We start from the raw sequence: 230,686 nt of genomic DNA, 5'->3' as shown, positions 1-230,686 counted from the left end.
GAACGTGGGAAGAGGTATGATGATAAAAGCGATAATGATAACAACAAAAATCGTTATAACGTTATTAAGAACCTTCAATATCAGCTGAACCTCTTTTCATGGAATACACCCAAGCCATAACCTCTGCCAAAACCACATAATATTCCGCGGGAATTGGTCTGTTCACTTCTACTTCGCTGTAAAGAGCCCGGGCCAAAGCCTTATTTTCTGTCATAGGAATTTGGTGTTTCTGCGCAATCTCAATGATGCGCAAAGCCACATAGTCTTGTCCTTTTGCCACAATAATGGGTGCGGCATCTTTTTCTATATCATAACGGAGGGCAATGGCAAAATGTGTGGGGTTTCTGACAATCACATCTGCCGTAGGAACCTGCTGCATCATGCGCTGCATAGACATTTTTCTGCGGCGCTCTTTCTGCTGGCCTTTTACATGAGGGTCGCCCTCCATCTGTTTGTATTCTTCTTTGATATCTTGTTTGGACATTCGAATATTCCGCTCATATTCCCACCACTGGTATAAATAGTCCAAAGCAGAAATGGCGATAAAAGCAATCGAAAGCTTTATCACAATATTCATGATATTTTTTAAAATAAACAAAACCGCCTGATACACATCTGCATACATCAGTTTTGTAAATTCGTGAGAAATATCCATCAAAGAGGTATAGAGCAAATAAATCATAATGGATATTTTAATCACCGATTTAATGAGCTCCACAATGGAGCGAAGAGAAAAAATCCGCTTCATCCCCTTCAGGGGACTGATATTGGAAAACTTAAACTTGATTTTTTCTCTTGAAAATTTCAATTTGGTCTGCAGGGCCGTACCGATCACCGCCATGGCAATGGAAGTCAGCAGCATAGGGCCCGCCAGTAAAAAAATAGCGGTAATACATTCCCGCGCAATATTAATGATGCCCGCATCCGTCAGGGTGTCCATCGAAGCACCATAGGAAAAATACCGAACCAAAAACATTTGCATATACTCATATGAGTGAGGAAGCGAAAGACGCAGGATGAAAAAAATGACAAGAAGCGTAAATGCACTGATAATATCGGTGCTTTGAAAAATATTACCTTTTTTTCGTTCATCCTGCCGTTTTTTCGGGGTAGCCTTTTCGGTTTTACTGCTGTCCGCCATTGTTCATCCCCCCTTAAAGTTCAAATGGAATAGCCGGGCGGAAACGCCGCTTTACAAAAGCAATTGGAATACCGCTCCGATTTCATCAAACATCAGGGTAATCAATCTTTCCAGAAAGGATGCCAATGGTCCTGCCATCAATAATAAAATACCAAATCCCAATATCACCTTGACCTGAATGTTAATCATAAAAATGTTGAGTTTTGGCACGGCCTTCATAACCAGTCCTACCGCAAATTCCGTAATCAGCTGCGACGCCATAACCGGCAGCGACATCTTGATCGCATAGATTAAAATCAGCCGAAATAATTCTACCAGCCGGGAAAAAACCTGTGGGTCAATAGCGACGGTTCCATATGGAACCATTACACACAGCTGAACGAATACCTGCATTAACGTAAGGTGTGCATTGGTAACGAAGAAAAGCAGAAAAAACATGGCGTTGATCAAAGAGCCCGAAACCGGCATTGAAACATTGCTTTGGGGATCGTAAATCTTCGACATGGAAATACCGATTTGCATGTCGATATTTTCGCCGCTGATTAAAATCACCGACAAAAACATCTGAATCACAAACCCCACCAAAAACCCCAGAAGAAACTCCCGAAGCATGGTTACAAAGAAAATTAAAAAAGTCGCAAGCTCTATGTTCTGCACTGGAACCAACTGATAAGAAAAGATAGAAAGCATCAGCGCCAGGCCAACCCGGATGACAATCGGGACACTGGTTCTTCCCAAAATCGGGTTAAATACCACGCAGCCCGTCATCCTCATAAAAATCAAAAGCAGAAGTGTAAAATTAAACTCAAGTTCCATATCCGGCGTCCTGAAAACACCCTTTCCGCTTGTCCGGGTCAGTTCAAGCTCACTATTGTATCAAAAATATAAGCAACAAAATCGCTCATAACTTCCATCATCCATGGCCCCAGCAGAATCAGAATCACCGCAATTACAAACAACTTTGGTACAAAAGACAGCGTCTGCTCATGAATCTGGGTTGCGGCCTGAAACACGGCTACCAGCAAACCAATCAGCACGCTGGAAATTAAAATCGGCATAGCCAGCTTCATGGTGGTGAGCAGTGCGGCCTGAAATATCCCAATAATCTCTGATGTTGTCATGAAAATAAAACCCTTCCGAATATTGTTGCGACAGGTATGGGCGCGCTAAACATTGAATCCCGCTACCAAGGTTTTGAACAATAACCCCCATCCGTCCACCAGCACAAACAACAGCAGTTTAAACGGAAGAGAGATAATTGCCGGCGGCAACATGATCATTCCCATAGACATCAATGTGCTGGAAACCACCATATCAATAATTAAAAATGGGATAAAAATGAGAAAACCTATGAGAAAAGCCCGGCGAAGCTCGCTGGTCATAAATGCGGGAATCACCACCGTTAGCGGTGCTTCTTTGGCAGCATCGATCTCTGTTTTGGAAAGGCTCAAAAACAGATTGAGGTCATCCTTTTTGGTCTGTTTAAGCATAAACTCTTTCATTGGAACAGAGGCTTTTGCGATAAATTCCTCTTGGGTAATCTGCTCTTCCCGATAGGGCTGATAAGCCTGTTCATTAATTTGCGTGAGAACCGGCGACATAATAAACAGCGATAAAAACAGCGCCATGCCAATCAAAACCTGATTGGGAGGCGTTTGCTGAAGCCCCAGTGCGTTGCGCAGAAAAGAAAGAACGATGACAATACGGGTAAAACAGGTGGTCATAATCAGAATGGATGGCGCCAGGGCCAGAATGAGAAACATCTGCAAAATTTGCAGCGTGTCCACCCCGTCGCCATTAATCTGTATGCCGGTGGTAGCAGAGGCCTGCAGCGGCAGGAAAACCGTCAAAGCCAGGGAAAGCAAAGAGGCCACCAGGCATTTCTTACGGGTTTTCTTTGTCTTTGTTTCGTCTGGTACCTTTTTTTCCAGCTTCCATGGTTCCTTTGTCCTCATCAAACGATTTCACGCTCCATCCGTTTTTCCCGACCTCCTGAAGCACCTCCAAAAAACTGCTTTTCGGCCCCGATTTTGGGGGTACACTCAGATCGCTTTCCGATAACTCTTTTAACAGCTCAATCGTTTGGCTGGAAAATCCAATCAGATAATATTTGCCGCAAATCTGAGCCAAAGCCAGCCCTTTATCCTGAGATAACGGGACTTTTTCCAATATTTTAATGTTCTGAGTATTGGAAAATGAATTGATTTTCTTTGCGGCAAACTTGCTGAACAGATAACAGCCAAACAAAATAAGCAGTATCCCAATCAGAGAGAACAGCAAAGATAAAACCTCGTCGCGCAAGCTTTTCTCCCCTCTCCGTCCGTTGGCCTTAGCCTAAAATACTGTTGACAGTTTTCATAATACGGTCTGGCTTAAAGGGTTTTACAATAAAATCCTTTGCGCCCAGTTTCAATGCATCCACAACCATGGTTTCTTGGCCCATAGCCGAGCACATAACTACCTTAACGCTGCTGTCCATTTCCCGAAGGCGGCGCAGTGCCTCAAGGCCGTCCATTACAGGCATGGTAATGTCCATCAAAATCAAGTCCGGCTTTTCTGCCGCGTATGTAGCCAATGCCTGTTCGCCGTTTCCGGCCTCCACAATTTCGGTATACCCATTCTTTTGCAAAGTGTCCTTAATCATCATGCGCATAAACGCAGCGTCGTCCACCAACATAATTTTCTTTCCCATGATCCGATTCCTCCTAAAACTTTGGGATAAAATTTAAAGTAATTTCATAATTTCAGCATTGCTGGAAATTTCTGTAATTCTTACGCCGTAATAATCATCAACCACGACCACATCGCCCTTGGCGATTTTTTGCCCATTGACAAAAATATCCACTTGAGAACCGGCTTGCTTATCCAGTTCCAATATGGTGCCTGTGGTAAAATCCAAAATCTCTTTAATCTTTCTTTTTGTGCTTCCAATTTCCACTGTGACTTCCAAAGGCACAGAAAGAATCATATTCAGGTTATTGGATTGGTCATTGGTCAACACATTATCCTGCTCGTCAAAATTCTGGTAGGATGCTCTTTGAATTTCATATGTCGGTGCTTCTGCCTGGCGGACATTCCCCGAGCGAATAACAGGGGGAGCCACCGGAGCCGACGAATAAGAGGGAGCGGCCGGCATGGCCGGATGAGCCGCTGCGGGTGCCTCATAAACAGGCGGCACATAAGGTGCGGCAGATGGTTCCTGAGCCGGAGCAGCCGTTGGAACCGGGGCGGCAGTGGGAATCTCAGCTGCGGGTTCCGGCTGCGGAGCCGGAGCTTCTGCCTGCGCCGTTTCGTCCACAGATTCCAGCGCCGAACTGCCAAATCCAAAACTGGAAATCAAGTCTTTTGCTAAATCCAGACTTAGAATGCAGATAAATTCACTGTTAGTCAGATCACCGATCATCAAATTGAAATGCACCGCCACAATGGGCTCTTCATCTTCAAAATATTTCTTTTTGAACTGAACTGCATTTTCAATTTTAAAAGAGCTGGGCGGCGATATATTAATCGGACGATTTAAAAGCTGTGACAGAGCAGTGGAAGAAGCACCCATCATCTGATTCATTACTTCACAAATTGCCCCCAGGCTCATTTCATCCAATACAAATTCTTCATCAGAGTAATCTGTCTGAAGCAAAAGCCCCACAATGATCTGAACATCCGATTCTTTCAGAACCATCACATTTTTTCCGTCCAGACCGCTGACATAATTAATTTCTACCGCTACGGCGGGTTCCAGTCCTTTAAACTCAAACTCCTGGGCAGTTACGATAGACACTCTGGGCGTGGTAATATTCACGCGCTGTTCCAGCAAAGTCGAAACAGTGGTTGCAGACGACCCCAAACTGATATTCATGATTTCGCCAATGCTGTCTATCTCCATTGGCGACATCAACTCTTCGTGGTTAGACCCCTTAGGCTCCATAGAAATCACCTTTCCGTTCCATATTTATAGAGTTTGATCAATCTTTACCGCGTACTTTTTCTTCTTTGTTCCCATTACACCGGTAAACCATGGAATATTTTCCACATGAACCTCAATCCGGTTTTCTTCCAGCGGCGTATTCAGGGTAACGACATCCCCAACCTGAAGGCCCAAAAAGTCCCCCAGGGTAATCTGGGTTTTCCCCAAAACCGCCGATACATTCAGCGGCGAGGAACGAAGACCCTTCATAATAATGTCTTTACGCTCCTGTTCCACCGCAGGATCATCTTTACGCGGCATCCTGACATATTTAGAATTAAACACACGGAAAATTTCCTCTAACGAAGTGGAGGGCAAACATATATTCATATTGCCTTTTAAATCTTCCAGGGTGATCTCAATGACCACAATTGCAACAGATTCATCCGGCTGAATAGACTGCATCAGGCGGGAATTGGTTTCGATCATATCTAAAGTGTGATCGATTTCAATGTAATTGGCCCAAGAGTTTTTCAGCAGGGAAAGCACCTGTTTGAACAGGTACTCCATTAAAGACAATTCAATTTCCGTATAGTCCCGCTCAATATTGCACCCTGAGCCATTTCCCCCCAGCATCCGATCAATAATTGAAAAAGAAATTGGGCGGGACAGCTCCAGCAAAATCTGTTTTCCATCAATTCGGTTTTCCTCGTTATGCATTCCGATCATAGCGACCAAAACCGAATCATTCAGTGCATTATTAAATTCCCGGTATTCTTCTTCTTCCACCTGCAAAATTTCCATCTGGCACGAAATGCGAAGCATACTGGCCAATTGCAGGCTGAACATCCGGGCAAAGTTATCAAAGATATTATCCAGTAATTTCAGCTGTTCCCGAGAAAACTTCTTGGGAGACATAAAATCGTATTCTTTTACTTTGGGACCGCTTGACTGGGTCTCCATTTCTTGAAAATCAACGCTTCCGCTTTGCAAGCTGCCCAACAGCTCATCAATTTGCTGCTGTGACAATATTTCAGCCATACTACCACCAATCCCTCGTCAAATTAAGTGAAGCCTTCCGTTGTAAAAAGCATTCCAACCCTCGCGAAACACCCGAGGACAGTTCCGGAGCAGCCTGCCGCAGGTTTTGCCCCTGCCGACCAATTTCTACCAAACCTAATTATATACTATTCTTGAGAAGTGCGCACAACATTTATAAAAATTTTTTGATTAAATGTAATTACTTTCCGAACAATCTCATCCGGAGTTTCTTTTACCAAAAAATATTTGCCCGTTGTTGTCGTGATTTTTGTTTCCGGAATCAATTCAATGGTTTCGATTAAATTGCTGTTCAGAACAAACGCCACACCATTCATATTAGTCAGCTCTACCATATCGCACATCCCCTTTGAATTGAACCGCCGTTCCCGAACCGGCCCTTCCGGTTCAGGAACGGTGGATGCTTATTGGTTATCTCTTCAGGTTTACGAGTGTTTCCAGCATTTCATCACTAACGGTAATAATTTTTGAGTTGGCCTGGAACCCTCTCTGTGTCATAATCATATCTGAAAATTCGTTGGCCAAATCCACGTTGGACATTTCCAAACCGCCGCTTCTCAAAGTGCCGGTATTATCCGCACCCGGGGCACTATAGGTAATCACGCCCATGTTGTTAACCGCTTTGTAATATGAGTTGCCCTCATGCTGCAATGCATCGGGGTTGGGAACATTGGCAATGGCAAGTCTGCCGATAATCTGAATTTTGCCGCTAATATCTTCACCGGTAATGGTTCCGTCGGTACCAACAGCGATATTTTTCATTTCGCCATGGGTATTAATAATTTTCTTAACGTTTGCCTGTTCTTTTGCATCACCCTCAAATTTTGCTTCTTCCGCAATTTTGCCAGTGGTTTCTTTGACCAGATCATTTTTGGTCTTATCGTTATCACTGCCAATAACTGCAATCTTGCTTTTATCAAAAATAGCAGTCGCATTAAAATCGATTTCAGCACCAGATTCATCTTTGGGCAGTGTTCCCGTAATCGTCCAAGAAGATGTTTGCAATGCAGTCTGAAAATCTGCTTTGGTGGGAAGTTTGGCAGGTGTTACAGAAGTATCTTGAACCAAAGCAACCGTTATCACTTTATCATCATGATCTACTTTTACCACATCTGTAGGAGTTGTAGTAACATATTGAACTTTAACGGTATAGCCTTCTAAAAAGCCTCCACCGTTTTTCGAGCCATCTGCTTTTGTTCCAAAATCCACTTTCGCGCCGCCGACTGAAACCGTGCTGGTCAGCTCTTTTACCGAATAGCCGCAGACAAAGTTGCCGTTGCCGTCGGTCAGGTTGCCGTCGCCGTCAAAGCCGAAAGTACCCACCTGAGTCAGGCGCTCGTTGCCGGCACCGTCCTGAATGACGAAATAACCTTCGCCATCGATGTAAAGGTCCATGGAACGTCCGGTAGCCGCAAAGCCGGTACGGCTGTTAAGCATATCAATCGAAGCCACAGAAGTACCGTAACCGATTTGGGAAGCGTTGCTTCCGCCGCGATCGCCGGTGGCTGCCGTTGCAGCAGAAATAGTCTGATAATAAACATCACGAAAGGTTGTGCGGGAGGATTTATAACCATAAGTATTCACGTTAGCGATATTGTTGCCGATAACGTCCATTTTGGTCTGATGGGATTTCAGACCGGTTACGCCAGAAAACAATGATCTAAGCATAGAAAATAACCTCTCCTTTTTGTCATTTGGGGCCGTCGGGCTTCTCTGTCAGTCAAAGCCCGGTAACTTCCTTTAAGAGGTCCAGCTACAGTATAACGGCTCCGTCAATATTGGTAAATACATTTCCTGTCATTTCCCCACCGTTCATGGTCGTAACCACGGTGCTGCTGGGAACATTCACGATAAATGCGGTTGTTCCGTCCAGAATCAAAGCATCACGAACGCCCTTGGCTCTGGCCTGTTCCACCGCGCCGCTGATTTGCGTTACCAGTTCGGGGGAAAGAGAAATGGAACGGGATTCCATTCGCTGAATCGCATGTTTAGAAAAATTCAGCTTGGTGTTCTGCGCCAGCGACTGCCGCAATAGCTGGGCAAATTCGCTGTTTTCTTGGTTTTCCTGCTTTTTTTGCACCTGGGGCATCGTAGTTCCGACGCCATATCCGGGGTGAATCAAAGCAGAATAGTTCTTTTTGAATTGTAAATCTTCCATAAGGGACTCCTTTTTGAAGGTTCAAAAAGCAGCTCAGCCGTTGGGTTCGACAGTTTCAGTGCCCGGTTGTTCCGGATCTGTTCCGGGTGTTTCCGGTTCCGGAGTTTCTGGAGCAGGGGTTTCAGGCGGTATTTCCGACAGTACCTTGCGAACCGCAGACAACGTATAGTTTTGATCGTCCACCACAATCATGGCTTCGCCGGATGTAAAATTGCAGGATGAAACAATTCCTGTGCTTTCCACCACTTTTCCATCCTTATCATATCCGCTAACCTGTACCGCTTTGCCAACTAAAGAAGAGGCAAACTGATAAGACGCATAACTGGCATCATTGACAATTTCCATGATGTTGGAAACGCCATAATTTCTGCCGTTTACCATAACTGTTGTGTCGCCCCGGGAAAAATCCGATCGGGTAACGATGCCCACATCTTCAATGTATTTTCCCGTATTATCATAGGCCGCAACGCTTACCTTTTTCCCAATTAGCGAACTGCCGTACTGATACGAGGCATATTGATTCAAATTTTCCAATGCCTGCAAGGACGTAAATTGCGCCATTTGAGTGATAAATTCCGTGTCCTGAGTGGGATTCATAACATCCTGATTGGAAAGCTGGGCCGCCAATAAACTTAAAAACTGATCGATGCTCAGCGATGAAGCCGAATTGGAACTGCTTTTTGCTGTGCTTTTGCTGGCCGCAGTGTTATAACTATTGATCTGACTGACATCCAAAGGGACACCTCCTGTGTCAAAGGATATTATTTTGTTGTTTCAGCTGGTTCAAAACAGTGAGGAAATCTTCTGTGGTTTCCGGATTTTGCCGCTGTTCCTGCTGCTCGGCTTGTCCTTGCTCTTCGGATTGATTTCCCTGTCCCTCATAATATTGAGGAGCTTCTTGAGCCGTTTGAGCGATTTGAACCGGCTGGCCCACGGCAGATTCCAAAAGGGAGCGAATTTCGCTGGAACCAGAAGCCAAAAGGCTTTGTGTTCTGGGGCTGTCAGCTAAAATATCCACCACCAAAAGTCCCTGCTCCACTTTCATAGAAACGGACACTTTCCCCAAATTATGCGGGAACAATTCCATTTGGAACTGATTGATTCCGGCACGGTAATTTTTCGCGAGCTGCTGGGTCAAGTGAGAAACGGTGCCGCTGGAAACATGAGAAGTGGTTTGGGCCCGAGAAACGGCAGAAGCCAAATTATGCTGCCAAACCGGCAAAGTTACCGTGGGTTGTGTTTCTGCGTTTGTTTCTTTTCCGGCAGAACTGCTCTCAGATGTATTCTGGCTTTGTGCGAAACTCTTTTCACCGCTTTGCTGCCCTTGCGAAGCTGCTGAAACCGTTGGGATAGAATTCATAGGCATGGCTTCTGTTTTGGAATCCATGGTCTGTGTTTTACCATCTGCCTGAGTTCCCTTGTCAGCAGAAACCGGCGCGTCAGAACTCGGCTGCAAAACCTCGGTGCCCTGCCGTTTGGCAGAAACCGACACTTCACTGCTCTGCAGTTCATCTTGTCCCATCGGCTTCACGCCTAACGGTTCTAAGGTCAAAGCATTTTGCTGTGTCTGCTGCTGTTCCGGTACAAAAACCGGTGCAGTCACTGCTTCTTCCAACGAAACGGCTGAGAACTGAGAAGGAACTGTAACTGGGGACTCCGTATTTTGTAACAGGCCGTTGCCTGCCTGCACCGCCGAATCTTTTACCGGCATAATCATTGCCAAACCGGAACCATCCTCTGTGCTGACCATCGTCACTTCCTGCGGAACCGCAAAAAGTGCGGGATTGATCCAAAGTGCGGCAGAGAGAAGAGTATCGTCCGGAATTTGGGATGCGGTGTCCAAAAGCGGTTCATTGTTTTGACTTTGCTCTTTGCCATCCTTCTCTTTAAAAGAAGTCTGTGCTTTTTGAAGCGCTGTTTCAAAACTGGTATCCTCAGATTTTTGCGCCGGCTGAGAAGGAGCCTGAAGTAAATCAAGGCGTTGTACGCTTACTTGCTGTATCATCTATTTCACCTCCTTTCAAAATTAGTTCTATCAAAATAAACTTCAAACCAAATCAAGAAACCTGAATTCCTTTCGACACAAACTCCTCGATTTCCAGTTCCTGCTGTTTGCGGCAGCTGGCCTGATACACCTGGAATTGTTTCTCCCTTAGTTTTTCCAAACCGGAAATATCCTGATTGGTCTGAATGACGCTATCTTTTTTTTCTTCTACTTTCTTCATCATTTCGGAACGCTGCTGAGTCAGCAGTTTAATCTTCTGTTCCAAAGAGCGAAAATAGGTCTGGTATACCACAATGTCACTGGCAGCAAGGCCCGTAGTCATAGAGCGGGACATTTCCTGACTGGATTTGATGAGTTCCAGCTTCAGGCGCTGAATCTCTTTATCCAAGCTCTTCAGACTGGCCTGCAAGACAGACAGTTCCTGTTTTTTCACATCCAGTTCCTGCTCATGAAAGCTCAGAACTTTCTCCAACGTAAATGCGAATTTTTTCATGGCTTTTACATCTCTTTCATCAATTCAACGGTTTCTTCAAAAGAGAAACTCTCATTTACCCGTTGGCATAAAAACTGATTTACCGTATCTATTTTTTTTACCGCATCGTCCAAGCGATGATTCAGCCCCGGCTTATAGGCGCCAATGGAAATCAAATCTTCATTCTGGCGGTAAACAGAAAGCCAGTCCCTGATTTTCCCGGATGCCACTTTGTGATCTTCCGGCACAATATCGTTCATAAGACGAGAAATGCTCGCATTCACATCAATAGCGGGATAATGATTTTTGTGAGCCAAAGCGCGGCTCAGCACAATATGCCCGTCAATAATTCCGCGAACCGTATCGGAAATCGGCTCGTTGGTATCGTCGCCTTCCACCAAAACCGTATAAATTCCCGTAATAGAGCCCTTGCGAAAATTCCCGCTGCGCTCCAGCAGCTTTGGCAGTTCTGCGTAAATGCTGGGCGTGTAGCCGCGGGCAATTGGGGGTTCCCCGGCAGCCAAGCCGATTTCCCGGTGAGCCATGGCAAAGCGGGTCAAAGAATCCATCATCAGAAGGACATCCTTGCCCTGATCCTTAAAATATTCCGCGATGGCCGTGGCTACCATGGCACATTTCATTCGATACATAGCCGGCTGATCCGAAGTAGCCACCACCAAAACAGAACGGGCCAAACCTTCCGGCCCCAAGTCCTTTTCCATAAACTCGGCAACTTCACGGCCACGCTCCCCCACCAATGCAATTACATTCACATCGGCAGTAACATTTCGGGCAATCATGCCCATCAGGGTACTTTTGCCGACGCCGCTTCCGGCAAAGATTCCCATTCTCTGCCCTTTGCCGATGGTCAGCATCCCGTCAATGGCCTTAATGCCAAATGTCAGCTGTTCGCTGATTCGGGGCCGCTCCAGCGGATTGATGTAAGTGGAATCCACCCCATAATGTTCGCCCTCAGGCAAACTTCCTTTTCCGTCAATGGGCTTTCCAGTGGCATCTATGGTTCTTCCAATTAAAAAATCCCCCACAGAAACCCAAAGCTTTCTTCCGGTAGACCGAACCAGACTTCCCAGCCCCACACCTTTGATATCACCGTAAGCCACCAACAGAATGTTTCCGTTTTTAAACCCGATGACCTCTGACATAATGGGTTCTGTGTTCTCAGCGCCGTCAATCATGCAGATATCACCGATATTGGAGGTCAGGCCCGCAGCTTCTATCATCATCCCGACAATATTAACGACTTTTCCCTTTAACACTACGGAATTCATGGATGCCAGTTGTTCCAGCCTGCTTTCCAGCGTCATATCCGCCCTCCGTTTTCTATGGTACTTCTTTACAAATGCAATTCGTAACCAATCTCTTTTATTTGTGTGTCAACCCCAGCATCCAGCATACGATCCGGAAGATCAATTTTGCAGTCGCCGTCTGTCATGTCCGCACAAGGAACAATCCTCAGGTTTTTCGAAACCAACTGCAATTTTTCCATCAGCACAGAATCTTCTAAAAGAAGCTCTGCATTCTTTTCCGAAACATGAATCTGTGCCCATTCCTGATCTCGATATGCTTCCAGCACACTTGACACAATGGAGGGAACTGCAGTTCCCTCACTGATTTCCCGGTTCAGAATTTTCTTCGCAATCTCAATAGAAAGTATTTCAATTCCCTCTTGAAACTGTTCTAAAATCTTCTGTTTGCTCTGAGTCAGCTCTTCTATGAGGAGGCGGAATTCCTGCTGCATTTTTTCTCGCTGTTCCTGCATTTGCCGAATGGCAAGAGCCTGACCTTCCTCATAGCCTTCCTGATAACCCTGAGCATGTCCCTCTTGAAGGCCCTGCTCTCTTCCTTCTTTCATTCCTTTGGAAAAGCCCTCTTCATAGCTGACAATCTTGAGCCGAGCCGCCTCTTCGTTCATTTGGGCAGCCGATTCCCGCATCTGATTCATGGTGTAGCTGCGGGCATTTTCCACAATATTTTTAGCCTGCTCTAAGGCCTCTTGTAAAATCACATCCCGCTGTCCCTCTGCAGACTCAAGCGTTACAGGGGCAGCCGTCTTCGCATCCTGCCGCGGTTTTACGGCCAGTTCAGAAAGGCTGGCGCTCTGGTGTGTTACATTGGTATATTGCGAAGCCTTAATAATGTTAGGCAATGAACTCATCCTTTCCGCCCTTCATGATGACGAGCTCGCCCTCACTTTCCAAACGGCGGATAATGCCAACAATGCGCTGCTGAGCCTCTTCCACGTCACGCAGTCTGACGTTGTGTGTGTATTCCAGATCGGAACGAACGCTTTCGCTGGAACGAGTAGACATATTCTTGAAGATAACTTCGGCCACTTCTTTGTTGGCTCCCTTGAGCGCGAACACCAAATCTTTGGAATCCACTTCGCGCAGGAACCGCTGAATCGACATATCGTCCAAAGCAGTAATATCCTCGAAAACGAACATCCGCTTGCGAATTTCTTCGCACAAAGCCGCATCCTTACGGGTAAGTTCATCGAATATATATTTTTCGTTGGCTCTGTCCATATTGTTCATGATATCGGCAATATAGTTGACGCCACCAATTTCGGTGAAGTCCAAAGACATCAAAGAAGAGAACTTCTTTTCCAAGTTCTGTTCCACAATTTTGACAACCTCAGGCGACGTCCGATCCATGGTAGCAATTCGCTCCACCACTTCCAGCCGGATGTCTTTGGGCAGTTCCCCAATGACGCTGGCTGCTTGATCGGCCCTGGTATAAGAAAGAATCATGGCAATGGTTTGAGGATGTTCATTCTGAATAATTGCAATGATATTCTTATAATCCGCTTTGCGAATAAACTCAAACACTTTTGTTTGAAGCGAACGTGTTACCCTGTCCAGCAAAGTGGTGGCCATTTGCGGCCCATAAGCCTTTTCCAGAACATTGCGTGCGTATTCCACGCCGCCTTCGGTAATTACTTTTTGAGTCAGGCAAACCTGATAGAAATTATCCAGGGTATCTTCCACTTCCTGTGCCGGCATTTGCTCTAGCCTGGCAATCTCAAAAGTAAGCTGTTCCACTTCATCTTCTTTGAGGTATTTATAGATTTTAGAGGCATTTTCCGCACCCAGTGCCACGATTACAGAGGCAGCCTTTTGTGGGCCATTAATTGTTGCATCAGGCATTAAAATCATCACCCCTTAACCAAGTTCGGATCAATTGTGCCGCAATTTCAGGATTCTGAGCGGCGAAATCCTTCAGTTTGCCACGCAGAATTTGTTCTTTGCCAGTCTGCATTTCTCTGGATTTTTCCAGAGCCTCCAAAGCTTCTTTTTTATTGCGCAAAGCTTCTTCGGCAGCCTGTTTCGCTTCTTCTTTCGCCAAATCTTCCGGACTCCCCTCTTCCTCTGGTTCCTCCGAAATCTCCCCTTGCTCGCCAACAGGAGTCAGCTCATAGAAATCCTCGGGCACTTCCAATTCGGTGCCTTCGGCCGTAACCATACGCTTCTTCCTGGATTTCACAGCAATCAGAGCAATCATAGTTAACAGCAGCAGAACCGCCGCACCGATTCCCACATAAGTCAGAATGCGGGCCATTTCTTTGCCGATAAGGCCAGGAGAGGCCGTTTCTGTAGTGGCTGGCTCTGCAAACACCGCGTTATACACGACTACCTTAGAGGCGTCCACCGCGGCAGCATGCGCTACCAAAGAGGCAATTTGAGTGCGCTGGTTATCGTTCATCATTTCCTGATTGATAACCACCGAAATGGTCATATCTTTGATGCTGGCCGCATCCCCTTGAATCTGCTGTTTGACCTGACTGACCAAATATTTATAAGACTGCTCGTCCTTGGCATAAATGGTGTTGCCGTCTACTTTTACCCCAGGATATGTAGTAACGTCTGCATTTGCCTCTTCCCCGGCTGTACCGCCTGTTGTGCCGCCCGCCCGTTCCTGTTCCTGAACTTGAGAGGACTCACTGACAACACCGGTATTCCCATTTTCAGAAGAAGGCTGATAGGTGACGATTTCCTGGATTTTTTTATCTACATCCACCACACTTTTAGCCGTAACCCCCACATTGTTCGCACCAAAAACGGGAGCTAACACTTTCAGCACACTGGTTGCCACATCATTTTCATATGCCTTTTCAATGGTTCGCTTAAACTGCGAAATGTCAACCTGATTTCCATCTCCGCCATTGTCGGAACTTAGTTCCTCACCGGTGGCCGTATCCACAACCGCAACATTTTCAGTCAAAAGATTGGGAACACTTTTTGAAACCAGCTGTTTAATTCCGTTGACCTGTTTGGGCTGAAGGGACTTTCCATTATACATGGTCACAGCCACAGAAGCCGTAGTGGACGCCGCATTGTCATCCCAAGCATAGCTGTTCTGTTCGGGAATACTAATGGTAACGTTCGAATTTTTTACACCTTCCAGTGTTTTAATAACCGCTTCCAGCCTTTGATTGAGCTGGTACTTTTCAATGGTTTTCTTCTCATAGTCTGTGGTCATTACATCTGTATTGGTTGTAAAGAAATCATAATTGGGGGCGGTTTTGGGATATCCCATATTCGCCAAATCCATCCGCAGCGCATTTTCCTGATTCTTGGGAACCATAATAGTTCCGCTGTTTTCTTTGTATTCCACACCCCGGCCCTTTAGCTCGGTCATTACTTCAACCGCTTCCTGCTGTTCCATCCCGGGATAAAGTATCACAAAAGGCTGACGATTTAATAAATACGCGGCCAATACAGCTATTAGCACAATTCCCGCGAAACCGCCTATTAAAGCTATTTTTTTATTTTTGGTTAAATTTACCCAAAACGTTTTTACTGGTTCTACATATTTCTTCAGTTGTTCACTCATTGTGCACCCTGCCAGACGCCTTTCCAAAATAAATGTAGTATTAAAGTAATGTCAACATCAGGAATACTAAACATTCATCCTCATAACTTCGTTATAGGCGTCAAGCGCCTTATTGCGAAGCTGAACCAACAGCTGAACTGACATAGTCGCTTTTTGTGACGCGATGGTAATATTATGTAAGTCATCAGACTGACCCGTGGCAAGCTTATAGACTTCTTCTTGTACCGCGTGATCGGTTTCTTTTACATTATTAATTGCATCCTGAAAAAAAGATTGAAAAGGCAGCTGCGCCTTATCAGCAGATACAATATTTTTCTGATTTAATGCTTCAATTGATTCAATCGGTTGTATTGGTAATATCATCATAATGATTTATCTCCCCATCTCCAAAGCCTTAATAGCCATATTTTTTACAGCATTAAACATCGTCAGGTTTGCTTCATATGCCCGTGTGGCGGCCATCATGTCAATGGTTTCTTTAACCGGGTCCACATTCGGCATCATTACATACCCTTCTTCGTTGGCATCGGGATGAGTCGGATCATACACCGGTGTCAGCTCGCTGGGATCTTCCGCTATCTCTACCACACGAACTCCCTGCCCGGTCTGCCGGTCAACATCCATTTTGCTTTGCAGAATCCGGCGAAACTGAGACGCTTCTTCCCCTTGGGTCTGCATTACTACCAGTTTTCTGCGGTAAGCGCCGCCGTTTTCGGTTCGGGTCGTGGAAGAATTCGCCATGTTTTCAGAAATGATATCCATTCGAAATCGTTCCGCCGTTAAAGCGGATGCACTGATATCCAGGGAACTTAAAAAAGCCACGATTGTTCCGTCCTCTCTGTTTCTTTTACCCTCTTCCTTCCGTTATCACATAGCGCAATCGCGCAAAATGATCCGAAAGCTCACGAAGAGAATACATATAATTGATTTGAGTTCTTGCAAATTCTACATTTTGCTGTTCCAGATCCACATTATTGCCATCCAAACGCTGAGAGAGTTCCTCTGACACCGTTACTGTTGGCTGAGTACTGTCAATTAATTTTACGAAATCCGACTTTTTTTGCACCGACTGCGCAAGACTTTTTTGCAGCTCTTCTTCAAAACTTACATTTTTGCTTTTGTATCCCGGTGTTTCCCAGTTCGCCAAATTGCCTGAAATTGCCCTTTGCCGAAGCCACAGCCCATCCAAATCTTTTGTCAGAAGAGTTGTGGAAATACTATTAAGCCAATCCATTCAAGCACCCCTTATCTATATATAATCTATAACCCATTTCATATTCTTTGACTTATTGTCAGCGAAAGCTCACTTTTTTACTAAAAAGTAAGAAATATTAGAAAATCCCAAAAAATGTATAATCTGTAAATATTTTGTGACTGGATTCAAACTAATTATATACAGCGAAGTGACAATAGTCAACTTATTTCTGCAAACTTTAACCTATTATTACAACAGATATTTCCAATGATATTTCTTGCAAAAACATTATAAAAATTCTAACCTTTTCGGGCACTTTATTTTAGTCAATCATTATATTGTTAAGAGAAGAATAGAACCCCGTGATTTTCATTTAAACAATTTTAAATAATATAGATAGAAAAATATGCCACATTCAAAAAATCTTCTAAATTGTTTTGGTATTATGCCGATATTATGATTATGAGGTGAAGAAGATGAGGATTGATAAACAGGGGTATGTGCCCAATGCAATCAATAATAATTTAAATAAATTGACACAAAGCAGCGAGCCCAGTCAGCAAAGCAATGTGGCAAAGCTGAATCAAATTTCGGATTCCGCCAAACGTGATACCATCGAGATTTCTCAGCATACCCAAAATGAACGTCCCACTTTAACAAAAGCCAAAGAACAGATTATATCCGGTTTAAAGCAGGAAAAAGATCCGGCTTTTTTAGCCGATTTAAAAGCAAAGATAGATTCCGGCAGTTATCAGGTGGACGCAAAAGAGCTGGCCGGCCTTTTGCTGGATCAACTTGGCTGAGTCACACCGCAAAAGATGTGACAGGCAAAAGCTTTCCGCTGGATTCATGATGTGAGGAGTGATAAAATGGATCGGGCACTATCGGAACAATTTATTGATTTTCTAAAACGGTATCTCGTTTTTTTTCAAGAATTTTTATTATTAGAAACAGAGAAATATCAAGATATTACCCAGAACAGAGTGGATAAGCTGGATGCCCATGTAAAAACCGAAGAGGCATATATGCTGAAATCCCGAGGAATGGAACTGGAACGAGACCGGCTGATGAAGCAGACCCCGCTGCCAACAGCGACTTTTCGGGAGCTGCTGCCTTTGTTTGATTCTTCCCTTCGTGCACAGGCGGAAGAATTGTATCAGAATCTTTCCGGTGTTATTTTAGAACTGAAAGAAATGAATCTTCGTTGCAACTATTTGGCCGAACTTCGGCTGCGCCGAGTAGAAATGGAGATTAAGAAAATAAAGAATCAGCCGGAACTGCAAAAAAAATACGATGCGAAAGCCCGGGAAGAATGTCAATCCCGAGGCTTTATTTCAAAAAAAGTGTAAGGAGCGCGGAAATTATGGCGTCTAGCTTTTCTTCTTATTATGTAGCACGAAGCGGCATTCAGGCCGCCCAATACAATTTGAGAATCACCGGCCAAAACATGTCAAACGTCAATACAACCGGTTATACACGTCAACGCTTGGACGCCTATGCGGTGGGTTCTTCCGGCAATAATATGCGTTATGCAAACCCCAGTGATATGGCCATTGGCGGCGGCGTAGAAGCAAAAGGTGTTTCTCAGCTTCGCGACCCCTATCTGGATGTGCGCTACCGTATGGAAAGCGGCAAAGTGGGAAAAAGCGGAACCGAAGCCAATACACTAAGCAGTCTTGAAAGTATCTTTGATGAAATCAAAAATAATGGAATCAACAATCAGATAACCGATCTGATTAAACAGCTGAATACTTTAGCGAACTCCCCCGCAGATTCCAATCTGGAAACCATTGTTAAAAACTCGGCTCTCTTGCTGACACAGGCGTTCCACAATGCTGCCACACAGCTGGCAGATGTCCGCAAGCAGGAAACCGACTCTTTTTTAAGCGCCGGTATCGGACAAGCCAACAGTATTCTGGAAAGCATTGCTCAGCTAAACCGCGAAATTAAAAGCTGCGATATTTCTCAGGTTCCCGCTTTGGAACTTCGCGATCAGCGCAATGCCCTTCTGGATCAGCTAAGCCAGCAGTTTAATATTCAGGTGAGCACCACATCGGTTTCGATCGGCGCAGGCCGCACAGTGGAAGAAATGCAGGTCAACCTGGTTAATGGCAACAACAGTATTCCCCTGATTAACAACGACAAATTTGTTCAGTTTGAAGCTGCGCAGAATCAAGACACGATACAATATACAGCAGCTGACAGCACCGGGGCAGAACATGTATACGCAAAAAAAGACTTGAATGTTTCCGTCTATATCCGTGGCTTTGGCGGCGAGATGATCAATAATTCCGACGGAACACACAAAGTATTTAACGACAGTTTTGGCACCGGAATTTTTAGCGGATACCTGACAATGCTTAACGACAGCGGTGAATTTGATGCAATGGCATCGGGAAAGATGGATGTCACCGTCGGCGGTTCCACCGAAACCATCGCCACAGGGGCTTTGTCCACCACCAGCCGCGGAATCGGTTATTATGAAAAAATCATGGATCAGATGGCACAAACATTGGCTGATACAATGAATAAGGCGAACGCCACAACCACAACTGTGGAAGGCGGCGGCTCGGTTGCTGTTGACAAACCCCTGTTTGCTTCCAGTGATTATAACCCCAATGATCCCGCTTCTTCCCCCAAAATCACCGCCTCTAATATTTCTATTTCTAAGGAATGGGACAAAGCGGTTGGAAATTACATCACAGCTTCAAAGGAAGAAACGTTGGAAGGCGTAGACAATTCCAGCAGCGGAAAAAACATCCTTTATATGGTACTTCAATTCTCAAAAGAGCAGACATTTGAAACCGACAAGGGGATCTCTTTGTTTACTTCCTCTTTGAATTCTTTTGTTTCTAAGGTTTCCACCACGCTGGGTTTGGACATTAAAACCACTTTGAACCAAAACGAAACCTATGTTTCAAACCTGACTGGCATCGATACTCAAAGAGCCTCGATTTCTTCTGTGGATCTGAACGAAGAAGGCATTAACCTGATAATGTACAATCAGGCTTTGACCGCTTCTTCTCGTTTTATGACAACCATGGATGAGGCATTAGACACGATAATTAACCGAATGGGAATTGTCGGCCGTTAATATGGAATAAAGGAGGAATGTGCCATGAGAATTACAATGGGCATGATTGCGGGACAATATACAAAAAATCTGAACACTTCATTGGGTCAGCTGAATGCGGCGAACAATAAAGCGACCACATTCAGAAACTTTGAAAAAACATCGGAAGATCCTTTTTCCGCTACAAAGCTTTACCGTTTTCGCAGAGAACAAGCCGAAAACCAAACCTATCAGGATTCGTTAGGTGACATTGAAAGTCAGTTGATGACGTCGCAAAGCGCCATGAAATCTATTTATGACATTGTGAGCAGTGCAGATACCGGGGACGTGATTCAGGCAATTACCGGCACGATGTCAAAAGAAGATCGTTCCATTATTGCCGATAAACTGCGGCAGATGCAGCAGGCCTTTTTGTCCCCTCTCAATACAAAATTTGCAGAGAAATATGTATTTGGCGGAACCGAAATGACAGAAGCACCTTTTTCTGTTAATGGTAAAGGGGAGCTTTTGTACCGCGGAATCAATGTAGACACCGGAAAAATAGAAAATGGCCCGGTTGCCAATTTTAACGGAACTTTAATTGAGTTCGGCCCCGGTGAAATTACAGACCCCGATACCGGAAAAGTAATTAAAGACGGGATGACCTTAAAGGTTTCACAGTCCTCTACCCCTGACACCACCAAAATTTCTGTTTCGGATACTCAGATTACCATTGAAACTGATTTATCTAAAATTAAAACCAATCAGGATTTGCTAAACCTGTTAAAAGGCTACCCTGATATTGATTTTACAAATATTCGGATTACCGGCGACATGAATCGGGCTGTTTCCATTCCTGATGGATCCGGTGGATTTGAGACGGTCATTTCAGAAGAGCTTACCAGTAATATCGGTCAGGCAGGTCTTGCCAAATTGGCGGAAGAAGAAATTTTGATCAATTTGGGAATGGGCCTGAAAACCACTTCCGAGCCCAACAGCACTTCGATCAACTCGCAAAGTGCATTTAATGCTGCAATTCCGGGCATTTCTTTTCTGGGATTTGGCAACAGTGCCTCTGATGGCACCGGAATTTCTAACAACCTATATACCCTGATGGGTCAAATTGCAGACCAATTGGAAAAAGATGATTTTTCCATTGATAATATTCGTCCTTATTTAGATAAGTTCTCAGAACAAGGACAGGCTTTGCTTGGCTCAATTACAAAATCCGGTTCCAAATCAAACTTTTTAAGCACCATGAAAACGAATTTGGAAGCAATGGGCGATGCCATTGTGGAACGCAGCCAAGCAATTGAGTATGTGGATCCCGGTGTAGCCATTATGGATTTTTACATGCAGCAGTATGCTTACAATGCTGCTTTGTCTATGGGCACAAAAATCCTGAGCAAATCGTTTATCGACTTTATGACCTGAATATAGGAGTAACGGATATGGAAACAAACCAGGAAAGCCGTAATACCATCATTTTTCAGGAGGGTCTTTTGGGCTTTGAAGAAATTCATGAATTTCTTTTGTTCCACGAGGATGAGGAAAATATTCTTTGGAGCCTGACGGCGGCTAATGAAGAACAAATTCCTTCTTTTATCGTGATGGATCCCTTTACCATCTTGGATGACTACGCCCCCAAATTATCCCAACGGGATTTAGAGTCTTTGGGGAACCCGAATCCGGAGGATTTGTGCTTTTTGGTGATTGCAGTCATTCGCCCTCAGCTCTCGGATTCTGTGGTGAATTTAAAGGCCCCCATTGTCATCAATATCCACAATCAACATGCAAAGCAGGTGATTCTAGAGGATACCGAGTATCCTTTGCGTTACCGGCTATTTGCCGGCCATTGACGCGAAGGAGGGAAACGGTTTGCTGGTAATAAGCAGAAAAACATCCGAATCTATCCTGATTGGTGATAATATTGAAATTCGCATTTCAGAAATCAGCGGCGATCGGGTAAAACTTGCCATCGATGCTCCCAAAGAAATTCGGATTACCCGAAAAGAACTTTTAGAAACTGCCGCACTCAACCGGGAAGCCGGTGAAAAGCTTGAGGTTCAAACTTTGGATCAGCTCAAGAACCTGTTAAAGCAGAAATAAATTTTTCAATAAATTTTCTAGAAATTGCTAAACTTTTTGAAGTCAGCACCGAAATATAGATTAGAACCAAAAAACAAAAGTGGTTCTCACATTTTACCGGTATCACTTTCCCTGGGGGCAGGGCCCGCCCTGCGGGAAATGGTGCATAAATAAGCAAGGCAAGGACAAGGATGTCCTTTTCTTACGGCCACAGGGGTTTCCCCGTGGACCAAATAAAATTTCAGGAGGAAAAAATTATGCGTATTCAACACAACATTTCCGCGCTGAACGCGAACCGTCAGCTGGGTATCAACAACAACAACGTTGCAAAAAACCTGGAGAAGCTCTCTTCCGGTTACAAAATTAACCGTGCAGGCGATGACGCTGCCGGCCTGGCCATTTCTGAGAAAATGCGTTCCCAGATCCGCGGCTTGGATCAGGCTGCAAACAATGCCAACGACGGTATTTCTTTGGTACAGACCGCTGAAGGCGCTCTGAACGAGACCCATTCCATTCTGCAAAGAATGAAGGAGCTGGCTACTCAGTCCTCCAACGGCACTTATCAGAACGACGTTGACCGTGATAATATCGCTAAAGAAGTTACTGCTCTGAAAGAAGAAATTAACAGAATTTCTACTTCCACCAATTTCAACAAGATCAACCTGTTGGATGGTTCTTTGGGCGCTGGCTCTACTGTAAAAGGAACATTAGGTACAACTGCAGTTAGCTTTAAATCAGATGCAACAGCAGCTACTAAAAATGTTACGATGGAAGCTGCCGCAGGCAAAGGAATTACCGTTGATATTGATGATACCACGGGTAATTTGAAAATCACTTTGGGAAATGATGCGGCGGGTACTTTTACCGCTGATCAAATTACAGAAGCAGTACGCAATCATGCAAAATCTGAAGTTGCTGCCGATAACGCAGCTGCAAGTGCGTTCACCAATTTCACAGTTGAATTTGAAGGAAATATTGCTGTAGAAGCCGGTAAGGCTAACACAACCGGAGATTTGGCTTTAGTAAAAGATGCTAAAGATGCAAATGCTTTGAAACTCCAGATTGGCGCTTCTAAGTCTGATGATCAGCAGGTTTCTTTAAATATTGGAAATATGAGCAGCACAGGTCTTGGCATTGATACCATCAATGTTCTGAATCAGTCAGATGCTCTTGAGGCCATCCAGACTATCGAAGATGCTATCAATCAGGTTTCCGGCACTCGTGCTGACCTGGGTGCATTGCAGAACCGCTTAGAGCACACTGTGAACAACTTGGGTGTTACCAGCGAGAACCTGACCTCCGCTGAGAGCCGCATTCGCGACGTTGACATGGCGAAGGAAATGATGGAGATGACCAAGAACAACGTTCTGACTCAGGCTGCACAGTCCATGCTGGCTCAGGCCAACACTCAGCCCCAGAGCATCTTGAAGCTCCTCCAGTAAGATTTTTTCTTACTAAAATATCCCCTAATTTCAATTGGGAAGGCCACGAAGAAATTCGTGGCCTTCTTTTTTCTATTTATTCCCTGTCATTTATCCCTTGCAGTCGAATAAGCTTTCAGAACAATTCGCTCCCCCCCATCGGAATATTTACAAAATAATAAATATTTTCGAAATAGTGTCACAAATTGTCCTTTTCATTTGTTGATATAAAGAGAGGGACTTCTACTGATTCATTCAAAGCATCTGCTTGATTCCTGTTTCCACTTGTGTTTTGTCTTGATGGAACCTTCCCGTTAAATAGACGCGAAAGTGTTGTGCCAAACTTATTGTAATATAAATTGCTAATGAAGCATCCGGCCCCCGGCTGGATGCTCGATTATAAATTCATGAAAGGAAATGGGGAAATATGTTAGGCAAAATGATCCGTATTAATTTCAAATTAATGATAAAACAGCGAGAATTTTTTATTGCACTATTGATTTCGTTCTTGTTTTTTCTAGTTCCCACTATTTTGGATCTTCTAAAGCTCTTTCGGCAAGATACTGTCACAATCGCACCGGCGTGGTGCTATTTTGGAGTAGTAAATGCAATTGCCAATTCCTTTCTGGCAAGTTCTGTGCAAATATATTTTTTATTCTTTTTTCCTTTTATCGTTTCTATGGCCTTTGCGTCAAGTGCATTTGATGAAAAAAAAGCGGGGACTACTAAATTTATCATTCAGCGTTCTGGCCGCAGAAATTACTACATAGCAAAAGCGATTGTTGTATTTACCGGCGGCTTTCTCATTGTCTTTTTATCTTCTCAACTCAGTGAACTTGCTTTGATGCTTGCAATCCCTTTGCAGTCAAACAAAGTCACCCCTTACTACCCTTTGGAACCAGACTTAATCTATCGAAATGTAACCTTCTTTCAAAATTTTTGCTATTCTCATCCTTATCTTTATTATTTCATTTATAACATAATTGGGGGTGTCATTGGGGGGTTAATTGGGTTAGTATCTTACTCTATCTCTTTACACATGAAAGCCAACCGATTTCTAATCATCACAATTCCAGGCATCCTTTATCTGGCTGCCGGACTGATTTTTAACACGTTAGGCCTTCATGCCATGGCACCGGAAAATTTGGTGGTTCCTCCTATCCAAACACAAGGAGTAAAATTAATCTATTTCATCATTTTGATCGGGTGCTTGTCTGCCATTCCTGTTATCGCACTCTTTCGTAAAATACACATTAAAAAGGATGAGCTTTGAATGTTACGCTATTATTTTAAGATGCGTTTTCATGCGAAAGAAAGCAAAATAGTAGCCCTATTACTTCTCACCTATTCCTCTCTCGCATATTTTAATCCGAATATTTTGGCGCTCACTTCTTGGGAAACAAACCCTAAATTTTATCTGGCAAACTACGCCGGTTTCTTTTTCTGGTTTGCAGCGCTGTTTCTTATCCTGCCGCTCTATGCCATTTATTTGCAGCCTAATCTTCGTTATTTTCAGAATAGTAATATTATTTATCGATACAAAAAAATCAGTACTTACTGGATGGTACAAGTTGGCATTTCTTTTCTCGAGAGTATTTTATTTGTTTCTTTTTTATATCTTCTGATGTTAATGCGAGCCATATTTTTTCATCAATTTTTTCGATATATCGAGAATGGCAGCTTTTTCATGAAAAGTTATATTTTGCAGGTTTTGGCCTTCACCTTATTTTGTATCTTATTTATTTTCTGGAGCAATATTTTTAAAAAGCCAATCTTAGGATTTGCCAGTGCCTATCTATTGTTTGCATACGATTATATTGCCGCTAATGTGGGTTTGCCTCAGATTTATATGATTTGTGCCATCTCTCTTCGACCGAAAGATGTAGCAATTTATAGGCCTGTTTTTGTCATGGTTCTTACTTTGATTTTTGTATTTACCGTTTTAGGCTTTATTGTGTTAAAGAAGCAAGATCAGAATCAGAAAGTGGTATTCGAATGAAAATTTACAGATTATTTCGGCTTACTGTTTACCGCAATCTTTTGATAAGCGCTGTTTTTTTGCTTTTATTCTTTTTCAATGCCACTCTGTGCAAAAACAGCCAGCAAACTATGGAAACCTATTATCTTCTTACTTTTGGTGGTGTCCATCTTTTCCAGTCAATCAATGGAATCGAACTGATTCAGTTTTTCGTGCCGAATTTATTTATTATTTTTATGTATTCCAATCTATTCCGTTCAGAATGCACCATCCATTATGTTTATGTGTTCCCGCGTACCGCCAAAAAGCAAAAGTGGCTTTTTCAGAAAACATTGCAATTATTTTTCTTAACTGCGTTTTTATCTTTGTGGCTTTTTGTCCTTGCCTATCTCATCGGAACGATTTTTGCACTTCCCCATATCACATCTATTTCTTTTATAAAACTTGTTTTGCCTATGTATTTGATAAACATGCTGACGTTATTTGAATTTATTTTTCTTCAGAATATTTTATCCATGAAAAACGGAAGTACCATCAGCTTTTTATGGATTCTGATTCTATATATCGTCCCCGTGCTTGTTGTTCTTTTATTAAACCAAAATCTAAAATTAGGGCCTATCTTATATTTCATTTTGCCAGCGAATCAAATGTATCTATGGCATGCAGATCGTATGATGATGAGCGAATCAGAAATTGCTTTCTCGGGTTCTATCGAAGGATTTTTATTGTTGAACTCTTTGTTGGCATTAACAGTCTTTATCATCATCAGCTATCGATTTTATCGGCGGCTCTTTCTCAAAAAAGACATGATGGAGCTGATAAAAGAATCCGAGTAAAATCATTGTATAGCCTGCAATCAAAAAAGGAGTGAAACGGATGAAGGCAGTTGAAATTTACAATCTGTCTAAAGTGATTAAGGGAAAAACAATTCTATCAAATATCAATTTATCTTTAGAGCAAGGGATCGGATATGGTTTATATGGACATAACGGTTCCGGAAAATCTATGCTTCTGCGGGCAATCGCAGGGCTGATTCACCCAACAGAGGGAACGGTAACTGTTTTCGGTAAAACACTTGGAAAAGACATTTCATTCCCAGAAAGTCTTGGTTTAATCATCGAGTCTGTGGGGTTCTGGCCTTATTATACCGGCTTTGAAAATCTAAAAACTTTGGCTTCGATAAAAAATCAAATTTCAGATCAAGAAATCAAACAGTCCATGACGCGGGTAGGACTTGATCCGGCCGATAAGCGCTCTTATGATAAATATTCTCTTGGAATGAAGCAGCGGCTTGGCGTTGCGCAGGCCATTATGGAAAAACCAAACCTAATTCTTTTAGATGAGCCGACAAATGCTTTGGATGAAAATGGAGTTGAATTAATCAGAACGGTTGTGCGTGATGAAATTGCCAGGGGTGCCACGGTATTCATTGCCAGCCATAATAAAGAAGATCTGTCCCTCTTATGCAGTAAATTTTATAAGATGAACGATGGTGTCCTAACAGAAACGGAGGGAACTCGGTAAGATGAAAAGACAACATTACTTGGTTCCAACCCTGTTAATCCTGATCTGTTTTCTAACGGCTTTTACCGTGCGGATGTCCTATCGAAACGATTTGCAAAGCCGAATGCTAAATTTTAATTATCAATCCAATGATAAGTTAGAAAACGTCTTAAATAAAAGCACTTCTCATACCGCCGCTGAACGAATGCAGCAAGCGGATCTGATTGTGAAGTGTTCTGTCACCGGCACAAGGCAAGTTACCAATGAAGCCTTCTATACTCCTGTACAGATAACGGAAGTTTACAAGGGTGACAAAGAGCGAAATAAGAAAACCATTACCGTGATAGAAGCAGCGGATATAATGGAAAATGATTCGACAAACCCGGATGACTCTCTCATTTTAAATACGGGTTTCTACATACCATTGCAGCAAGAAAACGAATATCTTTTGTTATTGAAAAAAGTTTCATCTCATAACGAATTATACAATTCACACTATTATCCTGTAGATCAATCTGCGTTTAGTGTGTATCGTATTTCAAATGCAAAACAAACGAAAGTGATTGATCCGGAAAAAGAAAAGATAAAATGGAATCAATTATCTGAATTTGATTTATTTGCAACGGATAAAGAGCAAATAGAAGTCTATTATCAATGGAAAAAACAAATTTTTGAAGCCTTAAAAATATAATGATATTTGAGATACTATTTCGAAACTGTTCTTATAACGCTAACGGAAAATAAAAGCCGTAGGACGATAAAATCCTACGGCAAATTTCAAAATATTCCGATTCCCCGAAGCATGCGCTTCGGGGTTTATTTGTTTATTCTTCTGAATCGGGAGTTACATAAAGGGTGTGATACTTTTCATAAATCACCATGCCCGGTTTTGCCCCAGCCGGCTTGTGAACGTTGCGCACCTGGGCATAATCCACCGGAACCTGAGAAGAAGCCTTCCCCCTGCTGTGTGCTGCGGCCAGCCGGGCGGCATCTAAAATAGCTGCCTCGGTGGGTTCACGGCCGTCAGTTACCAAAATGGTGTGAGAACCGGGGATTTCTTTGGTATGGAACCAAAGATCATTGTTATTGGCTACTTTTAGCGTCAACTTATCATTTTGCTTATTATTGCGCCCAACCAAAACACGAAAGTCACCCGACACAGTAAATTCCAGCGGCGCAGTAGCAGCGGCGGGTTTGTGTTTTCCTCTGGGGGATTTCACATAACCCTGCTCCTGCAATTCCTGACGGATTTCCATTAAATCCTGTTCCGTCACTGCCCGGCTCAATTCTTCAAAGACCGTATCCAAATATTCCAGTTCCTGCTGTGCCTGCTGAATTTGCTCGGTCAGCTTTTCTTCGGCAGTTCGCGCCTTGCGGTATTCTTTATAATACTTTTGAGCGTTCTGCGAAGGCGTAAGCCGCGGATCCAGCCGAATCCGCAGCTTTGGCAGACTTTCCTCATAATAATTTTCCAGTTCAATGCTGGACATGCCTGGCTCCATCTGATAAAGATTGGCATTGAGCAAATCACCGCAAATGCGGAGCTGATCCCGTTCTGCACACTGAGCCAGTTCCGCCCGCTGGGCATTGATCTTCCGGCTGAGACGGTCAGACAAAGTGGTCAGGTGCTTTAATAAATCCTGCTCCCGAACACGCATCCGATCCACCCTGTCCCGTTCCTCATAAAAGGCTTCTAAAAGCTGAGAAAAGGTTTCATGTTCCCGCACAACAGCGGATGTGCCGTACTGCTCGGGGCGAAGAAACGAAAAATCCAGCGGCTTTTTCTCGAACCCCAAAACCAAAAAGGGCTTGCCGGCAGCATCTGTGATTTTTTCCTTTAATCGGGTGATAAAAAAGAGGAGGCGTTCCTTTTGGGCATCTGTCATCTGACGAATCAGTACTGTGTCCCCTCTGCCTGCTTGATGCTGTAATTCTCGGCATACAATGGGAGAAACCCCTTGCAGTACCGACAGCAGGCCTTTGGAAAGCTCCATATCCTTCGGCTGAGCCAGCAAAGCATCCATGATTTGCTGCGGCTCTGTCTCCAGCAAACAAAGCTTGCCCTGAGCCGGCGGCAGTTCATATGGCATCCCGGGCAAAACCAGGCGCTCCGATGTCATCTCCGCATCCACGCGCTTTAACGCATCTACAATCTTTCCGTTTTCATCCACTAAGATAATATTGCTGTACCGTCCCATGATTTCAGAAACCACCGTCAAACGAACCATATCGCCCAATTCATTGATGGCATCAAAATCCAAACACAGCAACCGTTCCAGCTGTGGCTGACGAATCTGCACCAAACGGGCACCGGAAAGCCTTTTCCGCAACAGCATACAAAGCATGGGCGGCTGTTTGGGATTTTCAGGCACCGAAGTCGTAAAGTGAATCCGTGCGCTGTTGGCCCGGGCAGAAATCAGCAGTTTAAATTGTTCGGTACGGGTGCGAAGCAGAAAGACCATTTCTTCCCGGTTGGGCTGATAGATTTTTTCTACCCTTGCCCCAAGGGCCGCCTGTTCCAACTCTCTGGATATATGTTTTAAAAAAGCCCCATCTAAAGCCATCGGGGCACCTCCTTACAGGTATTGAGCAGGGTCGCGCAACACCGTTGATTTTTGAAAATGCACTGTGGGGAATTGCTCCTGCAAATTGCTGGTCAAGGGCTGAATTACCACATCCTCTGTGTTAAAGTGCCCTGCATCCACCAAGGTAACCTCTATGTTTTGGGCCATCAGCAGCTGATGATGCTTGGTGTCGGCTGTGACAAACGCATCTGCTCCCGCAGCTTTGGCGTCCTCCAGCAAATCTGCCCCTGCCCCTCCGCACAAAGCAACCAAACGAACTTCTTTTCCGCCATCCACATATTTCAGCCCGCCGCAGGAAAGAACTTCTTTCACATAAGCAGCAAACTCCCCGGCACTGTATTTCTGCGGAAGTTCGCCAATTAAACCTTCCCAGAGCCCGTCTTTTCCATAGGGCTTCAGGCCTCGAACATTCTGCAAACCCAAAGCATCTGCCAGGCAGGTATTTACCCCGCCCGGTGCTAAATCCAAATTGGTATGAGCACAAATAGCGTTCATTCCATAGTGCGCCAAACGGTACGGAACCTCATTTGCCGTCATTCGCCGAAGCGGCTCAAAAATTACCGGGTGATGGCTAATGATCAGCTCTGCGCCCATGCGGGCCGCCTCTTCTACCACACCGGGAGTAATATCCAAAGCCAATAACACGGTGGATACCGGAACAGTTCGATCCCCCACCAATAAGCCTACATTGTCAAATCCCATCGCTGTTTCAAAAGGTGCGCAAACATTTAAAAAATCATAAATATCGCCTATGGTAACTGTTTTCAAAGCAGATCCTCCCTTTCTTTCGCCACAGCTTCCAGTCGATCTGCGGTTTGCAGCAACCGCTCGGATTTTTCTGGATTTTTTGTTTTCAGTCCTTGCCCACGGCGGCGCAAAGACTGGATTTGTTTTGCCATGTAACGGCGCGCCGCCGCAGTATTTGGCTGCAATGCCCCGATATACGGGTACAAATCATCGTTCCCAGCCTTCTGTGGACAATAAACGGCCAGCATTACCGTATACACATGTGCCCGGGACTCCACTGCCTCTTCCCGAAGAAGGGCAAACCCATTTTCCCGAAGATACTCCCTGAGTTCCTGTGCACAGGTCATGGGCTGCAAAATCAAATGCCTGTCCCCTTCCCTGACCCACAAAGCCTGAGATAAAATTCGTGCTATCAATTCGCCGCCCATTCCGGCAATCACAATATCGTCCGCTTCCTGCGGAAGAATCTGGGAAAGCCCATCCGAAAGCCGGGCGGTTACATTTTGCGCTTGATAGCGGAGAATGTTTTCCTTTGCCTTTTCCAATGGCCCGGTATGAATATCCGCTGCCACAGCGGATGTAATTTTCTCTTGTTTTTTCAGCCAGACAGGCAAATAGGCATGATCGGTTCCGATATCTGCCAGTTTTGTACCCGGGCGCACAAAGTCGGCGCATAGCTGAAGCCTTGGGTCCAGCTGAAACAATGGTCTGCCCACAAAATTCCCTCCCCGATTTCAAAATGGCCACGCTTTTTCCCAAAAGCTTCCCCTGCCATTTTGCCAGATAAAAGAACCGCCCGGACAAAATTGCCGGGCGGCATTTCTTCACTTATGCCTCTTTATCCTTATTTCGAAGACAGGTGGGCATTCAGCTTTTCCACCAGGGCATCAGGGTCCACACCGTGTACCATACAGGCTTCCTGAATGCTTTCTCCGCGGGATGCCGGGCAGCCCAGGCAATGCATACCCATCTCCAGAAAGAAGGGCGCGGTGGATTGATCTAAGTCAAGAATATCGCCAATCACGGTATCCTTCGTAATTTTAGTGATCTCTGTCATTTTATAGTCCCTCCATTTTAAGACTTGTCTTTATTATAATACCCACCCGGCAAAAAATCAATACTTTTCCCTGTGTTGACGGGAGCCTAACCCCAGTATTAAAGAGATTTCACACGAGTTTTTTATCTCTATTTTATATCAGTGCATTGTCTTTTGTCTCCGGAAAAAGTATTCTGATCGGAGCGAAAAATCAATGAACTGTTGTTGGCAGTATTTTTGTTTAAAGAAAGATAGAAGCTATATTTCCAACTCTTTCCTTTTGGTCTTATTGCAACTAGAGATTCAGAAGCACCGCTGTTGTTTCCCTGCAGTGGATCAGACTTTCAATATTGAAGATGTCTTGCTTTTTAATAGAAGCGTAAGATATAATGAGCATATAAACACATGCATGAGAAAATACAACAAATTTGCCGAAAAAAGTCCAATCTTGTCCCTCAGGCAGACAAGCTGTGTTTTGAACTCCCCTGTAAGCGGCGGCTCACGGATAGCGGCTGTTCATCATGCTCTGCATATGTGAAATGACACACACATCAGATCAAAAATTTTCTACTTGATTAAAGGAAAGGTGTTTCAAATAATGTTTCAAAAGAAAGAAAACAATCGTGCAGGAAAAGCATCTGCACTTCGTCAGGAAAACGAAAAAATAGTGCAGATATTAAAACAGATATTTCAAACGGCGACCCAAATCAGCAGCTTTGATTTACAGCTTTCATTCTTCGGTGATCAGGTAAAAGGAGCTTCTGGCAATATCAGTTCCATGTCATCCCATTCAGCCGTTGCGGCAGAGGAAATTTCCACATCTTCTACAGAAGTGGTGAGCGCAAATGAATCGCTGTCTCATACTTTGTATCAGATTGCGCAGGAAGCCAGCACACTGAACCAGAACACCATGGAGAGTAACAGTTTGCTGAAAAGTGTGGGCGAGAAAAACAGTGAAATGTTGGCCTTTTCAGAGCAGATGCAAAACAATATGCATACCCTGGCCGAAGTGGTACAAAAAATCAGCCAAGTGGTTGCCGGAATCAATCAGATTTCTTCACAGACCACACTGCTGTCCTTTAATGCTTCCATTGAGGCTGCCCGAGCCGGAGAAGTTGGCAAAGGCTTCGGTGTCGTTGCCGGGGAAATTAAAAATCTGTCTGATACAACGCAAGAGCTGACTTCCAACATTGATGACCTGCTTCATGAAATACGGCAGGCACTGGAAACAACTCAGGCCAGTGTGGACCACACGTCAAACTCCATCAGCCAAGTGAGAGGAGATGTAGAATCTGTCACCGCTATGATGGAAAAGAACGCCGGTTCAATTGAGCAAATTACCTCAAGCATTTCCGGTGCTGTTTCTGCCAGCGAACAGGTAAACACTGCGCTTCAAGAAACTTCTATTGCACTGGAAACAGTAAATGCCGACCTGCAGAACCTGGCAAATTCAGCGGAAGAGCTAAACTCTGTCAGCCGTTCCATCAATCAGATTTCAGATTCGGTAAAAGGGATTGAATTGGGAATTACCGAACTGGCAGTTTCTTCGGGGGAATTGGTCAGCAATGGAAGCTATCCCCTTTCGAACGACGACTTTATTGTGACCATTCAGGATGCAATTCGTGCACATACCAAATGGGTGGAAACCGTATCGGAAATGGCCTTTGCCATGAAGATCACCCCCATTCAAACGGATGAACATAAATGCGGATTCGGCCATTTCTATTTTGCAGTCAAACCTTCGGCGTCAAGGCTGACAAAGCTGTGGGAAGATATTGATGCTTATCATCACACGTTACATCAAAAGGGTGAACAAATGATTGAGCACATCAATCAAAACAACCGAGAACGTGCCGTGCATACTGCAAAAGAGGCACGGGATCTCTCGAAAAATATCATCCGTATTTTTGAGAAGATTATTCAGGAAGTGCAGGACATGAACCGCACAGGTGACACCGTTTTTTAACGACAGACACAATCTTTTCTATGATGTTGGCAATATCAAAAAACAATAACGCCCCTATGCCAAAATACGGGTGGTCACAAAGACAACTTGTGAACCGAGGGATCAAGGCAAACTGAACACGGTGAAAAAGTCCAACTGAAGTCAAGGAGTCTCGTTCATAGGGATATGATGTGACCCCGCGGCAAACAGGGTACGGAAAAAGCAATGGCACTTCAAGATTCTCTTGGAGTGCCATTGCTTTTTGTTTTGCAAGGTTTTCTTAATTCGACACAATACAGCAAAATATAGACAATGCTATATTTTTGTGTTATTTTATAATTATAGTGAGGTGCGGATTATGGAAATTTGTGATGCGATAAAACAAATTAGGCTTGATTTAGGGCTAACCCAGGTGGTTTTTGCAAAAAAGCTCCATGTTAGCTTTTCTACCGTAAACCGATGGGAGAACGGACATGTTCAGCCTAATAGATTAGCAACAACAATGATTATTTCATTATCTGATGAAATTTCCTTTAGCCATGAAGCCCTCGAAACTTTAAGGGGGTATATAGGTGATGAATAATTCCAATTATGTCGAACTGGTTCCTGATGCTCACCTTTTATTATCTTCCCTTCGCTCTGTAGGATATCGACCTGAGACTGCGATAGCAGATATTGTTGACAATTGTATCACAGCTGGCGCAGGCATTGTTGAGATTTTGTTTTCGTGGGATGGTATAAACTCAAAAATTATTATAGCAGACAACGGAATAGGAATGACACAGGACAAGCTTATACATTCAATGAAGATTGGCTCTGCTTCTCCGCTGGATATTCGTCAACAAAATGACCTTGGCCGCTTTGGTATGGGGATGAAAACAGCTGCCTTTTCTATGGGTAAGAAATTGACGGTAATATCAAAGGCAGAGGGGCAATATGCTAATGCTTGTTGGGATTTAAGTTTTATTGAGTCAGATGCGTCAGGGATTTGGAAGTTGCTTGTTAACAATTTTGAATATTCCGATGTTGGTTTAAGCCTGTGGGAACATGGTACAGCTATTGTCATAGAAAACTTAGATCGAATTGTGCCCTGTTCGAACCCCAACGCTGTAAAAGCTAAAAATAGTTTTTATTCATTAGTTGACACTGTAGTCAAGCATCTTGGGCTGGTTTTTCATCGTTTTATTGAAGATAATAGTCTGATAATCAATATAAATACAACACCAATTAAGCCTTGGAATCCATATTGCTTAAGCAATAGTGCTACCCAAGAGCTGGCGGAAGAAGTCTATTGTGAGAATGGCAAAGAAGTGTCAATACAGCCGTATGTCTTGCCACATAAAACAAAGTTCAAAACAGAACAAGAGCTCAAAGACATCGAGGGTCCTTATGGAGTTGTTGCGCATCAAGGAATTTACGTATATAGAAATCGAAGGCTGTTGGTGTATGGTACGTGGTTCAACTACATTCGTAAAGAGCCTGCTTTTAATTTAGCCCGTATTAAATTAGATATAGGTAGCGAAAGTGATTTTGACTGGAAAATAGATATCAAGAAATCGGCTGCTACACCACCGCTTTATATTCGTGAGATTTTGAACCGCACTATAGATAGTTGTACTGAAACATCTGCAAAGGTATATAACTCACGTGGCGTATATTCCAAGAATATAATTTCACCGAATTTAGGCTATGTCTGGGAACAGCGAAAAAACAGAAATGGGTTCTATTCTTATCATATTAATAAAAAACATCCGCTACTTTCGGCAATTGAAAAAAGACTCGATGAATCTGGGCAACAAGATTTGAAAGCCTTTTTGTCACTTGCAGAGAACTATGCCCCATTTATGCAATCCGGTGTGGCCGAGTATCTCAATTCATCAACCGGTGAACTGAACAAAACTGATGCAGTGCAGCGGCAACGAGATTTGGAAGAAATTAAGGGTTATATTAAGAGTTTTATGAGTAAGGGTTATGAAAAAGACGAGATAGCACCCATTATTTTAGGTATGGCAAATTTCAAGTATCTTAAAGAAGATGTTTTGAGAATATTCGAGGTTGAAAATTATGATTAACATTCCAAACGGACTAAGCGAGAGCGAAAGGAATTTATATATAGCTGCGTATAACCGCTGTGTGGAGTTGCAGGAGAAAGACTTCACTCAATCCATTTCAGATATTGTGGAGCAGGTAGTGTCCGTGTTTTCGGCAGTAGGAATTAATGAGGAAAGTTTACGCAATTTTCTTTTTGAGGAGATCTCTGCCGATATCGAGCCTGTCATTAATATCATGAGCGATGAAATGAAAGACTCTGATTGGTGGAAACGATTAAGAAAAACAGACGGCTTTAAAACAGAATACTGGACACGATATCTCGATTACCTCTATAAAAAGGATAACTGGAGCATCAATGCTGTTAGAGATATTGATGAAGCAACAGATGAGGTCATGAATGTGATTTCAAATTCTCACGAGCGTAGGTCTGAGGAACGCATGGGATTGGTGTTTGGTTATGTTCAATCCGGTAAGACTGCTCACTATATCGGGTTAATTAATAAAGCAATTGACGCTGGATATAAAATTATTATTGTATTAAGTGGTATTCATAATAATCTTCGCAGTCAGACTCAGGCGCGCATTGACGAAGAAGTGCTTGGATATGAAACGAGTTTGCAAGCACAAGGAAATTACACTCATACAAAAAATGCTATTGGCGTTGGCATCGGAAAAAGCAATCAAATCATGGAGTCTACCCTGTATCAATCCTTAACGACAAGGGATGAAAAAGGAGATTTCAACATTAAGGTTGCTGGCACGTCTATGCATCCACCATATATTATTGTTACAAAAAAGAATGCAACTGTTTTAAGAAAGCTGATTGCCTATTTCCAAAAGAGTCCGATTGCAGAAAGTGACGGCAAACTAAAAAAGATCATCCCCTCAGAGTATCCTGTTTTAATCATCGACGATGAGGCTGACCAAGCCTCCTTAAATACAAATGAGTGCTTTGACAACACAGGTAAACTGCTGGATAATTATAACCCAACCACAATTAATGGACTAATTAGAGAAATGTTGCGCTTGTTTGAGTGCCGTTCATATGTTGGGTACACAGCAACACCATTTGCCAATATTTTTATTCCGCCCCATATGCAAGATGATAAATTCGGCAGTGATCTATACCCGAAGGATTTTATTCTTAAGATACCGAGAGCAGATAAGTATATTGGTGCCCGTGAGTTTTTTGGACTAACTGGAGAGGACGAAGCTCCTGCTATGCCCCTGTGTAGAAATATTATGGAGGGTAAAAGCTACTTAGGGAAAGGCACAAAATCCACTGATCCCGTTGGTGAAATTCCTACGGAATTAAAGCAAGCTCTTAAGAGCTTTTTTATCTCCACTGCACTTCGAAATCTGAGAGGACAGCGTAACAAACCAAACACAATGCTCATTCACATAGTACGCTTTGTTGCGCAGCAAAACAAAATAAAGCGTAAAATTGCAGAATATGTTAAGGAAGAAATTGAAAACTTTGTTCTCTATGGAGATGCTGAGATTGAAGCATCCTTTAGGCAAATTTGGGAAAATGATTATCAACAAACCACACTTGAAATGCAAAACGAATTTCCTAAATACATGAAATCGTTAGCTGAGTTTGAGTGGGTAACCATTTACGGAGAAGTTAAAAGGCTCTTTTTTGAAAAAGAGTTTGTTATTTACAGCGTAAATGGTAAAAGTATGGACTCTCTTATGTATAAGGATCATGCCGGACAACCATTTAATGTAATCGCCATCGGTGGAGATAAACTTTCACGAGGCCTTACTTTGGAAGGCCTGACTATTAGTTATTTTACAAGAAGCTCAAACACCTATGACACATTAATGCAAATGGGGCGCTGGTTTGGCTATCGCCCGGGATACTTGGATTTATGCCGATTATATACTACTCCTCTGCTAAAAAATTATTTCTTGCATATAAGCATGGCGACTGAAGAGCTCGTGCATCAGTTTGATTTTATGAACGATATGGATCAGACTCCAATGTCTTTTGGTCTTCGCATTGCAACTCATCCCGATTTGCTAATTTCCAGTCGAAATAAAGTAAGGACTGGAAGGGAAATGAAAAAGGATTTTAGCAATAGATTGAGCCAAACACGCTCGTTTGATGTAAATCCAGAGCAATATGATACAAACTTTGCAGCAGCAGAAATTCTTTTAAAAGCAATTGGAGCACCCCAGAATAAAGAGCGTTATTGGCAAGAGAAGAGCCGATCGGCTGTGGGAGAACATATATTTTGGAGCAAGGTTGCAGGCTTTGATATAGCAAATTTTTTGGAGGATTATCAAACTTCTGAAAATGCCACAAGAGCCAACAGCCAATACATGGCAGACTACATCCGCAATCAAAATAAGTGTGGCGGGTTAACCAATTGGACTGTCTGCCTTATTAATGTTGGCAATGGTCCCAAATTTTCTATTGCTAATTTAGAAATTGGCTCTGGTATAGAACGTGAAAAAGGTATCACAGAGGGAGGTCAGTTTTGTTCTATTCATACGATGACATCTGCGGGACATGAGTATTTAGATTACACAAGTGCACAGATAAACCAAGTTGAAGCCATCAAAAACACGCATAGTTCCGGTGATGAAAAAACATTGGCGGAGTACATAAGAAAAAGCACACGCAAAAGAGAAAATGGCCTTCTAATTTTGTACCCTATTGGACAAGCAGGTTCTTTAACAAAATTAAAAGGAACTCATAAAACGCCATTTGGATTTGCAGTTGTATTCCCACATCGTCAAGGGCTGGGAGATTTACAATCTTATAGGGTAACTGAAATCGCTATCGAGAGGGAAAACTATGAGCTATACGAGTGATATTTATGCCGAGATATTAAAAGCGGCAAGAGAAAATGGACAAGGAAAAAGTAGATTAGCGCGCCGTTTGAAAATGGACAACGGTGCGGTAATCATTTTTGCTGTTGATAAAATCACCCTTGCTCTCGAGTTATATGTACATATTGAAAAGTCTCCAGACAACATTTCGTTCCCTCGTTGGAAAGGCGCTGAAATAGGAATAGCTACGTTACCGGAATATGGAGATAGTTTAGGAGATTGCATTTTCCTAAAACAATCCGAGCAAAGTGAAGGATATATCTTTGAAATTATCGTAGAGGATTTGCGGGTTTCAATAGAGAAACTACGAAATCTAAAAAGTATTACAGGCTGCTTCTCTAATGTACTCACCAAATGGAGAAATTTCTTTTTACTTGAAAAGGACATTCTGCTATCCAAGGAACGTGAATTGGGGCTATTGGGTGAATTGACTTTGCTAAAGCAACTAATAGAAATCTATGGCGCAGTTGCAGTTTCTTTTTGGTCTGGATGCAATGACGAAACCCATGATTTTTATATTCAAGGAAACGCTATTGAAGTGAAGGCGACGGCTCAAAAGGCTCCTTATAAGGCAAATATTAGTAGCGAATATCAGCTTGATACTCAGGATGTACTATATAATTTGTATTTACAATTCTATGCGTTTAGAAAAAGTGAAAGCGATGGGATTACTCTGTCGGAAATGGTTCAAGAAGTAGAATTGCTTTTAGTTTCCGATAATGCATATTTGCAACAGTTTCATGAAAAAGTTGAACGATATGGGTATTTGTCTGCATGTGCTGAATTATATTCAACAGGCTATTTCGATAGAGAAGATAATTTTTACAAGGTGGGTACAGGGTTCCCCCGGATAGAACGCTCAAAATTGGAAGCAGGCCTAAGCAATGTTACATATTCCATAAGTATGGATATGTGCCAAAGATTTTTGGTAACAGAGGGAGTAAAAGTTTTGCTGAAAGGAGATGAGCCAAATGCTGTCGGATAAAGTAAAGGAATTTTATAGCGAATTATCGGAAGAAGCTGCAACATATGCCAAGGAAAATGGCGTGGGCTCTCTCAATGCATTTAAAACAATATTTGTTTCTTATTTGCAGGAAGCAGGCGTGACTAACTTGGCTGACTGTGAAATTGTGAGCTTCAAAAAAACGAATGAAAAGATGCGTTTAGATGGATATGCATACAACGAATATTTTCATTCGATGACATTATTAGTTGCTGATTATAATTCTAAGTCTACCATTGATAAACTCGGAAAAACGGATATAGATAAAATTATCCGACAAGCTACAAAATTTTATAGAAGCTGTAAAACTTCATATTTTGATGAAGCAGAAGAATCCGGAGAAGGCTATCAAGCCTATGAATTTATTAAGCAATATACAAATGAAACAGAAGTTGTAAACATTATATTAATTACTAATAATGAAGCCGTTTTGTATGTTCCTCAAGATATTATCATAGGGAAAATTACAGTTAAATTTGACGTGTGGGATATTGAGCGCCTATATCAGTGTTTGTTCCAAAACGCCCAAGCCACAAAGGTTGTTATTCGTCTCAAAAGCAAATATTCAGAAGCACTAAGCTTAATCAAGGTTGATGATGAAAACCCTGCATATGACTGTTATGTGGGCGTTATTTCAGGAGAACTACTTGCTAAAATTTATAAGGACGAGGGGCAAAATCTAATTGAACGCAATGTTCGTTCATTCTTACAGGCAACGGGCAAAATAAATAAAGGTATTCGAGATACATTATCGAGTGAGCCACATATGTTTATGGCATATAACAATGGTATATCCACCATTGCAGAAAGCATTGAAATAGATGAAGCAGCATCGACAAATACGCTATCGGTAATTAATGTTCTACATGGCTGGCAAATTGTAAACGGCGGTCAAACAACTGCATCAATATATAATGCATATCAAAGCAAGATTTCATTAAGCAAGGCCAGCGTTCAGATTAAGCTGAGTGTTATTAAAGATACCGAAAAAACGAATGAAATCATTGCGAATATTTCTAAATACGCCAATAGCCAAAACAAAATCAATATGTCTGACTTTAGTGCGAATGATGAATATCATATCCGTATGGAGCAATTATCACGAAGCATTTATATACCTACCGAAAAAGGAAAATCGTTGGATCGCTGGTTCTATGAGCGTGCAAGAGGCCAATATTTAGTAGAAGTAAATCGACAGATTACCCCAGCGTTAAAACGACAATTCAAAGAGCACAATCCAAAATCACGATGCATATCCAAAACTGTTGCCGCAAAGTGTATGATGGCATGGCGTGGCTTTCCTGATATCGTGAGCAAGGGCTTAGAGACTAATTTTGTTATTTTTTCAGAGATGACAAAAAAAGGCGAGATACCTGAACCGAGCGAAACAACGTATAAGGATATGATAAGCAAAGTAATTTTGTTTAATGAATGCGATAAAATAATTGCAGATCATAAATTCGGTGGATTCAAGGCACAGCAGAATTACTATACGGTGGCTCTTATCGGGAAATACTTTGCCGATAAAGTGGATTCGGATTATATCTGGGCAACGCAAAGTATTTCACCAGAGGTGGCTCAAATAATAGAAAAAGTAATGTATATCGTGTGGAACCATTTTATGAACCCCACAACTCCCGGAGTTAATATTGGGCAGTGGTGTAAAAAAGAAGACTGCTGGGAACTCCTTCAGCGTCGTTTTGAGGAGGAGTTATGAGCAGTATGCCAACAAATGACAGTCAGAAAAAATATACAGTCGTAGATTTATTTGCAGGGGCTGGTGGATTAAGTTATGGTTTTACACAAACAGAACGATTTCAAATTATGGCCGCTGCGGAGAATAATCCCAACGCTCAATTAACATATAAAGAAAATCACAAGAATGTCAAAATGTTTGATAACGTTACAGAAGTCACTGCGGCTTCAATTCGGAAATTAGGCTCAGTAGATGTTGTAATCGGTGGCCCACCATGCCAAGGCTTTTCCAATGCAAACAGGCAAAAAAACACTGCAGTAAGCATGAATAACCGATTGGTTAAAGAATATGTTCGTGTCATCACAGAATTACAACCAACTGTTTTTGTAATGGAAAATGTCAGTATGCTTAAATCAAGTGTTCATCGCTTTTATTTGGAAGAAGATGATGTGGCTCTTGGTATAAAGGATATGAAAATGACCGTTGACAAGATTGAATTGCTCTCGCATCGGTTCAACCTCACAATTTTTGATGATGCAAATACCAAAGAAGACTTTGAAGCAATAATCAACAATCAACAATTTATAGATCAGCACCAATGGAGTCAAAAACGCTACCGCCTATTCAATAGCATCTATAAAGTAGCTGCTCAGAAAACGGATAAAGCGGAAGAAAAAAAGACCCAGCATGAAAAATTGTTGGAACGAATTGCGAAACACAAAAGTCAGTTGATTAAAGAATGCACTACTATATTGGAAAATGTAGATGCCAACAACGAAATCTCAAGATATGACTGCGATTGTGCCCAACTGTTCAATAATATTTTTAATCAGACTCAAAATGCCACTGCTGAGCTTATAGATGAAACTTTGGATGCCTCTATCGCAATTCAACGAATGCTGAGTAAATGGTCGGAACTTATAGAGAAAAGGATTCACATTGATTCCTACAGCAAGGATAATGGAATAGTAGCGAATGTTAAATCTTATGCGGTGCTTGAATATATCCAAAAGGTTCTGGAATCAGCACCCTATCACTACAAGATTACATCAGATGCGCTAAATGCGGCTGAGTTTGGTGTTCCTCAGAAGCGGATGCGTTATATCATCATTGGTTGCAAACCTGAATTAGAATCGAAATTAGGAATGCCAAAGGGCACGTTTGAGGAAAAGGATTTTAGAACAGTTAAAGCTGCCATAGAAGACCTCGCTGATGTAGAGCCAACAGATAATATATCTTCTGAGCCTATAAAAGTTCCTCAAAAAGATTTAGCAGAGAACTCTTTAGCATACAAACTCAGAAATGCAGAGGAGCTTTATAATCATGTAAACACAGCAACCCGCCCAACCGCAAAGAAAAGATTTGAAACATTACAGGCAGGTGAGAACTTTCATAACCTCCCAAAAGAGCAAAAAACCACTTATACCAAAGGTGAGCGCACACAAAACACGATTTATCTCAAGCTCAAGTACGATGAGCCATCGGGTACAGTTGTTAATGTTAGAAAATCTATGTGGATACATCCAGCACATAGTCGCGCTCTGAGTATTAGGGAAGCTGCAAGATTGCAAACCTTTCCTGATAAGTTTAGATTTAAGGGAACAAAGGATTCTCAGTATCAGCAAGTGGGAAATGCCGTTCCCCCTCTCTTAGCCGAAGAAATAGCAAAGAAAATCATCGAGATACTGGATTGACAGTTGGCTTGCTTTTGGATTTCGCATTGACTCATCGCTCTTTTGCCGAGGCTGGAGTCGTAAATTTACAGAACTAATAATCAAGACCCTAAAAGCTCATAGCGCAAAAATTGTAGTAGCTATTCCTTCTCTTCTGTGGTACTGTGTGTTGCTAAAGGAGGGCTGGAATATGCCAAAACGATTAGACGACCTGTACCACAGTTTTTTTAAGCAGCAGGATTTTAATGAGCTTAAATTATCCGTGGAGGAAAACCACAAAATTTTGATTGACCGGTTGTCAAAGGAGGATAGGAAAACAGTGCTGCGAATCATTGATGCCTTGGGAATGATTTGTAACTATCAAAGCAAGGCGAGCTTCATCCAAGGCTTCGGGCTTGGAATGGAGCTGGCAACAGAGTTAAACAATTATGACCACGGTCTTGAGGAAGTCCTCAATGACTGTGGTCAATTTTTTATGCCGAAGGGAGAATCTGATGATCAAAAAGAAAGCTAAAGCTATCGCAGTGTCAGTAGCAATCATTTCTCTGCTAATAATTCCACTGTTCAACCAAGGCACATCAGAGCCACTCGTCCCCAAGGTTCGCCCTGTATCAGCACCTTTAACCATTAGGGATAGCATCCCGCCCTCAGAAAACAAAGCCATTGTGGGCGAGGAAACCGCCGAAATCAGCGCCCACAGCACGCCTCCAACAGAAACCGATTTTGAACCGTCAAACCCAACTGACACCACGAAGATTTTGACTGAGAGCAACACCTTGAAGGATAACCCTACCCTCACCCCGGTAACATCGAAAAACACAGTGACTGCAACGGTTCAAGAGTCAAGGATGGGGGACACTCGCATAGTGGATGGTCAAAAGCAGGTCTACTTTCTCGGCTTTGGTTGGATAAACGATAACGATGAACCCAATGTCGCCATTGTCGTAGACGGTGATGGTGACATCAATAAAATGGTGGGGTGCATGGATTAGAGCCAAAGCCAAGTATTCTATCCTATCCCACAGCAAAGGCTGTTCCAACGGGAGAAGCCCTTGTTGTTTTGCATAGGGAGTCGTAAAACACGCACCCCGTTAATCTACCTTGATTTTCGCCAGCATTTCTTCGCCCGTAATTTTTCCATCAAGATAATCGCTCCGAGCCTGCCGCGCCAGCTTTGCCCACTGGGAATACTCCTCCGAGGACATGTCCTTACCGCTAAACTCTTCCGGCAATTTACCGTCCGCACGGTAACGGCGAGAGTACACCTTGTTGTACTCGGTCAGGAAAGCCAGCAAATAATCGTTTCCCTGCATGCCCTGATCATAAAACAGCTTTGCTCCAACCTGTTTGCAGGTGCGATTACCTTTATCAGGCCGGTCACAGAAATCCCGCTTACGTTTATCGGTCAACACAAAATAGCGGCTGCACAGTTTGCAACGCTTAATAAACCGAGCGTTTTTCAGCATCTCGGTAAACTCAAAATAGAGTAGCTCATCTAAATATTCAAACAGATAGTATGGCATCAGACTGACACCTTCGCCATCCTGATGCATGATTTCCAAAAGCTCGTCTGTTTCCCGTAGATTCCAATCATGGATATCCTTAAGCGTATCCATATCCACCTTGCCATTTTTCTTCGGCAATAGCTCATATTTTATTTTCACAGCAGCCTCGGCAAAGCCGGGGTACTCCGATACAAACTCACAAAGCCGCTGGGACATTTCCTTGTCCGAGCGGCTTTCTTTATCTAAACAGGTGGTAACCGCTTTCGTGCATACCTCCTGCAGCTCTAACATGTGTTCCAACTCATCCAAACATGTTGCCAGTGGTCTGAGGAAGGCACCCTCAAATTCATCTTTGGCATAGATGGGTTCTTTCAAAATGTTGTTCAGCAAGCCCACCAAGAAGAAATAGACATAGCGGTGCTTGCCCGCAATGGTTTCTGCAACATCAAATATTTTGTTCCTGATTGTCTGATAGTTTTCCATAATGAGCGAAATGGCTTTCGTTTCGGTGAGCAGTGTTGTGTATTCCTCGAAATCCATTTCCACAAATTCAATTAGTCCATTCCCAATAAACTTTTGCGCGTACTGAGTCACCTTGTCCGGATAAGCGTAAGCCATAGAATAAATCAGCTTATCATTTCCCTCAAAAACTTTGATCAGCGGGTACTGTTCCATAGGCACTCCTCTCGCAAATAATCGATTTTCCTCAAAACAGCGTTTCTGCGATTCGCTGTGTATTTCTTTTTCTGGATATAGGACAATGGTATCACAAGGAATAGAAGTTTTCAACATTCGATTTATTGCACTTTTCAAAGCAAATTGAATTAAGAGGAGGAATCACAAATGTCAAAAAAGTTAAAAACCATGGATGCGGAAACCTTGATGGCCACACCCATGGAGCCGCTTAAATTTATTGTCAGCGGTCTGCTGCCCGAAGGACTGCATGTTCTGGCAGGCTCACCGAAAATTGGTAAGAGCTGGCTGGCACTGTGGATCTGCTTACAGGCGGCAAAGGGTGAAAAGGTATGGGAATTCGAAACGCTAAAAAGCGAAGTCCTGTATCTCTGCTTAGAGGACAGCTTCGCTCGTATCCAAAGCAGGCTGTTTGAAATTACCGATGAAGCACCGGCGACACTTCACTTTGCCATTATGAGTGATACCATCGGCCATGGTCTGGAAAATCAGATTGAAAGCTTCATCAAAGAGCACCCCGGCACAGGACTGATTGTGATTGACACCCTGCAAAAGGTTCGCAAAACCGTTTCCGCAAATGTCAATCCCTATGCCTCCGATTATGATGACATCAGCGCACTGAAGCAAATTGCGGACCGTCATCATCTTGCTATCCTGCTCGTACATCATCTTAGAAAAACAGGAGATGCCGATCCGCTCAATATGATTTCGGGCACCAGCGGTATTGCTGGTGGTGCTGATACAAACTTTGTACTGCAAAAAGACAAGCGAACGGAAAGTACCGCAACGCTCATCTGCACCGGCAGAGATATCGAGGGACGGGAACTGTTCTTGGAGTTTAACAAAGAAAGCTTTGTATGGCAGCTGCTGGAACCGATTGAAATGGAGCAGCTGATTATACCGGATGAAATTTTTCTTCTCTGTGATTTTATAAAATCGGCGGGCAGCTTCACCGGGACGGCAACCGAGCTGATAGAAAACTTGAATCCGGATTGTAGTCCCGCAATTCTGAAAAAGAGAATCATTAAGCACATGGAGCATCTGGGCAGAAATGGCATTCATTATTCCGAGAACAGAACTTTTGAGCGGCGGGAATTTACGCTCCGCTATGACGGCAATGACGATATGACGGTACAATCAAGCTCCTAAAATTTGCCGTCTTTGCCGTCAGCACTGTCACAGGGCAGTAATCTCGCCGCCGTCACCCCCTGTTTGCCCTGTGTGGCGAGATTGACCGTGGAGTGGGATAACTCCACCTAACCCGAATAAACCCGCAAATTGAGCCCCTGTTGCGGGTGACTTCGGATTCGACCTTATTTCAGATAAAACGAGGACGTTTGGGTTGCGTTTTCTCACCCCTTGGGTGAGGCGAGCAGAGCGTCGGGCTATACGCCCGCCACAGCTCGCTCGGGGCAGAAGCCCCGGACCCCACTTTATGGAGCGCCGTTGGCGCAATCAAAATTGAAAGGAAAACCGCCAATGAAAAAGAAACCCTTTGCCTTTCGGATCAGCGAAAGCACATACAAAACCCTGAAACGAAAGGCCAGGCGCGGCAAGGTTACCATGACGGAATTTTTAGAACGAGCCATAACCGATAAAGAGATTGTTGTAGTAGATGGAGTGCAGGAGCTCATCAGTGAGCTGAAAGCCATCGGCAGAAACCTCAATCAGCTGACCACTCTGGCTAATATGGGAAAAGTGGATGCCGTTTACCTTGCAGAAACCAAGGCGAAGCTAAGCGGTATTTATGAAAAGCTATCCGCACTTTGCGAGGTGACTCGGTAATGGCAACGGTTAACTTCATCCCCTGCAAAAAGCAAAATGCCTTCTCCATGCGAAATGAAATTGAATATATTTTGCAGGATTTCAAGGTGTGCATCGATCCAGATAAATTAAATTGTGACCACACCGTCAACTACCAAACCTATTCCACCGATGCGGATAAGACCAGCTGTATCCGCTTAATCTCTGGCAAGGATTGCTGTCCCGAAACAGCTTTTCAGGAATTTATGGCAACCAAGAACAGCTTTAAAAAGGCTGACCAAACCATGTTCTATCACTACGACCAAGCCTTTAAGGATGGTGAAACCATCTCACCCAAAACTGCACATGAGATTGCTGTGAAATTTGCGGAGGATAATTATCCCGATTATGAAGTGGTCATTGCCACTCATGTGGACAACGAGCATCTGCATTCTCACTTTATTATCAATTCGGTCAGCTTCAAAACAGGAAAGAAATTGCACCAAGGCCCCAAAACACTATTCAAGCTTCGGGCGTATTCAGACCAAATTTGTCAGCAATATGGGCTGACCACCCTCAAGCCTTATACAGGCGGCAAGTCTCAAAGTCTCGCCTCTCGGGAATACCGTGTCGCCAAGGGGCAGAGCTGGAAGTTTTCGTTGATGAATGCGATTGATACTGCGATGAAAATCAGTGGCACAAAAGCCGATTTTATCAAGAGTATGGAGCGACAAGGCTACGCGATAATATGGACAGATACCAGAAAATATATTACCTACACCTGCCCAAACACCATGTCCTGCCGGGATATCAAACTCCATAATAACCGCTATTTAAAGGAGATGATGGAACGTGAATTTGAGCTTAGAAGAATTGAAGCAGCGGAACGCAGGCACAGACTCAACAGAGATTCAGCCTACACAACTGCCGCAGAACCCCCAACCCTGTCCGCTGACACAAGAAAAACTGGACAACCTGTTCTACAACCAGAGCGTGATTTGGGATGGAATCGAGAACTTGGAGAAACAGCAGAAAACCTTACAACAGCAGCTCCTCAGCATCAAAACCCAACTGAACAGTCTACCCTCGCAGGCACAACTGGAGCAAATCAGCAAGAGTTTGTTGCAGATACAGCAGGCGTTGTCACCGGCTGGGAAACAGAAAGAGAAGCATTTTTCTCTGTCCAAGCTGCGGCTGCCGCACCTAACATGGACACCGCTGTGGATCGTCATTCCCTTGATCTTGCTGTCATTGGCGGCAGTGTGGTTCAGCTGGGACGCTCTTTGGAACGGCTGGACAACCCTGTTCCCATAAATGATGCCACCACGAAACCACCGCAGCACACCGGCAGAAAGAAGAAATTAGCGGTCGGTCAAAAGGAAGATGACCACAGCGGGCACGATTTTGAAATGAAAATGTGAAGGAGATGCGATATGACAAACGAGCGTTTAGCAGCACAGCATTATCTGAAAACCAATATTCTCGGCGCTTACGAAACCGCCGATATCATTTGGCAAAGCGACAGCGAGGGCACCTCTCACCGCACCTTTACAGACAGCTTTGTTTACACAGACGAAACCGCCCACACCGTTGAGCGGGATATGGTGGTGGAGGACAGAGTGTTCCGGGTACATTCCGTGTTCCCCCTTAAAAGCGCATCTACCCCCACGAAAAAGATGCTTTCAGTGATTGAAAACGACCTCGAAAAGGCTCTTAAAAACGCTTGATTTCAGTAGACTTGTGGAACCTGTTGCGGTATGCTTTGGTTACCGTATTCAGTTTGCCACAACAAGAAGGAGGATTTTAAACGATGGCAAACAACGAAAAATATACCATACTGTACGGCAGACTGAGTCAGGAAGATGACCGGGAGGGTGAGAGCAACAGCATCCAAAATCAGCGGTTGATTCTCACCAAGTACGCAGAGGAAAAGGGCTTTGGCAATATTCGTTTTTTGTTCGATGACGGTTTCAGCGGAACAAGCTTCAACCGCCCTTCATGGAATGAGATCATGGGGCTGATTGAAAGCGGACAGGTGGAAACCTTGATCGTCAAGGACATGAGCCGTCTCGGCCGGGATTATCTGCAAACCGGTTTTCTCATGGAGCACACCTTTCCCAACCACAATGTCCGGTTTATTGCAATCAATGATGCGGTGGACACGCTCTACGGCGATAACGACTTTGCTCCGTTCCGGAACTTATTTAATGATTTTTACGCAAAGGACTGCAGCAAAAAGATTCGATCGGTGAAGAAAGCACAGGCTGAACGCGGGGAACGGGTTGGGACAAGGCCGCCCTATGGGTACAAAAAAGACGAGAGCAATCCCAAAAAGATTGTTCCCGATCCAGAAGCCGCCGAGGTGGTCAAGCATATTTTCAAACTGTGTGTCGATGGTAGAGGGCCGAGTCAAATTGCAAAGCAGTTAACAGAAGAAGGTATTGTTAACCCTTCAAATTCATATTACAACCAGACTGGAGTTCCACTCACTAATTTAGACAGAACGAGGATTTGCAACTGGTCAAAAAACACTGTTTTAAGAATATTAGACGACGAAACCTACCTTGGACACACAATTAATCTGAAACACACCACCGCATCTTACAAAAATAAAAAGCAGATCATTCGCCCGGAATCCGATTGGCTAAGGTTTGAAAACACCCATGTGGGAATTATCGACCAAGAAATTTGGGACATCGCCCATACGGTTCGGGAGCATAAAAAGCGTCCGAGAAAAAACATGGAGAACCCTAACTCTTACTCGGGGCTTGTCTTCTGCGCCGATTGTGGAAAGCCTTTGGTTCTGCATCGTGCCCATACCATGGACGAAAGTAAGAACAACTTCGCCTGCTCCACATATAAGAAGTATGGCAAAGAAACCTGCTCCGCCCATTACATCCGGGAAAGCCAGCTTGCTACGGTGATTTTGGATGACCTGAAGCGTATCACTCACTTTGCAAGACAGGACGAAGCATTGTTTGCAGAGTGTATCAACCGCAAAAACACTGCTGATACCAGAAAAGAAATCACTACGCTGCAAAAAGAACTGGAGACTATGCGAAAAAGGGATTTGGAGCTTACCGCACTTTTCAAACGGCTCTATGAGGACAATGTGCTGGGGCGTATACCCGATGAGCATTACCGAGCCCTGTCCGATGAGTATATCACAGAACAAAAAGCCTTACGGGAACGTATACCAAAATCCGAAGCGAGAATGGATAAGCTGAAGAGCTCCCTTACCAACGTGGACAAGTTTATTGAAAAGGCGAAAAAGTATACCGACCTTACCGAGCTGACTCCGGAATTGCTTCGGATGTTTATTGTAAAAGTTGTGGTGGGTGAAAAGGCTGAGAAATACTCCCGTACCGCTCCGCAGGATATTTGGATTCACTACCGTGACATTGGAATGCTGAACGATGTCAAAGAGGAATTTGATATTCCATCCATGGAAACATTCTACGGAATGGACGATAAAATGATGTTTGATGATGAACTGCCAGCTGCAATTTAAGGCATAGCAAAAGGCGGACAGTCGAAACTGTCCGCCTTATACCCCGCATTTTAGGTGGTTCACAAAGTATCCTTATGGACACTCGCCTAAAAGCATGGGGCGTTAATTTCGGTTGTCTATTAGCCTTCTTCTCTCATCTTCGCAAAGCACTCGCTGCAATATACAGGGCGATCCTCGCGGGGTTTGAAAGGAACCTTGGCTTCCTGACCACAGGACGCACAAGTTGCTACAAACATTTCACGCTCTGGTTTTGCCGCACTCTTTCGTGCATCACGGCATCCTTTGCAGCGCTGCGGCTCATTCACAAAGCCTTTGGCCGCATAAAATTCCTGTTCGCCGGCAGTGAAAACGAATTCAGAGCCGCATTCTTTGCAGATGAGAGTCTTGTCCTCGTACATTTGATTACCTCGCTTTGAATTAAAGATATTTGCCCATAGACGGATTTGCACCGACGCCTTTGATTACCAACGCTCTACTTAAGCTATCCGGGCACAACAATCCTAAAATGGTTTTTTTAATTTTTGGCGCACCCGTTGGATCGCATTATCCACTGCCTTAACGGTAATGGATTGCTTTTCAGCGATTTCCTGATAGGTACAGCCACTTAAATATAAAAATAGCACTTTCTGCTCCATTTTAGACAAGGTTTGATTGATTCGGGCTTTCAGCCCTTCCAAATTTTCACGGTCAATCAACAGCGTTTCCGGATTGGCAATTTGGTCGGATACAAACGAGGCTTTAAAGTTTTGATCCTCTTCTGCATCATTTAAAGAAACAAAATTATGTAAAGGTAAGTTTTTGCGGCTTAATGCCGAACGGCAAGCCGATACCATTTGATTGTAAATACAAATTCCCGCATAAGTTCGAAAACTGGCAGAACCATTTTTCCGGTAGCTGTGCGCCGCACTAAGCAAACCGACTAAGCCCTCCTGGTACAGATCCTCGGCCTCTAAGGGAACGCCCCGAAAAGTTGCCGCCTTTGAGCGGATTACATCCATATAACGGGCCGTCAGCTCAATAAAAGCCTCTGTATTCCCTGCGTTCACAAGCTCTATCACTTGCTGGTCGGAAAGCTCCGACATTTTATCTAACAAAATAAGCACCCCAGGCATAAGCGATTCTCTATGTTTTTTATTTTACTCTATAAAATAATCAAAGTCAATAAAAATTACAAAATTATTTATTATTCCCTAGTGAAAATAGTATTACACGCACAAAACTCAAGTGTTTTTTACCAATATTACACAGTAGAACGTGCTGATATTTCCCTTACTGTGGAAAGGAAATAGGATTCGTAGTATAATCATTTCATGTCACAATTAAAATTTTGTTGTCTGAAAGAACACCAAATTCCCGCCTGCACAGGTGCCCAAACCACAGGCAGCAAAAAAACTTGATATTTTTATAAACTATAAAGAAAAAAGATGGGAGGGATTTTGTGGTATCTTATCTGCATAGCTTGGGTCTGCATGGTATGAATGCCTTTCTGGTCAAGGTTGAAGCAGATGTTTCAAGCGGTTTGCCTGCCTTTGATTTGGTTGGTTTACCAGATGCCGCTGTCAAAGAATCCCGTGACAGAGTGCGCTCGGCATTGAAAAATTGCGGCTTTACTTATCCGGTATCCAAAATCACAGTGAATCTGGCGCCGGCGGATCAGCGCAAAGAAGGCCCTATTTACGATTTGCCGGTTCTGGTCTCTGTGCTGTGTGCTTCCGGCCAGCTGGATGTGGATTTATCCCACTGCGTTTTGGTGGGCGAATTATCTTTATCCGGCGAAATTCGGCCGGTAAAGGGTGTGCTGCCAATGGCTTTGGCTGCAAAAGATGCCGGCTTTACCGATTTTTTTGTTCCTGCCGAAAACGCACCGGAAGGTGCTGTGGTAGAGGGGCTTCGGGTCTATCCGGTGAATGATATTCAATCTCTTGTCCGCCATCTTACCGGAGAAATTCCGTTACTTCCCTGTGCCCCCAGTATTTATGCAAGGAAAAATGCCTCCCTTCCCCTGCCGGATTTTGCAAATGTGCGGGGGCAAGAAACTGCAAAGCGAGCTTTAGAGATCGCAGCCAGCGGCGGGCATAATATTTTGATGATCGGTCCGCCCGGCTCTGGAAAAAGTATGCTGGCCAAACGGATCCCTTCCATATTGCCAGACATGACCTTGGCAGAAGCTATTGAAACAACCCAGGTTTATTCCATAGCCGGCAATTTGCTGAAAGGCGGTACTCTGCTGTGGGACAGGCCCTTTCGTTCCCCTCACCATACGGTTTCTCCTGCCGGGCTCTCTGGCGGTGGGACGGTTGTGCGTCCCGGAGAAATTTCACTGGCTCACAACGGCGTGCTGTTTTTAGACGAATTGCCGGAATTTCGCCGGGATGCGATGGAGGTGCTCCGCCAACCGCTGGAAAACGGGGTGGTTACGATTTCTCGAGTCAGCGGCAGCGTAACTTATCCCTGTTCCATTATGCTGGTAGCCGCCATGAATCCCTGCCCTTGCGGTTACTTTGGGCATCCCACCAAATCTTGCATTTGCACCGCCCATGCGGTGGATCGCTATCTCAGCAAGATTTCCGGCCCGCTTTTGGACCGAATGGATTTGCATGTGGAAGTTCCTCCGGTGGAATTTGATGTATTATCTTCCAGCCAAAAATCCGAAAGTTCTTCCCAGATTCGGGAACGGGTCAATGCTGCAAGGGAACGGCAAAACCAGCGGTTTCAGGGAACATCCATTTCCTGTAACGCACGAATTACACCGGATTTTCTCTATGAATCCTGTCAGCTGAGCGCAGCAGCTCACACTCTTCTAAAAAATGCCTTTGAAAGGCTCAGCCTTTCTGCCAGAGCCTTTGACCGGGTTCTCAAAATTTCCCGAACCATTGCAGATTTGGACAACAGTGATACCATTGAATCCCGCCATGTGGCAGAGGCTGTGCAGTACCGTACCCTTGACCGAAAATATTGGAGGAATTCTTAACAGAACTCACCCTCGTTTTTCAGATCAAAAAAGCACAGTAAATAGTATAGAAACCAGTTTATGATAAAAAAGTTTAAATTATTTTCTGGGACAATATCGTTCGGCACAACAGAATAACCCATCGGCATATTTTACCATGCCAAGCTCTTCACACCAGAAAGTCTTTGGCGATAAACAATTCGAAGTATCCCGGCAGACTGTATTTTAACCCCTGTAATAATGCTATCTATTGTAAAATAGTCTAGCGGTTCTTCCCCGCGTCAGTCACACCAGTCCAATGAAATGCTCATAAGAAATTTTAAATAATCAGGTGATAGTAATGAAAACACTTTTGCATACTTGCTGTGCTCCCTGTTCCATTATGTGTATCGAATCTCTGCGCAGCGAAAATATTGAGCCTGTCGGCTTTTGGTACAACCCCAATATTCATCCTTATACCGAATACCGCAGCCGCAAAGAAGCGTTGGTGCAGCACGCAAAGGATGTGCAAATGGAATTGATTTTGGAAGGAGATTACGGTCTGCGTGAATTTATCCGAAACGTTTCTCCCGATTTTGATCGCCGATGCGGATATTGCTATTCCGTTCGCGCAGAAATTGCCGCCGCGTATGCCGCAGCCCATGGTTTTGACAGCTTTTCTTCCACTCTTTTAATCAGTCCCTATCAGAATCATGAACTGCTGCGTGAAACGATGGAAAAAAGTGCCGAGAAATACGGTGTACAGTTTCTATATCGGGATTTTCGCCCTTATTTCCGCGAAGGACAGCAGCGCGCCCGGGAAAAGGGGTTATATATGCAAAAATATTGCGGCTGTGTTTTCAGTGAAGAAGATCGCTACCGCAAAAAGCCCAAGAAAAAGAAAGAGGCAGTATAAGAACCCCCTCCCCCCTTTCTTACAACTACCCGAACTCTTTTTAGAAACATAGACTCCAGAGGGATCGTGGCTTACAAGCAGAACACTACCCCTTTAAAAGTGCTACAGATTAAGATGATTTAGTCCCACAGAATAAATAAAACAGAAAGAAGTGCTCGCAAGTTTAGCTTGTGGGCACTTCTTTCTGTTTTAAATACTTTATTTTGTACTTTCATATCATTTGTGGGGGCAAAACAACCACAATCATCAAATATTATTCTAAAAAGTAATTGATAAAGCAATAAATCTCTTTTTAAGCTTAGAATACAAAGGTCGCCGAGCGGCTTTTTAAGACTTTTTAGACTTGCAGAAATATACATAACATTGACAAATGATAAGATTTGAAATATAGTAATACTATATATAAAAGAGTTATGGAACGAAAGGAAAGAAGTGAAATTTTATCAGTTTTGAACTAAATTTTTTGATTGCTGAGGTGGTAGAAACATGAATTTTTCATCGAAACAGTCTGTCCTTATTTCTGCAATCGCAATTCTCATTCTTCAGACAATAGGGCTTTTGCTCCAATTCCACGGGTTGGGCGGATTTCTCTATTCCGTAATCGGAAGCACCCTTATTCTGGTAGCCGTTTACGCTCTGTGTGAAAAAAGCAGCCGAAAGCCCCGGCCCGTCCAGAAGGATGACCTGGGGGAACATCTTTTTCAGGTCGCAGAAACCATGGGATTTGACTCCCAGCAGCTGATCTGGCTTTCCAACGACAACATAAAAACTTTTGAAAAAGTTGCAAAGATTTCTTATGAGATTGAAAAGCTCAGCGAACAGAATGCGGCCAGTTCGCAAGAAATCAATGCAAGCATCAATGAATTTGCCGGTGCATGTATCAATCTGAATTCCGGAATTATAAAAATCGAGGATCATTCCAGAAATTCCATTGAAATGCTGGATAAAAATGAGCAGACCATTCGAAGCATCGGGAGTTTCATCCTCGACCTTACATCCGTAATCCAAGTCGCTTCTGACAGCAATCTGGAACTAAAAGAATCCTCTGCAAAAATCAATGAAATTGTGGACTCTATCCGAAAAATATCAAGCCAGACTAACCTTCTGGCGCTGAACGCCACGATAGAGGCCGCGCGGGCAGGAGAAGCCGGCAGGGGTTTCTCTGTTGTTGCCGGAGAAATTCGGCGGCTTGCAATGCAGACGAACGACGCAATCTCTATCATTGAGGGTGTTGTCAGAAATATTGTCGATAAGATAGAGACATCCAACACAGCCATGACTGAAATCGGCGACAAAATGAAAAATGTAGATATCATTGTCACGGAATCTTCTCAGATTATTCAAGAAATCAATTCGATTCTGAAGGATGTTCAGAACTCAATTTCCGATTTGACCCAAGAATCGGTGATCCAAAAGAATACGGCAGCTGAAATTGAACAGGCGGTAGAAAATGTCTCAGAAGCGGCACAAAAGACTCACGATGTTTCCTGTTCGGCGATCGATATGGTAAATGTCCAGCAAAAGAAAAATGAAACCATTCTTTCTTTCTGCAACAAAATCGGCGAAACCGCAGAAATGCTTCAGCAGGATGCCATGGCTTTTAAAAAGCAGGATGAAATTATCTTTGGCGTCAACCCCTTTGTTGAGCCAGACCGTATCCGCAAAACCTATGTGCCCATTCTTGAGCGGGTATGTGACAGTGTGGGGCTGAAATGTCGCACCCTGATCGTCAGAAGCTATGACGCACTCAGTGAAAGCGTCGAAAAAAGCATTATCGACATTGGCTGGTTTTCTCCGTTCGCATATGTCAACGCGCATGAAAAATGCGGGGCAAATGTGCTTGTTACCCCCAAGGTTCAGGGCCGCTGTTCTTATAACGGATACATTGTGGCCCGCAAGGACGGCAGGGTGCGTTCCCTTAATGATCTAAAGGGAAAAACCTTTGCCTATGTGGATAAAAAAAGTGCGTCGGGATATCTGTACGCCCGCGATATGATAAAACAGAACCATATGAATCCAGATACTATTTTTGAAAAGGTTGTTTTTTTAGGCAACCACAATAATGTTGTCAATGCCATTCTGGCCGGAGAAGTGGACGCGGGCGCAACCTATGATGAGGTTTTCAATCAGGCGCGTGCCGATGGACTTTTTACCGATGAGCTGATTATTGTTGCCCGTACCGAAGAAATTCCCAAAGATGCTTTAGCCGCCAGAAAGGACATGCCCGCAGCGCTGATGGAAAAACTCAGCAGCGCCTTCGTGTCTTTTAGCGGGGCGGACACGACTGTTCAGGGATTTGTCAGAAGTGAGGATAAAGCATATGATATTATCAGAAGGTTAAATCAATAATCCGAGTTTATAACATCTCCCATATTATCATTTCAATAAACGCAAAAAGCGATAAATTAATAGCAATCAGAAATCAAGAATATGAAAAAATAACCCATAAAATAAACTGCTTGCGTTAACTGCATGTGTGATGATTATCAGAAACCATGGCAAGCAGCGGCAGCACTGAGCCAAAATACCACGATTGTCATCACATAATCGTAATCTGGTCAACCATCTGCTTAATCAAACAAACATATAGAACGCCTGATAGAATTGGTACTTGCTGTGCCTGTTCTGTCAGGCGTTCTGTTTTTCTTAGAAAGAAGTATAACGTTCTGCATTCTTAAAGTGAAACAAAAAAGCCTGCAAAACAGTTTCTTTAACGGGCAATGGATCCGCACCAAAGCGTAAATGTTTACCCAAACATTACATGCAAACCGTTTTTATCGCCATTGCAGGCAGAGACAATGATATTTAAAAATTTAAGGCCCCAAATTTTGCAGAAGTTTATGAAAGATGGTGGTGTGTATCAGCGTTCCACCCCCCAGAAGAAATCCCCCCTCAAATCAATGCAGCTGTTTGGACGGGGTTTTGGGCGAAAGAAAAGCCGCAGGATTCGAAAATCCCACGGCGTTTTTCAAAAATCAGAATATTTTCTTAACCCAGAGCACTTTGAAGCAGAATTTTTTCGGATATGAATCTTTTCTTTTTTATTGCTCATACGGCTTGGCAGAGATGGGGTAAGTAAATTGATAGGTGTTCTTTTTATAGTTCGAATGGCTGCTGTCCGCTTCGGTGTAGTTGCCATAAGAGAACACTTTGGTTTCACCCAAACGGCGGTATACCAGTCCGGCATAAACCTGCCCGCCCGCCTGATTCCATCGCAGCCACTCTGTTGCAATGGCGTTGGCATCGGTGTAATTTAAATCCCTTTGTAAACTGGAAGCATTATCAAACCGAATATAGCCGGAGCGCGCCCAGCCAATGGTTCCGTCCTGAGTTTGCACCTGATACCAGTAAGATTTTGTGGACGTGTCCATACTGGTTTGCAAAACCTGCAAGTACGACGAAGCTGCAACCTCTGTCAAACGGCCGCTGCTGGAATTCGGCGTCAGATACAGATCAAAATTTAAAGTAGCCGTTGCAGAAAGACTTTGCCCCGCCGGAATCGTGGGCGGAACCACCGAATTTAATAGGATATGCCGAATGTCAAAGGCATTGGTACCGTTCCAGTTACCGGCCCCCACATTATAAGAAAAACTGACCATTGCGTCAAAATTCTGCTGGTTGGCCCGAATGTTGTTATTGGTAATAAAGGTGTTGACGGCCTGCGTATAAGAGCCGTTCACAGAATTCAGCAGTTGGGCCCAAGCCTCAGTTTTGGTTTGGTTATTATAAAACAGCGTACCTGCTCCAAATGTTTGTCCATAGCCGATGGTGGGAATGTTATAAGCCAGTTTATCCGGATAAACTGCGGCACTGTACCCTTCCCACTTTCCAATCAGAGTCAGCATTTCATCACTGACGCGACGTTTTTCGGTGGTGGACACTTTTTTATCTTGAGAACTGACGACAAAACTGCTGGTGCTGGCACCCGTACCACTAAAGTTCGATCCATTGGTAGAAGAGTAGGCTGTCACCTGATAAGTACCCGGCGTAGAAAAATTCATGGTAGCTTTCCATACCCGCGTATAATTGGACGCCAAACCGGTGCTGGTAGAGTTTTCTGCAGTATAGTTACTCACATCCACAGTTTTCGTCGTGCCGTTATTCATGTTTACCACAAATCGTACCGATGCGCGGGTATTATCGGTAACCGCAATCAACTGCACCTGCTGGCCTACCCCGGTAATGTTTGGGGAAGTATAAGCGGCCTTGACCGGTTCTGCCGCCGTGACCGTTACATTGCACGAAACTGTTGAAGAGCCCGCCGTGGCAGTAATTACTGCACTGCCCGGCTGATTGCCATAAATAAATCCGTTGCTAACGGTCGCCACATTGGTGTTGCTTGATTTCCAAGTTACTGCACTGCCGGAAGGCTGCACTGTAGCGGTGATATAATAACTTTTCCCTTGGGGAATCGTGCCCGAACTATGGGACAGTTTTAATCCCGAAACCTGAGAATTATCATTTCCGTACAGGAATTCAATATAGTCATTGAACAAATAGCCCACCAGGCCACCCGGTGTTTTCACTTTCGTCCACTGGGAATTCGAAGTATCCAGAACCTGTACAACCACACCCGAACTCAGCGTGGTCAGCTTCTGGCAATCGGTGTTGGGCTCAGCACGCAGATTCACAGCGGTTGTGGTTCTGGCACCGGTAATTTCAGAAGGAACAGATCCACCGGAACCAGACGTTGTAACCGTCACCGGCAGCTGGGCAGACACTCCCCCGTTGCTGATGGTAATGGTCGCCGAACCGGCCGCCAATGATTTAATTTCATACAAATAGCCCCGGGCATCATTGGCGTTTTTCAGCGTCACGCTGACCACAGAGGAATTGGAAGACGTCGCTGTGGGACTGCTACCCTTGGCAATTCCTGCGGCCAAGAACTGATAGACCTTGCCGGTTTCGGTAAACTGATAGCTTTTGGTGTCCAGTGTAATTGCTGAAGTTTGTCCACCGGAAGAACCGCCGGAGCCAGACACCGTCACCGGCAGCTGGGCAGAAGCGCCCCCATTGCTGATGGTAATGGTCGCTGAACCGGCCGCCAAAGACTTAATCTCATACAAATAGCCTCGGGCATCATTGGCGTTTTTCAGCGTCACACTGACCACAGAGGAATTGGAAGACGTCGCTGTGGGGCTGCTCCCCTTGGCAATTCCCTTCGCCAAAAACTGATAGACTTTTCCGGTTTCGGTAAATTGATAACTTTTGGTGTCCAATGTAATTGCCGCGGTTTGTCCACCGCCTGTATTCCCACCGCCCGTATCATTTCCTCCGGAAGGAATATCAGGGTGATTCCCCAGCAGCGTAATGGAACGGGCAGATTCCCCTGCGGGTTTGACTCCTTTTTGAACGGTTATTTTAATAGAGGCATGTCTTCCGGCCACTTCAGCCATAATGTAACACACGCCCTCACTTCGCCCGGTAACGCGGTATTTATCTGTGCCGGGTACTTGCGCCACCGTGGCAATTCCGGTTCGGGAGGAATATACCTTTACATCTTTTTGGGTCAGGCCCATTCCTTCTACTTTTGCCCGAAAGTCATAAATGTTCCCCGGCGCCATGGTATAGCTGCGGGTGTCCAAAGTCAGAGTTCCGTATGTACTGGAAGAAGAGCTGCCCGAACTGCTGCCGGAACCGGAAGAAGCAACATTTAAATACTGCGCGCTGCAATATCCCTGTGTTCCGTCCGAAAGCTTGATTTTATACCAGCCGGAAGTGCCCGAATCCAGTGTTTCCACCGCAGTTCCCTTCTCAACAGTTTTTACAACCTGATAAGTGGTGCCCGGCCCCGAGCGCACATTTAATTTCTCTGTGGCAGTAGCCGCCGCTGCGAAAGCAACCGGCACACTATGTACAAAAACCGCTGTAATCATTGCAGCGGAGAGCATCGCCGAAAAGATACGTTTGGTCAAGGATGGTTTTGCTCGATTCATTCTTTTAATCCCTCTTTGCAATAAATTCTTCATTCAATCTGGCTTTATTCATTCTTCGTTTCATTCCGATCCATAGACCCGAATAGATATTTTGTTTGACATCAAACGGCAAAAACCGCCGTTCTACTTGATTATACCGCAAGGATATTTTTGGATCAACCAAAATTGGAAAAACGTAAGAATTATACCATAATTGACCAATTAAGAAGTCGTATCATTTTTATTCCATCAAAAAATTCCCCTCCGATAAGGTCAGAGGGGAAAAGAAAGAATCATATTAGGCTTATTCTAAATTCAATTTATTTTTCAGCACATATTTGGTAGTAAAATAAAAGATAACCGAAAGAACCAAGCAGCCAACATTGATGCCTGCAAAAGCCAAGTTTGCAAGAGGCATCGGATCCCAGTTTGCAAATCGCTCCAAGAACCCGGAACCAGCTACAGCCGTCATACCGACTGTCACCACAATCTGTTCCACCAGGCCAATCAGAAAATAGGCACCCAAAGCCCCTGCTACCCGATGTTTTGTTACCAGATGCCCCAGTGCCATAGATGCATACATCTTTAAGATTCCGGCAGCCAAAGATACAAATAACATGATGATGATTTGAATGATGCCAAACCGTACCCCAGCACCCTGCTGAGCTAAAATAGATGTCATATACAGCCAAGCTCTGCCTAATTCTTGTATCACATCCGGGTTGATCGCCAGTACTATGACCGAGCATATGGAAAGGATAACACTCAAAAAATTCCAAAGCATAGCAATAAGCATCTTGCTGGCAATATGCGCATTGATGCTGGTCGGCAAAGTAAACATCAGGTAGCCTTCATCTGTCAGCAGGTTTTTATAAAAGCGCTGAATTGTTACCACCAGCGTAATGACTATGATTGCTACAATGATCGATATATATGCCGTCATAGAAATCGCCATGGGGATTTCTACGCTCTCTGTATTGATGGAAAGAAATATCTTATTGACAATAGACATCAGGAACAGCAGCAGATACAACGGAAGAAAAATCCGAGCCGTAGCCTGAAGCTCATACTTTAACAAACGCCTTAGCATCGAAACACCTCCCGGAACAATTCGTCCACGGACTTATTATTTTTTTCACGGATTTCATCCACTGAAGAAACCAATGCAATGGAACCTTGGTTGATAAACACAATATCATCCAAAACTTTTTCCACATCGCTGATCAAGTGGGTCGAAATCAAAACAGTTGCGTTTTCACTGTAATTTGAAATAATCGTATTCAAAATGTAATCTCTGGCAGCCGGGTCCACACCGCCGATGGGCTCATCCAAAAGATAAAGGGACGCTTCACGGCTCATAACCAGAATCAGCTGCACCTTTTCTTTGGTACCCTTAGACATTGTTTTTAACTTGGTATCGCTTTTTATTTCCAGCCGCTGAAGCATGTCATAAGCTTTGCCTTTGCTGAAATCCGTATAAAACTCATCAAAAAAGTCCACCAGATTCCGCACAGTCATCCAATCATTGAGGTATGTGCGTTCCGGCAAATAAGAAACAATCCGCTTTGTTTCAATTCCCGGTGCATTTCCGTCAATTAAAATTTCGCCGTTGGTAGGCGTTAAAAGTCCGTTGCATAATTTAATCAGGGTGCTTTTTCCGCTGCCATTGGGCCCCAAAAGCCCCACGATTCGGCCCCGCCCCAAAGATAAATTCACCCCGGACAGAGCAACTTTACCTGGAAATACTTTTGTCAGGTTATTACACTGCAAAATCGGTTCCATTCTTACCTCTCCTCCTCTATCTGTTTTAAAAGCGTAATTATTTCTTCGCCGTTATAGCCCAAGGAATGCATTCGCTCTATAAACTCCTGTACAACATTTTTAGCAATAGAATATTTCATATTCATAATGATCTCCTCATTTTCCGTTACAAACCTGCCGCTGGTTCTTTGGGAATGCAAAAGCCCCTGGTTCTCCAACTCAGATAAGGCCCGCTGCATGGTATTCGGATTGACCGCCGCATCTGTGGCCATATCCCTTACCGACGGTAACCGGCTGCCGGGAGGATAAACACCAGAAATAATTTTCAATTCAATCTGTTCTATTAACTGAAAATAAATGGGTCTGTCTGGTTTAAGATCCCAATTCATTTAAAATTCACCTCCGCTGTATTATTGTACTAATGGATTAATACAATAATACAGCAGGTTTTTCTGTTTGTCAACTGTTTTTTGATCTTTGTTAAAATAAACACCACCCTTATTTGCAAATATCTGGTTCTTATGGTATAATAAACCAAATATTATGTGGTTTTTTATGGAAGAAGAGCAACTATTTGAAATGAGGAGTTTTCCATGAACGATTTTGTAATAGTTACAGATTCGTGCTGTGACTTGCCCGGTGATTTTGCAAGGGAATTAGAACTTGAGGTTCTTCCTCTTTCAGTACGCCTGAACGAGAAAGATTTTTTTAATGATCTGGACGGAAAAGAAATTGGTTTTCATGATTTTTATGAGCAGCTTCGCAATGAGGCGGTGTGCACTACTTCTGGTGTGAATGTGGAAGCATTCAAAACCAAAATGGAATCCATTTTGCAATCCGGCAAAGATATTCTTTGTATTCAGTTTTCTTCTGCACTAAGCAATACTTTTAATTCGGCCTATGTGGCAGCACAAGAGCTGGCACCGAAATATCCCGAACGAAAACTGTATACGATAGACAGCCTTTGCGCTTCTTTGGGACAAGGGCTTTTGATTTACCATGCGGTGCAACAAAAACGCAGCGGAAAAACCATTGAACAGGTTCGCGACTGGGTAGAGGAAAACAAGTTAAAGCTTTGCCATTGGTTTACCGTGGATGACTTGAACCATTTAAAAAGAGGCGGCCGGGTTTCTTCTGCCACCGCTTTGATTGGAACTGTTTTAGGCATCAAGCCCGTTCTTCATGTGGATGATGAGGGGCGGCTGATTAATGTGGGCAAAGCACGAGGGCGAAAAGCTTCGCTTATTGCTTTGGTGGATCAGATGGAAGAAACCGTGATTGATCCGGAAAACCAGGTGATCTTCATTAGTCATGGGGATAGTCTGGAAGACGCCGAATGGGTACGGGATGAAGTACGCAGGCGCTTTTCCGTTAAGGATGTTGTCATCAATTATGTGGGCCCAGTCATCGGCACACACTCTGGCCCCGGAACAATCGCTTTGTTCTTTCTTGGTGTTCATCGCTGATTTCGTGCCCAGCAAACAATTAAAAAGCCTCTGTCCGAATATATTCGGACAGAGGCTTTTTTGATTTGCCAAATAATTATTTTGATTTTTAGGCAGCCCGGCTCGGATTTTTCTTCTTGGTAATCAGGAACACCAAAAAGCCCATCAGCATCCCGGCAACCAAGGGAACCACCCATCCCATTCCCAAAGAGAAGAAAGGCAGGTATTGCCGGTAAAAAGCAAGAATCGCCGCAAAAAACGGATGCGCAACTGTTTGAGCAGGCAGTGCCGCCAATAAATCACCCACACTGGCAAACAGCGTAAACAACGTGGGAATCAAATATACACACCGCCGATTATGAAACAGCGGAGAAAGAATTCCCAGCAAAATCAGGCAGATTGCCAAAGGATATAAGAACATCAGCACTGGAATGGATAAAGAAATGATCTGGGTTAACCCTACATTCGCCACCAGCAAAGAAATCACGGTAAAAATCACAGTATAAGTCTTATAGTTCAGCTTGTTTGGGAACAGCTCACAAAAAGTCTGAGAACAAGCAGTAATCAGGCCAATGGCAGTTTTCAGGCAGGCTATTGTCACAATGACAGCCAACAGAACACTGCCCCAGGCACCCAGATAATAATTGGCGATCTGTGCCAGCGCAATGCCTCCATTCTGTGAAACAGCAAACTGACCCGCACTGGAAGCACCCATATAAGCCAAGAAGCCATAAATCAAGCCCATCAGCAAAATACTAACCGCACCGGATCGCACCGTATCCAGAGCAATTCCTTTGGGGCTTTTTACGCCCAAATCTTTCAGGCTGTTTACTACAATGATTCCAAAAGCCAAAGATGCCAGCGCATCCATCGTATTATACCCTTCTAAAAAGCCTTTGAAAAAGGGAGCCGATTCGTAACTTTCCATAACCGGAATCGAAGAAACCGTGCCCATGGGGAGCACCAGGCTCAGCACAATCAAAACCGCTAAAACCGCTAAAAACAGCGGATTCAGTACCTTGCCCACCCATACCAGCAATTGGTTGGGTTTTAATGAAAAAGCCAATGCTACCGCAAAAAAGATAAGCGTGAAAATGGCAAGGCCCGTTGTGCGAAAACTTTCCGGAAGAAAAGGAACCAGCCCAATTTCATAAGACACTGTAGCAGTACGAGGCAATGCGAAAAAAGGCCCAATGGTCAGATACAGCAAAATAGTCATCACATAACCATAAATCGGATGAACGCGGCTGGCTAAATCAAACAACCCATTGCTGCCGGACACCCCGATGGCAATAACACCCAAAAAGGGCAAACCAATTGCCGTGGTTAAAAATCCCGCAGTGGCCAACCAGGTGTTTGCACCGGCCTCTTGCCCCATATGAACTGGAAAAATCAGATTTCCGGCCCCAAAGAACAGGCCGAACAACATAGAGCCTACCAATAAGTAAGATGAAAACGATAACTTTTTGTCCATTTAAAACTCCCCTACCCCTACCAAGTGATTTGATTCTATCCATCGAAAAACCGGCGGTTTTGCCTGATTCGAGAAAATGCCGCTCACTCGAACAGTTCTCCCCCCGGCCTTTGACCACAAAAAACTTACAAAATTTCAGATGCTTTTTTATAACTTCACTTTATACTCTGCCAGCCATTCCGGCCGGATTTCTTCTAAAATAACCTGAGGAACCCGGTATTGCCAAGAAGGCTTTTGTCTTTTAAGGGACCCTATGGTTTCCGTCAGTCTGTGCTGCGAATACTCATCCACTTCCCCATGCACCAAGTCCGTGTAGTCCTTGGGTGATGTGAACGGAACCATATACATAAAATCGGCCCATGCCGAATACTCTGTCAGCCACATGCAGTCTCTGGGCACTTTTAAAATCAGCTTTACGCTGTTTGAGGTGCTGCCGCCGGTGTTTTTTCGGTGAAATCGTAGATTCCCGAAAATAGGACATTCACAGTTTAGCCCCAGCATATCGATCAGGCAGTCATACTCCCGGGCATACTTTCGGCTGGTATGGGCTCGGTAAACTTCACCGGACTTTAGGATTTTTAAAACCTTAACAGACTGATACGTGTAAACAACCACACAAGGTCCCCCTTGATTCTAATAGCCGGGCTTTCAAATCATCAGATTTTCTAACAGCCACGGCAAACATTTCACAGAGCAATTACAAAAATCTTTCATCGGTGCGAGCCGCACTGAAACCTGCAAAACAGGCAGCTCCTGTTTTAAAACGGTTTTCAATTCAATGACCATACGGTGCAGCCGCCCATTGGTACAGCAGCTGTTCCTCTGCAACCGGATCAATCAAATATTTTTTTAAGAGAAAGCCCTCATCGAATCCGGTTGTGCCGTAAAAAGCCAGCGCAATCGCCCCTGCAATGCATGCCACCGTGTCGGTATCGCAGGATATGCTGAGCACATTGCGAATGCAGCTTTCCCAATCATTACTTTCTAAAAAACAGCGGATTGCCAAGGGAACCGAGCCGTCACAACTCATATCAAATTTGGAAAAGGGACGGCGAAACAGCAAGCTGCGGCTGACGTTATAACCGTATCGGGATGTCATCTGCTGTTTGATTTCTTTTTTGGAAAAGCCGTTTTTGGCCAAAAACACACAAACTGCCACTGCCTGTGCACCCGCAATACCACAGGGATGATTGTGGCTGCACTCTGCACTTTTTTTCGCTTCTTCCTCCACCTTTTCCAGCGTATCGAAATACTCCCCCACAAAACTTACCCGCATGGCAGATCCATTACCGAAACTGCGGTAGGGCGAATGAGAATGATCTTCAAGCCATTCCTTAAACATTGGCCCATACCCTGCACGGGGATACCGTTTGCCAAACAGCACATAGGCATCGCGGTAAGAAATCTGATTGAGTACGGCGTATTTGGTGGCCACTGTCAAAACAGTGTCATCTGTGTAAAAACAATTGTTATCAAATAGGGAAACCGTTTTATGATTGAAACGATCCGGTTTGCTGAATTCAAAACGGGAACCCGCAATATCCCCTAAAATCGCCCCGTTTATCAAAAAAGCACTTCCTTTCCCTTTAAAAACAACGGGCTATGGGTTTGCCTTTTAGAGTATGCTCCGCATTTTATACAGATCTTTTTTTCTTCATCCAATAATAGACCGGCAAACCCAACAGCGTGATTCCAATGCCGATCAAAGAGCGCACGGGTGCATCAATCAAAGTGCTGATTAGAATATAAAAGCCACCCACCGCACCGATAATGGGGGTAATGGGATACAGCGGAACCCGATATTGCCCTTCTTTGGGCTTTTGCTTTTTGCGCAGGATGAACACACCCAAAACACCCATGATAAAGAAAATCCATAAGACAAATACCAAAAGATCGGTTAATGTATTAAAAGTACCCGAAAAAATATAAATGACTGCCAGCAGGCTTTGGAAAATCAAAGCATTGGCCGGCGTACGCAACTTGGGGTGCACTTGCCCCAGCACTTTAGAAAAAGGCAGCTGTCCCCTTTCGCCCATGGCTTGGGGTACTCTTGCGGCAGTCATCAAATACCCATTTAACGCACCGAATACCGAAACCATAATGCCCGCTGTAATAAAGGTTCCACCGCCATTGCCAAACAGAACCTTTGCCGCATCCGCACCCGGGGTGGTGGAACTCACAATCTGATCCAGTGGAAGGGTACGGAAAATCGCCAGATTAAACAGGGCATATACGATAATAACAAAAATAACACCGATCGAAATTACCTTCGGCAAAGTTTTAGAAGGATTTTTCAGTTCCCCCGCCATATTGGTCACGCCAATCCAGCCATCATAGGCCCAAAGGGTACCCAAAATAGCCGCACCAAAACCGGCCCCCTGAAGGGCATTTTGAGACATGCCGTCAAATCCGGGCATGTTGCTGGCAGTCAGGCCGAACACAATAATCGCAACAATGGGAATCAGCTTGCCCACCGTGGCCAAAGTCTGAATCACTCCGCCGCATTTAGTAGACAAAATATTCATTATCAGAATAAACAGCAGCACTCCCGTTGCCAAAAGCTTTTGATGCAAATCCCCGATGGGAATAAAATAAGCGGCATAAATGGAAAAAGCGATAGCCTGAGCCGCCACAGATGCAGGATAAGAGATAACCGCCTGCACCCAGCCCAAAAGAAAGCCGGCTCTTTCATCGTATAAATCTTCCAGATAGGTGTAAAGACCACCGGATTTTGGAATAGCAGACGCAATTTCTGCCACAGACAGCGCCGATGCCAACGTAATGATGCCGCCGGCAACCCAAGCGGCGATGCTGAGCGAGGGACTTCCCGCATGGTTCAAAACGATGCCCGGCTTTAAAAAGATACCGGAACCAATGATCATACCGACAACGATAGCCATTGCTTCTACAATAGTCACGGATTTTTTTAATGTGGTTTTTTCCATATTCTAAATAATTCCTTCACTCTACCCTGCTCTATTTGCAGCTTGTTTTTTGAATTGTACCGTAACCCCCGAATTCTGCCCGTTAGGCAGCAATTCTGCGAATGTGCAATTCCAAATTATTATACACGTTCCATTGAAAATAAGAAAGCGTTTTTTACAAAAAGAAATTTCATTTCTTAAAAAGAACGAAAAAACGACAACACCAAAACTGCAAAACGCAGTTTCGGTGTTGTTTTTTTGTCCGCTTTTTGTTTTCAAACAGAGAGGAAAAACAATCCCTATTTGGCTACAATATTGACCAGCTTGCCGGGCACATAAATCTCTTTTACAATTGTTTTGCCCGAAAGCTCTGCATCGATTTTCGGCTCTGCCTTGGCTGCCTGAATCGCATCTTCCTTGCCAAGATCCGCGGGGATCATGATACGGGCCCGCAGCTTGCCGCTGACCTGCACCGCAATCTCAATAGTGCTTTCTTTGCATTTTTCTTCATCATAATCAGGCCAGTTCTGCTGGGATGCCATTCCCTGACCCAATTTTACCTCATGCCACACTTCTTCTGTAATGTGGGGGGCAAAAGGATTGAGCAGCAAAGTGAACACACGAAGCTCTTCCCGATTGATAGAACCGGCATCAGAAATATCGTTAATAAGCGCCATCAAAGCTGCAATTGCCGTATTGAATTTCAGGTTCTCAATATCCTCGCCGACCTTTTTGATGGTCTTATGGAAAGCATACTCCAAAGCCGGAGTAATGACATTGCCGGGCTGTACCCGTTCCTGCAAAGCCCAATAACGTTCCAGAAAGCGCCGGCAGCCTTTGATGCTGGAGGTATTCCAGGGGGCAGCCTTCTCAAAGTCGCCGATGAACATTTCATACAGACGCATGGTATCCGCACCGTATTCGTTCACGATATCGTCCGGGTTGACCACATTGCCACGGGACTTGCTCATCTTTTCGCCGTTTTCGCCCAGAATCATGCCATGGCTGGTGCGCTTGGCATAGGGTTCCGGCGTGGGAGCAACACCGATATCATAAAGGAATTTATGCCAGAATCGGCTGTACAGCAGATGCAGCGTGGTGTGCTCCATGCCACCATTGTACCAATCCACCTGATTCCAATATTTGAGCGCCTCGGGGCCAGCCAGCGCCTCTTTATTGTTAGGATCCATATAGCGCAGAAAATACCAGGAAGAACCGGCCCACTGGGGCATTGTGTCGGTTTCACGCTTCGCCGGGCCGCCGCAATGGGGGCAAGTGGTGTTAATCCATTCTGTGATATTCGCCAGCGGAGATTCGCCGTTGTCGGTGGGCTCATAGGACTTCACTTCCGGCAAAGTCAGCGGAAGCTCACTTTCCGGCAAAGCCACATAGCCGCATTTATCACAATGCACAATGGGAATGGGCTCTCCCCAATAGCGCTGGCGAGAGAACACCCAGTCACGCAGTTTAAAATTGACTTTCTGTTCGCCAATTCCCTTCTCTGAAAGATAAGAAAGCATTTTTTCTTTGGCCTCTTCCACAGTCAGGCCGTTCAAGCTTCCAGAGTTTACCAGAGTCCCTGTTTCGCAGTCAGTAAAGGCTTCTTTTTCTACTTCTCCGCCTTTTACCACTTCTACGATGGGCAAATCGAACTTTTTGGCAAACTCCCAGTCGCGGGAATCATGGCCGGGAACCGCCATAATGGCTCCGGTTCCATAAGAAACCAGTACATAATCCGAAATAAAAATCGGAATCTCTTTTTCGGTCAGCGGATTTATTGCCGTAACACCCTGCAAACACACACCGGTCTTTTCTTTGGCAACCTCGGTTCGCTCAAAGTCAGACTTCTTGGCTGCTTCTTGCTGATAGGCACGAATCTCGTCTATATTCTTCAGGCTGTCTGCCCATGTTTCCAAATAAGGATGTTCTGGCGACACCACCATATAAGTAGCCCCGTACAGAGTATCGGGACGAGTGGTATAGATTTTCAAATCTTCACCGTGGCTGGTTTTGAAAATAACTTCCGCACCGGTAGAACGGCCAATCCAGTTTTTCTGCTGTGCCTTCACCCGATCCGGGTAATTGACCAAATCCAGATCATCCACCAAGCGCTGGGCATATTCGGTGATTTTCAGCATCCACTGAGATTTTACCTTACGCACTACTTCACTTCCACAGCGTTCACATCCGCCGTTGACCACTTCTTCATTGGCCAGCACGCACTTGCAGGAAGTACACCAGTTAACGGCCATCTCTTTTTTATAAGCAAGCCCGCGATGAAACAGCTGCAGAAAAATCCATTGGGTCCATTTATAATATTCCGGGTCTGTGGTATTGATTTCACGGGACCAGTCAAAAGAGATTCCCAAAGATTGCAGCTGCTGTTTGAATCGGGCGATATTTTTCTCAGTTACAATTGCGGGATGAACATGGTTCTTAATCGCAAAATTTTCTGTGGGCAGACCAAAAGCGTCCCAACCCATGGGATACAGCACATTGTATCCTAACATTCTGCGGCGGCGAGACACAATGTCCAGCGCTGTATAAGAACGAGGATGCCCCACATGCAGCCCCTGCCCGGAAGGATACGGAAATTCAATTAATGCATAAAATTTCGGCTTTTCCGAAGAATTTGAAGCATGAAAAATTCCTTCTTTTTCCCATTCCTTCTGCCATCGTTCTTCAATCGGTTTATGTTCGTATTTCACCGGTCTTTCCCCCTATTCAGCCTTCGCTCAAAAAATTGAGCTCTATATTTTCCGCGTCCTGCCACAGGCGATCCAGATCATAAAACCGGCGTGCTTCTGCGGTAAAAACGTGAATGACGACATGGCCGTAATCCAACAGAATCCAGGAATTGGAACGGTAACCTTCTACATGGTTCGGCAGAATGCCAGCCTCTTTCAGCTGAAATTCCAATTCATCGGCCAACGCTTTAACATGGGTGTTGCTGGTACCCGTGGCTAGAACAAAATAGTCTGCCAGCACGGATAGGCCCTCAATTCCCAACACTTTTAATTCGTCGGCTTTTTTGTTGTCTAAAATGGTTGCGGCTTTTTTTGCCAGCTCTAATGACGTCATCTGGTAACCACCGTTTCTTTGTAAATTTAGGAAATTTCTATTCCCCATGTCGGGCAAGAATCATTGTATTATAGGCAGCCAGGCTATCCGGATGGATGGGCTTTCCCTGCTGCGATAAGTCCTGTATGGTAAACACCAACCCTGCCAGCACCGCTTCTTCCAGTCCGTTTTGGGCAGCGGCTCGCATTTCTTCCACACCGTCATACTCCCGCTCTGCCGAAATAAAATCCGCCACAAAAACGACCTGCTCCAAAAGGGACATATTTTCACGTCCGGTGGTATGATACCGCACGGCGTGAATGACCTCTGGATCGGTTATGCCCAAGACTTTTTGCAGATAAACGGCTCCTGCCATGGCGTGCCACAGCTTTTGAGCCCCCTTTTCTACATCTGTCAGCATTATACCAGAGCCTTCCATGATTTTCAACTGCTCCTCAGGCGGCGCTTCCTTCATAACATCGTGCAAAACCCCGGCCAAATAGGCTTTTTCAGGGTCTGCTCCACAGCGCTGTGCCAGCCGCCGAGATTCCACCGCCACATTCATGCTGTGTGCAAACCGCTTTTGCGACAGGCGCTGGCGAATCAGTTCTTCGTACTGTATCACATCCACTTTAATTCCCTCCGTACAAATGATGCTCCATAATATAGTGTTCCACGGCCCGGGGAACCAAATCAGAAATGGGCTTCCCCTGCCGGATTCTCTTCCTGATGATGGTAGAGGACACCGGAAGCAAAGGTAAATCTTCCACATGGGTTCTGGCCCCCATGCTTTGCAGCCGTTTGGCATAAGAAAGCAATTCCTGCCGGTTATTGTCATCGCGGGGTGCAGCACAAAGCTGTGCCAGCTGAAACAATTCCTCAAAGCGATACCATTGTTCCAAACTCAAAAACATATCGGCACCCATGATCAAATACAGCTGTGTACCCGGATACATTAAATGCAGCTGATGCAGTGTGTCTACGGTATAGCTGGGGCCTTCACGGTGAAGTTCCAGATCCGACACCTCAAAACCCGCAGGCTCTGCAGCCAAGCGGCACATCGCAAGCCGGTGAACGGCATCCGCCAAATCGGGGGCAGCTTTATGGGGGGGCACCCGGGAAGGAATAAAGAGTACCCTTTGGAACCCCAAACGGCTGCGAAACCCTTCTACCAAATGAAGATGACCGTTGTGAATGGGATTAAAGGTTCCTCCAAACATTGCCAGTTTTTCCATGGACGCCTCCTGAAATATCGTGCCTTACAATTTATCTTCTCGCTGCTTTTGGCAAGATGATCTTTGGCTCTTTCTGATTTTTGCGGTACAACACAAATTTATTGCCGATTACCTGCACCACTTCTGCAGAAAGAGGCTTTGACAAAGCCTCTGCCGCCTGCCGGGAGGTGATCCCTGCTGTTTCCAGCACTTTGCATTTGATCAATTCTCTTTTGGTGAGGGCGTCGTGAGCCTGCTTTTCAATGTCGGCGCTTAGGCCGTCTTTGCCAATCATCACAATGGTATCGATCTGGTTTGCCAAAGAACGCAAAAATGCCCGCTGCTTGCTTGTTATCATCCGGTTTTCTCCTTTATATTAACCAATTTTCTTCCAATTTTCCAATTCCTGTGCCAATTTCACCAAAGCGCGGCCGCGATGGCTGATTTCATCCTTTTCCGCCGCAGACATTTCCGCATAAGAACGAGTTCCCACCATGAAAATGGGGTCATAACCGAAACCGCCTTCCCCTTTGGGGGCAAAGCCTATGGTGCCTTCACAGGAACCCTCTACGGTGATGACTTTTCCATCCGGAAACACGCAGCATACAGCACTGACAAAACGGGCGGTACGCTTTTCTGCCGGAACCGCCTGCATTTCCCGCAGAACTTTTTCATACCGTTCTTTATCTGTGAAGCCTTCTCCGCCGTAACGGGCGGAATATACTCCCGGTGCGCCGTTCAGTGCATCTATCACCAGTCCGGAATCATCCGCAACTGCGGGCATGCCCGTTTCATTGCAGGCAGACTGTGCCTTTAACAGGGCATTTTCTGCAAAAGTCGTGCCGGTTTCCTCCACCTCGGGCAAATCGTCCCGTATGACAGGTTCTATGCCCAAAGGTTCTAAAATCCGCCGGAGTTCTTTTAACTTTTTCTGATTATGGGTTGCTATTACAAATGTCATTCCGATTCCCTCTCAAATAATGCCGCCGCAAATTCTTCCGCTTCAAAGGGCTGCAAGTCGTCTATTTTTTCTCCCAGACCAATCAGTTTAACCGGCAATTTCAGTTCCTGACGAATGGGAAGCACCACGCCGCCGCGAGCCGTACCGTCCAGTTTTGTTAAAACAATGCCGGTCAGCCCCGCCGCATTCTGGAATTCGCGAGCCTGATTCACCGCATTCTGCCCAGTGGTAGCATCCAGCACCAGCAGAACCTCTTTGTCACAGTCCGGCAGTTCCCGGTCAATAATACGGCTGATTTTCGAAAGCTCGTCCATCAGGTGCTTCTTGTTGTGAAGCCGCCCTGCCGTATCACAAATCACCACATCCATCCCCCGGGCTTTGGCCGCGGTAATGGTATCAAACACCACGGCAGCCGGGTCAGACCCCTCCGTGTGCTTAATCATCGGTACATCCGCTCGATCCGCCCAAATCTGAAGCTGGTCAATAGCCGCAGCACGGAAGGTATCTGCCGCGCCCAGAATCACCTTTTTGCCTTCGCGAGAGAGTTTGGCGGCCAGCTTGCCGATGGTGGTGGTTTTGCCCACACCGTTTACCCCGATAATCAAGATAACAGAGGGCTTTGTGGTAAGCTGCAATTCTTCCCCGCCGCTGAGCATTTCTGCCACGATTTCACGGAGCAATCCATGTACCTGTGACGGATCGGTAACCCCATTCTTTTTGACACGAGCCCGCAGTTCCTCACAAATCTGGGCAGAAGTGGCAACACCCACGTCCCCCATAATCAAAAGCTCTTCCAGCTCTTCAAACAGCTCTTCGTCAATTTTGGTAAAGCTGTTCAGCATAGAATCGATCTGGCCGGTGATACTGTCTCTTGTTTTTTTCAGTCCTTCTTTGATTTTATCAAAAAATCCCATGGCAAACTCCTTTTTATGACTTTCGGATCCCCAGTTTTTGTTCGATTTCAGAAGCACGCAGTTCCAAGAGTTTTGAAACCCCTTCGTCCTGCATTGTCACACCGTACAACACATCGGCTTCTTCCATTGTGCCCCGCCGGTGAGTGATGACGATAAACTGGGTGTTCTCATTCATGCCCCGCAAATACCCGGCAAAGCGATCCACATTCACATCATCCAGCGCCGCTTCAATTTCATCCAGCACACAGAAGGGCGGCGGATTCACTTTCATAATGGCAAAATACAGGGCAATGGCAACCAGCGCTTTTTCCCCGCCGGACAAAGATTCCAGATGGGTGACGATTTTTCCCGGCGGCTGCACAGAAATCTCGATGCCGGAATTCAGGATATCCTCCGGCTGACTGAGCGTCAGCTTGGCGGTTCCTCCCCCAAACAAAGAACGGAAGGTTCCACTAAAATGACTTTGAATCATTTCAAAGCGTTCCAAAAACAGTTCCTGCATGCGTTGGGTCAATTCCCCGATTAAACGGCGAAGCTCATCTCGGGATTTTTCCACGTCGCTGATTTGAGCTTTTAAGAACTCATACCGCTCCGAAACCTCTTTGTATTCCTCCACTGCCGCCACATTGACGGTTCCCAATGCTTTGATTTTTCCCTTTAATTCATTCAGCCGCTTTTTGGAACCGCTGATATCCGAAAGCTTTGGGCAGACTGCCTCGGCTTCCCGGCGTGTCAGCTCATATTCTTCCCACAAACGAGAGATTATTTCGTCGTATTCCTTTTGCACACCCGCACGCCGTTCTTCCAAACGGGCAATTTCCTGCCCAATGGTTTCCTTCGTGCCGGACTGTTCCCGTTCCAAGGTGCGAAGCTGAGCCGCATTCTTTTCCAGTTCGGTGCGCTCCGCAATAATCTGCTCCACACTGTTTCGGGCCAAAATGGCAGATTCCCGCAACTGGGCGGCCTGCTGCCGAAGTGTTGCGGCCCGCTGCTCCAGATCCCGGTTTTGCTCTTTTAGCTGTTCCAATTCCCGATTCAGCCGATCGGCCAATCCAGAATAATCCCGGCGGCGGTTTTCCAGTTCCTGTGCAGAGCTTTCCAGAGCTTCTTTTTCCTTTTGAGCAGAAAGCGATGTCATTCGCGCATCCTGCAAAGCATCTGTCAAATCCTGATACCGTCTGTCCAGTTCCTCCCGGTCGCCAGTGATTTGGCTCATACTTTGCCGAAGGCCAAAAATCTGCTCCTCTATTTCTGCCGCCTGCTTGGCAGCCTGTTCCTTTTGCACCCGAAGTTCTTCCAGCCGCTGTTGGGAACGGCTTTGCTCCGTTTCCAGCTCTTTGGTGCTGTCCTGCAAACTTTGAAGTTCCGCCCGCAGCCTGCCGCATTCTGCTTGCAGGTTGACTCTGTCTTCTTTGGCCACACTCAATTCTGCCTGTGCAGCAGACAAAGAGGCCTGCGCGGTGGAATATTCCGCCTGCGCCGCTTTCAGTGCGGCGTCGGCTTCTTCTGCCTTCTTCTGCAAAGCAGCTGCCTTTTCTTTTGTTTGTTCTATTTTAGCCGCCCGGCTTAAAAGCCCTGCATTTTTCGTCAAGGATCCACCGGTCAGCGAACCGCCGGTGTTTACCACCTGACCGTCCAAAGTCACCACCCGGAACCGATAAGAAAACCGCTTGGCAATGGCCACGGCGCTGTCCAAATCCTCGGCAATCACAATCCGGCCCAGTAAAGACCGCATCACGCCGCCATACTTCTCTTCACAGCCGCACAGGGAAAAAGCCACACCAACAAAACCGGGGCAGTCAAAAAGCCCTTTTTCCTGAAGCAAGTTACCCTGAATGGTAGACAGCGGCAAAAAGGTGGCGCGTCCCGAATCCCTCTGTTTTAAGAGAGAGATGGCTCGCTTTGCGTCCTGTTCGGTTTCCACCACAATATTCTGCATAGAAGCGCCGAGGGCGGTTTCCACTGCCAAAGCGTATTCTGCCGGAACATGCAAAAGACGGGATACCGGCCCGTGAATGCCGGAAAGAGTTCCTCTGGAAACCTCTTTCATCACCGTCTTAACGCTGTGAGCAAAGCCCTCCAGATTGCGCTCCATTTCTTCCAATAACCGAACACGGCGTTGTTCTTCCCCTGCATCCAAACGCAATTTCTCGCTTTGGCCACGGGCATCTTCAACCCGTTTGCGCCGGGATTCCAGCCGCAGTTCAAATCCGCGCACCATATTAGTCAAAGAAAGAATGCTGTCTTCTGCCTTTTGCAGCAGTTCGGCACATTCCCGTTCCTTCTGCAACAGCTCTTGTTTCTGCTGTTCCCGTGCCAAAAGAGTATCTTGCACAGCACTGCCACGCAGGTTAATTTCTGTAATGGCAGAAGCCGCGGTCATCTCTTGAATCTTCCTCTGCGAAGCATCCTGCGTCAACTGGGTCAGCAGACGCGTCTGCTCTTCCATTTGACCGGAATGCAGTTCCATAGAACTGCGCAATTCCTCAAGCCGCCTTGAAAAACCGGAAAGTTCCTGCTGCTTTTGCTGAACCAACTCATCCTTTTCGGCCATTTGACGTCGCTTTTCCTGAATTTCGCGCTGCAGCTCTTCGTCAGAAAGGGCAGAGCGCTCCAGCTCCTGCAAAGTTCGTTCCTGATTCTGTTTGTTATGTTCTCGGTCGTTTTCCAGAACGGCCGCATCGCCGTCCCTTCTTGCCGCTTCTTCCTCCCGTGACGCTGCCAGTGCTCTGGCTTCGTCCATCCGGGCGGTGCAGACGTTGACCGCCTGATAGTTTTCTTCGATCTGTTTTTCCAGCTCTTGGGTGCGGTGCTCCGCTTCTTCCTGCTGAGAACGAATTAAAACCAGCTTATCCTCATATTCCCGTAAAACCTGACCGGAGCGCCCCAAGGTGTCCAGCCACAGGCCGATTTCCAGCGTTCGCTTTTCCCCGGCATATTCCAGGTACTGCTGCGCTTTTTCTGCCTGCTCGCGCAAAGGGCCGACCCGCCCTTCGAGTTCCGCAAAAATATCATACAGGCGAACCAGATTTTCCTGAGCCTGTTTCAGCCGCCGTTCCGATTCTCCTTTGCGGTACCGGAACCGGGAAATCCCGGCCGCTTCTTCAAAAATCTCGCGCCTGTCCTCGCTGCGGGCGGCCACAATGCTGTCTATCTTGCCCTGGCCTATCATGGAATAGCCGTCGCGCCCCATGCCCGTGTCCATAAACAGTTCGTTGATGTCCCGAAGGCGCACGGTGCTTTTATTGAGCAGATATTCGCTATCGCCAGAGCGGTAATACCGGCGGGTAACCGCCACTTGATCGCTGTCAAAATCCAGCTGACGATCGGAATTGTCAAAGGTCAAAGTAACCTCTGCATAGCCTTGAGCCTTTCGGCCGGGCGTACCGCCAAAAATAACGTCTTCCATTTTGGAACAGCGAAGCACCCGGGCAGACTGTTCCCCCAACACCCAGCGGATGGCGTCGCTCACATTGCTTTTTCCGCTGCCATTGGGCCCCACCACGGCGGTGATGCCTTTATCGAACTTGAGGATTGTTTTGTCGGGAAAGGTCTTAAAGCCCTGAAGCTCCAAAGACTTTAAAAGCATTCACTTTCACCTGCTTTCGGGTTGGGTTTGACTGCGTAGAACAAAATCGGCGGGTTCCACCAAAGGATCCGACTTGATTTGGACGTTATAGCCCAAAGCGGACAGTTCCGCTACATTACACTTTTTTTGACCCACCGCCCGAGAAACCCAAGAAGGAGCCACCCGGATCTCAAAAGAGCCCGAGAGAATTCTCTGGCTGGTAAAAGCGTTTTTCAGGCGGAGTAAAAACAGCCGGCTTTCGCAAAGCTCCCGAAAAGCGGGGTGCCAAGGCCCGGCCAGACGATCCCGTAATAGTTCGGGCGTGCTGTGCAAACCCAATCGAATCACGGGAATATTCCGTTCCTCAAAAAATTCCAGTAAAGCACCGCACAGCTCCACCGACTGTTCCAGCGTCATGGGAATGTATTCCCCCGAAAGGTACCGCTCGGCCAGCTCGGTATCCCGCATAATAATGGCGGGATAAATGCGAACGCAGTCGGGGTCAAGCTGTGCAACCTCCCGGGCGGTTTGCAGCGCACCGGAAACAGAATCGCCCCAAAGACCAGTCATCATTTGAAGCCCCAAAGAAAATCCGGCTTTTTTGATCTGCTTCGACGCATTTCGCACCTGCTCCGCCGTATGTCCCCGATGATTCTGCCGCAAAACCCGGTCGTCCATACTTTGGGCGCCCAGTTCAATCACGGTAACACCATACTGCCGCAAAATCATCAGAATTTCATCATCAATGGCATCGGGACGGGTAGAAATGCGAATTCCAGTGAACATTTTGTCCCTGACAAAGGGAGCGGCGGCTTCCAGCAGCGACAGCATGTAGCTGCGTTCGATTGCCGTAAAGCTGCCGCCGAAAAAAGCAATTTCAGCAAAATGGCTTTTTTCTTTCAAATGTTCTGCTGCCCGTTCCAGCGTGTCTTTCACCTGTTCCGGGGTCGTCAGCTGAGTCTGACCTGTGATGCTGCGCTGATTGCAGAAAGAGCACTGTTGGGGGCAGCCAGCATGGGGAATAAAAATGGACACATTTGCGTGCTTCAATAGCCCATCAGCTCCAGCGCTTCCCGGGCAGCCTGCTGCTCTGCCTCTTTCTTACTGCGCCCGCCGCCTTTCCCGATCACATTGCTGTTCAGGCGAACCTCCACCGTAAAGTGCTTGTCGTGATCCGGTCCGCTTTCCCCGATCAAAACATACTCCAGCTGCTCTTCCGGATTCTGCTGAATGATTTCCTGAAGAGAAGTTTTATAATCCTTAAACGCTTTGGGCTTTGCGGTTTGCAAAACCGGCAAAACAAAGCGCAGAATAAACCGGCGAGCCTCTTCCAGCCCGGAATCCAGATAAATGGCTGCGATTAACGCCTCAAAAGCATCCGCTAAAATGGAAGGGCGCATGCGTCCCCCAGAGTTTTGTTCCCCACGGCTGAGAAGCAGGTATTCGCCCAAATCCAGCTGTCGAGAAAAGCCACACAAGGATTTTTCACAAACCAAAGCTGCACGGTTTTTGGTCAGTTCGCCTTCCGGCAGATTGGGGCAATTTTTAAACAAATAATCTGCAACCACCACGCTGAGGATAGAATCCCCTAAAAATTCCAGGCGCTCGTTGCTGTGGCCCGCCGACTTCACCTCATTCGCATAAGAAGAATGGGTCAGGGCGGTTGTTAAATACTGTTGGTTTTTAAAATGGTATTGAAGCTTGTCCTCCAATGCTTTTCGACTGGGTTTCTGCATATACACACGCTCCCTTCCTGATTTTGCCGGACTTTCAAACTGTTTTTCTTATTCCTGCATAGTCACTGCACGGCTGATTTCTTGGGTCACGTTCTGTTCCACATAGGCTTTGGTCAGCCGCAAAGCGCTTTCTACCGTGCGTGCTTTGGCGCTGCCATGCACCTTAAACACCGGTTTTGCCGCACCCATTACCGGCGCGCCACCATACTCGTTATAATCCATAGACTTTTTCAGCTTGCCCAAATCTTTTAAAATCATGGCTGCTGCCAATTTATTTTTGGCATTAGCCCCAAAGACTTCTTTGAATTTACCCATCATCATCATGACCACACCCTCAAACATCTTGAGGATAATATTCCCGGTAAATCCGTCGGCTACAACCACATCTGCGCCACCGTTCGAAATATCCCGTGCTTCAATATTGCCGATAAAATTCAGATCCGATTCCTTGAGCATAGCGAATGCCTGAGTTTGCAGCTCGCCGCCTTTGTTGTCTTCGGTTCCCACATTTGCCAGTGCAACCCGGGGCTTTTCGACTCCAATTACCTTTTCCAGATAAATAGAACCCATCACACCAAACTGCTGCAGCATTTCGGGCCGGCAATCCACATTGGCTCCACCGTCAATCAGCATGAAAAAGCCCTCATTTTTCGGAATCATCGGGGCAAATGCCACCCGCTTAACTCCCTTGATGCGCTTAACAATCATCGTGGCTCCCATTACCAGAGCACCGCTGTTCCCGGCGGATACAAACGCATCCCCTTCCCCTGCAGCCAGACGGCGAAGTCCTTCCGCCATAGAAGAATCCTTTTTGCTTTTCATGATTTCTCCGGCATGATCTTCCATGGTAATCACTTGAGGAGCATCCACAATCTCCATACGCTCTAAAGAGATTTCATTCTCTTTGGCAACCTTGCGAATCTCTTCCTGCTGACCCACCAGAATGATATCAATATCCAAACTTTGCACCGCATCTGCGCAGCCCTTCATGATTTCCAACGGCGCGTTATCGCCGCCAAAAGCATCTACAATAATTTTCATCGGAACAACCTCCAATCACAGCAACCATTTTTTCATTTCAGGTACGGTTCCAGAAGATCCAGCGAACGCTGGGCCAAAGCCTCGTATCTTGCTTTTTTATCTCGAATTGCCTCCGGCAAAGACGGAAGAATCCCAAAATTCGCCCCCATGGGCTGAAAATGATCGGGATCACATTCCACCAGATAGTGGCTCAAAGCGCCCATCATGGTTTCTCGGGGCAAAACAACGGTTTCTTCACCCATCAGCCGGGCTGCGGCATTGCGCCCTGCTATAAGGCCCGACGCAGCGGATTCCATGTATCCCTCCACACCGGTCAGCTGACCGGCAAAAAACAGGGTGGAATCGCTTTTCAGGCTGAAATCTGCCCGAAGCACTTTTGGCGAATTGACAAAAGTATTGCGATGCATCACACCATACCGCACAAATTCGGCGTTGCGCAAAGCAGGAATCATCCCAAACACCCGTTTTTGTTCCGGGAATTTCAGGTTTGTCTGAAAGCCTACCAGATTATACAAAGTAGCGGCAGCATTTTCACGCCGCAGCTGAACCACAGCCCAAGGTCTGTGCCCTGTTTTGGGATCCCGAAGGCCCACCGGTTTTAAAGGCCCGAACCGCAAGGTGTCCCGTCCCCGACCCGCCATCACTTCTACCGGCATACAGCCTTCATAGATTTTAGGGTCGGCGGCTTCAAAGCCATGCACGGGCGCCCGTTCTGCCGAAACCAGCGCGTCATAAAAAGCATCATATTCCTCTTTGTTCATGGGGCAGTTAAGGTACGCGTCGTCGCCGCCTTTGTCATACCGGGATGCTGCAAAGCAAGAATCCATATCCAGACTTTCCACCGTGACAATCGGCGCAGCCGCATCATAAAAGCTCAGGCTTCCCGCACAAAAGATGGCAATATCGTCCGCCAGCTCCTGCGCTGTCAGCGGCCCGGTGGCAACCACACGAATTCCGTCATCCGGAATCGATTTCACCACACCGGTGTGAACCTGAATGAGGGGATGCTCCTCAATCGCCTGTGTGACCAAAGAAGAAAAAATATCCCGATCGACCGCCAAAGCGCCGCCAGCCGGCACCCTTGCTTTATCGGCACACTGCATCAACAGCGAGCCGAACCGCCGCATTTCTTCTTTCAAAAGCCCGGCTGCACTGGCAATACGTTCTGCCTTCAGAGAATTGGAACAAACCAATTCGGCAAATGCAGGGCTTTGATGGGCAGGAGAATACTGAATCGGCTTCATTTCGTATAAATCCACGGAAATCCCTTTGGAGGCAATCTGCCAGGCCGCCTCACAGCCGGCTAAGCCGGCTCCGATTACCGATATCTTCATTCTTCCTCCACTTTCTCATATCCACAGTCCGGTGTGACACAGTACATTTTGGGGTGTTTGCCCTTCTTTTTCAAAAGAGTCTTGCCGCAACGAGGGCATTTTTCCATAGTGGGTTCGTCCCAGGAAACAAAATCACAGTTGGGGTATTCGTTGCATCCGTAAAACACGCGTCCCTTTTTGGTTTTCTTCACAACCACCTTGCCGCCGCATTTGGGGCAATCTGCACCGTTTTCAATGACCAGTTTTTTCACGTTTTTACATTCCGGGTAACCGGGGCAGGCCAAAAATTTGCCATAGCGCCCAACCTTTACCACCATGTTGCGTCCGCATTTATCACAGATAACGTCGGTTTCATCCTCTTTTAGCTGGATTTTAACGCCTTCCATTTCTTCTTTCGCTTTTTTCAGGGTCTTTTCAAAATCCCCATAAAAGTTGTGAAGCGTTTCGATCCAATCGGTTTCACCGCTCTGCACACTGTCCAGATCTTTTTCAACCTGAGCAGTAAATTTCACATTCACAATTTTCGGGAAACGTTCCCGCATCAGATTTGTAATAACCTCACCAAGCTCGGTGGGCTTGAGCGCTTTTCCGTCCCGAACCACATACTCACGCCCGGTAATGGTGGAAATGGTTGCCGCATAAGTGGACGGGCGCCCAATTCCGTTTTCTTCCAAAGCTTTAATGAGCGACGCTTCAGTAAAGCGTGGCGGCGGCTGGGTAAAATGCTGATTCCCGGCCAGTTCCTTCTTTTTCAGCGGCATGTCCGCTGTCAAAACCGGAAGCGCACCGCCCTGCTCGGTTTCTTCGTCCTTACCTTCCTCATACAACACAGTAAAGCCGTCAAAGGTAACGGTATAACCCGAAGCTTTAAAGATATAATCCGCGGCGGATATCTCTGCCTGAGTGGTACTTTGCAGGCAGTTTGACATTTGACAGGCAATAAAGCGTTCCCAAATAAGCTTATACAGCTTATATTGATCGTTGCTCAGGCTGCTTTTCACTTGATCCGGTGTTAAGCTGGGGGTAGAAGGCCGAATTGCCTCATGGCCATCCTGCGCATTTGCTTTTGTTTTAAACTGACGCGGGGAATCGGGCAGATATTTTTTGCCCCAGCGCTCTTCAATATATTCTGCTGCCTCTTTAATCGCATCTTCTGAGATACGCAAAGAGTCCGTTCTCATATAGGTAATCAAACCGATGGCGCCCATGCCTTCGATTTCCACACCTTCATACAGTTCTTGGGCCGCCTTCATCGTGCGGCGAGCCTGAAAGCCCAGTTTTCGGGAAGCTTCCTGCTGTAAGGTAGAAGTAATAAAGGGCGGAGCAGGGGATTTTTTTCGAGATCCCTTTTTCACTTTTGCAACGCGGAACTCTGCGTTTTCCAGATTTTTTAAGATCTCGTCGGCCTGCTCTTGGTTGGTTATCTTCATTTTGCCATTGGCATCGCCATAAAAAGCGGCGGCAAAGGCTTTGCGGCTTCCCTGAGGAATCAGCTTGGCGTCAATGCTCCAATATTCTTCCGGCACAAAAGCACGGATTTCCTCTTCCCTGTCCACCACCAGACGAACCGACACAGACTGAACTCGTCCGGCAGAAAGGCCCCGGCGGATTTTCTGGGACAGAAAGGGGCTGAGTTTATAGCCCACTAGGCGATCCAGAACTCTGCGCGCCTGCTGAGCATTCACCAAATCCAAATCAATGGATCGGGGATGATCCATACCGGCAGAAATACCGGTTGGGGTAATTTCATTAAAGGTGACACGGTTTTCCTGGGCAGTATCGAGATCCAGAATATAAGCCAAGTGCCAGGAAATTGCTTCGCCCTCCCGATCCGGGTCAGTTGCAAGAAAAACGGAATCGCTTTTTTCAGCGGCATCCTTCAGTTCCTGTACCAGTTTTTCTTTTCCCTTAATAATCTCATACTTCGGTTTAAAATCATGCTTTATATCCACGCTCAAACGGGTTTCCGGCAAATCGCGTACATGACCCATGGAAGCGACTACCTCATAACCGGAGCCTAAATACTTTTTGATTGTTTTTGCCTTGGCAGGTGACTCAACAATCACCAATTTCGACATATAAAAACCACCTCTTTCTTATAAGATTGTATCCACTCTTGTGGATTTACGCAAGAGGGCAACCAAAAATAAATGGAAAAACTTGCCACTCTAATCATTAAGCGCTGTGAAAACCGTCTGTTTTTTCGGCCGGTTTTCACAAAGCTTACCACAAATCAGCCGCTTTGTCATTGTGCCAGATATCTTCCGCCGCCCAAAGCCCGGGCACGCCCCAATAGTTCCAATTCCGTCAAAGCCGCCAGAAGCCGTTGGGGCGAAAGGTCGGTCTTTTCCCCCAGCACTGACAAATGCAGTGCTTCTCCGGTCAAAAAAGAATCCACCAGCGCCGCGTCGTCAGACGCTTCCCCGTGCACCAACTTCGGCTTGTCCGAATTCATTGGCGAAAGCGGAATGGATTTTTTCTTTTGAGGGGAGCGTTCCGGAACAACAGAAAAAAGAGCACCGGAATCCGCCCGCCCAGAAAGCTGGCGCATTTGCGGAAAACGGTGCAGATACGGTTCCAGAATCTCCGCTGCGCTGCTGACCGGCACGGCGCCGTTTTTAATCAGATTGTTCACTCCCCCGGATACCGGGTTATCAATTCCGCAAGGCACGGCAAACACATCCCGCCCTTGCTCCAAAGCCAAATCCGCCGTAATGAGAGAACCGCTTTTGGCGGCCGCCTCCACTACCACAATCCCCGACGAAAGGCCAGAAATAATGCGGTTACGAATGGGAAATGCCACTTTAGAACCGGGTGTTTTCAGCGGGTATTCCGAAACCAATGCACCGCTTTCGGCAATACACTGCCGCAGCTGCGCGTTTTCCATCAAATAAGGATATTCCAGACCGCAGCCCAACACACAAACCGTCTTTCCCTGTGCCTGCAAAGCACCTTTATGGGCAGCCGTGTCAATTCCCCGGGCACCGCCGCTAATGACTATCGCACCTGCCTGAGCCAACTGATAAGAAAGGGAAAAGGCAATCTTTCGGCCGGAAAGAGTGGCATCCCGGGTTCCCACCATGGCGATGGCAGGCTGCTCGTCCACCAAAGGCAGCTCCCCTTTGACATAAAGGGCACAGGGAGGGTTATGAATCTCCCACAAACAGCGGGGATATCCCTCACTATCCGGGGTCAGCACCCGATGCCCCAGCTGCTGGGACTGTTCTATAATCCCCTGAGCATCCTCGGGGGTGAACTGTTCCAGTGCCCCCAGTTCCCGGTTTGTGAAAATCCCCAAAATCCGCCAAAACTGCGGGCCAGACTTCCAAAACTCTTCCAGACCGGAACAACCGGAAAGGATTCTGCGCACTTTGCTGCTGCCACTGCCCAATCCATGCTGAAGCCAAACCCAAAAAGCTTCTCCGCTGATCATGATTCACTCCCCCGCGTTCTCATAATCTCCCACATCAAAATAGCAGCACTGGATGCCGCATTGAGGGACTCCGCCCTACCCTGCATGGGAATGGTCACCCGAACATCACAGGCGGCAATGGATTCTTCCGAAAGCCCCGCACCTTCGTTGCCCACGGCCAAAAGCACCGCTGGCGGAAATTTCACTTCGGTGATTTTCTGTGCCTCTTCTGCCGGGACTGCCGCAGCGGTAAAAAAACCGCGCCGGCGCAGGCCAACCACACACTGAGCCAAATTTTCCTCAAAAAACAAAGGCAGACGAAACATCGCGCCCATACTGGCCCGCAGTGCCTTGGGTCCAAAGGGATCACAGCAGGAACCGGCCAAAACCACACCGGAAATCCCCAGTGCTTCTGCGGTGCGCAAAACCGCCCCTAAATTCGACGGATCCTGAATTTCCTCCAGAGCGATAAAGCAGCCCTGCGCCTCCATTTTTTGAGAGGCATTTTCTTTTTGAGGAAGCACCGCCACGCAAAAAACACCTTGCGATTGCCGGGTATCGCTCAAAAGTTCTGCCACAGATTCCGAAATCAGATAAGACACCGATGCCCGGGTAAAAATTCGTTCCAAATAGGATTCGTATTTTTCCCGGGCTTTTTCGGTATAGAACAGGCTTTCTATTTCCAGCCCGCTGTCTGCGGCATCAGCACACAGCCGGGCCCCTTCTGCCAAAAATGCATTGTGTTCCCTGCGAAACGGCGCCGAATCGCGAAGTTTTGCAGCTTTCTTTATTATCTCATTTTTTCGGCTGGTAATCACTGGGCTGGGCATGATTTTTATTCTCCATACAAATTAAAATATGCGCTCGGGGGTACCCGAGCGCAATAACAGCTTATTATAAGGCCGCTTTCGCCTTCTCTACCAAAGCCTTGAATGCCGCCTCATCAGAAACAGCAATCTCAGACAACATTTTGCGGTTGAGGGTGATGTTTGCTTTTTTCAAACCGTTCATAAAGGTGGAGTAGTTAATGCCGTTCATCTGGCAAGCAGCAGAAATACGGGTAATCCACAAGCGGCGAAAATCTCTTTTTCTGTGCTTACGGCCGATATATGCATAATTGCCGGATTTCATAACAGCCTGTTTGGCCATTTTAAAGTGCTTACTCTTTGCACCCCAGTAACCCTTTGCAAGCTTTAATACTTTTTTTCTTCTTTTGCGTGTTGCCAACGCACCTTTCACACGAGCCATGAGTTGTTACCTCCAAATATATGGTCAAATTAGGATCATTTCAATTCCGTGAAAACTTATCCCTTAAAGATAAGGAATCATTTTTCTCACTTTTGCCGCATTGGTAACGTCGGTCACTGCGGTTTGGCGCAGAACTCTTTTGCGCTTAGTGGTCTTCTTGTTCAGAATGTGCCGTTTGTTGGCACGAGCACGAAGGATTTTTCCGGTTTTCGTAACTTTGAAGCGCTTTTTTGCGCCGGAATGCGTCTTAATTTTAGGCATAACAGTTGCCCCTCCTTAAAATAATTACTTCGTGGGTTTGGGAGCAAGGAACATCAGCATATTACGTCCCTCGAGTTTGGACGACTTTTCAACATTCGCTATTTCCGAACACGCCTCGGCAAATTTCCGCATGATTTGATGCCCCTGTTCCGGATGGCCCATCTCACGGCCACGGAAGCGGATTGATACCTTTACTTTGTCCCCCTCTTTCAAAAAGCGGGAAGCATGCCCTACCTTAGTATTAAAGTCATGGGTATCAATATTAAGGGACAGTCTAATCTCCTTAATATCCACAACATGCTGATTCTTTTTTGCTTCTTTATCACGCTTGGCCTGCTCAAAACGATACTTGCCGTAATCGATAATTTTGCAAACTGGCGGTTTGGCCTGCGGCGCAATCTTTACCAGATCCATATTGCTTTCCGCTGCCCGCGCCATTGCCTGCGCTATCGGCAGAACGCCCAACTGAGAGCCATCCTTATCAATGACGCGTACTTCTTTGTCACGAATTTCTTCGTTGATCTGCAGTTCCTTGTTGCTAATTGGTAAGCACCTCCAAAACACGTTTCAAACTAACAAAAAGCGCGGACAGAATTCTCCATCCGCGCATCAATACCGAATCATACACTATTCCCGAAAGAACAGTCAAACTGTATTGACCCATGTCGGACGAAACCTCATAGGTGAGAACAAAAATTTTGTCCTGCTTTGTTTACACGCAATATTATATCAGCCGCCATTCATTTTGTCAAGAAAATTTATTTTAGTATTTCATTCTTTTTTATCGGTCATTTGCTGTGTTTCCCCAAACCGGGTGCCCTAAGGCAAATGAATACAACAAACAGTCCTTCACGGGAACCTCCAGCACCTGCTCTACCGCCAGCCGATACAATTCCAGCTGCACCCGATAGCGTTCCCACAGTTGTTCTGCCGAAGCCGCCCGGTCGGTTTTATAATCAATAATTACTGCTCCGTCTTCTTCCACAAATACGCAGTCCACTGCCCCTTGCAAAATCACCGGTTGTTCCGCCGGCAAATCCGGGCGCAGCTGCGAAGCCGGAATTTCCACGGTAAAACGCAGTTCCCGATAACTTTTCTTTGCCGAAAGCATCCGCTTTGCCACCGGGCTTTCTAAAAACGCGGCAACCTTTTTCAAATCGACCACAGCGGCTTCCTCTGCGGTTAAAAAGCCTTCCTGCACCAACCGGCCCAGTTCCCCTTTGGAATCCTTTGCCGCCGCTGCGTAATTTGCAAACTGCATATATTGATGCAGTGCGGTTCCTTTTTCCGCCGCAGTCATCCCAGACTGACTTAAAAAGGCCGGGCGTGATAAAACAGCATAATCTTCCCCCGCACTTTCCGCTGCCAATTCAGAAGCAGACACTTTGGCCGGAATTCCCCGCAAAATAGCATTGGGATACACAAAATCAATTTCTGATTCCAGCCGTTTCAACAGTTCCGGATCCGGCTGAGCACCCTCATTCCGATTTTCTGTCTGACCCTCATCGGCCACAAGCACCGGCGCCGGCACAATCCGAATCTCCCAGGGATATTCCGATCCGCCCGCCACCAGTTCATTTCCGGAAAGTGCTTTGTCCCGCAGGGCTTCACCGCTGGGGTGACGCAAAGCACAGGACAAAAGCCAGTCCGAAATACCGGAAGCTGACCGAACTACATAAGGAGAAATACGTCCCTGCGCCGTCAGCCGGGGGGCAAGTGACATCAAAGTTTTTTCTAAATTCCGCACAGTGGCAAGCAGAATCAGCTTTTCTTTGGCCCGGGTCATCGCCACATACAACACCCGCAGTTCTTCAGACATAGACTGGCGTTCCTGTTCCAGCGCAATGGCTTCCCTTGGCAGCGTCGTCACCCGGGATAAAAGTTCCTTGCGCTTGACTCCCAGTCCCAACTCCGGATGCAGTAAGGCGTCACCATGCTCTTTATTAAAGCGCCGGCCGCACCCTGCCAAAATGCAGACAGGGAATTCTAATCCCTTGGATTTGTGGATGCTCATAACCCGCACCACATTGGAAGCTTCTGAAATCGTGGATGCCCCGGGCAAATCGGCATTTTGCTCCTGCAAACGATCAATAAACCGGATGAAGCCGGAAAGACCGTTATAGCCGGACGCTTCATATTTTTTCGCGTATTCCATCAGCAGCTGCAAATTGGCCAGCCGCTGTTCCCCGTTACTCATGGCTTGCACCAAAGTAAGATACCCTGTTTTTTGGTAGATGGTATTCAACAGGCGATCCGACGGTAACGTTGACGAAAGAGAGCGCAAATTGCCCAGTTCTTCTAAAACCACCTGTGCTCTTGGGTTCCCGGAGGATGCACTTTCGGTCAGCGCCAAATACAACGGCTTTTTGGGCGAAGCAAGCCGCATCTGCGATAACTCATCGGGCGTAAACCCATAAATCGGGCTTGCCAGCACCGAAAGAAGCGGGATATCCTGCACCGGATTATCAATAATCCGCAACAATGAAAGCACCACTGAAATTTCGGGTGCCTCAAAAAATCCGCTGGAAGAATCTGCCCAAGCGGGCACCCCGCACAATTGCAGTTCCCGGGCATAGCGGGAGGCGTATTTGTTGGCGCTGCGCAGCAAAATGCAAAAATCCCGGAACACCGCCGGGCGCTGTGTTCCATTTTCGGTCACTTGAAACCCTTCTGCTATCATCTTCAAAATAGATTCTGCAATATGCCGGCTTTCCAGCAGTTCCATGGCTTCATCGGGAACATCTCCCAAAGACAAATCCAGAACATCCAGCCGCGTTTCACAGCCCGGTTGAGAAGGATAAGAAGCCCCGGCCGCAAGCAGTTCGGTTCCGCTGTATTCCACATCCCCCGCCTGCGAAGACATCAGCTGACCAAACACAAAGTTCACCGCATCGGTAACGGTGGGGCGGGAACGAAAGTTTTTATCCAGCACAAGATAGGCGGGGTACTGTTCCCGTGACCGATCATAGCGCGAAAAACTGGCCCGGCGCTCCAGAAAAATAGTGGGCATAGCCTGGCGAAAGCTGTAAATGCTCTGCTTTACATCCCCCACCATAAACAGGTTTTCCTCGTTTCGGGAAATGGCACGGAACAGCAAATCCTGTGCTTCATTGGTGTCTTGATATTCATCTATCATAATTTCATCAAAGCGGCCAGACAATTCCAGCGCCTCTTCGGTGCGCTCAAACCCTTCTTCCGTTTCCCGAACCAAAAGGCGAAGCGCCCAATGTTCCAAATCGCCGAAATCCGCCATGCGCCGCTCCGCTTTCATTTTGTCCAGTGTGTGCGAAAACTCTGACGTTACCGAAAACAGCTGTTCCACCACCGGGGAAAGAACCCGAAGATCCCCGGCACATTCCTCTAAAGTCGAATCAAACAAAGCCGCCAGCTTTTTTACAGTAGCCTTTACCTCTTCCCGCCCGGCGGAAAGACGATTCTTTAAAGGATCTTCTTTGTAGCCGCGCACTGCCTTTAGCCGAAGAAAGGAAAATTCACCGGAAAGAAACCCAATTTCATCCCAATTTTCTTGCGCGATTGCCTGTTGTAAAGCTTGCAGTCCTGCCAAGTCAGACTGAAAGCTCTCGGCATAAGCAGCACTGAGTTTTTCATCCTCCTGCATTGCCGCCAAAGAATCCCGCGTCAAAGAAATGCAATAATCGCAGGCTTCTTCCGCAAAAGCCAAAAGACACTTGCCCCAAGGGGTATCCTGCACCGGAATGTTTTCGGAATACAGTCTGGCCTTATCCCTGAGCCACCGCTCTGGGAACGGATGCGAACGGATAAAATCATACAGTTGGTTTATCGCCTTGATTAAACGGCTGTCATCGCGATCGGAACTGAACGCTTCCACCAAATCGTAAAAGTCCGCTTCCCCGGCAGTATAGCGGTCTTCCAGCACCTGAGTGACCGCTTCGCCCCGCATAATCGCCATTTCACTGTCGTCTGCAATTCTAAAATCATGAGAAATTTGCAGCTTATAAAAATTTTCCCGCACCAGCTCACTGCAAAAGCTATGTACCGTACTGATATGGGCGCTTTCCAGCAAAATCTGCTGCCGCTGCAAAGCCGTGTTAGAAGGCTCCTGCGCCAGCAGCTTAGAAAGCCGCTGCCCGATTCGTTCTTTCATTTCTGCTGCCGCCGCTTTGGTGAAGGTAACCACCAGCAATCGATCAGCATCACAGGGATTTTCCGAATCGGTAATGCGCTCAATCACTCGCTGTACCAGCACAGCCGTTTTCCCCGAGCCCGCCGCTGCCGAAACCAAAAGCGTCCCGCCACGGGCACGAATCGCATCTTCCTGCGCCGGTGTCCAGCTTCTGTCAGACATTGGTCACTCCCCCTTCCCCTGTTCTTTCTCAATCCGTTTCAGCACTTCTGCCTTATCACAACGAAAGCTTTCCCGTCCACCGTCGTCCTCCTCATGGCCACACACAGCAGAATAGGGGCAGTATTGGCAGGCGTTATAATCCCCCGTCAGCGGCTGCGCACTCACATCACCCGAATAGAGCGTCTGCACCATTTTTCCGGTCAAATTCCGAATGTACCCAATCACTTCATTCATTTGGGATTCACTGAGCACAAATTCGGGTTTTGATGGTTCGCCGTCTTTCAGCGCCACCGGAATATACTTTCCCTGTGCTTCCCCGTCCATTCCCTGAATCACACGGGAATCTTCCAAAATCAACCCACTCATACGAAGACGCTTTTCTGCTTCTTTTTCCAAAACCTGCTGGGAAGTTGCTCTGGCCGCAGGAATAATGGGACGAACAGCAGGCATGTACAAAATCCCCGCAGGATGAAAGCGGCCGTTTTGAATCAGCGCCGCCAAATAAATCAGCATTTGCAGATTGATTCCATAAAGCACATCAGAGAGTTTGAAATCCTTTTTCCCGGTTTTATAGTCAACGATTCTCACATAAGAAACTCCATCCAGTTCCATTATATCCACTCGGTCAATTTTACCTTCCACCGTTACGGTTTGGCCGTCCGGAAGAGATATTTTCAGCGGAGGGAATTCTCCGCCTTCTTTTAGTTCCAGTTCAAAGGCCGTCGGCTGAAATTTGCTTTGAGCCAATTCTTTGGCAATGTGAGAAATAATAACTTGAGCAGAATCTGCAATTCGACTTACTAAAAAACGGAATCGGGGACTTTTGTCTTCTGCCCCGCCCAAATGCTCTTCCATATAGCGGTTGATGCAGGCCGAAATTAAATCTTTCATGGCACTTGCATCCAACTCCGCCAATTGGTGTGCCCCTTGCTCTTTTAAAAGTCGTTCCAGCAAATAATGCATCAGGCTGCCGTATTCCAGTGCATTCAGTTCTGCCGGGCGCCGTTCTTTTGCCCCCAGCCCATACCGGCAAAAATATTGGAACCGGCACAAATGATAGGTTTCAATTTGGGTGGCAGAAATGTGGCGCATCTGTTCAAACAACATCTGGGCTTGCTGTGGCCGTTCAAAGGCAGCCGGAGCCCTTTCGTGAACCCGGCGCAGCGCGGCAAGCCGCTCGGGATACCCGTCCCGCCGGGAAAACACTTCTTTTAAGGAGGCAGAAAACACCGAAGACTGGCCAAAAACCCGGGCTGTCATTTCAAACGCCGACTGCTCACAATTGGCGAAGGTTTCCTCCGGCAGCAAAAACCGGCTTTGAATCGGCACACTGGGAAGCACCGCCCGAATTTCCGACACAATGGAAGAAGGCGCCTTTGCCGCACCATCCATATCCGCCGCCGGATAGGTAACATACAATTGCCGCGACGGGCTGGCTATCACCGTATAGGCCATAAACCGCTCTTCCATAGAAGCCTCTTCCATAGTTCCGTTCAGCTGCAGTCCCATTTGAATCAGCGTGCGCCGCTCTTCTTCGCTAAACACGCCGCCCGAAGATGGATTCCGGGGGAATTCCCCCTGCACCGCACCCAACAGAAACACCACTTTGGGCTCGGCCGGGCGAGAGCGATCCGCCGCACCCACCGTTACCTCGTCCAGCCCTTGCGGGATGCTTCCGATGGTGCCGGAAGCAATCACCAACCGAAGCAATTCTGCAAACCGCTGGGAAGACAAATATTTGCCTTTTAGAACCAAGGCCGTTTGATCCAAAATCTGCATCAGCAGATCCCACAGCCGATACTGCCGTTCTGCCAGTTCCGGTTCCCCCATGTGCTTCATGCGGCGGCACATCTGCTCCACCTGGGAAGGCACGCCCAAAGAAAGCAAAAGATCATAAATGGCCCGAGACACCCCTTCCCCGTTTGCCTGACGTATCGTGTCGGCAAAGACCCGCAGGGGAAGAATGATTTTGTTTCGAAGAGCGTTTATCTGTTCCAGCTGGGCAATATCCTGCTCCGTCATTTCCCCGGCGAATCCCCGGGGATGCCTCGCCCAAGGCTCTAGCCATACCTTGCCTGAAAGCTTCCACAAAAAAGCGTAGTTTTCCAGCAAAGAAATTTCCTCTGCGGTGAATCCGGCCAATCCGGTTTTCAGGCAGGCAAACACATCGTCGGAACGAAATCCTGAACGAGCCGCGTTAAAGGCACACAGAACCAGCCGCATCAGAGGTTCGGCGTCAATTGCTCTGGGATCATCCATAAAATACGGAATTTCCCACCGTTCCAGCGCCGCATCCAGATTGCTGCGGTAAGATTCCGGCGATCGGGTCAATATGGCAAAATCCCGGTAACGGTACCCTTCATACATCACCAGGCGGCGGATTGTCATGGCTACAAAAGCCGCTTCGTCATAGGTGCTGCGGGCCGCATACAACACCACATCCTCCGGCTTTCCCAAAAGCGGTGTATGCCGGCTGCGATATACCCCTTCTTCCAAAGCCCGAAGTCCCTGCCCCCCAAAACGCACCCCCGGTTCCCGGGTGACAGGCGCCGCCACCGAAACCGAATTTTGCCTTGCCAACCGCATCAGTTTGCGGGCGGTTTGATGTACGGGAGAAAACAGCCCCAATTCAGATTCCGCTTGGCCCAATCCATCGGCACAAAGGGCCACCGTTACCTGCTGCGCCTGACACAGCATGATTTCAAGCACAGCCAGTTCCTGGGCCGTAAAGCTTTTAAAGGAATCCACAAACACGGTGTATCCGTCAAAAAAACGATGCTGAGACAGCACCTGCTTTAAGCGGGTCAAATCATCCATCGGATCCAAGTAGCTTTGCGCTACCAACGCATCATAAGCGGCTAAAACCAAAGAAAGTTCTTTCATTTTTTCCCGCAAGGTTCCTTCTTCCATCTGGTCTGCCGTTTTGGATAGATCAGATGGCTCCAACGCACACATTTTCAGTTCAGAAGAAGCTTCCAGCATCATGCTGACCAGTTCCGGCGTTTGCGTGTGTTTTTGATAGAGCGGCAGCTTATCCCCCACCTGCTCTAAGGCAAGACTCATCAGGATGCTGCGGCCGCCGTCGTCCAAACGTTTCCCACAAAACCCGCCAAATCGGCGGAACACCGCATCCGATAGGCGGGTAAAGCTGACTACCTCCACCCCGGCGGCACGGCTGGCCCCCAAAAGGCGAAGCATCGCCCGCTCGCTTTCAAAAGAAAATTGCTCCGGTACCAAAAGCATCAACTTTTCCTGTCCCTGCTGTGCCAAACGACGCAGCTCTTGCCGGACAAAATCGGTTTTTCCGCTTCCGGCACGGCCGAATAGTAATTGCAGCATCCCTTTCCTCCTCCTTTGTTTCAATGTATCACACGGCCTGTAACGACCGATGTTCTTACTCAAAAAACATTGCCTCATTAAGATATCTTCGCAACCAAACATCTGTTTTTGCGCTTTATTCGCTACGTCAACAACCAAATTGATCCCGTAAATCTTTTACTCATGGAATAGATTATTATAACATAAATCGGAAGCCAGTAGAAAACTTTTGTTTTGTGTCACACTTTTTCACACCATTTTTCTAAATACCCTTTATCAGAAAAGAAATGCCCAATCCCTTCTTGTATCACCATTCGAATTACGGATGATGACTGTCACAATTACTCTCATCTTCAGCCTTTTGAACCTGAATGGCAATTTGCAAAAGATATTGAGTGGGATCAATCGTAGAAATTTCGTCCAGCAGGTATTCCTCATACGCATCTCCGCAGATTTTCAGGCCCGTTTTTTTAATATAGTCCAAAAGCCGCTCGTACAAATGACTGCTTTTGGAATACTCTGCGTGCTCTTGCCCGATTACATAGAGTCCTTTCGGCTTTTCCGCATTGTTCGGGTAGCTGCTTCCGCCGACAGGACGATAGTAGTAACGGGAAGGGTGGGTAAATGTTCCTTCTATTAAATCTGTATGACGAACTATAGTGCCCGTTGGCAAACCACGAATCAAGCCGTTTTCTTTGCAAAAACGATAGAATTCCTCCAGATAATACCAACCCTCCAGCACATGGCTGGTTTCTGGCAACTCCGGGCCCAGAAATATCGGCATCGCCTCAGATTCTTTCAGCAAAATCTCGCCATCTGCACAAATGCCTTTTTTCGTCAAATGGATTCGCGTGTCCAGCATGTCGCTGATTTGGGTCAGGGTCTTGATTTTACTCTGAACCATATCTTTTTGCACCCCCAGCATATCAATCAGTTTTTCCGGGGTTCTCCCATATAAATATTCCTTTATCTCTTTTAAGGGCATGCCTATCTCACGCATAATGGTAATGACATTGGCCGTATCGATTTGATGGTATGTGTAATAGCGGTATTTGTTGTTTGGGTCTACCCTTACAGGGCTTAAAAGCCCGATTTTGTCATAAAAAATCAGGTTCTTTCGTGTAATTCCTGTAATCTGCGCAAATTCACTGATTTTCATATCATTTTTTCGCATTCTTTTTTCCTCTTTTAATTCGTTTGAACAGTTGACTGTATAGCATGTATATAGTTTATAATGCTTACTTGACCCAGTCAACGTTCATTTAGGAGGAAACGAAAATGCAAACAACCGAAATTGAGATTCACAAACAAAATGCATTGATCAAACCGCAAAAATACTTAGGGCTAAAAGGGCTGGTATTGTTTATTGCTCTTATGACAGTCTTTTTGCAGCTGTCTATTGATTTATATCTGCCGGCTATGCCAACCATGGGGGCGTATTTTCATACAACAGCGGCAATGATCAATTTAACCTTAATCGTTTTTTATATTTTCTTTGCTGCAGGCATCATCGTATTTGGCCCGCTAAGCGATAAATATGGCCGAAAACCCATTTTGATTTTCGGCTTAATTTTGTATTTAATCGGCAGTATTGCCTGTGCTCTTTCCGCAACGGTGCATCAGCTGATTTTATTTCGTGCGTTTCAGGCTTTGGGGGTTGGGGCCGCCATGGCGATTTCAACCGCTCTGGTCAAAGATTGTTTTGAAGGAAAAATAAGAAACAAAATTCTTGCGGCAGTTCAGGCAATGAGTGTGCTCGCGCCCATGGTGGCACCCATTGCAGGTGCGGCTATATTAAAAGTAGCCGGGTGGCGCGAAGCCTTCTGGGTACTGGCGGCAATTGGCGCACTAACCTTAATCATCGCATTTTTATTTCAAGAAAGCCTTTCAAAGGAAGAACGCTATCACGGAAGCACCATTGGTTCCCTCAAGCGCTTGCTGATAGTGGGCAAGAACCTGGGATTCAGCAGTTTTCTCTTTGTATCTGCCGCTTTGGCGGCGCCCTATTTGGCTTATGTTGCAATGTCCGCCCATATTTATGAAACTCATTTTGCTCTGGATCCCCTGCACTTTAGCTACTTTTTTGCCGCAAATTCGGCCTTCGCCGTTCTTGGCCCAATTCTTTATCTGCGTTCCATCGAAAAGGTAACGCCGCGCGCCTTTGCCTGGTTCTGCTTCGCTTTGGCACTGATCAGCGGGTTTTGCGTGCTTTTGTTCGGGAATCGCTCCCCACTGATTTTTCTGATTTCTTTTTTGCCTTTTACATTAATAGAATGTGCCATCCGCCCATTCAGCACCAATATTCTGTTGGATCAGCAAAAGGAAGACACCGGTTCTGCCTCATCTTTGATTAACGCTGTTCAAACCATTTTAGGCTGCATTGGCATGGCATTGGGCTCTCTTGCCTGGAGCAATATGATTCACGGCTTGGGAATCATCATGATTTCTTCCGTAGTGATAGCCGGGCTTGTCTGGATTATCATGCTGCGCCGCAATATTGCTGTGAAGGGATTAATTGACTAAGTAAAAAACAAAGCAAACCTATCATTTCATCCATTGATACGCAGAAAACAGTGGAAAAGTTTTAATCTCAACGTTACATTTGTTTTACTGATTCGAGAATTATTTCCAACCCGGCCGATAAAACGGTTTACTTTTGAAAAACTCATGATATCATAAGGCAAAAAACAGGGAAGGGGCTGTTTCATTACAGCCTCTTCCCTGTTTTATTATTTATAAATGATTATTTATCTGTACGGGCACTTCGCTGAGCGTGCTCTTCCCGCAATGGTTTAGAAAGCCGAACGTTTTTGCTATCTGCCCGGTCTCTTTCCCTTGTTTTTTCTTTGCTATCGTCCGCTTTTTGATCTTTTGAAGCAGAGCCGGACACAGTGTCATCCTTATCTTGCGCTGTTTTCTCAGACACCCAACTGCGGAACTGCTCGTAAAGTTCCAAAGACTTAAATCGGATTTCATATTCACCGGTAACAATGTCCATTTGCTGGGGGTTGAGCACATCGTCCAGTTCTTCCTTTTCTTGTGCGGCAGGCAGGCACATGGGCGGGAACATCACACACCACCAGTTTTTCCCCTCCGCCTGACCAATGGTAACCCGCAAAGCATTGTAAGTGCCGGCAGGCAAAGTGACCTGCTCATAACGGCGTGTGGGAAAATAGATATTCTCAATACCTACTCCCACAGAATAATCATACCCGCGCTGTTTGATTTCATCGGCCGCGGCAGCCTCAAGCCGGGGCAAATTCTGCGCCACAACCTGTTCCGCTTCTTCCCGTGCGGTTACGCCGTCCAACATACCGGCCGATTCTGTCAGGATTCGGTTGCGCACATATAATTTTAATTCCTGATCCTCAGCGGTATCGGAATTGGCCAGCACATGCAGACGAAGCACATGGTTGGGGATATCTTCACACTGCTCTGCAAATGAAAAAAAAGATGTAAGGGAAAAAGCAACAGTAAGTACAAAAGCAATCAGCAGAGATTTTTCAATGGTTTTCAAACGAATCGGTTGTTCTGACGGTTTCAAGAAGTGTCATCTCCTTTGTTATGTTAACCAAAGGATTGACGGCTTTTTTCTTCTTTATTCAGCATCAGACGGTTCACAGACAAAAACTTGCGAATATTTTTTTCTCAGTTGTTCCCGGCACCGTTCGGCCTGCATACGAGAATCGAAAATTCCAAACACGGCAGAACCGCTGCCTGTCATGCAGGCACCCAATGCTCCCATAAAAAGAAAGCTTTGCTGTAATTCCAGAATCTCAGGAAGTTCCAGCGCATATTCAAAGGAATTCCCCAGACAGGATGCGATTTTCGCAAGGCTGCCCGTGTGCAGCGCCTGTATCATATTCGGCGTGTACCGGGGAAACGCATCCCCTTCCCGGTCTGCCCGGGCAAAAGCCTGGGCGGTGCTGACACTGACATCCGGCTTGCACACCACAAAAAAGCAAGGCGGCATGGGAGAAACAGGAGTGAATATCTCCCCCACCCCTTCGGCTCGCAACGTGCCGCCCCGAAGACAGAAAGGCACATCCGCTCCCACCTGAAGACCAAGCTCACACAACTCGTTTTCTTGAAACCCGGTCTGATACACCCGGTTCATCGCCCGCAGCACTGCCGCAGCGTCGGCGCTTCCGCCGCCCATTCCCGCCTGATCCGGAATCCTTTTTAAAATCCGCACCTGCATGCCCTGATTTCGGATTCCGGCCGCTTCAAAAAAGAGGCGCACGGCTTTTTGAACGGTATTTCCTTCCCCACAGGGAATTCCTTCCCGATCACAGAGCAATTCCACCGCCGGATGCTCTGTCGGCGTCAGCATCAGGGTATCGTAAACAGAAACCGTCTGCATCACCATATCCAGCAGATGATATCCATCCGGGCGGCGCCCCAGAATATCCAATGTCAAATTCAGCTTGGCGGCCGCATAAACCAACACCGGCTTTGAAAGCTGCATGATATCCCTCCCATTTTTCACGGCAAAAAGAAGGTTTTGCCCACCGCTTTTAAAAAACGGCGCGCAAAACCATTCGCAGAACATTGCTGGTTATTTTAGGGTTCCGAGGAACCGTTCAATCCGTTTCAATGCCTCGGTAATATTGGCGATAGAGTTGGAATAAGCCACCCGGGCAAACCCTTCGCCGCAGTCGCCAAAGGCGGTGCCCGGCACAATTGCCACCCGCTCCGCATAAATCAGACGTTCGCAGAATTCCTCTGAACTCAGGCCGGAACTCTTGATGCAGGGGAACACGTAAAAGGCCCCTTCCGGTTCAAAGCAAGAAAGCCCAAGAGAATTCAGCCCGTCCACAATCAGACGGCGGCGCATGTCGTATTCCGAGCGCATATTCACAATGTCTTCGTCCCCGTTTTTCAGCGCTTCAATCGCCGCATACTGAGCCATAGTGGGGGCACTCATAATGGCATACTGGTGAAGCTTTGTCATTTGCGCAATAATCTCTTTGGGGCCCATGGCGAAACCCAGCCGCCAGCCCGTCATCGCATAGGCTTTGGAAAAGCCGTTGATCACAATTGTTCTTTCCTGCATTCCATCCAGCGATGCGAAGCTGACGTGAGGGGTCTCCCCATAAGTCAGTTCGCTGTAAATTTCATCACTAATGACCATCAGGTTGTGCTCACGCACCACCTGAGCGATTTCTTCCAGATGCTCACGGCGCATTACGGCACCTGTGGGGTTATTGGGGAACGGCATAATCAAAAGTTTTGACTTGGGTGTAATTTTGGCGCGAAGCTCTTCCGCCGTTAAACGAAAATCATTTTCCGCCTTTGTCTCCAAAATGACCGGCGTACCGCCCGCCATTTGGGTCAACGGAACATAGCAGACAAAGCTGGGTTCCGGAATCAAAACTTCATCACCCGGGTTAATCAGAGCCCGAAGGCCGGAATCGATGGCCTCAGAGCCGCCAATGGTCACCACCACATCGGTCTGCGGATCGTATTCTAGCTGATATTTGCGGGAAACCCAACGGCAAATCTCTTGCCGCAGCTCGATAAACCCCCGGTTGGGGCTGTACCAGGTTTTCCCCTTTTCCAGTGTCTGAATCCCGGCCTGGCGCACATGCCAGGGCGTCGCAAAATCCGGCTCGCCGATGGAAAGAGAAATCACGTTGTCCATTTCATTGGCGATATCAAAAAACTTGCGGATTCCGGAGGGCTTCAATGACACCAGCTGCTGATTTAATACGCTTTGATAATCGATCACAGAACACACTCCATTCTCTGGTCGCTCTCTTTCCCGGAGCAAAGAACAACCCCGCCGTCTTTATATCGGGTTAAAATAAAATGAGTCGCCGTTGACATAACGGTGTCCAGCGTGGCCAGACGGTTCATCACAAACAAAGCGACCTCCTGCATGGTTTTTCCGTTGACGATAACAGCCAAATCATACCCGCCGGACATCAGGTAAACACTCTCCACTTCTTCCATTTGCATGACTCTGTCCGCAATCTCGTTAAATCCGCGTTCCGGCTTCGGAGCCACCTTCAACTCAATTAAGGCGGTCACTTTATTCTGATCGACTTTTTCCCAATCAATCAATGCACGGTAGCCTTTGATCACACCCTCTTGTTCGTAACGGGCGATCTGTTCTTTCACCTTGTCTTCTGCCTCATTCAGCATCACTGCAAGCTGTGCAGTGGTCAGTCTGGCATTTTCGCTTAAAAGAGTTAATAGTTTTTCCATGGTGGTTCCTCCTTTTTCACTGAACAGTCTAAGGGTTAGCCCTGAGCTGTTATTGGATTGGTAACAAGAGCGGTTCACGCCCGATATAAATTGTAAACTGATCAAAGCCGGCCTGCGAAAGCAAAGACATCCCTTCATTTAGGCCGGACGCAATATCGACCCAGCGGTGTGCATCGGATCCAATGGTCACATAGGTTCCCCCCAATTGGCGGAAACGTTTTAAAACTTTCAGCGGCGGAAGGGTCTGCCCCAGATTCTGCCGCAGGCCCGATGTATTGAGCTCCAGCGCTTTTTGATTCTGCGCCAGCAGACTGAGAATTTCATCTATTTTTTCCTGAAAATCCGGGTACGGTTCGGCATGAAGCCCTTTGTCCCCCACAATATAACGGTAAGGATAGGTCAGGTGGGCTAAAGAATCAAATCCGTTCCACCGAACCATTTCAAGAATTTCGTCAAAGTAACGGCTCAGCAGCGCAGGCACTTCTTCCTGCACATAGTCCAGAAAGTAAAAATCCTCCATACCCGCCAGATTGTGCAGGGAACCCAGCACAAAATCAAAATCACAGGCCGCTAAAATATCCTCTGCCGCTCTTAAATTCTGAACCGGCTGTCCCAATTCCACCCCGGCATACACCCTCATCCGGCTCTGAAATACCGCAGCTGCTTTCTTCGCCTCAAAATAAGACTGGCGCACGGAACGATCATACTGCTCTTCTTGATATACATTGCATTCGCAATGATCCGTCACAGTAACGGCATACAGTCCCTGCCTTTCCCCAGCTTCACACATCATAGTTACCGGATCTTCCGCATCGCGGGAGCAGTCACTGTGGATGTGGCAATCCGAAAGGTATTTGTACTGCAATTTTATTTCCTCCATTCCGCTTCCTATTTCTCTTATTTTGCAAGCTAACGTTTCTAATTTCAATTATATTAGCATAAAACAAGGAGAAAAGACAGTTTTTCCTTGAAATTTTTTCAATTTTGCAATATGGCGCTTATTCTATTTCATAAAATCCTGTAGATGTATAAAACACCTTGACAGACAGAAATTTCTATCTCATAATATAGGGCATCTAAATTGTTTTTTAAATCTGTTTTGAGGAGGCTGTTTAATGCGTGCTGTAATTACTGTGCTGGGCAAAGATATGGTCGGCATTCTTGCGCGTGTTTCTTCCATTTGTGCGGAACACGAAGTCAATGTCACCGAAGTTACCCAGTCTGTGCTTCAGGATTTATTCGCCATGATTATGATGGTGGATATCTCAAAATGCGCCATTCCTTTCAGCGAGCTTTCTGATCGTCTGACCGGGCTGGGGGAAGAAATGGGATTGACGATACATACCATGCATGAGGATATTTTTAATTCCATGCATCGAATTTAATCCACAGGGTTTCTTTTTTTCCGGAATTCCGGAACTAAGAGAACAAAATATTATAACATAGAGAGGAACTCTTTCATGATTAATTCCCGCGATATTCTGGAAACAATCAATATGATTGATAATGAAGATCTGGATGTGCGCACTATTACCATGGGAATTTCTTTGCTGGACTGCATCGATTCAGACCAAAAGTCTGCATGCGATAAAGTTTATGATAAAATTTGCCGTTACGCCTGCAATCTGGTGAAAACCGGCGAAGACATCAGCAAAGAATATGGGATTCCAATTATTAATAAGCGCATTTCTGTCACCCCAATCTCTATGATTGCGGCCGCGTGTCCCACCAAAAGCCCCGCTCATTTCGCTGCGGCTCTGGACCGTGCTGCAAAAGAGGTAGGGGTCAATTTTATAGGCGGTTATTCGGCTCTTGTCCACAAAGGATTTGGCCCGGGCGACTACGCATTGATTGAAAGCATCCCCGAAGTGCTCAGCAATACGGAATACGTCTGCTCTTCTGTCAATGTGGGAACCACCAAGGCAGGCATTAACATGGACGCTGTTGCCAAGATGGGGCGCGTCATTCGGGAATGTGCAGAAAAGACTGCCGATCGCGATTGTATCGGTGCTGCGAAATTAGTCGTATTTTGCAATGCACCCGAAGACAACCCCTTTATGGCGGGGGCGTTTCACGGGCCCGGCGAACCGGACTGCGTGATCAACGTGGGTGTTTCCGGCCCCGGAGTGGTGCGTGCGGCATTGGCCAAGGCCGGTGACTGCGACATTACTGCCATAGCCGATCTGATTAAAAAGACCGCATTTAAAATCACCCGGATGGGTCAGCTGGTGGCGCAGGAGGCTTCCCGCCGTCTGTTCGTTCCCTTCGGAATTGTAGATCTTTCTCTTGCCCCCACCCCGGCTGTAGGCGATTCTGTGGCTTATATTCTGGAGGAAATGGGCCTGGAGGCCTGCGGTGCTCATGGCACAACCGCAGCTTTGGCCCTTTTAAATGATGCTGTGAAAAAGGGCGGCACCATGGCTTCTTCTCATGTTGGGGGCCTTTCCGGTGCATTTATCCCTGTTACCGAGGATGCCGGAATGATTGAAGCGGCCCGGCGCGGTTCATTATCTCTCAACAAACTGGAAGCCATGACGGCTGTCTGCTCGGTTGGCCTTGACATGATAGCCATTCCCGGCGATACCCCGGCCGAGGTTATCTCTGGCATTATTGCCGACGAAGCTGCCATTGGAATGGTTAACAGTAAAACAACTGCTGTACGCCTGATTCCCGCCATTGGCAAAACCGTGGGCGAAGAACTGAACTTTGGCGGACTTTTGGGAGGCGGCCCTATAATGGAAGTAAATACTTACTCCCCCAAACGTTTTATTCAGCGCGGCGGACGCATTCCTGCACCGCTTCAGAGCCTGAAAAATTAGAACTTATAATTAATTTTATTAATATTGCATAAAATTAATTATAATTTTCATCAGATCATTATGTCACAAAAGGAATTTTTATCTCAAAATGAGTTGTATATTTATGACAAGAGAGCTATAATTGTGCATATGATTCATGAATATTTAAGTCTCTAATATATTTTATTATTGAGGAGGTGCGGTTGAAATGCAAGATATGCTGAAACAGATCATCGAAATGGATGAGCAGGCCAGGCAAATTACAGATGCCGCCCAGCGGGAAAAAGCAAACACAGAAAAGGAAATTCTGCAAAAGCGCGAAGATATTCGAACACAATATCTGACCCGGGCTCGTGCCAGAATTGAAAAAAACAGACCACTGGAAATGTCTGCTGCCGAAAAAGGCTGGCAGGTGAAAGAGCACAAATATCAGACTCTGTCGGAACAGTTGGATCAAAGTTATGCATCCAATGGCGACAAATGGGTCAATGCAATCGTAAAAAACGTGATAGGAGAGTGATTCTGTGCTTTCCACCCTTTCTTCTAATGTTGTATTAGCCAAAGCGCGCGCGATGTACGGACGCAGGCTGAAAGCCCAGCAGTATCAAGATCTGCTTAATTGCCACAGCGTGACAGAAATCGCCCGGTACTTGGCCAACAACACAGACTATGATAAGGTTTTGGCCGGAATCAATGACAGGGATATCTACCGTGGCCAGTTAGAAAACCGGCTAAAGCAAAAGCTCTTCGCGGATTCGGCTTCTCTTTGCCGATATGAATTATCTACCAGCGACGTGTTTGCCGTTTTCCTTCTGCAGCGAAACGAAGTGGGGCAGATTTTAAATGCTTTGCTTCACCTGAATGCCGACATGCCAAAAGAATATTTCTTTTCCATGCCGTCTACCCTGGCGATGCATTCCCATATCGATTTGGCGGGCTTGTCCAATGCTGAGGATTTTGATTCCATTTTGTCCGCCTTGTCACATACCCCATATAAAGCATTGCTGGATCCATTCCGGCCTTCCCAAGAACAGCCACTGAATTACACGGCTGCAGAAAATGCTTTATATACTTACTTGTACAGTAACCTGTATGACATTATCGAAAGCCACCCTTTGCGCAGTACAAAGCAAGATCTGAAGCAGCTGCTGGATCTTTACCTTGACTTGATGAATTTTGCCCGCATTGTCCGTCTGAAAACTCATTTTCAGGCCGGGCCGGACTATATTCGCAGCAATCTTTTGCCCTTCGGCTCCCTTCGCAGAGATCAGGTTGAAAAAATGATTCATGCGAAAGACGCCGAAGAAGTCAGAGAACTGCTGAAGAAAACAAAGCTTGGGAAACGAACCAGCAAAATTGAATACAATTTTGAGGATCAGCTGGCAGAACGCGCTTTATACCACGCCTGCAAGCACAGTATCCATTTTTCCGTCCACCCGCCTGTTGTAATGTTTTCTTACATTTTCTACACGCAGATTGAATTGATGGATATTACTAACATTGTGGAGGGAATACGTTACAAACTCCCGCCGGAAGAAATAAAGAAGCTGCTTGCTTTTTCTAATTTTTAACGAAAGGAGTGATTCTGTTTGGCTGTCCAAAAGATAAAAATGGCAAGCATTATTGGACGCATGAATGAACTGGATGAAGTGACAGTTCGTTGTGGTCAATCCGAGGTATTTCATCCGGACAACGTTCTTTCCTTTTACTCCGATACCGCCTCTTTTATCCCCATCAGCGAAGATAACCCATATTCCGCCCCTTTGCAAAGACTGGTGGAAAGCTGCGAAAAAATCCAGAAGCAACTGATGTTTCAGGGGAACCCCTGCTGCACGGCAGATGATTCTATGGATCGCGGTTTATTTGAGTATGTAACCCGTTTTTGCACTGTGGTAGAGGACTCGCTGGCACGTCAGGAGGAGCTTAAAAGGAAACTAGAAGAGCTAACGGCTGCAATACAGGATATTTCTCACTTTAAAGGCCTAGATCTAAAGCTGGAACAAATACACAACCGTTCGTTTATTAAAGTACGATTCGGCTGCATGGCAAAAGAAAGCTTTGACAAGCTAAGCCTTTACAATGACAACCCTTATGTAACTTTCTTCCCCAGCGCTCATGACGATTCACTGTATTGGGGCGTTTATTTTGCCCCCATCGATCAAGTGGAAGAAGTGGATCGCATTTTCTCCAGTTTATATTTCAAGCGTATTGACATCGGCAAGTACAGTGGCACCGCTGAAGAAACGCTCAACGAGCTGGAAGAAAACAAGCTGAATGTCACCGGGCAGTTAAAAGAACTGCAAACCAAGCTGGATGAGTATTGGGAACAGGAAAAAGAAGCCTGCCAACAAACATTTAACTCATTAAAAGAAAAAAGCATCTACTTTGGAATCCGTCATTATGGAGCCCGTTATCACGACAGCTTTGTTCTGACCGGCTGGATTCCCGAAACCAAGGAATCTGAGTTTAAAGAAAGCTTGGAACCCCTGGAAACGGTGGAGTATACATTTGAAAAGGCAGAGGCTCAATTAGATCACTCTCCCCCAGTTCATTTGAAAAACCCCAAACCGTTCCGTCCCTTTGAGTTTTTTGTGGAAATGTTCGGCCTTCCCTCTTACAACGAGGTGGATCCGACTATTTTCGTAGGAATTACTTATGTAATGCTGTTCGGCATCATGTTCGGCGACGTGGGTCAAGGACTTGTGGTTTCTTTGGTTGGCTTGTTCATGTGGAACAAACTTCGCATGAAACTGGGCAAAATTTTAATTCCCTGCGGAATTTCTTCCGCTTGCTTTGGCCTGATTTATGGCTCTGTGTTCGGGTTTGAACATGCTCTGGATCCGTTGTATCGGTCCCTTTTTGGGCTTCATGAGAAACCTGTGGAAGTAATGGAACCGGCAACCACCAATCTGATTATTTATCTGGCTATCGCCATCGGACTGTCACTGGTTATGGTTGCAATGCTGATTAACATTTATTCCAGTGTCAAAAAGAAACAGTATGGAAATGCCTTGTTTGGCCCCAATGGCCTGGCTGGGCTGGTCTTTTACGGTTCTTTGGTCTTTGGTTTTGGCGGAAAAATGGTGATGGGCTGGCAGTTGGTTACCCCCTTTTATGTGGTTTGCTTTATGATTGTTCCCTTGATTCTGATGTTCTTCCGGGAAATTCTAAGCGAAATTATGGAAGGAAAAAAACATTGGAAACCCGAAAGCTGGGGCGACTTTATCATGCAAAACTTCTTTGAAGTTTTCGAGTTCCTTCTCAGCTATGCCACCAACACCATGTCTTTCCTTCGTGTAGGCGCCTTCGTGCTGGTTCACGCCGGTATGATGATGGTGGTCTTTACTCTGGCGGAAATGTCCGCAGGAATCGGCTACGCTTTGATAGTCATCTTTGGCAACATTTTTGTTATGGTACTGGAAGCCCTTCTTGTGGGAATTCAGGTACTAAGGCTGGAATATTACGAAATGTTCAGCCGCTTCTTCGACGGCACGGGCCGTCCTTTCCATCCTGTATCCGCTCGCCAGGAACTCACCAAATCCTGACGCGGTAAATAAAAAAACATTATATTTTGGAGGCAAATCTTATGATGTACGTATTACTTGTATTACCCGTTGCGGCACTTATGGCGACTGTCTTCTTTAGTGTGAGAGCGGTCAAAAACGGCAAAAAAGCAAAAACAGCTGTAATTGGCCAACTGGCAGCATTCCTGCTCGTATGCGCAATTACCGTATCTGCTCCCATGGTAGCCAACGCTGTTTCGGAAGAACCCGAAGCCAACGCTACTACCACTTCTCAGGCAGCAGCTGCTGGTGATAACACCAAGGGCATGGGCCTGCTGGCCGCTGCTATCGTTACCAGCCTTGCCGGCATCGGCGGTGGTATTGCTGTTGCTGCTGCTGCTCCCGCTGCAATCGGTGCTACTGCAGAAGATCCCAAATCCTTTGGTAAGTCCCTGATTTTCGTTGCTTTGGGCGAAGGTATTGCTCTGTACGGTCTGCTGGTATCCATCCTGATTCTGAACAAGATTTAAGGCTCTTTTAAGAAAGCAGGTGCTGATATGCGCTTTTACTTAATCAGCGACAACACAGACACGCTGGTAGGAATGCGCCTTGCCGGGATTCCCGGCATTTTGGCGCACGATGTCGGTGAGGTTCGTGAGGCCTTGAACGATGCCATTGAAATGAAAGACGTTGCCGTTGTCTTAATGACCGAGCGTTTGGTTTCGATGTGCCCGGAATTGGTCTATGACTTAAAACTGAACCTGAAACGTCCTTTGATCGTTGAAATACCCGACCGTCACGGTAATGGCCGCACAAAAGATTCGATTACCCGCTATGTTCGCGAGGCAATCGGAGTAAAAATTTAAACCGCCAAGGCGGCGGAACGGGGGGTTACTATGGCTTCTAATGATGAAAAATTAAGTAAATTCAGTACCGCTATCAATCATTACGCTCAGGAACAGCGAGCTAAAATAGAACAGGAAATCGCCGAATACAAGAAAACAGAATTGGAAGAGGCAGAACGTCAGGTTCTACATGAAGCATATCAGCTGATCCAAAACGAAATGACTGCAATGCGGGACGAAATCACCCGGGAAATAGCGCACCGAGAAATGGATGCCCGAAAAGGACTGCTGGAAAAGCGCCAGAAAATTGCTGACGAAGTATTTGAAAAGGCCAAAGAACAGCTTTTGGCCTTTACCAGCTCAAAAGATTACCCCGGGCTTCTGCAAAAATTTGCAAAAAATTTGTCGGAGTTATTCCCTGAATCAGGTGCTATTCTTTGTGTTAAAAAAGAAGATCTGAAGTACGAAGATCTGCTAAAGCAGACCTTTGGAAAGGGTTGCGCTGTCAAAGCGGATAACGATATCCTGATTGGCGGTGTGCGCGCCTATCATGCCGACAAAGGCATTATGGCTGACGAAACACTGGACAGCATGCTGGAATCACAGCACGAATGGTTTGAAGAAACCTCTGGAATGGCTGTGATCTGAACCGTAATACCAATGATAACGGAGATGATTGAAGATGGAGAACCAAGATTTAATTTATGGTATTAACGGGCCAGTTGTAACAGTCAAAAACTCACGCAGCTTTTCCATGATGGAAATGGTGTTTGTCGGAAACGAGCGTTTGGTAGGTGAAATCATTGGCATTTCCGATCAGTTAACTACCATTCAGGTATATGAAGAAACCACCGGACTGCGTCCGGGCGAGCCGGTTTTCGGTACCGGCAGCCCCATGAATGTTACCTTAGGCCCAGGGATTTTGGATAATATTTTTGACGGAATCGAACGTCCGCTGAAAAAAATTGCGGATGATTCCGGATCCGTATTTATCTCACGCGGCAGCAACGTTCCCGCGCTTGACCCTGATCAGCTTTGGGATGTAACCATCACCGTAAAGGCTGGCGACGTATTAAAAGGCGGGGATATTTACGCGGAATGCCCTGAAACCAAAATCATACGCCACAGATGCCTTGTCCCTCCCACTGTGAGCGGCACTGTGACAAAGGTCAGCGAAAACGGAAAATACCGTTCCAACGATACGGTAGTGGAGCTGACCGACCAAAAGGGAAACATACACAAACTGACCCTGTGCCAAAGATGGCCAATCCGCACACCCCGCCCTGTGGCGGAGCGTTTGCAGCCCAAAATTCCGCTGGTAACCGGCCAACGTGTCATTGACACTTTGTTCCCTGTGGCCAAGGGCGGTACAGCCGCTATTCCCGGCGGTTTTGGAAGCGGCAAAACCATGACCCAGCATCAGCTGGCAAAATGGTGCGATGCGGATATTATTATCTATGTTGGATGCGGCGAACGCGGAAACGAGATGTCTCAGGTTCTGCAGGAATTCACAGAGCTGATTGACCCGAAGTCTGGCCGGCCTATGACCGACCGTACCACGCTGATTGCCAACACCTCTAACATGCCTGTGGCAGCCCGTGAAGCTTCTATTTACACCGGCATCACATTGGCAGAGTACTATCGTGACATGGGTTACCATGTGGCCATGATGGCTGACTCCACCTCTCGCTGGGCAGAAGCTCTTCGTGAAATTTCCGGACGTTTGGAAGAAATGCCTGCAGAAGAAGGCTTCCCGGCATACCTCCCCTCTCGTCTGGCAGAATTCTACGAGCGCGCCAGCTATACGAAAAACCTGAACGGAACCGACGGTTCCATTACAATTATCGGCGCGGTATCACCGGCAGGCGCAGACTTTTCTGAGCCTGTTACCCAAAATACCAAGCGCTTTACCCGCTGCTTCTGGGCTCTGGATAAAAGCCTTGCTTATGCCAGACACTACCCTGCAATTAACTGGATGACAAGCTACAGCGAATATTCCAACGATCTGCAGGATTGGTTTAATCAGAATGTTGGCCCGGAATTCCTGGATTACCGCAAGAAAATCAACAACATTTTGCAGGAAGAAAGCAAACTGATGGAAATTGTTAAGCTGATTGGTTCCGACGTTTTGCCGGATGACCAAAAGCTGGTAATTGAAATCGCGCGTCTTGTCCGCGTAGGCTTTTTGCAGCAGAACGCTTTCCACGCCGAAGACACTTTCGTTCCCTTGGAGAAGCAGAAGCTGATGATGAAAGTCATTTTGCATCTGTATCAAAAATCCAAGCAGCTGGTGTCAGCGGCCGTTCCAATCTCCAGCATATTGCAGTCGGGTCTGTTTGACAAGCTGGTGAAGATCAAGTACGACGTACCAAATGACAAGCTGGACTTGTTCGATGACTATATTGCAGAAATTGATAACACCGTGGCAGGAATCATCAACAACTGATTGACAGCCACGGAAAGAAGGCGGTTTTTTTATGATTCTTGATTATATTGGCGTCAAAGAAATAAACGGGTCGCTGATCGTGCTGGACGATGTGGAAAATGCCTCTTTTGAAGAAATCGTTGATATCCGCCTGGATAACGGCACAATTCGTCAGGGCAGAATCGTTCAGATGGACGGAAAGCGCGTGGTCATTCAGGTATTCGACGGTACCCGCGGAATCTCTTTGAATAACACCCGCACCCGTCTGCGCGGACGCCCCATGGAGATGCCCTTGTCGCCGGAAATCCTGGGCCGTGTATTTGACGGTTCTGGACGTCCTATCGACGGACTGGGCAACATCTTCCCGCAGAAGCGCATGAATATCAACGGCACCCCCATCAACCCGGTTTCCCGAGTATATCCGGTCAACTATATCAATACCGGTGTTTCCAGTATTGATACCCTGATGACCCTCATTCGCGGACAGAAGCTGCCGATTTTCTCTGGCTCCGGTATGTCCCACAACGAGCTGGCGGTTCAAATTGCCCGTCAGGCGAAAATCTCTGGTGCAGGCAGTGACAACTTTGCCATTGTGTTTGCGGCAATGGGTGTAAAGAACGACGTTGCGGAATATTTCCGCCGCTCTTTTGACGAATCAGGCGTATTGCAGAAGGTTGTTATGTTCGTTAATCTGGCCAATGACCCGATTATTGAACGTACCCTGACCCCTCGCTGCGCACTGACCACTGCGGAATACCTGGCATTTGAACTGAATATGCACATTCTGGTCATCATGACCGATATGACAGCTTATGCGGAAGCACTGCGCGAATTCAGCTCTTCCAAGGGTGAAATTCCCGGCAGAAAAGGCTTCCCCGGTTACCTTTATTCCGACTTTGCGTCTCTTTATGAGCGCGCCGGCATGGTAGAAGGAAAAACCGGTTCCGTTACCCAGATTCCGATTTTGACCATGCCTAACGATGACGTAACTCACCCGGTTCCTGACTTGACCGGCTATATTACAGAAGGTCAGATCGTTCTGGACCGCACACTGGACAGCACCGGCATTTACCCGCCGGTTGGCATTCTGCCTTCTTTGTCCCGTTTGATGAAAGACGGCATCGGCGAAGGCTTCACCCGTGGGGATCACTCTGCACTGTCTAACCAGCTGTTCGCTTCTTACGCCAAGGTAATGGATGCCCGTTCGCTGGCTTCTGTTATCGGTGAAGAAGAGCTTTCCCCGGTTGACAAACAGTACATTCAATTCGGCAAGCTGTTTGAGCAGCGGTTCTTGACCCAAAGAAGCAATGAAAACAGAACCATTGACCAAAGCTTGGATTTAGGCTGGAAGTTGTTATCCACTCTTCCCCGTGCAGAATTGGATCGTGTGGATGACGCGGTTCTGAATAAATTCTATAAGCCGGAGGATACCGCTGACCTGCAGAACGAACTGGAAAACACACTCAGCGAAAATACATCGGCTTAAGGTGAGGTGAGAAGCATTGGCGATTCAAATCGTACCAACCAAAGGCAATCTTCTTGCCACAAAAAAATCGCTTGCTCTGGCCCGTACAGGATTTGAGCTGTTAGACCGCAAGCGTAATATTCTGATTCGTGAAATGATGGCACTGATTGACCGTGCCAATGAAATTCAGGATAAAATCGACCAGACCTATGAGGAAGCGTATTCGGCCCTGAAAATGGCCAACGTTACTTTGGGTATTTGTGATAAGATTGCTGGCACCGTCCCTTATGACAACAATCTGAATGTGGCGTTCCGCAGTGTTATGGGTGTGGAAATTCCCATGGTTTCACTGGAACGCACACCGGTAACTCTCAGTTACGGGCTCATGGAAACCAACACCATGATGGACAATGCCTTTTTAAAATTCCGCGAGGTAAAATATATGACCGCGGAATTGGCCGAAGTGGAAAACAGCGTCTATCGTTTGGCAGATGCCGTTAAGAAAACACAAAAGCGGGCAAACGCACTGAAAAACATCATGATTCCCCGTTTTGAGCAGACCGTGAAATTCATCTCTGATGCCTTGGAAGAAAAGGACAGAGAAGAATTCTCTCGTCTGAAGGTCATCAAGAGGCAAAAGAATGCCGGTTGAGCCGAACAATAAAATGGTTTGAAAATCCCCTGCGAATTTAAATTCGCAGGGGATTTTTTATGTCTTTATTTGTTTTAAAATTCTTCTCTTTTTAAAAGATAGCGCAATCCAGACTAACTCTGGCTGGTGGTAATAATGGCATCGGCATCGCGGGTCATTCGATCCAAATCGGCTTTGTCCAAAATCAGATCGCCTGCTTTGGCGTTTTCCTCCACCTGCTCCAGTTTCCGGGCACCGCCCAGCACATTGATTTGCTCGCTGCGCGCTGCCGTCCAGGCAATCACCAGGTTGCCCATGGCACAACCGTACTTTTCGGTTAAATCAGACCAGCCATTCAGCATATCAATAACCAATTTTCGATTTTCTGCAATCCACCAGAACTTGTTTTCATGTACGGAACCTGCCGGAATCACATAATCCATCCTAATTTTCCCGGTCAAAAGACCTTGTTCCAGCGGAGAATAGGTCTGCAATGTAATTTGGTGTTCTTCACAGTATGGAAGTAATTCGGATTCAATCCGACGATCCACCATGCTGAATTTTTCCTGAATCACATCCAGCCTGCCATATTTTAAATATTCATCCAAATGCGCCGTGTTCACATTGGATGCGCCAATAACCCGGATTTTCCCTTCCTGCTTCATTTTCAGCAGTTCTGTCATAGTTTCTTCAATGGAGGCTCCGCCTTTTCTGGCTTGCCAGTGGGTATAGTAAATATCGATGTAATCCGTTTGCAAACGGCGCAGGCTGTCTTCTAAGTCCTGCCGAATGGACTGCGCAGATAAATTGCGGTACACTTCGTGCCCATCACGGGAAAAAGAATCGCTTCCCTGCTGATTGCGCCACTGAAGCCCGCATTTGGTGGATAAAATCGCGCGGCTGCGACGATCTTTGAGCGCTTTACCGACCACCTCTTCACTGTGCCCAAACCCATAAACCGGGGCGGTATCAATCCACGTAAGGCCCTTGTCCAACGCGCTGTGAATGGTTTTTATCGACAGTTCATCGTCATTTTCGCCCCACCAGCTGCCGCCGCCAATTGCCCATGCGCCCAAGGACAAAATGCCGGCTTCTAAATCGGATTGTCCGATTTTTCTTGTTTTCATTGCCCATCATCCTTTCTGTGGGTATTATTCTTTATTGTACGCTATATTTCCTATAGAATCAATGTAAATCCTCAAAATCGTATATTTACATGATTATTGACGACACTAAAAAAGCAAATTATTTAAGAAAGGAAAATGCTTTTATGTTGGATACCCTTGCTTTTATTATTCTGATTATCGGGGGAATCAATTGGGGTTCCATCGGCGTCTTTCAGTTTGATATTGTGGCTTGGCTTTTTCAGGGGCAGGCAGATATTATCAGCCGAATCATTTACACTTTGGTGGGGCTGTCTGCCGTTTGGTGCATTTCTCTTCTGTTTCGAGACAATGAAATTGTCAATAAAAAATAGCGGCAGAGAAATTTTCTCCGCCGCTATTGTACGTTGTAATGATTAGATGTTTCCCACGATCTCTTTGGTATCGCGGGCAATCACCAACTCTTCGTTGGTGGGAATCACGAATACCTGTACGCGGGAATTGGGAGTGGAAATCTTTCCGCCCTTGCCGCGAATCATCTGGTCGTTGATTTCTCTGGAAACCTCTACGCCCAAATAGGTCAAGCCATCGCAAACATTCTGACGGTGATCGCTCTGGTTTTCGCCCAAACCGGCAGTAAACACAATGGCATCCACACCGTTCATCGCTGCTGCATAGCTGCCGACAAACTTCTTAATCTGGTACACCAGAATCTTGTGGGCCAAAATCGCTCTGGGATCGCCCTCTTCTTCTGCCTTTGTAATGTCGCGGTCATCGCTAGAAATACCGGAAACACCCAAAAGGCCGGATTTCTTATTCAAGATGTCGTTCATCTCAGCGGCAGACAGGTTCTCTTTTTCCTGAAGGAAAGTGACAACCGAAGGATCCAGCGCACCGGAACGGGTTCCCATCATAAAGCCATCCAAGGGGGTCAGGCCCATGCTGGTGTCGATTACCTTACCCTGATCCACAGCGGCAATGGAAGAGCCGTTGCCCAAGTGGCAGGTAATGATCTTGAGTTCGGACATAGGCTTGCCCATCAATTCTGCGCAGCGTTCGCTGACAAAACGGTGAGAAGTACCGTGGAATCCATAACGGCGGATCTGATACTTTTCAAAATACTCATAAGGAATGGGGAAAATATACGCTTCGGGGGGCATGGTGGAATGGAATGCTGTATCAAACACAGCAACCTGAGGCACCTGAGCACCGAAAACCTCCTGGCAAGCGCGAATTCCCTGCAAGTTTACGCTGTTGTGCAGCGGTGCCAAAGGAATCAGCTTTTCGACAGTTGCCATGACCTTTTCGTCGATCAGGACAGACTTCATAAACTCCATACCGCCCTGTACCACACGGTGGCCCACTGCGGTAACCTCAGACAAGTCTTTAATTACACCGACTTCAGCATCGATCAGTGCATTTTTAACCTGCATAAAAGCTTCAATATGGTCGGCCATTTCCACTGTCAGCTTCTTCTCACGGCCGTCAGCAGTTTTATGCCCGAAAATGCCTCCTTCAATTCCAATGCGCTCACAATTTCCCTTTGCCAGCACTTCCTCATTGGTCATATCAATCAGCTGATATTTTAAGGATGAACTTCCCGCGTTGATGACCAAAATTTTCATCAGATTCCCTCCTAATTTTTCTGAATATTGTAAAAATAGCTTGAATCTACTCCCACAATACGATACTATAGAACCATAGTATATAATAGTATATTTTCACAATTAATTCAAGGAGTTTTTTATAACATGACAAATAAACCCTTGATTTCTGGTGTCATTGCAGAATTTAATCCCCTTCACCGCGGACACCACTTTTTGCTGACTCAGGCCAAGAAGTCTTCCCCGGGCGGTTTGGTGGTGGTGATGAGCGGGAACTTTGTTCAGCGGGGGGAGCCGGCGGCCTTTTATAAATGGCCCCGCGCCATGGCGGCCATCCGGTGCGGCGCAGATTTGGTTCTGGAACTGCCGGTTGGTTTCAGCACAGCCGGAGCCGAACGGTTCTGTGAAGGTGCCGTGGCCATGCTGGATTCCCTTGGTTGTGTGGACAAGTTGTTTTTTGGCAGCGAATGGGGAGAAATTCGTTTGCTGCAAACCGTTGCAGCCACCCTTTTGAGCCGGGAATTTGAGGCGGCGGTAAAAGAAGAGCTGCGCTTGGGAATTTCATTCGCGGCAGCCCGCCAGGCAGCGATAGCAAAGCTTTTGGGAACACCAGCTGCACATCTGATGAAAGAACCCAACAACATTTTAGGAATAGAATATTGTAAGGCTCTTTTGCGGCTGGGCTCCCGAATCCGGCCAGAAACCATTCAACGAATCGGCGCCCCGCATGATGCAAAAGCGCCTTTATCCGAGGAACCCATTGCCTCAGCCTCTCAGATTCGGCGGCAAATAGCCAACCGGGAACCTTTTTCGCTCTATGTTCCTCAACCGGCAGCCGATCTCTTCAGCAGGGAACTAAAAGAGGGACGGGCTCCCGCTTCACTCCACCCGGTTGAAACAGCCATTTTAGCCCGTTTGCGCACCATGAGCCGACAGGAGCTGAGCCATTTGCCAGACATCAGCGAGGGCCTGGAAAACCGGATTCAAGATAGCATAAAGACCTCGGTTTCGCTGGAACAGCTCATTTCTTCCATTAAATCCAAACGGTATTCCCATGCAAGAATTCGAAGAATTTTATTGGCGGCCTTTCTGGGGCTGACAAATCAGGAGTGCTCAAAGCCCCCGGCTTATCTCAGAATTTTGGCATTTAATGAAAAAGGACGGGAGATTTTGCGCTTTGCAAAACGGAGCGCCACGCTCCCCATTATTGCCAATTGGAACGACGTGGCTTCACTGAACGCTGAAGCCAAAGCCATGTTTCAAACCGAATGCAGGGCAACGGATCTATATGCCCTGTGTACCCCAGTCAAGGGACCATGCGGGTTGGAAATGACCTGTGCTTATTGGGAAAGGAAGGATTTTTTTGGCCATCCAAATTAAAGAAACAGAATATCAAAATTTCGGGCGGTGCGTACATATCAGTAACGGCATCATCGAAGTCATGGTGACGATTGATGTGGGGCCCCGGCTGATTTATTTTGGTCTGGTAAACGGCGAAAATATGTTGTATACGGATCCGGCACGGCAATACCGTTCGTTCGGCGAAGAATTTAACCAGCTGTATGGCGAAGACGCCATCTTTTATAATTACGGCGGCCATCGGTTATGGCTCAGCCCGGAAAGCACACCGGAAACGTATTACCCAGACAATGAACCTGTGGTTTATGGTGTTTTGCCGGACGGTGTCAGCTTCACCCCTGCAAAACAGCGCCACAACGAAATGCAGCTTGGTTTTGAAGTGATGATGAACGAAAACGCTTCGGATATCATGGTGATTCACAGTGCCAAAAACTGTTCTAAGGAACCCAAAACTCTGGCACTTTGGGCAGTTACCATGCTGGCACCGGGCGGAATGGAAATTATTCCTCAAAATTCAGCGGGCGATTTTTTGCAGCCCAACCGTTCCCTGATTTTATGGCCTTACTCTGACCTGCGCGATCCCAGAATTCACTGGGGTAACCGCTTTGTCACACTGCGGCAGGATCCCTCTGTAAATACCGCTTTTAAAGCGGGTTGGAACAATCATTGCGGATGGGCTGCTTATGTGAGAAAAAATGTAGTGTTCACCAAACATTACGTTCACAATGTTCATGCCGCTTATCCGGACTTGGGTGCTTCTTATGAAACCTATGTCAATGCGGATTTTTTAGAGATGGAAACGCTCAGTCCCCTTTACCACATTGAACCGGGAGATTCTGTTCGCCATGTGGAAAATCTAACACTTCAGCGCATTGATCAGATTCCAAAACCAGATGATGAATCGGAACTGGAAGCCTTTGCCGCAGAACTGATGTAACAAAAAATTAAACTTCCCTTTTTGCCGTTTTGCAAAAAGGGAAGTTTTTGTTTGAGCAGATTATTTTGCCGATGCGGCCTCTTCCATTTCATCTTCCATATCATTGGTCAGGTGCAAGCGATCCAGAATGTGGAATATCAGTCCCATCATCATGCCAACCACACAGGCCAAAACCATGCCTTTGAGCTGAACAGCCCCCAGGTTCAGGGTTACACCGGACAAACCCGTTACAAACACCACAGAAGTCATGATAATATTGCGGTTTCTTCCATAATTCACATTAGAATCCACCAGAATACGCAAACCAGAGGCCCCAATCATGCCGTACAGCAAAAAGGAAATACCGCCGATGACCGGCCCGGGAATTGTGCTGATCAGTTCTGAGAATTTGCCGATGAAAGAGCTGACAATCGAAAGTACCGCAGCGCCGCCGATGACCCAAACGCTGTACACCCGGGTCATTGCCATAACGCCGATATTTTCCCCATAAGTAGTGGTGGGCACTGCCCCCAACATACCAGAAGCCATGGTGGAAATACCGTCACCCATCAAAGAGCGGTGCAGTCCAGGATCTTTGAGCAGATCCTTTTCAATCACCTTCCCCGTCACAATCTGATGGCCGATATGCTCCGAAACCAAAACCAAAGCCACCGGCAGCATGGTTACAATGGCATCCAAACGAAAGCGTGCCAACTGAAAATGGGGCAGCGAAAACAGGCTTGCCTGCTGCACCGGGGTAAAATCTACAATGCCGATGAAATAAGCAGACAAATATCCGCCGATAATGGCAATCAAAATCGGGATGACCGACAGGAAATTCCGGAACAGAATACTTCCAAACACGGCAATTCCCAGCGTTACCAAAAATACAACTACATTTTTGGGGTCTACCTCGGTAACAACCTGCTGGAACAGCCCTGCGGCCCCTTTCACTTTCACATACTCTGTCTGGGTAAGAATTCCCGCAGTAGAGGCTGCTGTTCCGGAAAGTTCCAGACCAATCAATGCCACAATCGGGCCCATGGCTGCTGGGGGAAGCAGCTTATCAATCCAATCAGAACCGAATTTATGGATGATTAGCGCCAAAATTGTCACCAACATACCTACCGCGACAAACCCGCCTTGCGCATAAGCAAATCCTCCGCCCGGCGCGTCCTTATACCGAGCAATTACAATCAAAGCGGGCCCGATAAACGCAAAGCTGGAACCCAGATAGGCCGGTGCTTTTCCCTGGGTCATCCAAAAGAAGAACAACGTACCAATACCGTTCATCAGCAAGACCACTGCGGGGTTGATTCCAAATAAAGTCGGAACCAGAACAGACGCTCCGAACATCGCAAACATATGCTGTATGCTCAGTGGAATCGCCTGCTTCAGCGGCGGCCTTTCATGCGTTTGAATGATGTGTTTTGACATAGCTTGAATCATCCTTTTCCTTTAATAATCTGAAAATATCCTCAAAACAGCCTCAAAAAAGTAGGCCTTTGATTTCAAAAGCCTACCAAATCTGCTGTATATCAGCACTGATTTTCTGTGACAAGCCAAAATAAAAGCTCATCCGGTGTGCAGCGCACATCAGATTGAGCTTAATTGGTTTTCTATTTTCGTACAAATACCGATTTTGGCATCCCACAAATGGGACACAGCCAATCTTCGGGTAATTCTTCAAACGGAAGATCGGGATCACTATAAATATAACCGCAAACGGTGCAAATAAACCGGCCCGCATCCGATTGGGAACCGCTTGACGGGTTCGCTCGATGCGTGGGGGCATTCTTTGGGGCTGACCCCTTCAGAACCTCATGATAATAAGTGTAGCTCATCGGAACACCGGTGACTTTTTCGCTTCCGGCAACCACTTCGGCCAAAAACACGGTATGAGTTGCTGTTTCTGCACTTCCGACTACCTTACATAAAAACCAGCAGCAACAGTTTTCTTTGATCACGGGAACGCCCTCGGCCAATACTCGGTGGCGAACATTTTTCAATTTGTTGGCATCGCGGCCAGAGTTAAAACCCAAAGCACCAATTACTGCACCAGAAGTATCCTCTGAAAATACGGAAACAGAAAAAATTCCGGTTTCCCGGATCCGTTCGTGACTATAATTATCATGATGCATACTGACGGCAATAATGGGTGGATTGGTATTGGTGACCTGAATGACCGTATTGACGATACAAGCAGAAGGCTCTTGCTCCCCTTTTACCCCAATGGCATAAACGCCGTATGACAGGCTCGCTAAGATATTGCTATCCAACCAAAATCCCTCCCAACTTAAAATAGATTTGCCCAAAATTATATATTATAATATCACTAACCGCGCAAAGATACAAGAGGAAACGGTTATTTTTTTATTTTGATGTTTTTCCAATATTGTTCAAAAGCCTGCTCGGTTTTATTCATTCCCGGGGAATAATACACCGCACGGCTCAAAATATCGGGCAAATACTGCTGTTTCACCCAATGATCCGGGTGGTCATGAGGATACAAATAGAACTGCCCTTTTCGCTCTTGATCTGCCCCATCAAAGTGCTTATTCTGCAAACAGCGCGGAATCGGCCCTGTCTTTCCCGCGCGAATATCTGCCATGGCAGTATTGATTGCCTGATAGGCAGAATTGGATTTGGGCGCCTGACAAACCAAAATCACAGCGTTAGCCAGCGGAATTCGTGCTTCCGGCAGCCCCACCTGCAAAGCAGTATCCACCGCAGCCTTCACAATGGGAATAATCTGGGGCCAAGCCAAACCGACATCCTCGTTGGCACAAACCAACAGACGGCGGCAAACAGACGGCAAATCCCCGGCCTCAAGCAAACGAGCCAGATAATGCACCGCCGCATTGGGGTCAGAACCCCGCATAGACTTTTGAAATGCAGACAATAAATCGTAATGCTCGTCCCCGTCTTTATCATAGCGCATGGTGCTTTTCTGGGTCAGCTCCCGGGCAGCCGAAAGCTCCACCACAAGATCTTCCCCTTGCCTTTTGGCAGAAAGGAAACACAGCTCCGCCGAGTTCATTGCCTTGCGCACATCCCCGCCGCAGGATTGGGCAATGTGCAGATCTACGCCTTCTTCTCGAATCAACCGTTGCCCTTGTTCCTGCTCTAATATGGAAAAAGCACGCTCCACCGCCCGCAAAATCTCATCCTTTTCCACTGCCTTAAACTCAAACACAGTGGAGCGGCTTAAAATCGCGTTATAGACATAAAAATAAGGGTTTTCCGTTGTGGAAGCAATCAGTGTAATCTGGCCGTTCTCAATGAACTCTAAAAGCGTTTGCTGCTGCTTTTTATTGAAATACTGAATTTCATCCAGATACAAAAGCACACCGTTCATGGTTTCAAGCGTACCCAAAGATTCCACTACCGCACGGATGTCTGCCGTGGATGCCGTGGTTCCATTGAGCTTTACCAGCTTGCGCCGGGTCTGCTTGGCGATAATAGAGGCTACAGTGGTTTTCCCCACGCCGGACGGCCCGTAAAAAATCATGTTGGGAATTTGCCCGGAATCAATGATGCGCCGCAAGGCCCTGTCAGGTTCCAGCAGGTGCCTTTGCCCCACCACCTCGCCCAGCGACTGAGGGCGCAGACGTTCCGCCAAAGGTGCCGACATGAAGATTCCTCCTTTCAAAAAGGCGGCGCAGCTTTTGGCTGCGCCGCAAATGAATGACTAACCGAACGTTCTATGAAACAGGCGAACTTCCGATTACTGGTACAAAGGATAGCGACTGCAAATTCCTTCTACCATAGCGCGAAGTTTGTCCTGATTTCCTTCAAAATCATTGGCGGCAATCGCAATGCATTCCGCAATAATATCCATATCCTCGGCATTCAGGCCGCGGGTGGTCACCGCCGGGGTACCCAAACGGACGCCGCTGGTCACAAAGGGGCTTCTCTGCTCGTTGGGAACAGTGTTCTTGTTGGCAGTAATATACACCTCATCCAAACGATGCTCCAGCTCTTTGCCCGTCAGCTCCATGCCGCTCAAATCCACCAGCATCAAATGATTGTCGGTGCCGCCGGATACCAGCTTGATTCCGCGCTTTGTCAGGCCCTCTGCCAACGCTTTGGCATTTGCCACCACTTGTGCCTGATAATCCTGAAACTCCGGCTGAAGCGCTTCCCCAAGGCATACCGCTTTGGCAGCGATAATATGCATTAAGGGGCCGCCCTGTGTTCCGGGGAAAATCGCCTTGTCAATGGCTTTGGCATACTTTTCTTTGCACAGAATCATGCCGCCGCGGGGGCCGCGCAAAGTTTTGTGTGTGGTGGTGGTAACAAAATCTGCCCACTCCACCGGATTCTGATGCAAACCGGCTGCAACCAGACCGGCGATGTGCGCCATATCCACCATCAAATACGCGCCGCAGGCATCGCTGATTTCACGGAAGCGCTTGAAATCGATGGCACGGGGATAAGCCGATGCGCCCGCAACAATCATTTTGGGCTTTACTTGCATGGCCTGTTCCTGAAGCTTGTCATAATCAATGCGATGGGTTTGGGGATCTACGCCGTAAGCCACAAAATTGTAGTAGCTGCCGGACATATTTACAGGAGAACCGTGAGTCAGATGTCCGCCCTCCGCCAAATTCATACCCAAAACCGTGTCACCGGGCTGCAAAAATGCAAAATAAACAGCCAGGTTTGCCTGGGCGCCAGAATGAGGCTGCACATTGGCATGCTCTGCACCAAACAAACGGCAGGCACGCTCCCGGGCGATATCCTCGACCACGTCTACGCACTGGCATCCACCATAATAGCGTTTGCCCGGATATCCCTCCGCATACTTATTCGTCAGAATGCTTCCCATAGCGGCCAGTACCGCAGGAGAAACCATATTTTCAGAAGCAATCAGTTCCAGATTTCTTTGCTGGCGTGCCAGCTCTTGTCCCATAGCGGCCCCAACCTCGGCATCAAACCCCGAAACAAACCCTATGGTATCCATCATTTCGCTGAACATTTACAAACCTTCTCTCCTGTTTTCTTGAGGTTTATTATACACGTCTTCCCACAAAAACGCAATCCGATTGAATGGATTCCCTTCCATAATATGCCCTTTTCTTTTTGCGGTTTTTGTATTAGAATAGAGAAAAACAGCGCAAAAGGAAGAATTGATATGACAAAAAAACAGCTGGCCCGGCTGGCGGTGGAAGCTCTAAAAAAAGAATATCCAGACGCAATCTGTTCGCTGACCTATGAGGAGCCGCTTCAGCTTTTGATTGCGACCCGCTTGTCCGCCCAATGCACCGACGCACGGGTAAATCAGGTCACACCCGCGCTGTTCGCCAAATTCCCGAGTCTTGACGCTTTTACCAAAGCCGATGTAAAAGACATTGAGGAACTGATTCGCTCTTGCGGACTTTATAAAACAAAAGCGCGCGACATTCTTGCCATGTGTCAAAAACTTTTTGCAGAATATGACGGGGTTATTCCCGACACAGTAGAAGAACTGACCAAGCTGCCCGGAGTGGGCCGAAAAACCGCCAATCTGGTAGTTGGCGATATTTACGGCAAGCCGGCCGTGGTAACAGACACCCATTGCATCCGCATCGCCGGGCGTTTGGGTCTGACCAAAAGCAAGGTGCCGCTGCAGGTGGAAAAAGATTTGCGTGCAGTGCTGCCCCCCGAGGAATCCAATGACTTTTGTCATCGTTTGGTTTTGCACGGCCGGGCTGTGTGTCAGGCCAGAAAAGCACAATGTGAGATCTGCTGCATGAATGAGTTCTGTAAAACCGGATTGGCAGAGAAAAAATAAAATCAATGCTTACAAAAAGAGGGTGTGAACTTCACACCCTCGTTTTTATTCCTTTTACAAGATGCTTTGGCAACCATAAAAAAGTAAAAAGGAGAATTCTCTATGAAAAAATTTTATTGAGTTTTCATTAGTTTGCTTTTGTATGCAATGTGCATTGGAGCCGAATAAATCATGAAAAGTTCTTTTACCGATGACTGGGCCAAAGCGAGAAAGCAACTGGGCGGTATCCCCTGCAAAGCCCGTTCTCCCGCTGCTTCTGGCGGCCAAATTAATTTTAGTTATTTGAAAAAGCTACTTGAAAAATCAAAAACAGCATGCTATAATAAACAGCGTTGAAATTATTCGGCAATTTTCGTCGAATTTAAAAACAATGTTGTATGGGCTCGTAGCTCAGCTGGGAGAGCGCCGCGTTCGCAACGCGGAGGTCGAGAGTTCGATCCTCTTCGAGTCCACCAAAAAAAAGCCAGACGAACACCAATGGTTCGTCTGGTTTTTTGTTCGTAAAAGCGCTCTTTTGCTCCGCCATTTTATTCAGTATCCGAACCCTAAACTCGTTTTTTAAATAATCGTTTTGGATGCATTTTTATTTAGTGTTGTTCTTTTGAATCATAAATATAGCAGTTCAAGCTCATTCCGGTGTATTCAGAGTGGGCTTTTTTATTTTTTAATTTTCAAGTCACAAAACTTCTTTTAAATTGTCTATATGTATCAGAAGTGATTGTAAAAGGAGAGTGATTACAAATATATTTTTAAGCCTCGATTCATTATCAAATTATTTAAAAAATCAATTTATTATCTTGCACAGTTTTATTAATTTTAGGTAGTATTTCTTTCTCTGCATATGCGACTGAAGGCAGCATAAATTCTTTTAATCCGTATATAAAACGATGAAAGTGTGCCTGAAGAACCCATATTGTCTTTTACTGTTTCAGGAACATCATTAAAATCAAAAATATATCTAGAATTTAGCTTAGGTGTTTTAGGGTATATTGATGTCACTGGTACAATAAATCAATCACTTATTTATCCCTGCATCAACTACTCAAAAACTACACCTTTATAGTATCTGTAAGGGTGTAGTTTTTTTCACAAGGAGAAATAATGATGTCTACCACTGTATTAAAAATCATTGCACTCATTTTGATGGTGATTGACCACATAGGCGAATTTATTCCTGATATGCCATTCTATTTGCGTTGGATTGGCAGGCTTTCAGCACCTATCTTTATTTTTTGTATTGCACAGGGATTTTCCCATACGAAAAACAAAAGAAAACTTTGCTTGCGGCTTTATATCGCCAGTGTAATGATGGATTTGCTAAAGCGTGGTACTGTCCACTATTGTTTATCGCTGCCCAATTTTTCCAGCCCTGCCGGCGTTATCGATAACAATTTTTTTCGCTCATTATTTTGCTTAACTATCCTCTATTTTTTAATGGACAGTTTTAGACAAAAGGATGGACGGTTTAAAAAACATTTGCTGCTGTATGGTGCATGGCAAATCGGAGTTTATTTAATCCTGATATTGTTGCCGATGCTAATAAAACCTACTACAGCTTTTACCATCTTTCTCGAATCTCTGCCTACTTTGTTAGGAAGCATTTTTTACCTAGAAGGTGGTTGGGTATATCTTCTTCTGGGTGCATTACTCTATTGGGCTAAAGATGATAAAAAGTGTTTCGCTCGTACTTATATTATTTTTTGTGTGGTATATTTTATATTGCTTTTTACGCAGTTTGTTCCTCATGTTCTTGCACAGTTTTTAGATATATTGCACGCTCCCGGATTATATAATTATTTCCGGGAACTCTGCTTGATTGCTGTAGGTATTCCCCCTGACTATACACCAGACCGCACTGCCATTCTTTTTGAATCCTACCAGTGGATGATGATCGGCGCCCTCCCATTCTTATTAAGCTATAACGGTCAAAAAGGAAGGGGCTGGAAATACTTTTTTTACATTTTTTATCCACTGCATATTTTTGTACTATACTATATTGGAGGAGTTCTCGGTGGTACCGGCTAAGGATCACAATGACAATGGATTGAGTTTATTCCCTATCAATCACTATAAAGAGAAATCCTCTCAACCGAAATTTTATTTTCAGCGAATGGGAAACTGTTTTTTTATTCGGTTGATAAAACTGTAAAACAGGCACATGTTCATCCTGTTAAGAACCCCTCCCCACCCATCTTAGTGGAGCGACAAAAGCCAAAAATCCCCTACTGGATAACTTTTTTATCCCCGCCACCAAACAGTGATTAGAGGAACTAGAGGCAACAGATGATAGACAGCTTTGTAAATGCGGTCTATGTCTTTGATGATAAAATCATCTTAACCTTTAACTATATGGATGGCACAGAAACCATTCCCCTAGACGATATAAATGGTTCGAATTTGGTAGCAAGCGCTCCACCAAGAAAAGAGATGTCTAAATAGACATCTCTTTTCTTTTTACAAAATTTTTAAATATTATTTTCCATATAGCTGTTATTTAGTTTTAGATAGGATATCAGGTTTCATTGTTATAAAACTTACACTTAATCAAATGTACATATTCAAACCCATTTAAAAGTTCCGGATTTTCTAAATAGCTTTGATTACTATAAAACTCCACTTCATTCGAAGTGGAAAAGAGCCTGGAGTACAAAAGAATTTCCTGGTTTTCCTTAATGTCGACCGGCTGGGTAATAGCTCCGAATGCTTGGCCGCCACCCGAAGAATATCGTTTGGAAAATTCACTGACGGTACTCATCATTCCTCCGTCTTTGAGCTTTGTAGAAATTCTCCATTGATAATCCGGCTTTTGTGTAATAGAAACAGAAAGCTGCCCATTCCAGCTTCTGAGCTCATCACTTAAAGAAAGGATTGCTGCTTTCGGTTCCACCAGTTCACCTTTTTGATAAACTTCTACCCACACATCAAAATGTTTATATTCCTGTTTGGAATCATAATCAAAAAATAAAACTTCTTGTTGTGTGGAAAGTAAATCGACAATTTCTTTTTGTTCCTTCGTTAAATCCATCGGTTTTATCATCCCAGTGGTGGATGGCATTCCATTGCTGCAACCGGTAAATACCAAAATAAATGCTGCCATGCAGAGAAAAAATTTCTTCACTGAAGTCCCCCCTGTTGTTTTATGTGAATGAATCGTTCCAGACATAAGCCAAAAATAACAAAGAGATAACGTGAGATAAATCGGTAAAAATAATGTCATTCCATTTTTATCATTTTATCACTCTGGGATTTTTTGTGCAATATTATCTTATATCGCAGTACAGTTTCCATATAAAACTGATTCTTTTTAAAGAATATCTGAACTAATCCTATTGTAACATATTTCTTGATGCTGACAATAAATAATATACCGGGTAAATCATTTGCCAGAGCACCGCTTTTGCAGAGTTCGCCCTACTTCTTCGGCTCTGCTTCCTTCTCCAATTCACATACAAAACAAATGGCTTCATCCGTTCTTTGCATCGTGAATTTGTTGAGCAAACGGACTTTCACAAGAAGCCTTTCGGAATATCTTGGTGCCCTAAATAGAATAATTTTGGATCGTGAAATGGTTGACATGGAAGAAATCGAGTGTTACTATAAATACAATTGAATAGCAATCTTCAGGGCAGGGTGCAATTCCCTACCGGTGGTAAAGCCCACGAGCCGCAAGGCATGATTCGGTGAAACTCCGAAGCCGACAGTACAGTCTGGATGAAAGAAGATAATGCAGTATCCGCAAGTTGTGATACGTCATGTATATTTTTGCTCTGAAATGATCCGTCATTTCAGAGTTTTTTTATAATATGGCGGTATTACACCCGCCGGAAAATGCAAAAATGCCTTGAACCTTGTGTTCAAGGCATTTTTTATGAAAGGTCGTGTGAAATGACAGATAGCGAATATATGCGTTTGGCGTTACAGCTTGCCGAACAAGGCTGCGGTTATGTTAACCCCAACCCCATGGTGGGCGCCGTACTGGTAAAAAACGGCCACATCATCGGTCAGGGATGCCATGAACGATATGGCTCTCCCCATGCGGAACGCAATGCTCTTGCCAGCTGCACGGAATCGCCAGAGGGCGCAACGCTGTATGTAACACTGGAACCCTGCTGCCACTTTGGAAAAACACCCCCATGCACAGAGGCTATTCTGCAAAGCGGAATCCGCAAAGTGGTAGTCGGCAGTCATGACCCAAACCCGCTGGTTGCGGGAAAAGGCATCAAGCAGCTTCGTAATCTGGGGGTCGAAGTGGAAAAAGGAGTATTAAAAAAGGAATGCGATAAGCTTAATGAAGTGTTTTTTCACTTTATTCAAACAGGAACCCCATATGTAGTACTAAAATACGCCATGACCATGGACGGAAAAAGTGCCGCATATACAGGGGAATCCAAATGGATTACCGGGGAAGCCGCGCGCCGCCGGGTACATCAGGATCGTCACCGCTACAGTGCCGTGATGACAGGGATTGGAACCATATTGGCAGACAACCCACTTCTCACTTGCCGCATAGAAGGCGGCAGGAACCCACTGCGCATCCTCTGTGATACGCATTTGCGCACACCGCTGACTTCCCAAATTGCAACAACCGCAAAAAAGGTTCCAACGATTATTGCTACCTGCTGCACCGATTTTAAAAGGCAAGAGCCTTATTTCACTGCAGGCTGCCGTATCCTGATGATTCCAGAGAAAGACGGTCATCTGGATTTGGGCCAGTTGATGAAAAAGCTGGGGGAAGAAAAAATCGACAGCATTTTACTGGAAGGCGGCGGAATTCTGAATTGGTCGGCATTACAGTCGGGCATCGTCAACAAGGTACAAGCGTATATCGCACCAAAGTTATTCGGCGGAACAAATGGAAAAACTCCGGTGGCCGGAGTGGGTGTTCCCAGCCCCCAAGACGCATTTTTTCTGACAAACGGTACGGTTGCCTGTGTTGGAGAAGATATTCTGATAGAAAGTGAGGTGATTTCAAATGTTCACCGGAATCATTGAAGAAATCGGAATAGTGAAAGAAGTGCGAAAAGGTGCCCTTTCCTCGGTTCTTACCATACAGGCAAGCGTAATATTGAATGACCTGCATCTGGGAGACAGTATTGCAGTAAACGGGGTATGCCTGACTGCGGCAAGCCGTTCTTCCAATACCTTTCAGGCAGATGTGATGCATGAAACTTTAAACCGTTCGTCTCTGGGCAGCCTGCGCGCCGGAGCTTTGGTTAATTTAGAGCGAGCCATGCCTGCAAACGGGCGGTTTGGGGGGCACATGGTTTCTGGACATATTGACGGCGTCGGAATGATAAAAGCCATACAAAAGGACGACAATGCCGTTTGGTATACCATCGGGGCAGAAGATAAAATTCTGCGGTACATCGTGGAAAAAGGTTCTGTTGCGGTGGATGGTATCAGCTTGACAGTGGCCAAGGTTAGTGCATCAAACTTCAGTTTCTCTGCCATTCCCCACACCGTAATGTCCACCATTCTTTCCCGCAAAACAACCGGCGATACCGTCAATCTGGAAAACGACGTTATCGGGAAATACATTGAAAAACTATTATGCCCCGCAACGTCACAAGCCCGTTTCGGCGGTATGACAAAAGAGTTTTTATCTCAGTTTGGTTATTAGGAGGATCAATATGTTTCAGTATAGTACCATCGAAGAAGCGCTGGAGGAACTCCGCCGCGGAAAAATCATTCTTGTTACCGACGACGAAGTCCGCGAAAACGAAGGTGATTTCATCTGCGCGGCCGAGTTTGCTACAACAGAAAATATTAACTTTATGGCCACCCACGGCAAAGGGCTCATCTGCATGCCCATGAGCGAAGAGATCTGCAAAAAACTGCACTTTCCGCAGATGGTTTCTGAAAATACAGACAACCACGCCACTGCGTTCACCGTATCTGTGGATCATGTGGACACGACCACCGGCATTTCTGCGGCAGAGCGCTCTATCACTGCTCTGCGGTGTGTGGATGCTGCGGCAAAGCCAGAGGACTTTCGCCGCCCCGGGCACATGTTCCCTTTGCTGGCCAAACAAAACGGCGTTTTAGAGCGTGACGGGCATACGGAAGCCACCGTTGATTTAATGCGGCTGGCAGGACTAAAGGAATGCGGACTTTGCTGTGAAATCATGCGGGATAACGGAACCATGATGCGAGCCCCGGAACTGATGGAGCTTTCAAAAAAGTGGAATCTAAAATTTATTACCATCTCTGCATTGCAGGACTATCGCAAAAAGCATGACCGGCTGGTGGAGCAAACCTCTGTCAGCGAACTGCCCACAAGCCATGGAAACTTTAAAGCCTATTGTTATGTGAATAAGCTGAACGGCGAACATCATGTAGCCCTTGTGAAAGGCGAAATCGGAGATGGCCAGAATCTTTTATGCCGTGTCCATTCCGAATGCCTTACCGGGGATGCCTTTGGCTCTATGCGCTGTGACTGCGGGCAGCAGCTGGCCGCTGCGTTGGAACAAATTGAGCAGGAAGGCCGGGGTGTCCTTCTTTATATGCGGCAGGAAGGGCGCGGAATCGGCCTTGTCAACAAGCTGCGTGCCTATGCCCTTCAGGATCAGGGCATGGATACACTGGAAGCAAACCTTGCCCTTGGCTTTGACGGAGATCTGCGGGAATATTACATCGGCGCGCAGATTCTGCGGGATTTGGGCGCCAAAACCTTGCGCCTTCTCACCAACAATCCGGATAAGGTGTACGGATTATCCGGATTTGGCTTAGAAATCATCGAAAGAGTTCCCATTCAAATGCCGGCCAATGACTATGATTTGTTTTATCTGAAAACCAAACAGGAAAAAATGGGACACATTCTGCGCTATTAAAATACAAAAGGAGAAAATCATCATGAGAGTATTGGAAGGAAAGCTGGTATCCAAAGAAATCAAAATTGGTATTGTTGCAGCACGTTTCAACGAGTTTATTACTGCAAAACTGCTTAGCGGGGCTCTGGATTGCCTTAGGCGCCATGATATTGACGAAGAAAGTATCGAAGTAGCGTGGGTTCCCGGTGCTTTTGAAATTCCGTTGATTGCATCCAAAATGGCAAACTGCGGAAAGTACGACGCCGTCATTTGCCTTGGAGCGGTCATTCGGGGAAGCACTACGCATTATGATTATGTTTGCAGCGAAGTGTCTAAAGGAATTGCTCATGTGTCGCTTCACAGCGGCATTCCTGTCCTGTTCGGTGTACTGACTACCGAAAATATTGAACAGGCGATTGAACGTGCAGGCACCAAAGCCGGCAACAAAGGCTTTGACTGCGCAGCAGGCGCGATTGAGATGGTCAATTTAATTCGTGAGATGCACAATGAAGAGACAGAAAAGCGATAAAGAATAAAAGTACCGGTCTTAAAATTCAACATAAAAAACAGGAAAACGGGCAACGGACCGTTTTCCTGTTTTTCTTTTATTCATAGTTGGAAATCAGCAGTTCTTTGATTTCGCCGCGTCCTTTCGGATCTCGGTTAATGAGCCGCACTGCATTGACCCGGTCAATCTGAAATCCGGAATATAGTCTGTCTAAAAAATCATCCTCTGGGTCTGTATTTTTCGGATCTGAATTGCTGGTTAACACAAATGCCCCTTTCTGCTGAGCCAAGTACCGAATATATTGCGCCAGCTTTTCCTGCTGTTCATCCTGAAACCCGACTTGTGTATATGCCGTAAAATTAGATGTGTGATTCAACGGCCGGTAGGGAGGGTCGAAATAGGCAAAGGTAACGGAATCAATAAAAGATTCCGATTGAGAATAATCCGCGCAAACGATTTGAACTTTCTGCAAAACAGCTGACACAGCACGAAGATTATCTACATCACAAATAACCGGGTTTTTATAAGCCCCCATCGGCACATTATACTTCCCCCGGCGGTTTACCCGGTAAAGGCCATTAAAGCAGGTCTTGTTCAAAAAAATAAAACAAGCGGCTTTTTCTATCTGCTCCTTTTGCGGGGCACAAAGAGAAAGTGCGTTAAAGCGCTTGCGCTGCTTGTAATAAAATTTCTTGCGCTCTTCGGTGTGCAGCGGCAAAAATTCCTCTTGTAGCCGGCTCAGCCTTAAAATCAATTCCTCCACATGATCCCGAACCATCCGGTAAGTATGGATTAATTCGGCATTGGTGTCGGATATGTATATTTCAGAAAAATCAAACCGCTGCAAAATATCAAACAGAACGGCGCCTCCCCCTACAAAAGGCTCTGCATACTTATGGATAACGCTGCCCAGCCCTTTGGGATACCGCTGCCGAATCGCTTCCACCAGCTGCCTTTTACCCCCCGCCCACTTCAAAAAAGGCTTGGGTCGAATCGGGCCATCCGGTTTCTTTTTGGCCCTTTTTCGAGCATCCTTCGGTTTTTCTGCGCCTTCGGGAATCAGCCACATATTTCCCAGCCGTTTTACATGGGGCACGCGCCCGCCAGCGCATAACGCACAGACACGTCTTTGTGAGACTCCCCATCGTTTTGCTGTTTCGTGTGCGGATATATATTCCATTCGGGCCTCCTGAATTTTTGATCTCATTATATTCTAATTTCGGTATCATAGCAATCCTTACGGATCATTTTTTCAAAAATTATCTTTATTCCGGCTGAAAAGATTAATATATAGCTCTGGAAGACCACAACCTTTAAACATGAAAGATTCATCAAAAACAGAGCTAATTTTGCAAACCTGCCTAATCTGTCGGAATATAAAAAAGAGGATATCCTTACTGAAAGGATATCCTCTTTTTTATATCAATGGATTGCAATGGCTTAAAAAGCCAATACAATGCCACCATCATCGGCATAAACAGTGCTCAGGCCGCTAGCCTGAAATACGACAACCTCTTGAAAAGAAAAAATGCTCTTAATCTTGTCACACAAAGCCTCTGCTTTCCCCTTGGCATTGACATGAGTAATGGCCAAAACAGATTCAGTCATATTCACAGCATCACGCTTTATGATAGCAAAAAGCTTTTCTATCGCCTGCGTTTCTCCTCTGGCACGATCCTTTAGTTCCAGAATCCCGTCGCCGTTGGAACCCAGAATAGGAATAATATGAAGCACCCGGCTCATAATGGCCTGAATCCCGTTGATTCTGCCGTTCTTCTCCAGATTATTGAGCGACACAGGCACAAATAATGTTTGCAGAGTGGAAACATAACGGCTGAGCGTCAATAAAATCTGGCTGGATTCCATCTGCTTTTCCAACATCCGTTTTAATTGCAATACAACCAGAGTTTGCCCTGCAGAAGCGGATTTGCTGTCTATCACATGCACCTGACTGGTGCTTCCGGACTCTTCCAGCATCTGTTTGGCCGCCATGGCACTTTGATAAGACCCGCTGAGCCGGGACGAAATCGTGACCACATAATTGACCGTACAGTTTTTATACGCTTCCAAATAATCATGGAGCGAGGGGCACGCTGTGGATACTTTTCGTTTACTGGCCTTCATTTTAGAAATCAACTGATCCAGATCCAAATTATCGTCAATCATGGATTCGTCATCAATCATCAGTTGAAAAGGAATGCGCGTAATCTCGCTGGTATCCCCAAATACTTCTTCGTTAAAGTCCACACAGCTGTCCACAATGATTTGATATTTCACTGGGCTTCCTCCCTTTATTGTTTGCATTCTTCAAAATCCGGTCTGCCATTTTAAATAGCATACCACAATTTCACAATTTCAGCAATATGTAATTCTAATTATGACATTATCTTTTTATTAAAACTAAATCTATTTTGATTCGATTATACCCATCTTTCGTACGCAAAGCCCGTTACTTTCTTGCCTTTCCAGAAAGATGTTCCACTGCAATCTTCATAACCTTCACTCTGTCTGCAGCGCTTTCGATATAGCGCCTTCCGCTTTCCAGATAATCCGGCGAGTACTTTTGTAAAATCTGTTCCAACACCTGCTGTTTTTCTTCCCCCAAAACCTCTTGTGCTTTGCCGAATACAACAGCGCTTTCATAATTGGTGGTAAACTTTTCAGACAATACACAAGTATTCCCCACCACGCAAAAGGAAACCTTATTATTTTTTTCTATATTATCCAGTTTACTCCCGGCGACTGCACAATGAAAATAAATCGTATCATCCGCATATATATAACTGACCGGGATGCCATAAGGATATTCATTTTGACCCATGGTGGACAAAATACCGTATTCTGCCCGTTCCAACAGCTGTGTAACTTCTTCCGATTCCAGCTGACGGTCTTTTCTTCGCATTTCCTGGAATGTCATACTCTCTCTCCTTCTTCCGGTTTGATGGATGTTTCTTCTGGGTTCCAAATACTTTGCCGAAGATCTACAGTCCCGTTGTCCCGAAAGTGCACACCTTCCCGCTCCAGCAGAAGGCGCTGCTCTTCCCAGCCCGGCACTAGGTTTCCCAAACGGTTTACCACCCGATGACAAGGCAAATCCAGAAAAGACGGGGTGCGGCTCAGTACATATCCCACCTGTCGTGCTCGCCGGGGAGTTCCCACCAAAAAAGCAATTTGGCCATAGGTCGCTACCTTCCCCAAAGGAATTTGCTTCACAACACCATATACCTTCTGTGAAAACTGCTGTTCCATACCGGCATTCCTTTCGCATTCTTATTGTTTGATTATATCCAAATCAGAAAGACAATACAAGGATTTCCCGCAGATCCGCCCGTAAATTTTGAAAAAATATACCGGGCTGCATCCACATCATGGCCGGTATACATGTTAAACATCTGCTTTCCCCTATTAAAAATATAAAATAAAGGCAGGGTTATGATTGAGTCAAGATAATTTCAGCGGCCTGAGCGGCCGCATTCTTACCCCTTGCTCCCCCTGGTATCCACAGGCCAGGCAGGACTAGAACCGCTCGATACAGCAATATCCGGGAATCATCGTATATTGCCAAACCATTCAGGATGTATCCAATGCCGTCATCTGGGCTCAAAAGAACTGCATGCCCCTGCGCATCCGAAGCGGGGGCCATAACTATGAGGGCTATTCCAATGGCAACTGTGCACTGGTCATCGATATCAGTGAAATGAATGACATTGAAATAGAGGAAGAACAAGGGCTTGTCCATGTTTTAGCCGGCGTAACCAACAAACAGGTGTATGACTATGTATCCTCGCGGGGATATCCCTTTCCGGGTGGCACCTGCCCCACTGTAGGCGTGAGCGGATATTCGCTGGGCGGCGGCTGGGGGCTTTCCTGCCGCTATCTGGGGCTGGGATGCGACAGTGTGGAAGAAATCCACCTGATTGATGCCGACGGCCGCCTGATTTCGGCCAGCCGAACCAATAATGAAGATCTGTTCTGGGCTTGCCGGGGCGCCGGAGGCGGGAATTTCGGGGTTGTGGTATCAATCACCTTCCGTCTGCCGCCGAAAGTGGAGAGCGTTACACTCATCGAAATAGAATACCTGCATGTCACTTCTCAAAAGCAGCTGGAGTTTTGGGAAATGTGGCAAAGCTGGCTGAATCAGGCAGATTATCGAATGACGTTGATTTCAAGGGTATATCACTCGGTGCAAGACGGTCTGGCCATGCTGGTTCGGGGAATTTTCTACGGCACCAGCCAAGAAGCAGAGCAACAGCTTCAGGCATTTTTGCAGGCTGATCCTACGAAATCCAATCTGGAAGAAACCACCTTTCTTCAGGCTGTGCAAATTCTTGGCAGCGGATACCCGGCCTGGGAAATGTTCAGCGCTGCCAGCCGTTTTGTCATGTGTGATTTGACACCGGCAGAAATTTTCTCTTTGATTCAAATGGTACAGAATCCCCCGGAAGGCTCTGTATTTACCGGATTTTCTCTGTATGCCTTGGGCGGAAAGGTAGCCGAAGTGGGGCAAGATGACACCGCTTTTTATTACCGAAAGGCCAAATACATTCTGTGGATGTCTACCGTTTGGGAAGATCCAATTTATGTGAATCCGGGACGCGCATGGATTAATACTCATTTTCCGCTGTTCGCATCTATGACCGAAGGCGCTTATGTGAATTTTCCATACCGGTATTTACCCCATTGGCTTTGCGAATATTTTGGCTGCCACACCGAGCGGCTGCAAGCTATCAAACAAAAATACGACCCCTGCGGGGTATTTTCCTTTCCCCAAGGGCTCAGAGTTTCCGAACACTTTGAAACGGTGTGGTGCGCCGGGCCGGAATGGGATACTTACCATTCCGCAGCCCGGCAAAGCGGGATGAATTACCGGGGATTCCGGTATGTGGGGGAAGAACCCGATTGGCAAACGACCGAATCCCAAGAAGACCCACCCAGTGTGTAAGAAAGCTCTTCTGAACTAAGTGCAACATAGAAAAAAATCCGTTCGGCAAAATAGCGAACGGATTTTTTCTATCTTAACCAGCCAATGCAGCGCCACGGTAAACCGCACGGCACAGAGCATACAGGTTTTTTTCCGGCAAATCTTGATCTGCGACACAGCCGGGCCCTAAAATGAAGCCCGTTTCTCCCGCCGCGACTATCGCCTGCTGCACATGCTGCTCCACTTCCGCCACAGAACCAGATACCAAAATACTGTCGCGAATTTTCTCGCCATTTTCATTGTAATAAGGCGCTTCCCGAATTCCGCCCAACAGGCATTTGTCTGTCAGCTTTCTGGCTTGTTCCAAAGTGGGATGGCTCCAGCGATCATGCCAGTTGATGCAGTTCACCGGATAATCTGCAATCAGCTCAAACATACCGTTATCCCCATGCAAATGCGCCACATTAAAATAAGTTTCCTTTTGATAGGCTGCAATAACCTGACGATCGAAATACTCGCCGAACTCCCGATATTCCGCTTCGGTCAGAAAATCATGATTGGCGCATTGGGTGGCGAAAAAGAAGCCATCCACCCCTGCTTCTATATTAGCTTTTACAAAATTGATAGTGGTTTCAGTCAGCGCCTGAAGGGCCTGCCGAAACAACCGGGGATCTTCTTTCATATCCAACAGAATCCGGTCGCCTGCCAGCTTTCTGGCGGTGGTCAGCGGACTGAAAATTGTTTGAATAATCGGCAGCTGCCTTTTCGCCAGCTGAATGGTATACCGGGCTGCCTGAAGCTGTTTGCCATAAGAGCCATAAATGGCAGGCAAAGGCTCAATTCTGTCCCAATCCCAAATGTTGTGAATACCATAATCATCCACAACGGGGGGAAAATTCACCCGGTTAAAAATCTTCACCTTCACGCCGTAATCCTGAACGCCATACAGCCCGAAAGGCATCAGCTTAATAAAATCAAAATCATATTTCTGTGCAAAGGCCACCTGCGCTTCTGCCAGGCTTCTGGGATCCTGATCTACGGCAGAAAAATGCATCCACAGGTTCAGGGGAATTTTATCGACCTCTTGTTTGTTTAGTGCCGCCTGAATCCGTTCTGTCTTGTTCATAACACACCTACCATTTCTTGAATGCCAGCTCCATCCGATGAAATACCATGCCAAGCACGCCGCAAAGAATCCAATAGACCAATGCCGCCGCAAGATAGGCTTCCAGATAGTGAGCGTTTTGAGCCGAAGCCAACTTCGCCTGTGCCAGAATATCGGTAATACCGATGGTAAAAGCCAAAGAAAGCCCTTTGATAATCCCCAAATAAGTATGAAACAACACCGGTACCGCCACGGTAACCCCCTGGGGAATCACAATTCGGCGAAGCGCTTGATACCCGCTGAGTCCGGATGCATAAGCTGCATCCCACTGGCCGGGATCAATGGAGGAATACGCGCTTCGGATATTTTCAGATTGCCCCACCGAAATATAGAAGGAATAAGCGACCACCAGCACCGCCAAAGGAGGAACCTGAATTCTTTCTGCTCCAAATGCTCCGCTAAGCTTTTCTATCACAACCGGCAGGATAAAATAAGCCAGATACAGATGAATCACCAAAGGAATTCCCCTGGTATAATCCATAAATACCCGAGCCAGCTGCTTTGCCACCGGAATCCGCTTGATCCTTACCACAGCGATCAAAAATCCCAGAAAGACGCCGGCCGCCAGCACCAAAAAGGAAGTGCCAAGGGTAAACGGAACCACCGTCAGGATAAACCGCATATCTTCCCATATAATTCTTACGCTCAGCATACCCTCACCCACTTCTTTGCTGTTTGCCGATTCCAATTTGTTTTTCCACCAACTGGCAAATTTTACTGACTGCAAAGGTAATGCACCAATAAATGACCGCCGCGGCAAGATAGACTTCCAGCTTTTTCACCCCAAAATCGTTGGAAATGATTTTCTTTGCCAAGCCCATAATATCGGTCAGGCCGATGACAAACAGGACAGAGGTATCCTTAACCAGCTCTACAAAGGCATTTTCCAGATTGGGCCACGCAATGGGAAGCATCTGCGGCAGGATGATCCGGCGGAATTTAGACAAACCGGTCATTCCCACACTGTCCGCAGCGTCGTGCTGCCCTTTCTCCACCGCCAGATACGCCGGGCGCAGGAATTCGGATAGATAGGCGCCGTTAAACAGAATTAAAGCCAGCGAGGCATACAGCGTCTTACTCCAGCCATCGGCAAAAATTCCGAATTCCCGCAAAATCAGCGGCAAACCGTAATAGACGAGAAAAATGTGAATTAAACAGGGCGTGCTGCGAAAAAAAGATACATAAATACTGGTAATCGGATAAAGAACCTTCCACTTTTTTATGCGGATAGCAGCGACACCTGATGCCAGCAAAAGCCCCATCACACCAGAAATCACGATGATCAAAAGCGTATAAGGAATTGCAGTGCTGATTCGCTCGATCATTTTTAAAACATAAGAAAAGTCAATGCCAAAATCCACAGGTGCCACTCCTTTCGCCGGCAAAATAAATTATTCGGTAAAGTATTGAATGGTGTCTTCTCCGTACCAGCTTACCGACAGTTTGGACAAGGTACCGTTTTCACGCAGAGTTTTCAAAGCCTCTTCTATCTTTGTGGACAAGTCCGCCTGATCCTTGGCCAGCGCAAAATAAGTGCCGTTAATTTTAACCGGGTTCTCCACAGCTTTTACTTTCAGGCCCAGTTCTTTTTGAATCTCGTTAAACCCCAGGTTGTTCGGCAGCACCAAAGCATCATATTCTTTGTTGCTGACAGACACGAAGCGGTCGGCTACCGACACACCGTCACCGGTGGTAATGGTAATGGGTTTGTCAGCATGTTCCTGGTTATAAGCGGTCAAAAGATTAAAAATACCGCCGTTAGGGGTGGAAGGAACCAGCTTTTTTCCCACCAGATCGTCCAGACTTTGAATGGAATTGTCCTCTTCATTGACATAAATGTTAATCAGGCTGACGCCGTTAATGGCATCGGGAATCAGATACTTTTCTTCTCGTTCCGGGGTCTTATACAGTCCGCCGCCAATCAATGCGTACTTTCCGGTTTCCAGGCCAATTTGAGTGGCATCGCTTTCCACGAAATCAATGTTAAATTCATATTCGGGAATCAGTTCATCCACTGCCTTTAATACGTCTACTTCATAACCAACTTTTTCTCCGTTTTCATTCTCAAAGCTTAAAGGTTTCGAGCCGGACTCTAAAGCGACATTCACTGTTTTCACCTGAGCCGCAGACGACTCTGCACCGCTTTGGCTGGCTATTTCTGTGTTTTGTGCGCAGCCTGACAATACTCCTGCCAAAAGCGTCGCTGTTAGTACAGAACTGAAAAGTTTTGTTTTCATAAGAATCCTCCTAAGTATTGTGGCTGCGAGCCATGCCGTTTTTTATATTTGATAAACAAAAGGCTGATAGACACAGTCTAAAAACCGTTTTGTGGCCGCTTGTTTGGGTGCTGTAAAAATATCACGGGGTGAACCTCTTTCAATGATTTTGCCGCCCTCCATAAAAACAACTTGATTGGCAATGGTCTGGGCAAAGCTCATTTCATGGGTTACTACCACCATGGTGATTCCCCTTCGTGCCACCTGCTTCATCACCGAAAGCACCTCGCCAACCAGTTCCGGGTCCAGCGAAGAAGTCGGTTCGTCAAACAGAATCACAGAAGGGTTTAAAGCCAGCGCTCTGGCAATCCCCACCCGCTGCTGCTGGCCGCCCGACAGCTGATGCGGATAAGAATCCTCTTTCCCTGCCAGCCCCACGCTTTTCAGCTGCTGCTTCGCCGTTTGAACGGCATCTGTCTTTGAAATTTTCTGCACGGTAATCAGGCCCTCAGTAACATTTTCTAACGCGGTCTTATTTTTAAACAGATTATAGTGCTGAAACACCATGGCCGTTTTTCGGCGGAGGGCCAAAAGCTGTTTTCTGGATGACTTTTTGTAATCATAGCTCACATTGTCAATCCGGATATTTCCGCCGTCGGCTTTTTCTAAACCATTCATACAGCGCAGCAGCGTGGTTTTTCCCGTTCCGCTGGGCCCGATAATGACCGCCACATCCCCTTGCTGAATGGTCAAATCCACGCCTTTTAATATCTCTTTCTCTCCAAAGGATTTTTGGATATTATCGACTGAAATCATGGCCGTGTCCCCTCCCCTGTTCTTTGCGTTTCTCTTCGGCTGTTTTATTTCATACTATTTATATATGAATAATTTATTTACTTTTGATATAGCATACGTTGTAGAAAGCAAGATGTCAACAAAAATTTAATGAAAAGATTTCATTTTGTAGCTTTCATTAAAAATTCATATATGCAATGTATGAGATCCGGCGAAAATGATAAAAGCATTTTTAAAAATAAAAAAGAGCAGCATCCCAAAATCGGGATGCTGCTCTTTTGTGGTAATCATTATTTCTGGGGATTAGTCTTCTTTCCCCAACAGCCAGTCAACAGAAACATTCAAAATATTAGACAGAGCCACCAGCTCATAATCGGTTACATAACGGATTTGACCTTCCAGTTTAGAAAGACCGGATGCGTTCATGTCAATCCCATTTACCTGCAGCTGAGCTAACAGCTCCTTCTGTTTCATGCCCTGATTTTTTCGCGCTAATTCCACATGGGATCCGACCAAATTGCGGTTGCCAAGCGCTTGTTTGCGTAATCTCAATTCTTTCATCTCCCCATTTGTTCATAACCAGCTCTCGTCAGCCGGTGTGACAAAAAATAAATTCTTTCCCTCTCCAACAAAAAGATACAAAATTGCTGTTCCCATCATGAAAGCAAAGTATCATTTCTAGAATATAATAATACCACTATCCGGAATAAATTCCATTATAGTAGAAAAAATCAAAAAACGCAATAAAAAACGTACAAAATTTTTGGAATTGTTCCGTTTAAATTGCCGATTTCCTGTGAAACAAGGCGCATTTTGCTCGATATGAAAAAATCATTGTTATTTGATGGTTTTCTTGCTATAATAGTGTTCAACAAATTCTCCGGAATTCCTTCTGGAGCCTGTTCTGCGGGGCTTGCCCCGAATTTTAACAGGGAACGATTTATTCTTGCGGGTTTTGTATTTTCTTTGCTTTCTGTTTATAATATGCAGAAAGGGCAGCGAGAGATTATTTTGTAATTATTGATTTTAATGGGGTGTATGGAATTGGAGGAAAAGGCACAAACTCCTTTTGGCAAAAACCTGACTATGCTTACCGATTTTTATGAGATCACCATGGCAAACGGTTATTTTACGAACGGATTTCAAGATAAAATCGTTTATTTTGATATGTTCTTTCGCAAGATTCCCGATTCCGGCGGCTTTGCGATTATGGCAGGCGTTCAGCAAATGGTGGAATACCTTCAGAACCTTTCTTTTACCCAGCAGGATTTGGCATACCTGCGTTCCACCGGTGATTTCAATTCGGAATTTATTAATTATCTGGCAAATTTCCATTTTGAATGCGATGTTTGGGCGGTTCCGGAAGGCACCCCTATTTTCCCCGGTGAACCCATCGTTACCGTGCGCGGCCCGGTCATTCAGGCCCAGTTTATTGAAACGATGGTATTGCTCTGCATTAATCATCAAACCCTGATTGCAACCAAAGCCAACCGCATTGTAAGGGCTGCCAACGGCCGCTCTGTGATGGAATTCGGCTCTCGCCGGGCTCAAGGCTTTGACGGCGCTGTATATGGCGCCAGAGCCGCTTATATCGGCGGCTGCACAGGAACGGCCTGCACCATCTGTGAGCGGGATTTTGGAATTCCTGCCATGGGAACCATGGCCCACAGCTGGGTGCAGCTGTTTGACAGCGAGTTGGACGCATTCCGTGCTTATGCCCGGGAATATCCCAATCAGTGCGTTCTTCTGGTCGACACCTATAATGTATTGCAATCCGGTATTCCCAACGCCATCCGCATTTTTAATGAGGAACTGGTTCCCCAAGGCTTCCGACCGGCGGGAATTCGCATTGACAGCGGCGATATTACCTATCTTTCCCGTAAAGCACGCCAAATGCTGGACGCTGCCGGATTTGAAGACTGCAAAATCTGCGCTTCTAACTCTTTGGATGAATATATCATCCGCGATATGCTGATGCAGGGAGCACAGGTAGACACCTTTGGCGTAGGCGAGCGCATGATCACTTCTGCTTCTGAGCCGGTATTCGGCGGTGTGTACAAGCTGGTGGCGGTGGAGCGCGAAGACGGTTCCATTGAACCGAAAATCAAGCTGAGCGAAAACGTAACTAAAATTACCACACCCGGCTATAAACGGCTGTGGCGGCTTTTTGACCGGTACAGCGGAAAAGCCATTGCAGATGTGATTACCCTGAACGACGAGCTGATTGATGATGAAATGCCCTATATTATTTTCGATCCCAACTATATCTGGAAGCGTAAACGGGTTGAAAACTTTCGCGCGGTTCCGCTGATGACCCAGATTTTTGAAAAAGGGAACTGTGTCATGCACCCCAGAGATTTGCACGAAATTCGGGAATATTGCGCGGCACAGGTAGATACTCTGTGGGAAGAAGTAACTCGTTTTGAAAATCCCCACCGCTATTATGTGGACTTATCACAGCGGCTGTGGCAGACCAAAGAGACTTTGATTACGGATTATAAGTACTAAACTCTCTTTCCAAGCGTTCCCGCTTGACAAGTAAAAGAAAATTCGTTAGAATAATCGATGCGAGCAGGCTGAGCAGCTGCGGGTAATGACCCGAAAGGGTTTATCCGAGGAAAGTCCGAGCTCCACAGGGCAAGAATAACGGCTAACGGCCGCCGGGGGTGACCCCAGGGATAGTGCAACAGAGAGATACCGCCTGCGCTTTTGTGCAGGTAAGGCTGGAAAGGCGGGGTAAGAGCCCACCAGCGCGCGGGAGACCGCGCGGCTATGTAAACCCTATTCGGAGCAACACCGGAGTGGGACAAATGCGTTGGCCCGACGCGTCCCGAACAGGTGGCACTGAGCCGCGGCGGTAACGCCCGGCCAAGATAGATGGCTGTTCACGACAGAACTCGGCTTACAGGCCTGGTCGCATTTATTTAACAAGAAGGCTCGCATTTTTGCGGGCTTTTTCTTTTTCAAAAATAATATTAGACTTGCTGTACTCAGCAGATCCTATCGTTCTATTTCACATATCCCATCCCCTTGCCTCTAACTTCACTCGGAATTCTAAAGCGTATTCAAAACATGATATAGAAATTTATGTCAACCATCGTATGGATCACATAAACGAATACAATCTCAATCAACTCTATCTTCAAGGATGATGTGTTGGGAATCGCAATGGTATCATAATAATTAAGGCTGATAACGGTGACTGGCCAATCTTTAAAAGAAAAAACATCAAACTTAGTTTGATGTTAAAAGATACCTTATTGTATTGATTTTAAGAGATGAACAACTAATTACTGAAAGGGATAAGTCACATAAACGAGAACCAAACCTATGATAAATAGGATGATTCCGGTATATAAAAATGGCTTGGTTCTACCATTCCAAGCCTGTTTATTCGTAAATGCACGAAACTTAAAGATCGCCCCCCCTACACTGATACACAACATACCAATTAGAAGAACAGCTATACTAATCATAAAAAAAGTGTTTTCCATTTCAATTCTCCTTTGGTGGATTCTTATTTTTATCTTATCGCACTTACCACACTTACCACATTTTCCACACTAATTTGACACGATCAACGCAAACTATCTTTCCGGCGTGATTTCGGGAAAAAATCTATTTTTCACATATTCTTCCCCAAATCAAGGAAATGATTGCCACACAAAAACATCTTAAAAGAAAACTGAAGAAGGGTAGAGCAAAACCGCTCTGCCCTTCTTTTTTATTGTGTTTTCTATTATTCTATCATCACTGCAGTTCCCGACGCGGTAACCATCAACATGTTATTTCCTGAGCCCAGCACCTCATAATCCACATCAACACCAATTACTGCGTTGGCGCCCGCAGCCGCCGCTCTACTTTTCAATTCTTCAATGGCCTTGGTTCTGGCCTCCATCAATTCCCCTTCATAGGAATTGGAGCGTCCGCCAAAAATGTTGGTCAGCCCTGCCGCAAAATCTTTGATAAAGTTAATTCCGGTAATAACCTCGCCGAACATGATTCCTTTATATGCAATGATTTTTTTGCCCTCGATTGCATTGGTGGTGGTAATAATCATTTGTGTACCCCCTGTTGTTAATATAATTACAGAATACCATACATTTGGGAACAATTCTATTCGAATATTTTTAAATTATTTTGAACGATTCGGGAAATTTTTGCACTATTTTTCTGCTCTGATTTATTCCGGCTATTTTATCTCTTGCTCTAAGCCGCGAAACAGATCCGTATCAAAAAATTCGGGCAAAGTAATGCCAAACCCATCACAAAGCTTTTTGATTGTGACCACACCAGGATTCATGGTTTCATCGTTCAGGATACTTTTTATGGTTGACTGGGGTACCCCTGCAATATAGCTTAAGGCATTTGGAGTAATACCTCGTGCCTTACACAACTCAAGAATTCTTTCAATGACTGCTTCTCTTGTATCCATAAAACCACTCCTTAACAACGACGATCTTAATAAAAAGCATACAGAATAAAGAAAAAACTTGTTAGTGTTATAGCACTATGTATAGCACTGTGATATAATAAGTGATATAACACTAATCAAAGGAGGGATACCTTATGAAGATAGGGTTGGCGATAGCTATAAGAATTGTAGAGCTTTGCATAGAACGAAGCATTTCCCCAAAAGAATTAAGTACCCAGGCGGGGCTACCTAAGCATACGATGACCCGAATCCTATATGATGAAAATTTTGAACCCAGAATCGAAGAACTCAAAAGGCTGTGCGATCATCTGGAAATTACTATGAGAGATTTTTTTGACTCTTATCTATTTTGCTAGATATAACGTCCAAAAGCACAGGCAAGAGTTCTACCTGCAAAATAAAAGAGCCACGAAGTCATTCCTTCGTGGCTCAGGAGGAATCACACAATATCAATTACGGGGGTTACTTCCCGAAACAGGTTGCATGACTTATTTTAATTTTTCAAATAATTAGCTGTTTTGATTCATGTTCTGGAATTTCTGTTTTGCCTGATCGATCTTCTGCTGCTCTGCAGCGGGGGTGGGGTACCATCCACGCTTGTGCATCTCATCAAAGATCTGCGCCTGCAGCTGGTGCTCCTCGGTCAGGATGTTCAGAAACTCGTTTCGAATGTTAGGGGTTGCGCATTCATTGGTAAATGCATTATAGGTGCCTGTGATTGTCTTCTGAGAGGTCAGCACGTCGTGTAATACCTCTTTATCCTGCATAGACATTTGAGTTTGATTCTGATCCATTTTTTTCACTCCTTTTAATTCAAAAAGCTGAGAAGCTTATCGTAATGCTGCTGATGCTTGCAGGCCAAGTCATCGTACTGCTGCTTCAGCTGGGGGTCATTGCACCCTTGGGAATAAGCCTTCAGTTTTGTAATTAAAAGTTTTTCACCACTGAGCTGATCCTCAATTGCAGAAAGTTCTTTGCTGGTTAATGTCGCCATTGTTTTTACCTCCTTTGTTTTTTTCTTCTATATTCTTTGCGGTTCAAAACATATTATTCACTTTTGTGTTCAGGCTTCTCTATGTAGCCTGCCTAACCTCTGTTTCAGGTTCCAGACCAAAGCTGATAGACAAAGCCTGATCAATTAGCGACATTGACCCATTATCCAGGCGTCCCATACGTTCCTTTAATCTGTGTTTATCAATGGTGCGAATTTGTTCCAAAAGGACAATCGAATCCCTCGCCAAGCCTGTGGTTTCAGCGTTCAGCATAATATGCGTGGGCAGCTTTGCTTTGGCTCTTTGGCTTGTAATGGCAGCTGCTATCACAGTTGGGCTAAATCGGTTGCCTACATCATTTTGAACAATCAGCACCGGCCTCACTCCGCCTTGCTCCGACCCTACCACAGGGCTGAGATCGGCATAATAAATATCACCTCTTCTGACATTCACTTTTTTCACGCTCCGATAATTTTATAATTGGGCCCAAACCTATTTTTGCCTTTTCGGAAAGCTTTCATACAATCGAATGCGTTTTTTTCAATTTTCTTTTTATCCGTAGGTACTTGTGCCTCTCTACATAATATTATCTTGCCTTCTGCTTGACAGTGTTATGCCATATAAAAATGGCTTATCCACTTTTTCTATTCTGCTGCTTTAACGCGTTAACGCAAGTTATCATGGCAAAAGCTTTGCTTTGCTCCTGTTTTTGCCACAGCCTGATTTTATTAAAATTTTATGGATATGGCATACATTTAAAACCAGATGATTCTTTGAGCGAAACCCTTAATTTTAGATAAAATTAGAGGCTCGTGCTCTTTAAAAACAGAAATCAACTGAATTTTACCCAAAACAAAAAGACGGAAAAGAGTTTACTGTAAACTCTTTTCCATCTTTTTGTTTTTATGTTTAGAAAAAAAATCATTCAGAAAGTGGCTCAAATATTGCCTTAAAGCCTCGTTCTGGGATATCCAGCTGTTTCACCTGACCGCTGCGGCGATCGACCGTAATCGTGAAGTTATGCCCTTGCGTGCTGCCAAAAAATAAGCCGTCCCCTGAAGTGGTCAAGGCATTGGGAACTGCCGCTGCGTCCAGCGACTCCAAAAGCAAAGGGATAATGCCGGTATCCGGCAAGACCGTACTGTCCTGTGCGACCGTCAGTCCTTCATAGGCAATAGAAATCACCCGTTTATCCCATGACCAAGACATTCCTTCCAGTTCCTGAGGAACCAGAAGCGTCAGCTGCGCCCCTTGCTCCGCTGAATAATCCAAATTACAGACATACTGGTTTTTGTCCATTGTCACATTTGCCTTTGCCTGAAAATTAAGAATCGGCTCTACCGCAGGCTGAGAAATCGCGGAAGAACACCCAAACAGGGAAAAAAGGCAAACCGAACACAACAGCACAGCCAAACGACGGGCCAGCTTACGCATGAAATCACCCTTATTTTTCAAATTCTGAAAACAGCAAGGGCAGTTCTTCCACCAAATCAGAAGGCAGCATTCCGCGCTGAGATAACCGCTGCGCACAGCGATCCCCCGCCAAGCCATGCAGATAAACTGCACAGACCGCCGCAAAAAAAGGCGGCATTCCCTGGGCTGCAAGGGATGCTATCAGGCCGGCCAACACATCACCGCTGCCCCCCTTCGCCATGCCGGGGTTTCCCGTAGGATTAAGAAAGACGCTTCCGTCTGGCGCAGCCACAATGGTACCGGAGCCTTTCAGCACCAAAATCACCTGATGGATTCTGGCAAACTCTTTGGCAAACCGAAGGCGGTACTTTTGCACCTGTGCGGCTGTGGTATTCATCAGGCGTGCCATTTCTCCCGGATGGGGAGTCAGCACCAAGGGTACTCTGGCTGTTTTCAATATATCTATATTCTCAGCCAAGATATTTATGCCATCCGCATCAAGGATCAAGGGCACCGAACTGCACGCGGCAACCCGTCGCACCAAAGAGCGGGCAAAGAAACTTTTTCCCAAACCACAGCCGATTAACACTGCTGTGGCATTCAGCATTTTTTCGGTTAGCAGCCCGGCACTTTCCTCACAAAGGCCGCCCTGCCTGTTTTGATTCAGCAGCGTATAAACCGGTTCCGGCAAACTGCCCGCCACCACCGGATACAATTCCCCGGGCAGTGCCATATCCACCAGCCCAACGCCGCTGCGCAAAGCGGCTTTTGCCGCCAGCATCGCCGCGCCAGCCATGCCCACACTGCCGCAAATAGACAGCAAAGTGCCATAGCTGCCCTTATTGGTGTTCGCATCTCTTTTTGGGAACAAAGAGGCCAGATCGTTTTCTTCCATTGAAAAAATTTCCGATGGCATTTGTGCAGTCAGTTCTTCTGAAATTCCCACCTGTACCACCGACACTTTGCCGCAGAAGCTTCTGCCCGGCTCAATCAAATGGGCCGGTTTTATTACGGTAAAGCTGACCGTTTCATCCGCACGGACGCAGCACCCTTCCACTTCCCCCGTGTCGCACAAAACGCCGCTGGGCAGATCCAAAGCCATTACATAAGCGCCGGACTTTTCCACCGCATCCAATAAAGGTTCCATGGCTTCCGGCAAACGGCCCCGAAAGCCGATGCCATACACTGCATCCAGCACAAAGTCCGCCGAATAAATTTGTGTACGCACGGCCTCGGATTCTTTTGCCCAATCCAACACTGAAATAACCCGGCGATCCATTTGCTGAAACATCTGTTTTGAAATTTCAGTCGCAGGCATACCCTGAACCAGAATCACACATATTTTCGCGCCGTATTCCGCCAAATGCCGGGCTACCACAAATCCATCGCCGCCGTTATTTCCTTTTCCGCACAAAATCGCCACGCTTTTTCCGGGCGTTTTGTCCTTGAGCAGCCGCGCGGCGGCCTCCCCTGCGTTTTCCATCAGGGTCAGATATTCGGTTCCTGCCTGCACTGCTTGTTCTTCCAGCACCCGAACGGCATCGCTTTCTAACACCTTCATTTGTTTTTTGCTCCTCTCCGATCACTGTCACAGAAGCGTATTTGTCGGTATGAGTTGCACTGACGCAAAAAGTGAGCCCCTGCTGCCGGGCAGCCGCCAAAGCGCCGCCTTTCAGCAAAAGATAGGGCTTGCCCAGTTCGTCGCGCAAAAGCTGTACCTCCCCAAGGGAAAATCCCCGCACGCCCGTCCCCAATGCCTTAGAAAACGCCTCTTTGGCACAGAAGCTGACTGCCACACTGGCGGCCGGAAACCCTCTTTCCTGCAACTGGGTATATTCCAGATCGCCCAAAATTCGCAGACAAAAGCGAGGATTGCGCTGCATCGCCCTTTCAATGCGGGGAATTTCCACCAAATCAATGCCCACGGAAAGCATTAACAGATACCTGACGAGGTAAAAATGGTTTCATGGCTGCCAGCATTTTTTCATTGGGACTGAAAAGTAAGAATGTGTTGCCGGAATCTTTCAGCCGAACAATCAGATACCACGCATCCATTCCTGCATCGTCCGTCCCCACTTTGAGCTGACGGTCAAAGGTTTTATTTTGAAAAGTGGCCGCATCGTACTTTCCCATGGCTTCCACGCTTTTCAAGTCAAATTGACAAACCCGTTTCCGGCTGCGGCGGTTCACTATCTTATCCACGGTAAAATCACCGTTAGTAGTGCTGTATTCAAATTCCACGTTGCGGGAAGATGCCACATAATAAACCCCAAAGCAAACACCGGCAATCAAAATCAAGAAAAAGGGAGCTAAATATGGCAAAATGATCGCCGCAGCAACGATAAAAAACCCCAACACAACTGTGCCTGCGATGATTCCATAATCGGCCCCACTCTTTTTTCGCTTGATTATCTGTTCCACAAAAACATCCATTCTGTTCTCCCCCGTTCGTAAAATGAAACATTTTATATCTTTCATAATAGCATAATTGAAGTATCATTACAATTCTGAAAAGCCCGGGCAATCCTTTCATCTGGTTCAATCCTTTTTTGCATATTTTAGTCACATATGATAAAATGGGCTAAAATATGCTGAAAATAAGGAAGGAATATGCCGAATGATGAACACAAAGCTGCGCAGAACCTCCTCCAACATGGAAGGCAACCCTTACTCGTTTGCCCACGGATTGAACCGCTACAAAATTTTCTGGGTATTTCTTTCCGGCAGTGTAATCGGATTTATCGTAGAAACCCTTTGGTGTTACATACGTTTGGGCTTTTTAGAAAGCCGGCAAGGGCTTCTTTATGGCCCTTTAACCCCGGTTTATGGCCTTGGTGCTGTTTTATTTACCATAACCCTTTATCGAATCCGCCACCGAAACAGCATGCTGATTTTTACAGCCAGTCTGGTAATGGGCGGCACTTTTGAATATCTGTGCTCCCTTCTGCAGGAAAAGATTTTCGGCACCATTTCTTGGGAATACAGTGATTCCTTTTTAAACCTGCACGGCAGAACCAACCTGATGTATTCGGTGTTCTGGGGCGTACTGGGTCTGATTTTTATCAAGCATACTTTACCGTCCATGACCAATTGGATCGAACAGCTTCCAAACCGGGCCGGAGTTCCGCTGACCCGTGTTTTACTGGTGCTGCTGGCACTGAACATTGCGCTTTCTTCCATGGCCGTAAAAAGGCAAAGCCTGCGCCGAGAAGGAGTTCCCGCCACAAATCCAGTCAGCCAGTGGCTGGATTCGCATTATACAGATGACTATTTAAAGAAAGTATACCCCAATATGCAGCATGCACAATCCTTGCATCAAACGGAAGTGAAATCATAATGGGAAGGAAGTCAAACAAAGAAATTTTTTCTTGCATTTTATAAAAGCGATGCGTATAATATAATACAAGCTGATTCAAGGGGGAAAAGGCGCTCAGTTGGTGGAACTGTGCGCTTTTTGTTATAGATTATTTTCAATTTTCACTTTTCATTTTAACATTTATCGTGTATAATTGTATAATATGACCAACTAAACCCCCAGTTAAATTGCCGATTTTGGATTATTAGAAAATAACGGCAGAAAGAAAACGAGAGATTGGAGTAATTACTTATGATGAGAGAGTTTCATAAAGATGAATTAGATGCCGTAATGCAGCTGTGGTTAAACGCTGTGACTAAGGCACACCCGTTTATCCCCAGGGATTACTGGCTCAATCAATACAAAATTGTCCGAAACGATCATCTTTCCATGGCTAAAACCTTTGTTTATGGGGAGCATGGCCGTTTAAAAGGTTTTGTGAGCATTTTAGAGGACAGCTTTATTGCTGAGCTCTTTGTTGACGCCGACAACTGGAATCAGGGAATCGGCACCAAACTGATTGAATGGTGCAAAGAGCAGTATCCCCACTTGGAAGTCAATGTATATAAACAAAGCGAAAATACCGTACATTTTTATGAGAAGCACGGTTTTATTGCAGAGCGTGAATTAAAGAACTCTGCTACCGGTGCAGATGAATTATTTATGTCTTGGAAAAAAGAAGGCTAAAAAACTTAGCCTTTTCATTCTTAACAAAAACTGCGGGGCTGTGTCACATGTGACACAGCCCCGTTTTTTGATTTACTTTTCCACATAGGATTGATGCTCCAGATAATGCCGCACCCGAAAAATGGCGCCGGTTTCTCTGCAAAGCTTTTCACACGCAGAAATCTCTTCCTGTGGCATATTATCCACCACTGTCATGTACACCTTGGGAACATAAAGCCCCACGGTTTTTGTGAATTTTAAAATCGCCGGCAATGCATCCAGCCCATAAGCCGGGTGGCAAAGTTCCTGATATTTTTCAGGGGTAGAAGCATTCAGGCTAACAGACACACTGTCCAACAAACCATCCAGCTCTGATGCAGTGGAGCGCCCGTTGATTAAGTCAGAAAGCCCGTTGGTGTTTAAACGGATATTCACACAGCTGATTTCACGGATTTGCTGACATAGCCAAATCAAATCGTCAAACCGGCAGGTGGGTTCCCCATAACCGCAGAACACCAGCTCACGGTAGCTATTCAGATCTTTGCTTTTCAGATGCTCCAGAATTTCTTCGCGGGTGGGTTCCCGTTCCAGCCACAAATCTGCCTCGCCGTCCTGCCGCTCATTCAGCGACCGCACACAAAAGTCACAAGCACAGGGACAGCGGTTGGTCATGTTTACATATAGATGATCTTCCTCAACAATATAGGTAATTGTCAAAACTCATTACTCCTCAGCGATTATGTCAAACAACGTTTCCGCGTTGTGCCGTGCGGCCAATAAGATTTCATCTGCACTTTGTCCGCGAATTTCCCCAATGCGCTGTGCTACATAGCGAATCATCGAAGAATCGCAGCGCTTGCCCCGGAAAGGAACCGGCGCCAGATAAGGCGCATCTGTTTCTGTCAAAAGGCTTGTCAGCGGAACCTCTTTGGCTACTTCCACAGCAACCCGGGCATTCTGGAAGGTGACAACACCGCCCAGACCGATATACATTCCCAGACTGACAACCTCACGCATCATTTCCACGCTGCCTGAAAAACAGTGCACCACCCCTTTGGGGCGATGCCGGCGCAGAATTTCCATGGTGTCCCCATGGGCATCCCTGTCATGTACTACAATCGGCAAATTCAAGCGTTTGGCAAGCAGAATCTGATCTTCAAACACCTTCTTTTGCACTTCGCGGGGCGCCATATCCTTATAATGATAGTCCAGGCCAATTTCGCCAATGGCTACGACCTTGGGCTGTTTGGCCCACTCTTCCAGCTGGCTGAGATAATCCGAAGGAAGCTCCGCCACATTCTCAGGGTGAATGCCCACCGCCGCATAAATATAGGAATATCGGGAGGCCAAATCCAAGGCCCCCTTGCATCCCTCGTAATCTGCTCCCATACTCACCACGGTGCAGACGCCCTTTTCGGGAAGGCTTTGTAAAAGCTCTTCCCGATCCGGTGCAAACGCCTCATCGTCATAATGGGCATGAGAATCAAATATCAATCGTTTCACGGTTTCTCCTATCCTTTTAATGAATACTGGAACCTGCCGGAATTCCGTCCGCAAACAAAACCCGAACCGAATCTTCCCCGCAGTCCGCAGATAAAATCATTCCCTGACTTTCTACACCGCACAGCACAGCCGGTTTTAAGTTTTTCACCAAAATAATACTATGCCCAATTAGATCTTCGGGCTGATACCATTTGGCAATGCCGGAAACAACCGTGCGCTCACCGGCGCCGTCGTCCAAAGTGAACTTTAAAAGTTTCTTCGCCCGCTTGACCGGCTCACAGTGAAGAACCTTGGCAACTACCAGTTCCACCTTCATAAAATCTTCAATTCCGATTTTTGCAATTCCTTCGGATGCTTCTGCCGATTTCTTTTCCGGCTCCTTCGCCGATTCTTGTTCCGCCGCGGGAACCGTGTTGGGAATCAGCTCGTTAAGGGCTTCAATTTCCTTCTCCACGTCGATTCGGGGGAACAGGGTTTCTCCCTTGCGAATCACAGCGTCGGCAGGCAAAAGGCCCCAAGTGGCGGCATGCTCATAGCCCAGTACTGATTCGGTCAGTCCCAACTGTTCCTGAATTTTGGGTGAAGTGTTGGGTAAAAATGGGGTAATCAAAATAGAAACAATACGCAGGGTTTCGCAAAGATGATACATCACTGCTGCCAACCGTGCTTTTTTTGTTTCGTCTTTGTCTAAAATCCACGGAGTGGTTTCATCAATATATTTATTGGTTCTGGCGATTACCTTCCAAATCTCCATGAGTGCATTGGAAAATTGATAGGCATCGATGGCGCTATCGCATTTTTCCCGCAGGGAAATCACAGCCGCCTCCAGCTCATCGTCAATGGCGGCATGCTCCTGCTCTGCCGGAATTACTCCGCCGAAATATTTGCCCACCATGGCAGTGGAACGGGACAACAGGTTCCCCAAATCATTCGCAAGGTCTGAATTGATTCGGTTAATCAGCGCTTCGTTGGTAAAATTACCGTCAGCGCCAAAAGGAATTTCGCGAAGCAGGAAATAACGGATGGCATCCACACCGTAGCGATCGCACAGAATCACGGGATCCACCACGTTCCCCTTGCTTTTGCTCATTTTACTGCCGTCGCCGAACAAAAGCCAGCCGTGGCCATACACCTGTTTGGGCAAAGGCAGATCCAGTGCCATCAAAATTGCCGGCCAAATCACCGTGTGAAAACGCACGATTTCTTTGCCTACAAAATGCACGTCTGCCGGCCAGTATTTCCGGTAATCGGAATCATCCCCGGAATCGTATCCCATGGCCGTAATATAGTTGGTCAAAGCATCCAGCCAAACATAGACTACATGCTTCGGATCAAAGTCCACCGGAATTCCCCAAGTAAAGCTGGTGCGGGACACACAAAGGTCATTCAGGCCGCTTTTGATGAACTGAATCATTTCATTCTTGCGGCTGTCCGGCTGAATAAATCCGGGCTGTTCTTCATACAGCTTTAAAAGCTTGTCTGCATAGTTAGAAAGCCGGAAAAAATAAGCCTCCTCTTCCGCCCACTTGACCTCTCGCTCACAGTCCGGACATTTGCCGTCTTTCAGCTGAGTTTCGGTCCAGAAAGCCTCACAGGGAGTGCAGTACCAGCCCTCGTATTTTCCTTTGTAAATCTCGCCTTTGTCATAAAGGGCGCGAAAGATTTTTTGAACCGCTTTTTCATGAAAGTCATCTGTGGTACGGATAAAACGGTCATTGCTGATATCCAAAAGCTTCCACAAATCCTGAAAGCCCGCCACAATCTTGTCCACATATGCCTTGGGGGTAACACCCTCTTTTTTAGCATTGGTTTCAATTTTCTGGCCATGCTCGTCGGTTCCGGTCAAAAACATCACATCATAGCCTTGCAACCTTTTGTAACGGGCAATGGCATCACTGGCCACCGTGCAGTAACTGTGCCCGATATGCGGCTGCCCGGAAGGGTAATATATCGGAGTCGTAATATAAAACGTCTTTTTTTCCATATGATCCATCCCTTTAATAAATTCGTGCCCTATTCAGATATTCCATCCGTCAAGCCCTCGTCTGCCAATACCGCAGGCAGCGTTTTATTTTCCAGTATAACAGTATCTTTCTCATATTATACCATTTTACGGGAAGATTTCAACCCAGACAGGCGGATTCCCGTCTAAACCGGTGCCCGATAAAAAAACGCGGACTCCCAAAGGAGCCCGCATATCCATTTTTCGTTTTATGAACCAATTGACCCTTATCCGCTTAATGCGCTGCTGCCGAAGATTCCTGTGACGATTCGGCCGCCTCAGAAGGCGCCTGTGAAATACCATCGGGCAAAACCGGGGGATTTTTCAAAATGGTAATTTCAACCCGTCGATTCTTGGCACGCCCTTCTTCCACATTATTATTGGCCACCGGTGAAAAATGAGCATATCCTTCAATGGAAACCTTGTCCTGCGGCATACCGTAGCCAATCATCTTGGTCAATACGGTAACGGCACGTTCGGTAGACAAACGCCACGAGAATTGATCCCCAGAAAGAGTATGGGGGCCAACGTCTGCAGTGTGCCCGCTGAAGGTAACCTGATCCACCCGGTCATATACAGTAGAAATGGCCTCTGCCACTTCTTTCAGAATCGGTTCACTTTCCGGAAGCATCCGGGAACTGTCCGGCACAAACATCAATTTATCCTTTAAGTGAATCTTTACATAGGTATTGGTGTTCACCAGGCCAATCTGATCTTCTAAGTGGTTTTTTTCCACATACGTTTGCAAAATGGAATAAACCTCGTCCAAAGCATCCATCGTGGTTTCTACATTACCGGTTCCAACACCAGAAGCAGTTCCAGTGCCAGCGCCTGCACCGGTGCCGGTACCTGTGCCTGTTCCCGTGCCGCCGCCCCCGCCGCCTGTACCATCGCTGGTGGCCGTACCCATTTGATACCCCGCCTGTTCCGCCATTTTGGCGAACTTTTTGGCATCAATAGTACTCATGGAATACAAAATCATAAAAAGAGCCAACAAAAGGGTAATCATGTCAGAATAGGTCAAAAGCCATCTTTCATGATTTTCCGGCGCTTCCGCCTCTCCGCCTTTTTTCCTTCTTCTAGCCATATCTATTTATCTCCAATATACTTAGTTGTTGATTCCTTCTTTGTACTTCTTTTGTCCGTTTTTAAACACATGATAGTAAAGGGACAGCTGGTTCTCTACATCGCGCGCAGATTTACCGCTGGCAATCAGGCAAATTCCCTCAATCATCATTTCACGATATACTTTCTGGCGTTTCAGATCCGCTTTCATACGGTTTGCCATCGGAAAGAACAAAAGGTTTGCAAACAAAATACCGTAAAGGGTGGCCAAAAAGGCAGCCGCAATCGCAGACATCAGCGAAGCTGCGTCTGTCATATGCGAAAGCACCTGAACCAGTCCCATAACGGTTCCGATAATACCCAAGGTAGGGGAAAAACCGCCGGCTGCTACAAAAACTTCGATTTCCATATTCTTTTTTATCGTATAGGTTTCCAAATCCGACTCCATGGCGGCAGCAATTTCTTCTGCAGGCTTCATGTCCAAAGTCAGAATCATACCTTCCTTCAGGGGAAGATAGCTGTCGTCGTTTAAATCCCCGTCATTCAGCATTGTCTGCAGCTTTAAAAGCCCTTCTTTTCGGCAGGCATCTGCCATTTCTCCCATTTTTTTGATCAGTTTTTCTGGATCGGGGGAATTCTTGGTAAAAACGGTGGACAGAAAAAATTTAAAAGCCCCCACGATCTCCCCAAAACCAAAGGACAATATAATTGCTCCGCAGGTTCCCCCAAATACGATGATAAACGGAGAAGGTAAGAGCAATGCACTTAACACACCATGCTCTAACAAATAGCCCGCTATAATAGAGCCAAATGCAATGACTACACCGATAATTGCTGAAATATCCACTCTGTATCCTCCTTGAGTTTGACAATTGCTGAATAATCAGTAACACTCATATAACTTATATCGGCAGAACTCGTAAATATCTTGGTAAAAAATCAAAAAATTATAAAAAATTTATTTTTTCTACTCATTTCGCGCAAATCTAACTGTGTTTTTTAAATTTTTTCGTAAAAAGCACTTGATTTTTTATAGTATATAAGATATAATAGCTAAGCGTTCAAAAGACGTTCCTGAATATATGGACGATTAGCTCAGCTGGCTAGAGCATTCGCTTGACGTGCGAAGGGTCATAGGTTCAAGTCCTATATCGTCCACCATACTGAAAGCCCTCGGAAATTCCGAGGGCTTTTTTGTGTTATGTGGGTCTTATGTATCAAGGGTCACCCCGCCCTTCCTGTCCAGCATACCCGGTAGGCGCGCCCAAAATGAAAATACCTGCTACCGTAGGAGCATACGCGCCCGGGAGAAGCTGCAAGGGCGAAGCATGCGTAAGCTGTAGCCCCGAAAGGGGTTACTTAAATTTACTCCGTACTAAAGACGAAAGGCCAGACTTTTGCCCGGCCTTTCGCGTCCTAATTCTTTATTCGCTCTCTATCTCAATAATATCATGCGCTACACCTTGCTTGTTATTAATAAAGGCTTCAATTCCATACCAAGGGTCGATAGATACTTCAAAAGGTATTCGCTTCTCTCTTGTAACCTTTTTCGCAAAAATGGTGAAAGCATCTTCCATGCTCATTCCCATTTCATAACACATATTTTCCATCATCTTTTTCAAGTCCTCGTCCATATAGAAACTAACCATCTGTTGTGCCATGATATTCACTCCTCATTATATTGCTATTTGTCCCTAAGTTTTGCAAATCCATGTCCCTAAGTTCGTAAATCCATCTAGTCAATTACCAATGTGATTCTGCCGCAATATATTTTTAGTTTAATTGATATTTCAGTGTAATTGCGCTAAAATATCAATGGGGTGTTACCATGAATACAATTAGACCTGTTGAAAATCGGCAATTTGAGAGCGAAATATATTTCAAATTACAAGAAGCAGAGCACCAAGCGAAGTCAACAAAACAACGCTTTTCTTCCAAGGATGTATTAAAAGCTATAAAAGATGTCCTTGATGCCGATAATGTATAGACTTGTATTCTTTTATGCTGTTCTTTTAAATATCATGTATCCATCTACTCCGCTGTCACTTAAGAGGCTATTGTTTATTTGAACTAGTTCCCAACCATTGTTGCCCTGTTCTATCAAAATTTCATTTATATATTTTTCTTTTTCCATACATGTTTCATTATGTATGAATGCAATATATTCTACTTTATATTCCCAATTTTCATTTTTCAAAGGCTGTGCGAAAGCATTGCCTTTTTATTTGCACTTTTTTTATCTGAAAGTCCCAGGCTGTAGTCTGTTGTTGTTTCATAGTATTTCGCTAATTGAATTATTTGGTCTATTGAAAATGTTCTTTTCCTTGTTTCGTATAAACTGTTTTGCTGTTGTGTTCTCCCTATTATTTCATATTGTTTAAAATTTCATGAATTTGCATCTTATTAGAACTTTTCAGTCGCAGAGCGTCCTTAATCTCAAACAATAAAGGTAAAGCGTTATCATGAGCATCTATTTCAACATACCATTCTTCTTTCTCATTCTTATCTACACTACAACTCCTAAAAAGCTGAAATCCTATATAGCCGCCATTTTCATTTGGTAAATCTATGATTTTAGACAAAAGACTATCTGTAACGGTTTGTATATCGCCAATATTTATTCTGTCAAGTTCCATAATAGCTTGAAAATCAGACAGAGAAAACCTTACAATCCTTGTGCTTATATCATTAGGATTGATTTTGCTTAAATATATACTAAAAAAGCGTAATTCCTGTAATGTCATACTGCTTAAACTTATCTCGTTGAGTACGTTCTTGACAAGGTGATTTTCTTTAATCTGTCCCATTAATATACACCCCTCCAATAGAGTGATCCTAACCGACTTTCATAACATTGTCAATAATTCTATAAGGGTTCGCAAATCTATGTAGGGAACTACCAATGTTATTTTATGGGCTATTTAAATCAGAATAGATTGATACAAAGGAAGAAAAATTGAGAATACTAGAAATACCGTGTACCAATTTTTCAGACACGGTATTTGAATAGATGAAAAAGTATCAATTTATACTCTATTTAGCGATATTCTGTTTTTTAAGTCCTGTAGAAATTAGTGGAGGCTGTGCGAAAGCATGGCCTTTTTATTTGCACTTTTTTTTATCTGAAAGTCCCAGGATGTAGTCTGTTGTTGTTTCATAGTATTTCGCTAATTGAATTATTTGGTCTATTGAAAATGTTCTTTTCCCTGTTTCGTACAAACTGTATTGCTGTTGCGTTATCCCTAAGTATTCGGCAATTTCTTTTTGCCCTTTTTCTGTATCTTCTCTCAGCTTCCGTATTCTGTCTAGTTCTTTCAGAGCCTGTCACCACCTTTTAAAATATTTTATTACACATTTAAATAAATGTCTTGACTTTACATTTAATTGAATGTAAAATTACATCATACATTCAAACGAGTGTAACACTTTCCTTTCTGAGAGAAAGTTCTTTATTTGTTTGAAGGGTATTTATTAAAGGAAAAGGGTGTGAAAAAATGGCAGTAAAAGTAATTGGAAAGCGCATAAGTTCCTTCACTGACAAGAAAACCGGAGAGGTGATTACCTTCGGGAAAATCTTTGTGGTGTATCCAGCTGGTGAGGATATGAAAGGCGCAGAGGGAGAAATTGCCGAAGCAATTAGCGTAAAACCCGAATTGGCAAGTCAGATTCCGATAGATTCGGAAATTGAACTGTATTACAACAAGTACGGCAAAGTACATGCTTTTGACCTTGCGTAAATTTATTCCCCCGGCATAATTGCCTTTAAATTTATTTTTTGGAAGGAGATTTGACAATGGAAGCTTTGATTACTGGGATTGGGGACGTTACTACCATTGTAGGCAGTGTATTTACACTGATTACTGCAAATCCGCTGTTAGCTTGTTTCGTTAGTGCATCATTGATTGGTGTTGGTATTGGTGTTTTCAAACGTGCCAAAGGTGCGGCCAGATAAGAAACTGCCCAACGCAAGGGGCGGGGCGAATGCCCTGCCCCTTTTCTTTATTTATGGGGGTGTATTATGTTTGAATTTTTCTTTTCCTGCATGAGTCTGTTTAATCATACCCTGTCCGGTATACAGGGCATCCCGGCTCTGTCGTTTTTTCTATATTTCATTATTTTTTCTATGGGTGCAGGTGTGTTTGTCATGCTCTGCCGAAAAACAAGGATGTGATTTTATGAAAAGATTTTTTGCGCTTACGCTTGCCCTTTGTATCAGCTTATCTGGTTTAGCCGTTTTTGCTTCCTCGGGCGGCGGTGGCGGCACTCGGGGTAGCGGGGCGGGGAGGTTTCCTGATGTTGCTGGGGGAACTAGTTCTACCTCTTGGTGGAAGGAACATAACACAGAGACTGCTTATAGTGATTTTGTTCAGTCTTTGTTGGATTCTGATTCTTATTCAATTTATTCTTCGAATGGTTCTTTAGTTCTACCGCTGAAATTTACTGGGGAATATTTGATTAATAATCCAAGCAATTATGATGTTATTTCTAATTTATCTGTATTTGATGATGGTTATGGTCTTTCTTTCAATCATTCCGGCCCGAAAAAAAGCTTGCGTATGGATAGAATTTATTTTTCTCCTAATGGCTATGTTGTTCCTTTTAATGCGGATGTTTATTCTACTTTTACAGGCTTTCTTTTTTCTTTTGATGTAAAAAAATATTGGGATTATTATCCTCCTTCTAATTCTGGACGCATTCAAGGAAATGTTCCTGCTCAAAAGTTGAGTTATGCAACACCAATTGATAAAGGAACCGCTTTAATTGCTTATACCTCTATTTCCGGTACTCTTTTATCGGATGATTCTCCGTCTGCTGTTTCTATTCGAGTTCTCCCTCATGCTTATTTATATTTAAAACCTCGTAACGTTTCTGATTATATCTCTTTTAATTTTCCGGAAGGCTCTCGGCCTGATGCAATACCAATGGATTTAGCTATAAAGGATGAAAATGAGGAACTTTCGGTTATATCAAATCCATTATTAGATTTTGATGCAAATGTTTTTTGGAATCCTGTTACAAACACAACTAAAAATATTTCTTCTTATGCTTACGATTATTCGTCTCGTACTTATGATTTAACTTTTAATTCCGGTGATAACATTCAGGTTTCTTATCAGGATGATTCCATTGTAATTTATGAGGGCGATTCTATCACCAATGTTTATTATTACATTTCAAGTGATTCAGGTAGCGACAGTTCGGAAACTCCCGGAGGTGGTTCGGACAGCGGAAATAGTTGGGGTATTGTTGGTGATTTACTCGGTAAGCTGATAACAGGGATTGCTTCTTTCCTTGGGTCAATCCTATCTGCAATTATAAGCGCATTAACCTCTTTACTTTCCATTATTACCGATTCTTTAGGCGGTATTGTCAGCGGGATTCTATCTGTTTTTGAACAGTTCCCACCGCTCTTTATGGGATTTGCGTCTTTCCTTACCGCTGTGTTCCCTTTTCTGCCTACTGAGATAACAAGCCTTTTATTCTTCGGTCTTGCGGCAGTTGTTTTTGTTGGAATTCTGCGATTTTTTCTAAATCGGTAAGGGGTGTTTTTATGGAATTATTATCTGCTCTTTTTCAAGCGGTATATAACATTCTTAATATTGAATTTGTTCTACTTGGAATTTCTTTAACTTTGTGGATGGTTTTTATTTGGTCGGTCGTTGCTTTTATTGTTCTTTGGGTTTTCTTTTCAATTTTGAAAGGGTGATAACATGGAAGATTCAAGTATGATTTTTGATTTTTTATCCTCTGGCTCTATGGATTTTGCACAGGATTTTTTATTAGTGCCTTTTAGGGAATATAGCGTGACAGATGGTTTATTATTGCTTTTAATTCTGCTGTTGCTGGCTGGCTTTATTTTTTGGTTCTTTGAAAGGAGTTTCCGTTGATGATACAGGTAGTAAGTGAATTCTTAGGTATTGTTGGGGTAGATGTTGTTCCCCCTTCTAATTTGGCTGAATTAATTCCGTATTTAATTTCTGTTTTCATCGGCCTGATTCTTGTTCTTGCGGTATTTCGCGTTTTTGCCGCCATTCTGGACGGCTTCTTTACATTTATTCGGAGGGTTTAGGGATGCTCTTACTTATTCTTCTGGCTTTCTGCTTTGCGGTTCTTCTTTCCCCGGTGTTTCGTTGCGCTGTGCTACATCCGGTCAAGGCCATTTCCTATGGCTTCAAGGATTCCGTTGCGTGGTATCAAGAAAAGAGGTATAACCTCTGCCGCACAGGGGAACTTTTGGCCTATGTGGGGCTTTTCGGCAAAGGAAAGACACTGTCAGTTGTTCACCGGGCGGTGTCTGACTACAAACGTTACAATGATAAAAAAGTCTGGTGCTCCCGCCGTAAAAAATGGGTCACTCAAAAAGTGCGGGTTCTCTCTAATGTCAGCCTTAGTATTCCATATGAGCAGTTTGTATCTTTATCGCAAATTATCTACCATGCGGAACATAGCGCGGTTCAGGACGATTTGAACGATACCCTGACTGTTACTCTTGTCTTGGGGGATGAATTCAGCGTACAGATGAACAGCAGAAACTTTAAAACAAATATAGATCCATTGTTTCTTAATACCTTGCTTACCTGCCGACATTATCATATCAGCCTGTTTTACACCGCACAGAGGTTTTCCCATGTAGATGCGCTTCTGCGGCAAGTAACCTCTGCTGTGATTGATTGTGATAAGCTGTGGCGCTTTCAGCGGCAAAATGTCTATGATGCATGGGAAATGGAAAATGCGGCAAATGTGCAACTTATTAGACCGCTTATTCGCCGGGCTTGGTTTGTCACGGATGCAGATTACAATGCCTATGATACGTTGGCCTGTGTAGGAAATCTGCAAAAATCCGTTAAGGATGGTGACATGCTGTCCTCTGCTGAAATTTTAGCATTGCAATGCAACCAATCCGCAAATGTGGAAGCCGTTACTCAGCCCAGCCGAAAGCTAGTTCGAATGCGAAAAGGAAAATAGGGGCTTCCGGGGAGCCGCTTCATGCGGCCCCGAAGCCCCCACCCGGTAGTCTGGTTCGGGTGGCTATACTTGATTATAGCCACAAATAATAGTCACTTAATAAATTTTGGATGTGATTAGATGGGATTCCGACAGTCGGAAAATCTTGTCTACCACAACACGAAAGCAAAGATTTACCCAGATGGGCAGCAAAAGATTATGGTCTGCTCGAAACCGATTTTTAAAAGTGAATGCTGGGAACAGGTAGACAAGTACGGAAAGGAAAAGGTTCCCGTTCCAAAGCCTAAAGATATGTCAAATGAAGTCCGGGGGGACAGTTTAAAAAGAGCAAAAGAAGCTTGCTTTGACATCGCTTTTTGCAATGATTTTACATGGTTCATCACATGGACACTGAACAAAGAAGAAATAGACCGATATAACCCGGATGAGGTCAGCAAAAAGCTACGCACTTTTCTGAATAATAAAGTAAAGCGGAATTCAGCCCGGTATATTATTATCCCGGAATATCATGCAGATGGTAAAGGAATCCACATGCACGGCCTACTTACTGGTGACTTCCTCATGAAAGATTCCGGGAAGTGTACACAATCAGGCAAAACCATCTACAATATGCCCCAATGGAAATATGGGTGGAGTACAGCTATTGAATTAGATGGCTCCAAGGTCGCGGTCGCAAAGTACATTACAAAATATATTACAAAGGATTTCAAAAAGATTTTCGGTTCCTTTTATTACGCTGGCGGGAAAGGGCTTATCCGTAAACCGCAAGTGCAGCTTTTTGACTCAGATTTCAATGCAGTAAAGGTGGATAAGATTTTTAAGCCCTCGGAATGGAACGTCAAATACAAGTACATTGATGTAGATGAACAGGCAGCACTTAATTCGTTAAGAATATTACAAGAGATTGGAGAGATTGAAAATGGCACGCGTGCATGAATTAAAAATAAGGCCGGAATATTTCGGTTCTGTTGATATGGGGTTAAAACCGTTTGAAGTACGCAAGGATGACAGAGGTTTTTCAGCTGGCGATTTCTTAATTTTAAAAGAATGGTCAAATGGCTATACAGGCCATGAAGTGCGTGTAGCAATAACATATATTCTGCGCGAATCTTGTTATGTCAGACCGGGCTATATCATCATGGGAATTAGAAAGGTGGGATAAATGATTGACATTTGAATCTTTGGCGGCTCTTTGGCTCAAAACACGAAAGAATAAAGTAAGCTGGACGCAGTATAAGAATCTGCGCTGTTATATAAACCATCTAAATCGGTATATCAGTAATATGGATGTAGCAGAGATAAAACCAATGGATATTGATGCTTTGCTGGATGCTTTGACAGATGAAAACCCGAACACCCACCGCCCTGCATCACGTCAAACATTGGTAAACGTGAGAAGCACGGCAAGCCGTGTTTTTGAGTATGGCATAGATATTGAACTAATAGTCCGAAATCCTGCCCGGGGGCGTGAAATATCCCGCTATGCTCCCCGTCATTATCGCAGGGCTTTGACGATAGTAGAACAAAAGTTGATTATTGCCACTCCCCACCGTGCGCGTATGGGGGTCTTGGTTATGATGCTGGCCGGACTTCGACGAGGTGAACTTATCCCCCTGACTTGGGATGATATTGACCTTGATGCGCTAAAAATCAGCATTACCAAGAGCGCAGAATCAAAAGGCAGCAATCGTCTTTTTGTAAAAGAAGGAACAAAAACTTCATGGGGGCGGGTCGTTGATATTCCCCTTGACCTTGCTTTAGAATTACAAAAAGCAAAGGCGGTTTCTATGTCAAAATATGTATGCCCTCGGGTAGATGGACAGATGCACACGCTTATGAGTTGGCGGCGCATGTGGGACAGCTATATTACCGCCCTGTGTAAAGTTCCGGGCGCGGAAAAAACAAACATACAAGAGATTACTGCACACTATCTCCGGCACACCTACGCGACACTTTTATACATTTCGGGAGTTGATGTGCTAACCGCTTCAAAACTTCTTGGGCATGCCAACATCAAGACTACTATGTCCATTTATACGCATCTGGATGATATGCTAAAAGCAAAGAGCGTTGACAAGCTGGACAGCTATCTTTCCTCTTCCCTGTTCACCTCTTCCGGGCAGGTGCGCCCCTGATATACGCACTTGACGTGCGAAGGGTCATAGGTTCAAGTCCTATATCGTCCACCAACAGAAAAAGACCTCTGATTTTATCAGAGGTCTTTTTCTGTTTTAAGTAATTCTAACCAGAAATAAATGTAGAACAAATCCCTGTGGTTTGCTATAATTTGAAAAAGGAGTGAAATTATTGAATAAAAAAGTAGTTATTTCATTTTATGAAGATAATTCATATATATCTATAGACGAGCCGCCAAGTATACAGTTAATCTTTCGTCGTGTGCTTGTAACCGATTGGTCATTAACTCAAATGGAAGAATTATTGGATATAGGTGAAGGTTTTTATCTTAAACTGCTAGAGGGAGAACACCTCACCTTTATCGACTTTTATAGTTTGCGTGGATATAATAAAGAGGTGGTTGATTTCATAAAATCAATACCAAGCTCTTCTGACACTCGAATTGTGAATTCAGGCAAGTTTTTATATAAAATTCTTCAAGAGAGTAATGGAGACACCCCTCTTCCGCGGTCACGAATAAGTATTTACCAAAAGTCTCGTTTTGAACAAGGCGCAAGTGGTTTTGGCGAAAATATTATCAATCTTACAAATAATCCATTGTTTCTGATTGTTGTTGGGTATTTTATAGAGAAAGCGCTTGACTATGTAATACATCAATTTTTTAAGAAAGCAAAAAGCTATCAAACACAGCAAATAATTCTTAATGCAAAAAAATTCTATAAAAATGCTGCAATGATGCTTAACTGTAATTATTCTGAACTACAAATTACAGAGGTTCGATTAAAAAAGACAATGAACTATTTTGTATGCATCCGAAACATCAACGGTGAAGTTTTCAACGCTGAGTGCAGGTGGAATGGGGAAATTATAAAAATAGCATTGAAAAAAACACCTATAAATATAACAAAGTAATGTAATCTACTATAACGTAATACCATGTACCAATTTTTCGGACACGGTATTTGAATACACGCACAAGTATCAATTTATACCCTTAGATTTCAATGAATAAAAGCTATACGTAAAGATAGTGTTTATCTGTTTGTTTTTCCAATCAAATAATCAGACGTGGTTTCTAGTATCGTTGCAATTTTTTTTAGCATTTCTAGGTCTGGTTCTCTGCTCCCTCGTTCGTAATGTGCATATGTTGAACGACCAATCCCAAGTTTTTCAGAAATAGTTATTTGAGTGAATCCTTTTTCTTTTCTTTGATTTTTTAATCTTTCCGAGAATATACTCATTTAAATTTCCTCTTTTGTTGCATTTTGTTATCTGTATTATAAAGCTATTGAAAGCTATTTAGCAATAACTGTAGCAATTATGTTGCAAATAGCAACAATTGGTGTATTTGCAGTTTTTTAATCAAAAATCGACTTTGATTTTTATGTTGCCATATGCAACAATTGTATAAGTTTTAATACAAGCTTTTGTTTCGTGAAATAGTAAATTACAGAAAAGGGTGTGAAAGAAAATAGCGATGAAATTGTTGATACGTTCACTGACAGAGAAACCAAAGGAAATAATTAAATAAGGCATTAAATTTCAAAATTTCTGAAAAGCTTTATGAGCAGTTGAAAGCAGAAAGCGAAGAAAAAGGAATTTCGCTTGCAGCTCTCATTCGGGTGATTCTTTCAGAGCATTTTGAAAAAAGGCAAAAATAATGGCTGCTGGCGCTCCCATCAAGAAGATACCAACAGCCACCCACGCGCGCAGACCGAAGCCTGTGCGGTAAATCCTATTATACCGCACCGTTTTCCTTTCTGCAAGCGTACAACGAAAGGAGAATATTGATGGAAGTAAATTATAAATTTGTACCGCAGTACAAATCAGCAGAAGCGAAAGAAAAAAGTGATATGATTTCCTATGCAGAGAAGCTTCTGGAGATTGTCGGGTGCAGCACACTGATTGTAGGTATCGATCGTGAAAATAAGCCTTTTGTTTATGCCTGTGATTCCCCTTTGCAAAACGCCTTAGATTTTCGTTTGGATACTTATTAAGTTATTTTAAAACTGCAAAACGCGGCTCACTGATTTTAGCAGGCCACTTTCCTTTTGGAACAAAAAACTGCCGTTGGGTGAAAACCCAACGGCAGTTTTACGGCCGGATTCGGCCATTATTCATTCTGAATCAATCTCAAAAGGAAATCCTGCAAAGAAGGATTAGGCTACCGTTACTGTAGCAACCAAAACCGGTGCTCTGTCCCCCACCTGAGCATAAATCGGGGTTGTGCCGCTGGCTAAACCGGTAATGGGATAATACCAGCCTCCCTCTGTGGTAGTGGCTGGCCCGCCTTTCACCACATTGGAATTTCCAATCAGGAACTTCACATTAGTGGCCAACGTAGTGGGCATCACTTTTAAAGAATACGTCTGACCCTTTTGCAAGGAAACGGAAGAACCCGCATCGGTAAAGTACTGAATTTTCGGCAAAGCATTGCCCACCACTGTAAATGCGGTAGAAGCACCTGTTACAGCAGACGTAGTGGTGATAGTTGCCTGACCAGCGCCCTTATGAGTCACACGGAACACATAGCCGTCCGAAGACTGGTGCGAGTATTTCACCTGGGCCACATTGGGATCGGAAGAGCTCACATTGGGCACAGCAGAATCTGCTGTGGCAACTTTATAGAAGTAATCCTTGGTATCACCGAAGGTATAGGTTGCCGGCGCATTGCTGATAAACACAGAGGGATCTGTGGGGCGCACGGGCTGCTGAGAAGCGGTGCCCGCATAATCAAAATAGCTGTAGTTCATATCGCACAGGCCGGGAACACCGGGAACTGTCTGCGCTGCATACTGCCACATTGTATAAGGGCGGTTAAAGTTGGGTTTGCTGACGCCCCAATGAGCAATCCAGGTATCATACTGTGTCACCAGAGGGTTGGTCAAACGTGCGTTATAAAAGTTTACAAAGCTGTATACCGCTGTTTTGTAACCGGCCTGCTGAATTTTGCTGCAGAACGCATTTACAATCTGGCCCATCTGATCCGCATTCAGCGGATAATGCACCTTATCCTCCACATCAAAGACCACCGGATAGTCCAGTTTGCGTCCTTTCAGGATGCTGAGAACCATGTCTGCTTCCTGTGACGCCATGGCGGGGGTTGTTGCATAGCTGTAGTGATAAGCGCCCACGGCGATTCCATTGGCTACCGCACCGCTGTAATTGGCTTCAAAATAAGTATCCGTTTGTTTCGCCCAATTTTCATTGCCGTATCCGGTTCGGATAATTGCAAATTCAATACCGGCCTGCTTCACGGCTTTCCAATCAATGGTGCCCCGATGCTGGGATACGTCAATTCCGGGAATTTTCGCTTCCACAGTGCATGTAGCAGTCACTCCAGAGGAAGAAGTCGCTGTAATCACGGCCTGACCCAAGCCAAGTGCTCTCACAGTTCCGGTGCCGTCCACCTGAATTACCGTTGGGTTACTGGAAGACCACGTTACCTGAGCTGCCTCAGACGTTCCACTATAGACAGTCAGCTGCATTACCTCACCCTTTTTCATTTGGGCGCTGGTGCTGCTGATCATAAAATCTGTAGAGTATGTATCAGCGTACGCAGGCAAAAACAATGTCATAAACATTGCAAATGCCAAAAAAAATGATGTCAGTCTTTTTTTCAAACCAATTTCCTCCAGTAATTTCTATTTCGACGCAGATTCTGCCGATTTCGAACCAATCCACGCAGAAAAAGCAACACGATAATTCTATTATATTTGTGCTACCAGATTATGTCAAGTTACAGAACAATTACCTGGAAAATTTAAGATTTGTCTCTTATAATGCGTATTTTAGAATGGCGCTTCACAAAGATATTATATCAAAAAGAAAAGGTGAGCAGATGGTACTGCTCACCTAATTTAGCTATTGATAGCTTGAAATCATATTCTATGAACACTGAGAAAAGCTTTCTAAAAAACTTTTTGTTTTGCTATTCGATTATCTAACCGGTTTTTTCACTGACACTGACATTGGCCTTGTATTGCCCATAGGCCCAAACGCTGGTATTATTCTTCGTTACCAAAGTGACTGGGAATTCCGAATGGCCGGTAAAGCTTTCTTTTCCCGTCATATCAATCTGGGCATACACATCGGCAGCCGTAATGGCATCAATCTGTTTGGCAGGGCCAATCAATGTCATATCCAGGCTCTTGGTAAAGACCTCTGCGGTTTTACTGGCCGCCAAGTTCTTCACCTGAAACTCGGTCACGCTTAATTTTTTGCTTTTGAATCCATTAAAATTCAGTTCCACTGAAGCCGTATAAATATTGCTCAGGTTTTTGCATCCCGGCGGCAAAGTAATATCTACCTGAAGCTTATTATTACTCATAGACAAGCTGGAAAAGTCAATGGCCTCCAGACTCAGTTCATTCACATTAGCCAGCACATCTTCCGGCCCTGCCACTTCAACGGTTTGCGGCTCAATCTTCTGTTCGATGGAAGAAAGGGCAAGTCCAACCGGTTTTCCGGTAAAGGTGGGGGTTAGCTTCATGACCTTACGGGCCAAAACCAGAATATTTACATCCACCTTCTGTGCACTCATGGTTATTTTATCGGTGGAAAGCTTCTCACCGTATACATCATACAGCACCAAATCTGTGGTAAAGCTTTTGCTTTCGGTCAAGGTCTCTTTTACCGTGTATTCTGCAGACACCTTTTTAATTTTCGCAATTTGGGTTTCCGGCCCGGAGATCACCACGGAATCTGTAGAAAAAGCCGGTGCGCTTACAAAATATTTGGGATCGGCCTTATAGGTGATATTATCCTCTATCGGGAAGGTTACTTCTTTGTAAACATCCACATTGGCAATAATGCTGCTGGGTTCTATGGATACCACTTCATAATCGGCCATGGCTCCCAGCTTTTGCGCCGTTAAGGGCAGCGTATAGGTAGTCGGCTGTGTGATGGAAGATGCCAGCTGTGCTACAACCTGAAGATCTTCCGACTTTACCCGGTTGACCACAATGCTGTTTCCACGAATCGAAACTTTTACATTTTGAACACTTTGATCAAACACCTTGAGCCCCTGTTTCTGACTTTCATCAGAAAGTTTAACAACAACGGGAACATCATAAATCACGCGGGGACGTTCCTTTGTATTGATTGTGGCCATGATAAACCATAAAATAATCGCCGCTAAAATCGAAAAAACAATTACAAACCGATCATTATAAAACAGTGCAGAAAGGTTCAGTTTTTTATTCTTCATCTTTTTTTGCCCTCCTGATGGAAGGAATCTTACGGGACCTCTTTTCACCAGATTCCGGTGATTCCGGGATAAGCAGATTCTCCAATTCACTTCGTAAGGTTTCCCTGGTATAATTGCGGGTCAAAACGCCATTGACTGCAATGGAAATCTGACCGGTTTCCTCCGACACAACCACAACCAGTGCGTCGGAATTTTCACTGATGCCGATAGCGGCACGATGCCGTGTGCCTAATTCCAGACTGACCTTATCACTTTTGGTCAGCGGCAGAATACAGCCCGCCGCATAGACCACCCCGTCCCGGATGATCATCGCGCCGTCATGCAAAGGTGCTTTGTTATAAAACACATTCCCAATCAACTGCGCAGAAGGATCGGAATTCAGAACTGTTCCCGTATCCGCAATATCCCCCAGCTTTGTCTGGCGCTCAAATACAATCAAGGCCCCCATCTTTTGCTTCTGCAAAGAAACAGCAGCTTCAACCACTGCGTTAATTCCCCGGGTTTGTTTTTGCCGCAGTTCCGTATCATCCTTCACCCCGGAAAAAAAGAACCATCCTTTTTTGCTGTTGCTTAGTCCACTGCGCCCAATTTGCTCCAAGGCGCGTCGAAGCTCCGGCTGAAAAACAACCAGCAAAGCAAACACACTGAACTGGAAGAAATAATTCAGCAGGGCTCCCACCATATGAAGGTTCAGGTAAAAGGACAGAACCCAGGCGGCCAACAGGATCAAAATCCCCTTGACCAGCTGTTCCGCCCGCGTTTCCCGAACTAACTTAATTCCATTATATATAACAAAGGATACGACCATCACATCCAGAGCATCAGCCGGCCGAAACGATTTGATCAAACCGATTATCATGCCCCAACTGTTCATGAGAAAATCCATGTTTTTCCTCTCCGTAACAGATCCGCAGCCAATCAAACTGCAACTCTTACATCTTTTTCATTTATTGTACCATATACACGGCGATATGCAACGATTTTATTCGGAAATCCGTTTGATTTTACCGATTTCTAAAGCGAACCGATTGATTTCATTTGCCTGATTAAACGCAGACGGCGACACGCGAACCGTTCCCCGTTCCAGCGTGCCCATAGCCTGATGCGCTGCCGGAGCGCAGTGAAGACCGGGGCGAACAGCAATCCCGACAGCATCCAGGCGGCGTGCTACCAATTCGCTGGACAATCCCTCAATGTTAAAAGAGAGCACCGGAACATAGTGCTTTTCGTCGGGGCGCTCAGTATAAAGCCTCACATCCGGGATGCGGCTAAGCTTATCATAAAGCTGTTGAACCAACTTCATTTCATGCGTAAAAATGACCCCGGTTCCCTTTTTTCGAACAAACTCAATCCCCTCACGCAGCCCGGCGATTCCCGGAAGGTTTGGGGTTCCACTTTCTGCCTGTTCGGGCATCAGATTCGGCTGTAAAAAGGATTCTGAAGAGGTGCCGGTTCCCCCTTCCATAATCGTTTTGGGCAGCGAACCGCTGGCGCAAATTAAAAATCCAGTACCCATCGGGCCATACAGGCCTTTGTGGCCTGCCATGCACAAATAGTCAATTCGGCTATCTTTCATGTCAATGGGCAGCACACCCGCGCTCTGAGCACAGTCCACCGCCATGGGCACCCCATATTCCCGGCCCAGCGCAGCGATGCGTTCCACCGGCAGCCGAATCCCCCACACGTTGGAAGCATGGGTACACACAATCAGCGCCGTATTGGGGCGAAGAGCACTTCGAAAATTTTCCACGGTTGCGTTATTATTTCCGGGAACCACCCTAGCCTGAGTAAACGTAATATTTTGATCTGCCAGCGCTTGCAGCGGGCGCATGACTGCGTTGTGTTCCAGATTAGACGTCACCACATGATCCCCGGGCTTTAGCACACCCTTAATCACCATGTTAAGCGCCATCGTACAGTTAAGTGTAAACGCCACACACTCCGGCCCGGGTGCCCCAAATAATTCAGCCGCCGATTGCCGGCAGCGGAACAATTCCTCGGCGGCTGCCACAGACATTTTATGCCCGCTGCGCCCCGGGTTTGCCCCTTTGGAACGCTGGGCCTCTGACATAGCTGCCACTACCCGCGGCGGTTTTGGAAAGGTAGTGGCAGCATTATCCAAATAAATCATACGGCACCCGCTCTCTCGGCTCTCCCCAGAACACGGATCCCTGAGTTTATCAATATATTTTCTGCCTGATCGGTCTGATCCGGCACATAAATTCCATACCCGCATCCCAGCCGCTCTTGCGTGCGGGGGGTGCGCTCTACATAAGACTTAATCCCGTAACGAAATAATATATCCCGGCTTTTCATCGCATAAGTGATGGAACCCAGCAAAATGACAGGCTTGCCCACAAACATCACCTCTCTGTTTTTATTACAGAGTATGCTGTGATGACAAGGCTTGACAACAGCATTTTACTCGTCCAGCAGACATACGGCATGTGCACAGATGCCCTGTCCTGTCCCTGTAAAGCCCAGATGCTCCTCTGTGGTGGCCTTTATATTGATCTCTTCGGTTGATACACCGCAGGCAGCAGCCAGCTTTTCTTTCATTTGTGGAATATAAGGATTTAATTTTGGTGCCTGAGCTACCACGGTAGCATCTATATTTTGAATTCGGTATCCCTTCTGCTGTATCATTCGACAGACTTCCTGCAAAAGTTTTAAGCTGTCGGCTCCGCGAAAGGCCGGATCCGAATCTGGAAACCAAGTTCCCAAATCCCCCAAAGCCGCTGCACCCAGCAAAGCATCCGAAACCGCATGCGCCAGCACATCGGCATCCGAGTGACCCAAAAGCCCTTTCTCAAACGGAACCGTTACGCCGCCCAGAATCAAAGGGCGCCCTTCCGTCAGGCGGTGTACATCATATCCATGCCCAATCCTCATCTTAGGATCCATCCTTTCTGCACCGCAGAACTGCTTCTGCATAAATAATATCCTCTGGGGTGGTCAGCTTTATGTTTTCTGGGGAGCTTTCACACAAATGAACTTTGCCGCCTGCCTTTTCAATCAGCTGACAGTCATCGGTATAATCGCCCTGTACCGATTTCATGGCCGCCAAATACAATTCCCGTTCAAATACCTGCGGAGTCTGTACGCTCCACAGCCTGGCTCTGGGTGGCGTGTGTTCCACAAACCCGTCGTCCCCAACATATTTCATCGTATCTCGAACCGGCAGCGCCAGCGCAGAAGCACCATGTATTCGGGCATCGTTTACCACCTGGTCAATCCACTCGGCCCGGATTAAAGGGCGGGCACCATCGTGAATGGCAAAATACCGGGTGCCTTCCGGTGCGGCCTTTATCCCACAAGCGACCGATTGCTGTCGGGTTTCTCCCCCCGGCACCACCCGGAACAGTTTTTTCAGGGAATGTTCTGTTCTGAGCTGTTCCAGCGCTTCCAAATCCTGAGTGCGGCATACCACCACCACATCCCGTACCTGATTCGCCTGTTCAAAAGCAACAAGCGTTCGAACAATTGCCGGAACGCCCAAAAGCGGATACCATATCTTTGAAATGTCGGACTTCATCCGGCTGGAGCTGCCAGCCGCCACAACAATAGCACAACAGCGGTCAAGGATAATCAATCAATCCACCGTCTCTTTCCTCATCATACAATATTATACAATCAAGGCACAAATGCCTTTTTTTATTTTCCTTATTGTCGGCCGGCTCGCAGAGCGGCACTGGTACCTGACTTTTCCTCCATGTTTCGTTCTCTGCACTCTTGCACAAAGGTTCATTCTGCGTGGTATAAGCAAAGCATAAGCGCTGCTATAGAGTGCGCAGCAAAAAAATCACCTTGGCAGCCCGCAACACAACGGCAGGTTTCACCTGTCTTTCGCTGATGCCGTGAGGTTATTTAAACCATAACTTTCATTCTGCCCGTAACAAAGCCACACAGGCTCAATCCGGCACCCGGCTATTGTGCAATGTTCTCTCAGGCAGAGGTTATTTAAACCATAACTTTCATTCTGCCCGTAACAAAGCCACACAGGCTTAATCTGGCACCCGGCTATGGTGCAATGTTCTCTCAGGCATCGGAAGCTTTGCTTTCGCTGATGCCGTGAGGTTATTATAGTATGATTTATAAAACAAGGCAATTACAAAGCTGTTACTTCCCGCAGAATTCAGATTTAATTCACATTTTAAAGTAATTTTATTAATAAACTTTTTGATTGCATTTCTGCTTAAAATCGGGTAAGATAAAATCATCAATTTACACAAAAAAGGAAGTGACTATTCGTGAAAGAGTTAACCCCAAAACGTGTGGCGGATTCCAGAGTGGAACAAATCCAAATCGTTTTAAGCAGCCATATTAACGGTGCCGGACGCCTGTTTGGCGGACAGCTGATGGAATGGATTGACATTGTGGCCGGCGTAGTGGCTCGCAGACATTCCAACCACAATACCACCACCGCGTCTATAGACAATTTGCAATTTAAAGAAGCCGTTTATTTAAATAATACCCTGGTTTTATTTGGTAAGGTCACTTATGTTGGAAAAACCTCGATGGAGGTGCAGGTAGACACCTATGTGGAGTCTTTGGGCGGAAGCCGCAAAATGGTCAACAGCGCCCACTTCGTTATGGTCGCACTGGATGAAAACGATCACCCGACACCAGCTCCGACGTTAATTCTGGAAAACGAACAAGAAGAAGCCGATTGGAAAGCAGGCGAACGCCGCAATGAGCTGCGCCGTCAGCGCCGCTTGGAGCAATATTAAACACAATTGGATTTGCCGATAGGGATTGTTCTTCTATTTCGACTCAAAAAACACATGGATAGATTTGTGGGGATGCCGGACAGGCATCCCCCTTTTTGAGTTAGGCTACACAATTAAAGAAGTCTTTCGGTTAGATACACCAAAAAGCTGGCTTGCGTATTTTACCGCAAGCCAGCTTTTCATGTTTATACGATTGAAATTTAGAGAAAAACGTTCTCATTCGTCCGATTCTTTCCACTTGCCGAAACCCCATCTTTCCTGACCAAATACTGCTCACTTGCATCCGCAACCGCCTTCTGCCAAGAAAGCTTTTGCCCATCCTTGAACCTGCACAAGTTCAAGCATCGTTATTCCGGGGGCAAAATTCGCACAGGATGTCCAAACCCATCTGCCACAAGATTTTAACGTACGGCAATCGTTTGTTTCGTATTCTTTACACAGGTTTCACTGTATCTTTTTCCGGTAAAACGGCGGATCGATCCCCCATTGGTGAAGCCGCAATGCCAACGGATCTACCGGAATCATACCGCAGGAGCCATGCCCCGTTTAGACAAAATTGTTCGCAGGCGATGAACTAAAGTAGTGCCAACAGCAATTTTCAGTGCGTCGCCCACAAGGAAGGGAACCACACACATCATCAAAGCCTCTACCAAACCGGTTTTCGTTACAAACATAAACCAGGTGGTTCCCAATATGTAGCATACCGAAAGGCCCAGCACCATCGCCAAAATGATCGTATGGACTTGTCCGCCCCAACGCTCAATCAAAAATCCGGTGAGCCATGCCGCTGCCACATAACCGATGATATAACCGCCGGTGGGTCCGATCAATTTTCCCATTCCTCCGGTGAACATAGCAAATACGGGAACCCCAAACGCTCCCAATAAAACATAAACCACTTGGCTGACAGCACCTAGCTTTGCCCCAAGAATCCCTCCCGCCACAAAAACGGAAAGTGTGGCCAAGTTCACCGGAACCGGTGCAAGGGGAATAATAATTTGAGAGCAGACAGCGGTTAATGCTGCAAAAAGTGCACAATAAATATAATTGACTGTTTTTTTCATGGATGTCCCCCCAGACAAATCAGTATCTTTCTGTTATTAAATATACTGTGTAAAAATCGAATTGTCAACATTTTTATTGAACATTAAGTTAACAATCGAAATGTTCAGTTTTTTCTTTTACTCCCCGATATAGTTCAGTTAACCAGATTAAAATCAGGCCAACCAAATTTCTATATAGAAAACAAGAAACGTACACAAAAAAGCATTCTATCCGTTCTTGTTTCGAACTGACAGAATGCCATAATTTCTTTTTATTTTAGGAACTAATCCCCTTTTCGCAGCGGTTTCCCCAAGCATCCAATAGTTCCCCGTTGCGATAAAATCGAATGATTTCACAGTGATTGGGGCATTTGGGGCATTCCTGTGCCTTTGTGGTAAAGTCCATTTGAATCAAGTCCACATGGAAGGGCTCCTTTCGGTTACCTGTTTTCGAAAGAAGAGCCGCTCCAATTGCCCCCATCAAATGGGATTCCGGATCCACCAGAATCTCGCTGCTCAATTCCGCTTCAAAAGCCTTTACCACACCGCGGTTTTTGCTGACGCCCCCTTGAAATACAATCGGGCCTTCAATCCGTTTCCCTTTTCCCACATTATTTAAGTAGTTGGAAACCACCGCCCGGCACAGCCCCGCTACAATATCCTCTTTGCTGTGGCCGGTCTGGGCTTTGTGAATCATATCTGATTCTGCAAAGACCGTGCATCTGGCTGCTATTTTGGATGGATTTTGAGATTGCAGTGCCAAATTGCCCAATTCCTCCACATCCAACCCAAGGCGTTTGGCCTGAGAAGATAAAAAGGCACCTGTTCCGGCAGCACACAGGGTATTCATAGCGTAATCCGTTACCACTCCGCCCCGAATCAAAATAATTTTAGAGTCTTGTCCCCCAATCTCTAATATGGTACGAACCTCTGGATGCCGAGAAAGCGTTCCCACTGCATGGGCTGTAATCTCATTTTTGACTACATCCGCCCCCAACATGCTGCCGATGAGCTTTCTGGCAGAACCCGTGGTGCCCACAGACTGAATGCTCACTTGTCCCGGGGCTTTTTCCAGTAAAATTCCCACCAGTTTCTTTACTGCCCCAACCGGATCCCCTTCTGTCCACAGGTACTCCTGCGAAATCACCTTTCCCTGTGAATTCAGAAGCACCCCTTTGGTAGAGATAGAACCGATATCAACCCCCAGAAACACGGGCTCTTCCATATGCATTTTCCCTCCTCATGGCGATCATGTCCGCAAATGCCTCCAGCCTTGTTTCAACGCCCACTTCGCTGGTGTTGGCATCAAAACTCAGGTGCAGAATCGGCATGTCATAGTCGTGTTCCAGCCGGGTTAAAGACGGCATGGCGTTCAGCTCTGGGATGCATCCAAAGGATTTCATATGAATGATTCCGTCATACCCCTGCTTTGCGTATTGCTTTGCTTGGCATACGCTGTCCACACCATTGGCTCCAACGGTATATTTTAGATATCCTCTGCTTTTTCTCAGGGAACTTTTATCGTTTTTTCCGAACAGAAGGAACGACACGCTCATGGCGCGGCTAACGCAGATATTTCTCTGTGCCAGCTGTTTTTCCAAATAAAAATTACTATACGGTTCCATCAGTGTATAAAGCTCACCAATAACGCCCACTCGCAAAATCTCACCGCTTTTGTTCAGCGGCAGGCTTTGGGCTGCACGAAAATATTGATTGCGAATTTTTTGCAGCGCCAACGAACTGTCAGCGACGCCCAGCTCTTTTAAAAGACTTTGATGCAGTTTTTCAAAGGAGCCCGGCTCGGTTTCAAACCCCATATTTTCTCTCATATAATATTCAAAAGTATCCAGAATCCGAAGCCGCTCCCATGTCAGCAGCAAGGCATGCAAAATTTCTCGGATTGAAAGAGAGCAACCCAGCCGACGAAGCGTTCGATAAACAGAATTCGGTTTGGCATTGTCCCGAGCAAAGCACAAAAACTCGAAATCATATCCCAAATCCTTTAATATCTGTTCCTGTACTTCTCCATAATATCCATAGCGGCAGCCCATTCCGGTTTGCAGCAAAACATTAGCGCCGGCCTGCAGCGATTCAATATAATTCCCCATATTGTATTTAAAAGGAGAGCACACAAAATCCGGACTGTATTTGCTGCCCAGTTCTAACGTTTTCAGTGTAATCGGGGGCGCCGCCATTACCTTTTGGTTCGGGAACAAATCCTCAAACAGAGCTTTGATCAGCACGCCGTAATTCCCCATATGAGGGAAACTGATGACCAGCTGTTGTTTATCCATTCACTTTTTTCCTTTCCCTCAGAATATCCATAAAGCTTTCAATTCGGGTTTGCAACCCCGCATCCGCCTGGTGCTCATCCATTAAAATTTGAATCATCGGAACATCCCTCACCTTTCGAATCACCAGTTCATTGACCAAAGAATCCGTTCCGCAGGGGAACGCAGTCAAAAGGATCACGCCGTCTACCATTCCTTTATACAGTTCAATGGCTCCAATCATTTCTTTGTTCAAAGTCCAGTATAGTTCCGTTGAAATTGCCTTCGATTTGCGGCAGCATTCCTGCCTGTCGCAATAATCGGAAAAAAGCACTGTTCCGTTCTGTTCCTGAATCATGCGGCACACCGGTGAGCCAATATAGCTGTCATGGCTGATATAAGGCTGTGCGGCAAGCAGAATTTTCAGTTTATCGCCGCCGCTGACCAGACGAACCTGGCTCTCTAAGTCCTTCAAATACTGCTGTCTTTGCTGCTCTTTGGCTTTTAAATAAGCCCGGCAGCACAAATCCGGGCTTTTCCCCAACCGTTTTCCCATACTAATAAAGCCAAATAGTTCCGACTGAAATTTTCCGGATTTCAGATTATAGCTGAGGATGTTTGCTTCGGGGAAAGTGTGGTATACCATATCGTACAATCCCAAAAAACGAACACAAAATTCTTCATTGGGCCCGGTATCTTCAAAACGAGGTACCAGAATAAAATCGCATGTTCCGATTAAAGATTGCACATGGCCCATATATAATTTTAAAGGCAGGCAGTTTTCGCCTGACGACTGCCTGATTCCGGATTCCAGAATCATTTTTCCGGTTTCTTTGCTTATCACTACCTGACACCCCAACTCCTGGAAAAAAGTCTCCCACAGGCATCCGTAACGATAGTATAAAAAGGCTCTGGGAATTCCTATTTTCATCTATATCACCCGAATTCTATTATGGTTGTTTTGCCAATAAGTATTCATTTAATCTTGTTGCTTTTTCCTTCACCGCAGCATTGGGAACTCAAATATCCAGTCAGGCGTAACCAGATTACAAAAAGGAATTGTAAAAAGGCAATTAAAAAAACAGTCATCGAAAGCAGATGACTGTTTTTTGATCTTTTATTTATTAAAATACTTTATTTCTTCCTGCATGTTTGGCATTGTATAATTTTTTATCGGCCAAAGCAATTAGTTCCGATATATTAGTAATTCCAGAATTTTTATAGACGGTCTGCACACCAATGCTGCAAGTAATCGTAACATGTTCGCCCCCCAGGCAAAACACATGGTTTTCAATGGAATCCCGAATTCGGTGAGCCATCCCCCGTGCAAAATAACTTCCCCTGCCCGGAAGACAGATTAAGATTTCATCGCCGCCGTAACGGGCAATCCATCCGCTTTTTTTAGATAGATGTTTTTGCAGCAGCAGCGAAATTTCGCGAAGAACCTGATCCCCGGCAACATGTCCATTTTGGTCATTGACATTTTTAAAATAATCAATATCAATAAAAAGGATGCTGAGCGGCTGATCCAATTCAAAACAACTTTGCATATCAATGGGCAGGCGTTCATCGATGTACCGCCGATTGTAAAGCTTGGTCAAAAAATCAGTAAACGCGGTTCCGTGTCCATCTGCAGGTTCGCCGCCACAACTGGCGTGTCCCTCCTTTTTGGGGTGCTGAACCAATATAAGAAAACACGACTTTTTATTAATAACAATCGGGATTTTTGTAATCGTCGAAACAACAGAGTTGACACAAGACACACTGAATGAAAGGTTAGAGTGAAAAGTCGTGTGAAGATCCGGCAGTTCTGAACCCAAATTTTCCAGATTTGCAGCATCGTCTGACTCTTTAAAACTACCATATACCATCTGATTGCAATTGGAATCTAAAACATATACCGAGGTGGTGACACTCTCAAGTACACGAATCAAACTCATCATATCTGACAGTGTATTAAATACCATTATTCCTTACTCGCCTTTCTGCATTTCAAGCGAATCGAATGGACTTTATCAGAATAACGCGCCCCTATGCATTATTCCATTGAGTATACAATTGTTTATGAACATAACATTTTTTCGCTTGAACAGACGCTCTCCTGTCAATTATGCCGTAAAAACATTAAAAAAAGATATGGATAACAACAAGTAATTACACACAAAATAAATGTAAATTAATTTAATTATACACTTATTAAACGTACCAGTCAATACACTAATGAAGCGTATGATAAGATCGCTATACACATTATAAGAGTGGAAGAGGGGTTGTCATGAAATTAATAAATAACATTATTTACAATTTGCGTGAGGACAAGGATCTACGCCAATTAGACGTAGCAAAAGTAATAGGAACCACACAGCAACACTATTCCCGATGTGAAAAAGGAGAGTGTGAATTTTCCACTCGTTCCATTGTTGCCTTAGCCGATTTCTATAATGTGTCTACTGATTATCTGCTGGGCCGAACGGACTGCAAACAAGGCATAGATGTATTAAAACAGTCGGTTACCAAAAACTATACCACCGGGCATTTTTTGTCGGAACTTTTTTCTTTAAACGAAGAAAACCGCCGCGCCGTAATTGAATATATGGAGCTGCAAAAACTAAAGGAGAAGTTCGAGCAATCAAAACATTCATGATGGAGTCCACAAAAAATCGATGGAACAAAAAAAGTCTATGAAAGCCTTCAAAAAAGAATAGAGCTTTCAGCGATATTATGTCCCCGCTCATATTGATTATGAATTCCACATCTTTCTGTACTGCTTTGCCCTAAAAATCCTTATCGCTAAATAAAATCGATTTAAAAGCCATTCATTAAAAAACATTTTTATCAATTGCTATTCCTTCCATAACCCAAAGAACGGTACTGCAAAAGCAGTACCGTTCTTTTTCCTGTTTTCCATCAAACATTTTAGATTTTATTCTGCATCCAGTGCCTTTTTCCTCTTCCAATGAAAAAGAGAAAGCTGCGAACAAATTTGCATTTAAAAAATGTGATAGAACAATCAGCCAAAGGGAAAAATTTACATCTGTTTGATGAATGGTTTGAGAAAAAAGCTCCCATTTTTAAATTTCATCTTAGAAAGAAAGAAGGGCTTTTTTCTGATTACTCTGTAAAAAACTCAAGTTAAAGACAACATTTTTCCAGTTTTGAACGATTCTTTGCAGCGGAATGCAATGTTAGTACTCTTAGTTCCATCATACACACCAGGAGCCGCTTTTCGTTCGTTCTCTACACAGTCACAGAACTCTGCAATTTCTGTAATGTATGCATCGTGCCAGCGAGAAATGAAATCCTGATAGCATTCACGGCAAACACCATGCTCGCTCATTACTTCTACCAAAGAATTGGTCGGAACTGCTGCAATTCTCAGGGTACCGCGGGTGCCGATAATTTCGGTTTCCACATGGGAACCATGGGCTGCGGCGCGGCCGGCAAAGAAGAATGCCATCGCATCATTTTCACACTGCATCAGGCAGGAAACATTATCGCCGTCGTCCCAATCCTTATACTGTTTAAATTCATAGCAACCACCCATTGCCCATAGGTTTCTCGGTTCGGAATTGGTCAGCCAGCGGATCAAATCAATATCATGGATGGACATATCAATAAACTGGCCGCCGGAACGGGGAGCATACTCCAAGGTACCTTCGATAATTGAGATGGGATCTTGAGAATAGCAGCGAACCAGAATCACATCACCGATATCTCCATTGTCAATCTTCTGTTTTGCCACCCGGTATGAGTAGTCATAACGGCGCATAAATCCCAACATAAAAATTTGATTAGGATGGGCCTCGATAATCTTTTCGGCCTGTTTGCATTTTTCTACAGTATCCGCCAAAGGTTTTTCGCAGAAAACGTGTTTTCCCGCTTCCATTGCAATCCGGAGCATCTCTACATGAGAGTCGGTATTGGTCACAATGGCAACAGCCTCCACTTCGGGATCTGCGCACATTTTTTTGGGATCCTGATACACAGCCTTCACGCCCAGTTCGGCGGCAACTTTTTTTGCATTTTCATAATTTGCATCACAAATAGCAACCAATTCTGCTCCGGGAACACGGAAAGCGATATTGCTGGCATGTTCATATCCCAAACGGCCTACTCCAATAATACCAAACTTTAACTTTTTCATAATAAATTCCTCCTACTGATTCTAAATTAGTGAGCATTATAGGCCCAATAGCTGATAATACCAAAGGCCTGTTTTGATATAGGAATGTTTTGATGTTAGAGGAAAGGGCGTGTTGTTTCTGCGCCCATCCGAATAACATCCTCCGCATCCATTTCCCAATATTCCGGGCGAAATAATTCCAAACAAGCAGGGCCCTCATATCCTGCAGACTTGACAGCTTCTACCATCGCTTCAATGGGAATCACCCCATGTCCGGGCATGATTCTGTCACAGTGGTCTAAAATACCTAATGGAAAATCTTCGCAATCGTTGATATGAAATACAAACAGCTTTTGTTTTGGAATTTTTCGGATAAACTCCACATCGGCACATTTATCATTCATATAAACGTTAATGCAATCTACTGTCAATCCAACCGAGTCCCGATCTACGGCAGTTACGATTTCAAGTGCCTGGCGCAGGCTATTACAGCACCACCGCCGATCCCCAATTGGCTCAAAGGAAAGCTTCACGCCGTATGGCTCTGCAATATCTGCCAATTTATTCAGGACTTGCACGGAATCATCAAACACATCCTTTTCATTTTTGTTGCAGATTTCCTCCGAAACCGTGGGGACCACAATGATGTATGGATTTCCGATTGCTTGTGCAATCCTGCATCCGAACGTGAACAATTCCACTAATTGCTCCCATTGCTGGGGGGTGCAAAAATTGATATTTTCAATTGAATTCAATGCATAGGGTTTTAAATGACTTCTTTGAAAAAAATCCTTTAATTGATCAATAGAGTGGGTTTTCAAATACTCCTTGAGCATATCCAGACGCAACTCAATGAAATCATAGCCATACTTCTCACAAAGCTGCAAATCTTGTTCCACGCTGGAATTTTCCTTGCAGGTTGCCTCATTATAACCAAGCTTCAGCATAAAAAAAGTCCTCCCTACATTTCACCACGGGCTTCACGACTTAATAGTTCACTCATGATATGTGAATGTTTCTTATCCAATTTGTATAGTAACAGAATAACAACCGCCATAGACCAAAGCAAAACCGGACCCCATAAGTAAATATTGCGGATCATGGAAATTGCTGATTCCGGCTGAACCACAGCCGCTCCTGCCGAACTGATATACCCCGCCTGAGTTAAAAGAGCAGCCATGATTGCGCTAGCCACACCGGTACCAAATTTAAACCCTACCGTCCCTCCTGCAAAAACAAGAGATTCCTGCCTGATATGGTATTTCCACTGGCCAAACTCTACCACATCCCCCATCATACCAAACACAAGAGCAATCAGCGGCGCTTCACCAAGCGCTCGAATCAGGCTGGTAATTAAAGCCCATTGAAAGCTATTGGTATTGAAGAAGAATGCGAGCTGCGCTAACACCGCAATAATAGCACCGCACAGGGATATATTTCGCTTTCCAAACCGCCTTAAAAAAAGCGGGCACAGCATAGCACCCACAATCATCATCCCGGTTTCTGCCAAGTACAAAACACTATACATCCATTTATCATTGTGAAAAATGTACTTGCAGTAATAAGGAAGAGATGTGCCAACCACCGTATAATGAACACAGGTCACAGTCCAGAGCATTAGAGTGGACCAAAAATATTGATTCGTCAAAAGTGCCTTCACATTTGTTCCAACGGGAATCTTTTCCCTTTTTAGCGCTTCAAAGGTAACGGTTTCTTTACAGTTTACAAAACAAATAATCAGCATAGCCAGGGCGAATACAGACCACATCGCCATTGCTTTGGCCCAAGCTGCCTGATCATCGCCAAACAGCTTTACAACCGGCATGGTAAATGTGACCGCTACAATACGGCCAACCGGAGCCAAACACATCCGAAAAATCGACAGCATGTCACGCTCATGGGAAGAACGCGTCATTAAGGTAGACATCGTTCCGTAAGGCACATTAATTGCGGTATAAAGCACGGATGTGCACAGATTATAGACTACAAAAATGTACCAAAATTGTAAGCTGGCATTTGTTTGGGGGACGGTAAACAGTGCAACTGCCGTAACACAATAAGGAACCGACATCCAAATAATCCATGGACGCGCCTTTCCCCATTTGGTATTGGTTCGGTTTACAATAAACCCCATAATGATATCTGCCATACCGTCAAATACGCGCGAAACCAACATCACAATGCCCACAGTAGCAACAGGTAGCCCCACATAATCGGTATAAAACAGGGTCAACAGCGTGGTAATCATTCCATATACTACATTGCAAGCCGTATCGCCGCATCCATAGGCCACTCGAGTGCCAAACGTCAATTTTTCCTGCGGTTGGTGTGAAACTTGTATCTCTTTCTCAATTTTAACTTGTGCATTCAAATGAAACACCTCTGGTTTATGCATTTGGCGAACAGAGGGCAAATAAAAGGAAAGGTATTCACCAAATACCAGTATTTTTTACAACTATTTTTTAAAATAAAAAGCTGTATCCACAGGGAACCGCTATCCTAGAAAAAACGAAATCCGATTTAACACTATCCGATTTCTTTCAACTTTACCGGACGACCTTCTTTTAAAGACTTCTCTGCCGCATAAGCAATCTTTACCGGCTGCAACCCATCAAATCCGGTAACCGGAATCGGTTTGTCAAAAAGCACCGCATCGGTAAATGCCTGGGCTTCGGCAATAAATGCGTTGTTGTACCGTTCCAGGAAAAACCAGGTGGGCTTCGCTATCTGAACACCCTCAGCGGTGGAAATCATAGACATATCATTTAGATCATTGGCTACCTGAACGCAGCCCTTATCGCAATGAACCTCGGTACGCTGATCATACCCATAATGAGCAGCCCGGCTGTTGTCAATCACTCCAAGAGCTCCGTTTTCAAATTTCATGGTAACAACGGCAGTATCAATATCGCCATATTGCTCATATCCAGCCCCCGAAAGCGCCGCGCCGTATGCCATCACTTCCACAACCTCACTGCCGGCCAGATACCGCACCATATCAAAATCATGAATGGTCATATCCAAAAAAATTCCGCCGGAAACCTTTATGTAATCCATGGATTGGTGATCCGGATCCCGAGAAGTCACCTTTATCATATGGGGCTTTCCCAAAACCCCGGAAGCCACCGTATCATGAACCATTTTGTGATTATGGTCAAAGCGCCTGACAAAACCAACCTGCATCTTCACATTGGACTTTTCCACTTGTTCAATGGCTTTTTTGATTTTTTTTAGATCGGTATCAATGGGTTTTTCACAGAAAATATGTTTTCCCGCAGCCGCGGCACGCTGAATAAAATCTGCATGTGTTTTGGTAGAAGAGCAAATAAAGACTGCATCGATGGTGGGATCTTCAAAAATTTTTTGGGGATCTTCATAGCACTGGGGAATGCCCAGCTCTTGGGCCCACTGACGTATGTCATCATTGATAAAGGGATCTGCAATGGCATACAGTTCCACGTTTGGAACCGCATGGGCTAAATTTTCACCGTGCAGTTTACCAATGCGCCCCGCGCCCAGCAGACCTACTCTTAACTTCTGATTCATATAAAACCTCATCCTTTTCTACAAACATATTCCCATTTCTTTGGTTGGGGCAATCCCCTAAAAACCAAAAAAACATCTTACAGAACTACAAATTAAATACCGGTTTGCTCTTTTATGTATTTGCGTGCCAAAACAGCGTAATCATAAGGGTTATAAATGTAGGGATTTTGTTCTGCTTCCACAACCAGCCAGCCTTTATAATTTCTCTCTTCCAAAATTTTAAATACCGATGGAAAATCCACACATCCTTCCGGATCACCCGGAATGGTGAAGGCACCTTCCAAAACAGATTCCAAAAAGCTCAGCCGTTCCTTACGGCAGCGTTCTACCACATCTTTGCGGATGTTCTTCAGGTGAACGTGTTTCACACGATCGAAATGTTTTTCCAGAACTGCCACGGGATCCTCGCCCGAAAAAGCCAGATGTCCGGTATCATAAATCAGGTTGACATAGCGGGGATCGGTCAGCTCCATCAGCTTATCAATTTCTTCTGCAGTCTGTACTGTGGTTGTCATATGATGGTGATAAACCAGTTCCATGCCGTTATCCAATGCCAGTTTTCCCAGCTTGTTCAGTCCGGCCGCCAGTTCCGCCCAAATTTTATCATCGTGAATGCAGAACTTTTCTAACACGCTGGTGCGAGAACGGTGCTGAATGCTAAAGCTTTGATCCGACACGTTAATCAGCTGTGCTCCGGCAGACTTTAAGAAATACATGTGATCGCGAAAGTCCCGTTCTACCATCCAATAAGGCTGTTCATTTAAATAGGAGCTGAACCATTTGGTGATTACTTGCAGGCCGCGGCGGGAGCATTCTTCGCGCACCACTTTGGCATCATGAGGGAATTTGCAGCCGATTTCGGTTCCTTCATACCCAGTCAATTTGATTTCACTTAGAATCTGCAAAAAGTTTGTTTCTTTGCCATACTCCGGCATATCATCTTCAGCCCACGCGATCGGAGCAATGCCCAGTTTAATGTTTTCGCGTTTTAACATCGTGATATCCTCCTTATTTGTTTTTTATAGTAAGATTGGCCGTTGCCGCCCCCTCTTTCTTTTTAGCGGCAGACGGATCACCTCATAACATAAAACTGCAATTAATACATTCTGGCATTCTGCAATTTTCCGTCAATTAACTCACGCGCCTTTTTCACCTTTTCGCTCTTGCTGGTCGTGGCTAACCCAAAGTGCCACCAGCTGTCATATCCCTCACACATGGTTTTGGGCAATACCTTGGCGTCAATCACACAGCTGACGCTTTGCTTTTTGGCATCTTCTAAAGCGGCACGGAATTCTTCGGGAGTCTTGGCAGTATAGCCTTTAAACCCATAGCCCTCGCCGATTTTGGCAAAGCTGGTGTAAATGTACTTTCCGTCGGTTTTACCGGTCTGTTCATCGCGGTAACGCATCTCGGTACAAAGGCTGCCGATTCCGTTTCCCATTTGAAGATTATTGATGCAGCCAAAGGCGGCGTTATCAAAAACCACCACGGTAATCTTCTTCTGCTCCTGCACTGCGGTTGCCATTTCACTGTTCAGCATCAGGAAAGAGCCGTCGCCAACCAGCGCATAAACCTCTTTATCCGGTGCCGCCAGCTTGGAACCCAAAGCACCCGCTATTTCATAGCCCATGCAGGAATAGCCATACTCCATGTTGTAACTGTCTTTTTCATCGGTTCTCCAAAGTCTGGCCAAATCAGCCGGCAAGCTGCCTGCTGCTGCTACCACGATGGAATCCTTGGGAATTACTTCCTGCAGAATTGCCACTGCATTGCTTTCACCGATGATTCCACCGATATCGGCAATATAATCGTCGATGATTTTCTGAGTCCAGCTGGGCACACAAGGGACAAAACCCTTTTCACAATAAGTAGCGCTGAGCACTTTTTTGCGCTCTTTTTCCCAATCTGCCTGCACCTTTTCCAGTTCCCCCTCGGCATATCCGGTGCGATACCCTCTGTTTTCCAACTCGCCAAAAATGATCTCTAAATTCACCTTGGCGTCACCCACAACGCGAACGGCATCCAGCTTTTGGGCATCAAATTCCGCAGTATTCAGTGCCACAAACTTCACATCTGGATTGCGAAAAATTTCTTTAGAGCCAGTTACGAAGTCATTAAAGCGAGTGCCGATTCCAAACACCACATCTGCCTTGGTGGCAATGGCGTTGCCCGCCTGTGTACCGGACACACCGCCCACGCCCATATTCATGGGGCTGGAACCCTTAGTGCTGCTTTTCCCGGCCTGTGTTTCCGCATAAGGAATTTTCATCTTTTCACATGCCTTTTGCAATGCCTCGCCCGCTTCGGAATACCGAACCCCACCGCCGGCAATCACATAAGGGCGCTTACTTTTGCTCAAAAGTTCCACGGCTCTTTCGATTTCTCCGGAATCCGCTATACGGCGCGGTATGTAATGCACTCTTTTGTGGAAGAAATAATCCGGATATTCAAAACTTTCTCCCTGCACATCCTGCGGGAGCGCAATGCAAACCGCACCGCAGTTGGCGGTATCCGTCAGCGCGCGCATAGCGTTGATTAGGGCAGTCATCAGCTGTTCCGGGCGAGTAACCCGATCCCAATAGCGGCACACCGGCCGAAAAGCGTCATTGGTGGTAATAGAAAGATCATGCTTTTGCTCAAATTGCTGCAAAACAGGGTCCGGCTGGCGGGTGGCAAAGGTATCTGAAGGAAACAGCAACAGCGGAATATTATTGACAGTTGCTGTGGCCGCTGCCGTAATCATATTGGCAGCCCCCGGACCTACCGATGAAGTACAGGCAATGATTCTGCGGCGGTTGTTTTGTTTTGCATAGCTGATTGCCGCATGAGCCATTCCCTGCTCGTTGCGCCCTTGATACACCCTCAGTTTTCCGGGGTCTTCCTCCAGTGCCTGACCAAGCCCTGCCACCATGCCATGGCCAAAGATGGTGAAGATGCCGTCTATAAACCGGTGCTCTGTTCCATCCATACTCACATACTGCTGGTTCAGGAATTTGACAACGGCCTGGCCCACGGTCATTTTGGTTCGTTTCATATCCATCGTCCTTTCTAAAAGTGACTTCGCTGTATTTATGCAAACCAGAAGAAATAGAAATTTTTAATAACCATTTTTCGTCCGGCTTCTTTGCAACGCTATTTAAAAATGCAATAAAATTTATACAAAATATTATAATATGATTCAAATTATATATTGTAAACGTTTACGGAATCTTAATGACTGCATTATATACAATAAAATTTTAATAATCAAGTGGTATGTTTAAAAAATCTATGCAAAATGAATAATTTGTGAGTTTTGATAAAAAGAGCTTGTCCCTTTTAAACAACCATACAATTTTAATCTTTGATCCCTAAACTCATTGTTTTAGATCTCCAAATGCCTTAAAATAGTATTTTCCGTCAACGTTTACACTGCTTTCGTATGCTATGAAATCTGACGCTTTGATTTTGAGATCAAACTTTTTGGTACCCATTTCTATTTTAATCCAAAGAATTTATTTCAAAAGAAACGATATCAACGAGTTTCGCAATTCAGAAAGAAACAGATTCAGAAAAAAAGGCATAAAACTCCAAAAAAGCTCCATTTTATTTTAAAATAAGATATTTTATAAAATACACCCCAGTTTACTTGAAATTACTTTTGCTTTTTTGTTATAATAAAAACAAACAAAAATCTCTTCGGAGACTTTCGGGCATAAGGAGTAGAATTATGCGTGTAAAAGACAGTGCCGTTTTGGGCGACTTTGTTTACGAACAGATCAAAGAAATGATTTTAACCCGCAAAATTAAATGCGGAGAAAAAATTCAGGAACAGTTAATCGAAAAGGAATTGGGTGTAAGCCGCACCCCCGTGCGTGAGGCAGTCCGCCGATTATCTAACGAGGGAATTGTCGTGCTATACCCCAACCGCCATGCCGAAGTGATCAGTTTTGACAAACAATCCATACAGGATTTGGGCATGGTACGCATCACCATGGATTGTCTTGCAGCTCAGCTTTCCATACAAAACGGCAGCAACCGCGATTTTGATGAACTGAAGGTGATTGCCGAGAAATGTGAAGCTGCCCACAATCAAAATGATCTGTTTCAGCAAATTTCCTATGACTCTCAGTTCCATTTGAAGCTGGTGGAAATCAGCGAAAACAGTATCCTCATTAATATTTTGAATAACATACTGTTAAAGACACAACTGCTTCAAACCGCTTTGATCGAGGATACTGCTTCTACTGTGTGCGACATTCATCACCATCAGGTTATGATGAAAGCGCTCTATGAACGCAATTTGCCGGATATGCTGAATGCCATTCAAAGTCATTTGTGTCCTTTTTACGGAATACAAATGCAGGATATTCACCCGGTGCAGTTCCAGCTTTGAAAACTAAAATCCAACAAAAATGCCGCATGGTTAAAATCCATGCGGCATTTTTGTTTTATTTGACAACAAATTTCTTTAAAAAACAGACTTTCTGCACTTGACACCCCAAATGATTAATTATATAATTTCATTGAATTATATAAAATTATAATAATATTATATAATTATCACTATAGTATATTCACACTTTACAAAAGTGAATTGGACGAAAGCGAGGAGAACAGAATGGAACAAAAGCAAAATCCAAAGGCCTTCGCTCAGGAAATCCGGATCAGTGTGCTAAAAGCGTTGGAAAATTTGGGGTTCGGCCATATCGGCGGCGCGATGTCTGCGTCTGACGTCATCGCTGTCCTGTATGGCGAAGTCATGAAAATTGATCCCCAAAAGCCTGACTGGGAAGAAAGAGATTACTTTGTCATGTCCAAGGGTCATGCCGGCCCCGCCCTTTATGCGGCACTGGCGCTGCGCGGATATTTTCCGTTGGAAGAACTGAAAACCATCAACACCAACGGTACCCGGCTGCCCAGCCACTGTGACCGAAACAGCACCCCCGGAATTGACATGACCACCGGTTCTTTGGGGCAGGGGATGTCCACTGCCATCGGAATCGCCCACGGCAACAAACTTTTGGGAAAATCCAATTATACTTATCTGCTATTAGGTGACGGTGAATGTCAGGAAGGCCAGATTTGGGAAGGGGCTTTGTATGCTCCCCAGCAAAAATTGTCACACCTGATAGCGTTTATTGATTACAACAAGCAGCAGCTTGACGGCTATACCAAAGACATTTGCGATCTGGATGATTTATGCCAGAAATTCCGTGATTTTGGCTGGTATGCGCTGGAAGTAGACGGGCACAATGTGGACGCAATTGCCCATGCCATTGCACTTGGCAAACAGCAACAGGAAAAACCGGTAATGATACTTCTTCACACTCAAAAAGGAAAAGGCTGCGATTTTGCAGAAGGAGTTCTTTACAACCATCATATGACCTTTACCAAAGAACAATGTGAAAACGCCATCCGTCATCTTCAAAAGGAGGGATGCTGAATGACTTATCAGGTATGCAGCCGTCTGGAACAGGAAAAGCTTGCAATGCGCGATGTGTATGCCAACACGATGATCGATCTGGCATCGAAAAATGATAAAATTGTTGCCTTGGATGCCGACTTAATGAATTCGGTGGGAATGGTGAAGTTCGCAAAGGAATTCCCTGACCGGATGATCAACTGCGGTATTATGGAAGCCAACATGATAGGCACTGCAGCCGGGATGTCGGCGGTGGGCCTTATCCCCCATTGCCACACCTTTGCCTGCTTTGCCACGCGCCGGGCATTGGATCAGATTTTTGTTTCCGCTGCCTTTGCCAGAGCCAACATCCGCATTATCGGCAGTGACCCCGGAATCACCGCCGCTTTTAACGGGGCAACTCACATGTCTTTTGAAGACGTTGGCTCTTTGCGTGACGTTCCCGGCGTTACCATTATCGAACCCACCGATTGCGTAATGCTGGAAGATGTTCTTCGGCAGCTGGAACACGAGTATGGCGTATTCTATATTCGTCTTTCCCGAAAAAACGCTGTAAAAATTTATGAAGACGGCTCCACCTTTTCCATCGGAAAAGCAGCGGCTCTTCGCCAAGGCAAAGACGTCACGCTGATTTCCTCTGGAATCTGTGTGGCCGAATCTATGAAGGCAGCACAAATTTTGCAAGAAAAAGGGATTGATGCCGCCGTACTCAATCTGTTTACCATCAAACCCATTGATCGGGACGCCATTGAACAGGCCGCGCGAACCACCGGGGCCATTGTCACTGCGGAAAACCATAACATCCACAACGGACTGGGAAGCGCAGTGGCAGAAGTGTTGGCCGCCACCTGCCCCGTTCCCATGGAACAGGTGGGAGTCCGCGATCAGTTCGGCCAAGTGGGTTCCGTAGATTTCCTGATGAAGCAATTCGGTCTGTCTGCCGATCATATTGTGGAAAAGGCAATCCGTGCAGTTGAGCGAAAGACCTGACAAAACCAGTATTCCAGATGGCTTTTTCAGCCATCAGAAAGAAGGAGATTTGAATGAAATTAACCTCAAACGGCTTGTCTCATGGCTATAACGCCATGGTAAAACAAGAAATAAATACCGACATGAATATGGATTTCGGCGTTCAGTGCATGAAACAAGGTGATAACGTTTCCTTTCAGTCCGAAAAAGAATCCATTTATGTGCTGATAACCGGAAAAATCACCTATCAGTGGGGCAAAAACCAAGAAACCGTGGAGCGAAAATCTTGCTTTCATGAGGATCCCATTCTGCTTCATGTGCCCGGCAATACCGATGTGAAGATTCTGTGCGAATCCCAATCTGCAGAAGTTGCCATCCAGCGCACCACAAACGCCAAACAGTTTCAGCCCCGCCTGCTGAAAAGTCAGGATCTTCTGTGCGCTTCTGAAAAACGAGGTGCCGGACTGATGAACGAAGCTTCCACACGCATTGTCCGCACGTTCTTTGACCGCTCCACCTGCCCAGAAACCAATTTCTTCATCGGTGAAGTTGTCAGCTTCCCGGGCAAATGGTCCAGCTATCCGCCCCACTCTCACATTGAGCCAGAGATTTATTTCTATAAATTCCTGCCCGAAAACGGTTATGGCTATGCAGAAATCGGCGATGAAGTGTTTAAAGTCCGGAATAATGATCTGACCGGAATGCCCAACGGCCTGACACACAGCCAGGCCACGGCACCCGGATATGCGGAGTATTATATTTGGGTCATCCGCCTGCGCGAAGAGGCCGATTTGGTGACGACTGTAGTTCCGGAACACGCATGGGTTGCCGAAAAAGACGCCAAGTATTTCCCAGATATTTAACTGTGCCTGCGGTTCCCTTCCGGAATTCTCTCTGGAAGGGAACACAAAACCATGAAAGGAGCAATCAAGATTATGATGAGTTTTATCGTAAAGCCTTCCCTTTCAGACTGTGAAAGCTTGCTTTCTTTTTTTGACCAATGGAAAGTAGGCGCTCGTGACCTGATTATTACCAACCGGTATGTATTAGAGCCCCAACTGAATGGGCAGGACGCCCCTTGCGACTGCCTGTATCAGGAAGAGTACGGCAAAGGGGAACCTTCTGATGAAATGATAGATGCCATGCTCAGCGCTATTCGGGGCAAACAATACGAGCGAATCATCGCCATTGGCGGCGGTACCGTAATTGACATTTCAAAACTTTTTGTGTTTGGGGATGGATTATCCTGCGAAGAAATTTTTGAAAAAGGCGATGTACTCCCCCGCAAACGCAGACTCATTTTAATTCCCACCACCTGCGGCACCGGCAGTGAAGTGACAGGAATTTCGATTGCCGAATTTAAGAAAAGACATACCAAAATCGGGCTGGCTGTTCCCGCTTTATATGCCGATGAAGCAGTACTCATCCCCTCTTTACTGAGTACGCTTCCTTATGAAGTATTTGCCACCAGCTCGATTGACGCACTGATTCATGCGGTAGAATCTTATGTATCACCCAAAGCCAACGCCTTTACCCGCGCCATGGGGCGCAGTGCCATCGAACTGATTTTAAAAGGCTATCAGGAAATTGCCATGTCCCAAAAACAACAGCTTCCCCAAAACATGTCGGTCTTTCTAACCGCCAGCACCATGGCGGGAATCGCCTTCAGCAATGCCGGGTGTGCAGCAGTTCACGCTTTGAGTTATCCGATTGGCGGAGAGTACCACATTCCCCATGGGAAGGCCAATTATATGGTGTTTGCCAAGGTATTTGAAAAATACCGAGAGCTAAAAGCCGATTTAAGCCCCCTGGAGGATGTGCTGAAAGATATTTTCCAACTGAGATCCCGGCAAGAAGTATGGGTTCCTTTTTTCTCGTTGCTGGATCATATTCTGACTCGCCTGCCCTTAGAAGAACTGGGTGTTGACGAAGCGAAATGCGCTGAAATGGCCGCATCCGTCATTCAAAATCAGCAGCGTCTGCTTCAAAACAACCCGGTGGAATTATCCGAAGAAACGATAAAACAGATTTACATACGCTGCATGCAATCATAAGCGTTCTTTCCTCCCTGTGTTGCGATGAATGGGGAAAGACAGGTTTTTATAGAGAGTGTGGGATTGCGGCAAATTTTTGACAACAGCCTGCGAACTTTATTGGGGAGCCACTTGGGTTTTTTCATTCCCGCAATCCTATCGCTCTTAACTATATCCATTTTCGATTTTAAATGCAGCGTTTGCCCGCTGTTCCCCGGCAGCGGCTTTGCATCTAACTCGCTTTTAAAAAGGGGAATGCCCCTGAAAAGCCACCAAGCAATGGAGGAAAACCAGATATGGAACTTTCCTTATCCTTTTTTATTTTTGTTTTCTTAATTCTTTTTCTTTCCTTTTTTGTAAAAGGATTGGCCGGATTTGGCGATCCTTTAATTTCTAACCCATTATTGGCTTTGTTTTTGGAAAACAAACTGATCTCTCCGGCCAATCTGTGTTTCAGCACACCGGTTAACGCCTATCTGTCCTGGAAAAACCGGCACGCCTTTTGCATAAAAAGCACACTTCCCATGGCCTTGTGCATTTTATGCGGCGTCATTCCGGGAGCCATGCTGCTAAAATATGGTTCTTCCTGGTTTTTAAAAGCGTTATTAGGACTTCTGATTCTAGCGATCGGCCTTGAGATGATCACACGAAAACAAGCCAAACCAATTCACCCCAATCGGATTATAATGGCTGTTGTGTGTTTTTGTTCGGGAATCACAGCAGGACTTTACGGCATCAATTTATTCTTTGTTGCTTACGTGGAACGAGTCGCAAAAGGCCGCGAAGAATTTCGAGGAAATATCTGTTTTATTTTCTTGATTGAAAACCTGTTCCGCTTCATCGTTTACTTTTTCAGTGGGGTCATTACCCGGGAAGTACTGCTTCTTACCTTAATTGCATTGCCCGGCATGGCCGCAGGACTGTGGGCCGGTTCTATGGTGGACAAAAAAGTAAGCGACACCGCAATCCGCTGCCTTACCATCGCCGTTTTTATGCTGAGCGGCGCCAGCGTGCTTATCAAAGCTTTTTTCGATATCCCATGGTAATACAAAGAAGAGGGAAGGCAAAATGGCCTTCCCTCTTCTTTGTATTATTTTTTATAAAGTGACTGTGGTGGAACGAACAATCAGCTCTGGCCGAAGCGTTATCTTCTGCACATAATTTTCCGGCATCGTTTCAATGGCCTGAATCAGCATTTCTGTGGCCAGCTGCCCGATTTTTTCAACGGGCTGTGCAATAGTGGTCAGGCGTATTTGCGGCAACGAGGCCATCACCCCGTCGTCGAATCCGATCACGCCCAGCTGTTTTGGGGGAACAATCCCCGATTCTTCGGCTCTTTGCATCACGCCCAAAGCAATCAGGTCATTATAACAGCAAACCGCATCTGGAATCTGCCCTGCTGCAATCAGACGATCCATTACCTGATACCCACTGCGAATGGTATTTTCACTATCACCATAATGAATTAACGATTCTTCGGCCGAATATTGATAAGCTGCCAACGCTTTTTTAAATCCTTGTATGCGCAGCTGAACCGAAAGGGCTTCTTTAGAGCCGCCAATATAAAATATTTTTTGATATCCGCACCGAATCAGATGTTCCGCCGCCATAAATCCACCGGCAACATTTTCAATATCAATATAACTGGTATCTTCCTCATCAATATGACTGACTAAAATTTTGGGGATTTTTAAATGGCTGTACTGATTCACGGTTTCACAGGCAGGCTTCATGATAATCCCATCCACTTGCTTTTCCTGAATAAATCCCAGCTTTTTCCGCTCCATTTCCAAATCATAATAGGTATTGCAAAGCACCGTGTTGTATCCCCGTTTATAAGCTTCTTTATCTACAGAAAGAGCAATTCCCCCAAAAAAGGGATGAGAAATATCGGGCACCATAAACGCAATGCTGTAACTCTGTTTTGTTACCAGACTTCGGGCGATTGCGTTGGGCTGATATCCCTGCTGCTTCATAATTTTAAGTATATGTGCCCTGGTTTCCGGTTTCACACCGGGCCGGTTATTCAGCACTCTGGATACTGTCCCATAAGAAACGCCAGCAAGCTGTGCAATGTCTTTAATGGTTAATCCCACAATACGACACCTCAATTAACATGATTGGAAAAATCAAAAGATGTCCAAATTATATCGCCTGACACTCTGCTTTGTCAACGTGAAATTTAGCTCTTTTTACTGCTGGAAAATGCAGACCTATCTTAGCAAATAACTAGATTCAAAAGGAAACGCCATGTTTGAGTAATGCGGGCGCACCTGCCCCAATATTACTATTTCTAAGAAATCTTTTGCAGGACACAAAGGAATCTTCCCATGCACTAAGAATCTTGCGTAAACATACAGAATTTGATTCTTTTTAAGGACAAGCCTTACTATGCTTTGCCGCCTTTTAATATCATTTTATCCAAAGCGGCAGCCAGTTGATCGGGACATGACGTGTTGTTTCTGCAAACAATCCCACGCAGTCTTTTCGCCGCTTCTTCAACAGGCATATCTTCCAGCAGCCTGCTGATTCCCTGTAAATTCCCGGGACAGCCTCCGGTAAAATGGACATTTTTCAGGCGCCCGTTTTCCACATCAAAATCTATTTTTTTAGAACATACCCCTTGTGGAATATATTGATACATTGTTATCCTCCATTCTGATATCCGGTCTATTTTTCACCAAAACAAATTTTTTCCATTATCAGCAAATTATTTTCTCTTTTTCATTTCAGAACCACAAATCAATATTAAAAGCCACAAACCCGCATTTCTGCTGCATTCGTGGCTCTATTTATTTTATTTTCACTCTGTTTCAAATTCATTTTCAGTGCTTTTGGGTATTTGTATTCTCAAAAACACCGTCCAAATTTAAGGATGTTTTTATTGAAGTGGCTTTCGTGTACTTTTCATGCACCTCAGTTTCAGGCATATCATAACTATCACGATTTTGGATATTGTATCACATTTCCCTCTAAATCTCAATATGAAAGAACGGTGATACAAAGATTAACAACTAAAATAATCACGCTACCACTACATTCTTCAGGTTATTCTATCACAATCATATTTTTTAACAGCATAAATGAATCTTCACTTACAACATGCTCAATTCGCCCAGCATCTATAGAAGCGATGCTATTTGGAACACCTAAAGAAAGAAGCAGTTTATAGAATACCTCATACCGTTCTAAGACTGATGTTGCTATTTTCAATCCGATTGGAGTTAACAAAATATTCTTTTCACTATCAATGTGTATATAATTTTCACGTTCTAATTGATGGACAGCATGTGATACACTTGGGCGGGTAACATTCATTAACGCAGCTATTTCCGAAGCACGGACGCAGCCTTTTTCTCTTTTAATTAGAAGTATGCTTTTTAGGTAATTTTCCTTGGAAACAGTCACGGCTCCCATTTTCATGCTCCTTTCTGGAATTATTATTTTCAGAGTGGGCAGTATCCCAATAAATTGTAACTTCAAGATTATAATCACGCTTTAGTTGATCGGTAAGTTCCTTAATGGCACTTTGTACCTCGTTAAAGTGCGGACTTACTTTCGGGACAATTTTTAAAAATGCAACTTGTTTTTCTGGCCCAAAATCATATAAATAGAACGCGTTCATTCCAGAAAAAAAGTCATATTTTTTAACTGCATTTGAAACACCTTCCAATGTTTCTGGGCTGGCAGATTTGCCAAGCAGTAAACCCAAATGTTCCTTAAACGACGTTATTCCAGCCCAAAGAATCATCATAGCAACGATAAGGCCCGCAATACCATCAACAGGCAGCGTTGTGAACGGCGACGCAAGTAATGATAGCAGTGTGACCGCAGTCACAACAGAATCAGCTACACTATCTTTCAATGCAGCATTTAAAGCCGCCGAACCCAATTGGCGATTTACAACATGAATATAGAAAGCAAATGCTAATTTTACTGCTACCGCGAATATCTGTACGGTGAAAAGCCCGATTGTTAACGTAGGCTGTTCTGGATGCAACATATGCACAACAGCGGATTTTCCGACAGACAAAGCTGTCATAATGATCAGCATGGCAACAATAAATCCACTAATATACTCCATCCGGCCATAACCGAAAGGATGTTTTTCATCTGTCGTTTTCCCACTGAAACGAAACCCAATTGTGGTCACAAGAGAAGATGCACAGTCACCCAGATTGTTGAATCCATCTGCAATAACGGAAACACTATTGTTTAATAAGCCGAATATTAACTTTATAGAAAAGAGAAAGGCATTCACTATAATTCCGATAATGCCTGCCTTTTGTCCGACTTGCTGACGGCTGCTAACACATATATCGCTTAAATCCCTTTCTGGAATCATTCATTCTCCTGTTCTCTATTCCCACCACACCGGTGGTTTTCTCTGCTGCCATGTGCATTATGGAATGTGGGTTCACCATAATGGTTAGAACCGTGATGATGGTCGTGATGAATTTGTTCTTCATGCTCATGCATGTGATTTTTGCCACTGTTTGGGCCATGATTGCGATTATGCCAATCCTCAATCAGTCTACTTAATAAATGAACCAAGAGCCGTTGTTCCTCTTCAGATAGTGCTGAAAACAGCTCATTTGTGATCTCTTGATGATTATGAGCATATTCCGAAACAACAGCTTCGCCTAAATCAGTTATTTCAACATCAATACCACGTTTCGTTCCATCCGCTTTTGTGCGGCTAACAAGCCCTTTTCCCTCTAATTTAGTCAGTAATTCACTCAAAGAAGCAGCGCGAATCTGCATGATATCCAGCAATTCACGCTGTGTAATTTTCTCACTGGACGCCAGTAATGAAAGCACTCTTTGCTGGCTGGGATGCATTCCCGTATTTTGATGATGTCCACGACTTAACGCATGGGAACAACGTAGAAAGAGTGAGTAAAGTTTTTCCGATACAAGGTTTGGAGCTTTGTTAGTAAAATTATTGTCATTCATTCTATTAATCCTCCGTAGACGTTTTAAATTAGGTACCTAATAAACATGATAATAGCATGTAATATTTCTGATGTCAAGCATTATTTTAGGTACCTAAATATAGCTTTTATCTGTTGCGAAACCGTAGAATATCGCAACAGATAATCTACGTTCTAATCGACAAGCAGGTAAAACATATTGACACTTGCACATTTTGGGGGTGCCTCCTCCCTTGCAACTTCGGGTCAATTTGGCCCCAAGTTATACAAGCGCTTTTCTGAAAAATAAGCAAATAAAAAGACACCTGTCCAAGAAAAACTCGAACGGTGTCATATGAAAAATGGGTGCAGTAGTCACCCATTTTTTGATATGATTTTTTGAAATGATATAGACTTAAAATATCAGCTATTCCAAGACATCACTGTACAGTGACGGCCCTCATGAATACAAAAAGCCAACTTTGGATATACGGAAAACCTCCATTCCAAAAGTCGCTTCACTGAATAAGGGGGCGCTCACACCGTCCCCTTTTGCAAATAATTTTCTGATAATATTACTGAATCTATAATCTACAAATGAACGGATTCAAATTGCCGAAAGTATTATTTTTCAGCGAAATAAATAAAATATTTTATAGAAATATGTCACAAAACAACTTTTCAAGTTGTTTTATAAGTAGAGGGACAAGTTGTTCTATGAAAATTATCAAAAAAGGTTACCCATGTTTACAGGTATTATTTTTTCATCTGGAGCACTTACAGTTTCTGCAGAAGAGTTATTCAAATATTAATCCAACGCAATCCAATAACATAATAGTTCCATTATGGAACCAGGACTACTGTAAAAACATGGTCAAACCTGAGTTCTCCGATCAAACTCTTATTTTTCCGGTTCGTTGTATGTCAGCAAAGGGTATACATATCCGCTCACAAGGAATGCAAAGGTGTTGATAAAGAAAATCGTTATGAATCTATCACAGTGTACGATGAGGCTCATTTAGAATAATAATACCGTTGAATGAGCTGATAGTTTTTATTTACCCTTTTAGATATTTATTATCACTTATAGTGGTGAAAATCTCATTATTTATACGAGTCACTGAATATGAGATTCACATATTAAAAAACTAGGAGGTACCATAATGAACAAGCTTACTAAAATCATTTCTGCATTTGCCTTGGTATTGTCACTTGCAACTACTACTGCATTGGCTACTACAGAGTACTTTAGCTTTGAATTAAATCCCGGAGATTTAGATTATACAGGATATTATTCAAAGGATGACAGTGAAAAGAAGGCATATATAAATACCACTGATGGAAATTTTGTTAGTACTGATAAGGTATGGTACAAAGTCAGAAATCGTGCTAATACAAAATATACCAATAGCAAGTGGGTTAACTCCGAAGGAAAGATTACGCTAAATTATAGGCAATCAGTATCATCTGGTGGTGCATATCGATTGAATGCCCAGCAAGACGACAGCTCTTCCCAAGGCGTTTGGGTAGAAGGGCGCTGGACTCCGTAATAAATCAATGTCTGTTTCATCAAGCCGGCATACTCGTAACCGGCTTAATTTTTTTAATAAGAAAGGAACATTATGAAAAATAAAAAATTTAGAATAATAACGGTTGCTTTGCTTGTATTCTTATTTATTTCCGCTTGCTCTACTACAGAAGAAATGAAAGATCACCAAAATAGTTCTACTATTTCCATTATACCTGAATCATCACAAGCTGTAACGAGTTCAAATTCTTATCAGGCTATATTATCTGATAAACTTAAAGTGAATGCTATTGTGAATTCACCAAAAACAGACTCTTTTCCAAGTTTATCTGTGCAGGAAAAAAAGTTTGATGAAACGAAAGTAGTTCATACTTTTTTTAACAATCAACAAGCATCATTAGAACAAAGAGATGGCATAAGCCGTTATATTTCCAGTGAAGCGATACTAGACATAAGTAGTTCCGGTTATATTAGATACAATACCAATTTAGGGCAATATATAAAATCGGTGTTTAACAGTGATTCAAACAAAGACAAAAAGATATTTACAGAAAAAGAGTTAAGTGGCTTGTCATGTGAAAAGGCTATTGAACAAGCAGCAATGATTATAGAAGAACTAGGAATAACACCGCATTTACCACCACAAATATATTCACTGGATTCTAAATCCTTACAGAAAAAGCAAGATCTTTTGACTCAAGATGAAGATTATAACTATTTCGTAGAGATTGGAAAAACAAAACTGAAAGATCAATGGACGGAAGAAGACGAAAGTTACTACATGGTGTTTGATATAGAATCCAATGGTTTACCGATTTCTTCAGAATCGTATGCTTTTAAAAATTCAGAGGTAGCGGTGGAAGGTAGTCGTGTGACTGTAATTGTTTCTAAAGCTGGCGTACAATCTCTTGAAGTGGATGGGGTTATATATGAGGAGTTAGAAAAAAAGCAACCAGAGACATTGATTCCGATGGCGGAAGCATTGGAATCCTTGAAGCAAAAATATGAGAAAATTATATTAAATGAAGAATTGACAGTCAAACGAATTTCTTTGGTATATGTACCTGTTATTACTGGAGGCAGTACCGATAAACAAACGGGGGAAATTATCAATAAAGAAATGGAACTGATTCCGGCATGGTCTTTTTCCATTGACTTAGCATATGTAAAAGACGGTCAAGAATTTACGCATACAACCGTTGTACAAATCAATGCAGTAACAGGAAAAGAAATATCCTAATTAAAGAAGGTGATGTTTTGAAACAAACCTTACAGTTAATTGCTACAGATTGTAAGCGTGCAATTTTTTCTATCAGTTTTGTTGTTTCTGTAATCGGAATATGGATCGTTTTTTCTTGGGGAGCACATAGTGTTATTTCAGAAAATACCGATGTATTGCTAATGGTTCAATATGCCAGTTCAGCCAGCGGTACAAATAACTTAATACTTTTATTTTGTGTATTACCGTATACCATGAGCTTTTGCAGTGATTGGGACAGCGGATATATTCGCTTAGTTGCTGCTAGGTCCGGTTCTTTGCGGTATGCCGTGAGTAAATATTTTTCCTGCTTTTTTTCATCATGTCTCGCAACGACGGTAGGTATGGCCTTATTTATCTTACCAGTTACACTTAATCATCCTTTGGTAGATGCTAGCGCAGAAAACTTACAACCGTACATAACCCTGCCAACCTTAGAAGGACAATTGCTAGGACAAGGGCAGTTCGTGTTGTATTTTATTATATATCTCTTTTTACGATCCCTTCACAATGGTTTTTGGGCTACAGTGGGTCTATGTGCCTCTGTCTATATTCCGAATCGTTTTGTTGCAGTGTTCATACCATTCATTGGCTTTTATGTACTTAAATTGGTTACTTACCAGTTTCCAACATGGTTGCAGTTATCAAAATTAGGTGCGGCAAATTTTATACTTGGAGGGGTGGGATTTAATATCATGTACGCTGTATTTTTTTTCGCTGCACTACTATTATTGGGAGGATTACTATTTGTGAAAAGTGTCAAAAGGAGGGTATCAAATGCGTAAGATTCCTAGCTACCTTCCAATCGCAACAAATAATATCCGAAGATGGTTAAACAACCCAAGAATCTTTATACTGGCGGCTTTATTGTTTATTCTTTTGTGGGAATTCCTGCATCCAATTTTAGCCTTTTCAAATGCCGTCGGATATAGAGTTTCCCCGTGGCTCTTTCCTTTTCTTTCAAGCTATTCTTATACACAAAGAATCATGATGTTTGGAATTGTTTTATTATTTTGTGATGCTCCTTTTGCTCATGAAGGCCAGCCTTATGTGATTATCCGAAGCGGGCGCATTCATTGGACTTTGGGGCAGCTGCTTTATATTGTGGTAAGTACCGCGCTTTACTTTCTTTTTATCAACATACTTATTTGCCTTATTCTTTTTCCAAATCTTGTTTACACAGATGATTGGGGCAAAGTGCTTAGTACACTGGCACAGACCTCAGCAGCTCAAGAATTTCACATAGGACTGCCCATTAACTATGCGATACAGTTGCGCTATACCCCTATATCAGCATTTTTAATCAGCTTTTTGTTGGAGTGGCTGGTCGGAATTATATTGGGCCTTATCATATTTATCGTCAATTTGTATTGTAATCGACAGGCACTGGGAGCGGCGGCCGGATCTGCTGTTATTTTACTTGATATCGTAATACACAATGATATGTCAGACTTCATATACCATTTTTCTCCCGTTTCTATGGCGCGTTTAACCATTTTAGATACAACTGGGTTAAATATGCAGCCAACCATACTCTATTCATTTTTGTTTTGTATGGGTACGATCATTGTATTGGCCGCCATTGCAGTTTTATCCGTGCGCAAACGTGAAATACGAATTTCTCGTCCAGTTTAAAGAGAGAAGGTCAGATGTATGAAGGATTATGCTATTTTGGTGGAAAATGTTACTAAAACGTATGGCGAGCATATCGTGCTATCGGATGTTTCCATCCGCTTTGAAAAAAATAAAATACATGGCCTAATTGGGCGCAACGGCTCTGGAAAAACCATGCTACTCAAATGTATTTGTGGGCTCACACCCGTTAGTATGGGCAAAATCACTGTAAACGGAAAGATGTTGGGAAAAGACACGGACATTGCTCCCAACGTGGGCATTATTATTGAAACCCCGGGGTTTCTGCCTAATTACACTGGGTATCATAATTTAAAATTTCTTGCCGATATTAACCGGGTTGTGTCAAAGGAACAAATTAGAGCTGTGATTCAGCGTGTCGGATTGAATCCAGACAGTAAAAAGAAAGTAAGCCAATATTCATTGGGGATGCGTCAAAGGCTGGGTATCGCACAGGCTATTATGGAGAATCCCTCCGTATTATTACTTGATGAACCGCTAAATGGAATTGATAAACAAGGAGTACAAGAAATTCGTGAGCTCTTTTTACAATTACGAAATGAAGGCATTACGATTGTGCTTGCCAGCCATAACAAGGATGATATTGAACTGTTGTGCGATTGCATCTATGAAATAGACGATGGTATATTACAACGTAGTAAACAAATACCGTAAATGAACAACGTTTGTCACAAAGCAATAAAATTTTATGGTTTATATTTATATATAGTTAAAATCCTAGTGTCCAATATTTTTTAAACTGTTTACTGTCGATGCAACTAAAAGCCTGATATCTGTGAAAGCTATGTAATAATCCCTTAAATCATCTTGGATAGCTCAAGTGCTGTTTTAAATTTACCGTCAGGGATGTCTTTCTCATCCACAGCGTAATAGCAGGAAGCTCTATTTGTTTGTACTGTCATAACCCGCAAATACCATTCCTAAATTTATCCAAATAATTAAAAGCCACAAACCCGCATTTTTGCTGGATTTGTGGCTTTGTTTATTTTATTCCCACTCGATAGTTGCCGGGGGCTTAGACGTAATATCATACACGATACGGTTTACGCCGCTTACCTCGTTAATAATCCGGTTCGAAATCTTGGCCAGAAGATCATAGGGGATTCTGGCCCAGTCAGCTGTCATAAAGTCGGTGGTGGTTACACCGCGCAGCGCAACGGTGGCATCGTAAGTTCTTCCATCCCCCATAACGCCCACACTCTGAAGACCGGTCAACACAGCGAAATACTGGTTGATTTGCCGATCCAAACCGGCATTGACAATTTCCTCACGGAAAATAGCGTCGGCCTCGCGTAACAAATCCAGCTTGTCCTTCGTAATTTCACCCAGCACACGAATCGCCAGTCCCGGCCCCGGGAACGGCTGACGCCAAACCAGGAATTCCGGAATTCCAAGTTCCAGGCCCACACGGCGAACCTCATCTTTAAACAGGTCACGCAAAGGCTCTACCAAGCCGGTAAATCCGATATCATCCGGCAAACCGCCCACGTTATGGTGGCTCTTAATCACGGCCGCCTCGCCCACACCGCTTTCCACCACATCGGGATAAATGGTTCCCTGGCACAGATAATCCATATGACCCAGCTTTTTCGCCTCTTCTTCAAAGACGCGGATAAATTCCTCGCCAATGATTTTGCGCTTTGTTTCCGGATCGGATACCCCCGCCAAACGGGACAAAAAGCGCTCCTGCGCATTGACTCGAATTAAATTCATGTCAAACTGCTGGCGGAACACCTGCTCCACCTGATCGCCTTCCTCTTTGCGCAAAAGGCCATGATCCACAAAGATGCAAGTCAGGTTCTTGCCAATGGCTTTATGCACCATAACGGCAGCCACAGAAGAATCCACGCCGCCAGACAGAGCACAAAGCACCTTTTTCTCTCCGATTTTTTCTTTCAGCTGCTGAACAGTTTCTGCCGCAAAGGCATCCATGTGCCAGTCGCCGGAGCAGCCGCAGATGCGGTACAAGAAGTTTTTCAGATACTCATTGCCCTGGGCCGTATGCTCCACTTCCGGGTGGAACTGAACCGCATACAGCTTCTTTTCGGGGTTGTCCATTGCGGCCACCGGGCAGGCGCTGCTGGTAGCACGCACCTGGAATCCTTCGGGCAGCTCCACAATCTTATCCGTATGGCTCATCCAGCAAACACTGGTTTGAGCCACTTCATGGAACAAATCGGATGCCAGGTCAAACTCCACCGGAGTTTGACCGTATTCCTTCACATCCGAACGCTGCACCTTACCGTCCAGCTCAAACGCCATCAGCTGTGCACCATAGCAAATTCCCAACACCGGGATCCCCAGCTCAAAAATTTCTTTGCCGCAATGGGGTGAATTGTCATCGTACACGCTGTTGGGGCCGCCGCTGAAAATAATTCCCTTATAGCCCGCCTGTTTAATTTGTTCCACCGGTGTTTTATAAGATCTGATTTCGCAATACACATGGCAGTCACGCACCCGGCGCGCGATGAGCTGACTGTACTGTCCGCCGAAATCTAAAATTAAAACAGCCTCATTATGAATCGTCATAAAACTCCCCTATTCCACAGTTACAGATTTTGCAAGATTGCGCGGTTTATCAATATCGCAGCCCTTCATGGACGCCATATAATACGAGAACAGCTGCAGCGGAATCACCGCCAAAGACGGCCGCATGATTTCACAGGCAGACGGAACGGTGAACAGGAAATCTACATCCTTTTCAATTTGTCCGTTATCTTCTGTGGTCAGGCCAAGCACCAAAGCGCCACGGCTTCTGACTTCAATCACGTTGCTCATCATTTTTTCCAACAACTGCTGATGAGTGGCAATGGCCACCACCAAAGTGCCTTCTTCCATCAACGAGATGGTGCCGTGCTTCAGTTCGCCGGCGGCATATGCCTCGGAATGGATATAAGAAATTTCTTTTAGTTTCAGTGAACCTTCCATAGAAATCGCATAGTCCAGATTTCTGCCGATAAAGAAAATATCTTTGGCACTGAAATGTTTTGAAGCAAAATACTGAATATCTTCTTTGTTCTGCAAAGCCTGCTCCACCTTATCCGGCAAGGCCTGCAATTCACGAACATACTCATCGTATTCCTCAGCAGATAGTTTGCCCAGCAAATCCGCCATATAAATCGCCAATAGATACACAACTGCCAGCTGTGTGCTGTATGCCTTTGTGGTTGCCACGGCAATTTCGGGGCCGGCCCAAGTATACAAAACATCATCTGAGTCATTGGCAATAGAGCTGCCAACCACGTTGACGATAGAAAGCACCCTTGCACCCAAACGCTTAGATTCCCGAAGAGCGGCCAGCGTATCCGCTGTTTCGCCGGACTGACTGATGACAATCACCAAAGAATTGCTGTCCAGAATGGGCTGGCGGTAACGGAATTCCGATGCCACATCCACTTCTACCGGGATGCGGGTCAATTTTTCAATCACATATTTTGCCACAACGCCCACATGATAGGCGGAACCGCAGGCGACAATACTGATTCGGTTGAACTGTTTCAGCTGTTCTGCCGTTAAGGTCACGTCATCCAGCACAATTCGGCCATCTTTGATGCGGGGCGAAATCGTGTCCCGAAGTGCTTTCGGCTGCTCCATGATTTCTTTAAACATGAAGTGCTCATAGCCGCCTTTTTCCGCAACGGAAAGATCCCAGTCCACATGAACCAGCTCTTTTTCAATGGGTTCTTTCTCCATATTGAAGATTTTAACGCCCTGACGAGTCAGCTCTACCACTTCATTGTCTTTCAGCCGATAAAAATCCCGGGTAAAGTTCAAAATGGAGGGAATATCCGAAGCCACATAATTTTCATGTTCGCCCAAACCCACCACCAACGGGCTGTCTTTACGCACCGCATAAAGCTTTTCCGGATCATCCACACACAGAATTCCCAATGCATAAGAACCCTGCAACCGGGAAATCACCTTAATAAAGGCATCCAGAATATCGCCCTTATAATAATATTCCAACAGCTGAGCCACCACTTCCGTATCGGTTTCGGATACGAAATTTACGTCTTTCTGAATTAGCTTTTGCTTAATTTCCTGATAGTTTTCAATGATTCCATTGTGAACCACTGCAAATTTGCCGGATTTACTGACCTGAGGATGGGAATTGATATCCGAAGGTTTGCCATGAGTTGCCCAGCGGGTATGGCCGATGCCGACAGAACCCGGCAGCTTTTTGCCGCCATCCACCAAATCGTGAAGCACCTGCAGACGCCCCTTGCTCTTTGCGATCTGCAAGGAATCCCCCGTATAGACCGCCATTCCTGCGGAATCATATCCGCGGTATTCCAGCTTTTCCAATCCACTTAGTAATATAGGCGCTGCTTGGTCACCGCCGATGTAACCAACGATTCCACACATAAGATTGCCACCTTTCTTTCCCTGATGTAATAAAGGAATTAAAAATAGGAAGAAGCGCCAACTAATTTTTGCAGTTGACGCTTTTGCTTTCAAAACTGTCCGTTTCCAATATTACCGATAGATAATATCGTCACGAGAAGGACCATTTGACACGATTTTAATCGGCACACCGATTTGCTCTTCCGCAAATTCAATATAGCGGCGGGCATTTTCCGGCAGATCCTCATAGCGGGTAATTCCGCGCAAATCGCAGCCCCAGCCCGGCATGGTTTTGAGCACGGGCTTGCAGCGGCGCAGCTGAGAAGCGGGCGGGAAATAATCAATCTGCTTGCCGTCCAGTTCATAAGCCACACAAACCGGAATCTCTTTGAGGTAACCCAAAACGTCTATAACGGTCAGTGCTACGTTGGTAGCACCCTGTGCCTGGCATCCATAACGGGAAGCGACCAAGTCCAGCCAGCCCATTCTGCGGGGGCGGCCCGTAACCACGCCATACTCGCCGCCATCGCCGCCGCGGCGCCGAAGCTCATCCGCTTCTTCACCGAAAATCTCGCTGACAAACTCGCCCGCACCCACAGCACTGGAATACGCTTTGACAACCGCAATGATTTCTTTGATCTCATAAGGCGGAAGTCCCGCGCCTACGGCGCCGTAACCTGCCAAAGTGGAAGAAGACGTAACCATGGGATAGATGCCGAAATCCGGATCCTTGAGAGCGCCCAGCTGGCCTTCCAACAAAATATTCTTGCCTTCTTTTACGGCCTGATGCAAGAATGTAAAGGTATCTGCCACATAGGGATCGATCATCTGGCGATACTCCATCAGTTTTTCATAGACGGAATCTACAGTCAAAGCCGGCTGTTTGTACAGGTTCTCATAAAGGACATTTTTCACTTCTAAAACCTGTTGAATCTTTGCCTTCAGCTGTTCTTCATCATCATACAGTTCACTGACCTGAAACCCGATTTTTGCAAATTTATCCGAGTAAAACGGCGCAATGCCGGATTTTGTAGAACCAAAGGATTTGGAGGACAAACGAGCTTCCTCCAGAGCATCCATTTCAACATGGTAAGGCATCACGATCTGAACCCGGTCGGAAACCATCAGTTTCGGTGCAGGAACCCCACGTTCTACCAGGGCATCCAGCTCTTTGATCAGTTTTTCAACGCTCAGTGCCACACCGTTGCCAATAATGTTGGTGATGTGGTCGTAAAACACACCGGAGGGAAGCTGATGCAATGCAAATTTACCATATTGGTTGATAATGGTGTGTCCCGCATTGCTTCCACCCTGGTATCGAATAACGATATCGGACTGCGCTGCCATAACATCGGTGATTTTGCCTTTTCCTTCATCGCCCCAATTGGCGCCTACTATTGCTTTTACCATTAGAACTGCTCACTCTCCGCCGGTGCCGCACCAGCCATCTAATTTCTCTGCCCACGGCTTGCATTTGGGCATTGGCTCAACCTGTATTATCATACCACAAAATCGGTAAAAAGCCTACGATTTTCTTTTACCTTTCCCGATTTTTACGTTTTGTTTACAAATTGATTTCCGCTTTTTTTATTTCTATAGAATCATATTCTTTCAAAATTGGATTTACCACTGCGCTGATAAATTCCTGCGTCTGCATTGCGGCGCAGCCCGTGTACTGAGAAGGATCCACCAGCGTGGACAATTCCTCTTTGGTCACTCCAAAAATTTCATCTGCCGCGATTCTGTCCAGCAGATCGTTTTCTTCGCCCTGTTCTTTGATAACCCGAGCCGCTTCCATGGAATGAACACGGATTCTCTCATGCAGCTGCTGGCGATCTGCCCCCCGCTTCACGGCATCCATCATAATGTTTTCCGTTGCCATGAAAGGAAGCTCCCGGCGCAGATGCTGCTCGATTACCCTAGGGTAAACCACAAGGCCGTCTGCCACGTTGCTGTACAAATCCAAAATACCGTCCACCGCCAAAAATGCTTCGGGAATGCTGATGCGCTTATTGGCAGAATCGTCCAGAGTACGCTCAAACCACTGGGTGGCGGCGGTAATGGCCGGGTTCAGGCTGTCCACAATCACATAGCGGGCCAAAGATGCAATGCGTTCACTGCGCATGGGGTTGCGCTTATAGGCCATGGCAGAGGAACCGATTTGCCCCTTTTCAAAGGGCTCTTCAATCTCTTTCATATGCTGCAGCAAACGGATGTCATTGGAAAATTTGGCGGCGCTTTGCGCAATGCCGCTAAGTAGGGACAGCATCTGGCTGTCCAGCTTGCGGGAATAGGTTTGACCAGACACGGCAAAACAAGCTTCATAGCCCATTTTTTCCGCAATTTTGCGGTCAAGCTCTTTCACCTTTTCAAAATCACCGTCAAACAGTTCTAAAAAGCTGGCCTGGGTTCCGGTGGTTCCCTTAGAACCCAAAAGCTTTGCTTTACCCAGCTGGTATTCCACGTCCTCTAAGTCCATCAGCAATTCCTGAATCCACAAGGTGGCGCGCTTGCCCACGGTGGTGGGCTGAGCCGGCTGATAATGGGTAAAGGCCAAAGCGGGCAATTCCCGGTAGCGCATGGCGAAATCAGAAAGCACGCGAATAACACCTACCAGCTTGTCCCGCAGCAGACGCAGCGCTTCTGTCATAACGATAATATCGGTATTATCTCCAACATAGCAAGAAGTAGCGCCCAAATGGATGATGGGGTGTGCCTTGGGACATTGTACCCCAAAGGCATGTACATGAGCCATCACGTCATGGCGCACAATTTTTTCCTGAGCCTGGGCCACGTCATAGTTGATATCATCGGCAAACTGACGCATCTCGTCAATTTGCTCCTGCGTCACAGGCAGCCCCAACTCTTTTTCGGATTCCGCTAAGGCGATCCACAGGCGGCGCCAGGTACGGAATTTTTTATCGGGAGAAAACAAAAATTTCATTTCGGCACTTGCATAGCGTGCCGACAAAGGGGATTCATAGGTATTTTTCAATGCTGCAACCTCCAACCGGTATTTTACAGCCGCTGAATCGGCGTACAGTAATCATTAGGCTTATTGTCCCGCATATAATCCGGGATTTCAGTGGGATACTCACCGGAAAAACACGCGTCGCAATAACCGGTGCATCGATTTTTTAACATGCTGGGCAAATGCTCCAGCGACAAAAAGGCAAGGGAATCCGCAAAATTCATTTCTGCGATTTCCTCTGTAGTATGCTGACAGGCAATCAGTTCTTCCTTGGTGGGAATATCTGTGCCATAGTAACAGGGCCACAAAAAAGGCGGTGAGCTGATTCGCAGGTGAACCTCTTTGGCTCCGGCCTCTTTCAGCATGGATACAATGCGCCCGCTGGTGGTGCCGCGCACAATAGAGTCATCCAGAAGAACCACCCGTTTGCCCCGCACTTCACTCTCCAGCGCGTTCAGCTTAATCCGCACGCTGCGTTCCCGCTCTGACTGGGTGGGCTTGATAAAGGTTCTGCCAATATAGGAATTTTTTACGATTCCCTTTTGGTACGGAATCCCCGATTCCTCACTGTAGCCGATGGCGGCATCGATGCCTGATTCCGGCACACCGATGACCACATCCGCTTCCACCGGACTTTGCCGCGCCAGCAGGCGGCCGGCCTCTTTTCGGGTTTCATAAACGCCAAGGCCGTCAATTTTGCTGTCGGTTCTGGCAAAATAAATGTATTCAAACACACACAAAGCCCGTTTTGCTTTGGCAGGGCTTTGCAGATATTTCAGTCCGCTGGGGCCTGCAGCCACCAGTTCGCCCGGCTCAACATCCCGGACAAATTCTGCGCCCACTGCGTCCAGCGCACAGCTTTCAGAAGCAAAGACGATGTCTTCTCCGATTTTCCCCATACACAAAGGACGGAATCCGTTGGGATCACGCACCGCAATCAGCTTTTGGGGGCTCATGACCAAAAGGGAGAAAGAACCCTCAACTTTTTGCATGGCTCGGTGCACCGCTTCTTCAATAGAGGCCGCTCCAATCCGCTCCCGGGCGATCATATAGGCGATTACCTCGGAATCGATGGTGGTCTGAAAAATGCAGCCGTTTTTCTCCAGTTCTTTGCGCAGCTCATACGCGTTGGTCAGGTTGCCGTTGTGGGCAATGGCCAAAGTGCCTTTAATATAGCGCATAACCAAAGGCTGGGCGTTTTCGCGAACACTGTCGCCAGAGGTGGAATAGCGTACATGAGAAAGGGCAATGTGGCCTTGCAGCCGATTCAGTACTGAATCGCTGAACACCTCGGACACCAACCCCATGTTTTTGGAATAGGAAATCACACCCTTGTCATTAACTGCGATGCCGCAGCTTTCCTGACCCCGGTGCTGCAAAGCCAAAAGGCCATTATAACAGGCATACGCAGGCGGAATCTCGCCTGCGTTCTTACTGTAAATCCCAAACACCCCACATTCTTCATGGGGTTTCCAGGAGTTTTCTTCAAAATCCGTCACCAAATTCAAATCCTCACCATCCTAAATAAAGTAAGCTATATTCCTTACAGGCCAATCCGTTTCATCACTTCGGCATATGCTTCCTCTACACCGCCCATATCTCGGCGGAAACGATCTTTATCCAACTTTTCGTGGGTGTGGATGTCCCAAAAACGGCAGGTATCGGGCGATATCTCATCGGCCAGAAGAATCTTGCCCTCAAAGCGGCCAAATTCCAGTTTGAAGTCAATCAGCTCAATATTGACAGCACGGAAAAATTCACACATGATTTCATTTACTTTCAAAGCCATGGCGCTGATGGTATCCACTTCTTCTTTTGTGGCAAACTCTGCCGCTAAAATATGATACTCGTTTACCATGGGATCGCCCAATTCATCGTTCTTATAGCAGAATTCCAGTACGGGAATCCGCATGGGGGTGCCTTCCTCCAGGCCCAGGCGCTTTGCCAGGCTGCCAGCCGCTTTGTTGCGGACAATCACTTCCAGCGGCACAATTTCCACCTTTTTCACCAGTGTTTCGCGTTCGCTGAGCTCCTCCACAAAGTGAGTGGGAACCCCGGCCTCTTCCAGCTTTTGGAACATAAAATTGGACATGCGGTTATTTACTACACCCTTGCCTACAATGGTTCCTTTTTTCAGGCCATTAAAAGCAGTGGCATCGTCTTTGTAAGACACAATGCAGTAACCGGGCTCGTCCGTAGCATAAACCTTTTTCGCTTTTCCCTCGTACAGTAAATTTCCTTTTTGCATGATTCTTTCCCCCTGTATTTTAATCACATTAAGCGGCACTTTCCAAATAAAATACGCACCGCAGACCAGAGTATTCTTACGGTTAGGCCGCCGGGCAAAAGCGGCAAGCCCGCAAAGGGGGTCATACCCATTTCTGGGAAAACCGAATATTTGCGGGCAGTGCCAATTTAGCCGGGCACAAAGCAGCAACTTTTTCTAGATAAGCCCTCAGGCTATATTCTTACAGGAATACCAAAAAGGTAGAAACCTTCGTTATATCTACAACGGAGAGATTGGTGTTTTCAACATGCTGTACGCAGCGCAGGAATGCGTTGGCGGTATCCAGCGAAGTCAGGCAGGGAATTCCCGCTTCTACCGTATTGCGGCGAATCAGGAATCCATCACGACGGTGCTCCACGCCCTTTGAGGGTGTGTTGATGACCAAATCAATGGTGCCGGACAGGATGACATCCAGAATATCCGGCGTTTCCCCTCCCACCTTATTTAGGCGGACATTGGGGATGCCCTTTTCTTCCAGATAGCGAGAAGTTCCCTCGGTGGAATAGATGGTCCACCCCAATTCATGCAGACCTTTGGCCAGCGGAACGACCTCTTCCTTATCCTGATCCTTTACGGTAATAATCACATTGCCGTTGGTCAAAAGGTGCATACCCGCACCCTGGAAGGCTTTGATCATGGCTTCTTCAAAGGTTCTGGCGATTCCCAGAACCTCGCCGGTGGATTTCATCTCCGGCCCCAGGTTGACATCTGCGCCATAAAGCTTTTCAAACGAAAAGACGGGCATCTTTATGGCAATCAAAGCCTTTGCGGGATGCAGGCCATATTCGTATCCCATCTCCGGCAGAGTCTCGCCAAAGAAAGTGCGCACCGCCAAGTGAACAATCGGGATATCGGTAATTTTGCTGATATAAGGCACCGTTCTGGAAGAACGGGGGTTGGCTTCGATAATATATACTTCATCATCTTTGACGATAAACTGAATATTCAGAAGCCCCTTTACCTTTAGCGCCAAAGCAAGCTTTCGGGTATAATCCACAATGGTGTCTTCAATCTTTTGAGACAGTCCCTGTGCAGGATACACCGAGATACTGTCACCGGAATGAACGCCAGCACGCTCCACATGCTGCATGATGCCGGGAATCATGGTATCCACGCCGTCGCAGACAGCGTCTACCTCTACCTCCACACCCATCAGGTATTTGTCCACCAGAATGGGATGCTCCTGGGCAATGGTATTGATGATGCCAATCTGCTCGCGGATGTCCTCGTCGCTGTAAGCGATATTCATACCCTGTCCGCCCAGAACATAGGAGGGGCGAACCAGCACCGGATACCCCAGCTCACTTGCGGCTTTCAGTGCTTCGTCGCAGGTGAACACCATGCGGCCCGCAGCATGGGGAATTCCGCACTGCGCAAGAATCGCGTCAAAGCGCTCCCTATCCTCTGCCGCGTCAATGCTGTCAAAGCTGGTGCCAAGAAGCGGAACACCCATTTTTTCAATGGCACCCGCCAGCTTGATGGCAGTCTGTCCGCCAAACTGCACCACAGCGCCATCGGGCTTTTCCAGTTCCACAATATGCTTTACATCTTCCGGAGTCAAGGGTTCAAAGTACAGCTTATCCGCAATGTCAAAGTCTGTACTGACCGTTTCCGGGTTGTTGTTGACGATAATGGTTTCATAGCCCAGCTTACGCAGTGCCCACACGCTGTGAACCGAGCAGAAGTCAAACTCGATGCCCTGTCCAATCCGGATGGGTCCGGAACCGATAACCATGATTTTTTTGCGGTCGGATTGAGGTCTGGACTCATTCTCTGCTCCATAGGTGGAGTAGTAATAGGGGGTTTCCGCCTCAAATTCCGCAGCACAGGTATCTACCATTTTGTAAACGGGGCAGATATCCCACTTCTGTTCCAGTGCACGAATTTCTTCCGCACTGATGCCGGAGAACTTCGCCACCGTTTCATCCAAGAAACCGAAGGACTTGGCCTTCCACAAAAGCTCTTTGGACATCGGCTCGTTCGCCAGTCGTTTTTCCACCGCAATGATAGATTTTAGTTTTTGCAGGAACCAGCGGTCAATTTTGGTGACACTGTGAATTTTCTCGATGGCAAAACCACGGCGCAATGCTTCTGCTACCGCAAACAAACGGCGGTCATCTACTGCGTGAATCCGTTCAGACACATCCAAATCCGAAATGCCGTCCAGCTCTGCATCGGTCAGGTCATACATGTTCTGCTCCAGGCAGCGAATCGCCTTCATGAGAGCAGCTTCGAAAGTTGGGGCGATGCCCATCACTTCGCCAGTGGCTTTCATCTGGGTTCCCAAGCTGCGGCGGGCATGAACAAATTTATCAAAGGGCCATTTGGGAATCTTCACTACACAATAGTCCAAAGTGGGCTCAAAGCAGGCATAGGTTTTCTTTGTGATTGCATTTTCAATTTCATCCAAAGTATACCCTAAAGCGATTTTGGATGCAACCTTTGCAATGGGATAGCCCGTGGCTTTTGAGGCCAATGCCGAAGAACGGCTGACGCGGGGGTTCACTTCAATAACGCAGTATTCAAAACTTTCGGGATTCAGTGCAAACTGCACGTTGCAGCCGCCTTCTACCTTCAGTTCGTTAATAATGGCGATGGAAGCGGAACGCAGCATCTGGATTTCCTTATCCCCCAAGGTCTGGCAAGGGGCCACCACGATGGAATCGCCGGTATGCACGCCAACCGGGTCAAAGTTTTCCATGTTGCAGACAGTGATGCAGTTGCCGTTTTTGTCCCGGATAACCTCGTACTCGATTTCTTTCCAGCCGGAAATGCAGCGCTCAATCAAGACCTGATTCACACGGCTGCGGTGCAGACCCAAAGAAGAGATGGCACGAAGCTGCTCTTCGGTATAAGCAATACCGCCGCCGCTTCCGCCCAGTGTATAGGCGGGGCGGATAACCACCGGGTAACCGATGCGTTTCGCAATCAGCACGCTGTCCTCTACCGTTTCGGCAATCTCGCTTTCCGCGCAGGGCTGCTGGATGCGAGCCATGGCCTCTTTAAACAGTTCCCGGTCCTCTGCCATGCGGATGGTATCGGCGTTGGTGCCAATCATACGGACATTATTTTCTTTCAGGAATCCGGATTCTTCCAGCTCTACCGCCAGATTCAGCGCATTCTGCCCACCCAAAGTAGGAAGAACACTGTCCGGATTTTCTTTTAAAATAACTTTCTTCAAGGTATCAATGGTCAAAGGCTCAATGTAGACCTTATCGGCAATTTCGCCGTCGGTCATGATGGTAGCCGGGTTCGAGTTAACCAGAATCACCTCTACCCCTTCTTCCCGCAAAGCGCGGCAAGCCTGAGTTCCTGCATAGTCAAATTCAGCGGCTTGTCCAATTACAATGGGGCCGGAACCGATGATTACTACCTTCTGAATGCTGCTAAGTTTACTCATATGCGGCTCCCTCCCATCAAATCCATAAACCGGTCGAACAAAAATCCTGTATCCAGCGGGCCGGAGGCTGCCTCCGGATGGAACTGCACCGAAAACGCCCGGCCGTTTTTATAATCCAGACCTTCCACGCTTTGGTCATTCATGCTGACAAAGCTTAATTCTGCTATGGCAGGATCCACTGTTTTGGCATCCACCACATAGCCGTGGTTCTGCGAAGTAATGTAAACCCGGTTGGTTTTCAGTTCCTTTACCGGGTGATTGATACCCCGGTGGCCGTATTTCAGCTTAAAGGTGTCTGCCCCTTGAGACAGTGCCAGAAGCTGGTGACCCATACAGATGGCAAAGGTGGGAATTCCGCTGTCATACAGCTTTTTCAGTTCCCGAACCTCATTCATGCAGTTTTTGGGATCCCCAGGGCCGTTGGACAGCATCACGCCATCTGGATTCCATGCCTTAATTTCCTCAAAAGGCGTGTGGTTGGGGAAACACCGCACAGTGCAGCCACGGCGTGTTAAAGAGCGCACAATGTTCTGTTTGGTGCCGTAATCAATGAGTGCCACTTTTACTGACCCATTTCCAAAATCCCGGGGCTGCTTGGTGCTGACCAAAGAAACCCCGCCCACAGCGCTGTATTCCGCAATTTTTCGTTTCATTTCTTCCCGATTGATGGAATCGCCAAAGCAGATCATGCCGCGCATGGTTCCGCTGTCCCTCAGGCACCGGGTCAGCGCGCGGGTATCCACCCCGCTGATTCCGGGAATGTGGTTGTTTTTCAGATATCCGTCCAGGTCGATATCGCAGCGAAAATTACTGGCGATTCCGGAAACAGAATGTACGATAAATGCTTCCACCCAAGGCCGGTCGGACTCTGCATCTTCGTAACAAATCCCGTAATTTCCAATCATGGGGTATGTCATGACGACGCCCTGACCCGCATAGGAAGGGTCGGTCAGCAATTCGGTATACCCGCACATGGCGCTGTTAAAAACCACTTCACACAAAACGTCACGGGGCTCGCCAAAGCCTTGACCCTCAAAGGTCATTCCGTTTTCCAACATCAATAATGCTTTCACTTTATAACCACCATTTCTCGCGCCGCTTTTTTCAGATACGCTGTGGCAGCGCGCGACATACCACAGCGCGGGGAATGATCTACTGTGTTTTTGCTCATTTGCCCGCCGGGAAGCCCTGTCACCGGAACCTGTCCGGCTGACTGTTTTGAGAGTCAATCGTGGGGTTCTCCGGCGGCAGGGCCGCTTTCAACGGAACAGGGAATCAGGCCTGAAAGGACTCAATTATTCTCGCCACAGCCTTTTCCGTATTCTCTTTCGTATTAAAGGAGGTAAGGCGGAAATACCCTTCGCCGTTCAGGCCGAAGCCAGAACCGGGGGTACCCACCACGCCGGTCTTTTCCAGCAACAGGTCGAAGAATTCCCAAGAAGTCAGTCCATTCGGAGTCTTGAGCCAAATGTATGGGGAATCCACGCCGCCGTATACTTCAAAACCAGCCGCAGCCAAACCTTCGCGTATGATTTTTGCGTTGTTTAAATAGTAAGTGATATTCTCACGGATTTGCTTTGCGCCTTCTTCGGAATACACCGCTTCTGCCGCCCGCTGAATCACATAGGGAACACCATTCATCTTGGTGGACTGCCGGCGGCTCCACATTTTGTTCAGAGACACCCCGCCGAATTCCAGTTCTTTGGGAATGACAGTAAAGGCACAGCGGGTGCCGGTAAAGCCTGCCGTTTTTGAGAAGCTGCGGAATTCAATGGCGCAGGTTTTGGCACCGGGAATCTCATAGATGCTGTGGGGCATGTCAGGTTCGGTAATAAACGCTTCATAAGCCGCATCAAACAGAATGACCGACTTGTTTTCATTGGCGTAATCCACCCATTTTTTCAGCTCTGTTTTGGAAATACCAACACCGGCCGGATTATTGGGGAAGCACAGGTAAATGATATCTACCGGTTCTTTCGGCAGCTCAGGCAAAAAGTTGTTTTCTTTCAGGCAAGGCATGTATACAATGCGGCTCCAGCCCTTACCTTCCTCATACTCACCGGCACGACCCGCCATCACATTGGTATCCACATAGACCGGGTACACGGGGTCGCACACCGCTACAATGTTATCGGTGCAAAAGATATCGCCAATATTTCCGGTATCGGATTTGGCGCCGTCACTGACAAAAATTTCATCGATGCCGATTTCCACGCCGCGCTTTTTAAAGTCGTTGTCGGCAATGGCCTGTCTTAAAAATTCATAGCCGCATTCCATCCCATATCCGCGAAAGGTTTCGGCGTGTCCCATTTCCTGAGAAGCCTTTACCATGGCATCTACCACCGCTTTCGGCAGAGGAAGAGTCACATCGCCAATCCCCAAACGGATAATGGGGCGATCCGGATTTTTCAGCACAAATTCATTGACCCGCTTTGCAATATCCACAAACAGATAGCTGGGCGGAAGCTTTACAAAATTCGGATTGACCTTCAACATGATAAAAACCCTCTTTCATAATATCTTAGCAATCAGGCTGGCCCGGCAGAAAGGCGTTACCCTATCTGCCCTTCAAACACAAACTCGGCCGGCCCTTGCATAAAAACTTCGTCGGTTTCCTGATTCCAGCGGATCTTCAGGTCGCCTCCTTTTAAATGTACTAAAACCTCGCGCCCGGTTTTGCCATTGAGCGCACAGGCCACAGCCACCGCACACGCACCGGTTCCGCAGGCCCAGGTTTCCCCGGAGCCCCGCTCCCACACGCGCATTTTGACCTCGTTGTCCTCTATCATCTGCACAAACTCGGTGTTAACCCGTTGGGGGAACATGTGGTGGAATTCAAAGAAAGGCCCAATGGATTCTAGCGGCAGGGCATCCACATCCTCCACAAACACCACACAATGGGGATTCCCCATGGAAACACAAGTGACGCGGTATTCCTTTTCTGCAATGATAACCGGCACATCAATGACCTGAGCAGATTCAAACAAAGTCGGAATCAATTTGGCGGACAGCTCCGGTTTGCCCATATTCACCGTTACGCTGGTTACAATATCTTTCTCGTCCACTGTCAGAAATAAAGTCTTAATACCACTTTGGGTATCGACCGTCAAAGTCTTCTTTTTGACCAGACCCTTTTCATAAACATATTTACCCACACAGCGAATTCCATTCCCGCACATCATGGCACGGGACCCATCCGCGTTGTAAATATCCATGGTACAGTCCGCTTTATCGCTGGGGCCAATCAAGATAATTCCGTCGGATCCCACACCAAAATGCCGGTCGCTGAGCCGAATGGACAGCGCCGCCGGATCGGCAACCGGCTCTTCAAAGCAATTAAAATACAGATAATCGTTTCCTATGCCTTGCATTTTTGTAAACTTCAATCCATTTCCCCCTTTGTCTTTTTCTCCCTATCAATGACTGAAAAAGCCTCGTGTCAGAACAGTTCCAAAATCAAAGCAGCAATTTCCGCAATTTTTTTTCCCATGTCCATGCTTTTTTTCTGCAAAAAGCGATGCGCCTGCGCCTCGGTAAAAAAGTTCCGATCCATTAAAAGCTGCTTGGCCCGCTGCACCAAAACCTTGGGTTCCGCCGCTAAATCTTTCCGCACCGAAACCATGGGATCCCCCACATTTAAAAGCATGTTTACCGAAGAGATTAAATCTGGCTTATTTAAAGGGGTCATCAGGCAAGCGGATTCCAAATCAGCAGCAACTTCTGCCTGATGAGGCTTTACAATAAATAAAAAATCATAACCAGGAGCCATCTGCGGAAGTTCCCAGGCCGTCACATCCTGCAAATCCAGATTGCACACCACAACCCCGCTGCTCTGAAAATGATAATTGGTCATTTCAATGAGCTGAGCGCCGGTGGTACAAAGGCCATACACCAGAATGCCGCCAGACTTCAATACCGTACCGATCCGCTTGGCGGAATCCTTATTTGAATTCGCGATGATCACACTGCCCATTCATGGTCACACCCCCATCCGGGAAATCATTCAATCGTTACAGCCTCTTCCCTTCTATTAAAACTTCTCCAGATATTCTTCCAGCTCCCACTGAGTTACGGTACTGTTAAAGCGGTTCCATTCTTTCTCTTTGGCTTCCACATACTTGTGATACGCATGGGTGCCAAGCACCGATTCAATAAAAGAATCCCGCTTCATTTCCAAAATGGCTTCCTTTAAATTGGTGGGCAGGCTGTCAATTTGTTTTTCCAGCCTTTCCTGGGGCGTCATATCATAAATATTAGACACAACCGCTGCAGGCGGAACCATCTTTTCCCGAATGCCCCGCAAACCGGCGGCCAAAAGAACAGCAAATTGCAGATAAGGGTTGGCAGTCAAATCCGGGCTTCTCAGTTCCACCCGGGTATTGACCCCTCGGGTAGATGGCACCCGCACCAGCGCACTGCGGTTCCCTGTGGTCCAAGCAATGTAACAGGGGGCTTCATAGCCGGTTACCAGCCGTTTATAGGAATTTACCAGAGGATTCGTAATGGGGCAGGTGCCCTTGATGTGAGTGATGATTCCCGCAATAAAGTGGTGTGCAAGCGTGCTGAGCCCTGCCTCACCATTGGGGTCATAGAACACATTCTCTCCATTTTTAATTAAAGACAGATTGGTGTGCAGTCCCGAACCGGCCTGCCCAGATAAAGGTTTGGGCATAAAAGAAGCGCACAGGCCATGAGCGTTGGCCACATTTTTCACAACCATTTTAAAGGTCATCATCTGATCTGCCGAGCGCAGCGCTTCTTGATACTTAAAATCAATTTCGTGCTGAGCCATTGCCAACTCGTGATGAGAAGCTTCAATCTCGAGCCCCATTTCCTCCATAGTCATGCAAATGTCCCGGCGGGCACTTTCACCCAAATCGGCCGGGCCCAGGTCAAAATACCCGGCGGTGTCATGGGTCACTGTGGTGGGATGCCCGAATTCATCTGTATTAAAGAGGAAAAATTCGCATTCCAAACCCACGTTCAAAGTATACCCCATATCGGCGGCATCCTTCAGAACCCGTTTTAAAATGTAGCGGGGGTCCCCCTCAAAAGGGGTTCCGTCCGGCTTATAAACATCGCAAATCAAACGGGCGGTTTTTCCCCCATGATGTCTGCTCCAGGGCAAAATCAGGAAGGTATCCAAGTCCGGATGCAGATACATATCCGATTCTTCAATCCGGACAAATCCCTCGATAGAGGAACCATCAAACATGCATTGGTTATCCAGGGCCTTTTCGATCTGCCCGCTGGTAATGACAACATTTTTGATCGCACCGAATATATCGGTAAATTGCAGACGGATAAAGCGTACATTATTTTCCTGTACCAGTTCTATAATATCTGCTTTTGTATACCTGCTCAAACGCCTCTACCTCCTTAAAAATAAAAACAGCAAGGCCGCTCTTTACCAGAACCTCCTTGCTGTCATAGAATTTATGAATAATATCGTATATATTGTAACTATTTATACGTTGCTTGTCAATCATTTTCCCTGCACTTCCCCGAATTTATGGTAATGCACAAATTTTAATTGCATTTGGGGTAATTTCCTGTTTGTATCACAGCACAAATGCCCGGCAAACATCAGACAGCGCTTCATCAACACACAAGTTCATGACTTTATCTTTCCCTGCATTTGCACAATCACCCGGAAAGCATTGGAAAACTCTTATGATTATGCAGGATTTATTTCTTTAAAATGCAAAAAGCAATAAAAAGCACCCTTCTTTTCAAAAAATATTTTGATCTTGCCAGCCGGCCAAAGCGCTGAGAACCTCGCTGTCATGCTAAAAAATCAAGAAGTTATTCCGCATTGCGGTAAAAAGTGCTTCTATAATGAAAAATCCCTGTAAATCAACAAGAATCCAGAAATCTAATCCCAAATTCAAATTTCCCATCCATCCGGCAGCATGCACTTTTCTTTAAAATCATCAAAAGAAATCCGCCTGCATCCCCCACACTCAAAATGTATAATTATTCATCTATGCCGTGTCTTTTGTCGATTCCCCGCAAAAGAAAAAGCAGGAAGGCACCCTTTCGGGTAGCCTTCCTGCCATGTATTGGGAACAATCCGCACCCACAAAGGCACAGAACAGTTTCATTATTTGCAATCAAAGCAAGCTTTGCCGGGGTAGCGGGCGGCCTTACCCAAATCTTCTTCAATGCGCAGCAGCTGATTGTATTTCGCAACACGCTCACTGCGGCTGGGAGCACCGGTCTTAATCTGCCCGGCATTCATGGCAACTGCCAAATCGGCAATTGTGGTATCCTCGGTTTCACCGGAGCGGTGGGAAACCACAGCGGTATACCCTGCACTGTGCGCCATTTTAATCGCATTGAGTGTTTCAGTCAAGGAACCAATCTGGTTCAGCTTAATCAGAATGGAATTGCTGCAGCCGTTCTGAATACCCTTGCTCAAGCGCTCAGTGTTGGTAACAAACAGATCGTCGCCAACCAGCTGAACTTTGCTGCCCAAACGAGCTGTCAGCTTCTGCCAGCCATCCCAATCTTCCTCATCCAAAGCATCTTCAATGGAACCAATGGGGTATTTGGAAACCAAATCCTCCCAGAAAGAAATCAGCTCATCGGTTGTAAAGGTCTTGCCGCTCTTGGGAAGCAGGTAGCCGCCGTCTTTGCTCTTCCACTCGCTGGAAGCCGCATCAATTGCCAACATAAAGTCGTCATAAGGCTTGTAACCGGCCGCCTCAATCGCACGCAGCAGATACTGAACCGCTTCTTCGTCGCTCTTCAGGTTGGGCGCATAGCCACCCTCGTCACCCACAGAAGTGGACAGGCCTTCTTTTTTCAGAATTCCGGCCAAAGCATGGAACACCTCGGTGCACCAACGAAGACCTTCGCGGAAACTGGAAGCGCCGACAGGCATAATCATGAATTCCTGAATATCAACGTTGTTGGCCGCATGAGCGCCGCCGTTTAACACGTTCATCATGGGAACCGGCAGGGTATCCGCAGCAGCACCGCCCAAGAAACGGTACAGCGGAACATTCTGTGCTTTGGCAGCCGCCTGTGCAGCAGCCAAAGAAACCGCCAGAATTGCGTTGGCGCCCAGGCCGGACTTGTCCTTGGTGCCGTCCAGTTCCAGCATTGCAGCATCAATGGCAGCCACATCAGAAACATCTACGCCGATCAAGCGCTCACGGATTACCGTATCAATGTTGGATACAGCCTTGAGTACACCCTTGCCGCCATAACGGGCCGGATCTTTGTCCCGCAGCTCCAGCGCCTCAAACTGGCCGGTAGATGCGCCGCTGGGAACTGCTGCCCGGGCCTTCACACCGTTTTCCAGAAGAATTTCTGCTTCTACAGTGGGATTCGCACGAGAATCCAGAATCTCTCTGCCTGTAACGTTTTTGATTTGATAACCCATAAAACCGCTCCTTTATTTTTAATGATAGCTTTGTTATGTGCCGGTAAACCAAAACAATCTTTGCAGCAGCCTGTTTTTTTATCAGATCTGCTGTCATGCTTCTACATTCATAAATATATCATATGTTTTTATTTTGTCAAGCAAATTTTCCCTTTTTCAGGTTCTATTCCGTCACCCAAAAGCCCGGCAAATCTTCCTTTTTAAAAAAGAAAACACAGCAAAAAAAGCAACCGGAATTCTAAGTATGCTCTGCCTGTTTAATATAGAAAAAACAGTTTCGGGAAAACAGCGGACTTTGGCACAAAAGCCGGCTGCTTCCCCAAAGCTTTAACCCAAAGCAACGTCTAAAATCATCATCAAGATAAATCCGCTCATAACGCCCAAAGTTCCCACATTAGAATGTCCCCCCCGGCTGGCTTCGGGAATCAGTTCTTCCACCACCACATAAATCATCGCACCTGCGGCAAAAGACAAAAGCCAAGGCATTAGCGGTGACACAAAACCGGCGATCAAAATCGTCAGCAATGCAAAAACCGGTTCTACCGCACCGGACAAAAACCCGCCTAAAAACGATTTGCCAACCGAAAGCCCCTCTTGGCGCAGCGGAAGTGAAATCGCCGCCCCCTCGGGAAAGTTCTGAATTCCCATGCCGATCGCCAATACCATTGCTGCCGTAAGCGCAGCATCGCCTCCGCTTTGCAGCGCCATGGCAAAAGCAAGCCCCACGGCCATGCCCTCCGGAATATTATGTAGGGTGACCGCAAAAAACAGAAGCGTCGTTCTTTTCCAGGAAGAGCTAACACCCTCCGGCTCACTCTCTCCCAAATGCAGGTGAGGCAAAAAGCTGTCCAGCACCAGCAAAAACAACCCGCCCAGTGCAAATCCACCCGCCGCAGGAATCCAGCCAATCTGCCCTTGTTCTTCTGCCCGCTCAATGGCGGGAATCAAAAGTGACCAGACCGAAGCCGCTATCATAATACCGCTGGCAAACCCCAACAAGGCCTTCTGTACATTTTCATGAATGGCTCCGCGAAAAAAGAACACCAGAGCCGCGCCTAAAGTAGTCATAGCAAAGGGAAAAGATATTCCAAACACTAACCACATAACGGAATCCATAGCATCTCCTCATACCATTATTTATTTTCGTTCTTTCTTAATTATTGATTTATTATTTCTTTCTGTGCGAAGAATTTGAACAACAAAATGCTTCTTCCGGTGGAAATTTCCTGCCATAAAATAAATCAAACCGCACATACTGAAGCAGGGTGATCATAATTGAAAGCAGAAAATCTTCAGGATTTAATTCGCCGCAGCAGCAGCACCAGAAAATATTTCATGTCACTGCCGGTTCCCGCCCAATTAGAACTGCATCGTTACAACGAACACGTGAAAACTGCGGATCAGCTGCACCGATACGCAGATTACTTTCAAACGACCGGGCGGCTATAACCTATGGGTGGAAAAAAGGGTTTGTCCTTTTGGGCAAACCCTTTTGTAATATTCTGTTTTCTCCGGACTGGCCGAACCATCAGAACAAAGGGCTGAACCGTTCTTAACCGAACACCCATCAGCCAAAGACACGCTCCCTCTCTTGTGGCCGGTTTTATTACAGAACCAAGCTGGGTGCAGTGTAAACTCTGGCCGCCAGCTCCTGATCCAATAAGTACAGGCCCTTGGAATCGGAACCAAACAGCTGAATTTTTTTAATGAGAGTTTCCGCATTCATTTCTTCTTCGCCCTGTTCTTTAACGAACCAATCTAAAAACTGCATGGTGCGGTAATCTTTCACACCGCTTGCCGCATCATAAATCTCATGAATAGAATTGGTTACATATTGCTCATGAGCCAGTGCCGCTTTGGCAGGGCTCAGCAGATCCGAAAACTTCGCGTCGGGCTTGTCAATGGCTTCCAACACAACCTTCTCACTGTTATTCTGCAAATACTGCAAAAATAACATTGCATGATCGCGCTCTTCCTGTGCCTGAATCGTATACCAGTTTGAGAAACCGTCCAGACCCTCATCCTTGTAATAATTAGCAATACCCAAATACAGATAAGCCGAGAAGAACTCTTTGTTGATTTGGGTGTTAAGCAGCGTTACAACCTTTTCATTTAACATAAATATGACTCCTTTCCTGCCCCGTTGCCCGGTTTGCAGCTCCGGCACGACAATGGTAAAACTCATTCGCCGAAAAGAGCTTTTGTCGCCGGTTCTTGCGGGGGAATCCATTAAACGAATCTTTACTATTATTATAGCACACCCACAGAACAATACAAGGGACAGAAAAGAAAAAATCAGGCACAATCCTGCTCAGGCTTTATAATAAATAACGAAAATCATTACTGTTTTTAAATTATTCCACTGGAACGGGTGGCCGCAACAGAAACGAAAACGCAATTTAACAAAAATGAGTTTATCTTCCTTTTTGTTGTTTTAAGTCTTCTTCACAAGTGACCTTACCAAGCACGGAATAAATATCTTCTACAATTGACGATTCAATCAGGTGCTGATCTGCCATTGCGCGCAGAATACCGACGGCCTCTTCGTGCAGCAGTGCGGCACGGTAAGGCCGTTCCTCTGTCAAAGCTTGGTAAATATCTACACAGGCCATCATACGCGAGTTAAAATCCAGCTGATCTGCCCCCAATCCAATAGGGTACCCCCGGCCATTCAGCTTTTCATGATGATTTGCAGCCCATTCCGTAATATCCTCAAAGCCCGAAACAACCTCCAGCGCTTTACGGGTGTAAAAGGTATGAGCCTGAACCACGTCAATTTCTGCCCGCGTCAAATTCCCGGGCTTATCCAGAATCTCATTGGGAACCATGATTTTCCCTAAATCATGCAGATCCGCCGCAATGCGCATCTTCCAATAGGTATCCTCGTCATAGCCATAATACCGGGACAAAATTCCAACTTTTTGACTGATTCCGCGGGAATGCCCACCCGTAAACGGGGATTTGGCATCGATAATCCGGCTGTACAGCTGAGAAATCTGACGGATGGTTTGAAAGCTGAAATTGCGTTTTGCCTGAGGAATCAAGCGATTGAGCGCATCCCCAATAAACATTGGCTGCATGTTCATCCAAAACTCTACATTTTGAGAAATACGAAAGAAAATCCGAACCAGTTCAGGGTCATAAAAAGAAGAGTCGGTTCGGATAAATTCTAAAATTTCATTGGGCGAATGCCCCTGGGCATAATCCACTGCAACCCGATTCGCCAGGGCAATAAAACGAGCATAAAGCGGAATCTCTTCCCCTTTTTTACCAAAAAATCCGCTTCCGTCATAATGCTCGTGGTGATATAAAATCACATTGGGCACAGGATGATAAAAGGGAAAATAAGCGATGTTTTTTTCCCCTTCTTCACAATGTTTTAAATTGTTTTCCAACTTTATGATATCTGCAGGCGTTTTGCCTGTCAGCGATCGGGTAATTCCGTTATCATGCAGCAGCGCATAAGAAATCAGGTCAAACGCATCTTCTTTGACAAGATTCATTTGTTGAGAAATGCGTGCGCAAATATAAGCAACATGTCTGGTATGATTTGTAACATCCTTCAGTAAATCTCTTTCCACAAAATCCAGCGTAAAGGAAAAAGAGCTAACCATTTCATTTACATTTAAATACAATTATTCCGCCTCATATTCTGGGTAATTTTACAATGCTATTTTCTTTTTATAAACATTCAGTTTCACTAACAATTATCGGATCTTTTCAGCGAAAATGAATACCGTTTTACAACTTAATTGTGTTACAATTTTCGTGTTGTAAATATTTATCATAGCACCCCAGAAAACGACGGACTTTATAAACGAGACTTGATTTTCCAAACCATTAACTGGCGTAAAATTTCTTCTCGTGATTCACCCTTTTTCTGCGAGGTTTCCTCCAACAGTCGACAAAAACTTGGAAAACCGGTTCCAAAAGGATCTCTTACCATTTGGATTCTGCGATCCATCTTTTTGATTTCTTCCTGTGTCATACGTTTCCCTCCATCTTCAAACATCCACAACTTGGCGTTAGTTGTTATGTTAATTATAGCAAAAATCAATGATAATTGCCAAAATTTTTGCCAGATCTAAATTTTTCATAATTTACGACAAATAACGCTAGAATTCTTTGTGTAATTATAAAAATTAAACAAAAATAAAATCCGTTTTTTATTATTATGAAAAATAATAAATAAAAAATCAAATATAGCACTGCTCTATCTACTCAAGATTGAAAAAGATTTTTGTAATAAAAGTACAGCTTATATTTTTGTTTTGCTTTTTCTTGTCATTTTTGTAAAAGAATGGACACAAGAAATGGACAAATTTTAAAAAACAAATTATCACACTTTCGATTCCCGTTTTGAGAGCTTCTTCCGCACAAAAATCATCCTTGCTCTCCCCATTAATCACACACCAAAAAGGCAGATAGCTCTTTATGAGCCACCTGCCTTTTCATTATAACATCCGGATATTCGGGTTCTTAAAAAGCAAAACTGCAAGCCTTTCATCTTTCCAGTTTGCGATCATATAGAAGTGCGGCATTCAGAACAACCAAAACCGAGCCCGCATTATGTACCAGTGCCCCGGTAATTGGATTCAGCACACCGGCCACAGAGAAAAACACAGCCACCAAATTAATGATCATCGATAAGGTAATATTAAACTGAATGGTGCGTACCGTCGAGTTCGACAGCTTTTTTAAATAAGGAATCTTAGAAATATCATCTCCGGTTAACGCAATATCTGCCGCTTCCACCGCAATGTCGCTTCCCATGCTGCCAAGAGCGACGCCCACCTGTGCCGTTTTCAGTGCCGGCGCATCATTGACTCCGTCACCAACCATGCAAATTCGATTCCCTTCTTGTTGAAGCTGACGAATCCGTTCCACCTTTTCTTCCGGCAAAAGCTGTGCATGAATCTGGCGGATTCCGGCTTGCTTCGCAAAATACTCTGCGGTCTGGCGATGATCACCGGTCAGCAAAACCACTTGAGTTCCCATAGCATGAAGCTTTTGCACCATATCTTTTGCCTGCGGCCGCATGATATCAGAAAACGCCACGGCTCCCACACAAACTCCATTTGCTGCAATTAATATTGTCGCCTTTCCCTGACTGCGGAACTGTTCCAAAGAAGCTTGGACTTTTGCACCCAGAGAAACCCCTTCTTGCTCCAAATAGCTACTGCTGCCGCACAAAAGATTTCTTTGCTGCACCACAGCCCGAATTCCTTTTCCGGGAAGCATCTGAAAAGAAGAAGCCTCCCAAAGAGGAATTCCTTGTTCTAAAGCATAGCGCGTAACAGCCTGACCCAAAGGATGCTCTGAAAGCGACTCTGCCGAGGCCGTTATTTGCAAAAGTTCTTGGGGTGTTAACTGCCCGGAATACACCTGCACATCACTAACCGTTAACTGACCCAGCGTAAGAGTACCCGTTTTGTCAAAAGCAATGCAGTTAACCTTGCCCATGTTTTCCAATGCCTCACCGGATTTGATAATGATTCCGTGCTTCGTTGCCTGACCAATGGCAGCCATGATTGATGTGGGAGTCGCCAACGCCAAAGCGCAGGGGCAGAACACCACCAAAACAGTCACAGCTCTTGTAAGATTCCCAGTGATAAAATAGGTAATCACCGCAATGGCCAAAGCGACGGGAACCAGCCAGGTGGCCCATTGATCTGCAATTCTTTGCATGGGAGCCTTATTGTTTTCCGCATCCTGTACCATTCGTATCAATTTTTGCAAGGAGGAATCTTCACCCACTTTGGTAGCCGTCAGTTCAATGGCGCCAAAGCGGTTTATCGTGCCACAGAACACACTATCCCCCTCCGCTTTATCCACAGGCAGGGATTCCCCCGTCAAAACAGACTGATCCACCGAAGTATTTCCACTCAGAATACAGCCATCCACCGGTATGGCTTCCCCCGGCAGCACACGAAGAATTTCACCCTGCTGAATTTCGGTAACCGGAACCATTTCTGCCAGAAACGTTCCATCCGGCTGGGGAACCAACCGGCGGCCCTGAGCCGGAGCAAGACCAATCAATTGTTTAAGGCCTTTTTTGGCCCGCTCCACAGTTTTGTCTTCCAACATGGCGCCCACCGCCATAATGAAAGCCACTTCTCCGGCTGCAAACAATTCACCGATTGCGATAGAAGCTGCCATTGCAATCGAGATCAGCAAAGCGGAAGAAACCCACTTTTCAAAAATCAGCCGGGTCAGTGCCAAATACAAAAGCGGGAATCCGCAAATCACCACGGTAACCCAGGCCGGATCCACCGGAACCGAAATTCCGGTTAGCAGAAAAGCCAGACTAAAAGACAAAAACACCCCGGAAATCACCGTCATCGGAATTCCGCAGAACAAATCATTTATTTTTTTTGCCATCATTGGCTCCACCTCTGGAAAATCAATTTATTTTAAAAACGTTTCAATGGCCTTGTTCAAATCCTCCAACACCTTTTTATCCCCATTTTCCGCCGCCTGAACCACACAATGGTCAATGTGATCCTGAAGAATAATCCGGCTGATGCTGTTCACAGCAGAACGCACCGCAGAAAGCTGAATCAAAACTTCACTGCAATCGCGGCCTTCTTCCACCATTTTTTTAACGGATTCCAAGTGCCCTGTTACCCGGGAAATTCGGTTGATAACGGCTTTGGTTTGTGTATGAGTATGGCTATGGTGATGATTGTTCGATTCCGTCATTGTTTTTCCTCCGTATTCTCTTAATATCCCCCTAGGGGGGATATTAAGAGAATACTTTGTCTGGATTTGTTTGTCAAGGGAAACAATGAAAAAAGAGAATATTGAAAGCCATCTTTTCTTTTTGAGTAGCCTTTTTACAGTTTTCATTATAGAATAGAGAAAAAGCCTGACCGTCTTTTGACGGCCAGGCCAATACATACTTTTTCGTTTTTGAGAATATGGGTTAAAATGAAAGAGAATCAGCACAAGGCCGATTCTCTTATAATGCTGTTTATTCCCCCGCTTTTATTCCCCTGGATGGTACAATTCCCGCAGAAGTCGAATTTCCTCTGCATACCCCTCCAGTTCATTGGGGGTTTCCAAATAAAACGGCAGCCGGCACAAACTGGGATGGTTGATAATTCGCTCAAAGGCCTTCAGTCCCAAAGATCCCTGACCGATTTTCTCGTGTCTGTCTTTGTGGCTGCCCAGCGGATTCATGCTGTCGTTCAAATGAATGGCCCGAAGATGTTTGAGGCCCACTACCCGATCAAATTCTTCCAGCACTTCATCCAGCCTGTCTACAATATCATAACCGGCCGCATGAATATGGCAGGTATCCAAACACACACCCATTTTTTCAGAAAGGGAAACCCGATCCAGAATCCGGCGCAGTTCTTCAAAGGTTTTCCCCACCTCGGTTCCCTTCCCCGACATGGCTTCCAGCAGCACCGTGGTGGTCTGTTCCGGTTTTAAAATTTGGTTTAGCTGCTCCACAATTTGATCAATCGCGGTATCCACGCCTTGTCCCGTGTGGCTGCCGGGATGAAAATTATAGCAGCTGCCGGGAACATGCTCCATTCGCTCCAAATCATCCGCCATAACCCTCATTGCAAAATCCCGCACCTTGGGATCGGCGGAACAGGCGTTGAGTGTATAAGGGGCATGAGCCAAAATAGAAGAAATTCCGTTTTGCTCCGCCAGAAGAAGGAACTCTGAAACATCTTGCGGATCAATAGCCTTCGCTTTGCCGCCCCTCGGGTTGCGGGTGAAAAACTGAAAGGTATTGGCGCCGATTTGAATCGCTTGCTTACCCATGGCCAAAAAGCCTTTGGCCGCCGAAAGATGACATCCAATGGTCAGCACAAAGTCACCTGCCTTTCCTTACTATCCACCCATTGGGTTTTGGCTGCCGATTCCAGATCCAGCAGCTTCTGCTTTACCTCTAGCCCGGCTGCAAAACCGGTCAGGCTTTTGTTGGATCCTATCACCCGGTGGCAAGGGATCAAAAGCAAAATCGGGTTACGGTGGTTGGCATGTCCCACAGCCCGCACTGCTTTGGGGTTGCCGATCTCTTCGGCTATTTGCCGATAGCTGCGGGTTTCGCCATATGGAATGCTTTGCAGAGCCTTCCATACCTGCTGCTGAAAAGGAGTCCCCTTGGGGGCCAGCGCAAGATCAAACGTTTCTCGTTTGCCCGAAAGATATTCCCGAACCTGCTGTGCTGCCCGGTTTAAAAACTCGGTTTGTTCTTGCGGGCCAACCGGTTCTTGCCCAACTTCCATTCGGAACAGCTGGGTCACTGCACCGTCTTCTTCTCTGATGCAAACCGGGCCAATTTGTGTATCATAAATCGCATAGCTCATTTTGGTATGCCTCCTTTTTCCCCTGCATTTGATCGATTGGCAACTCTATTTTCTATCTTTCATTATAAAGCAAATTTTTATTCCTGCA

226 protein-coding genes, 2 tRNA genes, 1 other RNA gene, 1 pseudogene and 1 riboswitch (1 of these 231 only partly in view) are annotated in these 230,686 nt (G+C 45.5%); of the genes and pseudogenes, 87 read left to right on the top strand and 143 right to left on the bottom strand.

All coding sequences use genetic code 11. The features are described 5' to 3' along the window. The 22 genes from flhA to flgB all read right to left on the bottom strand — a co-directional run. On the bottom strand, positions 1–78 hold the start of the coding sequence (gene flhA, locus C1A02_RS03560) for a flagellar biosynthesis protein FlhA (protein WP_101696812.1). Its footprint begins 1,995 nt before the window's first position; only the first 78 of its 2,073 coding nucleotides appear in the window; the start codon lies at positions 76–78; its stop codon lies off the left edge, out of view. Continuing rightward, positions 65–1,141 (bottom strand): flagellar biosynthesis protein FlhB, encoded by a 1,077-nt coding sequence (flhB, locus tag C1A02_RS03555; RefSeq protein WP_101696811.1) that lies wholly within the window; start codon positions 1,139–1,141, stop codon positions 65–67. The genes flhA and flhB overlap by 14 nt, the downstream gene beginning before the upstream one ends. Before the next feature lie 51 nt (positions 1,142–1,192). Next, positions 1,193–1,957, bottom strand: a complete 765-nt coding sequence (locus tag C1A02_RS03550) for a flagellar biosynthetic protein FliR (RefSeq protein ID WP_101696810.1) — start codon at positions 1,955–1,957, stop codon at positions 1,193–1,195. A gap of 38 nt (positions 1,958–1,995) precedes the next feature. Beyond that, the gene (gene fliQ / locus C1A02_RS03545) at positions 1,996–2,262 is read right to left on the bottom strand and encodes a flagellar biosynthesis protein FliQ (protein ID WP_101696809.1); all 267 of its coding nucleotides are present in this window, start codon (positions 2,260–2,262) and stop codon (positions 1,996–1,998) included. 45 nt (positions 2,263–2,307) lie between these two features. Then, complete coding sequence (gene fliP, locus C1A02_RS03540) at positions 2,308–3,096, bottom strand: flagellar type III secretion system pore protein FliP (RefSeq protein ID WP_101696808.1); 789 nt, start codon at positions 3,094–3,096, stop codon at positions 2,308–2,310. After that, positions 3,026–3,442 (bottom strand): FliO/MopB family protein, encoded by a 417-nt coding sequence (locus C1A02_RS03535; protein ID WP_101696807.1) that lies wholly within the window; start codon positions 3,440–3,442, stop codon positions 3,026–3,028. The genes fliP and C1A02_RS03535 overlap by 71 nt, the downstream gene beginning before the upstream one ends. A 28-nt stretch (positions 3,443–3,470) precedes the next feature. Then, the gene (locus tag C1A02_RS03530; protein WP_101696806.1) at positions 3,471–3,833 is read right to left on the bottom strand and encodes a response regulator; all 363 of its coding nucleotides are present in this window, start codon (positions 3,831–3,833) and stop codon (positions 3,471–3,473) included. A gap of 33 nt (positions 3,834–3,866) precedes the next feature. Next, positions 3,867–5,066, bottom strand: coding sequence for a flagellar motor switch phosphatase FliY (gene fliY / locus C1A02_RS03525; RefSeq protein WP_101696805.1), 1,200 nt, complete (start codon positions 5,064–5,066; stop codon positions 3,867–3,869). 24 nt (positions 5,067–5,090) lie between these two features. Then, positions 5,091–6,086 carry a flagellar motor switch protein FliM gene (fliM, locus tag C1A02_RS03520; protein ID WP_101696804.1) on the bottom strand — a complete coding sequence of 332 codons (996 nt, stop codon included), beginning with the start codon at positions 6,084–6,086 and terminating at the stop codon, positions 5,091–5,093. Between the two features lie 146 nt (positions 6,087–6,232). Then, positions 6,233–6,439, bottom strand: coding sequence for a flagellar FlbD family protein (locus C1A02_RS03515; RefSeq protein WP_101696803.1), 207 nt, complete (start codon positions 6,437–6,439; stop codon positions 6,233–6,235). Between the two features lie 76 nt (positions 6,440–6,515). Continuing rightward, positions 6,516–7,772 carry a flagellar hook protein FlgE gene (locus tag C1A02_RS03510; protein WP_101696802.1) on the bottom strand — a complete coding sequence of 419 codons (1,257 nt, stop codon included), beginning with the start codon at positions 7,770–7,772 and terminating at the stop codon, positions 6,516–6,518. Positions 7,773–7,857: 85 nt separating this feature from the next. Further along, positions 7,858–8,262, bottom strand: a complete 405-nt coding sequence (locus tag C1A02_RS03505) for a TIGR02530 family flagellar biosynthesis protein (protein WP_101696801.1) — start codon at positions 8,260–8,262, stop codon at positions 7,858–7,860. A 33-nt stretch (positions 8,263–8,295) separates the two neighbouring features. Beyond that, positions 8,296–8,997 carry a flagellar hook capping FlgD N-terminal domain-containing protein gene (locus tag C1A02_RS03500; protein ID WP_101696800.1) on the bottom strand — a complete coding sequence of 234 codons (702 nt, stop codon included), beginning with the start codon at positions 8,995–8,997 and terminating at the stop codon, positions 8,296–8,298. A 16-nt stretch (positions 8,998–9,013) separates the two neighbouring features. Then, positions 9,014–10,267, bottom strand: a complete 1,254-nt coding sequence (locus C1A02_RS03495; protein ID WP_101696799.1) for a flagellar hook-length control protein FliK — start codon at positions 10,265–10,267, stop codon at positions 9,014–9,016. A gap of 52 nt (positions 10,268–10,319) precedes the next feature. Next, on the bottom strand, positions 10,320–10,760 hold the full coding sequence (gene fliJ, locus C1A02_RS03490; RefSeq protein ID WP_101696798.1) for a flagellar export protein FliJ: 441 nt from the start codon (positions 10,758–10,760) through the stop codon (positions 10,320–10,322). A 5-nt stretch (positions 10,761–10,765) separates the two neighbouring features. Continuing rightward, positions 10,766–12,064, bottom strand: coding sequence for a flagellar protein export ATPase FliI (fliI, locus tag C1A02_RS03485; protein WP_101696797.1), 1,299 nt, complete (start codon positions 12,062–12,064; stop codon positions 10,766–10,768). Positions 12,065–12,093: 29 nt separating this feature from the next. Then, positions 12,094–12,915 carry a FliH/SctL family protein gene (locus C1A02_RS03480; RefSeq protein WP_243577897.1) on the bottom strand — a complete coding sequence of 274 codons (822 nt, stop codon included), beginning with the start codon at positions 12,913–12,915 and terminating at the stop codon, positions 12,094–12,096. Then, the gene (gene fliG, locus C1A02_RS03475; RefSeq protein WP_101696795.1) at positions 12,899–13,906 is read right to left on the bottom strand and encodes a flagellar motor switch protein FliG; all 1,008 of its coding nucleotides are present in this window, start codon (positions 13,904–13,906) and stop codon (positions 12,899–12,901) included. Before fliG ends, C1A02_RS03480 begins: the two co-directional genes overlap by 17 nt. Next, positions 13,899–15,593 (bottom strand): flagellar basal-body MS-ring/collar protein FliF, encoded by a 1,695-nt coding sequence (gene fliF, locus C1A02_RS03470; protein WP_101696794.1) that lies wholly within the window; start codon positions 15,591–15,593, stop codon positions 13,899–13,901. Before fliF ends, fliG begins: the two co-directional genes overlap by 8 nt. Before the next feature lie 66 nt (positions 15,594–15,659). After that, the gene (gene fliE / locus C1A02_RS03465; protein ID WP_101696793.1) at positions 15,660–15,959 is read right to left on the bottom strand and encodes a flagellar hook-basal body complex protein FliE; all 300 of its coding nucleotides are present in this window, start codon (positions 15,957–15,959) and stop codon (positions 15,660–15,662) included. Positions 15,960–15,965: 6 nt separating this feature from the next. After that, the gene (gene flgC, locus C1A02_RS03460) at positions 15,966–16,415 is read right to left on the bottom strand and encodes a flagellar basal body rod protein FlgC (protein ID WP_101696792.1); all 450 of its coding nucleotides are present in this window, start codon (positions 16,413–16,415) and stop codon (positions 15,966–15,968) included. A gap of 25 nt (positions 16,416–16,440) precedes the next feature. After that, positions 16,441–16,827: a flagellar basal body rod protein FlgB gene (flgB, locus tag C1A02_RS03455; RefSeq protein WP_101696791.1), complete on the bottom strand. Its 387-nt coding sequence runs from the start codon at positions 16,825–16,827 to the stop codon at positions 16,441–16,443. A 437-nt stretch (positions 16,828–17,264) separates the two neighbouring features. On the opposite strand from flgB, the gene C1A02_RS03450 reads away from it, so the two are divergent. The 12 genes from C1A02_RS03450 (at position 17,265) to C1A02_RS03395 (ending at position 27,521) form a co-directional block, all read left to right on the top strand. Beyond that, the gene (locus tag C1A02_RS03450; protein ID WP_101696790.1) at positions 17,265–17,591 is read left to right on the top strand and encodes a flagellar biosynthesis anti-sigma factor FlgM; all 327 of its coding nucleotides are present in this window, start codon (positions 17,265–17,267) and stop codon (positions 17,589–17,591) included. Positions 17,592–17,657: 66 nt separating this feature from the next. Next, entirely contained in the window at positions 17,658–18,137 is a 480-nt protein-coding gene (flgN, locus tag C1A02_RS03445; protein ID WP_101696789.1) for a flagellar export chaperone FlgN, read from the top strand. Between the two features lie 14 nt (positions 18,138–18,151). Then, positions 18,152–19,882 carry a flagellar hook-associated protein FlgK gene (locus tag C1A02_RS03440; RefSeq protein ID WP_101696788.1) on the top strand — a complete coding sequence of 577 codons (1,731 nt, stop codon included), beginning with the start codon at positions 18,152–18,154 and terminating at the stop codon, positions 19,880–19,882. A gap of 24 nt (positions 19,883–19,906) precedes the next feature. Next, positions 19,907–21,274: a flagellar hook-associated protein FlgL gene (gene flgL / locus C1A02_RS03435; protein ID WP_101696787.1), complete on the top strand. Its 1,368-nt coding sequence runs from the start codon at positions 19,907–19,909 to the stop codon at positions 21,272–21,274. 17 nt (positions 21,275–21,291) lie between these two features. Continuing rightward, entirely contained in the window at positions 21,292–21,699 is a 408-nt protein-coding gene (gene fliW / locus C1A02_RS03430) for a flagellar assembly protein FliW (RefSeq protein ID WP_101696786.1), read from the top strand. A gap of 19 nt (positions 21,700–21,718) precedes the next feature. Then, the gene (locus C1A02_RS03425; RefSeq protein ID WP_101696785.1) at positions 21,719–21,949 is read left to right on the top strand and encodes a carbon storage regulator; all 231 of its coding nucleotides are present in this window, start codon (positions 21,719–21,721) and stop codon (positions 21,947–21,949) included. A gap of 236 nt (positions 21,950–22,185) precedes the next feature. After that, on the top strand, positions 22,186–23,370 hold the full coding sequence (locus C1A02_RS03420) for a flagellin N-terminal helical domain-containing protein (RefSeq protein ID WP_101696784.1): 1,185 nt from the start codon (positions 22,186–22,188) through the stop codon (positions 23,368–23,370). A 406-nt stretch (positions 23,371–23,776) separates the two neighbouring features. After that, complete coding sequence (locus C1A02_RS03415; protein WP_101696783.1) at positions 23,777–24,622, top strand: hypothetical protein; 846 nt, start codon at positions 23,777–23,779, stop codon at positions 24,620–24,622. Next, on the top strand, positions 24,623–25,348 hold the full coding sequence (locus tag C1A02_RS03410) for a hypothetical protein (RefSeq protein WP_101696782.1): 726 nt from the start codon (positions 24,623–24,625) through the stop codon (positions 25,346–25,348). Then, on the top strand, positions 25,345–26,163 hold the full coding sequence (locus C1A02_RS03405; RefSeq protein WP_101696781.1) for a DUF2705 family protein: 819 nt from the start codon (positions 25,345–25,347) through the stop codon (positions 26,161–26,163). Before C1A02_RS03410 ends, C1A02_RS03405 begins: the two co-directional genes overlap by 4 nt. A 40-nt stretch (positions 26,164–26,203) precedes the next feature. Beyond that, positions 26,204–26,851 carry an ATP-binding cassette domain-containing protein gene (locus C1A02_RS03400; RefSeq protein WP_101696780.1) on the top strand — a complete coding sequence of 216 codons (648 nt, stop codon included), beginning with the start codon at positions 26,204–26,206 and terminating at the stop codon, positions 26,849–26,851. A 1-nt stretch (position 26,852) separates the two neighbouring features. Further along, on the top strand, positions 26,853–27,521 hold the full coding sequence (locus C1A02_RS03395; RefSeq protein ID WP_101696779.1) for a hypothetical protein: 669 nt from the start codon (positions 26,853–26,855) through the stop codon (positions 27,519–27,521). Positions 27,522–27,654: 133 nt separating this feature from the next. Here C1A02_RS03395 and C1A02_RS03390 read toward each other — a convergent pair whose 3' ends face one another. The 4 genes from C1A02_RS03390 to C1A02_RS03375 all read right to left on the bottom strand — a co-directional run bounded on the left by C1A02_RS03390 (position 27,655) and on the right by C1A02_RS03375 (position 31,219). Continuing rightward, a complete protein-coding gene (locus C1A02_RS03390) occupies positions 27,655–29,394 on the bottom strand; it encodes an Rqc2 family fibronectin-binding protein (protein WP_101696778.1) in 1,740 nt (579 codons plus the stop codon). Between the two features lie 12 nt (positions 29,395–29,406). Beyond that, positions 29,407–30,183: a Nif3-like dinuclear metal center hexameric protein gene (locus tag C1A02_RS03385; RefSeq protein ID WP_101696777.1), complete on the bottom strand. Its 777-nt coding sequence runs from the start codon at positions 30,181–30,183 to the stop codon at positions 29,407–29,409. Then, positions 30,180–30,878, bottom strand: a complete 699-nt coding sequence (locus C1A02_RS03380) for a class I SAM-dependent methyltransferase (protein WP_101696776.1) — start codon at positions 30,876–30,878, stop codon at positions 30,180–30,182. Before C1A02_RS03380 ends, C1A02_RS03385 begins: the two co-directional genes overlap by 4 nt. Before the next feature lie 128 nt (positions 30,879–31,006). Then, positions 31,007–31,219 (bottom strand): DUF1858 domain-containing protein, encoded by a 213-nt coding sequence (locus tag C1A02_RS03375; protein WP_207204869.1) that lies wholly within the window; start codon positions 31,217–31,219, stop codon positions 31,007–31,009. Between the two features lie 577 nt (positions 31,220–31,796). On the opposite strand from C1A02_RS03375, the gene C1A02_RS03370 reads away from it, so the two are divergent. From C1A02_RS03370 to C1A02_RS03330, 9 genes are all read left to right on the top strand, one after another. After that, positions 31,797–33,164: a methyl-accepting chemotaxis protein gene (locus C1A02_RS03370; protein WP_101696775.1), complete on the top strand. Its 1,368-nt coding sequence runs from the start codon at positions 31,797–31,799 to the stop codon at positions 33,162–33,164. A gap of 337 nt (positions 33,165–33,501) precedes the next feature. After that, complete coding sequence (locus C1A02_RS03365; RefSeq protein WP_101696774.1) at positions 33,502–33,726, top strand: helix-turn-helix domain-containing protein; 225 nt, start codon at positions 33,502–33,504, stop codon at positions 33,724–33,726. Further along, positions 33,719–35,215: an ATP-binding protein gene (locus C1A02_RS03360; protein WP_101696773.1), complete on the top strand. Its 1,497-nt coding sequence runs from the start codon at positions 33,719–33,721 to the stop codon at positions 35,213–35,215. Before C1A02_RS03365 ends, C1A02_RS03360 begins: the two co-directional genes overlap by 8 nt. Further along, entirely contained in the window at positions 35,208–38,018 is a 2,811-nt protein-coding gene (locus C1A02_RS03355; protein ID WP_101696772.1) for a Z1 domain-containing protein, read from the top strand. Before C1A02_RS03360 ends, C1A02_RS03355 begins: the two co-directional genes overlap by 8 nt. After that, the gene (locus C1A02_RS03350) at positions 38,002–39,021 is read left to right on the top strand and encodes a PD-(D/E)XK motif protein (RefSeq protein ID WP_101696771.1); all 1,020 of its coding nucleotides are present in this window, start codon (positions 38,002–38,004) and stop codon (positions 39,019–39,021) included. The genes C1A02_RS03355 and C1A02_RS03350 overlap by 17 nt, the downstream gene beginning before the upstream one ends. Next, entirely contained in the window at positions 39,008–40,756 is a 1,749-nt protein-coding gene (locus C1A02_RS03345; RefSeq protein WP_101696770.1) for an AIPR family protein, read from the top strand. The genes C1A02_RS03350 and C1A02_RS03345 overlap by 14 nt, the downstream gene beginning before the upstream one ends. Next, positions 40,753–42,429 carry a DNA cytosine methyltransferase gene (locus C1A02_RS03340; RefSeq protein ID WP_243577896.1) on the top strand — a complete coding sequence of 559 codons (1,677 nt, stop codon included), beginning with the start codon at positions 40,753–40,755 and terminating at the stop codon, positions 42,427–42,429. Before C1A02_RS03345 ends, C1A02_RS03340 begins: the two co-directional genes overlap by 4 nt. Positions 42,430–42,598: 169 nt before the next feature. Continuing rightward, positions 42,599–42,922, top strand: coding sequence for a DUF6809 family protein (locus tag C1A02_RS03335; protein WP_101696769.1), 324 nt, complete (start codon positions 42,599–42,601; stop codon positions 42,920–42,922). Next, positions 42,903–43,400, top strand: a complete 498-nt coding sequence (locus tag C1A02_RS03330; protein WP_101696768.1) for a DUF6550 family protein — start codon at positions 42,903–42,905, stop codon at positions 43,398–43,400. Before C1A02_RS03335 ends, C1A02_RS03330 begins: the two co-directional genes overlap by 20 nt. 99 nt (positions 43,401–43,499) lie before the next feature. On the opposite strand, the gene C1A02_RS03325 is transcribed toward C1A02_RS03330, so the two are convergent. Then, positions 43,500–44,588 (bottom strand): DUF6076 domain-containing protein, encoded by a 1,089-nt coding sequence (locus C1A02_RS03325; protein ID WP_101696767.1) that lies wholly within the window; start codon positions 44,586–44,588, stop codon positions 43,500–43,502. 168 nt (positions 44,589–44,756) lie between these two features. On the opposite strand from C1A02_RS03325, the gene C1A02_RS03320 reads away from it, so the two are divergent. From C1A02_RS03320 to C1A02_RS03300, 5 genes are all read left to right on the top strand, one after another. Continuing rightward, a complete protein-coding gene (locus tag C1A02_RS03320) occupies positions 44,757–45,755 on the top strand; it encodes an AAA family ATPase (protein ID WP_243577895.1) in 999 nt (332 codons plus the stop codon). A 330-nt stretch (positions 45,756–46,085) separates the two neighbouring features. After that, a complete protein-coding gene (locus C1A02_RS03315) occupies positions 46,086–46,391 on the top strand; it encodes a plasmid mobilization protein (RefSeq protein ID WP_101696766.1) in 306 nt (101 codons plus the stop codon). After that, positions 46,391–47,770 (top strand): relaxase/mobilization nuclease domain-containing protein, encoded by a 1,380-nt coding sequence (locus C1A02_RS03310; protein ID WP_101696765.1) that lies wholly within the window; start codon positions 46,391–46,393, stop codon positions 47,768–47,770. The genes C1A02_RS03315 and C1A02_RS03310 overlap by 1 nt, the downstream gene beginning before the upstream one ends. Before the next feature lie 12 nt (positions 47,771–47,782). Continuing rightward, positions 47,783–48,076 (top strand): hypothetical protein, encoded by a 294-nt coding sequence (locus C1A02_RS03305; protein ID WP_101696764.1) that lies wholly within the window; start codon positions 47,783–47,785, stop codon positions 48,074–48,076. Positions 48,077–48,159: 83 nt separating this feature from the next. Continuing rightward, positions 48,160–49,860, top strand: a complete 1,701-nt coding sequence (locus tag C1A02_RS03300) for a recombinase family protein (protein ID WP_101696763.1) — start codon at positions 48,160–48,162, stop codon at positions 49,858–49,860. A gap of 119 nt (positions 49,861–49,979) precedes the next feature. Here C1A02_RS03300 and C1A02_RS03295 read toward each other — a convergent pair whose 3' ends face one another. Both C1A02_RS03295 and C1A02_RS03290 read right to left on the bottom strand, forming a co-directional pair. Then, a complete protein-coding gene (locus tag C1A02_RS03295) occupies positions 49,980–50,258 on the bottom strand; it encodes a zinc-ribbon domain containing protein (protein ID WP_101696762.1) in 279 nt (92 codons plus the stop codon). 102 nt (positions 50,259–50,360) lie between these two features. Beyond that, a complete protein-coding gene (locus C1A02_RS03290; protein ID WP_243577911.1) occupies positions 50,361–50,963 on the bottom strand; it encodes a sigma-70 family RNA polymerase sigma factor in 603 nt (200 codons plus the stop codon). Between the two features lie 335 nt (positions 50,964–51,298). Between C1A02_RS03290 and C1A02_RS03285 the strand changes: the two genes are divergently transcribed. From C1A02_RS03285 to phnD, 3 genes are all read left to right on the top strand, one after another. Beyond that, a complete protein-coding gene (locus C1A02_RS03285) occupies positions 51,299–52,831 on the top strand; it encodes a YifB family Mg chelatase-like AAA ATPase (RefSeq protein ID WP_101696760.1) in 1,533 nt (510 codons plus the stop codon). 319 nt (positions 52,832–53,150) lie between these two features. Beyond that, positions 53,151–53,705 carry an epoxyqueuosine reductase QueH gene (locus tag C1A02_RS03280; protein WP_101696759.1) on the top strand — a complete coding sequence of 185 codons (555 nt, stop codon included), beginning with the start codon at positions 53,151–53,153 and terminating at the stop codon, positions 53,703–53,705. Positions 53,706–54,191: 486 nt separating this feature from the next. Continuing rightward, positions 54,192–56,054, top strand: coding sequence for a phosphate/phosphite/phosphonate ABC transporter substrate-binding protein (phnD, locus tag C1A02_RS03275; protein WP_101696758.1), 1,863 nt, complete (start codon positions 54,192–54,194; stop codon positions 56,052–56,054). A gap of 692 nt (positions 56,055–56,746) precedes the next feature. Here phnD and C1A02_RS03265 read toward each other — a convergent pair. From C1A02_RS03265 to C1A02_RS03250, 4 genes are all read right to left on the bottom strand, one after another. Further along, the gene (locus C1A02_RS03265; RefSeq protein ID WP_101696756.1) at positions 56,747–59,641 is read right to left on the bottom strand and encodes an SH3 domain-containing protein; all 2,895 of its coding nucleotides are present in this window, start codon (positions 59,639–59,641) and stop codon (positions 56,747–56,749) included. Between the two features lie 283 nt (positions 59,642–59,924). Next, the gene (locus tag C1A02_RS03260; RefSeq protein ID WP_101696755.1) at positions 59,925–60,710 is read right to left on the bottom strand and encodes a hypothetical protein; all 786 of its coding nucleotides are present in this window, start codon (positions 60,708–60,710) and stop codon (positions 59,925–59,927) included. Beyond that, a complete protein-coding gene (locus C1A02_RS03255; RefSeq protein WP_101696754.1) occupies positions 60,704–61,402 on the bottom strand; it encodes an ABC transporter ATP-binding protein in 699 nt (232 codons plus the stop codon). Before C1A02_RS03255 ends, C1A02_RS03260 begins: the two co-directional genes overlap by 7 nt. A 2-nt stretch (positions 61,403–61,404) precedes the next feature. Then, positions 61,405–61,770, bottom strand: coding sequence for a GntR family transcriptional regulator (locus C1A02_RS03250; RefSeq protein ID WP_101696753.1), 366 nt, complete (start codon positions 61,768–61,770; stop codon positions 61,405–61,407). A gap of 204 nt (positions 61,771–61,974) precedes the next feature. On the opposite strand from C1A02_RS03250, the gene C1A02_RS03245 reads away from it, so the two are divergent. Continuing rightward, positions 61,975–62,847, top strand: a complete 873-nt coding sequence (locus tag C1A02_RS03245; protein ID WP_101696752.1) for a DegV family protein — start codon at positions 61,975–61,977, stop codon at positions 62,845–62,847. 88 nt (positions 62,848–62,935) lie between these two features. On the opposite strand, the gene brnQ is transcribed toward C1A02_RS03245, so the two are convergent. The 25 genes from brnQ to C1A02_RS03120 form a co-directional block, all read right to left on the bottom strand. Further along, the gene (brnQ, locus tag C1A02_RS03240; protein ID WP_101696751.1) at positions 62,936–64,300 is read right to left on the bottom strand and encodes a branched-chain amino acid transport system II carrier protein; all 1,365 of its coding nucleotides are present in this window, start codon (positions 64,298–64,300) and stop codon (positions 62,936–62,938) included. A gap of 147 nt (positions 64,301–64,447) precedes the next feature. Then, a complete protein-coding gene (locus C1A02_RS03235) occupies positions 64,448–64,915 on the bottom strand; it encodes a hypothetical protein (protein WP_101696750.1) in 468 nt (155 codons plus the stop codon). Positions 64,916–65,075: 160 nt separating this feature from the next. Beyond that, positions 65,076–65,867 carry an ADP-ribosylglycohydrolase family protein gene (locus tag C1A02_RS03230; RefSeq protein ID WP_243577894.1) on the bottom strand — a complete coding sequence of 264 codons (792 nt, stop codon included), beginning with the start codon at positions 65,865–65,867 and terminating at the stop codon, positions 65,076–65,078. Between the two features lie 67 nt (positions 65,868–65,934). Beyond that, positions 65,935–67,245, bottom strand: coding sequence for an APC family permease (locus tag C1A02_RS03225; RefSeq protein WP_101696749.1), 1,311 nt, complete (start codon positions 67,243–67,245; stop codon positions 65,935–65,937). A gap of 278 nt (positions 67,246–67,523) precedes the next feature. After that, positions 67,524–69,932 carry a leucine--tRNA ligase gene (gene leuS / locus C1A02_RS03220; protein WP_101696748.1) on the bottom strand — a complete coding sequence of 803 codons (2,409 nt, stop codon included), beginning with the start codon at positions 69,930–69,932 and terminating at the stop codon, positions 67,524–67,526. 16 nt (positions 69,933–69,948) lie between these two features. After that, positions 69,949–70,305, bottom strand: a complete 357-nt coding sequence (gene rsfS, locus C1A02_RS03215; protein ID WP_101696747.1) for a ribosome silencing factor — start codon at positions 70,303–70,305, stop codon at positions 69,949–69,951. A gap of 37 nt (positions 70,306–70,342) precedes the next feature. Then, complete coding sequence (yqeK, locus tag C1A02_RS03210) at positions 70,343–70,915, bottom strand: bis(5'-nucleosyl)-tetraphosphatase (symmetrical) YqeK (RefSeq protein WP_101696746.1); 573 nt, start codon at positions 70,913–70,915, stop codon at positions 70,343–70,345. Between the two features lies 1 nt (position 70,916). Continuing rightward, positions 70,917–71,519, bottom strand: a complete 603-nt coding sequence (gene nadD / locus C1A02_RS03205) for a nicotinate (nicotinamide) nucleotide adenylyltransferase (protein WP_101696745.1) — start codon at positions 71,517–71,519, stop codon at positions 70,917–70,919. Positions 71,520–71,550: 31 nt separating this feature from the next. Next, a complete protein-coding gene (locus C1A02_RS03200) occupies positions 71,551–71,856 on the bottom strand; it encodes a YhbY family RNA-binding protein (protein WP_101696744.1) in 306 nt (101 codons plus the stop codon). A gap of 18 nt (positions 71,857–71,874) precedes the next feature. Then, complete coding sequence (rdgB, locus tag C1A02_RS03195; protein ID WP_101696743.1) at positions 71,875–72,459, bottom strand: RdgB/HAM1 family non-canonical purine NTP pyrophosphatase; 585 nt, start codon at positions 72,457–72,459, stop codon at positions 71,875–71,877. Further along, positions 72,456–73,373 carry a signal recognition particle-docking protein FtsY gene (gene ftsY, locus C1A02_RS03190; protein WP_101696742.1) on the bottom strand — a complete coding sequence of 306 codons (918 nt, stop codon included), beginning with the start codon at positions 73,371–73,373 and terminating at the stop codon, positions 72,456–72,458. The genes rdgB and ftsY overlap by 4 nt, the downstream gene beginning before the upstream one ends. 13 nt (positions 73,374–73,386) lie before the next feature. After that, entirely contained in the window at positions 73,387–76,962 is a 3,576-nt protein-coding gene (gene smc / locus C1A02_RS03185; protein ID WP_101696741.1) for a chromosome segregation protein SMC, read from the bottom strand. A 6-nt stretch (positions 76,963–76,968) separates the two neighbouring features. Beyond that, a complete protein-coding gene (locus C1A02_RS03180) occupies positions 76,969–77,991 on the bottom strand; it encodes an elongator complex protein 3 (RefSeq protein WP_101696740.1) in 1,023 nt (340 codons plus the stop codon). Next, positions 77,988–78,677, bottom strand: a complete 690-nt coding sequence (rnc, locus tag C1A02_RS03175) for a ribonuclease III (RefSeq protein WP_101696888.1) — start codon at positions 78,675–78,677, stop codon at positions 77,988–77,990. Before rnc ends, C1A02_RS03180 begins: the two co-directional genes overlap by 4 nt. A 48-nt stretch (positions 78,678–78,725) precedes the next feature. Further along, positions 78,726–79,718 (bottom strand): phosphate acyltransferase PlsX, encoded by a 993-nt coding sequence (gene plsX, locus C1A02_RS03170; protein WP_101696739.1) that lies wholly within the window; start codon positions 79,716–79,718, stop codon positions 78,726–78,728. 32 nt (positions 79,719–79,750) lie between these two features. Next, positions 79,751–81,052 carry a methylenetetrahydrofolate--tRNA-(uracil(54)-C(5))-methyltransferase (FADH(2)-oxidizing) TrmFO gene (trmFO, locus tag C1A02_RS03165; RefSeq protein WP_101696738.1) on the bottom strand — a complete coding sequence of 434 codons (1,302 nt, stop codon included), beginning with the start codon at positions 81,050–81,052 and terminating at the stop codon, positions 79,751–79,753. After that, the gene (topA, locus tag C1A02_RS03160; RefSeq protein ID WP_101696737.1) at positions 81,049–83,130 is read right to left on the bottom strand and encodes a type I DNA topoisomerase; all 2,082 of its coding nucleotides are present in this window, start codon (positions 83,128–83,130) and stop codon (positions 81,049–81,051) included. Before topA ends, trmFO begins: the two co-directional genes overlap by 4 nt. A gap of 167 nt (positions 83,131–83,297) precedes the next feature. Beyond that, positions 83,298–84,485 (bottom strand): DNA-processing protein DprA, encoded by a 1,188-nt coding sequence (dprA, locus tag C1A02_RS03155; protein WP_101696736.1) that lies wholly within the window; start codon positions 84,483–84,485, stop codon positions 83,298–83,300. Next, entirely contained in the window at positions 84,482–85,294 is an 813-nt protein-coding gene (locus C1A02_RS03150; RefSeq protein WP_164997141.1) for a TrmH family RNA methyltransferase, read from the bottom strand. Before C1A02_RS03150 ends, dprA begins: the two co-directional genes overlap by 4 nt. 64 nt (positions 85,295–85,358) lie before the next feature. Continuing rightward, positions 85,359–85,712, bottom strand: a complete 354-nt coding sequence (gene rplT / locus C1A02_RS03145; protein WP_101696734.1) for a 50S ribosomal protein L20 — start codon at positions 85,710–85,712, stop codon at positions 85,359–85,361. Positions 85,713–85,775: 63 nt separating this feature from the next. Further along, positions 85,776–85,973: a 50S ribosomal protein L35 gene (rpmI, locus tag C1A02_RS03140; protein WP_101696733.1), complete on the bottom strand. Its 198-nt coding sequence runs from the start codon at positions 85,971–85,973 to the stop codon at positions 85,776–85,778. Between the two features lie 24 nt (positions 85,974–85,997). Further along, positions 85,998–86,537: a translation initiation factor IF-3 gene (infC, locus tag C1A02_RS03135; protein ID WP_101696732.1), complete on the bottom strand. Its 540-nt coding sequence runs from the start codon at positions 86,535–86,537 to the stop codon at positions 85,998–86,000. 217 nt (positions 86,538–86,754) lie between these two features. After that, positions 86,755–90,300, bottom strand: a complete 3,546-nt coding sequence (gene addA, locus C1A02_RS03130) for a helicase-exonuclease AddAB subunit AddA (protein WP_101696731.1) — start codon at positions 90,298–90,300, stop codon at positions 86,755–86,757. Positions 90,301–90,303: 3 nt separating this feature from the next. Further along, positions 90,304–93,639 carry a PD-(D/E)XK nuclease family protein gene (locus C1A02_RS03125; RefSeq protein WP_101696730.1) on the bottom strand — a complete coding sequence of 1,112 codons (3,336 nt, stop codon included), beginning with the start codon at positions 93,637–93,639 and terminating at the stop codon, positions 90,304–90,306. Positions 93,640–93,937: 298 nt separating this feature from the next. Beyond that, the gene (locus C1A02_RS03120; RefSeq protein WP_101696729.1) at positions 93,938–94,792 is read right to left on the bottom strand and encodes a MerR family transcriptional regulator; all 855 of its coding nucleotides are present in this window, start codon (positions 94,790–94,792) and stop codon (positions 93,938–93,940) included. Between the two features lie 104 nt (positions 94,793–94,896). Here C1A02_RS03120 and C1A02_RS03115 point away from each other — a divergent pair, with 104 nt between their 5' ends. Further along, on the top strand, positions 94,897–96,141 hold the full coding sequence (locus tag C1A02_RS03115) for a Bcr/CflA family efflux MFS transporter (protein ID WP_101696728.1): 1,245 nt from the start codon (positions 94,897–94,899) through the stop codon (positions 96,139–96,141). Between the two features lie 220 nt (positions 96,142–96,361). On the opposite strand, the gene spoIIR is transcribed toward C1A02_RS03115, so the two are convergent. From spoIIR to C1A02_RS03090, 5 genes are all read right to left on the bottom strand, one after another. Then, positions 96,362–97,162 carry a stage II sporulation protein R gene (spoIIR, locus tag C1A02_RS03110; protein WP_101696727.1) on the bottom strand — a complete coding sequence of 267 codons (801 nt, stop codon included), beginning with the start codon at positions 97,160–97,162 and terminating at the stop codon, positions 96,362–96,364. Positions 97,163–97,216: 54 nt separating this feature from the next. Beyond that, positions 97,217–98,086 carry a 4-(cytidine 5'-diphospho)-2-C-methyl-D-erythritol kinase gene (gene ispE, locus C1A02_RS03105; protein ID WP_101696726.1) on the bottom strand — a complete coding sequence of 290 codons (870 nt, stop codon included), beginning with the start codon at positions 98,084–98,086 and terminating at the stop codon, positions 97,217–97,219. A 90-nt stretch (positions 98,087–98,176) separates the two neighbouring features. Continuing rightward, entirely contained in the window at positions 98,177–99,349 is a 1,173-nt protein-coding gene (locus C1A02_RS03100; protein ID WP_101696725.1) for an aminotransferase class I/II-fold pyridoxal phosphate-dependent enzyme, read from the bottom strand. Continuing rightward, positions 99,346–99,828, bottom strand: a complete 483-nt coding sequence (locus C1A02_RS03095) for an Lrp/AsnC family transcriptional regulator (protein ID WP_101696724.1) — start codon at positions 99,826–99,828, stop codon at positions 99,346–99,348. Before C1A02_RS03095 ends, C1A02_RS03100 begins: the two co-directional genes overlap by 4 nt. A gap of 49 nt (positions 99,829–99,877) precedes the next feature. Further along, the gene (locus C1A02_RS03090; protein WP_101696723.1) at positions 99,878–100,708 is read right to left on the bottom strand and encodes a histidinol-phosphatase HisJ family protein; all 831 of its coding nucleotides are present in this window, start codon (positions 100,706–100,708) and stop codon (positions 99,878–99,880) included. A gap of 235 nt (positions 100,709–100,943) precedes the next feature. Between C1A02_RS03090 and C1A02_RS03085 the strand changes: the two genes are divergently transcribed. The 11 genes from C1A02_RS03085 (at position 100,944) to C1A02_RS03035 (ending at position 111,516) form a co-directional block, all read left to right on the top strand. Beyond that, entirely contained in the window at positions 100,944–101,213 is a 270-nt protein-coding gene (locus C1A02_RS03085; protein WP_101696722.1) for an ACT domain-containing protein, read from the top strand. A 75-nt stretch (positions 101,214–101,288) separates the two neighbouring features. Further along, complete coding sequence (locus C1A02_RS03080) at positions 101,289–102,647, top strand: PFL family protein (protein WP_101696721.1); 1,359 nt, start codon at positions 101,289–101,291, stop codon at positions 102,645–102,647. 187 nt (positions 102,648–102,834) lie between these two features. Beyond that, positions 102,835–103,146 (top strand): hypothetical protein, encoded by a 312-nt coding sequence (locus C1A02_RS03075; RefSeq protein ID WP_101696720.1) that lies wholly within the window; start codon positions 102,835–102,837, stop codon positions 103,144–103,146. Between the two features lie 4 nt (positions 103,147–103,150). Continuing rightward, positions 103,151–104,197: a V0D/AC39 family V-type ATPase subunit gene (locus C1A02_RS03070; protein WP_101696719.1), complete on the top strand. Its 1,047-nt coding sequence runs from the start codon at positions 103,151–103,153 to the stop codon at positions 104,195–104,197. An 18-nt stretch (positions 104,198–104,215) separates the two neighbouring features. Then, positions 104,216–106,171 (top strand): V-type ATP synthase subunit I, encoded by a 1,956-nt coding sequence (locus tag C1A02_RS03065; RefSeq protein WP_243577893.1) that lies wholly within the window; start codon positions 104,216–104,218, stop codon positions 106,169–106,171. A gap of 41 nt (positions 106,172–106,212) precedes the next feature. Beyond that, complete coding sequence (locus C1A02_RS03060; RefSeq protein WP_207204868.1) at positions 106,213–106,659, top strand: ATP synthase subunit C; 447 nt, start codon at positions 106,213–106,215, stop codon at positions 106,657–106,659. A 27-nt stretch (positions 106,660–106,686) separates the two neighbouring features. Beyond that, a complete protein-coding gene (locus C1A02_RS03055; RefSeq protein ID WP_101696718.1) occupies positions 106,687–106,995 on the top strand; it encodes a V-type ATP synthase subunit F in 309 nt (102 codons plus the stop codon). A 30-nt stretch (positions 106,996–107,025) separates the two neighbouring features. Then, positions 107,026–107,622, top strand: a complete 597-nt coding sequence (locus tag C1A02_RS03050) for a V-type ATP synthase subunit E (RefSeq protein WP_101696717.1) — start codon at positions 107,026–107,028, stop codon at positions 107,620–107,622. 34 nt (positions 107,623–107,656) lie between these two features. Next, positions 107,657–109,420, top strand: a complete 1,764-nt coding sequence (locus C1A02_RS03045) for a V-type ATP synthase subunit A (RefSeq protein WP_101696716.1) — start codon at positions 107,657–107,659, stop codon at positions 109,418–109,420. Positions 109,421–109,451: 31 nt separating this feature from the next. Then, complete coding sequence (locus C1A02_RS03040; protein ID WP_101696715.1) at positions 109,452–110,885, top strand: V-type ATP synthase subunit B; 1,434 nt, start codon at positions 109,452–109,454, stop codon at positions 110,883–110,885. A 16-nt stretch (positions 110,886–110,901) separates the two neighbouring features. Continuing rightward, a complete protein-coding gene (locus C1A02_RS03035) occupies positions 110,902–111,516 on the top strand; it encodes a V-type ATP synthase subunit D (RefSeq protein ID WP_101696714.1) in 615 nt (204 codons plus the stop codon). Positions 111,517–111,629: 113 nt separating this feature from the next. On the opposite strand, the gene C1A02_RS03030 is transcribed toward C1A02_RS03035, so the two are convergent. Further along, positions 111,630–112,622: an aldo/keto reductase gene (locus C1A02_RS03030; RefSeq protein WP_101696713.1), complete on the bottom strand. Its 993-nt coding sequence runs from the start codon at positions 112,620–112,622 to the stop codon at positions 111,630–111,632. 143 nt (positions 112,623–112,765) lie between these two features. Between C1A02_RS03030 and C1A02_RS03025 the strand changes: the two genes are divergently transcribed. Then, a complete protein-coding gene (locus C1A02_RS03025) occupies positions 112,766–112,972 on the top strand; it encodes a DUF378 domain-containing protein (RefSeq protein ID WP_101696712.1) in 207 nt (68 codons plus the stop codon). A gap of 42 nt (positions 112,973–113,014) precedes the next feature. On the opposite strand, the gene C1A02_RS03020 is transcribed toward C1A02_RS03025, so the two are convergent. Next, positions 113,015–114,223, bottom strand: coding sequence for an acetate/propionate family kinase (locus C1A02_RS03020; RefSeq protein ID WP_101696711.1), 1,209 nt, complete (start codon positions 114,221–114,223; stop codon positions 113,015–113,017). 126 nt (positions 114,224–114,349) lie between these two features. On the opposite strand from C1A02_RS03020, the gene C1A02_RS03015 reads away from it, so the two are divergent. Both C1A02_RS03015 and C1A02_RS03010 read left to right on the top strand, forming a co-directional pair. Further along, positions 114,350–115,582, top strand: a complete 1,233-nt coding sequence (locus C1A02_RS03015; protein ID WP_101696710.1) for a tRNA(Met) cytidine acetate ligase — start codon at positions 114,350–114,352, stop codon at positions 115,580–115,582. Next, positions 115,566–116,498 (top strand): hypothetical protein, encoded by a 933-nt coding sequence (locus C1A02_RS03010; protein WP_101696709.1) that lies wholly within the window; start codon positions 115,566–115,568, stop codon positions 116,496–116,498. The genes C1A02_RS03015 and C1A02_RS03010 overlap by 17 nt, the downstream gene beginning before the upstream one ends. A 60-nt stretch (positions 116,499–116,558) precedes the next feature. Here C1A02_RS03010 and uraA read toward each other — a convergent pair whose 3' ends face one another. The 4 genes from uraA to glyA form a co-directional block, all read right to left on the bottom strand. Beyond that, complete coding sequence (uraA, locus tag C1A02_RS03005; protein ID WP_101696708.1) at positions 116,559–117,914, bottom strand: uracil permease; 1,356 nt, start codon at positions 117,912–117,914, stop codon at positions 116,559–116,561. Positions 117,915–118,096: 182 nt separating this feature from the next. Then, positions 118,097–118,756, bottom strand: a complete 660-nt coding sequence (locus C1A02_RS03000; protein ID WP_101696707.1) for a flavin reductase — start codon at positions 118,754–118,756, stop codon at positions 118,097–118,099. A gap of 86 nt (positions 118,757–118,842) precedes the next feature. After that, complete coding sequence (locus C1A02_RS02995; RefSeq protein WP_101696706.1) at positions 118,843–120,111, bottom strand: replication-associated recombination protein A; 1,269 nt, start codon at positions 120,109–120,111, stop codon at positions 118,843–118,845. Positions 120,112–120,204: 93 nt separating this feature from the next. After that, positions 120,205–121,458, bottom strand: coding sequence for a serine hydroxymethyltransferase (gene glyA, locus C1A02_RS02990; protein WP_101696705.1), 1,254 nt, complete (start codon positions 121,456–121,458; stop codon positions 120,205–120,207). A 156-nt stretch (positions 121,459–121,614) separates the two neighbouring features. On the opposite strand from glyA, the gene nth reads away from it, so the two are divergent. The 4 genes from nth (at position 121,615) to C1A02_RS02975 (ending at position 124,278) form a co-directional block, all read left to right on the top strand. Next, positions 121,615–122,253 (top strand): endonuclease III, encoded by a 639-nt coding sequence (nth, locus tag C1A02_RS02985; protein ID WP_101696704.1) that lies wholly within the window; start codon positions 121,615–121,617, stop codon positions 122,251–122,253. A 171-nt stretch (positions 122,254–122,424) separates the two neighbouring features. Continuing rightward, complete coding sequence (locus C1A02_RS13430; RefSeq protein ID WP_164997140.1) at positions 122,425–122,589, top strand: hypothetical protein; 165 nt, start codon at positions 122,425–122,427, stop codon at positions 122,587–122,589. Positions 122,590–122,632: 43 nt separating this feature from the next. After that, a tRNA-Ala gene (locus tag C1A02_RS02980) sits at positions 122,633–122,708 on the top strand. Positions 122,709–123,357: 649 nt separating this feature from the next. After that, positions 123,358–124,278, top strand: coding sequence for a TraX family protein (locus C1A02_RS02975; RefSeq protein ID WP_101696703.1), 921 nt, complete (start codon positions 123,358–123,360; stop codon positions 124,276–124,278). A 487-nt stretch (positions 124,279–124,765) separates the two neighbouring features. On the opposite strand, the gene C1A02_RS02965 is transcribed toward C1A02_RS02975, so the two are convergent. Further along, the gene (locus tag C1A02_RS02965) at positions 124,766–125,470 is read right to left on the bottom strand and encodes a YgaN family protein (RefSeq protein WP_129588136.1); all 705 of its coding nucleotides are present in this window, start codon (positions 125,468–125,470) and stop codon (positions 124,766–124,768) included. A gap of 395 nt (positions 125,471–125,865) precedes the next feature. Beyond that, a riboswitch (FMN riboswitch) is annotated at positions 125,866–125,980 on the top strand. A 158-nt stretch (positions 125,981–126,138) separates the two neighbouring features. Here C1A02_RS02965 and ribD point away from each other — a divergent pair. The 4 genes from ribD to ribH are packed head-to-tail and all read left to right on the top strand — an operon-like array spanning position 126,139 to position 129,591. Next, positions 126,139–127,245 carry a bifunctional diaminohydroxyphosphoribosylaminopyrimidine deaminase/5-amino-6-(5-phosphoribosylamino)uracil reductase RibD gene (gene ribD / locus C1A02_RS02960; protein WP_101696885.1) on the top strand — a complete coding sequence of 369 codons (1,107 nt, stop codon included), beginning with the start codon at positions 126,139–126,141 and terminating at the stop codon, positions 127,243–127,245. Beyond that, entirely contained in the window at positions 127,226–127,873 is a 648-nt protein-coding gene (gene ribE / locus C1A02_RS02955) for a riboflavin synthase (protein ID WP_101696701.1), read from the top strand. Before ribD ends, ribE begins: the two co-directional genes overlap by 20 nt. Before the next feature lie 10 nt (positions 127,874–127,883). Beyond that, a complete protein-coding gene (locus C1A02_RS02950) occupies positions 127,884–129,083 on the top strand; it encodes a bifunctional 3,4-dihydroxy-2-butanone-4-phosphate synthase/GTP cyclohydrolase II (protein WP_101696700.1) in 1,200 nt (399 codons plus the stop codon). Positions 129,084–129,105: 22 nt separating this feature from the next. Continuing rightward, the gene (ribH, locus tag C1A02_RS02945; protein WP_101696699.1) at positions 129,106–129,591 is read left to right on the top strand and encodes a 6,7-dimethyl-8-ribityllumazine synthase; all 486 of its coding nucleotides are present in this window, start codon (positions 129,106–129,108) and stop codon (positions 129,589–129,591) included. Positions 129,592–129,667: 76 nt separating this feature from the next. Here ribH and C1A02_RS02940 read toward each other — a convergent pair whose 3' ends face one another. The 4 genes from C1A02_RS02940 to C1A02_RS02925 form a co-directional block, all read right to left on the bottom strand. After that, positions 129,668–130,750 carry a DNA adenine methylase gene (locus C1A02_RS02940; RefSeq protein ID WP_101696698.1) on the bottom strand — a complete coding sequence of 361 codons (1,083 nt, stop codon included), beginning with the start codon at positions 130,748–130,750 and terminating at the stop codon, positions 129,668–129,670. Positions 130,751–131,010: 260 nt separating this feature from the next. After that, positions 131,011–131,847, bottom strand: coding sequence for a DegV family protein (locus C1A02_RS02935; RefSeq protein ID WP_101696697.1), 837 nt, complete (start codon positions 131,845–131,847; stop codon positions 131,011–131,013). A 172-nt stretch (positions 131,848–132,019) separates the two neighbouring features. Beyond that, entirely contained in the window at positions 132,020–132,487 is a 468-nt protein-coding gene (locus C1A02_RS02930; protein ID WP_101696696.1) for a pyridoxamine 5'-phosphate oxidase family protein, read from the bottom strand. After that, positions 132,484–132,819, bottom strand: coding sequence for an MGMT family protein (locus C1A02_RS02925; RefSeq protein WP_101696695.1), 336 nt, complete (start codon positions 132,817–132,819; stop codon positions 132,484–132,486). Before C1A02_RS02925 ends, C1A02_RS02930 begins: the two co-directional genes overlap by 4 nt. A gap of 280 nt (positions 132,820–133,099) precedes the next feature. Here C1A02_RS02925 and C1A02_RS02920 point away from each other — a divergent pair, with 280 nt between their 5' ends. Beyond that, positions 133,100–134,512, top strand: coding sequence for an FAD-binding oxidoreductase (locus C1A02_RS02920; protein ID WP_101696694.1), 1,413 nt, complete (start codon positions 133,100–133,102; stop codon positions 134,510–134,512). A 73-nt stretch (positions 134,513–134,585) separates the two neighbouring features. Here the strand turns inward: C1A02_RS02920 and C1A02_RS02915 are convergent, their stop codons facing one another. From C1A02_RS02915 to C1A02_RS02890, 6 genes are all read right to left on the bottom strand, one after another. Continuing rightward, complete coding sequence (locus C1A02_RS02915; protein ID WP_101696693.1) at positions 134,586–135,617, bottom strand: uroporphyrinogen decarboxylase family protein; 1,032 nt, start codon at positions 135,615–135,617, stop codon at positions 134,586–134,588. Between the two features lie 7 nt (positions 135,618–135,624). After that, positions 135,625–136,344 carry an amino acid ABC transporter permease gene (locus C1A02_RS02910; RefSeq protein ID WP_243577892.1) on the bottom strand — a complete coding sequence of 240 codons (720 nt, stop codon included), beginning with the start codon at positions 136,342–136,344 and terminating at the stop codon, positions 135,625–135,627. Continuing rightward, on the bottom strand, positions 136,313–137,017 hold the full coding sequence (locus C1A02_RS02905; RefSeq protein ID WP_243577891.1) for an amino acid ABC transporter permease: 705 nt from the start codon (positions 137,015–137,017) through the stop codon (positions 136,313–136,315). Before C1A02_RS02905 ends, C1A02_RS02910 begins: the two co-directional genes overlap by 32 nt. 30 nt (positions 137,018–137,047) lie before the next feature. Beyond that, positions 137,048–137,893, bottom strand: a complete 846-nt coding sequence (locus C1A02_RS02900; RefSeq protein ID WP_101696692.1) for a transporter substrate-binding domain-containing protein — start codon at positions 137,891–137,893, stop codon at positions 137,048–137,050. 42 nt (positions 137,894–137,935) lie between these two features. Beyond that, the gene (locus C1A02_RS02895; protein ID WP_101696691.1) at positions 137,936–138,688 is read right to left on the bottom strand and encodes an amino acid ABC transporter ATP-binding protein; all 753 of its coding nucleotides are present in this window, start codon (positions 138,686–138,688) and stop codon (positions 137,936–137,938) included. Positions 138,689–138,970: 282 nt separating this feature from the next. Beyond that, complete coding sequence (locus C1A02_RS02890; protein WP_306437201.1) at positions 138,971–139,228, bottom strand: helix-turn-helix domain-containing protein; 258 nt, start codon at positions 139,226–139,228, stop codon at positions 138,971–138,973. 477 nt (positions 139,229–139,705) lie between these two features. Between C1A02_RS02890 and C1A02_RS02880 the strand changes: the two genes are divergently transcribed. Next, on the top strand, positions 139,706–141,175 hold the full coding sequence (locus C1A02_RS02880) for a nicotinate phosphoribosyltransferase (RefSeq protein WP_101696688.1): 1,470 nt from the start codon (positions 139,706–139,708) through the stop codon (positions 141,173–141,175). A gap of 60 nt (positions 141,176–141,235) precedes the next feature. Then, positions 141,236–141,588: RNase P RNA component class A (rnpB, locus tag C1A02_RS02875), an RNA gene on the top strand. Between the two features lie 818 nt (positions 141,589–142,406). Here the strand turns inward: rnpB and C1A02_RS02865 are convergent. After that, positions 142,407–142,727 (bottom strand): putative heavy metal-binding protein, encoded by a 321-nt coding sequence (locus tag C1A02_RS02865; protein ID WP_101696686.1) that lies wholly within the window; start codon positions 142,725–142,727, stop codon positions 142,407–142,409. A gap of 132 nt (positions 142,728–142,859) precedes the next feature. Further along, the gene (locus C1A02_RS02860; protein ID WP_101696685.1) at positions 142,860–143,102 is read right to left on the bottom strand and encodes a helix-turn-helix domain-containing protein; all 243 of its coding nucleotides are present in this window, start codon (positions 143,100–143,102) and stop codon (positions 142,860–142,862) included. A 134-nt stretch (positions 143,103–143,236) separates the two neighbouring features. Here C1A02_RS02860 and C1A02_RS13915 point away from each other — a divergent pair, with 134 nt between their 5' ends. Then, positions 143,237–143,458: a helix-turn-helix domain-containing protein gene (locus C1A02_RS13915; RefSeq protein ID WP_101696684.1), complete on the top strand. Its 222-nt coding sequence runs from the start codon at positions 143,237–143,239 to the stop codon at positions 143,456–143,458. Positions 143,459–143,611: 153 nt separating this feature from the next. Here the strand turns inward: C1A02_RS13915 and C1A02_RS02850 are convergent, their stop codons facing one another. The 7 genes from C1A02_RS02850 to C1A02_RS02820 all read right to left on the bottom strand — a co-directional run bounded on the left by C1A02_RS02850 (position 143,612) and on the right by C1A02_RS02820 (position 147,940). Next, positions 143,612–143,896, bottom strand: coding sequence for a spore coat protein (locus C1A02_RS02850; protein ID WP_101696683.1), 285 nt, complete (start codon positions 143,894–143,896; stop codon positions 143,612–143,614). A 14-nt stretch (positions 143,897–143,910) separates the two neighbouring features. Then, entirely contained in the window at positions 143,911–144,096 is a 186-nt protein-coding gene (locus tag C1A02_RS02845; protein ID WP_101696682.1) for a spore coat protein, read from the bottom strand. A 79-nt stretch (positions 144,097–144,175) separates the two neighbouring features. Further along, on the bottom strand, positions 144,176–144,547 hold the full coding sequence (locus tag C1A02_RS02840) for a type II toxin-antitoxin system PemK/MazF family toxin (RefSeq protein ID WP_101696681.1): 372 nt from the start codon (positions 144,545–144,547) through the stop codon (positions 144,176–144,178). A 468-nt stretch (positions 144,548–145,015) separates the two neighbouring features. Beyond that, positions 145,016–145,528 (bottom strand): hypothetical protein, encoded by a 513-nt coding sequence (locus tag C1A02_RS02835; protein ID WP_101696680.1) that lies wholly within the window; start codon positions 145,526–145,528, stop codon positions 145,016–145,018. A gap of 10 nt (positions 145,529–145,538) precedes the next feature. Continuing rightward, entirely contained in the window at positions 145,539–147,020 is a 1,482-nt protein-coding gene (locus C1A02_RS02830; RefSeq protein ID WP_243577909.1) for an NAD(P)H-hydrate dehydratase, read from the bottom strand. Next, positions 146,902–147,441: a holo-ACP synthase gene (gene acpS / locus C1A02_RS02825; RefSeq protein WP_101696678.1), complete on the bottom strand. Its 540-nt coding sequence runs from the start codon at positions 147,439–147,441 to the stop codon at positions 146,902–146,904. The genes C1A02_RS02830 and acpS overlap by 119 nt, the downstream gene beginning before the upstream one ends. Further along, positions 147,422–147,940, bottom strand: coding sequence for a DUF6106 family protein (locus C1A02_RS02820; protein ID WP_101696677.1), 519 nt, complete (start codon positions 147,938–147,940; stop codon positions 147,422–147,424). The genes acpS and C1A02_RS02820 overlap by 20 nt, the downstream gene beginning before the upstream one ends. Before the next feature lie 184 nt (positions 147,941–148,124). Between C1A02_RS02820 and C1A02_RS02815 the strand changes: the two genes are divergently transcribed. Next, positions 148,125–148,844 (top strand): putative ABC transporter permease, encoded by a 720-nt coding sequence (locus tag C1A02_RS02815; RefSeq protein ID WP_101696676.1) that lies wholly within the window; start codon positions 148,125–148,127, stop codon positions 148,842–148,844. Positions 148,845–149,114: 270 nt separating this feature from the next. Continuing rightward, positions 149,115–149,549 (top strand): N-acetyltransferase, encoded by a 435-nt coding sequence (locus C1A02_RS02810; protein ID WP_101696675.1) that lies wholly within the window; start codon positions 149,115–149,117, stop codon positions 149,547–149,549. Between the two features lie 72 nt (positions 149,550–149,621). Here the strand turns inward: C1A02_RS02810 and C1A02_RS02805 are convergent, their stop codons facing one another. From C1A02_RS02805 to C1A02_RS02785, 5 genes are all read right to left on the bottom strand, one after another. Beyond that, complete coding sequence (locus C1A02_RS02805) at positions 149,622–150,245, bottom strand: TatD family nuclease-associated radical SAM protein (protein ID WP_101696674.1); 624 nt, start codon at positions 150,243–150,245, stop codon at positions 149,622–149,624. 6 nt (positions 150,246–150,251) lie between these two features. Continuing rightward, positions 150,252–151,031: a TatD family hydrolase gene (locus C1A02_RS02800; protein WP_101696673.1), complete on the bottom strand. Its 780-nt coding sequence runs from the start codon at positions 151,029–151,031 to the stop codon at positions 150,252–150,254. A gap of 16 nt (positions 151,032–151,047) precedes the next feature. Beyond that, positions 151,048–153,015, bottom strand: coding sequence for a methionine--tRNA ligase (gene metG, locus C1A02_RS02795; RefSeq protein WP_101696672.1), 1,968 nt, complete (start codon positions 153,013–153,015; stop codon positions 151,048–151,050). Between the two features lie 253 nt (positions 153,016–153,268). Further along, positions 153,269–154,120: an OmpA/MotB family protein gene (locus tag C1A02_RS02790; protein WP_101696671.1), complete on the bottom strand. Its 852-nt coding sequence runs from the start codon at positions 154,118–154,120 to the stop codon at positions 153,269–153,271. Between the two features lie 21 nt (positions 154,121–154,141). Continuing rightward, positions 154,142–154,945: a motility protein A gene (locus C1A02_RS02785; protein WP_101696670.1), complete on the bottom strand. Its 804-nt coding sequence runs from the start codon at positions 154,943–154,945 to the stop codon at positions 154,142–154,144. A 237-nt stretch (positions 154,946–155,182) separates the two neighbouring features. Between C1A02_RS02785 and C1A02_RS02780 the strand changes: the two genes are divergently transcribed. Continuing rightward, positions 155,183–155,259, top strand: a tRNA-Val gene (locus C1A02_RS02780). A 263-nt stretch (positions 155,260–155,522) separates the two neighbouring features. Here C1A02_RS02780 and C1A02_RS02775 read toward each other — a convergent pair. Continuing rightward, entirely contained in the window at positions 155,523–155,759 is a 237-nt protein-coding gene (locus C1A02_RS02775; protein WP_101696669.1) for a type II toxin-antitoxin system RelB/DinJ family antitoxin, read from the bottom strand. 167 nt (positions 155,760–155,926) lie between these two features. Between C1A02_RS02775 and C1A02_RS13425 the strand changes: the two genes are divergently transcribed. Next, on the top strand, positions 155,927–156,085 hold the full coding sequence (locus C1A02_RS13425; protein WP_164997139.1) for a hypothetical protein: 159 nt from the start codon (positions 155,927–155,929) through the stop codon (positions 156,083–156,085). Positions 156,086–156,097: 12 nt separating this feature from the next. On the opposite strand, the gene C1A02_RS13910 is transcribed toward C1A02_RS13425, so the two are convergent. The 3 genes from C1A02_RS13910 to C1A02_RS02760 form a co-directional block, all read right to left on the bottom strand. Next, positions 156,098–156,295, bottom strand: coding sequence for a DUF4177 domain-containing protein (locus C1A02_RS13910; RefSeq protein ID WP_101696668.1), 198 nt, complete (start codon positions 156,293–156,295; stop codon positions 156,098–156,100). Positions 156,296–156,461: 166 nt separating this feature from the next. After that, positions 156,462–156,905, bottom strand: a complete 444-nt coding sequence (locus C1A02_RS02765) for a replication initiation protein (RefSeq protein WP_101696667.1) — start codon at positions 156,903–156,905, stop codon at positions 156,462–156,464. Between the two features lie 295 nt (positions 156,906–157,200). After that, a complete protein-coding gene (locus C1A02_RS02760; RefSeq protein WP_279385496.1) occupies positions 157,201–157,389 on the bottom strand; it encodes a helix-turn-helix domain-containing protein in 189 nt (62 codons plus the stop codon). Positions 157,390–157,592: 203 nt separating this feature from the next. Here C1A02_RS02760 and C1A02_RS02755 point away from each other — a divergent pair, with 203 nt between their 5' ends. The 10 genes from C1A02_RS02755 to C1A02_RS02720 all read left to right on the top strand — a co-directional run bounded on the left by C1A02_RS02755 (position 157,593) and on the right by C1A02_RS02720 (position 164,112). Further along, the gene (locus C1A02_RS02755; protein ID WP_101696665.1) at positions 157,593–157,835 is read left to right on the top strand and encodes a hypothetical protein; all 243 of its coding nucleotides are present in this window, start codon (positions 157,593–157,595) and stop codon (positions 157,833–157,835) included. A 56-nt stretch (positions 157,836–157,891) separates the two neighbouring features. After that, positions 157,892–158,050 carry a hypothetical protein gene (locus C1A02_RS13420; RefSeq protein ID WP_164997138.1) on the top strand — a complete coding sequence of 53 codons (159 nt, stop codon included), beginning with the start codon at positions 157,892–157,894 and terminating at the stop codon, positions 158,048–158,050. Between the two features lie 223 nt (positions 158,051–158,273). After that, a complete protein-coding gene (locus C1A02_RS02750; RefSeq protein ID WP_101696664.1) occupies positions 158,274–159,638 on the top strand; it encodes a hypothetical protein in 1,365 nt (454 codons plus the stop codon). A gap of 171 nt (positions 159,639–159,809) precedes the next feature. After that, on the top strand, positions 159,810–159,986 hold the full coding sequence (locus tag C1A02_RS13415) for a hypothetical protein (protein WP_164997137.1): 177 nt from the start codon (positions 159,810–159,812) through the stop codon (positions 159,984–159,986). Further along, positions 159,986–160,168, top strand: a complete 183-nt coding sequence (locus C1A02_RS02745; RefSeq protein ID WP_101696663.1) for a hypothetical protein — start codon at positions 159,986–159,988, stop codon at positions 160,166–160,168. Before C1A02_RS13415 ends, C1A02_RS02745 begins: the two co-directional genes overlap by 1 nt. Positions 160,169–160,170: 2 nt before the next feature. Next, complete coding sequence (locus tag C1A02_RS02740; RefSeq protein ID WP_101696662.1) at positions 160,171–161,064, top strand: hypothetical protein; 894 nt, start codon at positions 160,171–160,173, stop codon at positions 161,062–161,064. Between the two features lie 120 nt (positions 161,065–161,184). Continuing rightward, positions 161,185–162,000 carry a rolling circle replication-associated protein gene (locus C1A02_RS02735; RefSeq protein ID WP_101696661.1) on the top strand — a complete coding sequence of 272 codons (816 nt, stop codon included), beginning with the start codon at positions 161,185–161,187 and terminating at the stop codon, positions 161,998–162,000. Then, positions 161,984–162,226 carry a DUF3850 domain-containing protein gene (locus tag C1A02_RS02730; protein WP_101696660.1) on the top strand — a complete coding sequence of 81 codons (243 nt, stop codon included), beginning with the start codon at positions 161,984–161,986 and terminating at the stop codon, positions 162,224–162,226. Before C1A02_RS02735 ends, C1A02_RS02730 begins: the two co-directional genes overlap by 17 nt. A gap of 4 nt (positions 162,227–162,230) precedes the next feature. Then, positions 162,231–163,199, top strand: a complete 969-nt coding sequence (locus C1A02_RS02725) for a tyrosine-type recombinase/integrase (protein WP_101696659.1) — start codon at positions 162,231–162,233, stop codon at positions 163,197–163,199. A gap of 172 nt (positions 163,200–163,371) precedes the next feature. Next, on the top strand, positions 163,372–164,112 hold the full coding sequence (locus C1A02_RS02720; protein ID WP_101696658.1) for a hypothetical protein: 741 nt from the start codon (positions 163,372–163,374) through the stop codon (positions 164,110–164,112). A 122-nt stretch (positions 164,113–164,234) separates the two neighbouring features. On the opposite strand, the gene C1A02_RS02715 is transcribed toward C1A02_RS02720, so the two are convergent. Next, complete coding sequence (locus tag C1A02_RS02715; protein WP_101696657.1) at positions 164,235–164,441, bottom strand: helix-turn-helix domain-containing protein; 207 nt, start codon at positions 164,439–164,441, stop codon at positions 164,235–164,237. Positions 164,442–164,741: 300 nt separating this feature from the next. On the opposite strand from C1A02_RS02715, the pseudogene C1A02_RS13905 reads away from it, so the two are divergent. Together C1A02_RS13905 and C1A02_RS02710 are read left to right on the top strand one after the other, a co-directional pair. Continuing rightward, a pseudogene (locus C1A02_RS13905) lies at positions 164,742–164,861 on the top strand (hypothetical protein); the annotation flags it as partial. 129 nt (positions 164,862–164,990) lie between these two features. Next, positions 164,991–165,197, top strand: coding sequence for a hypothetical protein (locus tag C1A02_RS02710; protein WP_101696656.1), 207 nt, complete (start codon positions 164,991–164,993; stop codon positions 165,195–165,197). Between the two features lie 162 nt (positions 165,198–165,359). On the opposite strand, the gene C1A02_RS02705 is transcribed toward C1A02_RS02710, so the two are convergent. The 7 genes from C1A02_RS02705 to ispD form a co-directional block, all read right to left on the bottom strand. After that, positions 165,360–166,823: a GH25 family lysozyme gene (locus C1A02_RS02705; protein WP_101696655.1), complete on the bottom strand. Its 1,464-nt coding sequence runs from the start codon at positions 166,821–166,823 to the stop codon at positions 165,360–165,362. Between the two features lie 320 nt (positions 166,824–167,143). After that, entirely contained in the window at positions 167,144–168,409 is a 1,266-nt protein-coding gene (locus tag C1A02_RS02700; protein ID WP_101696654.1) for a CdaR family protein, read from the bottom strand. Continuing rightward, entirely contained in the window at positions 168,399–169,295 is an 897-nt protein-coding gene (cdaA, locus tag C1A02_RS02695; RefSeq protein ID WP_101696653.1) for a diadenylate cyclase CdaA, read from the bottom strand. Before cdaA ends, C1A02_RS02700 begins: the two co-directional genes overlap by 11 nt. 96 nt (positions 169,296–169,391) lie before the next feature. Beyond that, entirely contained in the window at positions 169,392–170,540 is a 1,149-nt protein-coding gene (locus C1A02_RS02690; protein ID WP_101696652.1) for an aminotransferase class V-fold PLP-dependent enzyme, read from the bottom strand. Beyond that, complete coding sequence (locus C1A02_RS02685; RefSeq protein ID WP_101696651.1) at positions 170,537–170,773, bottom strand: putative Se/S carrier protein; 237 nt, start codon at positions 170,771–170,773, stop codon at positions 170,537–170,539. The genes C1A02_RS02690 and C1A02_RS02685 overlap by 4 nt, the downstream gene beginning before the upstream one ends. Before the next feature lie 57 nt (positions 170,774–170,830). Then, the gene (gene ispF / locus C1A02_RS02680) at positions 170,831–171,301 is read right to left on the bottom strand and encodes a 2-C-methyl-D-erythritol 2,4-cyclodiphosphate synthase (protein ID WP_101696650.1); all 471 of its coding nucleotides are present in this window, start codon (positions 171,299–171,301) and stop codon (positions 170,831–170,833) included. Position 171,302: 1 nt separating this feature from the next. Then, positions 171,303–172,001: a 2-C-methyl-D-erythritol 4-phosphate cytidylyltransferase gene (gene ispD, locus C1A02_RS02675; protein WP_101696649.1), complete on the bottom strand. Its 699-nt coding sequence runs from the start codon at positions 171,999–172,001 to the stop codon at positions 171,303–171,305. A gap of 658 nt (positions 172,002–172,659) precedes the next feature. Here ispD and C1A02_RS02670 point away from each other — a divergent pair. After that, entirely contained in the window at positions 172,660–173,139 is a 480-nt protein-coding gene (locus C1A02_RS02670; RefSeq protein WP_101696648.1) for an acyl-CoA thioesterase, read from the top strand. 521 nt (positions 173,140–173,660) lie between these two features. Here C1A02_RS02670 and C1A02_RS02665 read toward each other — a convergent pair. The 5 genes from C1A02_RS02665 to C1A02_RS02645 all read right to left on the bottom strand — a co-directional run bounded on the left by C1A02_RS02665 (position 173,661) and on the right by C1A02_RS02645 (position 178,419). Beyond that, a complete protein-coding gene (locus C1A02_RS02665; RefSeq protein ID WP_101696647.1) occupies positions 173,661–174,203 on the bottom strand; it encodes a biotin transporter BioY in 543 nt (180 codons plus the stop codon). 256 nt (positions 174,204–174,459) lie between these two features. Next, entirely contained in the window at positions 174,460–175,407 is a 948-nt protein-coding gene (locus C1A02_RS02660) for an acyl-CoA dehydratase activase (protein ID WP_101696646.1), read from the bottom strand. Next, complete coding sequence (locus C1A02_RS02655) at positions 175,379–176,476, bottom strand: hypothetical protein (RefSeq protein ID WP_101696645.1); 1,098 nt, start codon at positions 176,474–176,476, stop codon at positions 175,379–175,381. Before C1A02_RS02655 ends, C1A02_RS02660 begins: the two co-directional genes overlap by 29 nt. Next, complete coding sequence (locus tag C1A02_RS02650) at positions 176,469–177,383, bottom strand: acyl-CoA dehydratase activase-related protein (RefSeq protein ID WP_101696644.1); 915 nt, start codon at positions 177,381–177,383, stop codon at positions 176,469–176,471. The genes C1A02_RS02655 and C1A02_RS02650 overlap by 8 nt, the downstream gene beginning before the upstream one ends. Positions 177,384–177,576: 193 nt before the next feature. Then, positions 177,577–178,419: a GGDEF domain-containing protein gene (locus C1A02_RS02645; RefSeq protein ID WP_101696643.1), complete on the bottom strand. Its 843-nt coding sequence runs from the start codon at positions 178,417–178,419 to the stop codon at positions 177,577–177,579. Positions 178,420–178,727: 308 nt separating this feature from the next. On the opposite strand from C1A02_RS02645, the gene C1A02_RS02640 reads away from it, so the two are divergent. Then, positions 178,728–179,096 carry a helix-turn-helix domain-containing protein gene (locus C1A02_RS02640; RefSeq protein ID WP_101696642.1) on the top strand — a complete coding sequence of 123 codons (369 nt, stop codon included), beginning with the start codon at positions 178,728–178,730 and terminating at the stop codon, positions 179,094–179,096. Between the two features lie 483 nt (positions 179,097–179,579). Here C1A02_RS02640 and C1A02_RS02635 read toward each other — a convergent pair whose 3' ends face one another. The 6 genes from C1A02_RS02635 to iolD form a co-directional block, all read right to left on the bottom strand. Then, positions 179,580–180,596, bottom strand: coding sequence for a Gfo/Idh/MocA family oxidoreductase (locus C1A02_RS02635; protein WP_101696641.1), 1,017 nt, complete (start codon positions 180,594–180,596; stop codon positions 179,580–179,582). A gap of 95 nt (positions 180,597–180,691) precedes the next feature. After that, positions 180,692–181,522, bottom strand: coding sequence for a sugar phosphate isomerase/epimerase family protein (locus C1A02_RS02630; RefSeq protein ID WP_243577890.1), 831 nt, complete (start codon positions 181,520–181,522; stop codon positions 180,692–180,694). A gap of 14 nt (positions 181,523–181,536) precedes the next feature. Then, entirely contained in the window at positions 181,537–182,886 is a 1,350-nt protein-coding gene (locus tag C1A02_RS02625; protein ID WP_243577889.1) for an MFS transporter, read from the bottom strand. A 215-nt stretch (positions 182,887–183,101) separates the two neighbouring features. Continuing rightward, entirely contained in the window at positions 183,102–184,121 is a 1,020-nt protein-coding gene (gene iolG / locus C1A02_RS02620; protein ID WP_101696639.1) for an inositol 2-dehydrogenase, read from the bottom strand. 92 nt (positions 184,122–184,213) lie between these two features. Next, positions 184,214–185,116, bottom strand: a complete 903-nt coding sequence (iolE, locus tag C1A02_RS02615; protein WP_101696638.1) for a myo-inosose-2 dehydratase — start codon at positions 185,114–185,116, stop codon at positions 184,214–184,216. Between the two features lie 101 nt (positions 185,117–185,217). Beyond that, a complete protein-coding gene (iolD, locus tag C1A02_RS02610; RefSeq protein WP_101696637.1) occupies positions 185,218–187,155 on the bottom strand; it encodes a 3D-(3,5/4)-trihydroxycyclohexane-1,2-dione acylhydrolase (decyclizing) in 1,938 nt (645 codons plus the stop codon). A gap of 675 nt (positions 187,156–187,830) precedes the next feature. Between iolD and C1A02_RS02605 the strand changes: the two genes are divergently transcribed. The 6 genes from C1A02_RS02605 to C1A02_RS02580 all read left to right on the top strand — a co-directional run bounded on the left by C1A02_RS02605 (position 187,831) and on the right by C1A02_RS02580 (position 193,573). Continuing rightward, a complete protein-coding gene (locus tag C1A02_RS02605) occupies positions 187,831–188,496 on the top strand; it encodes a GntR family transcriptional regulator (protein ID WP_101696636.1) in 666 nt (221 codons plus the stop codon). Positions 188,497–188,721: 225 nt separating this feature from the next. Beyond that, the gene (locus C1A02_RS02600) at positions 188,722–189,546 is read left to right on the top strand and encodes a transketolase (protein WP_101696635.1); all 825 of its coding nucleotides are present in this window, start codon (positions 188,722–188,724) and stop codon (positions 189,544–189,546) included. Next, the gene (locus tag C1A02_RS02595) at positions 189,547–190,515 is read left to right on the top strand and encodes a transketolase family protein (RefSeq protein ID WP_101696634.1); all 969 of its coding nucleotides are present in this window, start codon (positions 189,547–189,549) and stop codon (positions 190,513–190,515) included. Between the two features lie 53 nt (positions 190,516–190,568). Further along, positions 190,569–191,357 carry a 5-deoxy-glucuronate isomerase gene (locus C1A02_RS02590; RefSeq protein ID WP_101696633.1) on the top strand — a complete coding sequence of 263 codons (789 nt, stop codon included), beginning with the start codon at positions 190,569–190,571 and terminating at the stop codon, positions 191,355–191,357. 72 nt (positions 191,358–191,429) lie between these two features. Further along, on the top strand, positions 191,430–192,548 hold the full coding sequence (locus C1A02_RS02585) for an iron-containing alcohol dehydrogenase (RefSeq protein WP_164997136.1): 1,119 nt from the start codon (positions 191,430–191,432) through the stop codon (positions 192,546–192,548). Positions 192,549–192,823: 275 nt separating this feature from the next. Beyond that, positions 192,824–193,573 (top strand): sulfite exporter TauE/SafE family protein, encoded by a 750-nt coding sequence (locus C1A02_RS02580; RefSeq protein ID WP_101696631.1) that lies wholly within the window; start codon positions 192,824–192,826, stop codon positions 193,571–193,573. Between the two features lie 51 nt (positions 193,574–193,624). Here the strand turns inward: C1A02_RS02580 and C1A02_RS02575 are convergent, their stop codons facing one another. The 5 genes from C1A02_RS02575 to C1A02_RS02550 form a co-directional block, all read right to left on the bottom strand. Continuing rightward, positions 193,625–194,623 carry a LacI family DNA-binding transcriptional regulator gene (locus C1A02_RS02575; RefSeq protein WP_164997135.1) on the bottom strand — a complete coding sequence of 333 codons (999 nt, stop codon included), beginning with the start codon at positions 194,621–194,623 and terminating at the stop codon, positions 193,625–193,627. Between the two features lie 293 nt (positions 194,624–194,916). Next, entirely contained in the window at positions 194,917–195,171 is a 255-nt protein-coding gene (locus C1A02_RS02570; RefSeq protein ID WP_101696629.1) for a TIGR03905 family TSCPD domain-containing protein, read from the bottom strand. 404 nt (positions 195,172–195,575) lie between these two features. Continuing rightward, complete coding sequence (locus tag C1A02_RS02560; RefSeq protein WP_164997134.1) at positions 195,576–195,944, bottom strand: metal-dependent transcriptional regulator; 369 nt, start codon at positions 195,942–195,944, stop codon at positions 195,576–195,578. Then, complete coding sequence (locus C1A02_RS02555) at positions 195,889–196,872, bottom strand: cation diffusion facilitator family transporter (RefSeq protein WP_101696626.1); 984 nt, start codon at positions 196,870–196,872, stop codon at positions 195,889–195,891. Before C1A02_RS02555 ends, C1A02_RS02560 begins: the two co-directional genes overlap by 56 nt. Then, entirely contained in the window at positions 196,869–197,483 is a 615-nt protein-coding gene (locus C1A02_RS02550; protein ID WP_101696625.1) for a MarR family winged helix-turn-helix transcriptional regulator, read from the bottom strand. The genes C1A02_RS02555 and C1A02_RS02550 overlap by 4 nt, the downstream gene beginning before the upstream one ends. Before the next feature lie 1,120 nt (positions 197,484–198,603). On the opposite strand from C1A02_RS02550, the gene C1A02_RS02545 reads away from it, so the two are divergent. The 5 genes from C1A02_RS02545 (at position 198,604) to C1A02_RS02525 (ending at position 202,533) form a co-directional block, all read left to right on the top strand. Next, positions 198,604–198,990, top strand: coding sequence for a hypothetical protein (locus C1A02_RS02545; protein WP_101696624.1), 387 nt, complete (start codon positions 198,604–198,606; stop codon positions 198,988–198,990). A gap of 72 nt (positions 198,991–199,062) precedes the next feature. Next, entirely contained in the window at positions 199,063–200,208 is a 1,146-nt protein-coding gene (locus C1A02_RS02540; protein WP_101696623.1) for a hypothetical protein, read from the top strand. Between the two features lie 17 nt (positions 200,209–200,225). Further along, positions 200,226–201,011 (top strand): hypothetical protein, encoded by a 786-nt coding sequence (locus C1A02_RS02535; protein WP_101696622.1) that lies wholly within the window; start codon positions 200,226–200,228, stop codon positions 201,009–201,011. After that, complete coding sequence (locus C1A02_RS02530; RefSeq protein WP_101696621.1) at positions 201,004–201,861, top strand: hypothetical protein; 858 nt, start codon at positions 201,004–201,006, stop codon at positions 201,859–201,861. Before C1A02_RS02535 ends, C1A02_RS02530 begins: the two co-directional genes overlap by 8 nt. An 18-nt stretch (positions 201,862–201,879) precedes the next feature. After that, a complete protein-coding gene (locus C1A02_RS02525; RefSeq protein ID WP_101696620.1) occupies positions 201,880–202,533 on the top strand; it encodes an ABC transporter ATP-binding protein in 654 nt (217 codons plus the stop codon). 333 nt (positions 202,534–202,866) lie between these two features. Here the strand turns inward: C1A02_RS02525 and guaA are convergent, their stop codons facing one another. The 14 genes from guaA to C1A02_RS02450 all read right to left on the bottom strand — a co-directional run bounded on the left by guaA (position 202,867) and on the right by C1A02_RS02450 (position 223,387). Beyond that, complete coding sequence (gene guaA, locus C1A02_RS02520) at positions 202,867–204,402, bottom strand: glutamine-hydrolyzing GMP synthase (protein WP_279385495.1); 1,536 nt, start codon at positions 204,400–204,402, stop codon at positions 202,867–202,869. Positions 204,403–204,417: 15 nt separating this feature from the next. Next, on the bottom strand, positions 204,418–206,244 hold the full coding sequence (gene glmS / locus C1A02_RS02515) for a glutamine--fructose-6-phosphate transaminase (isomerizing) (RefSeq protein ID WP_101696618.1): 1,827 nt from the start codon (positions 206,242–206,244) through the stop codon (positions 204,418–204,420). A gap of 111 nt (positions 206,245–206,355) precedes the next feature. After that, complete coding sequence (locus C1A02_RS02510) at positions 206,356–207,633, bottom strand: adenylosuccinate synthase (protein ID WP_101696617.1); 1,278 nt, start codon at positions 207,631–207,633, stop codon at positions 206,356–206,358. Positions 207,634–207,787: 154 nt separating this feature from the next. Next, on the bottom strand, positions 207,788–209,218 hold the full coding sequence (purB, locus tag C1A02_RS02505; RefSeq protein ID WP_101696616.1) for an adenylosuccinate lyase: 1,431 nt from the start codon (positions 209,216–209,218) through the stop codon (positions 207,788–207,790). Positions 209,219–209,241: 23 nt separating this feature from the next. Continuing rightward, complete coding sequence (gene purF / locus C1A02_RS02500) at positions 209,242–210,693, bottom strand: amidophosphoribosyltransferase (protein ID WP_101696881.1); 1,452 nt, start codon at positions 210,691–210,693, stop codon at positions 209,242–209,244. A gap of 44 nt (positions 210,694–210,737) precedes the next feature. Then, positions 210,738–211,442 carry a phosphoribosylaminoimidazolesuccinocarboxamide synthase gene (gene purC / locus C1A02_RS02495; protein WP_101696615.1) on the bottom strand — a complete coding sequence of 235 codons (705 nt, stop codon included), beginning with the start codon at positions 211,440–211,442 and terminating at the stop codon, positions 210,738–210,740. 220 nt (positions 211,443–211,662) lie between these two features. After that, positions 211,663–214,881: a carbamoyl-phosphate synthase large subunit gene (carB, locus tag C1A02_RS02490; protein WP_101696614.1), complete on the bottom strand. Its 3,219-nt coding sequence runs from the start codon at positions 214,879–214,881 to the stop codon at positions 211,663–211,665. Continuing rightward, on the bottom strand, positions 214,878–215,954 hold the full coding sequence (locus C1A02_RS02485; protein WP_101696880.1) for a carbamoyl phosphate synthase small subunit: 1,077 nt from the start codon (positions 215,952–215,954) through the stop codon (positions 214,878–214,880). The genes carB and C1A02_RS02485 overlap by 4 nt, the downstream gene beginning before the upstream one ends. Before the next feature lie 202 nt (positions 215,955–216,156). Next, positions 216,157–217,377 (bottom strand): LL-diaminopimelate aminotransferase, encoded by a 1,221-nt coding sequence (locus C1A02_RS02480; protein ID WP_101696613.1) that lies wholly within the window; start codon positions 217,375–217,377, stop codon positions 216,157–216,159. Between the two features lie 56 nt (positions 217,378–217,433). Next, positions 217,434–218,267: a diaminopimelate epimerase gene (gene dapF, locus C1A02_RS02475; protein ID WP_101696612.1), complete on the bottom strand. Its 834-nt coding sequence runs from the start codon at positions 218,265–218,267 to the stop codon at positions 217,434–217,436. Positions 218,268–218,320: 53 nt separating this feature from the next. Next, positions 218,321–218,854, bottom strand: coding sequence for an ANTAR domain-containing response regulator (locus tag C1A02_RS02470; protein WP_101696611.1), 534 nt, complete (start codon positions 218,852–218,854; stop codon positions 218,321–218,323). A gap of 57 nt (positions 218,855–218,911) precedes the next feature. Further along, complete coding sequence (gene glnA, locus C1A02_RS02465; protein ID WP_101696610.1) at positions 218,912–220,246, bottom strand: type I glutamate--ammonia ligase; 1,335 nt, start codon at positions 220,244–220,246, stop codon at positions 218,912–218,914. A gap of 738 nt (positions 220,247–220,984) precedes the next feature. Then, positions 220,985–222,271, bottom strand: coding sequence for a phosphopyruvate hydratase (eno, locus tag C1A02_RS02460; protein ID WP_101696609.1), 1,287 nt, complete (start codon positions 222,269–222,271; stop codon positions 220,985–220,987). Positions 222,272–222,598: 327 nt separating this feature from the next. Continuing rightward, positions 222,599–223,387 carry a ZIP family metal transporter gene (locus C1A02_RS02450; protein WP_101696607.1) on the bottom strand — a complete coding sequence of 263 codons (789 nt, stop codon included), beginning with the start codon at positions 223,385–223,387 and terminating at the stop codon, positions 222,599–222,601. Between the two features lie 159 nt (positions 223,388–223,546). On the opposite strand from C1A02_RS02450, the gene C1A02_RS13410 reads away from it, so the two are divergent. Beyond that, positions 223,547–223,720: a hypothetical protein gene (locus tag C1A02_RS13410; RefSeq protein ID WP_164997133.1), complete on the top strand. Its 174-nt coding sequence runs from the start codon at positions 223,547–223,549 to the stop codon at positions 223,718–223,720. Between the two features lie 157 nt (positions 223,721–223,877). Here C1A02_RS13410 and C1A02_RS02445 read toward each other — a convergent pair whose 3' ends face one another. The 7 genes from C1A02_RS02445 to C1A02_RS02415 all read right to left on the bottom strand — a co-directional run bounded on the left by C1A02_RS02445 (position 223,878) and on the right by C1A02_RS02415 (position 230,598). Next, the gene (locus C1A02_RS02445; protein ID WP_101696879.1) at positions 223,878–224,390 is read right to left on the bottom strand and encodes a ferritin; all 513 of its coding nucleotides are present in this window, start codon (positions 224,388–224,390) and stop codon (positions 223,878–223,880) included. Positions 224,391–224,685: 295 nt separating this feature from the next. Then, the gene (locus C1A02_RS02440) at positions 224,686–225,906 is read right to left on the bottom strand and encodes an HD-GYP domain-containing protein (RefSeq protein WP_101696606.1); all 1,221 of its coding nucleotides are present in this window, start codon (positions 225,904–225,906) and stop codon (positions 224,686–224,688) included. A gap of 176 nt (positions 225,907–226,082) precedes the next feature. Next, positions 226,083–226,259, bottom strand: a complete 177-nt coding sequence (locus C1A02_RS13405; RefSeq protein ID WP_164997132.1) for a sulfotransferase — start codon at positions 226,257–226,259, stop codon at positions 226,083–226,085. 515 nt (positions 226,260–226,774) lie between these two features. After that, complete coding sequence (locus C1A02_RS02430) at positions 226,775–228,652, bottom strand: heavy metal translocating P-type ATPase (protein ID WP_101696604.1); 1,878 nt, start codon at positions 228,650–228,652, stop codon at positions 226,775–226,777. Between the two features lie 27 nt (positions 228,653–228,679). Beyond that, complete coding sequence (locus C1A02_RS02425) at positions 228,680–228,973, bottom strand: metal-sensing transcriptional repressor (protein WP_101696603.1); 294 nt, start codon at positions 228,971–228,973, stop codon at positions 228,680–228,682. 285 nt (positions 228,974–229,258) lie between these two features. Then, positions 229,259–230,098: a deoxyribonuclease IV gene (locus C1A02_RS02420; RefSeq protein WP_101696602.1), complete on the bottom strand. Its 840-nt coding sequence runs from the start codon at positions 230,096–230,098 to the stop codon at positions 229,259–229,261. After that, entirely contained in the window at positions 230,092–230,598 is a 507-nt protein-coding gene (locus C1A02_RS02415) for a methylated-DNA--[protein]-cysteine S-methyltransferase (protein WP_101696601.1), read from the bottom strand. Before C1A02_RS02415 ends, C1A02_RS02420 begins: the two co-directional genes overlap by 7 nt. Positions 230,599–230,686: the final 88 nt, after the last annotated feature.

The sequence above is a fragment of the Clostridium minihomine genome (assembly GCF_900240385.1).
GTDB classification, from domain to species: domain Bacteria; phylum Bacillota; class Clostridia; order Oscillospirales; family Acutalibacteraceae; genus Faecalispora; species Faecalispora minihomine.
Note: the sequence above shows the minus strand (reverse complement) of the source record. Positions and strands in the feature narration are given on the sequence as shown.

Bases quoted from the DNA above. Each gene is read 5' to 3' on its own strand.
- fliF (WP_101696794.1), bottom strand. From the start codon at position 15,593: ATGAGTGAACAACTGAAGAAATATGTAGAACCAGTAAAAACGTTTTGG.
- C1A02_RS02580 (WP_101696631.1), top strand. From the start codon at position 192,824: ATGGAACTTTCCTTATCCTTTTTTATTTTTGTTTTCTTAATTCTTTTT.
- C1A02_RS02640 (WP_101696642.1), top strand. From the start codon at position 178,728: ATGAAATTAATAAATAACATTATTTACAATTTGCGTGAGGACAAGGAT.
- C1A02_RS02820 (WP_101696677.1), bottom strand. From the start codon at position 147,940: ATGGATGTTTTTGTGGAACAGATAATCAAGCGAAAAAAGAGTGGGGCC.
- fliE (WP_101696793.1), bottom strand. From the start codon at position 15,959: ATGATGATATTACCAATACAACCGATTGAATCAATTGAAGCATTAAAT.
- C1A02_RS02415 (WP_101696601.1), bottom strand. From the start codon at position 230,598: ATGAGCTATGCGATTTATGATACACAAATTGGCCCGGTTTGCATCAGA.
- C1A02_RS03395 (WP_101696779.1), top strand. From the start codon at position 26,853: ATGAAAAGACAACATTACTTGGTTCCAACCCTGTTAATCCTGATCTGT.
- C1A02_RS03125 (WP_101696730.1), bottom strand. From the start codon at position 93,639: ATGCTGCAATTACTATTCGGCCGTGCCGGAAGCGGAAAAACCGATTTT.
- C1A02_RS03295 (WP_101696762.1), bottom strand. From the start codon at position 50,258: ATGTACGAGGACAAGACTCTCATCTGCAAAGAATGCGGCTCTGAATTC.
- C1A02_RS03305 (WP_101696764.1), top strand. From the start codon at position 47,783: ATGACAAACGAGCGTTTAGCAGCACAGCATTATCTGAAAACCAATATT.
- C1A02_RS02925 (WP_101696695.1), bottom strand. From the start codon at position 132,819: ATGGAACAGCAGTTTTCACAGAAGGTATATGGTGTTGTGAAGCAAATT.
- ftsY (WP_101696742.1), bottom strand. From the start codon at position 73,373: ATGGGATTTTTTGATAAAATCAAAGAAGGACTGAAAAAAACAAGAGAC.
- C1A02_RS02815 (WP_101696676.1), top strand. From the start codon at position 148,125: ATGATGAACACAAAGCTGCGCAGAACCTCCTCCAACATGGAAGGCAAC.
- C1A02_RS03510 (WP_101696802.1), bottom strand. From the start codon at position 7,772: ATGCTTAGATCATTGTTTTCTGGCGTAACCGGTCTGAAATCCCATCAG.
- glyA (WP_101696705.1), bottom strand. From the start codon at position 121,458: ATGTTCAGCGAAATGATGGATACCATAGGGTTTGTTTCGGGGTTTGAT.
- C1A02_RS03325 (WP_101696767.1), bottom strand. From the start codon at position 44,588: ATGGAACAGTACCCGCTGATCAAAGTTTTTGAGGGAAATGATAAGCTG.
- C1A02_RS02975 (WP_101696703.1), top strand. From the start codon at position 123,358: ATGTCTACCACTGTATTAAAAATCATTGCACTCATTTTGATGGTGATT.
- dprA (WP_101696736.1), bottom strand. From the start codon at position 84,485: ATGATCAGCGGAGAAGCTTTTTGGGTTTGGCTTCAGCATGGATTGGGC.
- C1A02_RS02650 (WP_101696644.1), bottom strand. From the start codon at position 177,383: ATGAAAATAGGAATTCCCAGAGCCTTTTTATACTATCGTTACGGATGC.
- C1A02_RS03410 (WP_101696782.1), top strand. From the start codon at position 24,623: ATGTTACGCTATTATTTTAAGATGCGTTTTCATGCGAAAGAAAGCAAA.
- C1A02_RS02735 (WP_101696661.1), top strand. From the start codon at position 161,185: ATGGGATTCCGACAGTCGGAAAATCTTGTCTACCACAACACGAAAGCA.
- C1A02_RS03440 (WP_101696788.1), top strand. From the start codon at position 18,152: ATGGCGTCTAGCTTTTCTTCTTATTATGTAGCACGAAGCGGCATTCAG.
- C1A02_RS02940 (WP_101696698.1), bottom strand. From the start codon at position 130,750: ATGGAATATATATCCGCACACGAAACAGCAAAACGATGGGGAGTCTCA.
- fliP (WP_101696808.1), bottom strand. From the start codon at position 3,096: ATGAGGACAAAGGAACCATGGAAGCTGGAAAAAAAGGTACCAGACGAA.
- C1A02_RS02710 (WP_101696656.1), top strand. From the start codon at position 164,991: ATGGAAGTAAATTATAAATTTGTACCGCAGTACAAATCAGCAGAAGCG.
- carB (WP_101696614.1), bottom strand. From the start codon at position 214,881: ATGAGTAAACTTAGCAGCATTCAGAAGGTAGTAATCATCGGTTCCGGC.
- C1A02_RS02730 (WP_101696660.1), top strand. From the start codon at position 161,984: ATGGCACGCGTGCATGAATTAAAAATAAGGCCGGAATATTTCGGTTCT.
- C1A02_RS03260 (WP_101696755.1), bottom strand. From the start codon at position 60,710: ATGCTAAGGCGTTTGTTAAAGTATGAGCTTCAGGCTACGGCTCGGATT.
- C1A02_RS02425 (WP_101696603.1), bottom strand. From the start codon at position 228,973: ATGACGGAATCGAACAATCATCACCATAGCCATACTCATACACAAACC.
- C1A02_RS02665 (WP_101696647.1), bottom strand. From the start codon at position 174,203: ATGAAAAAAACAGTCAATTATATTTATTGTGCACTTTTTGCAGCATTA.
- flgN (WP_101696789.1), top strand. From the start codon at position 17,658: ATGGATCGGGCACTATCGGAACAATTTATTGATTTTCTAAAACGGTAT.
- C1A02_RS02860 (WP_101696685.1), bottom strand. From the start codon at position 143,102: ATGGATACAAGAGAAGCAGTCATTGAAAGAATTCTTGAGTTGTGTAAG.
- fliG (WP_101696795.1), bottom strand. From the start codon at position 13,906: ATGCCTGATGCAACAATTAATGGCCCACAAAAGGCTGCCTCTGTAATC.
- C1A02_RS02600 (WP_101696635.1), top strand. From the start codon at position 188,722: ATGGAACAAAAGCAAAATCCAAAGGCCTTCGCTCAGGAAATCCGGATC.
- C1A02_RS03340 (WP_243577896.1), top strand. From the start codon at position 40,753: ATGAGCAGTATGCCAACAAATGACAGTCAGAAAAAATATACAGTCGTA.
- C1A02_RS03390 (WP_101696778.1), bottom strand. From the start codon at position 29,394: ATGGCTTTAGATGGGGCTTTTTTAAAACATATATCCAGAGAGTTGGAA.
- fliQ (WP_101696809.1), bottom strand. From the start codon at position 2,262: ATGACAACATCAGAGATTATTGGGATATTTCAGGCCGCACTGCTCACC.
- nth (WP_101696704.1), top strand. From the start codon at position 121,615: ATGACAAAAAAACAGCTGGCCCGGCTGGCGGTGGAAGCTCTAAAAAAA.
- nadD (WP_101696745.1), bottom strand. From the start codon at position 71,519: ATGGAAAAACTGGCAATGTTTGGAGGAACCTTTAATCCCATTCACAAC.
- iolE (WP_101696638.1), bottom strand. From the start codon at position 185,116: ATGTTAAAACGCGAAAACATTAAACTGGGCATTGCTCCGATCGCGTGG.
- C1A02_RS02525 (WP_101696620.1), top strand. From the start codon at position 201,880: ATGAAGGATTATGCTATTTTGGTGGAAAATGTTACTAAAACGTATGGC.
- C1A02_RS02745 (WP_101696663.1), top strand. From the start codon at position 159,986: ATGATACAGGTAGTAAGTGAATTCTTAGGTATTGTTGGGGTAGATGTT.
- addA (WP_101696731.1), bottom strand. From the start codon at position 90,300: ATGTCTGACAGAAGCTGGACACCGGCGCAGGAAGATGCGATTCGTGCC.
- C1A02_RS03320 (WP_243577895.1), top strand. From the start codon at position 44,757: ATGTCAAAAAAGTTAAAAACCATGGATGCGGAAACCTTGATGGCCACA.
- eno (WP_101696609.1), bottom strand. From the start codon at position 222,271: ATGGGTTATCAAATCAAAAACGTTACAGGCAGAGAGATTCTGGATTCT.
- C1A02_RS02660 (WP_101696646.1), bottom strand. From the start codon at position 175,407: ATGGAAGAGCCCGTGTTTCTGGGGGTTGATATCGGTTCTATCTCTACC.
- C1A02_RS02570 (WP_101696629.1), bottom strand. From the start codon at position 195,171: ATGTATCAATATATTCCACAAGGGGTATGTTCTAAAAAAATAGATTTT.
- C1A02_RS02750 (WP_101696664.1), top strand. From the start codon at position 158,274: ATGAAAAGATTTTTTGCGCTTACGCTTGCCCTTTGTATCAGCTTATCT.
- C1A02_RS03040 (WP_101696715.1), top strand. From the start codon at position 109,452: ATGATTCTTGATTATATTGGCGTCAAAGAAATAAACGGGTCGCTGATC.
- rnc (WP_101696888.1), bottom strand. From the start codon at position 78,677: ATGCAGAAACCCAGTCGAAAAGCATTGGAGGACAAGCTTCAATACCAT.
- C1A02_RS03025 (WP_101696712.1), top strand. From the start codon at position 112,766: ATGTTGGATACCCTTGCTTTTATTATTCTGATTATCGGGGGAATCAAT.
- C1A02_RS02480 (WP_101696613.1), bottom strand. From the start codon at position 217,377: ATGTTGAAGGTCAATCCGAATTTTGTAAAGCTTCCGCCCAGCTATCTG.
- fliW (WP_101696786.1), top strand. From the start codon at position 21,292: ATGGAAACAAACCAGGAAAGCCGTAATACCATCATTTTTCAGGAGGGT.
- metG (WP_101696672.1), bottom strand. From the start codon at position 153,015: ATGGAAAAAAAGACGTTTTATATTACGACTCCGATATATTACCCTTCC.
- C1A02_RS03350 (WP_101696771.1), top strand. From the start codon at position 38,002: ATGAGCTATACGAGTGATATTTATGCCGAGATATTAAAAGCGGCAAGA.
- C1A02_RS03245 (WP_101696752.1), top strand. From the start codon at position 61,975: ATGAACGATTTTGTAATAGTTACAGATTCGTGCTGTGACTTGCCCGGT.
- C1A02_RS02810 (WP_101696675.1), top strand. From the start codon at position 149,115: ATGATGAGAGAGTTTCATAAAGATGAATTAGATGCCGTAATGCAGCTG.
- plsX (WP_101696739.1), bottom strand. From the start codon at position 79,718: ATGAAAATTATTGTAGATGCTTTTGGCGGCGATAACGCGCCGTTGGAA.
- C1A02_RS02545 (WP_101696624.1), top strand. From the start codon at position 198,604: ATGAACAAGCTTACTAAAATCATTTCTGCATTTGCCTTGGTATTGTCA.
- C1A02_RS02560 (WP_164997134.1), bottom strand. From the start codon at position 195,944: ATGGGAGCCGTGACTGTTTCCAAGGAAAATTACCTAAAAAGCATACTT.
- smc (WP_101696741.1), bottom strand. From the start codon at position 76,962: ATGCTTTTAAAGTCTTTGGAGCTTCAGGGCTTTAAGACCTTTCCCGAC.
- C1A02_RS02430 (WP_101696604.1), bottom strand. From the start codon at position 228,652: ATGGCAAAAAAAATAAATGATTTGTTCTGCGGAATTCCGATGACGGTG.
- C1A02_RS03550 (WP_101696810.1), bottom strand. From the start codon at position 1,957: ATGGAACTTGAGTTTAATTTTACACTTCTGCTTTTGATTTTTATGAGG.
- C1A02_RS03415 (WP_101696783.1), top strand. From the start codon at position 23,777: ATGTTAGGCAAAATGATCCGTATTAATTTCAAATTAATGATAAAACAG.
- fliJ (WP_101696798.1), bottom strand. From the start codon at position 10,760: ATGAAAAAATTCGCATTTACGTTGGAGAAAGTTCTGAGCTTTCATGAG.
- C1A02_RS03255 (WP_101696754.1), bottom strand. From the start codon at position 61,402: ATGGAACCGATTTTGCAGTGTAATAACCTGACAAAAGTATTTCCAGGT.
- cdaA (WP_101696653.1), bottom strand. From the start codon at position 169,295: ATGGATTTTCTCATGAACAGTTGGGGCATGATAATCGGTTTGATCAAA.
- C1A02_RS02555 (WP_101696626.1), bottom strand. From the start codon at position 196,872: ATGATTCCAGAAAGGGATTTAAGCGATATATGTGTTAGCAGCCGTCAG.
- C1A02_RS03030 (WP_101696713.1), bottom strand. From the start codon at position 112,622: ATGAAAACAAGAAAAATCGGACAATCCGATTTAGAAGCCGGCATTTTG.
- C1A02_RS02995 (WP_101696706.1), bottom strand. From the start codon at position 120,111: ATGTCGGCACCTTTGGCGGAACGTCTGCGCCCTCAGTCGCTGGGCGAG.
- ispE (WP_101696726.1), bottom strand. From the start codon at position 98,086: ATGCAGCTTTCAAAGCCGGTGTTGGTTTATGCGGCCGCCAAGCTGAAT.
- flhB (WP_101696811.1), bottom strand. From the start codon at position 1,141: ATGGCGGACAGCAGTAAAACCGAAAAGGCTACCCCGAAAAAACGGCAG.
- C1A02_RS03375 (WP_207204869.1), bottom strand. From the start codon at position 31,219: ATGACAGAGATCACTAAAATTACGAAGGATACCGTGATTGGCGATATT.
- C1A02_RS03020 (WP_101696711.1), bottom strand. From the start codon at position 114,223: ATGAAAATTTTGGTCATCAACGCGGGAAGTTCATCCTTAAAATATCAG.
- glmS (WP_101696618.1), bottom strand. From the start codon at position 206,244: ATGTGTGGAATCGTTGGTTACATCGGCGGTGACCAAGCAGCGCCTATA.
- C1A02_RS03200 (WP_101696744.1), bottom strand. From the start codon at position 71,856: ATGATAACAAGCAAGCAGCGGGCATTTTTGCGTTCTTTGGCAAACCAG.
- C1A02_RS03250 (WP_101696753.1), bottom strand. From the start codon at position 61,770: ATGAATTGGGATCTTAAACCAGACAGACCCATTTATTTTCAGTTAATA.
- C1A02_RS13415 (WP_164997137.1), top strand. From the start codon at position 159,810: ATGGAAGATTCAAGTATGATTTTTGATTTTTTATCCTCTGGCTCTATG.
- C1A02_RS02880 (WP_101696688.1), top strand. From the start codon at position 139,706: ATGGAATTGGAGGAAAAGGCACAAACTCCTTTTGGCAAAAACCTGACT.
- C1A02_RS02900 (WP_101696692.1), bottom strand. From the start codon at position 137,893: ATGAAAACAAAACTTTTCAGTTCTGTACTAACAGCGACGCTTTTGGCA.
- C1A02_RS03360 (WP_101696773.1), top strand. From the start codon at position 33,719: ATGAATAATTCCAATTATGTCGAACTGGTTCCTGATGCTCACCTTTTA.
- phnD (WP_101696758.1), top strand. From the start codon at position 54,192: ATGAATTTTTCATCGAAACAGTCTGTCCTTATTTCTGCAATCGCAATT.
- C1A02_RS02595 (WP_101696634.1), top strand. From the start codon at position 189,547: ATGACTTATCAGGTATGCAGCCGTCTGGAACAGGAAAAGCTTGCAATG.
- C1A02_RS02775 (WP_101696669.1), bottom strand. From the start codon at position 155,759: ATGGCACAACAGATGGTTAGTTTCTATATGGACGAGGACTTGAAAAAG.
- ribH (WP_101696699.1), top strand. From the start codon at position 129,106: ATGAGAGTATTGGAAGGAAAGCTGGTATCCAAAGAAATCAAAATTGGT.
- iolG (WP_101696639.1), bottom strand. From the start codon at position 184,121: ATGAATCAGAAGTTAAGAGTAGGTCTGCTGGGCGCGGGGCGCATTGGT.
- C1A02_RS02835 (WP_101696680.1), bottom strand. From the start codon at position 145,528: ATGCGTAAGCTGGCCCGTCGTTTGGCTGTGCTGTTGTGTTCGGTTTGC.
- C1A02_RS03405 (WP_101696781.1), top strand. From the start codon at position 25,345: ATGAAAATTTACAGATTATTTCGGCTTACTGTTTACCGCAATCTTTTG.
- topA (WP_101696737.1), bottom strand. From the start codon at position 83,130: ATGTCGAAATTGGTGATTGTTGAGTCACCTGCCAAGGCAAAAACAATC.
- C1A02_RS02690 (WP_101696652.1), bottom strand. From the start codon at position 170,540: ATGATTTATTTGGATAATGCTGCCACTACCTTTCCAAAACCGCCGCGG.
- C1A02_RS02865 (WP_101696686.1), bottom strand. From the start codon at position 142,727: ATGATTATTACCACCACCAATGCAATCGAGGGCAAAAAAATCATTGCA.
- C1A02_RS02765 (WP_101696667.1), bottom strand. From the start codon at position 156,905: ATGGGACAGATTAAAGAAAATCACCTTGTCAAGAACGTACTCAACGAG.
- fliI (WP_101696797.1), bottom strand. From the start codon at position 12,064: ATGACGCTGGAAAGCAGGCTGGAACAACTGGCATCCATGAATTCCGTA.
- flgB (WP_101696791.1), bottom strand. From the start codon at position 16,827: ATGGATTGGCTTAATAGTATTTCCACAACTCTTCTGACAAAAGATTTG.
- C1A02_RS03330 (WP_101696768.1), top strand. From the start codon at position 42,903: ATGATCAAAAAGAAAGCTAAAGCTATCGCAGTGTCAGTAGCAATCATT.
- C1A02_RS02950 (WP_101696700.1), top strand. From the start codon at position 127,884: ATGTTTCAGTATAGTACCATCGAAGAAGCGCTGGAGGAACTCCGCCGC.
- C1A02_RS03085 (WP_101696722.1), top strand. From the start codon at position 100,944: ATGCGTGCTGTAATTACTGTGCTGGGCAAAGATATGGTCGGCATTCTT.
- C1A02_RS02655 (WP_101696645.1), bottom strand. From the start codon at position 176,476: ATGGATAAACAACAGCTGGTCATCAGTTTCCCTCATATGGGGAATTAC.
- C1A02_RS03120 (WP_101696729.1), bottom strand. From the start codon at position 94,792: ATGCGAAAAAATGATATGAAAATCAGTGAATTTGCGCAGATTACAGGA.
- C1A02_RS02605 (WP_101696636.1), top strand. From the start codon at position 187,831: ATGCGTGTAAAAGACAGTGCCGTTTTGGGCGACTTTGTTTACGAACAG.
- C1A02_RS02450 (WP_101696607.1), bottom strand. From the start codon at position 223,387: ATGGATTCCGTTATGTGGTTAGTGTTTGGAATATCTTTTCCCTTTGCT.
- C1A02_RS02915 (WP_101696693.1), bottom strand. From the start codon at position 135,617: ATGAACAAGACAGAACGGATTCAGGCGGCACTAAACAAACAAGAGGTC.
- C1A02_RS02645 (WP_101696643.1), bottom strand. From the start codon at position 178,419: ATGGTATTTAATACACTGTCAGATATGATGAGTTTGATTCGTGTACTT.
- C1A02_RS13405 (WP_164997132.1), bottom strand. From the start codon at position 226,259: ATGACACAGGAAGAAATCAAAAAGATGGATCGCAGAATCCAAATGGTA.
- C1A02_RS03280 (WP_101696759.1), top strand. From the start codon at position 53,151: ATGAAAACACTTTTGCATACTTGCTGTGCTCCCTGTTCCATTATGTGT.
- C1A02_RS02445 (WP_101696879.1), bottom strand. From the start codon at position 224,390: ATGTTAAATGAAAAGGTTGTAACGCTGCTTAACACCCAAATCAACAAA.
- ribD (WP_101696885.1), top strand. From the start codon at position 126,139: ATGACAGATAGCGAATATATGCGTTTGGCGTTACAGCTTGCCGAACAA.
- flgL (WP_101696787.1), top strand. From the start codon at position 19,907: ATGAGAATTACAATGGGCATGATTGCGGGACAATATACAAAAAATCTG.
- C1A02_RS03060 (WP_207204868.1), top strand. From the start codon at position 106,213: ATGATGTACGTATTACTTGTATTACCCGTTGCGGCACTTATGGCGACT.
- C1A02_RS02590 (WP_101696633.1), top strand. From the start codon at position 190,569: ATGAAATTAACCTCAAACGGCTTGTCTCATGGCTATAACGCCATGGTA.
- trmFO (WP_101696738.1), bottom strand. From the start codon at position 81,052: ATGAAGATATCGGTAATCGGAGCCGGCTTAGCCGGCTGTGAGGCGGCC.
- C1A02_RS03450 (WP_101696790.1), top strand. From the start codon at position 17,265: ATGAGGATTGATAAACAGGGGTATGTGCCCAATGCAATCAATAATAAT.
- C1A02_RS02845 (WP_101696682.1), bottom strand. From the start codon at position 144,096: ATGGCGACATTAACCAGCAAAGAACTTTCTGCAATTGAGGATCAGCTC.
- C1A02_RS02755 (WP_101696665.1), top strand. From the start codon at position 157,593: ATGGCAGTAAAAGTAATTGGAAAGCGCATAAGTTCCTTCACTGACAAG.
- C1A02_RS03365 (WP_101696774.1), top strand. From the start codon at position 33,502: ATGGAAATTTGTGATGCGATAAAACAAATTAGGCTTGATTTAGGGCTA.
- fliM (WP_101696804.1), bottom strand. From the start codon at position 6,086: ATGGCTGAAATATTGTCACAGCAGCAAATTGATGAGCTGTTGGGCAGC.
- C1A02_RS13425 (WP_164997139.1), top strand. From the start codon at position 155,927: ATGAATACAATTAGACCTGTTGAAAATCGGCAATTTGAGAGCGAAATA.
- C1A02_RS03015 (WP_101696710.1), top strand. From the start codon at position 114,350: ATGACAAATAAACCCTTGATTTCTGGTGTCATTGCAGAATTTAATCCC.
- C1A02_RS03045 (WP_101696716.1), top strand. From the start codon at position 107,657: ATGGAGAACCAAGATTTAATTTATGGTATTAACGGGCCAGTTGTAACA.
- acpS (WP_101696678.1), bottom strand. From the start codon at position 147,441: ATGCTTTCCGTGGGCATTGATTTGGTGGAAATTCCCCGCATTGAAAGG.
- C1A02_RS03090 (WP_101696723.1), bottom strand. From the start codon at position 100,708: ATGGAGGAAATAAAATTGCAGTACAAATACCTTTCGGATTGCCACATC.
- C1A02_RS02895 (WP_101696691.1), bottom strand. From the start codon at position 138,688: ATGATTTCAGTCGATAATATCCAAAAATCCTTTGGAGAGAAAGAGATA.
- C1A02_RS02585 (WP_164997136.1), top strand. From the start codon at position 191,430: ATGATGAGTTTTATCGTAAAGCCTTCCCTTTCAGACTGTGAAAGCTTG.
- C1A02_RS03345 (WP_101696770.1), top strand. From the start codon at position 39,008: ATGCTGTCGGATAAAGTAAAGGAATTTTATAGCGAATTATCGGAAGAA.
- C1A02_RS03075 (WP_101696720.1), top strand. From the start codon at position 102,835: ATGCAAGATATGCTGAAACAGATCATCGAAATGGATGAGCAGGCCAGG.
- C1A02_RS03480 (WP_243577897.1), bottom strand. From the start codon at position 12,915: ATGAGTTCATTGCCTAACATTATTAAGGCTTCGCAATATACCAATGTA.
- C1A02_RS02930 (WP_101696696.1), bottom strand. From the start codon at position 132,487: ATGACATTCCAGGAAATGCGAAGAAAAGACCGTCAGCTGGAATCGGAA.
- purC (WP_101696615.1), bottom strand. From the start codon at position 211,442: ATGCAAAAAGGAAATTTACTGTACGAGGGAAAAGCGAAAAAGGTTTAT.
- C1A02_RS03050 (WP_101696717.1), top strand. From the start codon at position 107,026: ATGGCTTCTAATGATGAAAAATTAAGTAAATTCAGTACCGCTATCAAT.
- C1A02_RS03080 (WP_101696721.1), top strand. From the start codon at position 101,289: ATGATTAATTCCCGCGATATTCTGGAAACAATCAATATGATTGATAAT.
- C1A02_RS03225 (WP_101696749.1), bottom strand. From the start codon at position 67,245: ATGGAAAAAACCACATTAAAAAAATCCGTGACTATTGTAGAAGCAATG.
- C1A02_RS03505 (WP_101696801.1), bottom strand. From the start codon at position 8,262: ATGGAAGATTTACAATTCAAAAAGAACTATTCTGCTTTGATTCACCCC.
- C1A02_RS02470 (WP_101696611.1), bottom strand. From the start codon at position 218,854: ATGGGCAGTGTGATCATCGCGAATTCAAATAAGGATTCCGCCAAGCGG.
- uraA (WP_101696708.1), bottom strand. From the start codon at position 117,914: ATGTCAAAACACATCATTCAAACGCATGAAAGGCCGCCGCTGAAGCAG.
- C1A02_RS03355 (WP_101696772.1), top strand. From the start codon at position 35,208: ATGATTAACATTCCAAACGGACTAAGCGAGAGCGAAAGGAATTTATAT.
- C1A02_RS03315 (WP_101696766.1), top strand. From the start codon at position 46,086: ATGAAAAAGAAACCCTTTGCCTTTCGGATCAGCGAAAGCACATACAAA.
- C1A02_RS03095 (WP_101696724.1), bottom strand. From the start codon at position 99,828: ATGGAAAAACTATTAACTCTTTTAAGCGAAAATGCCAGACTGACCACT.
- C1A02_RS03265 (WP_101696756.1), bottom strand. From the start codon at position 59,641: ATGAATCGAGCAAAACCATCCTTGACCAAACGTATCTTTTCGGCGATG.
- ispF (WP_101696650.1), bottom strand. From the start codon at position 171,301: ATGAGGATTGGGCATGGATATGATGTACACCGCCTGACGGAAGGGCGC.
- rpmI (WP_101696733.1), bottom strand. From the start codon at position 85,973: ATGCCTAAAATTAAGACGCATTCCGGCGCAAAAAAGCGCTTCAAAGTT.
- iolD (WP_101696637.1), bottom strand. From the start codon at position 187,155: ATGAAACGAACCAAAATGACCGTGGGCCAGGCCGTTGTCAAATTCCTG.
- C1A02_RS02850 (WP_101696683.1), bottom strand. From the start codon at position 143,896: ATGGATCAGAATCAAACTCAAATGTCTATGCAGGATAAAGAGGTATTA.
- rplT (WP_101696734.1), bottom strand. From the start codon at position 85,712: ATGGCTCGTGTGAAAGGTGCGTTGGCAACACGCAAAAGAAGAAAAAAA.
- C1A02_RS02685 (WP_101696651.1), bottom strand. From the start codon at position 170,773: ATGTTTGTGGGCAAGCCTGTCATTTTGCTGGGTTCCATCACTTATGCG.
- C1A02_RS13430 (WP_164997140.1), top strand. From the start codon at position 122,425: ATGAAAAGTTCTTTTACCGATGACTGGGCCAAAGCGAGAAAGCAACTG.
- ribE (WP_101696701.1), top strand. From the start codon at position 127,226: ATGTTCACCGGAATCATTGAAGAAATCGGAATAGTGAAAGAAGTGCGA.
- C1A02_RS03370 (WP_101696775.1), top strand. From the start codon at position 31,797: ATGTTTCAAAAGAAAGAAAACAATCGTGCAGGAAAAGCATCTGCACTT.
- C1A02_RS03055 (WP_101696718.1), top strand. From the start codon at position 106,687: ATGCGCTTTTACTTAATCAGCGACAACACAGACACGCTGGTAGGAATG.
- C1A02_RS02530 (WP_101696621.1), top strand. From the start codon at position 201,004: ATGCGTAAGATTCCTAGCTACCTTCCAATCGCAACAAATAATATCCGA.
- C1A02_RS02550 (WP_101696625.1), bottom strand. From the start codon at position 197,483: ATGAATGACAATAATTTTACTAACAAAGCTCCAAACCTTGTATCGGAA.
- C1A02_RS02965 (WP_129588136.1), bottom strand. From the start codon at position 125,470: ATGACATTATTTTTACCGATTTATCTCACGTTATCTCTTTGTTATTTT.
- rdgB (WP_101696743.1), bottom strand. From the start codon at position 72,459: ATGACATTTGTAATAGCAACCCATAATCAGAAAAAGTTAAAAGAACTC.
- C1A02_RS02890 (WP_306437201.1), bottom strand. From the start codon at position 139,228: ATGAAAGAATTGAGATTACGCAAACAAGCGCTTGGCAACCGCAATTTG.
- C1A02_RS03495 (WP_101696799.1), bottom strand. From the start codon at position 10,267: ATGATACAGCAAGTAAGCGTACAACGCCTTGATTTACTTCAGGCTCCT.
- C1A02_RS03150 (WP_164997141.1), bottom strand. From the start codon at position 85,294: ATGCCCAGCCCAGTGATTACCAGCCGAAAAAATGAGATAATAAAGAAA.
- C1A02_RS02700 (WP_101696654.1), bottom strand. From the start codon at position 168,409: ATGAAGAATAAAAAACTGAACCTTTCTGCACTGTTTTATAATGATCGG.
- C1A02_RS03420 (WP_101696784.1), top strand. From the start codon at position 22,186: ATGCGTATTCAACACAACATTTCCGCGCTGAACGCGAACCGTCAGCTG.
- brnQ (WP_101696751.1), bottom strand. From the start codon at position 64,300: ATGGACAAAAAGTTATCGTTTTCATCTTACTTATTGGTAGGCTCTATG.
- C1A02_RS02630 (WP_243577890.1), bottom strand. From the start codon at position 181,522: ATGCTGAAGCTTGGTTATAATGAGGCAACCTGCAAGGAAAATTCCAGC.
- C1A02_RS03115 (WP_101696728.1), top strand. From the start codon at position 94,897: ATGCAAACAACCGAAATTGAGATTCACAAACAAAATGCATTGATCAAA.
- C1A02_RS02510 (WP_101696617.1), bottom strand. From the start codon at position 207,633: ATGGTAAAAGCAATAGTAGGCGCCAATTGGGGCGATGAAGGAAAAGGC.
- C1A02_RS03300 (WP_101696763.1), top strand. From the start codon at position 48,160: ATGGCAAACAACGAAAAATATACCATACTGTACGGCAGACTGAGTCAG.
- fliY (WP_101696805.1), bottom strand. From the start codon at position 5,066: ATGGAGCCTAAGGGGTCTAACCACGAAGAGTTGATGTCGCCAATGGAG.
- C1A02_RS03310 (WP_101696765.1), top strand. From the start codon at position 46,391: ATGGCAACGGTTAACTTCATCCCCTGCAAAAAGCAAAATGCCTTCTCC.
- C1A02_RS03515 (WP_101696803.1), bottom strand. From the start codon at position 6,439: ATGGTAGAGCTGACTAATATGAATGGTGTGGCGTTTGTTCTGAACAGC.
- C1A02_RS02635 (WP_101696641.1), bottom strand. From the start codon at position 180,596: ATGAAAAAGTTAAAGTTTGGTATTATTGGAGTAGGCCGTTTGGGATAT.
- C1A02_RS13420 (WP_164997138.1), top strand. From the start codon at position 157,892: ATGGAAGCTTTGATTACTGGGATTGGGGACGTTACTACCATTGTAGGC.
- C1A02_RS02715 (WP_101696657.1), bottom strand. From the start codon at position 164,441: ATGAGTATATTCTCGGAAAGATTAAAAAATCAAAGAAAAGAAAAAGGA.
- C1A02_RS13915 (WP_101696684.1), top strand. From the start codon at position 143,237: ATGAAGATAGGGTTGGCGATAGCTATAAGAATTGTAGAGCTTTGCATA.
- C1A02_RS02740 (WP_101696662.1), top strand. From the start codon at position 160,171: ATGCTCTTACTTATTCTTCTGGCTTTCTGCTTTGCGGTTCTTCTTTCC.
- C1A02_RS02790 (WP_101696671.1), bottom strand. From the start codon at position 154,120: ATGGCTAGAAGAAGGAAAAAAGGCGGAGAGGCGGAAGCGCCGGAAAAT.
- rsfS (WP_101696747.1), bottom strand. From the start codon at position 70,305: ATGACGTCATTAGAGCTGGCAAAAAAAGCCGCAACCATTTTAGACAAC.
- C1A02_RS03400 (WP_101696780.1), top strand. From the start codon at position 26,204: ATGAAGGCAGTTGAAATTTACAATCTGTCTAAAGTGATTAAGGGAAAA.
- C1A02_RS03335 (WP_101696769.1), top strand. From the start codon at position 42,599: ATGCCAAAACGATTAGACGACCTGTACCACAGTTTTTTTAAGCAGCAG.
- C1A02_RS02540 (WP_101696623.1), top strand. From the start codon at position 199,063: ATGAAAAATAAAAAATTTAGAATAATAACGGTTGCTTTGCTTGTATTC.
- C1A02_RS03530 (WP_101696806.1), bottom strand. From the start codon at position 3,833: ATGGGAAAGAAAATTATGTTGGTGGACGACGCTGCGTTTATGCGCATG.